Here is a 226,693-nt window from a genome sequence, read left to right on the forward strand (position 1 = left end):
AAACGCGGCGGCCACACCATCAAGCTGACGGACCGCGAGCGCGAGATCATGGTCACCTTCGCCGAACGCGCCGGCGAGACCATCCCCCGCCACGAACTGGTGGGCGAGGAATCGGAAGTGGGCGAACGGACCATCGACGTCCAGATAAACCGGCTGCGCCGCAAGATCGAACAGGATCCCTCCAATCCCATCTGGCTGCAGACCGTGCGCGGCATCGGCTATAAGCTGAGCGTGGAACAATAGGCCCCGGCCGCGCGCCCGATTCCGGTTTCCGCGACGATTGTTATAGTGTCCTCCTTCGGGATGCGTTACAGCGCGTGCTTCCCCCGGGTGCCATCCCCCGGGGGGCGCCGGCCGCCGATGCACGGAAGGAAGGAATGGCGAGATACGAACTGCCCTTTGCGGGCCATCACGGACCGCTGGCGCGCGCCGCAAGGCTCCGGCACGCCCTGACCCGGCCGTGGCGGCGGTTCTGGCGGGCGGTTTCGCGGTTTCTGCCCAAGCGCCTTTATGCTCGCTCGCTCATCATCGTGATCGCGCCGATGATCCTTCTGCAATCGGTCGTCGCCTTCGTGTTCATGGAGCGGCACTGGCAGACGGTCACCCAGCGCCTGTCCCAGGCCGTCACCCGCGACATCGCCGCCGTGATCGATCTCATCGAGACCTATCCGACCGAGGAAGATTACGCCAACATCATCCGCATCGCGCAGGAGCGGCTGTCGCTGCGGGTCAGCATCGAGCCGCCCGATCCCCTGCCCGCGCCGGGGCCGAAGCCGTTTTTCTCCATTCTCGACCAGACGCTGAGCGAGGAGATAACCCGTCAGATCAACCGGCCCTTCTGGCTGGACACGGTGGGCGATTCCAACATCGTCGAAATCCGCATCCAACTTGCGGACAAGGTGCTGCGCGTCTTTGCGCGGCGCAGCCAGGCCTATGCGTCCAACACGCATATCTTCCTCTTGTGGATGGTGGGCACCTCGCTGGTGCTGCTGACCATCGCCGTCGCTTTCCTGCGCAACCAGATCAAGCCGATCCTGCAGCTTGCCGAGGCGGCCGAGAGTTTCGGCAAGGGGCGCCCGACGCCGAGCGGCTTCCGCCCGCGCGGCGCCGAGGAGGTGCGCCGCGCCGGCAGCGCCTTCCTGCAGATGCGCGAGCGCATCGAGCGCCAGATCGAGCAGCGCACGGCGATGCTGACCGGCGTCAGCCACGATCTGCGCACCATCCTCACCCGCTTCAAGCTGCAGCTCGCCCTGGCCACCACCAAGGCCGACATGAAGGCGCTCGACCAGGACATCGAGGACATGCGCTCGATGCTGGAGGGCTATCTGGCCTTCGCCCGCGGCGAGGCCTCCGAGGATCCCGGAACCTTCGACCTGCAGAGCTGCTTCGAAAGGCTGGAGGAGCAGGCAAAGCTGCATGAATGCCAATTCGAAGGCAGGCTCGAGGGCTCCCCGGAAATCACCGTCCGCCCCAACGCCTTCGCCCGGCTGCTGAACAATGTCGTCGGGAATGCCTTTCGCTATGCATCGAGCGTCAAGGTCGATGCCCGGCACGGCGCAGGGATGCTGACCGTGACCGTCGACGACAACGGCCCCGGCATACCGGAGGAGATGCGCGAGGATGTCTTCAAGCCCTTCGTAAGGCTCGACACGGCGCGCAACCAGGACGAAAGCGGCACCGGCCTCGGCCTTTCCATCGCCCGAGACATCGCCCGCAGCCACGGCGGGGACGTGGTGCTGGAGGACAGCCCGCGGGGCGGCTTGAGGGTGGTGGTGCGCGTCCCGGCGTGACGGACGGCCGGACGAAAGGGAAAGCGGGAGGTATGGGCGATGCTGGAAGCGACCTGCCATTGCGGCAGCATAAAGATCCGGGTCGAGACGGAGCCCCGATGGCTCACCATTTGCAATTGCTCGCTCTGCCGGCGGCTCGGAACTCTTTGGGCCTACTATCATCCAAGCCAGGTATCTTTCGTGGAGGGTGCCGGAAGGACCGTCGCCTACGCCCAAGGCGATCGCACCCTCGAGATCCACCATTGCGCCACCTGCGGCTGCACCACCCATTGGGAGAGCGTGGAGAAGCGCAATGCGCAGCGGATGGCGATCAACGCGCGGCTGATCGATCCAGGAAAGATCAGGGAAATCCCGCTACGACATTTCGACGGAGCCGAGAGTTTCACCTATCTCGACTGACGGTCTCCTTCACCGTCCACGCGTTCGGGCCGATTGATCGAGGGCGGTGACCTGGCGGCATCATTGGTCGCTCAATCAGTGCGGCCTTGCGCACCTTCCGCGCGGTATCGCTCGATCCAAGCGCGGCTGGTCTCGTCAGCCAATTTCGCGACGCCTGGGGATATCTCTCTTGCAGCTGCCGCATCCAATCCAAGCCGGTTTAATATACCGGCCACGGTGCCTTTTGGATCGTCGGAAAGCACGTCGTAGCCAACGAGAACCGGGTCTATGCGTTCCCGTTCGAACCAGCGAACCCACTCTTCGTCATGCGCCGTCAACTCTGCCACGTTCCTCGCGATCTCGCCGGCATTGTAGCTGGGCGGCCGCGGCGGCGCTGTCCGCTCCAGCTCCGATCCGTCCGACGCAAGATGCCAAAGGCCGGTCTGGCTGGCCTTAATGAGGGAAACCGCCTGTGCGACCTTATCGCTGCGCGTCAGGTGGATGTAGAGCGTACGACCGAAGGCCATTTCAAACCGTTCAGCATCGTTGGCCAGCCCCGGACAAAGGATGTCCAACTGCTCCATGAGAAAATCAAAGCTTTTTCTCATCAATCGCAGACCGAACACGCCCGTTCCTGCCGAACCTCGCTCGCGCGTGGCCTTCACTACTGCCTGCAAAAACTCTTCCTGGGTGGCGGAGGCTCCCCTCGGCAGATCGAATTTGCTTGCCCATGACGAAACCGAAGGCCGATGGAAGTAGGAGTTCGGTTCCCCGGCAACTCCCGTTTGCGACAACAGCTTGCAAAGAAGTGTGCTGCCGCTTCGGCTGGTCGTGCAGATTATATAGGACCGATAACTATCCACGACCGCTTCTCGTACCGTCTTCAGGAAGGCGCACCCAATACCGCAAATTGCGACAGTGATCTGACGACACCCGGGGACATTCTGGACCCGGTCAGCTCGTTTATAGCGTCAATCGCCAACGCCAACAACGGCTCGGAACGACCAGCTAATGGAGTCCTCTGCCGTTCAGTTCCGCATGCCCGACGTCTGCTTCTGGCATCATGCATTCAGATCGGCACAGACAGTCCAATCTTGACTTGATCCACCACGACGTTGGTATGAAAACGGCGGATGTTCGGATTTTCGGTGAATATTCTCCGCGAGAACATTTCGTAGCTGGCCATATCCTTGGCCATAACAATCAGTATGAAATCAGTATGTCCGGTGACATAATAGCATTGCTGCACCTCTTCCAACCTGGCCATCGACCGCCGGAACTCGTCAAGAAGATCTATCCGCTCCCTTTCCAGTTCGACTTCGACGATGAATGTCATTGCGGCATCCGTGCGCTTTGCGTTTACAACCGCAATCTCTTTCTCAATCACACCTGATCCACGCAAGGTCTGGAGGCGGCGCTGCGCTGAGGACCGGGAAATACCTGCTTTCTCCCCTAATTCCTCCGCAGATAATCTCGCGTTCTGCTGCAATTCGCGCAGGATCACGCGGTCAGTCTCATCAAGCATTTAGCAAACTGCCCCACATTCCATGAGATTTCAGGCAAATTACCTGCATTATTGCATAAATGAAAGCAAAATGCTGACTGCGTGTGGATAAAATAGGTTTGAAATTCGTCAAGCGAGAGCGGCACAATGACCTTCCCGAAAATTTCCCAATCATACACCGATCCTCATCGCTATCCGGAAGGCGTTGCGTTCCTGGACGCCCAGTACCTGAAGATGAGAGATGCCAAAGTCTCGGTGCTCGATTGGGGGTTCCTGCACTCCGATGCGACCTACGATACTGTTCACGTCTGGGATGGTGCGTTCTTCAGGCTGGATCTTCATCTGAACCGCTTCTTTGAAGGGCTTGCGAAGCTGCGCATGACGATCCCTTTCGATCGGGATGAAGTAACGGAGATTCTCAAGAACTGTGTCGCTCTATCAGGGCACCGAAAGGCCTATGTTGAAATGATCTGCACGCGCGGCGGATCGCCCAGTTTTAGCCGTGACCCGCGAGAGGCGACCAACCGCTTTATGGCTTTTGCGGTTCCATACGCTTCCGTCGCGAATGCCGATCAAATGAAACGCGGCCTCGATGTTGCGATCAGTGATGTGCAGCGCATACCGCCGAAATCCGTGGACCCGTCGATCAAGAACTATCATTGGCTGGACCTCGTCCGTGGCCTCTACGATGCCTACGACAAGGGTGCAGAAACGGCGCTTATTCTGGATACCAATGGCAATATCGCCGAAGGGCCGGGGTTCAATGTCTTTGTCGTCAGCGAAGGTGCGCTGATTACGCCGGACTTTGGCGTGCTGCCCGGCATCACACGTCGGACCGTTTTCGATCTGTGCGACAGACTGGACATAGGTGTGTCCGTTGGCGCCGTCTCGACGGATGCGCTAACGGGGGCGGATGAAGTGTTCGTGACTTCGACCGCCGGCGGGATCATGCCGGTTCGTTCAGTTGATGCTGTCCAAATAGGCAGTGGAGAGCCTGGCCCTGTCACCACGCAGATCAAAGAACTTTATTGGAAGATGCACTATCACCCGGAATGGACCACGCCAGTCGCATATCCCGAAGGTATTTGAAGTCTTGCTGAACTCATCCGCGCAGGCGGCACGCGAGCCCGTGTAAAACCAAAGCGACTGGCTGCGGGTTGATGACCGAACAGGTGAAAACCCGCACTGCTCGACTGCCTTGACCCAAAGCATCGAGCCTATCCGACTTCGATTTGATTTCCGAGCCGACCACGCGGGTCGGGGAAGGACATCACACCGGGGCCCTTCGCTCAGTTGGCGATCAGCGTTGCGAGCGTGCTGCCGATTTCGGCTATGGCGGCGTTGCGCGCATCCATGGGTGCTCGGGTCCGGGTGATGTAGATGGCGGCGACGACGGGCTGGCGCCCGGGCGGCCGGATCACCGCGACGATGCCGCGCGAGCCGTGTCCGCCTGCTCCCGTCCTGTCGGCGATGCCCCAGCTTTCCGGCAGGCCCGCGCGCAGCAGCGGCCCGCCCACCTGGTTGCCGGCCAGCCAGCTTTCGAGCTGCCCGCGCGAGCCGGGCGAAAGAGCGGTCCCGAGCACCAGCTTGCGCAGGCTCTCCATGATGGCGTTCGGGCTCGTGGTGTCGCGCGGGTCGCCCGGGATCGCCTCGTTGAGCGCCGGCTCCCATCGGTCGAGGCGGGTCGCCTCGTCGCCGATCGAACGCATGAAGCGGGTGAAGCCTTGCGGCCCGCCGATGCTATCCAGCACCAGATTGGCCGCCGTATTGTCGCTCATCGCCGTGGCGGCTTGGCACAGTTCGCCAACGGTCATTCCCTCGCCCGCCGCGCGCAGTTCCGTGACCGGCGAATAGGTGACGAGATCGCTCTTGTGAAAGACCATGCGCCTGTTCAGCTCTTCCTCGCCCCGGTCGACCCGCGCCAGAACCGCGGCGCAGGCGAAAGCCTTGAAGGTGCTGTTGAGGGGAAAGCGCTCGTCGGCGCGGTGGCTCCACCTCGTTCCCGTTTCCGTGTCCAGCACGGCCGCGCCGAGCCGCGCGCCCAGCCGCGCCTCGATCTCCACGAACTTGCGCGACAGGGCGTCGTCCGCACCGGACTGCGCCCGGGCGGGGTGGATGATCGAAAAAGCCCCGGCCGCCATGAACGCGCCGGCAGAAAGCGCAAAGCCGCGCCGCGAAACAATCAGATGCATGAAAAAAGCTCCAGAACCGTCAGCGGATCGATAGACGAAGCCCCGCCAGCGCTGGGTAAGTTCGATCTGTGACGAGTGTAAGGCGCAGCTTCTCCCCGCGTCGTGCCGCCATCAACTTTGGGGGACCATGATGGCTCTCAACCTGCGTCGATAGCGCTGGGCACCTACCTCGTCATCCCGGTCGACCGCAGGGAGAGCCCGATGACGAGGCTGGGACTCGTTCCCTAGAGCGCCACGAAAGCGCTTGGAGTCGATGACGGCGGGTGCGTTCGAGCCGTTTGGTTTCAGCGCACTACGGCATCGGCCCGAAAATCGGGATCGATTCCCGGAAAGCACGATGCGTAGATCCAAACTGTCGGAGTCCTTTGTGCTTCCGAAAGGGCGCACGGCGCTCTAATGCAGCCGGCTGCCGTCGGGCACGTTCTTGTCCGGCACCGCCAGCACGACGTCGCCGGACGCGTCGGCAAAGCCGAGCGTCAGCACTTCGGACATGAACCTGCCGATCTGGCGCGGCGGGAAATTCACCACCGCCATCACCTGACGGCCGACGAGCTCTTCGGGCGTGTAGTGGACCGTGATCTGGGCCGAGGATTTCTTCACGCCGATTTCGGGACCGAAATCGATCCTGAGCTTGATCGCCGGCTTGCGCGCCTCGGGAAAGGGCTCGGCCTCCACGACCGTGCCCGCCCTTATGTCCACCTTGAGGAAATCGTCGAAGCCGATGTCCGGCGCCTTTTCCGATGACATGGGTTCTCCGGGCTTCCTCAGGCGGTGCCGTAGGTCTCGAACAGCACGGCGTTCAGCGCCTGCTGCGCGCTGGTGTTCGACCAGATGACGTATTGGAAGGCCTGATAGTAGCACTCGCAGGCTTCCAGCGCGCTGTTGAGCATGACCTCGACCTGCTGGCCGGTCGGCTCCACCCCGCCCGCCAGCACCAGCGACTGGCGGAACATGATGACGTCCTCGCGCTCCCAGAAGTCAAAATGGCCGAACAGCATCTGCTCGTTGATCAGCGAGATGAGGCGCATGACCTCCAGCGCCCGCTTTTCCGGTACTTTCAGATCGAAGGCGCAGGCGACATGCAGCGCCTCGAACTCCTCCATCCACGAAAAGGAGACGTGGTAGTCGGTCCATGTGCCGGCCACCGCGATGGCGATCTCGTCGTCGCCATTGCGCTCGAAGCTCCAATCGTTGGAATGGGCGACATGTTCGATGACATCGACCGGATGGGCCTCACGCGCCATGTCGAGTTCAAGAAGGCTCATAAATCTGCTTTCCCGTTTATCTGTGCGAGCGCCATGGGGCCCCGCGATGTGGCACATGCGGTTCAAGGCATACGCAACCAAAATTCCGACACACTGAGCGGAGCGACAATGAACGCGAGAACATAGCAACGAGCCCACCCCAGCCCGGCTGCCGACCCTGTTCCGAATCATGCAGCAAATTCAGTGTATTGATGCGCCGACGCGAGACCAGCCCTTTTTTGACGGGAAAGCTTTCAGCATGTGGATAGTCGATTTTGTGGAAGATTCAGACGAACGCCTAAGCGACTCTCCAACCTGCATTTTTTGCGGTTGCACACAGGGTAAAGAAAGTCTGAATTATTTTTTGGAAGAAGGCTTCGGGGAAGCTTTTCCACCGCCCGCCGGAGCGTTTTCGCCGGCGCCGAGCTTTGCTTCGAGCGCTTCGATTCGAGCGGCGAGCGCGGCATTTTCCTCGCGCGCCTTGATCGCCATCTCGCGCACCGCCTCGAACTCCTCGCGCTGGACGATCTCCATGGAGTTGAGCACGCGCTCGGCCTGAGACCGGAACGCCGTCTCCATCTCGCGCCGCACGCCCTGGGCGGCGCCGGCGGCATCGGTCATCAGCTTCGCAAACTCGTCGAGGATGCGGTTCGGTCCGTTTGTCATCTTGCTTCCTCACCGATTGTCGGGGCCGGGTCCGGCCAGGTCGATAGGAGATGAGGTAGGGCTCCGACGGGCCGAATGCAAGCGCTTTGGGATCGCCGTGCCGGCCGGGCACAGCCCGCCCTCCTTTCTCTGGAACAGGCACGGCAAGGCCGGGCTTGACCACGACATGTTGCTCGCGCATAGGCTCCACACGCCGGAAACGAGGAGGCTCCTTTGAGCGACTATCTTCTTCTTCCCGTGGCCGCTCTGCCCTTTCCGCAGATCGATCCCGTGATTTTTCAGGTCGGACCGCTCGCCGTGCACTGGTACGGCCTCGGCTATGTGGTCGGCATCCTGTTTGGCTGGTGGTACGCCAAGCGGCTCGTGGCCAACAACCGGCTGTGGGCCCATGAGACATCGCCGATGAAGCCGGAAGACCTCGACGACTTCGTCATCTGGGCAGCGCTCGGCATCGTGCTCGGCGGCAGGCTCGGCTACGTCCTGTTCTACGATCTGGCGCGCTATATCCAGAACCCGCTCGACATCTTCGCCATATGGCAGGGCGGCATGTCGTTCCATGGCGGCATGCTGGGCACGATCGTCGCGATGGTCGTCTTCGCCCGCTCCCGCGGCATCAATCCGTGGAGCATGCTCGACACGATCGCGGCGGCGGCCCCGGTCGGGCTCGGGCTCGTCCGCCTCGCCAATTTCATCAATTCGGAATTGTGGGGCCGGCCGACCGACATGCCCTGGGGCTTCGTCTTTCCCGATGGCGGGCCGCTGCCGCGCCACCCGAGCCAGCTCTACGAGGCGGCGCTGGAAGGGCTCGTCCTGTTCCTCGTGCTGCGCCTTCTCACCCACCGGGCGCTGAAGCTGAAGACGCCGCGCTTCGTCGGCGGCGCGTTCATCTGCGGCTATGGCCTGTCGCGGATCTTCGTGGAATTCTTCCGCGAGCCCGACGCCCATATCGGCTATCTTCTGGGCGGCTGGCTGACCATGGGCATGGTGCTTTCGCTGCCGATGGTGCTGATCGGCGCCTGGGCCATGGCCAGCGCAAGGGAGCCGGCCAAGCGCGCGGCCGCATGACGACGCCGCTCGAAAAGAAGATCGTCCGCCTGATCGGGGCCGCCGGCCCGATGAGCGTGGCCGACTACATGGCGCATTGCCTGTTCGACCCCGAGCACGGCTATTACACGACGCGCGAGCCCTTCGGCGCCGAGGGCGATTTCACCACCGCCCCGGAGATAAGCCAGATGTTCGGCGAGCTTGTCGCCGTCTGGCTCTACGGCGCCTGGAAGGCGGCGGGAGCGCCGCAGGGCCCGGTGCTGGCCGAGATCGGCCCAGGCCGGGGCACGCTGATGACGGACATGATCCGCACCCTCGTCCGGCTCGACGCGGACTTTGCCGCGGACGCCCGTTTCGCCATGGTCGAGGCCAGCCCGCGCCTGACGGCGGTGCAGCGAAAGACGCTGGAGGGCGCCCCGGCGGCGCCCGAATGGTTCTCCCGCATCGAGGACCTTCCGCCAGGGCCGCTCTTCATCGTGGGGAACGAGCTGTTCGATGCCATACCGATCCGCCAGGCGGTCAAGACCGAGGAGGGCTGGCGCGAGCGGGTGATCGGGCTCGACGAGACAGGAGCGCTGCGCTTCATGGCGGGCGCGGGCGCCATCGACGCGGCCCTGCTGCCCCCCGATGCCGGACAGGCGCCTGCCGGCGCGATCGCGGAACTGGCGCCCGCCAGGAGCGCGCTCATGGAAACGGTCTGCGAGCGCATCCGCCGCGGCGGCGGGGCCGGGCTTTTCATCGACTACGGCTATCTCCGACCATCGCTCGGCGACACGCTGCAGGCCGTCCGGCGGCATGAATATGCGCCTGTGCTGGCAGCGGCGGGGGAAGCCGATCTGACCGCCCATGTCGATTTCGCCGCCCTTGCGGCGGTGGCGCGTGGGCGCGGGTTGAACGTGTCGATCCTCACGCAGGGCCAATTCCTGCTGGGCCTCGGCCTGCTGGAGCGCGCCGGCAGGCTGGGCGCCGGCCGCAGCGCCGGCGACCAGGAGGCGATCCGCGATGCGGTCGAAAGGCTGGCCGGGCCGGAGCAGATGGGAAGCCTTTTCAAGGCGATGGCCGTGCTGCCTTCCACAACTACCGCTCCGCCCTTCCCGCCGTCGGATTGACTTGCGCCCCACCCTGCCCCACGATCCGGCCCGCATGGAGCATGGATGAAGGCGGCGTATGCTGAACGATACGAGGCTGGAGCCGATCCGGTCCCCACTTCTGGAGGAGGCGGCTTCGGAAGGCATAGCGCACGGGTTCTTCACCCGCGCCGGCGGCGTCTCCAAGGGCCTCTACGGGGGCCTCAATGTCGGGCTCGGCTCGGGCGACGCGCGCGCGGCGGTGGAGGAGAACAGGCGGCGCGTGGCGCATAGGCTGGGCGTGGCCGAGGATGCGCTTGTGACCCTTCACCAGTGCCATTCGGCCGATGTCGTCGAGGTAAAAGAACCCTTCGCCGGTGCCCGGCCCCAGGCCGACGCCATGGTGACCGACAGGCCGGGCCTGGCGCTCGGCGTGCTGGCGGCCGATTGCGGGCCGGTGCTTTTCGCCGATCGCCAGGCAAGGGTGATCGCCGCCGCCCATGCCGGCTGGCAGGGCGCCTTGTCGGGCATCATGGAAGCGACCATCGAGGCAATGGAACGCCTGGGCGCGCGCCGGCAGACGATCTGTGCGGCGCTCGGCCCCTCGATAAGCCGGGACAATTACGAGGTCGGCCCGGAATTCGTGGCGCGCTTCGTTGAGGCCGATCCCTCGAACGAGGTCTATTTTCGCGCTCCTTCCGGTGGGGCGCCGAGAGAGGGACATGCGTTTTTCGATCTCAACCTTTATACCGTCGACCGGCTGACTCGCGCCGGCGTGCGGGCGCACATGCTGGGCCTGTGCACCTATGCCGACGAGGAACGCTTCTTTTCATACCGCCGCGCCACCCATCGCGGCGAAACCGATTATGGACGCCAGATTTCGGCGATTGTCCTGGAGAACGACTGATGGCGCTTCATTTCGACCGCGCGGAATTCGACGCAAGGCGTGACCGGCTGGTCATCGAGATGGCGGAGCGCAAGCTCGACGCCCTGCTCCTGTTCGCGCAGGAGAGCATGTACTGGCTGACAGGCTACGACACGTTCGGCTTCTGCTTCTTCCAGAGCCTGATCGTGAAGGCCGACGGCTCCATGGTGCTCCTGACGCGCTCGGCCGACCTGCGCCAGGCGCGCCACACATCCATCATCGAGAACATCGTTCTGTGGAGCGACCGGCACGGGGCAAACCCGGCGGTCGATCTGCGCAATCTGTTGAACGATCTGGACCTTTTGGGCGCCCGCATCGGCGTGGAATACGACACGCACGGCCTGACAGCCCGCAACGGGCGCCTGCTGGACGAGCAACTGCAGACCTTCGGCAAGATCGAGGACGCTTCGGACCTTGTCTCCGGGCTCAGGCTCCTGAAGAGCGAGGCCGAGATCGTGAAGGTCAAGCGCGCCGCGAAGCTGGCGGACGAGGCCCTGGACGCGGCGCTGCCCCTGATCAAGCAGGGCGGCGACGAGGCGGCGATACTGGCTGCCATGCAGGGCGCGGTGCTGGCGGGCGGCGGCGACTACCCCGCAAACGAGTTCATCATCGGCTCCGGCGACGACGCGCTTTTGTGCCGCTACAAGGCCGGCCGGCGCAAGCTGACCAAGAACGACCAGCTGACGCTCGAATGGGCCGGCGTCTACCACCATTACCATGCCGCTATGATGCATACGGTGCTGACGGGCAGGGTGTCGAAGCGCCATCAGGAGCTTTTCGACGCCGGCCGCGAGGCGCTGCTGGCCTGCGAAAAGGCGATGAGGCCGGGCAACACTTTCGGCGACGTCTTCGATGCGCACGCGCGGGTCATGGAGGCGACCGGGCTGACCAAGCACCGGCTCAATGCCTGCGGCTATTCGCTGGGGGCGCGCTTTTCGCCATCGTGGATGGACCCGCCGATGTTCTATTCGGGCAATCCGGAGCCGATCGCGCCGAGCATGACACTCTTTACCCACATGATTATCATGGATTCCGAAACGAACAGCGCCATGTGCCTCGGCCGCACATATCTGACCACCGAGGCCGAGCCCCTGCCCCTGTCGCGGCACGGGCTGGAACTGATCGTCAAATAGTCGAGGGACGAGGAGCCTGTCCCGGGGGGCGGCATATTGGGAGTACACGGATGAAACGCATCGCTGCTTTGCTTGTGCTCTGCATCGTATCGGCGGCCGTCGCGGGATGCACGGCGACCGATGCGCTCGACCCGGCCGGGCGGCCCCAGGCGGGGCTGCAGGGCGGCGGCCTGCCGGCGCCGGATGGCGGCCAGGCAAGCTCCGATCCCGCCATGCAGACCGCGCTTGCAGCCACGGAGGAGGAAAACCCGCTGGCCACGGCCCCGGCTGCGATCAACACCAGCGCCCGCGTGCAGTTCGCCCCCGTGATCGGCGCCACCCCCGAAGCGGCCCAGCCGCTGTCGAGCCAGCTTTCGGCCCGCGCGGCCCAGCGCGGCATCGCCATCACCCAATCCGGCGCAACCCACCTCATGAAAGGCTACTTCTCGGCGATCGCCGACGGCAGCCAGACGACGGTCATCTATGTCTGGGACCTGCTCGACCCGTCGGGCAAGCGCCTGCACCGCATCCAGGGCCAGCAGAAGGCCCCCGGCAGCACCGGCGACGGCTGGTCGTCGGTCGACGGCGCCACCATGCAGGCCATCGCCAACCGGACCATCGACGAACTGGCGGCATGGCTGTCGCAGAACGGGTAGGCGGCGGCAACGCCCATCCCCACGAAGCGGGACAACCAGTGGCGCAGGGATTGCAACCCCTGGTAACGCTTTGCGCAAGCAGCCTTGGATAGCCGCGCTTTTTTGCCCCTGCGCGCTTGCATTAGCCGGCCACACCGCTAAAAGCCCGATCAGTACTTGAAGCCGCTGGGCCGGGGACACTCCATGAAGCTCTTTTCGGGCAATTCAAACAGGGTGCTGGCGGAATCCGTCACCCGATATCTCAATCTTTCCCTCGGCAAGGCGATGGTCCGGCGGTTCGCCGATCAGGAGATTTTCGTCGAGATCCAGGAGAATGTGCGCGGCGAGGACGTTTTCGTCCTTCAGTCCACATCCTATCCGGCCAACGATCACCTGATGGAACTGCTCATCATGATCGACGCCTTCCGCCGTTCCTCGGCGCGGCGCATCACCGCGGTCCTGCCCTATTTCGGCTATGCAAGGCAGGATCGGCGCACCTCCGGGCGCACGCCGATTTCAGCCAAGCTGGTGGCCAATCTGATCACCCGCGCCGGCGCCGACCGCGTTCTGACGCTGGACCTGCATGCCGGGCAGATCCAGGGCTTCTTCGACATCCCAACCGACAATCTGTTTGCCGTGCCGGTCATGGCCCGCGACGTGAAGGCGCACTACAACCTGTCCAACGTCATGGTGGTTTCGCCCGATGTGGGCGGCGTGGTGCGGGCCCGCTCGCTTGCCAAGCGCATCGATGCCCCGCTCGCCATCGTCGACAAGCGCCGCGACCGCCCGGGCGAATCCGAGGTCATGAACGTGATCGGCGACGTGCACGGCCGGGACTGCCTTCTGATCGACGATATCGTCGACAGCGGTGGCACCCTGTGCAACGCCGCCGAAGCGCTGTTGAACAACGGCGCCACCAGCGTCACCGCCTATATCACCCACGGCGTCCTTTCCGGCGGCGCGGTGGCGCGCATCGCCAACTCCAAGCTGAAGGAACTGGTCATCACCGATTCCATCCAGCCGACCTCGGCGGTCGAAGCCGGCCGCAATGTGCGGGTGATCACCATCGCCGACCTTATCGGCGAGGCCATCTCGAGGACGGCGACCGAAGAATCGGTATCGAGCCTGTTCAACTGATTTGCCGACGCCGCTTCACGGCCGGATCGCCACGATGGCGGCATAATTCTCCGTCACTGGACATGGATAGCCGGCCGCATGGCCGCCCGTGCCATTTGAGGACGAAGAGATTTCCATGTTGCGCCTGCTTGCCCTGATGGCGGTTGTAACGGCCGCAATCCCCATCCATGCCGCGGATGCGGATCCCGAATACAACCGCGCCTGGCGGCAGAAGAAATGCGCTCTTTATGACGGCTTTCAGCGGGAGGCGGCGGCCCGGCTCAATGGCGGGGGCCTTGGAACGGCTTTCCTGGAAGCGCAGGAAGCCTTCATACGGTCGGGCTGCACGGAGCGGGTGAAAATCTGCCCGGCATCGCCGCAGGAGCTGGACTTCGCCAACATCGTTTCGCTGCAAATGATGAATGCCGGCGCGACGGGTTCCTTCCTGCCCTTCGAATGCCGCAACGGGTAGCGCAACAGCGGCCGGAGGCGACGTAGCCGCCGACCGCTGCGGTGAACGCGGTTCCGCAGTTGCGGACAACTTGCAACTTGAGTATCAGGCCGCCGCGCGCTTCTCGGCCAAGACCCAATCGGTCAGATTGTCGATGAAGCCCCTGAGGAAGGCTTCCGTTTCGGGATCGGTAATGTTGTTCCGGTCGTCGATCAGGCCTGGCTTCATGTGAAGATAGACTTCCGGCCGCCCCATCAAAACGGTGCCGAGACCCACCATGATCGAGCGCAGATGTATCTGCGCGGCGGCAGTGCCGATCACGCCGGGGCTGGCGCCCACGATGGCGGCGGGCTTGGCTACCCAGGAATTCTTGCCATAGGGCCGCGAAGCCCAGTCAATCGCGTTCTTGAGCAGCGGCGGGACGGAGCGGTTGTACTCCGGCGTGACCAGAAGCACACCGTCGGCCGCCTCGATCCGAGACTTCATGCTCCGGGCCGTCTCGGGAAACGGGTCCATGTGGTCGTCATTGTACATGGGCAGCACCGACAGATCGAGATAGTCGAAGGCGAGCCGGCCGGCCGCCAGCTTCTCGAGGGCGCGCGCGAACTTTAGATTGACGGACTCCTTGCGGTTGGAGCCGACGAGAACAGCAATCTTCTTCATGTGGGTTCCTTTCCCTGCCGGGCTCAATTTCCCGGTGGTATCCATTGGTGACCACGCCTATATCTTTCCGTTGTGCGGTGCGAACAAGAAGGCACTTTTATGAAACCACGTCGCGGACACATCTCGGACAGCTGCCGGCCGATCAGCGAGGTGCTCTCGCTCATCGGCAATAAATGGACCTCGCTCATCATCACCCGTCTCACGGAAGGCCCGCTCCGCTTCAACGAATTGAAGCGGAGCGTGCACGGCATATCCCAGAAGGTGCTGACGTCTTCGCTGCGCGCGCTCGAGCGCGACGGCTTCATCGAGCGGACGGAGTATCCGACCGTCCCGCCCAGCGTGGACTACCGCCTCACCCCGTTCGGCCGCGACCTGGCCGAACCGGTGATGGCGCTGACGCGCTTCGCGCTCAAGAACCGAGACCGCATGGACGTGGCCCGGGCCGCCTATGACGAACGGCACGGCATGCCGACGCCCGGCGCGCCGCCGAAGCGCAAGCCGCAGCCCTTGCGGCTCAACTGACCGGAGGCCGGCCGGGCGCCGCCGCGGCCTTGCGTGCGGCCCGCGCATCGGCTATAGACCCGCCGTCCGCGTAGACACCCTTGGAGGCAACGCGGATGGAAGTTCCATTCCCGGATGACGAGCGGTGGCCGCCATGGCGGCCTGCGGCTGGCTGTCGGGGATGGCTTTCACGCTTTCGCGGACGGCCTGGCCGTCTTCGTCGGCGCTCCGACAACATGAAAGGAAAGCCTGATGAGCCATCAGTCCTATGAACTGAAGGCCGAGGCGCGCGAACGGGTCGGTAAGGGGTCCGCCCGGGCAATTCGGCGCAACGGTATGGTTCCCGCCGTCATTTACGGCGAAAAAGAAGCCCCCCTGACGATCGCCCTTCCCTACAAGGATGTGACGAAGAAGATCCATGGAGGCGGCTTCATGACGACGATCGCCACCATCGACGTCGACGGCAAGAAGATCCAGGTCCTGCCGAAGGATTACCAGCTCGATCCGGTGCGTGACTTCACGATGCATATCGACTTCCTGCGCATCGGCAAGAACACCATCGTGACCGTGAACGTGCCGGTGCACTTCACCAACGAGGAAGCCAGCCCCGGCCTCAAGCGCGGCGGCGTGCTGAACATCGTCCGTCACGAGGTGGAGTTCGTCTGCCCCGCCACGTCCATTCCCGAGTTCATCGAGGTTGATCTGACCGGCCTGGACCTCGGCGATTCCGTGCACATTTCGGCGATCAAGCTGCCGGAAGGCGTGGAGCCGACCATCACCGACCGCGACTTCACCATCGCCACCGTGGCCGCTCCCGCCGGACTGAAGTCCGAGGGCGCCGAGGAGGAAGAAGCGGAAGAAGCCGAGGAAGAGGAAGGCGGGGAGGAATAGTCCTCCACCCCCGGAGGCAGCTCAATGCTTCTCATTGCAGGGCTCGGAAATCCGGGCCGGCAATACGAAAACCACCGGCACAATGTCGGTTTCATGGCGGCGGATGCGATACACCGCCGCCATTCCTTTTCGCCGTGGTCCAGGAAGTTTTCCGCCCTCGTGGCCGACGGCACGCTGGACGGAGAAAAGGTGCTGCTGATCAAGCCGCAGACCTTCATGAACCTGTCCGGCCAGGCCATCGGCGAAGCCCTGCGCTTCTATAAGCTGACCACGGCCGATCTGATCGTCTTTTACGACGAGCTGGATCTGGCGCCGGGGAAGCTGCGCATCAAGACGGGCGGCGGCGCCGGCGGTCACAACGGCATCAAATCCATCGATGCCCATTGCGGCAAAGACTATCGGCGTGTGCGCATCGGCATCGGCCATCCGGGCGACAAGGCGCGCGTGACCAGCCATGTGCTGGGCGACTTCGCCAAATCGGATCACGACTGGCTGGACCCGCTGCTGGAGGCCATCGCCGACAATGCCGGCCTGCTGGCAAAGGGCGACGACAACGGCTTCATGAACAAGGCGAGCCTTGCCGTGAAGGGCAAGGACGAGCCGTCCGCGCCGCGCGCCAAGGGCCAGAGCCATATCCGGCAGGCGCGGCCGGCAAAGATCGCACCGCGGGTCCCCGAGGACGGACCCATGGCGGCCATGCTCAAGAAGATCCTCGGCAAGAAGGACTAGATATGGGTTTCAAATGCGGCATTGTCGGCCTGCCCAATGTCGGCAAATCGACGCTGTTCAACGCGCTCACCAGGACGGCGGCCGCGCAGGCCGCCAACTATCCTTTTTGCACCATCGAACCGAATACCGGCGAGGTGGCCGTACCCGACGAGCGCCTGAAGAAGATCGCGGAAATCGCCGGCTCCAAGGAGATCGTGCCCACCCGCATCTCTTTCGTCGATATCGCCGGCCTGGTGCGCGGGGCGTCGAAGGGCGAAGGGCTGGGCAACCAGTTCCTCGCCAACATCCGCGAGGTGGACGCCATCGTCCATGTGCTGCGCTGCTTCGAGGACGACGACATCACCCATGTGGAGGGGCGCATCGACCCGGTGGCCGACGCGGAGACCGTGGAAACCGAGCTGATGCTTGCCGACCTTGAAAGCCTCGAGCGGCGCACCACGCAGATGCGCAAGCGCGCCACCGGCAAGGACAAGGAAGCCGCCACCCTTCTGCCGATGATGGAAGAGGCGCTGGCGCTGCTGCAGGAAGGCAAGCCGGCGCGCCTGCTTCTGGAGGGCATCGCCGCCGAGGACCTCAAGATCCTGCGCAGCCTCAACCTTTTGACGTCGAAGCCGGTGCTCTATGTCTGCAACGTCGCCGAGGAGGATGCGGCAAAGGGCAATGCCCATAGCCGTGCCGTCGAGGAGATGGCAGCCGCGCAGGGGGCGGCGACCGTCGTGATTTCCGCGGCCATCGAGGCGGAAGTCTCGCAGCTCGGCGACGCCGAGGCCTATGAGTATCTGGAAGCCATGGGCCTCGAAGAGCCGGGGCTCGACCGCCTGATCCGGGCCGGTTACAAGCTGCTGGACCTCATCACCTTCTTCACCGCGGGACCCAAGGAAACCCGTGCGTGGACGGTGGCCAAGGGCGCAAAGGCGCCGCAGGCCGCCGGCGTCATCCACACGGATTTCGAGCGCGGCTTCATCAGGGCGCAGACGATCGCCTATGACGACTTCATCTCGCTCGGCGGCGAGGTTGCCGCGCGCGAGGCCGGCAAGGCGCGCGACGAGGGCAAGGAATATGTCGTCAGCGACGGCGACGTGATGCTGTTCAAGTTCAACACCTGACCCATCGGCCCGTGCGCGCTTGACGTCGCGTGCCGGGTGCGGGCATCAGTCCTTGTCGAACCGGGGGATCGTCATGCTCAAGGCCTATATGCTGGACAATGGACGCCTGAAGGACGCGGACGGCATCGGGCCGCACGGCGCGGCTGTCGTCTGGGTGGACCTCCTGACGCCCACGGACGAAGAGGAAAAGGCCGTCGAGGCGTGGCTGGGAGCGGAAATCCCGACCAGAGATGAAATGGAGGAGATCGAGATCTCCAGCCGCCTCTATGCCGAGGACGGCGCCAACTTTATGACCGCCAACCTGCCGGCCAACGCCGATGGCGACCGGCCGGACATGGCGCCGGTGACCTTCGTCCTTTCCGCCGGCAAGCTGGCCACCGTCCGCTATCACAGCCCGCGCGCGTTCCAGGCCTTCGCGCAGCGCGCCGAGAAGGCTGCGCTCGGCTGCCAGAACGGGGAATCGATCCTGATCGCATTGCTCGAAGTGATCGTCGACCGGGAAGCCGATATCCTGGAGCGGGCCGGCCGGGAGATCATGGATATCGCGCAGGGCATCTTCCACCCCACGGAGAGGCAGGTCACCAAGCGCGACCGCAGCTTTCACATCATCCTGCGCAAGATCGGCCGCAAGGAAGAGCTCCTCTCCAACATGCAGGACAGCCTCTTGTCCCTGGAGCGGTTGTGCGGCTTCCTGAGCACCATCATCGGCAAGAACGACCGCGACGCGCGCGCCCGCCTGAAAACGCTGCAGCGGGACGTGGCGTCGATTTCGGACCATGCCGCCACGCTGGCCCAGAAGATCAACTTCCTGCTCGACGCCACGCTGGGCATGATCAGCATCGAGCAGAACGCCATCATCAAGATATTCTCGGTGGTCGCCGTGATCTTCCTTCCGCCGACCCTGGTGGCATCGATATACGGCATGAATTTCGAGAAGATGCCCGAGCTTTCCTGGAGCTTCGGCTATCCGCTGGCGCTGGTCATCATGGTCGCCTCGGCCATCCTGCCCTTCTTCTACTTCAAGCGGCGCGGCTGGCTCTGAACGAAGCGCCACGCGCCATGGAGAGGCGCGGCCGGTGTCGGCACGGGCGGAAAGGCCATCCCGTCATGCCCCGGAAGAATCTGTGACTCTTTCGCACATGCAGCATTTATCGGGCGCGCCCGTCTTGGCACTGTCATGGCCAGCCTTTATTTTCGTGCCGTTATCAAGGCGCCTCCCTCCCAAGAGACGTCATTTCCTTAAAGCCATTCGATCCGGTGCGGCATGAGATGCCGCGCTGCGGTCGGTTATTGATATGAGGAGCTTGCCGATGCTCAACCGCAAAGTACCGGACGTAACGTTCCGCACCCGCGTGCGCGACGAATCCATAGAGGGACCGAACCCCTTCCGCTGGGAAGACAGGACCACCGCAGACTATTTCGGCGGCAAGCGGGTCGTTCTGTTCTCCCTGCCCGGCGCCTTCACGCCCACCTGCTCCACCTACCAGCTTCCCGATTTCGAGAAGCTGTTCGACGAGTTCAAGGCGGAAGGGATCGACGAGATCTACTGCATCTCGGTCAACGATGCCTTCGTCATGAATGCCTGGGCCAAGCAGCAGGGGATCGAACGCATCAAGCTCATTCCCGACGGCTCGGGCGAGTTCACCCGGAAGATGGGCATGCTGGTGGCGAAGGACAATCTGGGCTTCGGCATGCGCTCCTGGCGCTACGCCGCCGTCGTCGACGACGGCTTCGTCGAGCAGTGGTTCGAGGAGGAAGGCTTCTCCGACAATTGCGATGCGGACCCCTACGGCGTGTCCTCGCCGCAGAACATCCTGCAGAACCTGCGCAGGCCGGAATCGGCGGCAGCGTAAGCGACCGCACCGCACAAGCGCATCCAGGGCCCCGGCGGCTGCGTGCCGGGGCTTTTTTATTGCGGCTCGATATGCGACGAGAACATCGTGCCGAGGGCAGAAGGAAGCCGCGATGGACGGAAAGCTGTGGGCCTATGAGGATTTCGTGGAGGGCGCCGTGATCGAGCTCGCCACCAAGACCGTCTCCAAGGAGGAGATCGTCGAGTTTGCGTCCGAGTTCGACGCCCAGCCGATGCACCTGGATGAGGAAGCGGGGACGGCCAGCATACTGGGCGGATTGTCGGCCTCCGGCTGGCACACCAGCGCCATGTTCATGCGCATGATGTGCGACGGTTTCCTGCTCAGATCCACCTCGCAGGGGTCCCCCGGCATAACCGAGCTGAAGTGGAGGAAGCCCGTTCTGGCCGGCGATACGCTGACCGGCCACTCCAAGGTGCTGTCGAAGCGGGAACTGAAGTCCCGTCCCGGCATCGGTCTCGTGACGTTCCGCCATTCGGTCTCCAACCAGCGGGGCGAGACGGTGCTGGAGATGGAGAACCCGATCATGTTCGCCCTTCGCAGGGCTACAGCATCGGCCCGAAAATCGGAATCGATTTTCGGAAAGCACGATGCGTAGATTCAAGATGCTAGAGCGTCCTTCGTGCGTCCGAATGGACGCACGGCGCTCTATTGCAAAAGAGACGGCCGCATGAGCATCGACGCTTTTCTCAGGCTAGGCGAGACCGTCACGCTGGGCGCCCACACCTTCTCCGCCGAGGAGATCAAGGCCTTCGCGCGCAAATACGATCCCCAGCCATTCCACATCGACGAGGAGGCCGCCGAGGCGAGTGTCTTCGGCGCGCTGTGCGCCTCCGGATGGCACACCGGCGCCATGTGGATGCGATACAATCTGCAAAGCCTGGAACGGGAGCCGCCGCCTGCCTGGAGCGGCGAAGGCCCCGCGCCGGAATTCGGCCCCTCCCCGGGCCTCTCCGCCATGAAATGGCCAAGGCCCGTCTATGCGGGCGACACGGTCACCTTCACGCGCAAGGCCGTCTCCCACAGGCCGCTTGCTTCCCGGCCCGGCTGGCGGCTCGTCAAGCTGGAAGGCGGCGCGAGGAATCAGGACGGCGCCGCCGTCCTGACTTTCGACAATGCGGTTCTGCTCAAGGCCGCGATTTAGAACTTCACCGACAGGCTGAGCCTTACGGCGTGCTGGGTCGCGCGCTCGCGGAAGGAGCCGGAATAGCCGACCGAGGCGGTGAAGCCGCGTTCGGGCTGTTCGAAGGTGAGCTTTGCGCCGACGCCGAAGACATCGCGCCCCAAAGCCGCCGTCCGTGCCTCCATTTCGCGGCCGAGCAGCGCCGTCCTGACGGCGTAATCGCTGGAGCCGAGAACGCGGGCATAGGACAGGTCGAGTTCGGGCGCCACCATCCAGGCCCCGCGCGTGAACGGCCGCGAAAACCGCACGCCCGGCCCCACCTGCGCCGACGAGACCGTGCCGGAGAGGAGGTCGTAGCCCAGCACTTCAAGCCCGCTCTCCGATGTCGCGCCGTAGGATTGCACAGCGCCGGTGAACCGGCCGAACACCGCCATGCCGGCAAGGCCGAGATCGAAATTGCGGCCGGCCTCCGCATCGGCGAACACGCCCCACACATCGGAGGACGAGCGCGCCTCGGGCCCGCCGAGGGCGAGCACCGTGCCGGCAAGGCCAGGGATGGTGCGCCGCTCATGCTCCTGGCGGAAATAGCTGACGCCGGCAGCCCCCTTCGCATACCATGCGCCGCCGGCCCAATCGCCATAGCCGAAGCCGTGGAAACCGTTGGCCGTGGCCGTGTTGACGGTGCTCTTCTCGCTGGTCGCGCCATTGGTATAGGCAAGGCCGAGACCGGCGGTCAGCCAGCCGCGCTCGATCAGGTCGAGGCCGGCGGCAAGGGTCCGGCTGCGGGCCTTGGTCTGCGGCAGGCCGCCCGCATCGGTATCGGCATCGATACCGGCGAAGACAAGGTCGCCGGCAGCCCAAAGACGGCGCAGCCGCTGCGAGCGGGCGACGGGGCCCGAGGGAAGCCGCGCGACCTGCTCCATGGAAAGCCGCCTGCTGAAGGCCGCGCCCGCAAAGATGGAACGGCCATAGGGCGCGATCGTTTCGACCACATTGCCCAGATCGAGCCGGCCCCAGCCGAAGGTGGCGTCCACGCCGGGTTCGCCAATGTCGACCGCCGTGTGCAGGATGAGCTTGCGTAGGTCGCCCATGTCCGCGTCGGGGAAGATTTCGCGGGCGATAGCGAGGCCGCCCGTCACATGCGGCGCAGCGAATGAGGTGCCTGCTGCGGTCATATAGCCCCCAGAAGCTACCGAGGACACGCCTTCAGGATCACCGATATCCCCCTCACCACCTGGAGCCGCCAGACACCAGGCGGTGGCGACGCCGCACTTGCTGGAATAGGAAGCCAGGCCGCCGGAATGAGCTAGCGCGACGACCGCCAGCGACGTATCCTCCAATTCGGGGTAATAGTACGGCAAACGAGCCATCGCTTCCGCATTGTCGGCAGCTTCGTTACCCGCCGCCCAAACGGTAACGACGCCGACCCGAGCAGCTTCCCTTACGGCCGAAATAGCATCGGGAAATTGCGTCTCCAGATAGGCGCGGTCGGCCACGCCACCAGGCGCGTCGCTTTCGTCCACCCCAAGCGATGCGTTCACGATTTCCCCACCGCGAGACGCGAAATAGGTGAATGCGAAATAGGTTTGGACATTAAAAGTATCGGGGCCGATGTCGCCCGCCAGCGGCACCAAAGAAGCGCCGTAAGCGATGCCTTGCGTCCCTTGACCATCCCGGTTCGCCGCAATGATGCCCGAAACAAAGGTGCCGTGCCCCTCTTCATCACCGCTGACGGGAATCGGCTTTCCGGCAAGCAAGGAGGCTTCTATATCGAGGGAATCTGGGCCTACCCGCCCCGAGAATTCCGGGTGCGTGATGTCCAGCCCGGAATCGAATACGCCAACCCGAACACCCTTCCCCGTAAACCCCGCCTGATGCGCCTTCTTTGCGTTTACGGCCGACAGACCCCAATTGAAATCGGCCTCGGGATCACCGGTGCTGCCGCGCAGGGGCTCGGCGAAAGCGGGCGGCGTCTGTAATATCGATCCAAGGATGAGGACCAGGGCGCTGGCCCGCCCCACCGGCGATGCGTAATCTTTCCCGAGCATAGTTCCATCCGTTCACGCCCCGTCGCTGCTGCGTTATCACAGAATACAGTAAACGAATAGAAACCTACGTGTACAGTGAGGGACTCCGGAGCTTGTCAACAACAAGGCGAGAATGGCTATCGCCTGCCACCTTGATCAATCCCCCTCGTAGGAGATGAGCGTGTTGACCTCGACGCCAAGCGCTTCCAGCTTGGCGCGCCCGCCGAGGTCCGGCAGGTCGATGACGAAGCAGGCGGCGACGATCTCGGCGCCCATCTGGCGCAGGAGCTTGACCGCGGCCTCGGCGGTGCCGCCGGTAGCGATCAGATCGTCGACGAGGATGACCTTGTCGCCGGCGTTCACCGCATCACGGTGCATCTCGATCTCGTCGAGACCGTATTCGAGGCTGTAGGCCACGCGCACGGTCTCGTGCGGCAGCTTGCCCTTCTTGCGGATCGGGATGAAGCCGGAGGAGAGCTGATGCGCCATCGCGCCGCCGAGGATGAAGCCCCGCGCCTCGATGCCGGCGACCTTTTCGATCTTCAAGCCCGCATAGGGATGAACCAGCTCGTCAACCGAGCGCCTGAAGGCCCGTGCATTGCCGAGGAGCGTGGTGATGTCGCGAAACTGGATACCGGGCCTGGGATAGTCCGGTATGGTCCTGATGGACGCGCGCAGCGCCTCTTCCAGCGATTGCTTCATGTTGCCCCGATCCTGCCTGTCCCCATTGTTGTGCCGTGTCGGCGCGCAAAAGAAAAGGGCGCCGTCCGCGCCCTTTTGAAGAAATCGGATGCGCCGAACTCAGTGCGCGACGTCGGCCCAGATCTTGCGCTTGGTCAGATAGACGAGACCGCCGAACAAGAGCAGGAACACCATGACGGTGAAGCCGGTGGCCTTGCGGGCCACCAGGTGCGGCTCGGCCGCCCACATGAGGAACGCCGATATGTCGCGCGCGTACTGATCGACGGTTTCCGGGGCGCCGTCGTCATAGGTGACGATCCCGTCGGAGAGCGGCGGCGCCATGGCCAGCGCCGCGCCGTTGATGAAATAGGGGTTGTAATAGGTCCCTTCCGGCACTTCGTGACCGTGCGGATCCTCGCCATAGCCGGTCAAGAGCGCATAGAGGTAGTCCACCCCGCCCTCGGCATATTGGGTGAAGATGTCGAAGACGAAGGTGGGGAAGCCGCGCTCGACGGCCCGCGCCTTGGCGATCAGCGAGAAATCGGGCGGCACGGCGCCGTTGTTGGAGGCCGCGGCCTGCTGCGGGTTCGCGAAAGGCGCCGGGAAATAATCAGACGGCGTGGCCGGACGCATGAACATGTCGCCGGCTTCGTCGGGTCCGTCCTCGACCTCGTACTCGGCGGCGATCGCCCGCACCTGCGCGTCCGAATAGCCAAGATCGGCCAGGTTGCGGAATGCGACCATGTCGAGCGAATGGCAGGAGGCGCAGACCTCCCGGTAGACCTTGAAGCCGCGCTGGAGCTGGCCCGTGTCATAGGTGCCGAACGGCCCTTCGAACGACCAGTCCTGCTCGACCGGCTTCTTGATGGGGTATTCCGCGGCGTCGGCGGAGGCGACGACGGCCAGGCCCAGTCCGAGCGCCGCAAATCCATGGAGGAAAAGCTTCATTTTCAACATTCCTTTGCGCATGCGCTCGTTCGTCACTCCGCCGGCTGAGGCGTGGAGGCCGCACCGGCCTTGTTCTTCTCAAGCACGGCTTCCGTGATCGAGTTGGGCAGACGCCGCGGCGTCTCGATGAGGCCGAGCACCGGCATGACGACCAGGAAGAAGGCGAAGTAGTACAGCGTCGCGACCTGAGCCATCGCCACATAGATGCCCTCCGCCGGGCGCGAGCCCAGCCAGCCGAGGAAGATGGCGTCGACCACGAAGAGCCAGAAGAACAGCTTGTACCAGGGACGGTAGACCGCCGAACGGACCTTCGACGTATCGAGCCACGGCACCACGAACAGCACGGCGATCGCCCCGAACATGGCGAGCACGCCGCCTAGCTTGGAATCGATGGGGCCGATGTTGAAGGTGATGGCGCGCAGGATCGCGTAGAAGGGCAGGAAGTACCACTCCGGCACGATATGGGCCGGCGTGTTGAGCGGGTCCGCCTCGATGTAGTTGTCCGCATGGCCCAGATAGTTCGGGATGTAGAAGACGAAATAGGCGAACAGGATGAGGAACAGCACCATGGCGAAGCCGTCCTTGACGGTCGCATAAGGCGTGAAGCGAACCGTGTCCGTCTTCGACTTGACCTCGATGCCGGTCGGGTTGGTCTGGCCGGTCACGTGCAGCGCCCACACATGCAGCACGACCACGCCGGCGATCATGAAGGGCAGCAGGTAGTGCAGCGAGAAGAAGCGGTTGAGCGTGGGATTGTCGACCGCGAAGCCGCCGAGCAGCAGCTCCTGGATCCAGGTGCCGACCAGCGGGATGGCGGTGAAGAAGCCGGTGATCACAGTCGCGCCCCAGAAGCTCATCTGCCCCCAGGGAAGCACATAGCCCATGAAGGCGGTCGCCATCATGAGGAGGTAGATGATGCAGCCGAGGATCCACAGGAGCTCGCGCGGCGCCTTGTAGGAACCGTAATAGAGCCCGCGGAAGATGTGGATATAGACGGCGACGAAGAACATGGAGGCGCCGTTGGCGTGCAGATAGCGCAGCAGCCAGCCGGAATTGACGTCGCGCATGATCTTCTCGACCGAGAGGAACGCGATCTCCGTATTGGCCGCATAATGCATGGCCAGCACGACGCCTGTCAGGATCTGCGCCACCAGCATGAGGGTCAGGATGCCGCCGAACGTATAGGCGTAGTTGAGATTCCGCGGCACCGGATAGGCAACGAAGGAATCGTAGATCAGGCGCGGCAAGGGAAGGCGCGCATCCATCCAGCGTCCAAGACCGCTTTGTGGATTGTAGGTAGAGTGTCCACCGCTCATTGACTATGCTCCCTGCCCTAGCCGATTTCGATCATGGTATCGGAGATGAATTCAAGCGTCGGCACGGGCAGATTCTCCGGCGCCGGGCCTTTGCGGATGCGGCCGGCCGTATCGTAGTGCGAGCCGTGGCAGGGGCAGAACCAGCCGCCGAAATCGCCGGCCTGGCCAAGCGGCACGCAGCCCAGATGCGTGCACACGCCGACCATGATCAGCCAGTTTTCAAGACCCTCCCCTGCCGAGCGGGCGATGTCCGTCGCCGGCGCGTCGCCCGCCAGATTGGCGTTGCGCGCAATCGGATCCTTGAGCTCGTCGAGCGGGACCTGTCTGGCCGCTTCGATCTCGGCCTCGGTGCGGTTCCGGATGAAGACCGGCTTGCCGCGCCACTTGACGGTCAAGGACATGCCCGGCTCGACGCCCGAGACGTCGACCTGAACGGAGGCCTGGGCGCGCGTGGACGCATCGGGGCGCATCTGGTCGATGAACGGCCAGGCGACACCTGCCGCACCGACCACGCCGGCCATGCCTGTGGCAACGTAGAGGAAATCGCGACGATTGGGTTCGGTCGAATCGGTTGCGCTCACGGGACTGGGGTCCTTTCACCTTGTACCTGTGGGCCGGGAACTTATCTTCATAGGCATTGCGGCCCATCGGATTCGGCGCGACGGACCGGTCCTTTCCCCCGGCAATTCGCGATGGTTTCTATGCTCCGAGCATGAACTTGTCCAGACGCCGAAGGCCCGGCAGGGCACATTGTCGCGGGCAAATTGCCACGTTTAAACCACTTATCCCACCCCGCCGGCCGCACGCGGCCGCCCGAGCCGGCCGACCATGGCCAATCCATCGCGGATATTGAGGCCCATGAGCATCAGATTCGCGCCGCCGGCTAAGAACTCGACGCCCTGAACGGCCGCGAAGACCGCGTCGAACTCGCCCGCTCCGGCCTTCACCGCCAGGAAGATCGCCGACGGGACCAGGATCAGGAGCCCGTTGGCCGCGACGACGCGCATGCGCGCCAGCTTTGTTGCGGCCCGCCCCCGCGGCCGCGGCCCGGCCATGAGAAAACCCGTGAAACCCGTCGCCATGAGCGCGGGTACAAGGATCGTCAGCCCCCAGCCCACCGTCGTCTTTACCGACGCGACCGCCTGCCGCGTCCCGCCGAGCTCGACGGCGGCCGATGCAACAAGGAAGGCTGCAATGATGGCGAAGGCCAATATGCCGGCAAAGGCATGCAGGCGCGGGATCAGGCGTTTCCTGTTCATGATCGGAACTCCAGCTTGCTTCCTTGTGGGCGATATGAAATACATAGCATGCAATTCAATTATATAGCAAGCTATACAATGTCCCTCGACCGCCAGGAATCCGCCGGCTATCTGACCAATTGGGCGGCGCGCCTGTTTGCCCGCGCCATCGACAGGCGGCTGAAGCCGCTGGGGCTTTCCTCGGGCTATCTGCCCGTCTTCTTTGCCCTTGCCGGCGGCAAGGCGCTGACCCAGAAGCAACTGGCCAAGGCAGCGTCGATCGAACAGCCCACCATGGCCGCGACGCTTTCGCGGATGGAGCGCGACGGCCTGGTCGAGCGCGCGCCCGACCCCAAGGACAAGCGCGCCAGCCTGATAAGCCTCACCCCGTCGGCCCGCGACAAGATCGAGGAGGTCGTCGCGGCAACCCGCGCGGTCAACGGCGACGCGCTGTCGGACCTGTCGCCCGACGAGACGGAGGCCTATTTCGCGGCTTTGAAGAAGATCATCGCCTCGCTGGAGCGGGTCGCCGGCGAGAGGGGATGACGGCGGGCAGCCGGGGCGTCGGCGACTGCCCCGCCGTCAGCAGCTGCCGAGGCGCGCCAGCACCTTGCGCGGAATGCCCATGTCATGGATGACCGCATCGTGGCGCTTGAGCCCGCAGAGTTCGCGCTGGATGAAATAAGCATAGACGGCATCCGCCGCCGCCTTCAAAAGCGCCGGATCGGCTTCATCCGGGGCCTGGGCGTGCAGCCGCGCGAGCGCCCGTTCAGCCCGCCGGCCCGCCTCGCCGAGCGCGACGGCCATCTCCTCCGCCAGCTCGTAATCGAGCGTCGCAATGCCGGTTCTCGTGAGGCTGCTTTTGCGATCGCCAGACATTCCAACCTCGCCGCCCTGGCAGCCGGGCATACGGCCGCGCCCGTCCAGATAATGCATCGCGCCCAGCGCGCAAGAGGATCCGCGGCCGCCGCCCCTGAAATAGGGTTACAAGCCTACCCTTTTGATCAAGTCGGGAATTGCGGCCATACCCAAAATTGCAGCGGTGACATGATTGCAGTTGAACACCGCACCGCAATGGCGCCATCCTGGCATGCCGTTTGTTCGATTGCCGGAAATTCCCATGACCACGCTCGAACTGCTTGCCTTTACCATCGTGGCTGCACTGCTGGTGGTGTCGCCCGGCCCCAACGGCGTGCTGATCGCCAAGACCGTGCCGACTTCCGGCAAGGCGGCGGGTTTCGCCAACATTGCCGGCTTCTTCGCCGCCTTCTATGTGCACGGCGCGCTGTCGATTCTCGGCATATCGATCATCCTGGTGCAATCGGCCGAGGCCTTCTTCATCGTGAAGATGCTGGGTGCCGCATATCTTTGCTATATCGGCGCCAAGGCGTTGTGGCAGGCATGGCGCGGCGTGGTCGCCCCTGTCGCCACGGCCCCTGCCAGACGGAGGCGAACGCTGGCGCGGGCCGTCGGCGAAGGCTTCCTCACCAACGCACTCAACCCGAAGGTCTCCATGTTCTACCTGGCCGCCTTCCCGCAGTTCATGCCGGCAAACGCGGAAGCCGCCGCCTGGGCCTTCGCCCTGGTGGTGATCCACTCCCTCCTGAACGTGATCTGGTTCTCGGCCCTCGTGTTCCTTTTCGCCTCCTTGCGGACGCTAGGTGGCAAGCCGTGGATGCAGCGCTGGCTGAAAGCGGTCACCGGCGCCGTGTTCGTCGGATTTGGACTGAAGCTGGCGACGTTGAGGCCCTAGCCCCAGATCAGTTCACCGTTCACAGAAACGCTGAACTGATCCAACGCGCTCCTACGGCCACTTCACCACGGGCGGCATGCTGGACAGGATGGAATCGACATTGCCGCCCGTCTTCAGGCCGAAGATCGTGCCGCGATCGTAGAGCAGGTTGAACTCCACGTAGCGTCCGCGGCGGATCAGCTGCTCCTCGCGGTCCGCCTCGGTCCAGTTGGTGTTGAAGTTCTTGCGGACCAGATGCTGATAGACGACGAGGAAGGCGCGGCCGACATCCTGGGTGAAGGCGAAATCGGCGTCCCAGCCGCCCTTTTCCTCCGGCGTCTTGAGCCAGTCGTAAAAGATCCCGCCGACCCCGCGCGGCTCGTGCCGGTGCGGCAGGTAGAAGTACTCGTCGCACCAGTTCTTGAACCTGCCGTAGTCGGCGACGCCGGCATGCTTGTCGCAGACGAACTGCATCGCCTTGTGGAAGGCCACCGTGTCGGCGTCCTCCTGGGTGCGGCGACGGTCGAGCACCGGCGTTAGATCGGCGCCGCCGCCGAACCATTGGCGGGTGGTGATCACCATGCGCGTGTTCATGTGGACGGCCGGCACATGCGGGTTCTGCGGATGGGCGATCAGCGAGATGCCGGACGCCCAGAAGCGCGGGTCCTCCTCGGCTCCCGGTATCTGCTTGCGGAAGTCCGGCGAGAACTCGCCATGGACGGTGGAGGTGTGCACGCCGACCTTTTCGAACACGCGGCCATGCATCACCGACATGACGCCGCCGCCGCCCTTGCCCTCTTCGCGCTGCCACGGGGTCCGCTCGAAACGGCCGGGAGCGCGGGTGGACAGCGGCCCCGTCAGTTCGTCCTCGAGCCTTTCCAGGGCCATGCAGGTGCGGTCGCGCAGCGTCTCGAACCAGTGCCTGGCGGCGTTTTTCTTGTCGTCGATATTGTCGGGGATGCCGACGGGCAGGTCCGAATGTTCCATGGCTTCCTCCCGCGCCATGGCGAAAGAACGCGGGGCGCTGCAGCACAAATGACTCGCAATTTTCACCGGCGAGACCTAATCTTCCTGGCAGTCGGGTCAAGGAGTTCTTTTGTGCGCGTACCCGCAAAACCGCCGCTAGAGGGGCTCAAGCGCACCCTCGACAAGCAGCGCGCCAACGGTCACCGGATGCCGCGCGACGGCTTCCTGCGCGAAAGCTTTTCGCTGCCGCGGGACCAGGCCCGCGCCAAGGCGCGAGAATGGCTGGAGCGTTGGCCGAAGCAGGCCTACTGGACGGAAATCGAGAGCTGGTGCGAGCGCCCCGGCGACGTGATCGAATTCACCATGCGCCGGCTGCCGACCGCCGACTGAGCGCGCGGCAGCGCCGCCTGCGCAGCCCTCCCCGCCGGGGGCGATGCCGGAAACTTGAGGCGCATTTTACTGGAAGCACCACGACCTGCGTGCATTACTGCCGCCGCTGGGCCCGATTAGGTCCGGCGTCGCGACTCCTTTTGAACAACATCGAGGATTTGATACATGTCAATTGCCCGCATCTCCTGTGCCGCGCTCGCCCTTGCAGCAAGCATGTCCACCGCATCTGCCGAAATGCTGCCCACGGCGCCGTACCTGCCCCTTGACAAGGCGGTTCAGGCCGCCAATGCGGCCGTCATGGCCTGCAAGGAGAAAGGCTTCGCCGTCAGCGCCGCGGTCGTGGCCCGCAGCGGCTCCACCTCAGCGCTGTTGCGCGGCGACGGCGCCGGACCCCACACGACGGGTTCGGCGACGGGCAAGGCCTTCACCTCCGCGAGCCTTGGCCGCCCGTCCGCCCAGCTTGCTACCGTCATAGCCGATAACCCGCAGATGGCGGGCCTGCGCGACATGGATCCGCGTCTCGTGATCCTCGGCGGCGGCCTGCCCGTCAGGATCGACGGCGCGCTGGTGGCCGGCATCGGCGTCGGCGGCGCCCCGTCCGCGGCGGTCGACGCCGAATGCGCCGTGGCCGGGCTTGCGGCGATCGGCGCCGAGATTCCGGAATAACAAATGCCCGGCGCCCCGGCCCGTCCGGGGCGCCTCCGCTTCAGCCGACCTGCCGCGTGGCCTCGCCGACCGCCATCGCCGCCGACATGGCCAGGTTGAGGCTGCGCGCTTCCTTGCGTATCGGGATGACCAGCCGATGATCGGCCGCCTGATGCACCCATTCGGGAGCGCCGGACGATTCCCTGCCGAAGAGAAGGATGTCGCCCGGCCTGAACGCGAAAGCCGTATAGGGCACGCAGGCCCTGGTCGTGAACAGGACCAGCCTGCGCTCCTCTTTCCTGCGCCATTCGTCGTATGCCTCCCACGAGGGATGGCGTTGGAGGCTGCATATTTCGAGATAGTCCATGCCGGCCCGTTTAAGGGCCTTGTCGGAGGTTTCGAAGCCCGCCGGCTCGATCAGGTCGACCTGCAGGCCCTTGCACGCCGCCAGCCGGAGGATGGCGCCGGTATTGCCGGCGATGTCCGGTTGAAAGAGCGCGATCCGAAACCCTGTCCCGTTCATGATGCAATCAACTGTATCCAGGGCGCAACACCTACACCAAATGCGTGCTCACCGAATCAACCGGTGGCTGGTCAACAACGCGCGGGCCGCTTATAAGTTCATCCGGATCGACGCAAACCGCCGGAGGCAGAAATGGACCACATGATTTTCGTTGCCCCATTCTGCGCACGTCCCTGGGCAGGGGCCGGCCAGAAGGCCTGACGGCGGTTTCGCGACCAAGCTTACCCTGAAAACATTCAGCGCTCGCAAGCGAATCCGCCGGAAACCCTTTCCGGAACACCCAATGGATTCGTCTCATGCGAAAATCGATCAGGACAGGCGCTGACGCGCCCAAAACCGAACGCTCCGCCCTTCCCGCCGCAACGCCGCAATCTCCTGCCACCACACTGTCAGGAGCTTTTGCGGCCGCGCTTGGCGCGGGGAAACAAAAGGAGCATCCCTTCGACGGACAAAAGAGCGGCCGCAAGACCGCGCTCCGGCAGATGGCCGGCAAGGGCGGCTCGAAGCCCTTGAAGGACATGCCGCGCGGCGCGCCGGCCGCGCCGCGCAAGGGCCACAGATAACCGAAGAAAAAGGCGCCGGCACGCGTGCCGGCGCCGCTTCGAGGACGAATTGATGTTTGAATGGTTTGAACGACGACTGAACCCCTTCCCCGGTGACGAGCCGGAGGAGCCGCCGCGCACATTCCTCGCCTTCTGCCTGCACTTCACCAAGGGTGCATGGCCGTTCATCGGATTGTCGGCGGTGCTGATGATGATCATCGCCCTTGCCGAAGTTTGGATGTTCTCCTTCCTGGGCAACATCGTCGACTGGCTGGCGGCCAGGGACCGGGCGACCTTTCTGGAGGAAGAGGGCCTGAAACTTGCGGGCATGGCAGTGATCGTCGCGGTTGTCCTGCCGGCCACCGTCTATCTCTACGGCCTCATCACGCACCAGGTGCTGATGGGCAACTATCCCATGCGCATCCGCTGGCAGGTGCATCGCTACCTGCTCAAGCAGTCGATGAGCTTCTACCAGGAAGAATTCGCCGGACGCATCGCCACCAAGCTCATGCAGACCGCGCTCGCCGTGCGCGAATGCGTGATCAAGCTGGTCGACGTGATGAACTACGTGACGGTCTATTTCGCCGGCATGCTGTTCCTTGCCGCCTCGGCCGATTGGAAGCTGGCCGCTCCCCTGCTGGTCTGGCTCGCGGGCTACGTCCTGTTGATGCGGCACTATATTCCGCTGCTTGGAAAAGTGGCGGAGAAACAGGCCGACGCACGCTCGATCATGACGGGCCGCATCGTCGACAGCTACACCAACATCCAGACGGTCAAGCTGTTCTCCCATGCCCGCCGCGAGGCGAGTTTCGCGCGCGAGGGCATGAACGGGTTCCTCGGCACCGTCTATCGGCAGTTCCGGCTGATCACCGGCCTCTACGGCATGCTCTACCTGCTCAATGCGTTGTGCCTGGTGGCGGTCGGCGCGCTGTCGATCCAGCTATGGCTTGCCGAAGCCGTTACCGTGGGCTCCGTCGCGGTGGTGCTCGGCCTCGTGCTGAGGCTGTGGGGCATGTCGCAGTGGATCATGTGGGAACTGACAGCGCTGTTCGAAAATGTCGGCACGGTGCAGGACGGCATAGCCTCCATCTCGCTTCCCCGCGTGGTCGACGACAAGCCCGGCGCCGGGGAACTGCAGGTGCCCCGGGGCGAGATCGTCTTCGACCGGATCGGCTTCCACTACGGCAAGGCCGGCGGCGTCATCGACAATCTGTCGCTCGCCATCCGGCCCGGCGAGAAGGTCGGCCTCGTCGGCCGCTCGGGCGCCGGCAAGTCGACGCTCGTGAACCTTCTCCTGCGGTTTCACGACCTGCAGGACGGCCGCATCCTGATCGACGGCACCGACATCGCCGACGTCCGGCAGGAGAGCCTGCGCGAGCAGATCGGTGTGGTGACGCAGGACACCTCGCTCCTGCACCGCTCGCTGCGCGACAACATCGTCTATGGCAGGCCCGACGCCACCGAAGAACAGGTGATCGAGGCCGCCCGCCGCGCCGAGGCACTGGAATTCATCGAGGGGCTTACCGACATTAAGGGGCGCAAAGGGTTCGATGCCCATGTGGGCGAGCGCGGCGTCAAGCTTTCGGGCGGGCAGCGCCAGCGCATCGCGATTGCCCGCGTGATGCTGAAGGACGCGCCCATTCTCATCCTGGACGAGGCGACATCGGCGCTCGATTCGGAAGCCGAAGCCGCCATCCAGCAGAACCTGTACCGGCTCATGGAAGGAAAGACCGTGATCGCCATCGCCCACCGCCTCTCGACCATCGCGGCCATGGACCGGCTTATCGTGATGGACAAGGGCAGCATCGTGGAAGAAGGCAGCCATGAAACGCTGATTGCCGCCGGAGGCATCTATGCCGGCCTGTGGCAGCGGCAATCGGGCGGGTTCCTGCATGTCGAGCAGGCGGAGGCTGCCGAATGAGCACGCGGGACGACACGCCGCAGGGCCTGAGCGAACGCGCGTGGCGGCGCGCCGAGGGGGTGATCGACCCCTTCGGCGATACCGACCGGGAAGTGCTGCCTTCTTCCGCCCGCGACTTCATCTGGTTCTTCGCCAGTCAGGCGAAATGGCCGTTCATCCTGCTGCTGCTGGCGGGCGGCCTGATGGGATTTGTCGATGCCGCACTCTATTGGGCGCTCGGCTGGCTGATCGACGCGCTCGACAATTCGACGCCCGCGACGCTGCTCCAGGACCATTGGCCGATGCTGGCCGGGTTCGCCTTTCTGGTGCTTTTCGGCCGCGCGGCGATCATGATCGTCAATACGGTGCTGGAAGAACAGGTCATCGCGCCGTCCTTCTACCAGCGTGTGCGCTGGCAGTCCTTCCGCCGGGTGATGGACCAGACCTACGAATTCTACCAGAACGATTTTGCCGGCCGCATCGCCACCAAGATCATGCAGGGTGGCGAAGCGACCGGCGATTTCATCGTGTCCTCGCTCCAGACCATGTGGAGCTTCCTGACCTTCCTGGTGCTGGCCGGCACCATCCTGACCGTGCTCGACCCGATGATGGGCGTGGTGCTGGCCGTGTGGTTCGCCGCCTTCCTGGCCACGGCGCGCCGTCTCCTGCCGCCGCTGCGCGAAGCCGGCCGCCGCACCGCCGACGAGCGCTCGATCCTCAATGGCCGCATGGTGGACGCCTTCACCAACATCATGGCGGTGAAGCTGTTCGACAGCGGCAAGCGCGAGCATGGCTATGTGCGTGAGGGCATGGCGCGCTTCCTGGCGGCCGTGCGCACCCTCACCCGCGCCATCACCCGCGTGCGCGCCGCCGTCGCCGTTCTCAACGGCGTCATGATGTTCGCCATCGGCGCTCTCGCCGTGACGAGATGGATGGACGGCGCCGCCACCACCGGCGAGATCGCCGCCGCCATGGGACTCGTCTACCGGCTCAACCAGATGTCCGGCTACATGATGTTCAACATCAACGGCCTGATCCGCTCCTTCGCCACCGTGCAGGACGCCACCGGCGTCATCTCCAGGAAGCCCGCCATCCGCGACGCGGCCGATGCCGCGACGATGGCGACCGTCACCGGCGACATCCGTTTCGAGAACGTCTCCTTCAGCTACGGCAAGGACAGCGACAAGGAGCATCCGGGCGTGATCGAGGGGCTGAACCTGCATATCCGTCCCGGCGAGCGCGTTGCGCTGGTCGGCCCTTCGGGCGCCGGCAAGACGACCATCGTCAACCTGCTGCTGCGGCTGTTCGACGTCGAAGAAGGGCGCATCCTGGTCGACGGCCAGGACATCCGCAGCGTCACCCAGGCCTCGCTGCGCGCGCAATTCGGCGTCGTCAGCCAGGAACCGATGCTGATGCACCGCTCGATCCGCGAGAACATCGCCTATGGCAAGCCCGGCGCCAGCGAAGCGGAGATCATAGCGGCCGCCAAGCGCGCCTCCGCCCATGACTTCATCCTCGGCGTCAGCGATCCCAAGGGCCGCACCGGCTACGACGCCCATGTCGGCGAGCGCGGCGTCAAGCTCTCGGGCGGCCAGCGACAGCGCATCGCCATCGCCCGCATGATGCTGAAGAACGCGCCGGTGCTCCTGCTGGACGAGGCCACATCGGCGCTGGACTCCGAGATCGAGGCGGTGATCCAGGAGAATTTGCAGAACCTCATGGAAGGCAAGACCGTGATCGCCGTGGCGCACCGCCTGTCGACCATCGCCGCGCTCGACCGGGTGATCGTGCTCGACGAGGGACGCATCGTGGAGGAAGGCACCCACGAAGCGCTGGTGAAAAAGGGCGGGCTGTACGCCCAGCTCTGGAAACGCCAGTCCGGCGGCTTCCTCGGCGAGCGTCTGGCGGCGGAGTGAATTCAGCGCGGCTGCGACCGATCCGCGACGCGATTGAAACCTGCGGCAAGCGGCAGATCCGCAAGCTCGCGCTCGCTCATCGCCTGCAGCGCGGGATGCGCCAGCGGATCGCGCCGCCAGATCTCCTCGTCGTCCTGCGGCTGCGGCCGGCCAACCGATCTGCTCCGGGCAAGGCTCCAAAGAAACTTGAGCATTTCTCCATCTCCGGCAACCATCTGGTCAAGATTTGCCATAGGGAGTGCGGTTATCAATGGAGTTTACGTGCAGGACGTTATAGAAAAACTTCATGAGGCACCTGAACCGCATCCCGCTGAACGCGCTGAAAGCGACTGAATCGGTGCTGCGGCTTGGCTCGCTGGCTGCCGCAGCGGAAGAGCTGGGCGTCACGGTCGGCGCGGTGAGTCAGCACGTCATCCGCTGCGAGAAGCAGATGGGCCGCAAGGTTTTCGACCGCAGCGCGCGCGGCCTCGCTCCGACGGCCTTCGGGCGGGAGATCGAAGGGCGGCTCCGCGAGGGTTTTGCGCGCCTCGACGAAGCGGTGGCGCTGGCGCAACGCGCGAGCGACGACGTTCTGACAATCTCTGTCGCCCCCGTCTTCGCCGCCAAATGGCTGGTGCCGCGCCTTGCCGGCTATTCCCGGCTCCATCCCCGCATGCGCGTGCGCGTCGACGCGTCGGTGGCGCTGGTCGACCCGGACGCTTCCGACATCGACATGGCCATCCGCGTCGGCGAGGGAGGCTGGCCGGGTGTGAAGGCCGAGCATCTGCTGCCGCAGGAGGTCTTTCCCGTCTGCACGCCGGCACTGGCACAGCGCCTGACGACGCCCGCAGACCTTCGGCATGTGCCGATCGTCCGCGATGCCAACAGCAACATAAGCTGGAACGTCTGGCTGGAGCCGCACGGCCTGACGGAGGACGCGCTGGGGGCCGGCTACACCTTCACCGATGCCGCACTGGCTCTGGACGCGGCGATCGCCGGACAGGGGATCTTGCTGGCCTGGCAGACGCTGGCCCACGATGCGCTGGCGGCCGGGCTCCTGGTGCGCCCGTTCAAGGAGCGGCAGCCGACCGGCCTGGCCTATTGGCTCGTCACCTCCAAGGAGCGGGTCGAGCGCAAGAAGGTGAAGGATTTCAAGGATTGGCTGCGGGACGAGATCTCACGGATCGACTTGGAGTAAAGAATCCTGCTCGCTTGCCTTGCCTCGTGCCGACGCGGGACCAAATTAGATGTTATGATGTAGCATGGGGCCGACGGGCAACCACCAAAGAGGAGGATCCGACCATGAAGGAATTTCACTGCGGAACGCTTGTCCCCGGTTGCGATTGGCATACCCGCCATGAGGAAGAGGCCGAGGTCATCCGCCGGGCCGTCGAGCACATGCGCGAGGCGCATGGCGAGACCATCATCCGTGAAAGCATGATCGAAGCCATTCGCTCGCGCATCGACCAGACGAGAAACGCAGCCTGACATGGCATCACGCCGACGATCCTGATGAATGACCGTTCCGCGCCAGCTGTCGGTCAGTCATCAGGGCGTTGAGCTTCATCGAGCAGTTCCTCGCGCGAAAGCCGGAACCCGCTCTCGATCCAGCGGCGCTCCAGCGCCGAAAGCTTCTCGCCCATCTCCTTGCCCGGCTTGATGCCGTGCGCAATCAGGTCTGCGCCGCCAACCGGAAAGGCCGGCCTTTTCCAGCCCTGCAGGATATCGAGAAGGCGCCGCCAGCCGGCAGCGGCCAGCAGCGCCTCGGCATCTTCGCCCGCTCTGGCGCGCGCGCCGGCCAGCGCCAGCCGCAAGCGTGCATCAAGGCCCTGCGTGCCCGAGCGATAGAGCAGCTTCTCGAAGTCGCCATGCTTCATCTGCGGATCGGGCGCGGGCGAGCGCGCCCAGGCGACGAGCGCCGCCGTCTCGGCCTTGGACATGCGCAGCCTGGAAGCCATCGCCTCCAGCCGCGCGGCATCGGGCGGAACCATCGCCATCAGCCGGAGCATGGGGTCGGCCGGCCAGCCCAGCGCCTTTTCCGTCTCGGCCAGCGGATGAATGCCGTCGATGCCCCATTTCTCGCTTTCGGGAAGAACGGCCGTCAACACGCCCGTCTGCCGCATCCACAAAAGGGCGCGGGACGGGTCGGGCGCGGACAGGAGCTTCTTCAACTCGCTCCACACCCGCTCCGCCGAAAGTCCGGCCAGCCCCGCCTTCAGCCGTGTCGCGGCCTTCAGCCCTTCAGCATCCGGTCTGCCGTCGCCATACCAGGCGAAGAAGCGGAAGAAGCGGAGGATGCGCAGATAGTCCTCGCGGATGCGCTGCTCGGCCTCGCCGATGAAGCGGAGCCTCCGGGCGGCGATGTCGTCCAGCCCGCCGACGAGATCGACCACGCGCCCGTCAGCCTCGGCATAGAGCGCGTTGATGGTGAAGTCGCGCCGCTCCGCATCGCGCTTCCAATCGGTGCCGAACACGACCCGCGCGTGCCGTCCGAAGGTTTCCACATCGTCGCGCAGCGTGGTGACCTCGTAGGGCTTGCCGCTGGCCACGACCGTGACCGTGCCGTGCTCATAGCCCGTGGGGATGGCCTTGAAGCCGGCGGCCCTGGCCCGCGCGATCGTTTCGTCCGGCACCGTCGTGGTGGCGATATCGATGTCGGTGACGCCCTGCCCCATCAGCGCGTTGCGCACCGCGCCGCCGGCGACCCGCGCCTCCTCGCCGCCCCGCGCGAGCGCCGCAAGCAGCGCCTGCAGCCCCGGCTCGGCGAGCCAGGGCGCGCGTCCGGCAATGGTTTCCTCACTCATCGGCATAGAGCCTTTCATAAAGGATGCGCAGGATGCCGGCGGTAACGCCCCAGATGAAGCGGTCGCCAAAAGGCATTGTATAATAGAAGCGTTCGCGGCTTTGCCAAAGACGGCTTTCCCGGCGGTGATTGCCGGGGTCCATCAGGAAGGACAAGGGCACCTCGAAGGCCGCATCCACCTCGTCGATGTTGAGCTTCAACGCGAAACCGGGCCGCACGACGGACAGCACCGGCCGGATGCGGTAGCCGCTTCCCGTGACATAGTCCGGCAGGCGGCCCACCACGTCGATGCGCTCCGGCTCAAGCCCGATCTCCTCTTCCGCCTCGCGCAAAGCCGCGTGCTCGGGCGAGACATCGGTGGGGTCTATCCGCCCGCCCGGCAGCGCGATCTGCCCCGAATGGGCGCGCAGCTTCTCGGCGCGCTGGGTCAGGATCAACGTTGCCTCGTCGCCGTGATCGACCACCGGGACGAGCACCGCCGCATCATGCAGCCCATCGCGCAGGATCATGTGCCTCAGATCGGGGTTGAGGCGGTGGTCGCCATAGTCGCCGTCCATGTCCGGGTCCTGCGCGGCGGCGCGCCGGCGGAACTCCTGCGCCGAAAACGGGGGATAGACGAGCGTATCAGCCATCCTGGCCGGCCAGCCTGTTGAGCCGGGAAACCGGCATGATGGGAAAGACGGCATTTCGCGAGCGCACGGCGAACATGGCGACGCCGTCGACGTCGATCTCCTCGCCGAGATCGATCATTTCGTACATCACCGGCCGGGCCACCAGCGCCTCCAGCCTTCCGCGAACGGCCAGATAGGGCTTCACGCCGCCCGTCGCCTCTTCCTCGACGAAGCGCAGCCGATGTTCGGGCCCCGCCTCCACCACGTCGCCCACATTGGTGCGGAATGTGAGGGCCTGATTCGCGCCGGCGCCGGAAACCGCCATCTCGACGGCGACGAAGGGCGCGTCCTCGACGCGGATGCCCACTTTTTCCACCGGTGTTACGAGATAGGTCTTGCCGTCCTCGTCCTTGCGCAGGACCGAGGAGAAGAGCTGCACGAGCGGCATGCGGCCGATCGGCGTGCCCAGATAGAACCAGGTGCCGTCGCTTTTGATCTCCATGTCGAGGTCGCCGCAAAAGGGCGGGTCCCAGCGCTCCACGGGTGGCGCCCCCCGGTCCGAACGCGCGGCCCGTGAGATCAGCGCCTCCAGCCCACCGGCGTCCCGCGCCTGTGAAAGTCCCCGTTCCTTGCTCACATTCTTGTCGCTTTGCCTGTGCATGGTCACGAAATAGTCACTCTCGTTCGGCTTGTCAGCCTTGCGAAGTGAATTAAGCTTCCAGTAGAGCGCCGCCGCGTTTTTTCGCGTTGCAGGTTGCCAGGCGTCGCGGGCCAGCGGATTGGCACAAACGAGGACGACAGCGCATGAGCATCATAGCCCGGGATCAAGTCACCGACGCCGGCAACCTCGACGAGAAAAAGCTGATCGCCGAAGCCGAGGCCGCCCTCGGCGACATCGCGAAGGTGCGCGACGGCGTGGGGCGCGTCATCTTCGGCCAGGAGGCGGTGGTGGAGCGCACAATGGTGGCGATCCTGGCCGGCGGCCATGCGCTGCTGGTGGGCGTGCCGGGGCTGGCCAAGACCAAGCTGGTGGAAACGCTGGGCGTGGTGCTGGGGCTCGACGCCCGCCGCATCCAGTTCACGCCCGACCTGATGCCGTCGGACATTCTCGGCTCCGAGGTGATGGAGCAGGACAGCGAGGGAAAGCGCGGCTTCCGTTTCCTGCCCGGCCCGGTCTTCGCGCAGCTTCTGATGGCCGACGAGATCAACCGCGCGAGCCCGCGCACCCAGTCCGCCCTTCTTCAATCGATGCAGGAATATCACGTGACGGTGGCCGGCCACCGCCACGATCTGCCGACCCCCTTCCACGTGCTGGCCACCCAGAACCCGCTGGAGCAGGAAGGGACATACCCCCTGCCCGAAGCCCAGCTGGACCGGTTCCTGATGCAGGTGGACATCCTTTATCCCGAGATCGACGCGGAGCGGCGTATCCTTCTGGAAACCACAGGCATCAACGAGGCAAGGCCGGAAAACGCGCTGACGCCGGAGCGACTCAAGGAAATACAGCTACTGATCCGCCGGATGCCGGTGCCCGAGAGCGTGGTGGAGGCGATCCTGGCCCTCGTGCGCCTCGCTCGTCCCGGCCTCGGCCACCCCGAAACCGACCGCCATGTCGCCTGGGGCCCCGGGCCGCGCGCAAGCCAGGCGCTGACCCTGTGCGCCCGCGCCCGCGCGCTCTACGACGGGCGGCTGGCGCCTTCCGTCGACGATGTGCGCGCACTCGCCGAACCCGTGCTCCAGCACCGCATGGCGCTCACCTTCGCCGCCCGTGCCGAGGGCATGAGCGTGCGCGACGTGATTGCGCGGCTGGTCAAGGCGCTCGGCTGATGGCCGGTGCGCGGGGTCGTCTCGAAGCCCGGAGACGGTGATGGCAAGACTGGGCGAAGCCACCTCCCCTGCAGCCACCCCGGATGTGGTGGCGCGTGCAAGGGCGCGGGCCGCGCTCGTGCCGGACCTGCTGGTGGAGGCCCGCCGGGTCGCCAACAATGTGATCGCCGGCTGGCACGGCCGGCGCCAGCGCGGCATCGGCGAGAATTTCTGGCAGTTCCGCCCCTATGTCGATGGCGAAGCCGTCGCCCGCATCGACTGGCGGCGCTCGGCCCGCGACGAGCATCTTTATGTGCGCGACCGGGAATGGGAAGCAGCCCACACCGTCTGGCTTTGGGCCGACAAGTCGGCGTCGATGCTCTATAAATCCGCCCATGCGGACGTCTCCAAGGAATCGCGCGCGCTCGTGCTGATCTTCGCCCTGGCCGAGCTCCTGTCGCGCAGCGGCGAGCGCATCGCCTGGCCGGGCCTCACCGACCCGTTCTCCGCGCGCAACGGCGCCGAGCGCCTGGCCCAGCACCTTGCCCATGCGCCCGAGCAGGCGGACAAGCCTGACCTGACGCCCGTGCGCCGCTTCTCGGATGTCGTGCTGGCCGGCGATTTCCTCGATACGCCCGACGAGACCATGCGCTGGCTCGATGCGCTGGCCCGCACCGGAGCACGCGCGCATCTGATCGAGATAGCCGACCCGGCGGAAGAAAATTTCCCCTATTCGGGCCGCACCGAATTCCGCGATCCCGAGACCGGCGAAAAGCTGACCGCAGGGCGCGCCGAGACGCTGGCCGACGACTACCGTCAGCTCTACCTCGCCCGCCGAGAGACGCTTTCGCGCTGGTGCAAGAAACTCGGCTGGAGCTATACGGTGAACCACACCGACCGGCTGGCATCGGAAGCGCTGATCGCGGTTCACCTTGCCATGACCGCCGAGACAGGCGTTGGGACGGGCGCACAGGCGGGCGTCGGGCGATGAATTTCCTGCCCCTTTCCTTTGGTGCGCCGATGGTCCTGTGGGGCCTGCTGGCCCTGCCCGTCATCTGGTGGCTGCTGCGCCTGACGCCGCCCAGACCGCAGACGGAGACATTTCCGCCGCTGAGGATATTGGCGCGGGTGCTGCGCAAGGAGGAAACGCCCCACAAGAGCCCGTGGTGGCTGACCCTGCTGCGCCTGCTGCTGGCGGCGCTCGTCATCCTGGCGCTGGCCGATCCGGTGTTCAATCCGCGCGAAAAGATCGCCGTCGAAGGCCGGGCGCTGGCCGTCGTGATGGACAATGGCTGGGCCGCCGCGCCCGATTGGGAACGGCGGGTGGCGACGGCCGAAAGGCTGATCGCCGATGCGCAGGAAAGCGATGTGCCGGTGGTGCTTGCGCTGACGGCCGAAAAGGCCGCGCAGGACATCGGCCCGTTCAATGCGGACACGGCGCTGGAGCGGCTGAACGCGGCCGAGCCGAGGCCGGTCCCGACCGACCGGCTCTCGGTCTATGCGCGGGTGGCCGACGCGCTGCAGGACCTGCCCGGCGCGACCCTGGCCGTGCTGGCCGACGGGCTGGCGGGCGATGAGGACGAGGCGGCGTTCGAGACCCTTTTTGCCGCGCAGCTTTCGCACGTTCTGTGGATTGCCCCGCAGGGCTCCTCCACTATTGCCCTCACCGACACCGCCAACGAGCCCGAACGCTTCGTCGTCCGCGCCGTGCGCGGTCCCGATGCGACGGCGCCGACGCAACTTATCGCATACGCCTCGGACGAGAAGGGGCGGCGCATCGCGGAAACCACGATCGCCTTCGGCCCCGGCGCGGCCGAGGCGGAAGGCGAGATGCGCGTGCCGTTCGAACTGCGCAACGACTTCGCCACCGTCGCGCTGGAAGGCGAGAACCATGCCGGCGCGCTGCGGGTGATGGACGAGAACGCCCGCCGCCGCCGCATCGGGCTCCTGTCGCAGGACGAGGGCGATCAGGCGCAGCCCCTGCTCTCGCCGCTCTACTACATCCGCAGGGCGCTCTCCCCCTTCGCAGACCTCATCGAACCGTCCAGCCCCGCGCTGAACGAAGCCATACCCGAGCTTCTGGAGCAGCGGCCGGCGGCCATCGTCATGGCCGATGTGGGCACCTTGCCGGACTCGGCCCGCCAGAGCCTGATCGAATGGATGGAAGCCGGCGGCACGCTGATCCGGTTCGCCGGCCCGCGCGTGGCGGCCGCCGGCAATGACGAAACGCTGCTGCCCGTGCGGCTGCGCCTCGGCGAGCGCTCGCTGGGCGGCGCCCTTTCCTGGGAGGAGCCGCAGCCGGTGACCGAATTCCCGGCCGGCGGGCCGTTCTCCGATCTGACACCGCCCCGCGACGTGACGGTGAACCGCCAGTTGCTGGCCGAGCCCTCCCCCGACATCGTCGAGCGCACATGGGCCAGCCTGGCGGACGGCACGCCGCTGGTGACCGGCGCTCCGCGCGGCGACGGCCGTGTGATCCTTTTCCACGTCACGCCCGAGGCCACGTGGTCGAGCCTGCCGATTTCAGGAAGCTTCGTCGAAATGCTCCGGCGCATCGTGCAGCTGTCGCGCAACCAGGGCAGCCTGACTCTGGAAAGCGAGGATGGCGCGGGGCGGCTGGCGCCTTATCGTATGATTTCGGCCAGCGGCGCGCTCGTGCCGCCCGGACCGGAGGCCGAGCCGCTGGCGACCGGGCAGACGCCCCGCGTCAGCCTCGAGAATCCGCCGGGGCTATACGGTTCGGAAGAAGGCGTGATCGCGCACAATCTGCTGCCGGCCGATGCCGCGCTGCAGGGTCTTGCCCACCCGCAGGCGCCGGTGGCCACGCAAACGCTGCGCTACGCCTTCGACACGTCACGGCCGCTCAAGGGACCGCTGATGGCGACCGCCCTTGCGCTGCTCGCGCTCGACACGCTCGCCGTGCTGTGGCTCGGCGGCATGTTGTCCGGCCGGCGCCGCCGGCCAGGGGCCGCGACGGCCGCCATCGCAGCATGTGCCATGGGCCTTGCCCTGGTCGCCGCACCCGATGCCGCGCGCGCCGACGACCCGCGGCCGGGCGATGCGGATGCGATCGCCGCCATATCGGCCACGCGCATCGCCTATGTGGTGACCGGCGTTTCGGCCGTCGATGCCGTGAGTCGCGCGGGCATCGCCGGCCTGTCGCGCTTTCTGGCGGACAAGACGGCGCTGGAGCCGGGCGAACCGGCCGCCGTCGACCCCGCCACCGACGAATTGTCGTTCTACCCGCTGATCTACTGGCCGATCTCCGCCGATGCGCCGATGCCGTCGGAGGACGCCATCGCCCGCATCGACGCCTATATGCAGGAAGGCGGAACCGTGCTTTTCGATACGCGCGACCAGTATTCCTCCGGCTTCGGCTCGACCGGCACCGTCAGCCCGGAGACGCAGCGCCTGCGCGACATCCTGTCGGGCCTCAACATTCCGCCGCTCGAGCCGGTGCCCGACGACCATGTGCTGACCAAGGCCTTCTACATTCTGGCCGAGTTTCCGGGCCGCTACCGGGGCAGCCAGCTATGGGTCGAGGCTTCGCTCAACGCCCCCACCCGCACGGACCGGCCGGTGCGCACCGGCGACGGCGTGAGCCCCATCATGATCACCGGCAACGACCTGGCCGGCGCCTGGGCCATCGACGAGCAGGGCCAGCCGCTATTGCCGACGGTGCCTTCCGATCCCATGCAGCGTGTCTATGCCCTGCGCGCCGGGGTGAACATCATGATGTACATGCTGACGGGCAACTACAAATCCGACCAGGTGCACGTGCCCGTGCTGCTCGAACGGCTGGGGCAATAGCCATGGTCAACAAGTCCGCGCAAAACCACCAGGCCGAGCCGACAGGGCGCCCGCTTTCGAGGTTCGCGCCATGAACTGGACGGTCAGCTTCGAGCCGCTCTTTTCCTGGGCCGTTCTGGCGGCCATGCTGGTGCCGCTTTCGGTCCTGGTTCTGGCCGGGCTTTTCCTGCGTCAGCGCGGCGCGCTCTTCCGCACCGCGGCGCTGGCGGCGCTCGCCCTGGCGCTGGTCAACCCGGTGCTGCTGGACGAGGAGCGCGAGCCGCTGAAGAGCGTGGTCGCCCTGATCGTCGACGAGAGCCAGAGCCAGGATATCGGCGATCGGGCGGAATCGGCGCGCCAGGCCGCCGAGGAGATCCGCAACAGGCTCGAACGGCTGAACCGGTTCGAGGTGCGGATGGTCGAAGCCGGCCGCGGCGAGGCGGCCGAAGAACGCATCGATACCCGGCTTTTCGGAGCGCTGGAAAGCGCGCTGCGCGACGTGCCGCCCTCGCGCGTGGCCGGCTCCATCATGATCACCGACGGCCAGGTGCACGACGTGCCGCAGAATGCCACGGGCCTTTCCGGGCCGCTTCACGCGCTGATCACCGGCGAGGAGGGCGAGAAGGACCGCCGCATCCGCTTCGAGCGCGCTCCGCGCTTCGGCATTGTCGACCAGCCGCTGGAGATGACCTACCGCGTGCTCGCTTCCGACGGGGAAGGCGGCACGGTGGAGGTCGAGGTCTTCGTCAATGGCGAACTAGCGCTGATCGAGCAGGCCGTCATCGGCCGCGAAATGCCGCTCGAGGTGACGATCCCCAATGCCGGCAGGAACATCGTCCAGCTTTCCATAGAGCCGCAGGACGACGAGCTGACCGAGACCAACAACAAGGCGATCGCGCTTGTCGACGGCATCCGCGAAAACCTGCGCGTGCTGCTCGTCTCCGGCGAGCCGCATTCGGGCGAACGCACCTGGCGCAATCTGCTGAAGTCGGACGCCTCGGTGGACCTCGTCCATTTCACCATCCTGCGCCCGCCGGAAAAGCAGGACGGCACGCCGATCAACGAATTGTCGCTGATCGCCTTTCCCACGCGCGAACTGTTCGTGGAAAAGATCGAGGATTTCGACCTGATCATCTTCGATCGCTACCAGCACCGGGACGTGCTGCCGATCCTCTATTACGACTACATCGCCGAATATGTGGAAAATGGCGGTGCGGTGCTGATCGCCGCGGGACCGGAATTCGCCGGCAATCAATCGATCGCCCACACGCCGCTGATTTCCGCCCTGCCGGCGCTGCCCAGCGGCGATGTGGTGGAGGAAGGCTATTATCCGCGGCTGAGCGACACCGGCAAGCGCCATCCCGTGACGCGCGGCCTCGATGGCGCGGCGACCGAGCCGCCCGCATGGAGCCGCTGGTTCCGGATCGTCGGCGTCGACCGGCCGGACGGACAGGTCGTCATGCAGGGCCCGGACGACCGGCCGCTTCTCCTTCTTTCCCGCAGGGGTGAGGGCCGCGTCGGCATGTTCCTGTCGGATCAGGGCTGGCTGTGGGCGCGCGGCTTCGAGGGCGGCGGCCCCTACGTGTCGCTCTACCGCCGCATCGCCCACTGGCTGATGAAGGAGCCGGACCTGGAAGAGGAACGGCTGATCGCCGATGGGCGCGGCATGACCCTCGACATAACCCGCCAGACGATGGCGGATGAAGCTGGCCCGGCCACCGTTACCGCGCCCTCCGGTGCGCAAAGGGAAATCCCTTTGTCCGAGACAAGCCCCGGCCTGTTCAGGGGTTCGATGGATGCGCAGGAGATCGGCCTTTACGAAGTGACCAATGGCGAACTGAGCGCGCTTGCCCATGTCGGGCCGGTCAACGCGCCGGAATTTGCCGACACGGTTTCGACCGGCGAGATACTGGAGCCCGTCGCCGAAGCCAGCGGCGGCAGCGTGCGCCGCCTTTCGGCAGAGCTGCCCAACATCGTTCCCGTGCGCAATTCCATATCCAGCGCCGCCGGCCGCGACTGGCTCGGCCTCAAGACCACCAATGACAGCGTCCTGAAATCCGTGCGCCGCGTCCCGCTATTCGCGGGGTTCCTGGGGCTCGGGCTTCTGCTGCTGGCGCTGGGCGGCATGTGGTGGCGCGAGGGCCGGTAGAGCCGGGGCGCCAAGCGGCCTGACCTCATCCCGGTCCATCTATAGGACGCCCGGCGCTCTACAGCATCTGCCCGAAAACCGGGGTAGATTTTCGGGCAGCATGATCCGTAGATTCAATGGTTCAAAGCGTCCTTTGGCGTCTTGAAAGACGCGCGCCGCTCTAGAGCGGTTCAGGTTGTATCTGAATCGGAGGGGATTCCGATTTCGGACGTTTTGTGATTCAAGATGCTGGCTGGAGTGGAGGCCAGCATCGGATGACGCGACCTCTTTCGAATGATTTGCGTGAACGTGTTGTCAGGGCGGTCGAGGCCGGCGAGAGCTGCCGGTCGGTGGCGGCTCGTTTCGGCGTTGCCGTCTCGTCGGCGGTGAAGTGGTCTCAGCGCTACCGTGCGAGCGGGTCTGTGGCGCCGGGCAAGATGGGCGGGCACCGCAAGCGCGTGTTGGAGCCGCACCGTGCCTTCATCGCCGAGCGGATCAGCCAGACGCCGCATCTGCCGCTGCACAAGCTGAAGGAAGAACTGGCGGCGCGCGGCGTGAAGGTGTCGCACGATACGGTGTGGCGCTTCCTGCGCCGCGAGGGGCTTCGGTTTAAAAAAAACACTGTTCGCCCTTGAGCAGGCCCGTGCCGATATTGCCCGCCGGCGGCAACGCTGGCGTTCTTGGCAGTCCGGTCTCGATCCGACACGGCTGGTGTTCATCGACGAGACCTGGATCAAGACCAACATGGCGCCGCTGCGGGGCTGGGGGCCGAGAGGCAAGCGCCTGCGCGGCTTTGCCCCGCACGGCCACTGGCGCACGCTGACCTTCCTCGGCGCTTTGCGCCACGACCGGCTGACGGCGCCTTGCGTCTTCGACGGACCGATCAACGGCCAGTGCTTCCGCGCCTATGTCGAGCAGCAGCTCGTGCCGGTGCTCAAACCGGGCGACATCGTCGTCATGGACATGTGTGGACGCCCCCGTTGGTGCAAGAAGAATCTTTTCGAAGAGCGCGGAGCGTGGTCAGGTGCTGACATGTGTCCGGCCTCTGATGCGGCGTTCTACATGCCGCGGGCCCGTATGGGAGTTCGCGGAGCGGGTCCAATTCAATCTCGCGTGCTCAAGGCACGTATCCATGATCTGGTTTTCCCGATCCCGTCTCGTTGACCGTTGCGCCATACTCTCCGTTCGACCTTCTCACACCATGGCAGCCCGCTCGAGGAGCGGTATAGAGCGGACTATCCTGCTATGGCCGGCGTTCGATAGGTTCCGCCTCTGGCCATCAATGCCCACACGATGCGCGCCGTCTTGTTGGCCAAGGCGACGATGACCAGCATGGGTGGCTTGCGCTCAAGCATCCGCGAAAGCCACGGATCCCCGGTCGATCCCTTCCGCATGGCCCAGCGCACGGCGGCGCTGGCCCCAATGATCAGCAGCCGTCGCAGGGTTCGCTCGCCCATTCGAGACGTCTCGCCGAGCTTCTGCTTGCCGCCCGAAGAACGTTGCAGCGGCGTTAGTCCGAGCCATGCCGCGAAGTCCCGGCCTCTCTTGAAGGTCTGAGCGGACGGGGCCAACGCGGCAAGCGCCGTCGCGGTGACCGGTCCTATACCGGGAATGGTCATCAAGCGCCTGGCTTCCGCATCCTCTCTGGCGCGCCGAGCGACCTCTCGGTCGAGCTCGGCCACTCTCGTATCCAGCGCCCGCAACTGCTCAACGAGTAGAGACAGGATCGGGCGGGCGGCTTCGGGGATGGCGGAACCCTTATCCTCAATCGTCGCGATGAGCTTGGCCACGTGGAAGAGGCCTTGCGCAGCCACAAGTCCAAATTCCGCAAGATGGCCGCGTATTGCATTGATCGTCTGGGTCCGCTGGCGAACGACAAGATCGCGGACGCGGAACACCATTGCCGCAGCCTGCTGCTCTTCGCTCTTCACCGCCACGAACCGCATGGTCGGCCGTTGCGCAGCTTCACAGATTGCTTCGGCGTCAGCCGCATCGTTCTTCTGACGCTTCACAAATGGCTTGACGTATCCCGGAGCGATCAGCCGGACTTCGTGCCCGAGCTTCGCGATCTCCCGCGCCCAGTAATGGCTGCCGGCGCACGCTTCCATGGCAACCGTGCAGGCCGGCTGATCGACAAGAAAGCGAAGTACCTGATCGCGGCGAAGCTTCTTCCGGAACAGCACAGCTCCCGACCCATCTGCGCCGTGCGCCTGGAACACGTTCTTCGCCAGGTCCAATCCGATTGTGTTAACTTCCAACATGGACGCCTCCGTTCAAGTGATGATCAACGACACCACTTTGGCACAGCGATGCCGTGAGGGGGCGTCCACCCCATCAATCTCGGCTCGCACAAGTCGGCCGCCGTCCGGCAGATGATCAAAGCCGCCGGCGCAAGGCTCTGGTATCTGCCCCCATACTCGCCCGACCTCAATCCGATCGAGCAGGCCTTCGCCAAGATCAAGCACTGGATGCGCACGGCCCAAAAGCGAACCATCGAGGAGACATGGCGGCACATCGGCGGCCTCGTCTCCTCTATCCAGCCCAGCGAATGCAGCAACTACTTCCTCAATGCAGGATATGCTTCCGTCAAAACCTGAAAGGCTCTAATTGCCTCGGTATGTGCTGTAGCCGTATGGGCTCACCACGATGGGGACGTGGTATGACTGCGTTGTATCGGTCACTTGGAAAATCACGTCGATAGCGGGGAAAAACGCAGTCTCATCCGCATAGTTCGACATATCGAATGTCAATCTGTAGACGGCTGCTTCGACCTCGATGTCGTCTCCGAACGAACGGACACGCCCGTTCGCATCCGTTCGGCTTTTGGCGAGCCGGCGCCAGCTTCCATCTTCCTGCTGCCGTTCGAGGGTAACCGGAATATCGGTACCGCCCGTACCACGCGCAACATCCAGAACATGGGTGGAGAATCCTTCCGCCGAAGCAGCGACCGTTGTGGCCAAGGTGACGATGGCGGTGAACCCAGCGATAGTTGAAAAGCGCATTGATATCTCCTGAAATTGATACTTCCTGAAAAAGTACGTGCCTAACTCAGATTCTGGTCCGAATTAGGGCGATGTTCCGTAGAAGCTCGGAGGCATCGGCAACGCTGCAATCATGTCTTGGCGAGGCCGCCGTGCCGCGTCTCGCCGGTGAGCGCGGCCATCGCGCCTTCCTTCAGCTCCGCAGCCAGGAGGCGGTTGGGATCGACCGGGCGCGGCATCGACAATTGCCCGTACGGAATGCGCTCGAAACCCAAAGGCCCGTAATAGGGCTCATCGCCGACGAGCACCACGACGCCCTCCCCCGCTTCCCGCGCGGCATCCAGCGCGATGGCCACCAGCTTGCGGCCGATACCCTTGTTCTTGTAGGCGGGGCGGACGGCGAGCGGCCCGAGGAGCAGTCCCCGGCCCTGTCCCGCCACGATGCGGGTCAGGCGGACGGAGCCGATGACGGTGTCCTGATGGGTGGCGACGAAGGAGAGCGCGCGTTCGTGCGATCCGCCTTCGCGGATCTTATAGGCGGCGCGGGTGAACCGGCCGGGACCGAAGGCCTCGGCGTTGATCGCTTCGATTTCAGCGTCGTGCGCAGGCTCTTCCGGCAGGTAGCGAATGTCGGCAAGGGACATGAAACGGATTCCGGTGGATCGAAAGGGTATGGCGGCCCGGCCAGGCCGAGCCCGCGCGCATTACACGCGTCGTGCCTCTCGTCGTCGCTCCACGCGGAACAGGATCATTTCTTCAAACGCTCCGATTTCGGAAAATTCCGCTAGCACCAATCGCCGGGCCCGTCCACGCTTTTTGAAGGAGCCGCGACATTTTCCGCCGGTTGACGATCCGTTCAGGAAACGGCGCTTGGCCTTTGGCACCCGATCCCTACATTGGTGCCTGATTGATAAGGAGACGATGAATGGGATTGCTTGTCGACGGCGTTTGGCACGATCAATGGTACGATACATCGAAATCCGGCGGCCGCTTTGAGCGGTCGAAGTCGCAGTTCCGCGATTTCGTGACGAAGGACGGCGAGCCGGCCGAAGGGCGCGAGCGGGGCTTCAAGGCAGAGCCCGGCCGCTACCACCTTTACGTCTCCCTCGCCTGCCCATGGGCCCACCGCACGCTGATTTTCCGCAAACTGAAAAAGCTCGAAGACGTGATCTCGGTTTCCGTGGTCCATCACTTCATGGGCGAGAACGGCTGGACGTTTCAAAAGGACGAGGCCGCCACCGGCGACGACCTCTACGGCGCCGATTTCCTTCACCAGATATACACCAGGGCCGACCCCAAATATTCGGGGCGGGTGACGGTGCCGGTGCTGTGGGACAAGAAGACGGAGACCATCGTCTCCAACGAATCCGCCGAAATCATCCGTATGCTGAACGAAGCCTTCGACGAATGGGGCGATGCCTCGCTGGATTTCTATCCGCCGCCGCTGCGCAGGAAGATCGACGCCGTCAACGAGCTGGTCTACGAGAACATCAACAACGGCGTCTACAAGGCCGGCTTCGCCACCACCCAGGAGGCCTATGAGGAAGCTTTCGACGCCCTGTTCAACGCCCTCGACAAGGTGGAGGACATGCTCTCGCGCCAGCGCTATCTGGCGGGGGAACGGCTGACGGAAGCGGACTGGCGGCTGTTCACCACGCTGGTGCGGTTCGATCCGGTCTATGTCGGCCACTTCAAATGCAATCTGCGCCGCATCGCCGACTATCCGAATCTTTCCAACTATCTGCGGGAGCTCTACCAGGTGCCGGGCGTCGCCGGGACGGTGAACCTGCGTCACATCAAAATGCACTATTACGGCAGCCATGCCACCATCAACCCGACCGGCATCGTGCCGAAGGGACCGGAACTGCACTATGACGGGCCGCACGATCGGGCAAGGTTGGCGAAGGCCGGCTAGGGTCAGGATGAGTTTTGACCCGGCGGCGCCTCACCAGTCCTGCGAGACGGCGGCCCCTTCGAAGACTTCGGCCAGCCGCCGGCGTGTGGCGGCCGTCACGCCTTGCGGCAGCGCCTCCAGCGGAAAGAACCGGGCTTCCGCGATTTCGCGGTCGGGCACGTGCGGTCCGTTCTGCCGGAACCGCGTCACCAGATAGACGGCGACATGATCGCGACGGCTGGACTGCCGGTTGAAGTGCAGCGAGCGCAGGACCGGATCCCCCAGAAGCTCTATATTGCCCTCCTCGGCCAGTTCCCGCGCCAGCGCCTGCTCGAATGTCTCGCCCACTTCGACGCCACCGCCCGGCAACTGCCAGCCGGCGACATAGGTGTGGCGGATCAGCAGGACCGAACGCGCTTCCTCGTCGAAGACCACGCCCCTGGCGCCGAGCGTCATGGGACGGCGCAGCAGGAACCACAGATGAAACAGCCTGACGCGCAGCCGCATCCTTTCCGCCGGCAATGGAGCGGGCTGGCGGCTCATGAGGGAACGATGGGCTGGAAAGCGCCCGGCGGGTACTCTAAAGAGGGCTGATGTTTCGCTTGGCACATTTTTCCGACATCCATCTGGGTCCGCTGCCCGACATATCCTACCGTGAACTCGCCTCGAAGCGGATAACCGGCTACATCAATTGGCGCCGCAACCGCCGGTTCAGCCTCGACCACGGCATTATCGACCGGATCACGACGGATATGCTGGCGGCCGGCCCCAACCATATCGCGCTGACCGGCGATCTGGTCAATCTGGCCCTCGACAAGGAAATCGAACTGGCGAAGCTGTGGCTCGAGGCGCTTGGCGACCCGCAGGACATATCGGTGGTACCCGGCAACCACGACGCCTATGTTCCGGGCGCGCTGAAGCGGGCCTGCCGCGCCTGGGCGCCGTTCATGACCGGCGACCATGCGCCACCGCCAACCGGCAGGCGCGGCTTTCCCTTCATAAGGGTGCGCGGCTCGCTGGCGATGATCGGCGTGTCCTCGGCCCGCGCCACGGCGCCTCTTTTGGCCAGCGGCCATTTCTCCGACGGGCAGGCGCGGAAGCTTGCGGCCCTGCTGGACGAGGCGCGCGAGCGCGGCCTGTTCCGCGTCGTCATGATCCACCACCCGCCAGTGCGCGGGGCAACCCATGCCGCCAAACGGCTCTACGGCATTTCGCGCTTTCAGAAGATCGTGCGCCGCCACGGCGCGGAACTGGTCCTGCACGGGCACACGCACCTGGCGACGGTGCATCGGATCGACGGGCCGGACGGGCCGGTGCCGGTGGTCGGCGTCGCGGCCGCCGGACAGGCCCACGGCAGCGCCAAGACACCCGCCCACTACAATCTCTTCGATATCGACGGCGCGGCGGGAAGCTGGCGGGTGCGCTTCACCCGGCGCGGCATTTCCGCCGGAGAGGAGATCAGCGACATCTCGTCATCGACGCTGTATTGAGGCGCCATGGAAAGCGTTGCGGGCCAATCGGACGGCAAGCTCTGGGGTCCTGACCCTAGAAGGGATTGAACTCCTGGAACCGCTCCGACAGGAACGCAAAGACGGTTCCGGCGCCGACGGCGCCGCCCAGGACGACCAGCAGCAGCCCTTGGAAAAACCCCTTCCAGCCGCTCCGCCTGGCCGCGTTGTCCGGCTTTTGCTCCTCGTCCGCCTGTCCGCGCGGCAGGACCTCGATATCGCCTTCGATGCGGCGCTGGCGTTCCACCATCCGCTCGGCGATGTAACGGGTGATCTGGTCCGCGACGGGCTTCATGTCGGCCGATTCCGCAAGCACCTGACGGCCGAGCCTCGTGTCGCACAGGAAGCGATAGGTGCGCCGGTCGCGGCCCATGACGACATGCGCCACGGCATCGATCCACAGGCGCGGCTGCTCGCCGTTGGAGATCACGAGGTCGAAGCGCGGATCGTCTTTCGGAACGTCGGCGAAAACCGGCTGCAATTCCTGTGCGAGGAGTTCCAGGCGCGTGTGGCTCGCCTCGCGCATCTCGACCACGACATCCTCGCGATCGGCGGCAGCGTTCTTCATGTCGCGAATGACACTGGAAAGCCTGCGCACATTCTCGGCAGGCACGACCTTCTGGCCAGCCTCACTCATAAGCGATCCTCCAGATCGGGAACACGGTTAACTTACCGTTAACATGGGCCGGAGGTAAAATCATCACGTTTTGTTCCGCTCTCGCACGGCAAGGTAAATGCAACAAATTCAATGCGATTGGCAGGCGTCTTTGAATCAGTTTCGGCAGATCGCAAATTGCAGGATGCGTGCCATGTCGGCGGGCGCTTCCTCCGGCAGCATATGGCCGAGGCCGGGGAAGAAGTGGCGGGCGAACAGGGGCGGCAGATCGTCCGACTGCCGCGGCGGCAGAACGGCGTCGAACCCGCCCCACACGACCCGCACCGGCAGATCGAGCCCGGCCAGCCCGTCGCGCGGCAGGGTTCCCTGGCTGCCTTCCCCGGCGATCATCTGCCAGATGCGGCGGAGCATCGCCGTCTGACCCGGTTGCGAGCGCATGGTCACGGCAGCTTCGACGACGTCGGACGAGACCTTGCAGCCCGGGCCAGACATCAGGATGAGGCAGGCCTCAACCTCGTCGGGTGTTCGGGCCTCGGCGTAGCGTTTGAGCAACGGCGCGTTGATCTGAGGGCCGAGGCCGCCCGGAGCAAACAGCGTCAGCGAGGCCACTTGCCCGGGCGCGCGCATGGCGATCAGCGCGGCCACCGCACCGCCGAAGGAATGGCCCGCCAGATGAAAGCGCCCGCAGCCCCGCGCCTGCAGGTCGGCGGCGATCGCCCGGGCGGCGACGGGTGCGGGACCGGCCTCGGGAAAGTCCAGCGAGCCGCCATGGCCGGGCAGATCGTAGGCCAGCACGCGCACGCCAGGACCGAGCGCCGCGACGACCCGGTCCCAGGCCCGGTGCGTGCCGCCGAAGCCGTGGAGGAGGACGAGCGGTTCGCCCTCCCCGCCCGTCTCCCGAACGGCAAGGCCCATCAGCCGACGATCCTGTTGGCGGCGGAGACCACGGCTTCGAGCGAGGCCGTCACGATGTTCGTGTTCATGCCGACGCCGAAAAGCTTTCCGCCCGGGTGCTCCACCTCCATGTAGCACACAGCCGCCGCATCCGCCCCGCGCTGCAGGGAATGTTCGGAATAGTCGAGGACCGACATCTCCACGCCGACATGGCTGGACAGCGCGTTGATGAAGCCGTCGACCGGTCCCGTGCCGGAACCCTTGATCGTCTTTTCCACGCCATTGTCGAGGATGGTGGCCTCGACGACCCGCCTGCCCTTGGCGCCGCTGTCGGGGAAGGTCTGGTGGTCGACGAATTTGAGCCGGGCGCCCGGCTGGTCGACATAAAGCTCCATGAAACGCTCATGGATGCGCTTCGACGGCAGTTCCCGGCCTTCGGTGTCGGTGATCTCCTGGATGTCCTCGCGGAACTCCACCTGCAGGTTGCGCGGCAGGTTGAGCCCGTAATCGGCCTGCAGGATATAGGCGATGCCGCCCTTGCCCGACTGCGAATTGATGCGGATGATGGCCTCGTAGGAGCGCCCGACATCCTGCGGATCGATGGGCAGATAGGGCACTTCCCACTGCGGCTTGTTGGCTGCCTTGATGGCCTTCATGCCCTTGTTGATGGCGTCCTGGTGAGAACCGGAAAAGGCCGTATAGACCAGTTCGCCCACATAGGGATGGCGCTCGGGAATGCGCAGCTGGTTACAGTGCTCATAGACATCCTTGATGCGGTTGATGTCCGAGCAGTCGAGCATGGGATCGACGCCCTGCGTGTACATGTTGAGCGCCAGCGTGACGAGGTCGACATTGCCGGTGCGCTCGCCATTGCCGAAGAGCGTGCCCTCCACGCGGTCGGCGCCCGCCATGAGGCCGAGCTCCGTTGCGGCGATGCCGGTGCCACGGTCGTTGTGCGGATGCAGCGACAGGATGATGCAGTCCCGCCGGTCGAGATTGCGGTGCATCCACTCGAACTGGTCGGCATGCACATTGGGCGTGGACATCTCGACGGTCGCCGGCAGGTTGAGGATCAGCTTGTTTTCCGGCGTCGGGTCGATGATCTCGGTGACGGCGTTGCAGATTTCCAGCGCCACCTCGAGCTCCGTGCCGGTGAAGCTTTCCGGCGAATATTCGAAACGGTAGCCGCCGCCGGCCTTTGCCGCCATGTCGGCCACCATCTTGGCCGCATCCGTGGCGATCTGCTTGATGCCGGCGACATCCTTGCCGAACACGACGCGGCGCTGCAACTCGCTGGTGGAATTGTAGAAGTGGACGATCGGGCGCCTGGCCCCTTCGAGCGCCTGGAAGGTGCGCGAGATGAGCTCCGGCCGGCACTGCACCAGCACCTGGAGCGATACGTCATTGGGAACGCCGCCTTCCTCGATCGCCCACCGGGTGAAATCGAAATCGGTCTGGGACGCGGAAGGAAAGCCTATCTCGATCTCCTTGAACCCCATGTCGAGCAGCAGGCCGAACATGCGCGCCTTGCGCTCGTGGCCCATCGGGTCGATCAGCGCCTGATTGCCGTCGCGCAAATCGACGGAGCACCAGATCGGCGCCTTCTCTATGCGCTTGTCCGGCCAGGTCCGGTCGGCAAGGCCGATCGTGGGATAAGGCTGATATTTGCGTGCCGCGTCGGGCATGCCCTTGCGGCCCGCGCGCATGTTGGAATTGTCGTTCTTGGCGTCCATTTCGTCACTCCCGGCGGCCGCGGGCTTGGTTCACCGCATAGGCCCGCCTGTCAAGGCTGCATGTCTAAGACTCTTGTTTCTGGCTGGAAGGAGCAGGAAGCCACGCGGCGGCGTCGATCGCCGGGCGCCCCTTCAACGGACCCGGCGATCGCCGATAAGACCGAGAAGTAGCAGGCCTGAATTGAACGCACGCGCCGTCGCGCCGACCAAAACGGCGACCGGACTGGCGGAATTGTTGCGCGCGGAACGGGACATGAGGCGATCAATAGCCCACGCCGCCGGAAGGCGCAAGAGCCGGTTGACAGCGGTTCGTGCGCGCTGTATTTAACCAAATGGATAATTAGCCAAATGGAAAAATGAAACATCATCCCGACCCCCTGAGCACTGCTTTCGCCGCGCTCGCCGATCCTACCCGCCGCGCCATGCTCGCGAAGCTTTGCGAGGGCGAGGCGACGGTCAACGAGATCGCCGCCCCCTTCGACCTGTCACTGCCTGCGATTTCCAAGCACCTGAAGGTGCTGGAGGGAGCAGGCCTCGTTTCGCGGGGCCGCAACGCCCAGTACCGGCCCTGCCGGCTTGAAGCGGGGCCGCTGAAGGAGGTCGCCGACTGGGTGGAGCGCTATAGGCGCTTCTGGGAGGGAAGTCTCGACCGCCTGAACGATTATCTGAAGGAAATCCAAAAGAAGGAGACGCCGCAATGACCGCCCATTCCACAGCCGCGAAATCGGATGCCGAACTGTACCTGACCCGCACCTTCGACGCGCCGCGCGAGCTCGTCTTCCAGATGTGGACCCGGCCGGAGCATCTGAACAACTGGAGCTGCCCCAAGGGCATGACCATTCCGCACGCGGAAGGCGACATCCGGCCCGGCGGCTCCTACCGCACCTGCATGCGCTCGCCGGACGGCAAGGAATACTGGCTGAGCGGCGTCTACAAGGAAATCGATGAGCCGGAGCGCATCGTCTTCACCCATGTCTGGGACGACGAGACCGGCCGGCCCGGCCACGAGACCGTGGTGACGGTCACGCTCCGGGAGGCCGGGGCGGACAAGACCCAGCTCACCCTCCACCAGGCGATATTTGCCTCCACGGAATCGCGCGACGGCCATGAGAGCGGCTGGAGCTCAGCCTTCGACAATCTGGAAGACTATCTGGCGAAAAACGGCTGAGCAGGCGCCAGGCGACTTGCATCGGCTCGTCAACGGCATGATTCATTATGCCAACGCCACCGTTCAACGCGATGTAATGATTCCGTAAATTACGCCGGCCGCCGCTCAGGCGGCCGGAATGTTCTCCTGGCCGCCGGCCATGGCCTCGAAGGCGGCTTGGAGGCGGGCGCGAACGCCCGGCCCCGACCGCCGCGCCGGCGGCGGCGCGCCGAGATGCTCGACCCGCAATTCCTCCATGAACTCGTCCCAAAGCGCCGGCCCGCCCTCCTCCAGGAGCCGGGCGCGGATGGACAGCGCCTCGCTCACCGGCAGCCATTTGCGGCCCCAGGCGCCGATCATCGCGAAGACCGGCAGAAGCTCGATGCCTTTTTCGGTCAGGCTGTAGATCGCCTTCTGCTTGTGGCTGGGATCGTCGGCCTTTGAGATGACGCCCTCCGCCATCAGCCGCCGCAGCCTGTCCGCCAGGATATTGGAGGCGATACCCTCTTCCGAATTGGACAGCAGTTCGCGGAAGTGGCGACGGTTCCCGAACATCATGTCGCGCACGACGATCAGGCTCCATTTGTCGCCAAGGACCTCCAGCGTGAGATTGATGGGACAGCCCGAACGGTGGGCGGCGGGAGACTCCTTGTCGGTGGCCAATTTCATGTTCTCCAAAAACTGGTTGCAATGTAGGATCGGTTCTCCTAGCTTGCAACTAGTTATTTATTGCAATCGGTTTGAAGGGAACGCGGGCGATGAAGGCACGTGTCGTCACAACTGATGATCTGGAGATCGCCACCGAGGCCTTCGGAGAACCGGCCGATCCGCCGGTCCTGCTCATCATGGGCGCCATGGCTTCCATGCTCTGGTGGCCGGAAGAATTCTGCGAGGCGCTTGCGGCGCGTGGCCGCCATGTCATCCGCTACGACAATCGCGATACGGGACTGTCGTCCACCTACGAGCCGGGCAATCCGTCCTATTCGTTCGATGACATGGCCGGCGACGCGATCCGCGTGCTCGACGGCTATGCGATCAGCTCGGCCCATCTCGTCGGCATGTCGATGGGCGGGATGATCGCCCAGATGGCGGCGCTGGAGCATCCCGAGCGAGTGGCCACCGTCACCGCCATCAGCACGTCTCCGGTCGGGGTCGACACCTCGTCGCTGCCGGGTTTCACCGAAGCCTACAAGGAGCATTCCGCTGCCGGAGAGAAGGTCGATTGGACCAATAAGGCGGAAGTGATCGATTTCGTCGTCAAGGACACCCGCATGATCGCCGGCACCGCTCACCCCTACGATGAAGCCAGGGCCCGGCAACTGGTCGAGCGGGACGCGGCGCGTGCGCGCAATTTCCTGAACGCCGCCAATCACTTCATGCTGAAGGGCGGGAAGTCCTGGGAGGGCCGGCTGCGCGCAATGACGGCGCCGCTGCTCGTGATCCACGGCACGGCCGACCCGCTCTTTCCCGTCGAGCACGGCGCCGCTCTTGCCGCCGAGGTTCCGGGAGCAAGGCTGGTCGCAATCGAAGGCGGCGGGCATGAATTGCATCGGTCGGACTGGGACGAGATCATCGAGACCATTACCGAGCATACCGGGCGGCAATGAGCCGGCCGGAAAGACTACTTCGCCTCGGCTACGAGGTGACCGAGCATGTCCCGTCAGAAAAGGCGACCGACGTCGTCCTGTCGAGGCGGGCCTGATCTTTCGCATGACATGAAGAGGAGACTTCAACATGCCAGCGTCAAACAGAACGGAAATCGCCCGCGCCTATTTCGGCGCCTACAAGACGAAGGACCGCAAGCTCGTCGAGGATATGCTGACGGCCGACTTCACCTTCACCAGTCCCTATGACGACGCCATCGATAGAGAGGCCTTCTTCGAGCGCTGCTGGCCGGCCGGCCAGCGGATGGCCGAAATTTCTCCGGAAGAAGTTGTCGAGAATGGGGACCGCGTATTCGTCTTGTACAGGTGCCGTACTCCGGAAGGGAAGGAATTTCGCAATGTCGAGACGCTCGATTTTACGGGCGACCGCATCCGCGCCGTCAATGTCTATTTCGGCGCGGCGTACATCGACGGCGTTTTCCAACCCTCCTGAGCGAGCCGGCACGTAAACTTCGAACCATGGAGGAACTGAAGATGAGCCTGCCGCAAATCGTTTCGCGTGAAGAATGGCTGGACGCCCGCAAGGCGCTGCTGGCCAAGGAAAAGGAAATGACGCGGGCGCGCGACGCCCTGAACGCGGAGCGCCGCCGTCTGCCGATGGTGAAGATCGAGAAGAATTACGTCTTCGAAGGATCGGACGGCAGGAAGCGGCTGATCGATCTCTTCGAAGGCCGCCGCCAGCTGATCGTCGGCCATTTCATGTTCGATCCGCGCTGGGAAAAGGGCTGCGCGGGCTGCACCGCCGGCGCCGACGAGATTTCCGACGGGCTGATACGCCATCTCAACAGCCGCGACACCTCCTATGCCTGCATATCGCGCGCGCCGGTCGAGAAGATCGAGCGCTATAAGGCAGAGCGCGGCTGGCGTTTTCCCTGGTACTCCTCCTACCGCAGCGACTTCAACTATGATTTCGGGGTGACCATCGACGAACGGCGATCCGCTCCGGTCTACAACTACCGCACGCTCAAGGAGCACGAGGAAGCCGGCACCGGATACTATTTCCAGGGCGAGCGCCCGCTGGAACAGCCCGGCACCAGCGTCTTTCTGCGCGTCGGCGACGAGATGTTCCACAGCTATTCGACCTTCGGCCGCGGCGCCGAGATGACGGGCGGCTCCTATTACTGGCTCGACCTCACGCCGCTCGGCCGGCAGGAGGACTGGGAGGAGCCGAAGGGACGGGTCGAAAGCGCCCGTGAGGCCGTTCCCGTTTTCGAGGACTGAGCCTGAACTATCGGCCCGAACTATCCATGGACCAACGCGCAAAAAGCGGAGATACAATCATGCCCGACCACACGACGAGACGCAGGCTGCTCCAGTCCGGCGCCGGCCTTTTGGCGCTGGGGATCGCCGGCCAGGGGAGAATACCAGTGGCACAAGCGAACGAGGCCGGCATCGCGGCGGCGAACGAAGCCATAGGCGAGGCGATGCGGGCTCACATGGCCGATGGCTACTTGCCCGGCGCGGTCTGGCTTCTCCACAGGAAGGGGCGGACGGAGACGGGCACCGCCGGGACTTTCGAGCTTGGGGGCGGCAAGCCCATGGCACGGGATACGATATTCCGCGTCGCCTCGATCACCAAGCCGGTGACGGCGGCGCTCGCCATGATGCTGGTGGAGGAAGGGCGGCTGGCGCTCGATGCCCCGGTCGACGATCTCCTGCCCGAACTGTCCGACCGGCGCGTGCTGACGAGCGTCGACGCTCCGCTGGACGACACGGTGCCGGCGGACCGCCCGGTCACGCTGCGCCATCTGCTGACGATGACCTTCGGCCTCGGCGCCATAATGGTGTTTCCCGAACAGTACCCGATACAGGCCGCCATGCGGGAGGCGGGCGTCGCGCCGGGCTGGGCGCTGCCCAAGATGTCGTCGGACGAATATATGGCAAAACTCGGCTCGATACCGCTGGCGGCGCAGCCGGGCGAGATGTTCCTCTACAACAACGGGCTGGACGTGGCCGGCATCCTCATCGAGCGGGCGACCGGCAAGCGGCTCGGCGATGTGATGCGGGAACGGCTGTTCGATCCGCTGGGAATGAAGGACACCGGCTTCTACGTGCCGTCCGAAAAGCGCGACAGGCTGCCGCCCCAATACGGCCCCGACTTCGCGGCCAATGACGGCGCGCCGAAAGTGTTCGGCCCCGACGAGGGCATCGATTTCTTGAGCCCGCCCCCGCTCGATTCTGGCGCCGGCGGCCTTGTCACGACGGTGGACAACTATCTTGCGTTCTGCCGGATGATGATGAACGGCGGAGAGCTCGGCGGCACCCGGTTCCTGAAGGCCGAGACCGTGGCCGAGATGAGCCGCGACCAGCTTACCCCGCAGCAGAAGACCGGCCCGCATGCCGAGCCCTTCATGGCGCAAGGCGGCGCTGGCTGGGGCCTTGGAATGTCGGTGGCCGTGGAGAGGATCGCGCCATGGCTCGTTCCCGGCCGGTTCGGCTGGGATGGCGGCTACGGCACCTCCGCCTATACGGACCCGGAGAACGGTCTCATCGGAATATTCTTCAGCCAGCGCATGATGACCTCGCCGCAACCGCCTGAAACTTTCGTCGATTTCTGGACTCATGCCTATGAGGCGATCGGCTGACGGCGGCTGAGCTTGAAAAAACCGGGTGGGGCGCTGTCGGATGGTGCCCCTTTTCCTCGTCCTCGGAAAAGCCCTGGGCCGGCCAGGAACTCCATTGAGACACCAGGAGAAACAAGATGCGCTTCATGATGCTGATGATACCCGCAGGCTACGAGACTGCGCAGCCGGGCACGATGCCTGATCCGGCAGCAGTCGAGGCCATGATGAAATTCAACGCCGATCTGCAGGAGGCCGGCATCCTGCGTGAACTCAACGGCCTTCACCCGCCTTCCATGGGTGCCCGCGTCAGCTTTGCCGACGGCAAACCCGTCGTCACCGACGGTCCCTTCGCGGAAACCAAGGAGGTTGTCGGCGGTTACTGGATTATCGAGGTCGGATCGCTGCAGGAGGCCGTGGAATGGGCCTGCCGCTGCCCCGGCTCGCCCAACGAGACCATCGAGATCCGCCGGATTCAGGAGATGGAGGATTTCCCGGAGGACGTGAAGAAGGCGGCAGCCGGTTTCGAGGAGATGCAGAAAAGGTCTCGAATGCAGTAACGGACGCAAGGAGCGCAGGCATGATGAAAACCTACCACGGCAGCTGCCATTGCGGCGGCGTGCACTTCAAGGCCGAACTGGATCTGAGCGCAGGGACGAGCCGCTGCAACTGCTCGATTTGCCGAAAGGGGCGTTTCTGGAAAGCGGTAATTCCCGCCGATGACTTCGAACTGCTCGAGGGAGCGGACGAGCTGACGGAGTACGCTTTCGCAAGCCATTCGATCCGCCATCTGTTCTGCCGGACCTGCGGCATCAAGCCGTTTGGGCGCGGCGAGGTGGAGCCGATCGGCCGGTTCGTGGCGGTGAATGTCGCCTGTCTCGACGATGCCAGTGACGAGGAGCTTGCCGCCGCGCCCGTGCAATACGAGGACGGCCGCAACAACCGCTGGGAAGCCGAACCCGCCGTCAGAAGCTTCCTGTAGCCTGCCTTCCGCCGGCCCACCGCGCCACGAGGCGGCTGATCGGCGGGCCCAGGAGGAGCACGAACAGGAAGCGGGCCATCTGCAAGGCCATGATGAAGGAGATGTTCACGTTCTGCGAGGCGGCGGCGATGATGGCGACGGAATCCATCCCGCCGGGGCTGGTGGCCAGATAGGCCGTGAGCGGGTCGATGCCCCATTCCCAGTGGAGGAACCACGCAAGCCCGCCGCAAAAGGCCATCAGCGCCAATATGGAAAGCACCACCTGGGGCAGCGCCTTGAAGGCGGTGGCCAGCAGGGCGCGGTCGAATTTGAGGCCGATGGTCCAGCCGACCGCCACATAGCTCGCCCCCACGAGCCAGGGCGGCAGATCGATAGGCACGCCGAACCCATTATGGGCGAGCGCAGCGGCAACGAACGCGCCAACGAAATACGGCGCGGGAAGCCGGACGAGACGGCCGGCCAGCGCGCCCAGAAGGCCGATCCCGAGCGTGATGCCGAGTGAAGCCGGATCGACCGGACCGAACCAGACGGTCTCAGGAACCTCGACGCCGGACGTGTCGACCCACAGCCGGGCGATCAGCGCGGCCGCCACCGTGACGAAGATGACACGCAGATACTGCATGAAGGCCACCAGCCGCGCATCCGCCCCGAAAGCGCCAGCCATCAGCACCATGGCGGTCGCGGCGCCCGGCGCCGAGCCCCAAACGGCCGTCGTTCCCGGGAGTATCTTCCAGCGGCTGACAAGCCAGCCGAGCAGGCTGCTCGCACTCACCGTCGCCAGCACCGTCAACAGGAGCACCGGCCAGATATCGGCGAAGGAGGCGAGCACCGCCGGCTCCAGCGCGCTGCCCACGACCAGGCCCACCATCGCCTGCGCCGAGGCGAAGACCAGCGTCGGCACCCGCACGGTAGCGCCGAGCGCGCCGACGAGGACCGCCGACAGCATGGGCCCGATCAGCAATGCGGCCGGCAGCGCCACCGCCAGCATGGCCGCCGTCAGCAGCGTCGTGATCGCCGCCAGGCAGAGCCATTGAAAGGACAGGGATCGGGCGGTGAGCGGTCCTATGGCGATCGGTTCGATCGGTTCCGTCATACCTGCCGCCATCCCTCCGCTTGAATCACTATGCGATCTTTACAGCCTAACCGTCTGCTTCCAAAGAATTCCTAGCCGTTCTTCGCCTTGTGGTCGGGTTCCACGTGAATGGTGACCTGCGCCCCGGCGACGGCAGCTTCCAACGCGTCCTCGATCCGGTCGCAAATGTGATGCGACCGCTCCACCGTCATGTCGGCTGGGACGACGAGATGGAATTCGATGAAGCGCGCCCGTCCCGCTTCGCGGGTCTTGAGGTCGTGGAATTCGAGCGCGCCGTCGCAGTTCTCGCGAATGGTGCGCTCTATCTCGGCGAGGTCGCCGGACTCGACGGAGACGTCCATCAGCCCCTGCACCGAGGCGCTGACCATGTGCCAGCCGTGCCAGAGGATGTTGAACGCAACGACCACGGCCATCAGCGGGTCGAGCCACAGCCAGCCGGTGGCGAGCGCCAGCAGCAGGCCGGCAATGACGCCGATAGAGGTCACCACGTCGGTCCACAGATGCCGACCGTCGGCGACCAGCGCCGGCGACCGCGCCGCGCGCCCGGCCCGCACGAGAACGAATGCCCATGCGCCGTTGCCCACGGCCGCAAGCGCATTGATGGCAAGGCCGATGCCCGGCTCGCGCAGCGGCTGCGGAAAGGCAAACGCCATCACCGCTTCCTGAAGGATGAGCAGCGCCGCCACGGCGATCATCGCGCCTTCCAGAACCGCCGACAGATATTCGGCCTTGTGATGACCGAACGGGTGGTTGGCATCGGCGGGAATGTGCGAAACGCGGATCGCGTACCAGGCCACGCCCGCCGCCACCACGTTTACGATGGATTCCATCGCGTCGGAGAACAGCGCGACCGACCCGGTGATCCACCAGGCGGCGAATTTGAGGAGCAGGATTCCGGCGCCGATGATGATGGACCAGAACGACAGCCGGCGAACCCTTGCGCTGGAAGCCATGAGCGTGAAGTTCTCCGTCACTTCCGGTCCGGGACCGGCAGTCAAGGCCTGCGCGTCAGGCCGCCTTGACCTTCGCCTTCTTCGGCAGATGCGCCACGACGTTTTCGATCATGCGCATGCCGGCATTCTGGCCCAGCGTCATGATCGATTCAGGATGGAATTGCACCGCCGCCACCGGCTCGCTTTCATGCTCGATGCCCATCACCACGCCGTCCTCCGTCTCCGCCGTCACCACGAAAGCAGCCGGAAGGCGCGAGGGATCGGCGAAGATCGAGTGATAGCGGCCGACCGTAACCTCACTGGGCAGGCCCGAGAAGACCAGGCTGTTGCCGCCCACGCGGATGCGCGAGGGCTTGCCGTGCATGGGCTCGCGCAGATGCCGCAGTTCCCCGCCATAGGCCTGCACCAGCGCCTGCAGGCCGAGGCACACGCCGAAGATCGGCAGGCTGCGCGCCCGCGCCTTGCCGATGGTGGCGGCGCAGTCGAAGTCCTCCGGATTGCCCGGCCCCGGCGACAGCACCACGAGGTCCGGATCGACCCGGTCGAAGACCGCTTCGGCGACGGGCGTGCGCACCGTCGTCACCGTCGCCCCCGTCTGCCGGAAGTAATTGGCCAGCGTGTGCACGAAGGAATCCTCGTGGTCGACGAGCAGGATGCGCACACCCTCGCCCACCTTCGCCGCCTCGCATGTTTCGTCCGCCATGTTCGATTTTCCCGCGTCGCGAATAGCCGCAATCATCGCCGATGCCTTCAGTTCCGTCTCGGCTTCCTCTTCCTCCGGGTCCGAATCGTAGAGCAGCGTGGCGCCGGCGCGCACTTCCGCGATGCCGTCCTTGATGCGGATGGTGCGCAGTGTGAGACCCGTGTTCATGTCGCCGTTGAAATGCACCATGCCGACCGCCCCGCCATACCAGGCGCGCGGGCTCTTTTCGTTTTCCTCGATGAAGCGCATGGCCCACAGCTTGGGCGCGCCGGTGACCGTGACGGCCCAGGCGTGTGACAGGAAGGCGTCGAAGGCGTCCATGCCCTCGCGCAGCCGGCCCTCGATATGATCGACCGTGTGGATGAGGCGCGAATACATCTCGATCTGGCGCCGGCCGATGACGCGCACCGAGCCCGGCTCGCAGACCCGGCTCTTGTCGTTGCGGTCGACGTCCGAGCACATGGTCAGCTCGGACTCGTCCTTCTTTGAATTGAGCAGCTTCAATATCTGCTCCGAATCCGAGATCGCATCGTCGCCGCGCTTGATCGTGCCGGAAATGGGGCAGGTCTCCACGCGCCGGCCCGAGACGCGCACGAACATTTCGGGCGAGGCGCCGACGAGGTATTCCCGCTCGCCGAGATTGATGAAGAAGGAATAGGGGGACGGGTTGATCTTCTTCAGTTTGCGCGAGATCGCCGAGGGCGCGTTCTGGCAGCGCTCCAGGAACATCTGGCCCGGCACCACCTCGAAAAGGTCGCCGCGCAGGAAGCTCTCCTTGGCCTTTTCCACCAGCCTTGCATATTCGCCCGGCTCATGGTCGGCGCGCGGCGGCACGCGATCGGCCGCCTTGTAAGGCTCTTCCCCCCCGCCGCGCGGCAGGCCCGCCGTATCGAACCCCTCCCCGCCATAGTCGTAGCGGTCGTGCCATGCCCTTGCCGCATGGTGGTCGACCACAAGGATCTCGTCCGGCAAATAGAGCACGAGGTCGCGCTGGCTTTGCGGCCGCGCCAGCTTCAGCGTGACGGGATCGAACTGAAAGGCGAGATCATAGCCGAACGCGCCGTAAAGGCCGAGATTGCCGTCCTGTTCCGTATGGAAAAGCGCGGTCACCGCCCTCAGGACGGTGAAGACGGAAGGAACGCGGGAGCGCTCCTCCTCCGAGAAAATCTCCGCCGGCTCCGCCACGGCGAGCTCGATCCTGACAGGGGAGCGCGCAGTGACCGAGACGTCCGCAAGCGCATCGACCACGGGAGCGATGGCGCCAACCAGCACCTTGCCGCGCTCGTTGAGCGCCTCAATCTTTACGGCGCGGCCACGCGCGGAGATGACCAGCGGCGGATCGACGATCGCCGTATCCCACCGCGTATAGCGACCGGGATACTCGTAATTGGACGAGAACACCGCTCCCCTGCGCGAATCCAGCGCATCGATATAGGTGTCGATCGCGCCCTCATAGGCGGTGTCGCTGCGCCGCCTGGTGATGGCGATGCCGCCCGCGGTGGTAAATCGCTCGCCGCCGTCTTCCAGAACTTCCAGAACCATTCTCTGCTCCCGTTTCCCGGCCGCCGGGAGGCCCGCAAACGAAAATGGCCGCCCGGTTTTCACCTGCGGCCAATCCATCAGTCACGCACAAATGTGGCGCCGGCCGCTATGAGCGGGCCCACCACCACAGGTTTGCGTTCGCGACAATCATCATCGCGGATTCAATAACGGGCAATCGGCAAGGCGGCAAGTCCTTTCGGCGCCTATGCGTCAAGGCCGCCGACCGCCCGGTCCCGCGCGGCGGACATGCGCCAACGCCGCAGAACGTGCATCACCAGCCAGGAAAATGCCGCCCATGCGGCCCCCAGCGCCCAGCCGGCGGCAACGTCGCTCGGCCAGTGGACGCCGAGATAGACGCGGCTGAGACCGACGATCAGCGCCACGAACACGGCCACGGCAAGCACATAGGCGCGCACCCGGCGATCCTCGAAGAACTGGATGACGAGGGAGGCCAGCGTGAGATAGGCGACCATCGTCACCAGTGCGTGGCCGCTGGGAAAGCTGGCGGTATGCACCGCGTCGAGATGGTCGACCAGATCCGGGCGCGGCCGGTCGAAATATCCCTTGAGCGTCTGCGACAGGAGCGCGCCCGATCCGACCGACAGCACGGCATAGAGCGCCGGCCCATAGCGCCGGGTCACGAGGAACAATCCGACCACGGCCGCGAGCGTGAGGATGATCAGCGAATATCCGCCGATGGCGGTGATCTCCAGCGCCATCTCCTGCACCCAGGGCGGCCCCAGGGGCTGGGCGGGATTGCCGGGCTCGCGCATCATGAGGAACAGCATCTGGTCGATCTGCCGCACCTCGCCTTCCGCCATTTCGTCGGCGATCGCCACGAAAGCGTAGACGCCCAGCGCAAAACCGGCCAACAGCGCCACCGGCAATGCCTGCTCGCGGCCCATCCTGGCGCCCCTGACCAGCCCCGTCAGCATGCGGGCTGTGAACGATCTATCCTGCACAGGGAACTCCTTCTTGCGAACGGTCATCAGAACTAGTGTCGATCGGGAAAATCTCTCCTACATTAGGATATCACCAAGGACCGTGGAGCCCTCATGACCTGGTCATTCAGCCTCGGCAGCATCGCCGGCACCGTTATCCGCATACATGTGACCTTTTTCCTGCTTCTGGTATGGATATGGTTCATGCACTACCAGATCGGCGGCACGGCGGCGGCCTGGGAAGGCGTCGCATTCGTCATTGCCATCTTCGCGTGCGTGGTGCTGCATGAATTCGGCCATGCATTCGCCGCAAGGCGCTTCGGCATCAAGACGCCGGACATCACACTGCTGCCCATCGGCGGCCTGGCCCGGCTCGAGCGCATGCCCGAAGAGCCCGGCCAGGAATTCATCATCGCCATTGCCGGTCCGCTCGTGAATGTCGTCATTGCGGGGCTGATCTTCGTGGCGCTCGGCGGCACGGCGGGCATCGAGCAGATGATGCAGGTGGAAAACCCGCGCACCGATTTCCTTGTGCGGCTGGCTGGCGTCAATGTCTTCCTGGTGCTCTTCAACATGATCCCCGCATTCCCGATGGATGGCGGGCGCGTGCTGCGCGCCGCGCTCGCCACCCGCATGAGCTGGCCGCGCGCCACCCAGATCGCCGCCAATATCGGCCAGGGGCTGGCGTTCCTGTTCGGTTTCCTGGGGTTGCTCTACAACCCGCTGCTGATCTTCATCGCCATCTTCGTCTACTTGGCCGCAGCGGCGGAAGCCCAGAACGCGCAGATACGCGACATCTCCAACAGCGTGCTGACAGGCGACGTGATGGTGACTGAATTCGCCGCGCTCGACCGCACGGCTACCATAGGCGATGCCATAGAGCGACTGCTGGCCACGACCCAGAACGAATTCCCCATCATCGACGCCGACGGCCGGATCGAAGGTTTGCTGACCCGCAACGACATGATCCTGGCGCTCAAGGAAAAAGGGCCCGACAGTCCCGTGGTCGCGGTCATGCAGACGGAACTGCCAACCATCCACCGGCGCCAGAGCCTGACGGAGGGCTTCAGGCTGATGCAATCGACGAGCGCGCCGGCGGTCGCCGTCCTCGACAGCCAGGGGCGGCTCGTCGGCCTGCTGACCCATGAAACGATCGGCGAGATGATGATGGTGCGCTCGGCCATGCCGGAAGGCTTCCGCCTGAGCCGGTTCCGCCGGCCCGCGCAATGAGACGCTGCGCCGGCGCGGCAACTTGACAACACGTCCGCCGCGCACCACGTTGATGGGATGAGCATGCGCATACGAACCGTTCTTCTCAATTTCAGGGTGTGTCCCATCGCCGGACACTGACCCCCGGTTCGGTGCCGCGCCTCCGAGCCGAGGGGGCGTGCAGCCGCGAAGCTTGGACATCCCGGGCTGAACGACAGCAATTTACAGGCGCTTCCCATCAACCCCCAACTGGCGGACGGCACGCGGTCGCGGTGCCGCGTGGAAAAGCAATGACAAGCAGGACCGGGCGCAAGCCCCCGATAACCATCTCGCAGACGGATCACGACAGGCTGCTCGGCCTGGCCGACGCGCTCGAGGACCGCGACCCGACGCTGGCCGAAACGATGGTCGCCGAGCTTGAGCGCGCGCGCGTCGTCGAGGATTCCGCCCTGCCCAAGACGGTCGTGCGCATGGGCACGACGCTCACCTATACCGCCGATGGCGGCGAGGAGACGACGGTGACGCTGGTCTATCCCGGCGAAGCCGACATCGAGGCCGGACGCATCTCCGTCACCACGCCCTTCGGCACCGCCCTCATCGGCCTTTCGGTCGGCCAGTCCATCGACTGGGAGGCCCGCAACGGCAAGGTGCACCGGCTGACGGTGACCGAAATCCGCCAACCGGTGCCGGACAAGGGGGCCTGAACCTGCCAGGCCGTTCTCCCGAGCGGCCCTTGGGCCGGCCCGTCTCCAGCCGATAGCTTGTCCCGATAGCGCAAATGCCATGGCTCCAACCTGGTTAGCGGAGCGCCACGGGGCGCTCGCGTGCGTAGGGCGCGAGCGGGCTTAGCGGCATCCAGCGCGGGAATTGACGGCGGAGATCGGCGGGACCGTGCAGCGCGATGCGTCCTTCGCCGATCGCCTCCGTAAGCGGCATGTCGCCGTACCACACCCATGTGATGGTACGGCTGTCGGTCTCGACGAAAAGGTCGACCTCGTAACCCGGATCCTTGATGCAGAAATCGATTTCCGGGCGCTGCGACACGATCCAGCGGTCCCGCTTTGCGGCGGGCAGGTCCAGAAAGGAGAACTGGACGACGGTGCGCCCGGGCGGCAGGCTTTCCCGGTCGATATGCCGATGCATGTCCCACATGATGAGGTCCGGGTCCGCGCGCTCCCGGCTCAGCGTCGCGGGCAGCCAGCGCTTGCCCCAAATGGCAAGGTCCATCAGGAACGGCGCCAGCTCGCCACCGGCTTTGGTGAGTGCGTATTCGCTGTGCCCGTCGACGACATGCCGCTCCACAATCCCGTGCTCGGTGAGCGTCTTCAGCCGCCGCGACAGGAGCGCCGGCGACATGCGCGGCACGCCCCGATGGATGTCGTTGAAGCGGCGCGAGCCCAGCATAACCTCGCGCAAGACGAGCAGCGTCCATCGCTCGCCGACGATCTCCGAGGCAAGCGCCAGCGGGCAGTACTGTCCGTAGCCCTGCATCCGGGCATTCTAACCCGGGCCAGCGCCAATTTCACTACAGAACTTGAAGTTGCCTGCACCGCCCCTCCTGCGCGATCCTTCACGGTGCTGCGGCCTCCACGGGCGCAGCAACGCAGGGAACGTGAAAGGAGGCCCTCATGAACGACGCTCACACACTCGACTACAAGGACATCACAGCGCGCCAGAAGGCCACCTGGTCGACCGGCGACTTTCACGTCGTATCGCGCGGCATCGTCGGCATTAGCGAGGCGCTTTGCGAGACGGTGGACCCGCGCCCCCGCGAACGCGTGCTCGACATCGCCTGCGGCAGCGGCAACACCGCGCTTGCAGCCTCAAGGCGCTATTGCGAAGTGACCGGCATCGACTACGTGCCGGCGCTCATCGAACGCGCCAGAACGCGCGCGGAAGCCGAGGGCGCCAAGATCGATTTCCAGGTGGCGGACGCGCAGGACCTGCCGTTCCCCGATGGGCACTTCGATGTCGTGGTCTCCGTCTTCGGCGTCATGTTCGCGCCGGATCAGGAGAAGGCAGCAAGCGAGCTCCTGCGCGTGACCAGGCCCGGCGGAAGGATCGGGCTTGCCAACTGGATGCCGGAAAGCTTCAGCAAGGATTTCTTCGGGGCTCATGCCAAGCACAACCCGCCTCCGCCCGGCGCCGCCTCGCCGTTGCGCTGGGGAAGCGACGAAGGGCTCGAGGCGCTGTTGGGAGCCGGCGCGGACGAAATCCGCGGAACGCGGAAAACGCACCGCGCCTATATGCGCTCAATCGACCATGCGCTGGAGATCTTCAGCACCTATTTCGGGCCGACGCGAAGGGCGCTCGATGCCATCGGGCCGGAGAAGGGCAAGGAACTGCTCGGCGACCTTCGCGAAGTCTTCGAGAGATACGACGTCTCCGATGACGATACGCTCGTTCTGGAAATGCCCTACCTGGAGGTGACCGCGAGGAAGCGTTGACCGTCGAGGAAGGCCGCGGGCAGCCTATGTCTGCCGCCGCGCCCACGCCTTCATGGCGGTGGGAAGCCAACTGGAGAAGCCGGGTCGAATCGCCTCGAACCGGCGGGCGAAATCCGGGTGGGCGCCGTAGATGTCGGCGAGAGTGGCGTAGGCGTCGGCAGGGCAGGCCTTGCCCCACATGGCTGCCACCCAATCCCGGTGCCTGCCGATCAGCGGATCGAGGCTGCGCGCCTGGGGTGGCGTGTTCGCCTGCATTGCATCGGCCAGCGCGGTCTCGATCTCCTCGAGCTCCTCCATATGCCTGCCGGCCGTGCCGGGGTCCGTCGCTTCGAAGCGGCTTCTGCTCGCCGCGATCGGCAGGCGCGCGTCTTCGCCGAAGCGATCCACGAGCCACGCCTCGTATTCGGCCTGCTTCTCCTGCGGCACAAAGCCGCTGTAAAGATCCTTGTGTTTCACGATGCCGTCTCCTTCGAGTTCGCCGATCGTGCGGTCGATCGTCCTGACAAGTTGGCGACAGCGCTCCCCTTCCGCTTCGAGGCGCTCGCGCTGCGTTCTGAGCGTTGCGAGGTAGTCGAAGTGAGGATCGTCGAGGATGGCGCCGATCTCGTTCAGCGTCATCCCGAGCTCACGATGCAGCAGGATCTGCTGCAGGCGCAGCAGCTCCGGCTCGCGATAATAGCGGTAGCGGTTGTCGCCGACATGCGCGGGCTTCAGAAGGCCGATCTCGTCATAATAGTGGAGGGTGCGCACCGAAATCCCGGCAAGCGCGGCAACCTCACTGACGGTATAGACCTTCATCGCTCACGTCTCCGCAGGACGACACCACTACTCCCTCACGCGGCGTCAGGGTCAAGTGTCGCTCCGGAGATTGCAGCCGGCCGCCGGCGATAGGTCCCTATCGGATCATCCGGAAGCCGCCGGGCAGCCTAGAACAGCCCCTCGATATAGCCGGCCTCGTTGAGGAAGATCTTCTCCGCCGAGGGGGCTTTCGGCAGGCCGGGCATGGTCATGATCTCGCCGCAGATCGCCACGACGAAGCCCGCACCGGCCGAAAGCCGCACCTCGCGCACCGGCACCACGTGATCGGTCGGCGCGCCGCGCAGATTTGGATCGGTCGAGAAGGAGTACTGGGTCTTGGCCATGCAGACGGGCAGATGGCCGTATCCCTGCTGCTCCCACTGATGGAGCTGCGCGCGCACCGATTTGTCGGCGATGGCCTCCGAGCCGCGATAGATGCGCCGCACGATGGTGTCGATCTTCTCGAACAGGGGCATGTCGTCGCCGTAGAGCGGAGCGAATTGCGACGCGCCGCCTTCGGCCAGCGCCACCACCTTGCGGGCCAGTTCCTCGGCGCCGGCGGAGCCTTCGGCCCAATGGCGGCATAGGACGGCCTCCTCGCCCTGCGCTGCCACATAGGCTTTGACGGCTTCGATCTCGGCCGCGGTGTCGGAATGGAAATGGTTGATGGCGACCACCGCCGGCACGCCGAACTGCTTCACGTTCTCGATGTGGCGGCCGAGATTGGCGCAGCCCTTCTTGACCGCCTCGACATTCTCGGTGCCCAGATCCTCCTTCTTGACGCCGCCGTTCATTTTCAGAGCCCGGACGGTGGCGACGATGACCGCGGCGGCCGGCTTCAGCCCCGCCTTGCGGCACTTGATGTCGAAGAATTTTTCGGCACCCAGGTCGGCGCCGAAACCGGCCTCGGTCACCACGTAGTCCGCCAGCTTCAATGCCGTTGTCGTGGCCATGACCGAATTGCAGCCATGGGCGATATTGGCGAACGGGCCGCCATGCACGAAGGCCGGATTGTTCTCCAGCGTCTGTACCAGATTGGGCTGGAGCGCGTCTTTCAGGAGAACCGCCATCGCGCCGTCGGCCTTGAGGTCGCGGGCATAGACCGGGCTCTTGTCGCGGCGATAGCCGATGATGATTTCGCCCAGCCGCTTTTCGAGATCCTCAAGATCCGTCGCCAGGCACAGGATCGCCATCACCTCGGAGGCGACTGTGATGTCGAAACCGCCCTGGCGCGGAAAGCCGTTGGCGACGCCGCCCAGCGAGCAGACGATCTCGCGCAGGGCGCGGTCGTTCATGTCCATCACCCGCCGCCACGTGACGCGGCGCGTGTCGATGTCGAGAGCGTTGCCCCAGTAGATGTGGTTGTCGATCAGCGCGGAGAGCAGATTGTGGGCAGAGGTGATGGCATGGAAATCGCCGGTGAAATGAAGGTTGATGTCCTCCATCGGCACCACCTGCGCATAACCGCCACCCGCCGCGCCGCCCTTCATGCCGAAGCAGGGGCCAAGCGAGGCTTCGCGGATGCAGATCGCAGTCTTCTTGCCTATCCGGTTGAGCCCGTCGCCGAGGCCGACCGTCGTTGTCGTCTTGCCCTCGCCGGCCGGCGTCGGGTTGATGGCGGTGACGAGAATGAGCTTGCCGTTCTCCCGTCCCTTCACCGACGCGATGAACTGCGCGGAGACCTTGGCCTTGTCATGGCCGAAAGGCAAAAGATGCTCGTCGGGAATGCCGAGCTTCTCGCCGACCTCCCGGACCGGCTTCTTGCTTGCCGCCCGCGCAATCTCGATATCGGATTTGACTTCAGCCATCGTTGTTCTTCCTCCTCGTGCCGGGCTTCACCCCGGATTCTCGACCGGGATTAAACCCCTCGCGCCCGTCAGACCGCAGTTCCGAAAAAGGCATGGGCTGCGGCGATTGCGACAGCAAGCACCTAACGCGACGGCCAGGCCCAGGGCGGGCGGGGATGTTCTTCCAGAACGACCGTCTCGCCCAGTTCCTTGGCAAGGGTGAATGCCACGGCGCCTTCCTTTTCCGCGAGAGCATCGGCCAGGACGGCGGAGTGGGTGATGACGATCACCTGGGAACGTTCTGCCGCCTGCCCGATCAGCCGGCCGAGCGGCCTGATCAAGTCCGGATGGAGGCTCGTTTCCGGCTCATTCAGGACGAGAAGAGAAGACGGCCTCGGCGACAGGAGCGCGGCGACCAGGAGCAGGTAACGCAAGGTTCCGTCCGAGAACTCCGCCGCCCGCAGCGGACGCAGCAGACCGGGCTGCCGCATGAGCACTTCAAACGGCCCCTTGTCGATGGAGACTTCGATGCGGCTGCCGGGGAAAGCGTCATCGATCGCTGTTTCCAACTCGTCGCGCGCGCCGATCTCCATGATCGTGCGCAGCGCCGCCGCCAGATCTGAACCGTCCGACGCCAGGACCGGCGTCCGCGTGCCGATCTGCGGCAGGCGCGAAGCGGCTTCGGGATCGGTCCGGAAATGATCGTAGAACCGCCACGCCCGCATGCGCTCGCGCAGATAGAGCAGTTCAGGCGCGGCGCGCGGGTCGGCCGCATGGGTCATCATGCTGTCGTAGGAGGCAAGGTCCGTCAGGACGCTTCTGCGCGCGCCGACCTCGTCCCGGACGGAGACGTGGCCCCTTGTGCGCTCGGCGAACGCGTTGCTGCGCCCCAGGCTCTCACCGACCCAGACCGCTTCGGCCTTGATCGCGGGGTCCCTCGCGAAGGCGCTGCCCATATCGTCCGCGAGAAGCCCGAGATCGATCGCGTAGCCGTAGTCTTCGTCGGCAAAACCGAGCTTCAGGCTCACCGGGTTCTTCCGCACCGTACCCTGAACCGGCTGCTCGCCGCGTTTCATGGCGGCCGAAAACTGCTCCGGCCCGGCCCACAGCGTGGAGTCCAGCCCGCCCTCCCTGGCGAGCGCGCCGACCACACCGCCCTGGGCGGTCTCGGCCAGAAGCCGGATTGCCCTGTAGAGGCTCGACTTGCCGCTTCCATTGGCGCCGGAGACCACGTTGAGCCTTCCGAGCGGCAGGACGAGTTCGCGCAAGGAGCGGTAGCCGGAAACGGCCAGGGTAAGAATCATCTCGATCTCCCGCGCCCCCGCGTCAAGCGCACTCCTACCCTAAACGATCGCCAGAAAAAGCCTCAGCGGTCCAGTACTTGTCGAAGCTCCACAAGATTGGAGCGCACCCGCAGGATGTAGAAGCCCATGGTGGCGAGGTGCGTCGGCATGATCCAGCCCGCCTCGCGGCCGTTGGAAATGATGAAGGGCGTGATGTTGAGGGCGGCGCGAAGCTGGCTCTCGGTGGTATCCCACAGCGAGCCCAGCGAGCGCTGGTTTACAACGTCCTCGAAATCGGCCCGCGCGGCGTGCAAAAGACCGTAATAGCCGTAGAGCTGGCCATAGGCGAACCAGAAACGGTCGTCGGCGCGTGTGTCGAACCAGCCGCTATTGTAGTTTTCCGACCGCTCGCGCAGGATCGCGGATGTGGAGCCGATATCGTTGGCGATGCGGTCCAGGAACTGGATGAGATTGTCGGCGCGGGCGTCGAAGACGGCTTCGCAGCTCTCGAGCCGGTCGTTGAAGCGGCGCAGGCTTTCGATGGCCGTGCGGTAGAAGCCGGGCGTGGGGATCTTCGGGCCGAACGGGTCGAGGCCGAAATACCACGCGTTTTCCGAAAACTGGATACTTTCGCGCGCCTTCTGCAGGTCGCTATCGATCTGCGACGTCCCGCGCACGCGCCCGAGCGCGTCGACCAGCTCCACCGCCGTGCGGCGCACCGTCTGGTTCACCCCGCGCTGAAAGGAGGCCTTGTTGTCGAAGAACGGCGTGTCGTCCCAATCGATGAAGAAGAAGCCCGTCTTGTAGAGAAGCATGGAGGATATCCATGCGTTCTGGTTGACGTTGAAATCCGTCAGATCGGCCGCCACCTCGGCAATGGCCGAGCGCCCGCAGGTGCGGGCCTCGCCGCCTTCGGTGGCCATGACCTGCTCGCCGGCCGAAACCGCGCGGCTTTCCAAATCGTAGGCCTGCACATAGTCGGGGTTGAAATTCGTCCACACCTGGGTCTGCCAGAAGAAATAGGCGTAGAGCCCGACGAAAAGCAGAACCACCGAGCCCACGGCCAACTGCAGCACCCAGCCGCGCCGGCGATACCACCGGGCGGCCGCCATGAACGGCCAGGCGAGCCAGGCAACGACATAGCCGATGCCGCGGCCGATCCACAGGAAGACGCGGGCGAAGAAATTCACGATCGGCTCAAGCACGGCACCACCCCTCAATCCAGCCCGAAAAGAAGCCGGCGCAGCGCCCGCTTGTCCTTGAGATAGGTGGTCTTGAGCGTCTCCACAACATGGGCGCGCCACGGCTCGGGATAGGTTTCGTAATCACGGTAAAAACCCTGCTTGTTGAAGACGTAGCGCATGAGGAAATCGAAGGGCGCGTAGTCCGAGAGGAGCCGGTTCACCAGCCATGCGTCCGCATGCGCGGGGTTGGCCCGCACCACCATCAGCCGCTGCGCCGGCGAAAGCTCGGCCATTTTCAACTGGCCGAGCTGTCGGATTTCGCGCAGCGCCGCATTGAAGAAGGGATAACGGCCATCGCGGTTCACCCGATCCGCGTGCCGGTGCATCCAGGTTTGCAGCCAGACCTGGTCGGCCTTAGAAAAGTCCCGCTCGGGCTCGGTTCGCCGGATGAGATCGGCAAGCGCCAGCGTGGCGCGGTGCTCGAGGAAGCCGGAGCGCTCGACCCAGGAAGCGCGGGGCAGCTCGATGCGGCCCGTCTCGGCCAGGAACCGGTAGATGCGCTCCTTGTCGTCCAGCGACAGATAGCTGACCTGCCAGGGGCGCGAGCGGCGGAAGCCGGGCGCGTTGCGGTCGGCGATCACGGTCGTCGTATCGCGGTCGGCAAACACGTAGACCCCGCCGAAATGGCTGGTCCAGTAAGCATCGTGCCGGAAGATCACCTGATCGGGTACCAGCGCATTGTCGCGGATGTCGCCGGTCTCCTTCGCCAGTTCCACCATGCGCTTCAAGAGCCCATCGTCGCGCCACGCGTCGGGCTCCTGCTTCAGCCGGTCGGACAGACGGCCGAGTTCGGCGGCCTTGCCCAAAAGATCCTCCGCCGAAAGAACCTTGAACTCGACCTGCCCGATCGACAGCAGATCCTCGATATCCTCGACCCGGGCGACATGCTCTTCGATCTCGCCATAGATCACGTCCCTGATGGTGATCGCGTTGATCGACCGCGCATTCTTGCTCATGAACTCGTAGATGAGCTCGGATGTATTGGAAAAGGCCGTGTGCACCACCGGCAGGTCGATCTGCGAAGGCGTGAGGATGATGAAGCGGCGGTTGACCTGATTGGGGTCGAGATAATGCTCGTCGCCCAGTTCCTCGGCGATTTGCGGCGAAAAGCCGGTGCGGTCGATGTCGAAGGATCGAAGCTTGGTCGGCGCGAGGCCGAAGGCGCCGAGCGCCTTGTTGTATCGCGCGACCAGATGCGGCTCCTCGACGGTGAGGAGGCGGCCATAGATGAGCTCGTTTTCGTAGAGGCGGTTCATGCCGCCCGCCCCTCACCCTTACCCAGCAAGCGGGGAGAGGAGGACATAAATGCGGGCACGCTCAGTACATGGCGCAGGCGCAAAAAAATCGGATCGTCAAAGTGGGTGCCCCCCTCTCCCCGCTTGCGGGGAGAGGGTAAGGGTGAGGGGCGAGCGCCCACTTCCAAGACAAACGCCATCAATATTCGGGCTCTCCAGCAACGGAACTGGCGGGGATAAAACGCATGTCCGGCGCATTCACTGCAGCGACCAACCGTTCGTCGAGCGCAGCAAGAATCGTCTCTGTCACCGAATCACGTTCCTTCAGGACATCGCCATTCCAGAATCGCAAAATCGACCATCCTTGACTAACCATGAACACGTCCCGTGTCCTGTCATGAGCGCTTTCGACATGCTGGCTGCCATCGACTTCCACCACTAATCGCCGCTCCCGGCAGGCAAAATCGGCAAAATAGGGACCGATGGGCAATTGCCGCACGAACTTATAGCCATTGAGACGGCGGTTACGTAGCTCCGTCCACAACGCTGCTTCTGCACCATTGTCCGCCTGCCGGAGTCCGCGTGCTTTGTCGGTTCTGCGTGAGTTTGCATCACGCATCGCGCCCGCCCCTCACCCTTACCCTCTCCCCGCAAGCGGGGAGAGGGGGTCGCAAATGCTTGCGACGACCTCGTTCAACGCCGAAAGGGGCGCAGCAAGATATGGGCGCTTATGTCTTCGTCTCCCCGTAAACGGGGAGAAGGGCAATACATCAGCCATCCCATGCTCCCCTCGCCTTCATCGCCTTGATCTCCCGCACCGCCCTTTCCCTGAGCCGCTGGTCGCGCACCAGATTGTTCACCGCCGTCTCGTCGGCGCGGTCGGCGTAGCGGAATTCCGAATCCGCATAGCGGTTGATCTCCTGCATCACCATCGCCATGGTGAAGGGCCGGCGCAGCTCGGCGATCATGGACTTCTTCTCATCGTAGGATTTGCGCATGAAGAGATCGGGCGTTTCGAACCATTCGTCGGGCAGCTCGATGTCCATGACGCGCATCTTGATGGCGTCGGTGATGTTGCGGATCGCGCGGCCGGTGAAGCGGGGCTCGGCCTGCTTGATCATGTGCAGATAGGCGCCGATATCGGCCAGGGTCCTGGGCTCTCCGACATCGTTCAGGAAGCGCTCATAGACGCGCTGCAGCCCCTCCTCCTGCGGCTTCGAATGCGCTTCATAGGCCGTTTCCACCGCCCGTTTTATCTCTTGCGTGGCGTAGAGGTCGTGATCGCCCAGCGGAATGTTGTGGTTCTTGCCGGCGAGCAGCACGAAGATGTCGATGTAGTCTTCCAGCGTCTGCGGGCCGTCGACCAGCCACCGGGCGCCGGCTCGCTGGCGCAGCGCATCGTCGACATTCTCGGGATGGTTGGAGAACATGCCGAAGGTGCAATTGCCGCGCACCACGGTGGTGGCACCGGCGAAGCTTTCCATCAGCACGCCGGAGACTTCCTGCTGGCCGGCCGAGGCTCTGTCGTTAGAGCGCTTGGCGGCCACCTGGTCGATGTCGTCGATCGTGCCGAAACCGATGGCGCGCGGGCTGAGCACGTTTTCCACGAACTGCTTGCAGTTCTGGCCGGACTTGCCCTGGTAGGACGAGATCTGATCGACGCCGAAATTCTCGTAGTGGAACGGCACGCCCGCCACCTGGCAGTAATCGTTGAGGAGCCCGGCCGTCATCTGGATGAGGATGGTCTTGCCGGTGCCCGGCGCGCCGTCGCCGATGAAGGTGAAGAGAAAGCCGCCCAACTCCACGAAGGGGTTGAGCTGGCGTTCGAAATCATAGGCCATCAGCATCTTGGCGAGCTTCATGGCCTGATATTTGGCGATGTGGTTGCCGATGATCTCGTTCGGCTTCTTGAAGCTCATCGCCAGCGGCTTGCGTTTTTTCCCGGGCGCCACGTCGAAGCCGTCCAGCGTGAAATCGTCGGCCTCGAGGCGCATATGCGCGTCCTCGAAGGCGCCGAGGCCCGAAAAGCGGCTCTTGCGCTGAAGAAGCCCTTCGATGGCCACCCGGGCCAGCGCCTTGGCGCGCGCGGTCATCGCCTGTTCGTCCGGCGCGCCGGCAATCGCCGCGTCGAGCCCGGCAACCAGCGATTTCAGCGCGTCCTGCGGCGTGTCGAACAGGAAATCGGGCTCCTGGCGATCGTTGACGGGCTCGGCGTCCGTCTCCAGCATCTGCGTGAGATAGGCGGCGAAGGCGAAGGCCGCGACATAGGCCGAGGCCGACAGCAGCGTCTTGTAAGTTTGCGCGGCGTCGCCTTCCAGCGGCGCGCGCGCATTCCTGGCCTGCAGCGATTCCAGTTCGCTCGCGCGGGCGAAATTGTCGGCGACCGCCAGCGCCACCGCAAGGCCGCGCCGCGCGCGGTAGAGCAGCGTGTGCTGGGCGATGGACAGCATCGGATCGTCGGCCCGCACCGCCGCGATGGTGCGGGCAAGCTCGATCTCTCGCGTCCTGCGGACGGAGCCTGTGGAGACGGTCGAGACGAAGCGGCGGCCGGTGCCGGCAAGCGCCGTCTTGGACCGCCCGCCATCGTCTTCCATCACGACGACGCGCGTCACCAGCGATTGCGCGGTGGCGCGGTGCTTTTCAACGTCCTTCTCGTCGATCAGCGTCAGGCCGGTATCCATGGGGCGCCTCCGTGCTTAGGGTCAGGACCGATTAATATGGCCACAATGGTCGGCCTGATTTGTGCGGATACGCGGAGTAGGACCGTAGGTAGACTTTACGTCTTTCAAAGTCTTGCGACAAAGTAGCCCGTGCAAATCAGGCCGATCCGAAGGACGTTCGATAGACCGGCGAGCTGCCGCGTCAAAGCCCTTGACCGGGGGGAAGACCCCGCTCTGCGGGCTTTTCCTTGCATCTCTTGGTCTATCGAACGCCATTGTGGTCATATTAATAGGTCCTGACCCTAAACATCCGTAATCACCCCGCCGGCCGAAACGACATGGACCTTGTAGCCGTCGAATATCCTGCCCGCTTCGCCGCTGGCGTAGAGCGCCTGGTAGGCTTCGTGCGGCACCAGCGCGTGCTTTTCATAGGCGCTGACACCCATGCGGGCAGCTTCCAGATCGTCGGTCTCCAGATGGAACTCCTCGCGCGGCGGCTGACTGGACCAGAGCCCCTTCCTGCCCGGCTGCTCGGCCTTCGAATAGACCTCCTGCACGGTCCAGGTCAAAAGCCAGGCATTGTCCTGCCGGCGCACCTTCGCCAGCACCTCGGAGACGGTCGAATTGTGCGCGGTGATGCCGGCCGTATAGAACGGCCCAAGCACGACGCGGCGCAGCTGCTTTGGGTGCAGCGTGTCGAAATCGCGGTCGAGATTGGTGGCGATGGTGGCGGGCGAGAGCGAATAGGAGGAGTTCCTTTCCGCGAAATCGTCGAAACGGTGGGCAAGGTCCGGATTGAGCAGGCCGCCAACCGGCAGCGGGATCTCGACATCCTCGTTGAGCCGGCCCTCGCCGGTGACCAGCGAGGCCGTCATGTTTTCCGACGAATCCTCGACCGCGGCCATATAGACCAGCGGCAGATTGGCCGCCCCGTCGAACGCGCCCCAGTGGACGATGTAGTAGGGTCTTTTCGTTCTTGGATTTACCGAAACGCGCACGGTTTCCGGCAGGACGAGCGGCGAGAACACGCGGCCTTCGCGCACATCCTCGAGATAGAGCCGCTCGGCCATGGCGCGCTGCAATTCGCCCGGAAAGGCGCGGTGGCGCAGGATGAAGTCCACCATCTCCTCGCGCAGCGTCTGGGGCTCGGCGATCGATGCCAGACGCTTGTCAGCCTCACGCCGGTCGTTCTCCAGTTCGAGCACGTTTTGAAACAGCGGATAGCCGCTTTCGGCACGCTGGATGCGGAAGCTTTCGAGAAAACCCAGCCGGTTCTTCCACGCCCGGAAGGAATGTTCCAGCCGCGCGATATAGGGCATGACGGTTTCGGCCACGAGGTCGTTACGCCGATAGGGCGAGGCCCGGCTGTCGGCGAGATAGGCGCCAAGACCGTCGAGCGCCGCGGCAATGGCATCAAAATAGCGGTTGGCAGCTTCGTTGGTGCTCATGGAGCTATTCCCATGCCCCCGTGCGTTCCCGTCACCATCACTGCCTGACGTAGTTCGCCGCGTCGTGCTTCTTCATCACGTCGTCGAACCGGCGCGCGAAAGCATCGTCGGCCAGCTTCTTGCGGCGCTGGATGTCGGCGGTCGTCACCATGTTCTTCTCGTGCAGTTCCAGAAGATCGCCGATATGGCGCTGGGCCGCCGCGCCGATGCCGGCCATCGTTTCCTCGGCGGTGTTGTCGACCTGACTGCCCAGCGTGTTGATGCGGTGGGCGACGTCCTGCTGGGCCGCCGTCTTCAGCGAATCCTCCAGCGCCTTGTAGAGCACGATGCGCTGCTCGGTATCGATGGTCAGCTTGTTGATGAGGGTCGATTGCGCGGCGATCTGATTGTTGAGCGAATCCACGAAGGTCTGGAACATCGAGGTGTAGCGCTCCAGCGTCTGGCTCTCGGCCAGAAGCTCCTGCTCCTTCGCCTGCGCTTCATTGTATTCGGTGGCCAGTCTGGAGCGTTCGCCTTCGAGCTGGGTACGGTCCTTTTGGCTGGTCGAGGCTGAAATCCTGTTCTCGATGTCGAGAAGCATGGGGTTGAGCTCCTCGATGCGCTTTTGCGTCGCCTCAAGCCTGTCCATGGCCGTCTTGCGCCGCTCGATCACCTTGGCAAGGCTCGCCTCGGATGTGGCATAGCGGCTTTCCAGTACCTGCTTCTGCTCCTTGAGGATGCCGGTGATCGTGTCGGACTTCGCCAGCAGCTCCTGCAGATTGCCTGCCAGCGACATGTTGCGCACGCGCTCGGTGCGCATGCGCTGCTTGCGCTGCCTGGAAAAGATGCCGATGAAGTTTTCCCAGCCCGAATAGCTCTTCATGCTCTCGAACTCGGCGCCGAAGACGTTGGTGGCGTCCTCGAGGCCGATGATGAGGTCGGCGATATTGGCCTCCATCACCTTCTGCTGCTTGAGCACGTCCTGGATGCGGGCATTCTCGATGTCGAAGTCGGCCTGGCCGACGGTCTGGTCGCTCTGCGCCAGCTTTTCCAGCACCGTCGTCGACTGCTCCATCCGGGAGCGCATTTCCTTGACGACCGATTCCGTCTTCGCGATCTCGGCGTCGAAATTCTGCAGCGTGGCCATGCGGTTCTCCTGGAGGGGCGGCAAGTTCGGCGAATATAGGTTGGAGCCGTGACGAATGGAAGTTGCAGCACGCCTCCCCGGCATTACCCGGCCGGCCTTGCAAAACCGATCATGTCCTCCGGCCGCCAGCGGCCCATCTCTTCCTCCCAGTGCCGGCGGCAGAGCGAGACATAGACGTCCTTGCCGATGGCCACCTGCGCGCCCTGCCTGGCGACCTTGCCGTCCGGCCCGAGGCGGACTACCATGGTGGCCTTGCGCCCGCAGCGGCAGATGGTGCGCACCTCCCGCAGCTCGTCGGCAATGGCCAGAAGCGCCTGGGAGCCGGGGAACAGCTTGCCCTGGAAATCCGTCCGCAGGCCATAGCACATGACCGGAATGCCCAGGCGGTCCGCCACCCTTGCAAGCTGCCAGACCTGCTCTTCCTCGAGAAATTGGGCTTCGTCCACAAAGACGCAATGGGTGGCGGTGTGGGCGTGATGGTCGGCGATCCGGGCGTAAAGGTCGTCGCCGGCGGCGAACATCTCCGCGCCCGCTTCCAGGCCGATGCGCGAGGAGATGTAGCCCTCGCCGTCCTTGCGGTAGTGCCCGGCCACGAACAGCATCGTGTTCATACCGCGCTCGCGGTAATTGTACGAGGCCTGCAAAAGCAGCGTCGACTTGCCGGCATTCATCGTTGCGTAGTGGAAGTAAAGCTTTGCCATGGTTCGCTCGCCCGCAAGGTTCGGATGCTGATAGCAACCGGCCGTACATTCTGGAAGCGCCCGCCCCGGCCATCCACGGGATTGAAGCCCATTCCTTTGCGCTTGCGGAAAGAAGAAAATGATGCTTGCCTTTTATTCAATGACTTATGCGTCTAAAAGCCCATTTCCAACGATAGACGCAACCAGGGGAGAACCAGAATGACAAGCACCCGTGTTTTTGCAATCGCACTTGGCGCGGCGGTGAGCCTCGGCGCCGGCGCAGCCTTCGCGGCCGAGCCGGAAGCCTGCAAATCAGTCACCTTCTCCGATGTCGGCTGGACCGACATCACAGCCACCACGGCAACCGCCTCCGTCGTGCTGGAAGGGCTGGGATACGAGCCCGAAACACAGGTGCTCTCGGTGCCGGTGACTTATGCATCGCTGAAGAACGAGGATGTCGACGTCTTCCTCGGCAACTGGATGCCGACCATGGAGGCCGACATCGCGCCCTATCGCGAAGAGGGCTCGGTGGACACGCTCGTCACCAACCTAGAAGGCGCGAAATATACGCTGGCCGTGCCGCAATACACCTATGATGCGGGCCTCAAAAGCTTCCAGGACATCGCCAAGTTCAAGGACGAGCTGGACGCCAAGATCTACGGCATCGAGCCCGGCAATGACGGCAACCGCTTGATCATCGACATGATCGAGAGCAGCAAGTTCGGCCTTGAGGGGTTTGAGGTGGTGGAAAGCTCCGAAGCCGGCATGCTTTCGCAGGTCCGCCGCGCCGTGCAGAAGAAGGAGCATATCGTCTTCCTCGGCTGGGAACCCCATCCCATGAACGCCAATATCGACATGGCCTATCTTGAAGGTGGCGACGATGTGTTCGGCCCCAACTACGGCGGCGCCACCGTGCATACCAATGTCCGCGCCGGCCTTGCGGACGAATGTCCCAATCTCGGCAAGCTGCTTTCCAACATGGTCTTCTCGCTCGAGATGGAGAACGAGATCATGGGCGCGATCCTCGACGATGGAAAAGCACCGGAAGAAGCCGCCACCGCCTGGCTGAAGGAAAATCCGGAAGTGCTGGGGCCATGGCTCGACGGCGTGACCACCTTTGGCGGAGAGCCCGGCGAAGCCGCCGTCAAGGAGCATCTGGGACTGTAACAGACTACCCGCCGCTGTCTCCAGCCACCTTCCCGGCTCATGAGGCGGGAAGGCGGACAGGAGACGGCGGCACTAAACATCCACCCTTTAAAGGCAGACAGCACAGGGAACCGCCACGCCCATGGACCCGCTATCGGAATGGATCGCCGCCTGGAAAATCCCCATCGGCCGATGGGGGCGCGAGTTCTTCGACTTCCTGACGACCAATTTCGCCTGGATCTTCGATGGCATCGCCGACGGGCTGGCGTCCGTTCTGGACGGAATGGTGGACCTGCTGCTGTGGATGCCGGCCAGCATCGTGGTGCTGCTGGTGGCCGCGGTCGCCTACGTGTTGCAGCGCTCGTGGAAGCTCTCCATCGGCGTCGCGATCGGCTTGGCCTTCATCATCAATCAGGGCCTTTGGGAGGAAACGGTCGAGACGCTGGTGCTGGTGGTCGCGGCGGCGACCGTCTCCATGGCGATCGGCGTTCCCGTGGGCATATGGGCGGCGCATAACGACCGCGTCTACCAGTTCCTGCGCCCGGTTCTGGACCTCATGCAGACCCTTCCCACATTCGTCTATCTGATTCCCGTGCTTATCCTTTTCGGCCTCGGCGCCGCGCCCGGCGTCATCGTCACGGTGATCTTCGCCTCGCCTGCTCCCATACGGCTGACCTATCTGGGCATCACCTCGGTTCCCAAGCCGATGATCGAGGCGGGACAGGCCTTCGGCGCCACCAGGCGCCAGCTCCTGTGGAAGGTGGAACTGCCGGCCGCCCTGCCCTCGATCATGGCCGGGCTCACCCAGTGCATCATGCTGTCCCTGTCGATGGTGGTGATCGCCGCGCTGATCGGCGCCGACGGCCTCGGCAAGCCGGTGGTGCGCGCGCTCAACTCGGTCAACATTCCGCTCGGCCTTGAGGCCGGACTTGCCATCGTGGTGCTTGCCATCATCCTCGACAGGATGGCGCGCATCGGGCGGGAGCAGGACCGATGAGCTCTGCAATCGATTTCCGCGCGGTCGACATCATCTTCGGGACCGACAAGGAGCGCGCCGCTGCCCTGCCCCTGCTCGACGCCGGTCGGACCCGGGGCGAGATCCTGGAGCAGACGGGGGCGGTGCTCGGCTGCGCCGGCTGCGACCTGACGGTGGAACGGGGCGAGATCTCCGTGCTGATGGGCCTTTCGGGCTCCGGTAAATCGACGCTCCTGCGCGCCGTCAACCGGCTGAACAAGGTCGCGCGCGGCGACGTGCTCGTCCACGACGGCGACTGGCAGGCCAATGTCGTGACCTGCTCGGAAGGAGAGCTGCGCAAGATTCGCCGCGAATGCGTCGCCATGGTCTTCCAGCAATTCGCGCTGCTGCCATGGCGCACGGTGGCCGAGAATGTCGGCTTCGGGCTGGAGCTTTCCGGCTTCCCGGCGAAACAGCGCGCCGAGCGCGTGATGGCCCAGCTCGAACTGGTGCATCTGGAGGATTGGGCCGGCAAATATGCCCATGAGCTTTCCGGCGGCATGCAGCAGCGCGTGGGCCTGGCCCGCGCCTTCGCGACCGAAGCGCCCATTCTCCTGATGGACGAGCCCTTTTCCGCGCTCGACCCGCTGATCCGCACGAAGCTACAGGACGAGCTTCTCGAACTCCAGGAGCGCTTGAAAAAGACGATCCTGTTCGTCAGCCACGATCTGGAGGAGGCGCTGAAGATCGGCAACCGCATCTCGATCATGGACGGCGGCCGCATCGTGCAGACCGGCGCGCCCGAGGACATCGTGCTGAAGCCTGGAACCGACTATGTGCGCGAGTTCATCTCCAACGTGAACCCGCTCTCGGTCCTGACCGCCTGGAACGTGATGCGCGACGCCCGCGACCTGGAGGCTGCCGGCGAAGGCTGGCTGTGGCTCGACCGGCGCAGGACGACGCGCTTCAAGCTCGACGACAAGATGCTGGTGGTCGCTGCGGAGCGCGACGAGAAGCCGGCGATCTGGGTTTCCTGCGACAAGATCGAGACGCTGCCGGAGGACCGCCCCAAGGTCTATTGGGCGCATGCAGGAACGCCGCTCAAGACGGTCATGCACGCCATGCACCAGTCGCATACGGCCCCGGTCGCCGTTTTCGACGACGCCTCGCGCTTTCTGGGCGCGATCGGCATCAGGGATGTTTTGAAGTCGGTGTTGAGAAGGTAGGCGCACTCAGCGTGCCGCCCTTCCCCCGATGCCGTTCCGCCGTTACTGTGCGCCTTCCATTTCACCAGAGGAGGCGCATTTCATGAATCCATCCGGCATTGTTGCGATCGTCACGGGCGGCGGCTCGGGCCTTGGCGAAGCCACGGCGCGCGCCCTTGCCGCCAAAGGCGCAAAGGTGGCGATTGCTGATGTAGGCATGGACCGGGCGGAAAAAGTGGCCGGCGAGATCGGCGGCATCGCCGTCAAATGCGACGTGACGAGCGCCGAGGACGGCGAGGCGGCCGTCGCCGCCGTCAGCGGGAAGCTGGGCGGACCCCGCATTCTCGTCAATTGCGCGGGCATCGCCGTCGCCATGAAGACGGTCGGCAAGGATGGTCCCCATCCGCTCGATCTTTACCGCAAGGTCATCGAGATCAACCTGATCGGCTCGTTCAACATGATCCGCCTCTTCGCCGCGCAGGCCCAGGAACTGGAACCGCTGGAGGGCGGTGAGCGCGGCGTGATCGTGAACACGGCTTCCGTGGCGGCCTTTGACGGGCAGATCGGCCAGGCGGCCTATTCCTCGTCCAAGGGCGGCATCGTCGGCATGACCCTGCCCGTCGCGCGCGACCTTTCGCGCGCCGGCATAAGGGTGTGCACGATCGCGCCCGGCATCTTCAAGACGCCGATGATGGCCGGGCTGCCCGAAGACGCCCAGGCTTCGCTCGGCCAGCAGGTTCCCTTCCCGCCCCGCCTGGGCGATCCGTCGGAATATGCGAGCCTGGCCTGCCACATCGTCGAGAACCAGATGCTCAACGGCGAGACCATCCGCCTCGACGGCGCCATACGCATGGCGCCGCGCTGAAGACATGCCAGCCGAGCGCCATGGTCCGCTTTCCGGCCTCCTCGTCATCGAGATGGCGGGGCTGGGGCCAGTGCCGCTGGCCGGGCTGATGCTGGCGGAGATGGGAGCGTCGGTGCTGCGCATCGAGCGCAAGGACGCCGCCCGCCCCTTCCTGAACCTGCCTCCGGAAATGGATCTTGAAAGGCACGGCCGCCGGATATTGAAGCTCGACCTGAAGCAGGAAGCCGGGCGCACGCTCCTCCTGCGCCTGGTCGGCCGGGCCGACCTATTGATGGAAGGATTCCGGCCGGGCGTGATGGAGCGTCTCGGCGTCGGGCCGGACGAGGCCCGCGCCCGCAACCCGAAGCTCATTTACGCGCGGATGACCGGCTATGGCCAGGAAGGGCCGCTGGCCCGGCAGGCCGGCCACGACCTCACCTATCTTGCCTATTCGGGCGTATTGTCGATGATGGGGCCGGCCGAGGGCAAGCCCGTGCCGCCGCTCAATCTCGTCGGCGACTATGGCGGCGGCACCATGTTTCTCCTGACGGGCATACTGGCAGCACTCGTGGAACGCGGGCGCTCCGGGCTTGGCCAAGTGGTGGACGCGGCAATGACCGACGGGGCCTCGATGCTGGCGGCGCCCTTCTTCAGCTTCGTGGCGGCCGGCATCTGGAGCGCCGCGCGCGGCCGCAACCTTCTGGACGGCGGCGCGCCCTTTTACGATACCTACGAGACCGCGGATGCCCGTTTCATGGCGGTCGCCTGCCTGGAGCCGCAGTTCTTCGCCGAGTTCGCGCGGCTGCTGCCCCTCGGCGAGGCGCTTGCCGGCAACCAGTACGACCGCGCCGTCTGGCCGCAGATGCGCGACGCCATCGCACGGCGCATCGCCGAGCGCACGCAGGCGGAGTGGACCGTTCTTTTCGAAGGAACCGACGCCTGCGTTGCGCCCGTCCTGACGCTTGAGGAGGCCGCCGCCCATCCGCACAACCGCGCCCGCGCCGTGCATGCCACCAAGGCCGGCTTCACCCGCCCCGCCCCCGCGCCGCGGCTCGACCGAACGCCCCTTCGCCTTGCCGGCGAGGCAGGTGCCGCAGGCTCGCTGAAGGAGTTCGGAGTTGGGCCTGAAGAGTTCGACAGCCTTGCCGCCGCCGGCATTATCGGCCAGAGCGAACCGGAATAGCCAGCGGAGCCCGATATGCCGGACGAGAAGAAGGACGTGATACTGGAGACGGACGCCGACGCAATCCGTCTTGCCAAAACGCTGATGCGGCAGGCGCGTTTCGCCGCCCTCGCCACGCTCGACCCCGAGGACGGGGGGCCGCTGGCCACCCGCGTGGCGGTGGCGACCGACATGGACGGCGCGCCGCTGATCCTCGTCTCGGCGCTTTCCGCCCACACCAGGGCGATTGAAGCGGATGCGCGCTGCTCGCTCCTTCTCGGGGAGCCCGGCAAGGGCGACCCGCTCGCCCATCCCCGCCTGACGCTCAAGGCGCAGGCGGTGCAGCTTTCCGCGGGCACGCCAGCGCAGGAACAGGCTAGGCGGCGCTACCTCAACCGCCACCCCAAGGCCGGCCTTTATGCCGGATTTGCCGACTTCGCCTTCTACCGGCTGGAGCCGGGCGCCGGGCTTCTCAACGGGGGTTTCGCCCGGGCCTACAAGCTTATGCCGGACGAGTTGCTGACGGCGGGCCCGGCACTCGATGCGCTTGCCCGCGCCGAGCAGGCGGCGATCGATCACATGAACGAGGACCATGCCGACGCCGTGGCCAACTACGCCCGCCACTTCTGCAAGGCGAAACCGGGAAAGTGGCGGCTGACGGGCATCGATCCGGAAGGCATCGATCTGTCGCTTGGCGACGCGCAGCAACGCATCTTCTTCGACACGGCGCTGAACGATGCAGGCGAGATGAGGCCTGTCCTCGTCGCCATGGCCAAGGCGGCGCGCGGGACGTGAGCAAGGCCAACATCATCCGCATCGACAGCGTCGACGACGAGCGCATCGCCGCCTACCGCGATGTGCGCGAACGCGATCTCGTGGGCCGGCAGGGCCGGTTCATCGCTGAGGGCCGCGTCGTCCTCAACGTGCTCTTCGCCAGCAGCCGCTTTGCCGCCGAATCCGTATTCCTGCGCGAGAACCGGCTCGCCGGGCTGGAGGACCTTCTGGAGCGGATAGACGACGACATTCCGGTCTATGTGGCGTCAGGCGACGTCATGGACGGCATCGCCGGCTTTCACATGCATCGCGGCATATTGGCGATCGGCAGGCGCACGCAAGAGGAAGATGCCGCCGCGCTCCTGGCGAAAATGCCGCCGGCGGCGCTCGTCGTGGCTCTTTGCGGCATAGCGAATCACGACAATATGGGCGCGATCTTCCGCAACGCGGCCGCTTTCGGGGCCGATGCGGTGCTCTTCGACCAGACCTGCTGCGATCCGCTCTACCGCAAGGCCATTCGGGTTTCGGTGGGCGCCGCGCTGAAAGTGCCGTTCGCGAAGATCGAAAACGGGACGGCGATGGTCGAGGCGCTGGAAAGCGAGGGCTTCGACATCGTCGCCCTCAGCCCGGCCGGCCGCATCGACATATGCGCCGTGAAAAGAGGCAGGCGCTGCGCGCTCCTTCTGGGGGCGGAAGGTCCGGGATTGCCCGGAGACCTGCTGGAAAGGCTGCCATCCGTACGGATTTCCATGCGCGAGGATTTCGACAGCCTCAACGTGGCGGCCGCCTCCGCGATTGCCCTGCATCGGCTGTGGCAGGCGCCGGAGTGATTGCCTACTGCGCCGGCGCGCCCTCGCGCAGGGCGCGCACGCGCTCGGCAAGGCTGGGCGGATGCTGTCCGGCGGCACCGGCCGGATGGTCTTCCGCCGAACCGAGCACCTTTTCGATGGGCGAGCCAGGACCTTCGAGCTGGGCGGCCATGTTGACGACTTCCGCCGCCAGACTGGCGATCTGCTCGCGCAGGGCCGCGTCTCCCGGAGCCGGCCCCTCGCCCGCATCGGCGCTGGCCGATAGCCTTTCGCGAAGCTTCCTGTTCTCGCGCATCAATGTCGCCAGGCGCGACTGCATGCGCTGCCTTACGGCGTCGCCCTCGCCCTCGCCGCCCGAAGCAAGCAGCGACGAGAGCTGCAGGGAAAGGTCGGCGACCTGCGTCTCCAACCGCTCCCTCTGCCGTTCCGCGTCCTCGAGCCTGCTCGACGCACCGGCGTCGGCCTGGGCGGTTTCGCGAATCTTCGTCTTCAAGCGCTCTATCTCCCTCTCGCGCCGCTCCAGCGCCTCGTCGCGCGTGGAAAGCGTCGTGATCATGCGCTCGAGCTTCCGGTCGAGAACCGCCGCGCGCTGCTGCGCGACCTTGAGCGCCTCCTCGACCTCCTTGCGCTCGGCCACCGCCTGGCGCGTTTCGTCGATGGCCTCGCGGCGCTGGTTTCGCAACTGGCCGATCGTGTCCTTGAGTTGCTCTATATCGGATTCGCGGGAGACGATTTCGATCTGGCGGCTGCTGGCCGTCAGGCTGGCTTCCTCGTAGAGCCTGGACAGTTCTTCCACTTGCGAAAGCTGCTCCTTGAGCTGCGCCTCGGCTTTTTCCAGACGGGCGGTCAGCGACTTGACGTCGCTTTCCCGCATGGAAAGCCTGGTCGTGAGTTCCTTGTGCTCACTTTCCATTTCCTCGATGCGCGCCCGGTGGACGTCAAGTTCTCCGGTGAGCGCCGCGATGTGCTCGCGCTGCGTGTTCAGCACCACGAGATCCTCGACCGTGCGCTTGTGCAGAGCCTCCGCCTTCATCTCCAGCTTGCGCACGGTCATGGCGTTCTCCGCCCGCAAAACGTCGAACTCGGCCTCCAGCTCCGCTCTGGAAAGCGGCATGGTTGCTTCCATGCGCTTGCGGGCGAGCTGCCCTGCCCGCCGCCACAGCACGGGCGCCGCCAGGAGCGCGAGGAGGCCGGCGACGAGGAAGCCGAGTATGAAGGAAAGCAGGGTCTGAATCACAAGGTCAGGTCCATGGGCGTGCACATGCGGCCGAAGCGCCATGCACCCGAAACTGCACGGCAAGGCACTCTGCCATGGCTGCTCGCCATAAATCTAGACTCGCTTACCGTTTAATAGCCGCCGAGCGACATGGCCCCCGCCGCCGATCAGAAGGGATTCCAGGTGGGCCTGGGCGTCATTTTCAAATAGCCGAGATTGACGCCGAGCCGCGCCCCCACGCCGGTACGGATGGGCACGATGAGCACCTGGCCGTTTTTCAGCACGTTGAAGCCCAGCCCCGCCACGAAATAGGCCGACCCGGCGACGCCGCCGTAGCGCCGGTAGAGGCTTGCGACCTGATCGAGATTGTAGACGAGCACCATGACGCGCGAGCCCTGCGCGCCGAAGTCCCAGCCGACGGAAGGTCCCTGCCAGAAGACGGAATGATCTCCCGCATTCTTGGTATAGAGAGTGCCCTCGCCATAGGTCAGGCCGCCGACAATGGCGCCGGAACCTTCCTGGCCCAGCACGTAGCCATTGGGCAGGCCATAGGTGGAGAAAACCTTCTCGACGAGGGTTGCAAGACCTCCGGTGGTGGCGCCGAAGAACTGTTCGCCGGCCGTCACGATCTCGTCCACCGTGTAGCCGTTGTCTTGCGCCGAAGCACGCGCCGGCGCCAGGGCGGCAAGCACGGCCATGGCAAGAACGACTGCAAACTTTCGCGCGCCGATGCGCTCGAAGAGACCTTGAACCATTACATTCTTCTCCGTTGTAAAGCGTCGAAACGCCTTTGCTCCTGCGGCTCCGCTACCCCTCACCCCGCCAACGGGCTTATCTAAGATTCGATTCTATGCCGTAATCCTTTTTCAACCATTAAGCCCCCACTTCTTCCATCAGGGCCTGCATGCGGTCCAGGCGTTGGGGACCAGTCGGACGCCGGTGCGCGTGCGCCCGTTATGCACGTTCGGGTTGAGGGGCCATTTATTGCCGGTCGGCCCGGTGGTGTGTACGAAGAAACCGGCTATAGCTATAGCGATTCGCCGGCATGGCTCGCGCCATGCCAGTTCGGCTTGGAAAGCGATCCAGGGGACGGCTCGGATATGACCGACATTTTCTCGCTCAGCGCGACAGACCTCGCAGCCCTTTTGTGCAGCCGCGTCTGCCATGACATCATCTCTCCGGTGGGCGCGATCAACAACGGATTGGAACTGCTGGACGAGGGCGGCGCCGACGAGGACGCCATGCAGCTCATCCGTGCCAGCGCGGTCAACGCCTCGGCCCGTCTTCAGTTCGCGCGCCTTGCCTTCGGTGCAGCCGGCTCCGCGGGCATGCAGATCGACACGGGCGATGCCCAGAACGTCGCAACGGCCTTTATCCGCAACGAAAAGCCCGAACTGGAATGGATCGGCAACCGGGCCCTTCTGCCGAAGAACAAGGTCAAGCTGCTGCTCAACCTGATCCTGATCTCCAACACGGCGATACCGCGCGGCGGCAAGCTGACCGTGCGCCTGGACGATCTGGAAACGGCGCCTCGCTTCACCATCAACGCCAATGGACCGATGGTGCGCGTGCCGGCGAAATTCCTCGAGCTTCACGCCGGGCGCCAGCCCGAAGAAGCCATCGATGCCCACAGCGTCCAGTTCTATTACACGATGCTTCTGGCGCGGGAGACGGGAATGACCATCTCGATCCGGGCAGGTGCCGAGGAAATCATCCTGTCGGCCGCTTAGCTGAAAATTAACCATGCCTGTTTGCGACGGCTTTACCAACCCATGCGAGTATAATGGGACATGCGGGACCGCCCGCAAGGCAACAGGAAACGGAAACCATGAAACGCTGCCTGATCGTCGACGATTCGAGCGTCATTCGCAAAGTCGCGAAGCGGATCCTGGCCGGTCCTGATATGCTTGTGGCAGAGGCTGGCTCGGCCTATGAAGCCATCGAGATCTGCACCCATGAAATGCCGGAAGCCATCGTCGTGGACGCGACCCTGCCCGACATGGACGCGGCGGAACTGATCTCACGCCTGGTGGCGCTGGACCCGGACGCCAAGCCGCACATCCTGCTGTGCACCTACGCGATGGACATTGGGCCGATCATGCGGGCCAAGCGCGCCGGCGCCGCCGGCTATATGCTCAAGCCGTTCACCCGGGCACAGCTTCTGAACAATTTCCGCCAGCTCCAGGCGGCCGCCTAGAGCAAATCCAGGAAAAGTGGAAGCCGGCTTTCCGTCCGGAATTGCGTGAAATCAAACAGTTGGATCAGTTCGGCGCTTCTGTGAAACGGTGAACTGATCTGAAGCGTGATCCCCAACTCCGGACAACAGATTCTGGCAAAAGATCATGCCCCGGCAATCGGCCGGCAACGGCAGTTCACGCGAGCCATCACACAAACGAAAAACCCGGCGCTGGCCGGGTTCATCGAAGAGCAGTTTCGGCCGTCTCAGGCGCTTTCGCGGATTTCCTCGGGCTCGCGCAGCACATAGCCGCGGCCCCATACCGTCTCGATATAGTTCTGCCCGCCGGAAGCGGTATCGAGCTTCTTGCGCAGCTTGCAGATGAAGACGTCGATGATCTTCAGTTCCGGCTCGTCCATGCCGCCGTAAAGGTGGTTGAGGAACATTTCCTTGGTCAGCGTCGTGCCCTTGCGCAGCGAGAGCAGCTCCAGCATCTGGTATTCCTTGCCCGTCAGATGCACGCGCTGGCCGGCGACTTCCACCGTCTTGGCGTCGAGATTGACCACCAGGTCGCCGGTCGTGATGATCGACTGGGCGTGACCTTTCGAGCGGCGGACGATCGCGTGGATGCGGGCGACGAGCTCGTCCTTGTGGAACGGCTTGGTCATGTAGTCGTCGGCGCCGAAACCCAGCCCCCTGACCTTGTCCTCGATGCCGGCCATGCCCGAAAGGATCAGGATCGGCGTCTTGACCTTGGAAAGGCGAAGCGTCCGCAACACTTCGTAGCCCGACATGTCGGGCAGGTTCAGGTCCAGAAGGATTATGTCGTAGTCGTACAGTTTACCGAGATCGACACCTTCTTCGCCGAGATCCGTCGTATAGACGTTAAAGCTCTCCGACTTCAGCATCAGCTCGATGCTCTGTGCGGTTGCACTGTCGTCTTCAATCAGCAAAACGCGCATGTTATTCCCCTTTTCCGCCGCCGAACCGGGTTGAGCAGACATCCGGCACCGGAGCAGTGATCGCCTGAATCGGAGGCTGCCAGTTAATGGTTAACAAAATCTGATTCAGCATGGCAAGAGCTAACAGCGCTTTTTAGCTTTTTCAGACACGTTGTTGAATCCAAATACTGAATCACCCTCACCGAATTTTCCTTATCGCCGGCCAAAACGCCGTTCCATCCTGCCGTTCGGCAGGCGCGAGCGTCCCGATCGTAAATACCGCGGCCGTCCCTGACCTGTACCCGAAGGCATTCATCGTCCCCGGCCGAAGGCTGCGACCGCTCAAAACCCCCTGGGGATTTTTACCGGGCCTTAAGCCATGGCCCTTATGATTAACAATGCCCGTAAACGAATGGTTACCAGGCAGGCTGAATCTTAGGATTTTGTTTTCCAAGCCAGCTTCACCCATTCACTGCCGGCCCTGTAGCTATGTGTATTTACGCAGCGTTTTCTGGGAGTTCTGATGATGAAATCACGAGAGAATCTTGTTCGGCTAAAGCAGTTTCAGGTGAACGAGAAGCGCCGTCGGATAGACCAGCTCGACGCGATGATCGCCGAGTTCGAACGCATGGCTTCCGAGCTCGAGGCTCAGATCGTCAGCGAGGAGACGAAAGCCGGCATTACCGACCAGAACCATTTCGCCTACCCGACCTTTGCCAAGGCGGCGCGGCTGCGCCGGGACAATCTACGCACCTCCCAAGCCGAACTCCTGCAGCAGAAGGAACAGGCGCAGGACGATCTGTCGGAAGTGGAAGTGGAGTTGAGAAAGGCCGAAGCGCTGGAAATGCGGGACGGAAAGCGCGGCAGTGACGCCGAGGCGTCCCGCGCCATGACCGGCTGACGAAAGCTCGCCAGAAAACGCATGAAAGGCCCGGCGGGCACGTTCCGCCGGGCTTTTCCGTTTGCGGCTTCCGTCGCTTCGCCATTTCCCGGGAAAGGTGAAATCGTCCGGCTGCTCGAGTAGCGCAGCTCTGGACCTAGACCGGCATCCGCAGATGCAATCGCCGGCGCGGAATCATCCTTGCGCCGGCGGAAGATGCAATCGGTTGTCGGACGGTTTCTGTCAGTGGCGGTATTGCTGAATACGGGTCGTGCGCAATCCCTGCAGGCCATGGTCGTCGATCGACGCCTGCCACGACAGGAATTCCTCCACGGTCAGCCGATAGCGCTGACACGCTTCCTCAAGGCTCAGGAGCCCCCCGCGCACGGCGGCCACTACTTCCGCCTTGCGGCGAATAACCCACCTGCGCGTGTTGGTGGGCGGCAAATCGGCAATCGTCAGCGGACTGCCGTCAGGCCCGATAACATATTTCACGCGCGGTCGCACCAGATCGGTCATCGTACTCTCTACACTGAACCAAGACCCAATCATCGCGACGTTACCGCCGCAGCTTTAAGAATTGCCTAAACGCAGGGTAAGAGTAAGGTAAGACTTATGAATCCGGCGTTAGGGAATTGCCTCGCCTTTGATTAAAATGCGCGCGCAGGCGCGCCGATTGGAAGGGGTGCATCGGCGCGCGCGGCCTCCTTGTCCCGCGCGCCCTTGCAGCAATGCGCCAAGATCGCCACCTTGACCTCGGCCCATACGGTTGGCATGTAGCGGCGGACGAACGGAAGAACAAAGATGAACAGCCTCGATCTGCCAGGCCGCCCGCAGGACACACGCGTCGTCGTCGCCATGTCGGGCGGCGTCGACTCGTCGGTCGTTGCCGGCATTCTCGCCCGCGAAGGCTACGAGGTCGTGGGCGTTACGCTACAGCTTTACGACCATGGTGCCGCCGCCCATCGGCCGGGTTCCTGCTGCGCGGGCCAGGACATAGACGATGCCCGCCGCGTTGCCGAGACGCTGGGCATCGCCCACTATGTTCTCGACTACGAGGAGCGTTTCCGCAAGGCGGTGATCGACCCCTTCGCCGAAAGCTACGTCGCCGGCGAGACGCCGATCCCTTGCGTGTCGTGCAACCAGACGGTCAAGTTCTCCGACCTTCTACAGACCGCCCGCGACCTGGGCGCCGACGCGCTTGCCACCGGGCACTATATCCGCAGCAAGGCCAATGGGGCCCATCGGGCGCTGCACCGGCCGGTCGACGCGGACCGCGACCAGAGCTATTTCCTTTTCGCCACGACGCAGGAGCAGATCGATTACCTGCGCTTCCCCCTGGGCGGCATGCCGAAGCCCGAGGTGCGGGCGATCGCGCAGGAGATGGGTCTTTCGGTGGCCGGCAAGCAGGACAGCCAGGACATCTGCTTCGTGCCCAAAGGCAAATATTCCGACATCATCTCGAAGCTGAAGCCCGGCGCGGCCAATGGCGGCGACATCGTGCATATCGACGGCCGGGTGCTCGGCCGGCACGAAGGCATCATGCACTACACGATCGGCCAGCGTCGCGGCATCGGCGTGGCGGCCGGCGAGCCGCTTTACGTCGTCCATCTGGATGCGGAGGCAGCGCGCGTCGTCGTCGGCCCGCGCGAGGCGCTGGAGACGCGCCGCCTGTTCCTGCGGCAGGTGAACTGGCTGGGCGACGGCCCGCTGTCGGCCATCCCCGCCGAAGGCCTGGAGGTGCACGCCAAGGTGCGCTCGACCCGTCCTCCCGCGCCGGCCACGCTCTATCACCGGGCCGGAACGACCTTCGTCGACCTGCACGAAGGCGAGGCCGGCGTCGCGCCGGGCCAGGCCTGCGTTCTTTATTCCAGCGACGGTGACGACGCCCGCGTCTATGGCGGCGGCTTCATCGAGCGTTCCGAACGCAGCACTGCGGCCGAAGCGCAGCTTGCCAGGCTGGACGGATTGTCGGCCCTATAGAGCGCCGTGCCTCCATCCGGACGCTGCACAAGGATGCTCCAACACTTTGGAACCACGCATCCTGTGTTCCGAAAAATCGGTCCCGATTTTCAGGCCGATGCGTAGCGCTCCAAGGCTTTCGCCCGTCCCTCAACTCATCCTGTAGGCGTTAAGGCGGGTCATCTTTTTCTGCTTTCCGCGCGGCTGCGGCATTTCCGCCAGCGAGGCGAGATCGAGGAGGCGCTGCAGGTCGGCGGCGTGCCGGAAGCCGGGCTCGGTCGGGATATTGAGCCTCACCGCATTGACGAAACGCTCGTAATTGGTTGCCACCGGCGCCGCCGCCACATCGCGCCATGTCGCCGTCTCGGCATCGCCGTCGAGGCAGACCCTGAGATGCGAGGCCTGATGCCCGTGCTGGACCTCGATGCCGCCCTTGTCGCCATAGATGCGCAGGCGCAACTCGTTGAGATGGCCGGTGGCCCAGCGGGTGGCGTGGATCACGCCCAGCGCGCCGTTGTCGAAGCCGGCGGTCATGACGAAACTGTCGTTGGCGTCGAGCACATAGTCGCCGATCTGGTCGCCCTCGATCTTGTTGAAGGTCTTCAGGCGGCAGGAGACATCGCTGATCTGGCTGGCCGAGCCGAAGGCGACGAAATCCAGGATATGGATGCCGATGTCGCCCAGCGTGCCGTTCGACCCGTGCCCCTTCGACAGCCGCCACAGCCATTGCGGGCCGGTGCGCCAGTCGCCCCACGCGCTGGAGACGAGCCAGCTTTGCAGATAGGAGGCCTCCAGATGCTTGACCGTTCCGATGCGCCCGGCCAGCACCATCTCGCGCGCCGCATGCAACTCGGCCACGTCCCGGTAGCTGAGATTGACCATGGCGACCACGCCGGCCCGATCGGCCGCGTCGGCCATCTCGACGGCGTGCGCGTGGTTCGTGGCAAGCGGCTTTTCACACAGCACATGCTTGCCGGCGGCAATGCAGGCCATGGAAGTGGCATAATGCGCGGCATCCGGCGTCACATTGGCCACGGCATCGAACTCGCCCCACGCCAACGCGCTTTCGACGGTCGCAAAACGCCTTTCTATGCCGTGCTTGTCGCAGAAGCTCTGCAGCTTTTCGGCGTCCGTGTCGACGGCGCCGGCCAGGTGCACGCCTGGGATCGCCGCGAAGGAGGTGGCATGGCGGTTGGCCATCTTGCCGGTGCCCAGAATGAGTAGGCGCATGTGTATTCTTCCTATTTGTAGCCTTCTTCGCCGGGCTTGTGCAGCTTCGGGCCGCGCTCGACGATGGGTTCGGGGGCAGCGTCGGCCGGCACGTTCGGCGCCTTGTGGATGGCGGCAAGGGCCGGCCCTGGCGTATGGGCCCATCGCGCCGCATTGCGCAGCACCTGGCCGACGGTCGCATCGTGATAGGTGGGATAGGTCTCGTGGCCGGGCCTGAAATAGAAGATGTTTCCGGCTCCGCGCCTGTATGTCAGGCCGGAGCGGAACACTTCGCCGCCCTGGAACCAGGAGATGAACACGGTTTCCAAAGGCTCCGGGACAGAGAACGGCTCGCCATACATCTCCTCGTGCTCAAGCTCGAAATATGCGGGCAGGCCGCGGGCGATCGGATGGCGCGGATTGACCACCCACAGCCGCTCGCGCTCGCCCGCCTCACGCCAACTCAGCGCGCAGGGCGTTCCCATCAGCCGCTTGAATATTTTCGAGAAATGCGCCGAGTGCAGCAGGATCAGGCCCATCCCCTCCCACACGCGCCGCGCCACGCGCTCGACGATCTCGTCCTCGACCGCGTCATGGGCCTTGTGTCCCCACCAGACCAGCACGTCGGTCCGGGCCAGCACCTCTTCGGAAAGCCCGTGCTCGGGGTCCTGCAGGACCGCGGTTTCGGTCGCGATGTCGCCGTCGGCCGCGAGCGCACGGGCGATCGTCCCATGCATTCCATCGGGATAGATGGAGCGCACCACCTCGTTTTGGCGCTCATGCACATTTTCGCCCCACACCAGGACCTTGATGCTCATTGCCAGCTGCTCTTCCATATCCATTCTCGCAGAGTGACCCGCCACGATGCCCGTTCGCCGCAAACCAAAATGCGCGCCGCTTCCTACACGGCAGCCAAGCTGCAGCAGGACAGACGCACAACCGATGGGACTGAGCGGAAACCTGAACCGGATTCTCTACCGTTTGACACCCGTGCCCCTGACGCCGCGCACTCCGGCCAAGGGCTGCTGAAACCTTGAAGATGCGCGACGGGAAGTCAAGACGCTACTGCGCCCCGGATTCGCGTGGCGCGCGAGGAAGTTGTGGACATCGGCCGGCGGATGCGGCGCTCGGAAAGGGTCAGTCGTGCCATACGGTCCCGGCGGTGAGGATGCGCAGCACGTCGATGGCTTCCTCGCCCGAGGTTCTGGGCTGCCCGCGCGTGGCAATACAATCGATGAAATGCTCGAGTTCCCGGGTCAGCGGCATGCCCTCCTTGACGTCCACATAGGACGGCTCGTTGGTGGTGAAGGCCCACTGGCCGCTGTCCTGCCAAACGGCGTGGCGGTAGACGGCGAGCTTGCGCCCCCACGGCTCGACATCGTCGAACACGGCCATGGCCCTGGTGCCGACGACGGTCAGCCGGCGCTCGCGGTAAGGATTGAGCCGCGAGGTGAAAAGATGGCTGCGCAGACCGTTGGCAAAGCGCATGTGCAGATGCGCGAAATCGCTCAGATGGTCGAGCAGGGCCGCCCCTTCGCCGCGCACTTCCACCGGCGCCGAGCCTGTTATGGCCAGGATCATCGATAGATCGTGCGGCGCCAGATCCCAAAGGGCGTCGTTCTCGGTATGGAACTTGCCGAGGCCGAGCCGATGCGAGTGGATATAGCGGACCGTGCCGAGCTCGCCATCGTCGATCAGCGATTTCAGTTTCTCGAAGGCCGGATGGAAACGCAGCACATGCCCGACCATCAGGACGCGGCCCGTCTCATGGGCGGCGTCCACCGCCCGCTGCGCATCCGGCACGGTGAGCGCGATCGGCTTTTCGACGAGCACATCCTTGCCTGCCCGCACGATCTTGATCGCGTATTCGGCATGAAACTGCGGCGGCAGCGCCATGACCACGGCATCGATGCCATCGTCGCCGAAAAGATCTTCAGGCGCGATTGCGCGGCAGTCCTGCTCGCTGGCAAAGCCTTCCGCCCGCGCCGGGTTGGCGTCGGAAACGGCGGCGAGAACGCCAAGCGATTTCAAGGTACGGATGTGGTTCGACCCCCAATACCCACATCCCAGGACTGCAATTCGCGGCTTCATAAACTCTTCACATGCATTGGTGTTGGTGACACATATCGGCGCACGCGGCGCAACTCAAGCCCGCCGCGGCCCAATCACCAGAACGTCAACCCGGCGCCCTGAAAAATGTGCTGCTGCCGAAGATATTGGCCGCTTGACACCGGCAAGCTCCCAACCTTATATCCGCCCGACTTCAAAAAGCGCCAGGGACCATCCCGCCGGCCCCGCGCCACGCTTTTCGGGGCGGAGTAGCTCAGTCGGTTAGAGCAGAGGAATCATAATCCTTGTGTCGGGGGTTCGAGTCCCTCCTCCGCTACCATCAATACAGTCCTAGGCGCCTCACCCGATTTGCGATTTGGCAGGTTGATAAGCTCTGCGAGCGCGCCATGCACTCTTACCTCCACCTGTCCCCTGCCTTCCTTTGGCACGATCTCAATACGGGTGACCAGCGAGCGGATGATATTCGCCGCTTCACGGCGCTCGCTATCGTCGGAACGTAATGCATCCTGAAGCTCCGAAACCCTCCGTCGATAGGCTTCGACCGTGGCCGGGTGGAATTCCACGACGTTCTCTGCGGAGGCCATGGCCTTGAGCTCCTCAGCCAAGTTCTCCTTCTCACGCTCCAGTTCAAGCAACCTCGACTTCATGCCGGCCGTCGCAACGCCGTCGGCGATAGCATCAACAATATTGCGGATTTGCCTCCCTATATTGGCAATCCGCTTTTCACTGTGCCGACGGTGCTGCCGATGAATGGTGTTCAGGCGTTTCTGTTCAGCATGATATTCGGCAAGAAAACCGGCGATGGCATCGGGCGCCAGCAAGCATTTCTTGATGCCCTCAAGGACGCGTCGCGCAAGCTCGGCAACACGAATGGTTCTGCCGTTGTCGCAGGTTCCTTTTTCGCGATGGGCCGAACAAGTGAGCTGATCCTTGCTCTTCACCGTGTAGGACGCGCCGCAGCAGCCGCACCGGACAAGGCCTGAGAACAAGTGCTTCGGCCGTCGGCGATGATGGAGCCTTGCTCCACCGTAGAGCTTCTTGCGCGCGTGCACTGCATCCCACAGCTCATCATCGATGATGCGCAAATGCGATGCTTCTACGACCTGCCACTTCTCTGGCGGATTCGGCCGCGAGATGCGCCTGCCGGTCTCGGGATCCTTGACCATCTTGACGCGGTTGAAAACGAGCAAGCCGATATAGGCCTCGTTATAGAGAAAGCCGCTGCGCCGCTTGAGATTGCCATTGATGGTCGAAGCGTTCCATTCCCCGCCAAAGGGGGAAGGTATGCCGTCTCGATTCAGCCCTGCAGCAATCGCCCGCGCAGACTGCCCGGACGCAAACTCCCGGAAAATCCTCCGAACGATCTCGGCTTGGTCCTCATCGACTTCCCTAAGCCCACGGATCGGCTCACCACGCTCATCAAGCTTCTTGACCACGCGATAGCCATAGGACAGGCCGCCAGCGGAATAGCCATTCAGGACACGTCCGCTTTGACCACGCCTGATTTTGGCGGCCAAATCTCGCAGGAACAGCGCGTTCATGGTGCCTTTCAAGCCGACGTGGAGTTCATCCACCGTACCCTCGGACAAGGTCACGATCTTGACGCCGGCAAAGCGCAGCCGTTTGTAAAGTCCGGCAACGTCCTCTTGATCCCGCGACAGGCGGTCGAGCGCCTCCGCCAACACGATGTCGAACAGACCGCGCTGGGCATCGGTGAGCAATTGCTGGATGCCGGGACGCAGGATCATGCTGGAACCGGAGATCGCCGCATCCGAATGACGCTGGACGACTTTCCAGCCTTCGCGTGCCGCATGCTCCTCGCAAAGCCGGAACTGGTCCTCGATGGAGGCTTCCCGCTGGTTGTCGGACGAATAACGGGCGTAGAGCGCGGCGCGATGCATGGAGCTTTCTCCCTATCCTTCTTCCCTGCCCTTCGGACCGTGGCCCTCTGCCTCTTCTGCCGGGCGCCTATTGTCGTTGGCCGCCTGCAAGGCCTCGAAGTGCTCACGGGCGATCTGGCGGCCGATTAGTCGGGCAATGCTCAGAACCACCCGGTCCACCCGCTGCCAGGGTGCGATGTCGGTGTCCTCGACATTGGCATGTTCCGGCCCGCAATTGTCGTTGGTCGGCTGATCGTTGTTTTCCCGTTCGCGGTCTGATTCGTCTTCCATGCCGCTCTCCAACACGCTGTGCGTGGCAGGAAACACCGGCAATTGGCGGCTTCAAAGCAGAATCTTCATCATGTCGTTCTGGCGGGTACATAAAGGTGCGTAGGGCGTTGTATGTTCTGGGATGCTCTCATCGCCAATGCCGCCTCCCGTCGTCATCGCGGGCGAATCGGTTACCGCTGGCCGTCACGCTTGGAGCGCCAGCGCTCCCACCGATCCCTGGCTTCCCTGCGAAAGGCCGGACCGGAAAGCCGGTCGGTCAAGCCCCGAAGCCCGAAGGGGCGCGCGGTAAGCGCGCGGGCTTGAGCGAGCGGCGCGGTCCGGCAGCCTGCCCGGAAGCAGGCGAGGCTTCTTCCTACGCCCAAGAGCATGTTGACGGGCAGGCGGCTCGGCTGAGGCTCACCCTAGTCCTCCGGCAAGGCTTCGAGCCGGATCAACACGGCACGCCAAAAGCGCAGGTCTGCCGCCCGGTGCGCACGACGTGCTGACAGCGCACACCATGCGATCGCCTCTGCAGCGTCAGCGCCGAACAGGTCGCGTGCTGCGCTGGCTGTCAATGATCGCGGAAACGGGACCCCGTTTTTTCGTCCAAAAGGGACCCCTTTGACGGGCACGATGTGAGCGCTCGACCGGGTGGAGCTGGTCGAGTTTGCGCAGCCCGGTCGAGTGCGCCTGATTGGCCTTTCGGCTTTAGCTTTGAGAGCGGTTCTTGAAGCGCCAGCTGTCGTTGCCGGTCTCGATGATGTCGCAGTGATGGGTGAGCCGATCGAGCAGTGCCGTGGTCATCTTGGCGTCGCCGAAGACAGTCGGCCATTCGCCAAAGGTGAGATTGGTGGTGACGATCACCGATGTCTGCTCATAGAGCCGGCTGATGAGGTGGAACAGGAGCTGCCCGCCGGCCTGAGCGAAAGGCAGATAGCCAAGTTCATCGAGAATGACGAAGTCCAGGCGACACAGCCGATCGTTGAGCCGCCCCTGGCGCCCGGCCCGGGCCTCGGCCTCGAGCTGGTTGACGAGGTCGACGACGTTGAAGAAGCGGCCGCGCGCGCCGTCACGGATGCAGGCGCGGGCGATGGCGACGGCGAGATGGGTCTTGCCGGTTCCGGTGCCGCCGACGAGGACGGCGTTGCGCTGATGGGCGAGGAAGTTGCCGCCGGCCAGATCACGCACCAGCGTCTCGTTGATCGGTGTGCCGTCGAAGACGAAGTCCTCGATCTCCTTGGCCAGCGGCAGCTTGGCGATCGTCATCTGGTATTTGATCGAGCGCGCCTTCTTCTCGGATATCTCTGCATTGAGCAGGTCGGCGATGATGCGCTGCGGCTCGTGTTGGCGCTTCACGGCGGTTCGAATGATCTCGTCATAGGCCGCCTTCATGCCGAAGAGCTTCAGCGATCCCATGGTGGCGAGAATGTCGGTGCGGTCCATCATACGGCTCTCCTCAATTGATCGTATCGGCTGCAATCTGCCGTGGGTTCATGGTGAAGCTTGAGGCCGGCCGGCGTGGCCATAGTCGGTGGCCGCGCCGTCTCGCGTCGACGCGCCAGGATGTTGAGGATGACATCGGCCGAGCAGGCACCCTCACGCAACGCTTCTGCGCAGGCGGCTTCCACCGCCGGCATGCCGTCGCTCAGCACGGCCGACAGAATGCTCACCATCTGCCGGTCTCCGTCGTCAGAACGGGCAAGCTTGCGGCGTATCCGCTCCAGGCTGCTGGGCAGCATCCAGTCCTTGAAGGGCGCGCCGTTGCGCAGCGCGCCCGGCTTGCGGGCCAGAACCGGCACATAGTGCCAAGGGTCGTAGACGGTCTTGCCGCGGCCAAAGGCGCGGCGATGCTCGCCGACGATCACCCCATCCTGGCGGATCACGATCCGGTCGGCATAGGCCTGGATCTCCACCGGCCGGCCGAGCGCGCTGGCCATGACGGAGTATTTGTTGTTGTCGAAGCGCACCAGGCAGGTCTTCGACACCGAGGCCGGCACGGCGTGGAATCCATCGAAGTGGCCGGCATAGGGCACCAGGCTTGCCCGTTCAGCCTCGAAGGCTTCCCAGACCGTCTGCTCGGGCCGCTCGGAATGGCGATGCGCCTTGGCAAAGACGACGCACTGGTCGAGCAGCCAGGCGTTCAACTCCTCATAGTTCCTGAAGCGCAACCGCGGTGTGAAGAAGCGCCGGCGCACCAGCCCGACCTGGTTCTCAACCTGGCCCTTCTCCCAGCCCGAGGCCGGCGTGCAGGCGACCGGCTCGACAAGATAGTGGCTGCACATCTGCAGGAAGCGGCGGTTGAACTGGCGGTCCTTGCCGACGAAGACGGTCTCCACCGCCGTCTTCATGTTATCGTAGATGCCGCGCGTGCAGGTGCCCCGGAAGAAGGCAAACGCCCGGTCATGGGCATCGAACACCATCTCCTGCGTCTCGCGCGGATAGGCCCGCACGAACAGCATCCGACTGTGGCACAGCCGCACATGCGCAACCTTCACCGTGGTCGTCGCACCGCCCAGCACCACGATCTCGTGGCTCCAGTCGAACTGGTAGGCCTCGCCCGGTGCAAAGCTCAGCGGCACATAGGCGGCGACGGAGGTGCTGCCGCGCTTCTCTTTCCAGGCCTGCGCATGCCGCCAGACCGAACTGTAGCTGCCCTCATAGCCGAGGCCCCGAAGCTCTTCAAAAACCCGCATCAGGGTCAGCTGCTCACGCGATGGCTTCGCCGCATTGGCCGACAACAGCCGCTCCAGCTCATCCCGCCAGGCACCCATGCTTGGCATCGGCTGATGTTTGCGCTCGTAGCGAAACTCCGTCGCCTCCGAGCGCACTACCTTGCGCACCACTTTGCGCGAGACATTCAACTCGCGGCAAATCGCCTTGATGGGCTTCCCATGGACAAAATAGGCACGGCGTATCTTCGCGATCGTTTCCACAACCAACATCCAAAAACAAATGCCTCCGATGACAATCGGAGGCAGTCTGATGCCCCTGTGTCTCAGGGGTCCCTTTTGGATAAAAATTACCCCTCAAACGGGGTCCCTATTCCATGAAAAATCACAGTGCTGTGGCGGCACCCGTCCACGGCGCCGCGCAGCCAGTGCGCTATTCCCGCGCATCGGGCTGTGCACCCGATAGCCCGTAGAAGGGAGGAATCACACTGATGTTTCGCTTTCCCCTAAAGGAAGAAGATGGCTGGGGCGGGTTCAGCCGGCTGGAGCCGCGTTCTGCCGCGGGAGGTGCGTCGCGGGACAATGCCAGGTTCGTTGCGATCCTCGCTCCAGACGAAAGCTGGTCGGCGTTCGACTGCATCGCGGAATGTCCCGCCGAATTGAACGGGCAGTGCCTCATCGGCCTGTCGCGCGAGGGAGCCACCGCCACGGCGAAGCGGCTGAACGATCGCCTGCGACGGTTCGGTGGTTGGGAGACGGCGAGATGAACGAGCTGGTCGTCGCCGTCTCCCTCTGGCTCTCGGCTCTTTATGGGCTGCCTGAGATGGAGGCGCCTCCGCGCGTGCGTTTCCTGGAGCCGCGCCAGGTTGCGGCGGTGCGCTACGGCCGTGCCGACATCGTCCATGCCGACGAAGTGGTTGCCGTCTACGAGCCGCTGACGCGTACCATTGTCCTTTCGGACAGATGGCGCGCCGATGATGTCGCCGATCTGTCGGTGTTGGTCCACGAGCTGGTGCACCATCTCCAACGCCAGGTGGGTGCCGAGCATCGCTGCCCGGAGGAGGGCGAGGCGCTTGCCTACGAGGCGCAAGAGCGCTGGCTCGGCCAGTTCGGCACGTCGCTGGAAGCCGCCTTCGGAATCGACGCCTTCACACTCGCGATGCGGACCAAGTGCCTGTGGTGAGTGGATTGTTTTGGGCGATGATCTACTGCACGGACCAACGGCATGCCTTACCCGAATGTCCAGTCTGGAAGCTCCACCGCCAGAAGCTGCCGGTCGGCAAAACGGCCCCTGTTACCTCTCGAACATTCTTTCTTTGGCCAATTCTGGCTGAAGGAGAATAGAAATGGAGTGGGCTGGCCAGCCTGGAATGCCGGTCGCAAGGTCGGGGTGAAGATGCCCCTGAAACAGCGGCAGATATGGACGATCCGTTTTCTCCTCGACAGGGAAAGAGATCGGGCCGCTGGTCACTGGTCCGGAAACCTCGCCGCGATTCAGATCTTGTGGGGCACACCAAGATCGAGAACACGGACAGGTAGCCGGGTCGGACTAATTCGCCCAGCAGTGCTTCAGGAAGGTGGTTTGATCCCGGACCAGACGTTGTCGAATTGCCTCTTCATAGAAGTCAAAGTGAGTGCAAGGGTATATGAGGACTTCGGCATGCGGCGCGGCGTCGGCGATCTGTTGCCCGAGATGTGGCGGCGTGTGCTCGTCACGCTCAGCCAGGCAGACCAGGATCGGCATCCTCAGACGATGGGCGCTCTTGGAAGGCCGATACCAGATCGCCATGTCGAGGATGACGCGCGGAGCGACCTTGTTCTGCCAGTGCGTGCCCTGGAGCGAGGCGATGATCGCCTCCGCCCGGTCCGTCGCGATGACGGCGAGGTCATCTGAGCGCCCGACGACCGTTACATAGAGCGGCTGCAGGCCGAGCCATCCGCGAACACGATCCTTCACCGCAGCCCACAGGAGCGACAGGTTGTCTCGGGCCGATCGCCCCTCGACTTTGTCGGGAAATCCGTTGAAGGGCACCTGTGCCACCACGGCCGAGATTTCTTCGTCCTGTGCCGCCACTTCGACCACGTGCGCTCCGCTCAGTGAACTTCCCCAGATGGCTATGCGGTGGCGATCGATGGCCTCAAGGCCTCTCACAAACTCGATCGCGGCTCTCCAGTCTGCCTGCTGCTTGTGAATGTCGACGACCTGCCGCACCGCCCCGCCACTTTCGCCGAAGCCGCGATAGTCGAACGTGAAGGCTGCGATCCCATTGCCGGCGAAATTGCGTGCTGTGCGGGCGAGCGAGCCCTGCTGGGTGCCGCTGAACCCGTGCGCCATGATCACAACTGGATATGGCGCAGCGGTATTGGCCGGCTCATAGAGATGGCCGACGCATTCGGTTCCTTCGACGACGAACCTTATTGCTCTGGGTGCTAGCATGACTGTCTCCTTCGAGGCCCCGCGCCGGATTCAGTTGAACCCGGCCAGTGTCCTCGCCGCATAGCGGCGAACCTGGGGAAGCGAAGCTGCCGTCGCGATCAGCCTGTTGCGGGCCCATCTCGCCGTGGGATTGGCCATGGTGGCGACGCGGGTGAGGCGGTCGGTCATCTCCAGGACCTCGGCCGCGGCCGCTCGCCGCTCCGTTGCGTAGGCGTCGAGTGCAGAGCTGGATCCGGCGCGCAGAGCCTCGGCCAGGGCCTCGCTCAAAACCGCCGCATCGCGGAGCCCCAGATTCATCCCCTGACCGCCAGCCGGACTGTGGACATGAGCTGCGTCGCCGACGAGCAGCACCGGTCCCTTGCGAAGCCGCTCGGCAAGCTTGTGGTGAACCTGGAAGCGGGAGCCCCAGAGAACTTCGCCCACGCGCGGACCAGATCGCGGCCCGCGGGAATCGATCACCTTCTGGACATCTGCGATGGTCGGCACGGAGGGCGCGCCGGGCAGCTGCGCGACGACGCGGTAACGATCCCGCGACATAGGCGCGACGACGAGTGTTCCCGCTTCCGAGAAGAACAAGGTCACCTCGTCCTTGGCGATCGGCCACTCCATCCTGACGTCGGCCAGCAGGAAGGAGCCGTAGGAGTCCCCCGGAAACGCTATGCCGGCCTGGCCACGCACGCTGCTCTTCTCGCCATCGGCCCCCACGACGTAGCGTGCTTCGATCACCTTCTCGCCGGATCCGGTCGCGCACTTGGCCCGTACGCCGTCGTTGATAGCTTCGAAACCCGTGAGTCGCACAGGTCTTTGGATCGCATGACCCTGTGCGGACAAACGATCGATCAGGATCCGCTCGCTCTCATCCTGTGGAATCATGAGTGCATAGGGGGTGGGAGATGGAAGTCCCGCGAAATCAACATGGAGCAGAACTGAGTCCCGATCGCGGATCCTGAAGTTCGGTACCTTGATGCCCTGCTCGATGAGCAGATCCGCGACTCCGAGTTCTCTCAGGCTCTCCAGCGTCGCAGAATGGATTACAGCTGCGCGGGAGGTGTTCTGCGCCTCCGGCAGGGCGTCGACGATCAGGAAATCGACGCCGCGCTGCGCAAGCCCGATGGCCGTGGCCAGTCCCGCCGGACCGGCGCCGACGATGAGGACGTCCGTGGAGGTGACAGTCATTGCAAGAATCCTTCAGTTACTGTAAACACGTGTTTACTTAGCGATTGTGAGGCCGTAAGTCAACACGCATTTACATAGGAGCTTGCATATGGCGCGAGATGCTCAGGCGACGCGGGAGCGGCTTGTCATGGCCGCACGTAAAGCGTTCTCGATCCACGGCTTCGAGCGCACGACGGTCCGCGAGATAGCGGCCGACGCCGGTGTGAATCCGGCGCTGATCAACCGCTACTTCGGTGGTAAGGAGCAGTTGTTAGCTGAAGCCGTGTCGATCGACCTCGCGCTGCCGGACCTGTCGCAGGCGGATAGAAGCGAACTCGGAAAGACCCTTGTGGCCCATTTCTTTCAGCGCTGGGAGGGGCGGCAGGATGGCGATCTTCTGAGGGTTCTGATACGGACCGCGGCGACGAACCAGGACGCTGCCAGCCGCATCCGTACCATATTGGCGGACCAGGTCGGCACCATGGTTGCACGCGTGGCAGGCCCAGAACGCGCTCGCGAACGCGCCTGTCTGATCGCAACGCAGATTCTCGGCCTCGCCTATGCACGCTATGTCCTCGGCCTTTCGAGCGATGATCTGCCGCACGCCACAGCTCTGGTCATGATCGGCGGCACGCTCCAGCGCTACCTCGTCGAAGAACTGCCGTAGCGCCAGGACGCACCCCATCGCCTATTGGTTCGCAGAACGACATCTCGCGGTTTCTTGCGGTTGCCAGACCGTTTCGTCACGTCAAGAGGGCCGGCGGAAATGTCTGCCATCGTGGATGGTTATTCGATGCGGGCTGCAGCACATGTTTGCCGCTGGCATTGGCGGCCCGCATCGAAAACCTCCACGTATGGCGAACGGCAGCTATCCCATGATCATTTTCCAAAACCAGTCGGTCTGGAATCGTGAAGAGTTTCGGGCGCCGGCAGGCGTACGAAAGTCCCCGAGGAAGGAACCCGCGGGCCACAGTCAATGACCATGGGGATTTCGATTTTCAGCCGGTGTCGGCGGTGGCGCGACCGCCGTCGGGAATCACCGGGATGGATACGGACAGGCCGCTTCGTTGCGCCGCCGCGCGGTGTTGTCGGACCTGTGCGCGGAAAGGCGCGGCTCTGTCGGGCTCGCTGATCACGATAGACGCGCGTGGGTCTGCTGCCGGAGGCTGAATGCCTGCGGTGGTAGGTTGGATCATGGCATGCCGGGTCATGGAGCGTTTTCCCGGTTCGTCGCCGATGTGTCCGGCGGTCCGCGCGGCTGCCTCCATCGTTCGAATACCTCGATGACGACCATGCGTCCGCCACAGCAGGCGCATGGCGGCCGGAAGTCCTCCGGCTCGGCAGGGTTGTCGTCATCGGGCGGCGCGGCGACGTTCAGCAGTTCGCGCGCCAGCGCGAGGCTGGCCTTGCGGGCGGAGCCGGCGAGCAGGCCGTAGTGCCTGATGCGATGGAAGCCGCGCGGCAGGACATGCAGCAGGAAGCGGCGGATGAACTCGTCGGTGGCGAGCGTCATCACTTGCCGCCGCTCCGCACCGTCGACGTTACAAAACCCATAGTCCGCAACATCAGTAAATTCGAGCGTTTGAGTATTGACCGCTAGCGTTCTCAAACTCGTTGGGCGATTTGGTTCTTCACCGTGTTTTGGGTCTATGGCCATCAACGAGGGATCGAGGCCGTTTCCTTCGGTCGCCCAGCGGGATGGCACCTGCCGTCTAATCACCGCCAACTTTGACAGGCTGTTCATAAAGGCGGCGAAGAAGCTGGTGCCGGTCAACGTTGACAGCGCGCCAAAGCTCCCCGTTCCGAAGGCAGATCGCTGGGACAGTATTTTGCACTTGCACGGGCTTTTGCCGGCCAAGCCCAACAACCTAGAATAGGGCAACTTGGCCCTCACCTCTGCTGACTTTGGTGAAGCCTATGTAACCGATAGCTACTGCAGTCGCTTCATTGTGGAACTGCTGAGAAATTTTACGGTTGTTTTCATTGGATACAGCCTATCGCCGCCGTGGCAGCGGCCCTTCAAAAGTGCGAGCCGCCGGCGCCGGAGCCTCTTGTGAACGTTCGCTTTCGCAGGTTGGCCCCTGAACGCGGATGAGAACTGAACACCAGGGTCGGCCTTTACTGCTTCTGCCTTCGCGACCGCCCGAGCAGAGTGCCAACCCGGCAACACCTCGGCATCAAACCGAACCAGCTGCGTGCTGCTCGTCCGGCGCCTTGGGCAGGAAGCGGGCGAGGCGCTGGGTAATGCTGTCGATATAGGACAGGATCACCGGCACGATGACGAGCGTGAGGATGGTGGAACTGATCAGGCCGCCGATGACGGCATGGGCCATTGGCGCGCGCTGTGCGCCGCCGCCGCCCACGGCAAGCGCGAGGGGAAGCATGCCGAAGATCATGGCGAGCGTCGTCATGATGATCGGCCGGAAGCGGATGGCGCCGGCGTTGATCAGGGCCTCGCTGAGCGGCAAGCCGCGCTTGCGCTCCTGATTGGCGAAGTCCACCAGCAGGATGCCGTTCTTGGTGACGAGGCCCATCAGCATGATGAAGCCGATCAGTGAGAACATGTTGACCGTGCTGCCGGCGACGAGCAGCCCGAGAACCACGCCGATGAGCGACAACGGCAGGGCCGTCATGATGGCGATGGGCTGTGCAAAGCTCCCGAACTGCGAGGCGAGCACGATATAGATGAAGATAACCGCCATGGCGAGCGCGGTCGCCATGTGCCCCATCGTCTCCTGCATGTCCTCCGACTGGCCGCCGAACTGGATGCGGTACCCGGCAGGCAGGTCCTTCCCGGCGATGAGCGCCTGAAGGTCCGTGGTCACCTCGCCCAGCGTCCGGCCGTAGACATCGGCGCTCACCTTGACCTGGCGCGTCAGATCGAGGCGCTGGATCTCGGACGCCGTCGTCGCCGTATCGAAATCGGCAACCTGATCGAGACGGACCATGGTCGGCGCACCGCGCTCGTCGGTGCGGCCGGTCGCGATCATCAGTTCGCCGAGGGCGGCGGCGTCGGCGCGTTGCTCCTGCGGCAGGCGCACGACCACGTCGTAGGTCTTGCCGGTGCTGTCCGTCCAGCTCGTCACCTCCTCACCGCCGACCAGCGCATTGAGCATCGTGCCCAGCTGCTGGATATTGATGCCGAGATCGCTTGCCGCCTCCTGTTTTAGCCGCACGGAAAGCACCGTGCTCGGTTCTTCGGCCGTCGTCGTGACATCGACGGTGCCGGGCACCTGGCGCATCTCCGCGGCGAGTTCCTTGGCAATGCGCTCCAGCACGGCCCGGTCATCGCCCATCACGCTGATCTGGATGGGGCTCTGGCCGCCGCCGAGGCCTTCCTGCACCACTGCGATGTCGATGCCTGCAATCGCCGACAGCCTTTCGCGGACGGGTTGGGCCAATGTGACCGGAGTGCGCTGCCGCTCCTCATGCGGCACGAGCTCGGCCAGGACGGTCGCCTTGTGCTTGCCCGCACCCGTGCCGGTATTGATTGTGGAATAGATGGATTCGACCTCCGGAAACTCCTTCAGCGCACGCTCGACCTGGCTGAGTTTGGCCGTAGTATAATCGAGCGACGAGCCAACCGGGGCGGTGATATTGACCTGCATGCGTCCCTGATCCGCCGGCGGAACGAACTCCACGCCGACGAGCGGGACCATGAACACGCTTCCGACGAAAATCCCGATTGTTGTGATCAGGGTAATCAGGCGGTGCCGAAGGGTCCAGGAAATCACATGGCGATAAACGCCGCCTAGCTTCTCGAAGCCACGGTCGAACTGCGCGACAAGGCGGCCGGCCAGGCCCCTCCTGGCATTCGGCTGCGCGTCTGGATCGTACCAGACGCTGGAGAGCATCGGATCGAGCGTGAAGCTGACGAAGAGCGAGATGAGTACCGCCGCCGAGACCGTGACTCCGAACTCGTAGAAGAAGCGGCCGACGATGCCTTCCATGAAGGCGACCGGCAGGAAGACCGCTACGATGGTGGCCGTGGTTGCCATCACGGCGAGACCGATCTCGCCGGTGCCGTCGAGGGCCGCCCGGATGTGCGACTTGCCCATGTGCAGGTGGCGCGTGATGTTCTCGCGCACGACGATGGCGTCGTCGATGAGGATGCCGATGGAGAGCGTGAGCGCGAGCAGGCTCATCGTGTTGAGCGTGAAGCCGAGGAAGCTGATGACGGCGAGCGTGCCGATCATCGAGATCGGCAGCGTCAGCGCAGTGATCACGGTGCTGCGCCAGGAATTAAGGAACAGGAAGACGATGGCGACGGCCAGCGCCGCGCCTTCGATCAGGGTGGACTGCACCTGCTCAACCGACTCCTCGATGGCGATGGATGAATCGCTGACCACGCGCAGCTGCACGTCCTGCGGTGCCAGCTCCGCCTCAAGTGCCGCGATGCGCGCCTTGACGCCGTCTGCGACCTCTACCGTGTTGGCGTCCTGCACCTTGACCACATTGACCGCCAGCGCCGTCTCGCCATTGTAGATCGCGCGGCTGGTCGCGTCGGCAGCACCTTCGACGATGGTCGCGACATCGCGCAAATAAACCGGGCCTCCGCCTCGGCGGGCGACGATCATGTCGAGAAAATCTGCGGGCTCGGAAATCCGGCCCTGGACCTGGATGGTCCTGTCCGAAAGCGCGGTGACCAGATTGCCGGCAGGCAGGTTCTGGTTGCCGCTGCGCAGGGCGCTGACAACCTCGTCCACGCCGACGCCGATGGCGCGCAACCTGGTCTCGTCGATCCGGATATCCACCTGCCGGCTCTGCCCGCCGACGAGCATGGCCTCGCCGACGCCGGAGATCGTGCTGAGCTCCTTCACGACCTGCCTCTCGGCAATCGTCGTCAGCTCCGGCAGGCCTACGGTCGGCGAACTCAGGGCGATCGAGATAATCGGCTGATCGGACGGGTTGAAGCGCTGGACGAGAGGCTTATCGACGCCGCTGGGAAACGAGGCTTCCAAAGGAGCGACGCTGTCGCGCACGTCCTGGGCGGCTGCGGCGGCCGGCACTTCGAGCTTGAACTCGGCAACGACAAGCGACCGGCCTTCATAAGAGCTGGACGTCACCCGGTCGATGCCGCTGATGGTGTTCAACGCCTCCTCGACCGGTCGCGACACTTCCGTCTCCACCGTCTCAGGCGTGGCGCCGGGATAAGTCGTCATCACGACGACCACCGGCACGTCGACATCGGGATATTGGTCGACTCCGAGCCGCTGGTAGGAGAAAAGACCGAACACCACCAGCGCCACCATCATCATGGTAGCGAAGACGGGATAGCCTACGGAAATGCGCGTAAGAAACATGATCTTTATCCGGCAGTCGAAATGGTGACAGGCATGTCGGCCTGAAGCTCCGGCAGGGGCGCGCTGACAATGATGTCTCCGGCCACGATGCCGCTGGTGATCTCTACGAAGCGCCCGCCGCTCCAGATCGGGCCTAGCTCGACCGGTTGGCGGACCAGCTTGCCGTTCGTGATCTTCAGCACGTGCTGACCCTCCTCATCGTTGCGCAGTGCCGCTTGCGGGATGGCGAGCACATTCTCCTCCTGGCGGACAAGGATGGAGCCGGTCGCGAACATGCCGCCCCAAAGGCGGCCTTCGGTATTCTCCAGCCGGATGAACACGGGGACGAAGCGCGTTCCTGCATTGGCGACCGGGTTGATGCGGTCCACCGTGCCGAGGATGGTGGTATCCTCCAGCCCGTCAACCTGCAGCTTGGCCATCTGGTCGACCTCGAGACGCGTGATGTCGCGCGTCGAGACCAGCACTTCGGCTTCGAGCACCGAGGCGTCCACCACCGTCATGAGCTCCGTATTGGCGGCGACGGTCTCGCCGGGCTCGATCGACCGGCTCGCGACGACGCCGTTGAAAGGCGCCACGAGCACGGCGTCGCGCAACGCGGTGCGCGCCGTTTCGGACTGGGCCGAAAGGCCCTGCACATTGGCGCGGGCGGCGGCCACGTCGCTCTGCGCCTTCTCGAGCGCTGCCGTGGTGGCATAGCCACGCTCGGCCAGGCGCTTCGTCTTCTTAAGGGTCTGCTCGGCAAGAGTGAGCTGAGCTCGGGCGGCTTCAAGGTTGCTCTCCTGCTGCACCAGGGCCGACTGGAGGTCTTCCGTCTCCAAGCGGGCGAGAACGTCACCGCTCTTGATGGCCTGGCCCGGCCGCGCATTGACCTCGAGCACGGTTCCCGAGACTTTCGCCGTGACGACCGCCCTGTTCACTGGGCGCAGCTCGCCGCTGACGCGAACCCGCTCGCTCATGGCGCGCGGCTCCACCGTGGCGACTTCGATCTGTGCGAGTTCGCGATACTGGGGCGCCAGAGTTCCCGCCTCGACCGGCTCAGGGGTCCGCCCTCCTGCCCCGTAAATGACGGTGCCGACAGCCGCTGTGGCAAGCACGGCGGCTATTCCAAGTCGTTTCGGCCATTTTGGCCCCATCTTTTATCTCCTTCGTTCAGTACAAAATGAACTTCGCTGCATGCGGATTTGACCCCTCAGGGTCATTTCGATCTCGTCAGGTCAGGCTACGTTCTGCTCTTCCAGTATTGCCTCAGCCTCGGCCAGGCCGCGCTCCAGGCCCTCAGCGGCCTTGTGCGCACAAGTTGCGGCCACAGTCAGGCGACGCTTGGCGTGGCCCATGTGATCGGGAAGCTGTTCTGCGGTGCTTCGGTAATACTCGCCGGACCACCTCAATTTCGCGACTTGCTTGCGGAAGAGGCTGACCAGCCCCTCCGGCGCGATGCGGTAATAGTCTTGCCGGTCGCCCGGCTTTGCCACCCGCTCGATCAATCCGAGATCGTCGAGCAGGCGCGCATTTGTGCTGATGCTGCCCCGGCTGACCTGGAGACGATCGGCCAATTCGCCGAAGCTGAAGGGACCACCCTCGATAAGCAGAAGCCCGAACAGACGACCGGCAATGCGCGGCATTTGCTGGTCCTGGAACCTTAGGCCCATTGTCTCGATAAAGTCTTGCACAGGGTGCTCGCGCTCAGTCATGCCTATCATATAGTTCAGTCAGATTGTTTTGTCAAAAATGAACACAACGATTGCCGCGGTTTCTTTGACGATATTCGTTTCGGCGCCGGCTGCCTCCAGTATTTGTCGATTGCCTTTCAGGCACCGATCTCATGCGCCGCCATCGATTCAAGCGCCCGGATCAGCGCCGAATGATCCAGCTCGCCATGGCCCTGCGCCGCGCAGGCGTTGAAGATCTCCTGGGCAAGCGCGGTCGAGGGCAACGACATCTTGAGGCTGCGGGCGGCCTTGAGCGCGTTGTTGATATCCTTCTGATGCAGCGAAATGCGGAATCCCGGCTCGAAGGTCCGGTCGATCATGCGCTGGCCGTGCATCTCCAGGATCTTCGACGAGGCGAGACCGCCCATCAGCGCCGCACGCACCTTTGCCGGGTCGGCCCCCGCCTTCGATGCGAAGAGCAGGCCTTCCGACACCGCGCCGATGGTCAATGCGACGATGATCTGGTTGGCAACCTTTGCCGTCTGCCCGTCACCGACGCCGCCGACGAGATTGATGTTCTTGCCCATCACTTCGAGAATCGGCAACACCCTGTCGAAATCCTTCTGCCCTCCGCCGACCATGATGGAAAGCGACGCCGCCTTGGCACCGGCCTCACCGCCGGAGACGGGGGCGTCGAGATAGGCGCAATCCAGCGCGGCGATGCGGCTGGCGAACCCCCGGGTGGCCACCGGTGAGATGGAGCTCATGTCGATCACCGTCTTGCCCGCGCTCAAGCCCTGGGCCACGCCCTGCTCACCAAACAGCACGGCCTCAACATCCGGCGTATCCGGCACCATGAGGATGACAATGTCAGCCGCTTCGGCGACCGCTTTAGGGGATCCCGCTGCGTGCCCCCCCAACTCTACCAGATGACGGGACCTTTCCTTCACGCGATAGAGATGAACGCTGTGGTCTGCCGTGATCAGATGCTCCGCCATAGGCTGTCCCATGACCCCCAGGCCGATAAAGCCGATATTCATGCCGATCCTATCCTTTCATGGTGAGTACTTGCCGACCGCAGCCGGATGGCACACCGCGTCAGCCTTTCGACCACAGATCCTCTTCGCTGATCCGGTTGAGCATCTCCTGCCCGGCACGGTAGCGGTGCAAATTGTCGATGATCATGTTCAGCGAGCGCTCGGAGCGGTCCGGCAGAGCAGCGGTGAAATGCGGTGTGATGAGAAGGTTGGGCGTGTCCCACAACGGATGATCCGCAGGCAGCGGCTCCGGTGTCGTCACGTCGAGCCCCGCGCCCGCAATGCTGCCCTCCGTCAAGGCCGCGATTAGCGCGTCCTGATCGATCACCGCACCGCGCGACAGGTTAATGAGAACGGCGGAGCGCTTCATCCGGGCCAGTTGCTCGGCCCCGATCAGGTGATGCGTGGCATCAGACAGATTTATCACCAGAGCGACGATGTCGGACTGTTCCAGGAGATCGTCGATCCCTTCGCCCAGATCGCTGCAATACATCCGGTCCACGCCTTCGGGCGCCGGCACATTGCGGCGCCGGTAGCCCAGGACCCTCATGTTGAATGCCTTGGCCCGCACGGCCAGTGCCTGGCCGGTGTGGCCCATGCCGATGACGCCCATGGTGCGTCCGTACAGCGCGCGCAAGTCCGCCATCTCCGGAACGCGCCGCCATTCGTGCCGCTTTTGTGCCTCGTAGAAATCCGGGTAGCGCGAGCACAGCAGGAGCGAGAACATCATCACGTGTTCGGCCAGGGCCGGGCCGGAGCGCCCTGCGGAGCCGGTGACGATCAGACCCTTCTCGAAAACCTCCGGCCGGGCCGACTTTGTCAGCCCGGCATGGTCGCAGTGGACCCATCTGAGCCGGGGCGCATTGACGAACCGCTCATCAAGGTCCCCCTTCAGAATGGCGACCTCCGCCTCCTCAAGGGCCGCTGCAACCGCAACATCATCACCGGTATCGACCTTGATGATCCGGCCGGGCGCCAAGGCCGCCTCCAGACGCGCCCACTGATCGCCATCGAAGGGAAGGTCGCTGGAAACAAGGGCTGCCGTGTCTGTCATATGCTGCGCTGTCCTGTCTTGTTCCGCGTCACATCGGGCACGGCCATTTTCGCCCGAACTGTCGTTGAAGGCCTCGAAGCCGCTGGACGCAAAATCCGGCGCCGACCGTCCAGATTGCACGGCCTTCGCGGCTCGCAACGGCTGTTAATTTCGCACACAATCAATATTACATTAATGTGTGATTCTCAAGCAGAAACGAATAGTCGGCCCGGTTATTGCAGCAGTAACACCTTGAAAAAATTGGCAAATCCGGACTCCGCAATACCGCCCGTGCCTACCGCGCTCAGAGCATTGCCGATGGCCCCGGTTCTGGAGCTTTTCGAAAGAGATTTGCCCCCGGAGGGGCAGTGCCGGATGGCCCTAGTCCGCCTTCTTGAGACGCTTCCTGCGCAGACGATCCTGAAAGGCCGTCTGGGTGTTCATGAGGTGCTCCTCGATGGCGCGCGCGGCCTCTTCCGTTTCTCCGTTTTCCACCGCCTCGACTATGCGCCAATGCTCCGCGATGGATCGGCGCATCTGGGCAAGGTTCAGCGGATCGGACTTCGACAATGCCTGCAGCCATCTGTCATGTTTCCGGATGATCGCCACGGCTTCGCTGTTGAAATGATGGTCCACAATGAAATCATGAAACGCGACGTTGGCTTTGTGGTAGGCGGCATAGTCGCCCTTATGAACCGCCTCTTCGCACTGCTCCTGATGGCGCCGCAGTTCGGCGATCTCGTCGGGCGTTGCAGACTCGACGAAGGATTTGACGATATAGGCCCAAAGAATGATCTTCAGGTCGAAGACATTCTGAAGCATGTCCTCGTTGATCTCGCGCACACTGGCACCGCGATTGGGCATGATCGTGACCAGGCCCTCGCCTTCGAGCACCTGAAGCGCTTCCCGCGCGGGGTTCGTACTGGTTCCATACCGCTTGGCGATGTCGGACACCTTCAGCCGGTCCCCGGCCTTCACGCGCCCACCGAAGATCTCTTCGCGGATCAGGTGCGCGATGCGGCTGTAGCCCGGCTCACGAACCTTCTTGGCTTTCGGCCGGGGTTTCAACGTCGCCTGAGAATTCTTGGCTATTTGATCCATCTTGTTCCTCTTGCTGGCCGAGATCCTCTCACAGCCAGAGCCGCATCGGGCCGCACGTCACGAATATAGTACATCATCCTGCGCATCCAGTGGTCGTTCTTTCCTTGTCGAGAAGAAACTGGAGCCAACCATCATGGGAAGCGCACCGCCAAAGGCCTGCCGGGCGATCTCAACGCTCATCTTGCCTGATCCGGTGGTAGAAATACGAACTGTCCTTGGCCCTAAGCCACGCCTCATATGCCGCGCGATTGTCCTCCTTGGTGCAAGGGTAGAGGCCAATGATCGTGGCGCCCTCCGCCACCCGCTCGGCCACAAATTCCTCAAAGGCGGTCATCTCGATGCATTCGTCGGCGATGTCGTCGGCAATTTCCGCAGGAACAACGATGACACAGTCCGCATCGCCGACGATGATGTCGCCGGGGAAGACCGGCGCGTCGCCGCAGCCGACCGGTTCGTTGATGGCGATGGCCTCGTTATTGGTCAGGTTCGTCGGGCTCGAGGGACGCGTGTGATAGGCCGGGATGGCAAGACCTGCGATCGCCGCGGCGTCGCGAAAACCGCCATCGGTCACCACGCCGGCCCCGCCACGTTTCATCAGCCGGGTGACGAGAATATCACCGGCAGACGCCGCATTCGCCTGCTTCCGGCTGTCCATGACGAGCACATGGCCCTCCGGGCAGGTCTCAATCGCAACACGCTGCAGGTGCTCTGGATTGCGAAAGACCTCGATGTTGTTGCGGTCTTCGCGGGCGGGCATGTAGCGCAGGGTAAAGGCGGGGCCGACCATATTGCGGCCCTTCCACCCAATGGGGTGAACGCCCTGGATCACCTGGTGGCGCAGGCCACGCTTGAAGAGGGCTGTGGCAATCGTCGCAACGGATATGTGCATGAGCTTTTCGCGGGTGCTTTCATTCATTGTCGATTCCTTGATGCTTCCGGGAGTGTCAAAGCGCGGCCGCCAGAACCCAACTCGGCGAGGGGCCAACCTGCAGCTGCGCCACAGGGTCGAGCGCACCGTCCTGTCCGACCCGATAGGTCCGGGCTTCGCCGCTTTTTTCACCCAATGCGATAAGGTGGCGGCCCGAAGCGTCGAACCCGAAGGCGCGGGGGCATTCCGGCGCAGGTTCTGCACAAACCAACTGCATCTCCCGGCTCCCGCCGAGGCGATAGCCGAAGACCTGCGATGTCTTTCGCTCCGATGCGTAGAGGAAGCGCTCCCCTGGGCTGAGGCGCAGTTCGGCGGCCCAGGCCTTCTCGCCTTCCGGCAGAAGATCGACGCTCTGCCTCGGCGTGAGCAAGCCCGTCTCCGGCCCCACATCGAAGAGGGTCAACGTGCCCGAGAATTCGGACAAAAGGTATCCCGACTTCCCGTCCGCAGAAAAAACGATATGCCGCGGACCGGAGCCTGCCGGCACCGCTCGGCGGGCGATCGGCCGCAAGCTGCTTCGCGCTTCGTCGAATGCGTAGATCTGGATGAAGTCACCGCGGAGACTGGTAGCGTAGACCAGCCCGTTCGGCGCCTCGACCAGACAATGCGCATGCATCGCTTCCTCGACCATGAGCGGCTCGCCGGCCCTGCCTTCGCCATCCACCGGGCTGATGGCAATCGTGCTGCCCGTATAGGAGGAGGTCAGTAGGCGTCGCCCGCAAGAAGACAGCATCGCGTAGCACATGCTGGCGGGCAAGCTGGCTTCTGATAGAAATTTCAGCCGGAGGGCATGGCTGTCGAGTTCGAAGCTGAACAGCCTCGGTTCCTCGCCACGCCAGGCCGCGTAGAACCTGTCGCCCTTTCGGTTGGTCGCCAAAGGCATGCCGCCGCAGCCACCCTCGGCACCAGGCAGGCACACCTTCTCAAGCAGTGCGAGCGCGCCCGTCGCCGTGTCGAGTTCGCAGAGCGCCAGAGCCCCCTCCCCTGCGAGCGCGAGAACGAGAAGATTCTTCCCATGGGGGCGTGTGCTATCGGTCGGGTGCACGGCTGTACCTAATCCCCTTCCGTCCGCTTCAACCTCAGGCGGGCACGGCGACGAAGGCGCGTCTGGAAATATACGCATTCTCCAAAGGTACCGGGCTCATAGGCGTTCTCGTTCGTCGGCATGTCGGCCACGTTGCGGTCGCTGGGATACTTCCCAATCTCTTCCTCGATCAGCTCTACGCCCAGGCCGGGCGCCTCAGGTACGCGCAGGGTGCCGTTCTCCGATTTCAAGACCGGCGACACGACCTCGTAGCGCCCAGGCCAATCGAACTCGACACGCTCTAGCATCAGCACGTTCGGGATGGTGGCCAGAATATGGAGCGCAGCGAATTCCGCCACCGGACCGAGCGAGCCGGAATGCGGCGCCATGGTGATGTAGTGGGACTCGGCCATCGCCGCCATCTTGCGCATCTGGGTGATCCCTCCGGCACGGCCGGTGTCGGGCTGGATCACGTCGACCAGGTCGCGCTCGACATAAGGGCGAATTCCCCAGATCGTGCTGACCCGCTCGCCCGCCGCAAGCGGAATGTCCACCGCATCGCGCACCCGCTGCAAGGCATCCAGGTTCTCCGGCGCGACCGGATCTTCGTAGAAAAGCAGGTCCAGCTTCTCCAGCTCGCGCCCGACCAGGATCGCGTCGCCGGCGGTCATCCAGGACGGCCCATGGGCGTCCACCATCAGGTCGACGTCCGACCCAACTGCATCGCGGATCGACGAAACCAAATCGAGATCGACGCCACCGGTAAAGCCGACCTTCACCGCGCTGTAGCCCCGGTCCATCAGTTCCCGCGCGCGCTGGGGCGTCTTGGCATGTCCGTATACGGGAATCATGTCGCGGAACTTGCCTCCGAGCAGGTTCCAGATCGGTTGGCCGAGCACCTTGCCCTTGATGTCCCAAAGCGCCATCTCGATGCCGGTCAGGGCGCCGCCGCCGACCGTGCCAGTCATGCCATGGCCCATCGTGCCTACATAGAGGCGGTGCCACAGCCGATCGATGTCGCGCGGGTCTTCACCGACCAAAATGGTGGCAAGGTCCTGTACCGCTCGCTCGATCACACGCGGCCAGCCGGAACACTCACCGACACCGCATATTCCTTCATCCGTTTCGATCTTCACGAACAGCCAGTTGCGCGAGCCGCGAAACGATCCGTCGCCGGCGGGCATGCCCGGACGCGCTCCGACCTGCATCAGATAGGTCTTGATTTCGGTTATCTTCATGGGACGTCCCTCAGGCGCTTTCGCGGTAGCGAACGCGTTGTTTTTGTCCCCGCACCCGCGGGTCGGCCACCGGTACGGCGGAAAGCAAAGACTGGGTGTATTCGTGCCGTGGCGCGGTACAGACCGCCTCGGTCTCCCCGGTTTCGACGATACGGCCTCGATACATCACGGCGATGCGATCGCAGAAGTATCGGATAACCGCGATGTCGTGGCTGATCAGGATGAAACTCAGGTGGAGTCGTTCCTGAAGATCGAGGAGCAAGTCGAGGATCTGCGTCCGCAGACTCACATCGAGGGCCGAGGTCGCTTCGTCGGCGATGATGATGCGCGGATTCGGCGCAATCGCCCGTGCGATGGACACGCGTTGCCGCTGCCCGCCCGAGAACGCATGCGGATATCGCATATAGGCCGACACGGGAAGCCCAACCAGTTCAAGCAATTCATGGACGCGTTCGCGGATCTCGCGCCCCGAAAGCCTACCTTCGACGACGAGAGGCTCGGCGATGATCTGGCCAATCGTCATGCGCGGATTGAGCGAGGAAAACGGATCCTGGAACACGGTTCGGATGTCGCGCCAGGGCTGCGCCAGCTGATCCTCCGTCATGGGGGCCAGGTCGCGCACGCGCCCGGCATCATCGGTGTAGAGGATCCTGCCCTCGGTGACATCGTGCACGCGCTGCAAGCACCGGCCGAGTGTCGTCTTGCCCGAACCGCTTTCGCCGACGATGCCGAGATTCTCGCCGGTTCGAAGCTCCAGATCGGCCTCGTTGACGGCAATGAGACCCTTCCTTTCGCCGAAGAACCAACTCTTCTTGCTCGCGCCGAAGACCTTGCTCACACCTTCCGACACCAGACAGGGCGCGCCCACCGGCCGGGTCTGGCGCATGGCCAGCCGCCGTCCGGACGGGTGGTCAAGCTCCCGGACGGAGCGGAGCAGTCGTTGCGTGTAATGGTGCTTGGGATCCTCGAATATCTCGTAGACATCTCCCGTCTCAACCACCTTGCCGAATCTCATCACGGCTATTTCGTCCGCGATTTCGGCCACCACGCCCATGTCGTGGGTGATGAACATGACCGCCATATCGCTCTCGTCCTGGATCGATCGGATCAGATCCAGGATCTCCGCCTGTATCGTGACATCGAGCGCCGTGGTCGGCTCATCGGCGATCAGCACCGTCGGATTGCAGGCCAGCGCCATGGCGATCATCGCGCGTTGCCGCATGCCGCCGGAGAACTCGAAGGGGAATTGATCGATGGCCCTTTCCGGGCGCGGGATCTCCACCTTGCGAAGCAGTTCGAGGGTCCGCTCACGCGCGTCTTTCTTCGAGACGTTCTCATGCAGGCGGATCGCCTCGCCGACCTGATCGCCGATCCGGTGAACCGGCGACAGCGAGCTCATCGGCTCTTGAAAGATCATGGCGATGTCACGTCCGCGCAGGCTGCGGATGGCCGATGACTTGGGATTGAGCTGCAGCAGGTCGACGGTCTCTTCCCCGGCACCGGCACGCGCCGTGCGATGCCGGTGCAGCAGCGCTTGCCCGCCCGTCACACGGCCGGGCGGATCGACGATCTGCAGGATCGAGCGCGACATCACGCTCTTGCCCGACCCGCTTTCACCAACCACGCAAAGCGTTTTCCCGGCGTGCAGTGCGAGCGAGACGTCGTCCACCGCGCGAAAGGCGCCTCGTTTGGTCACGAACTCCGTGGTCAGGTTCTTGAGTTCCAGAACAGGTGCGTTGCCTTTGATTTTCATGGCTTTGTTGCTCATTAGTGACTGTCCTGCGCATAGGGATCGGCCGCGTCGCGCAGGCCATCGCCCAGGAAATTCAGGGCGAGTACGGCAAGGCATACCGCCGCGCCAGGGACGAAGAGCCATGGCGCCTGGGCAATGGACCGGACGTTCTGCGCTTCCTTCAGAAGCACGCCCCATGAGATGATCGGCGGCGTCAGGCCGAGCCCCAGGAAGGACAGCGATGTCTCCGCGATGATCATCACCGGGATCGCCAGAGTCACGGAGGCGATGATGTGGCTTACCATGGACGGCATCATGTGCCGGAAGATCACCCGTCGCCGCGAGCAACCGTCCAGGCGGGCCGCTGTGACGAAATCTTCGGTGCGCAGGGCCAGGAACCGGCCCCTGACCACACGCGCGAGTTCCGTCCACGCAACCAGTGAAAGGATGACGGTGATTGCGAAATACCGCGACAGCGGTGACCAGTCCTGAGGCAGCGCGGCGCTCAAGCCCAGCCAGATCGGAATCGTCGGCAGAGAGATCACCAGTTCAACGATCCGCTGGATCAACATGTCGACGCCACCGCCGAAGTAACCGGAAATGCCGCCCAGGATCAGGCCCAGCAGGAGACTGAGACTCACGCCGATAAGACCGATGGACATGGATATCCGCGTTCCGTAGATCGTCCGGCTCAGCATGTCGCGCCCCAGACGGTCTGCCCCAAACAGGTAGAAGCGCTCATCGGGGTCTTCCGTCGTCAAGAAATGGCGCTCCATGGGGATAATGCCCCAGAGCTCGTAGGGAACGCCCTTGCCGAAGAAATCCAGATAGATCTTGTGATCGGGGTTTTCGGTGTAGGTGGTCTGAAGCGTGAATGGATCACGCTCCATCGTCATCCCGATAACGTGGGGGCTGAAGGACCACCCCCCTTCGGCGCCCCGGTCGATCAGGCGAACCATCTGTGGCGGATGATAGATGTTTTCCGATGAGCTCGCATTCGGGTCGAATGGAGCGAGGAACTCGGCAAATGCGCCCACGAGGTAGAACAGAAGGACGATGATCGCACCGGTCATGGCCAGGCGATGCCGGCGGAATGCGATCCAGATCAGACGCCATTGAGAAGCGAAGTCTTCCGGCGATTGCGTCAAGGCACGGGGGTCGATTTCAGTTTCAGCAGTCATTTGGGTCACCGAAAACGAATGCGCGGGTCGATCACCGCAAGCAGGATGTCAGACACGAGCATCCCCACGATTGACAGACAGCAGAGCAGAAGGATGAAAGCGCCCGCCAGATACATGTCCTGCGCCAGGAGCGCCTGGAGCATCAGCGGTCCCGAGGTCGGCAGCGACAGCACGAAGGCTGTAATGACGGCGCCCGATATCAGCTGCGGAAAGGCCCAGCCGATGGTCGAGATGAAGGGATTTATCGCGATCCGCACCGGATATTTCATGATCAGCCGAAACTCGGACAGGCCCTTTGCACGGGCCGTTGTCACATAGGGCCGGTACAACTCATCCAGCAGGTTGGCGCGCATGATGCGGACGAGACTTGCCGTCGCGCTGGTGCCGAGGATGATGACCGGGATCCAGATATGTGCCGCAAGGTCGCCGATCTTCGCCAGAGACCAGGGTGCATCCTGGTATTGCTCCGAGAAAAGCCCTGAAACATCTGCGCCGAAGTAGACCACGGCAACATACATCAGCACGAGCGCGAAGAGGAAGTTCGGCGTGGCAAGCCCGATGAAACCGACCGCGGTAAAGAAATAATCGCCGATCGAGTACTTCCGGACGGCCGAGTAGATCCCGATGGGAAGTGCCACCGCCCAGGTGAACATCAACGTCGCCAGTGCCAGGGTGACGGACAGCGCCATGCGCTCCCAGATCAGCTGGCCCACCGGCTGCTGCCATTCGAAGGAAATCCCGAAGTCGCCCTGAAGGACACCACCGATCCAATGGAAGTACTGGACGAGGAAGGGCCGATCGAACCCATAGCGTTCGCGAAGCGCATCCAGCCTGGCTTCATCCACAATATCACCGGATTGGGCAAGGGTCGCAGCGAAGGACGTAAGGTAATCGCCAGGAGGCGCGGTGATCAGCGCGAATGCAATGAGCGAGACCGCGAACATGAACGGGATCGTCCAGAGTATCCGGCGCGCGATGTAGGCAAGTAGCATCAAGACACTCCCGCAAGGATATTTCTTCGGTCGCCCCGGGACCGCGCAGGTCGACTATTTGCGACACATCGCGGGGCTTGGCGAGTGGTGATCAGCATAGGGCAACCGCCGGATGCGCAAGTCTTCCGCTCATCCCGGAGGGCTATGTCCTCCTCGGTCCCGAAAGTGACGGGTCGCACCATTGCCGGGCCGGGTTGGTGGAAGGGCGCGGCGCCACCGCTCCGGTGACGCCGCAGAAGTTGACCTAGCCGTCTTTCCAGAACCAAGTCTGTGGCAGGGTCGGCGAGGGTGTCGCGTAGTACCAGGAACTCGGCATCTTCTCCGGCACGTTCATCAGGTCGTTCTTTACGATGCCATAGGTCGGAATGGCCTTGGCCACGCCGATCACCTCGAACTCGTCGGCCGCAATCTGAGCGATCTCAAGCATGGTCTGGCGCCGCTCTTCCGGATCGGTCAGGCCGCGCGCCTTGTCATAGAGCCGCAGACGTTCCTTGACCGACTCCGGCGGCTCTTCGCCATTCTCGCCACCGCTCAGGTACCAGTCACGCCAGGCGATGCCGTAGCGGCTGTCGTGGTGCACCGGGACCAGCATCTGCGGAATCTGACCCGCAACCCAGCTCTGCTTGGCGTTCCACACCGCGGCATCGTGGTCGTTGCTGTTGGAGGTCCGCTCGTAAAAGAACGTTCGCTCCATCGGGTTAATTTCCATATCCACGCCCAACTCGGCCCATTGCTGCTCGATCTGTTGCAGAGCATCCACCCAGACCGGATCGAAGGTCGGGATGACGTCGACCTGGAAGCGCACCGGCTCGCCATTCGGCATCTGGCGCACGCCGTCAGGCTCGCGTTCGAGGCCCAGGCCGTCCAGCAGCGCATTCGCCTTCTCGGGATCATGTTCGAGGAACTGCTTCGCAGTCTGCTCGTGGTAGTACGGGTGATCCTCGAACGGCCCGTGCTGCCACGGCTCACCCTCGCCCAGCATCACCGTGTCGATGATCTCCTGGCGATCCATGCCGACGGAGAGCGCGACCCGGAAGTCCTTCTTGTTGAACAGCTCCCGCAGATCGGGGTCCTTGTGGGTGAGGTTCAGGGTGATGACCATGTTGCTGCCGCCCGGCGGCTCCGCCGCGAAAAAGCGGTAATCACCCTTCTCACGGTTTTCTGCCAGAACAGGCCGGTTTGCCGGCGGATCAATGTGCCGGAGGCCGAAATCGATCCGCCCGCCGATCACGGCGAGGATGAGGCTCTCCACGTCCTGATCGATCGGCGCAACGATCCGGTCGATATAGGGCAACTGGTTGCCCTCGGTGTCGATCTGCCAGAAATAGGGATTGCGCTCCATCACCACGCGCGTGGCGCCGCCGACATAAGGCTCCTTCACGACCCAGGGATCCAGCGTCGGGCGCTCCGGATTGCCCCAGCGGGCCGGGATTTCGAGGTCACCGCATTTCTGCAGGAACAGGTTCTGCCAGTCGGTGGCGCCATTCGCCTCGATCAGTTCCTGCACATCGTCGTTGAAGCTCGGGTGAAACTGCGAACAGTAATGCTTGGCGTAAAGCACCGGATGCTGCCCCAGCGGGCTGGCAAGTTCCGCCAGGAAGTCGCCATAAGGCTCCTTGAAGGTGAAGCGTACGGTATAGTCATCCACCTTCTCGACCTGCAACGGCTCACCACCCGACGTGTAGCGTGGCGGCGTAGGCGCGAACTCCTCATTCAGCACAAGGTCGTTGATGTTGAACAGCACATCGTCCGCCGTGAACGGCTTGCCATCCGACCACTTCATCCCGTCGCGGAGATAGAAAGTGAACACGCGACCGTCGTCTTCAACCTCGAAACGCTCGGCCACGTTGGGCACGATCTCGGTGTACTCGGGATCCCAGCGCACGAGGCCCTGAGGACCGATGACGCGCAGAATGTGGTTGTGGTCGGAACTTCCCCGCAGGCCAATCCGAAGGTCGCCACCATAGGTTCCGATCGCGTTCAGCGGCTCCACCACCTCAGGCTCGTCGCCAACGCGCTCCGCCACGGGAGGCAGGCTGCCCGCCTCCACCATTTCCGCAAGCGCCGGAGCCTGGCCGGTCGCCTCCTGTGCGCCCGCTGACAGCGCAAGCAACGGCAAAATCGCGGCGCCCAGCATAAGTCCGGCAGTCGGGCGCCTCACCGGTCGGGGCGCGACTCCTTCAATATCTCGTATCATGTCCATCCTCCCATTGTTCGTACACCTCCCACCGGCCACGGGCTCCACCCCTTCGGCCGTTCACAGCGCACATCAAAGGGGTAGTACAACAATTTACACATATCAATAGATATCGTACATTATTTTCTATGGAAAATCGAACCCTACGGTGCTAGACGGGATATGCCTTCCAGGCAGCAATATCCACAAATCGCGGATTTAATTGCGTAAATTGAAAATCATGCCACACGAAACCAAGGGGGCTTTTTATTGATTCGCACATTATCTTCACAAACTTGGCGCCTTGGGTGGGGCGAGAGCGGTGCTGGGTGGGCGAGAGCGATGATGCTCGACCACGTCAACAATGCGCGACAGCGAGTGTTCGAAGGCTTCTGATTAATGGCAAATCTCGACGAACTTACCGAAAACCCGGAGGCGGATACGGCGTATCCGCCCATTCTCCGTTCCGACAAACGGATCGCCATAACGGGCGGTTCGGGTAGGATCGGCACGGCGCTCCGAAACGCCCTCGCCGGAAAAGTGGCTAACATCAAGATCGTGGATAAAGCCCGCCCCGACAGGCTGGGACCAGGGGAAACCTGGGAACAGGTCGAAATATCTGATCACGCAGAGCTCTCCAGGAGCCTGGTCGACGTCGATGCCGTCGTGCACCTTGCCGCCCACCCGAACGAACGCAACATAGAAGATATCCTTCGGGTCAATGTATTGGGCACCCACAATGTGCTCGAGGCGGCGCGGCGCAATGGAATCGAGCGTGTCGTCTTCGGCTCATCGAGCCACGTGGTCGGCTTTTATCCCCGCCAGACACGGATTGCCGACACGGACCCGATGCGGCCCGACAGCCTCTATGGGCTGAGCAAATGCTGGGGAGAGCTGGAGGCCGGCCTTTACTACGACAAGTTCGGCATCCGCACATTGAACATCCGCATCGGCAATGCCGGAGAGCGGCCCGCCGACGCGCGAGCATTGAATATCTGGGTCAGCGCCCGCGACCTAGCGCAACTTGTCCTGATCGGACTTGAGCATCCCGACATCACCTGTACAACGGTCTTTGGCGTGTCCCGCGTGCCATCCAACTGGTGGAACAACAGCACCGCAACGGAGCTGGGCTACAGACCCGCCGACACCGCCGAAGCGATCGCCGGGCCTGAATCCGAGCAAGAACTCCCTTCGCCGCTGCCGCAGATCGCTGAGTACTTCCAGGGCGGTCGTTTCTGTGTGATCGACCATGACGGCAAGATGCGGCAGCGCCGGCCATGACGATCTCCGAAGGCTCGTCCTCAGACACACTTGCGCACCCGATCTCCGATCGTCACACCATCCGCAACGATTGCTTCGAGGCAACATTCCAGCCCTTGGCGGGCGGGCGCATGCTGCGTCTGCGCCATGTCGGTCACGGCGATCTTCTCGTACCGCTGCACGACACCTCTTTCGACCCGGTCAAATGGCCCAAGGCGGGGGCTTTCCCCCTATTTCCGTTTCACAACCGGCTGCGAGGTGCCGCGTTCAAGCATGATGGACGCCTGATCCGACTGAAGCCCAACGCGGCGAACGGGGCGGACGTCATGCACGGACCGGCGCACCGCCGCGCGTGGATCGTCACCGAGAAGGGCGCCGATTTCATCGAGATGGCTCTGGCCTATCGCGCCGACGATGAATGGCCGTTCGACTTCACCGCCACTCAAAGGTTCGAACTTCATGCAGAGCACCTTTCCATTGGCCTGAGCCTCACGAATACGAGCGGCGCGCCCATGCCTGGCGGTATTGGCTGGCATCCATATTTCAAGCCGCCGCGTGACGGAGTGGTCATGACCGACGCAGCAAGCCGGTGGGAACCAGCCGGTCCGAAAGGCCTTCCCGAACGAACGGCTCGCTACGGCAGCACAGGGGGCAACTCGATCGAGATCGATTCCACCCGGCATTTTTCCGACTGGACGGAAGCGAGCGCATGGATCGGCGATGGCGCCAGGATCACCCTTTCCGGCAGCCCCCGCCTCTCCTGTCTCGTCGTGCACTGGAGGACCGAGTACCTTTGCCTCGAACCTGCATCCCATGTCTCGGGCGCCTTCGCAGCCCTTCCGGAACCCTCTCCTGAGACCGGCCTGTGTTTGCTGGCCCCTGGTGAAACGCTCGCTGGTATTGCAAGGCTGTCCGTTGACCGTCCATGATGCAGCCGGCGTGCCAGCAAAGCGCAGCGGGAAGCCTTGCTTGGCTGCCCTAGCCGGCCAACGACCGTCATGAGAAGCGTGACGGTTTTGTCGAATACGCCCATGGCGTGCGGCTGGCGCTAGGACAACGACTCTCTCTCTCGTCCTGTTCGACCACACCATCAGCACCGATCAGTCGCTGCAGTGTCCTGGCGAACGCGTTCCAACGCTGCTGCGGGCGCATGACGAGATCCGGCAGCCAGAGGCTGATCTGCGGGAAGGCTGCGAAGAGGATGAGGACGATCGTCAGCGGCAGGAAATACGGGATCACCCTGAGCATCAGCAAGCCCGTTGGCAGCGCGTTGTCCATCCAATCCTCTGACGGCTTCCGCCGAAAGGGCATCTCGGAACCTTCCCGCCGAGTGGCGGTTCCTGCACAATGACCGCTACACTTCCGCTCCGGCGCTCAAGCCGCATTGGCCATGCCTGGCGCCGAAAGCCGCCGGAAAGGGCCGATTGCCTTTACGCGACACGTACAAGGCAGCGGGTTCGAACAGGACAGCTTGTGAGACGGTCGGGCAGATCTCTTGCGGTTATTGCCGTAGCCATGCTGGCCGCCTGCAGCGACTTCCCGAAAGATCCGCAAGCGACGACGCAGAGAGCCGTTGGCGGCGTCGTTCGCGTCGGCCTTTCCGAAAACCCGCCCTGGACGGATGTCGATCCGGAACCTGGCGGTGTCGAGGTGGAACTCATCAGACGCTATGCCGAAGCGATAGGGGCACGGGCGGAATGGCAGTACGGAGCGGCAAACGACCTGCTCGCGAAGCTGGAACATTTCGAGCTCGACATCGTGGCCGCTGGTTTGACCGCCGACACACCGTGGAAGGGGCGCATCGCCACGACGCTTCCCTATCTCACAGCCGATACGGATGGCGACGGCACCAGGGAGCGGCATGTGCTGGCGGTTCCGCCGGGCGAGAACGGCTGGCTCGTACGGCTGGACAAGTTCCTCCACACGCATCAGCAGGAGGCGCTGCTTCTGCTTTCGGAGGCTTTACAGTGAGCGATGCGCAACCGACAGGGCGCGTGCGGCCGCCGCCGCGTGGGAGAAAAGCGTCATGCGGGCCGTAACAGCCGTCGACATACCCGACGATCGCAAGCCGGATTACCGCAAGGCGAAGTGGATCCAGTGGATCACCATCGCCTATCTCGTTTCCGTCGCTATCGTGCTTTACTTCGTGCTGGGCTCTTCCCAGGCCATGCGTGCCGCATGGCTGGAGGACATGCTCAGCATCATACCGTCGGTCTCCTGGGTGATAGCCACGCCGATCGCCTGGCGCAAACCGGACGGGAACTTCCCCTACGGCTATCACAGGGCCGTCGGCATCGCCTATCTCGCATCCGCCCTGCCCCTCCTCGGCCTCGGACTTTACCTGATCATCGAAGCCGCGATGAAGCTGTTCCAAGCGACCCATCCCAGCATGGGCACGATGGTTATTCTCGGCGAACCCGTCTGGATCGGCTGGCCGGCACTCCTGGCGCTTGCTTATAGTGCCATACCTTCCGTCATTCTCGGCCGTCTGAAGCTGCCGCTCGCGCGCCGCCTGCACGACAAGCCGCTGATCGCCGATGCCAAGATGCGCAAGGCAGACTGGCTGACCGCCGGCGCCGCCGGCATCGGGGTGATCGGCATCGGCTTCGGCATCTGGTGGCTGGACGCCGCGGCAGCGCTCCTGATCGGGCTTGACGTATTGCGCGACGGCTTCGCCCAGACATCACGTTCGATCGGCGACCTGGCCGATCGTCGTCCGACGACGGCCGAGGGCGGGGAGGATGACCTGCCCGAACGGCTGCGTGACTGGCTTTGCCGCCTGTCGTGGGTCGAGAATGCCGACGTCCGCATGCGCGAGGCGGGCCACGTGCTTTATGGCGAAGGGTTCGTGGTTCCGAAGGACGAAGGTGATCTCATCCGGCGCATAAACGATGCCGCCGACGAGGCACTGGGGCTCGACTGGCGTGTTGCCGAGTTCACGATCACCCCCGTGGCATCGCTGAGCGTGGTCGAAGGCCGAAGCGACGGGGCAAGCGAGCCTGCCCGCGCCGCCCGGGACAGGCATAGATCCCGCCCGGGCCGTTAGGCGCCGTTTTTCTGCCAGGGACGATGGTCCCTCGGCTCAGTTGGAGGCGCCCTGCCCCAGCATATAGATGATGAGCTGGCCATCTTCGCTGATATCCGCTGCGACGACCGAATCCAGCGAAAAGTCCGGGTCCTCGGACTGAAGTTTTTCCATGAGCGCTTCATTGGCGCCGATGGCAGCCTGAAGATCCCCCACATCCGCTGCCCGCTCATCGATCTCCGACTGCAGCGCCTCGCCCTCGACGGACCCCACCGTCTCGATCGAGATGATCTGGAGTTCCCCGATCTCCTCCAGATTCCTGATCTCCGACGGCGTCGTTTCCATATTCTCCATTGCCGTCATCGCTGCCTCTGGGCTGGCCTCTTCCTGTGCCGAAACGACCGTTACGGCCGAGCACAGCGTCGTTCCGACAACGACGAGAATTGCGGGCAGATGTGACATGCAAACCTCCACGGGACTATCGCCTTACGCGTATTGCTTTGGAACCTGACGTCCGAACCTGGCGAAGCCGGTTAGGTTCCATTGATAACTTCGGACAGGAACATTCGGCTGAGGTTGGCGGTTGCGGCTATGGTCTTCGAACGGAGAAGCGGCATGGCGAATATGCCTGACATTCCCTCCCGTCCGATCAGCGGCGAAGGATTGGAGCATAGCGGCAGCGAGGTGGTCGATATCAACGCAGCGTCCTTCGAGCAGCTGAGGCGGCTTCCGGGGCTCGATGCGCAGAAGGCGAGACTCATCTGTGAGCGCCGGCCCTTCGCCCGCTGGGACGAGGTGCAGCTTCTCGACGGTTTCGGCAAGGATACGATCGCGCTGCTGAAGGCGGGCGGGGCGGAAATCCGCAGACTATAGCTCCAGGTGCAACGGAGCGCTGCCGGTCAGCTTCTGGTCCGGCCGGGAACTCGCTTGGATGGCAAGGAGAAGGAGACGGATGATGCATCGAATGAAACGGGTAACATGTGCTGCCGTCACGCTGGCTCTGGCGTCCGCCATGGCCGGCCAGTCCAGCGCACAGGATGAGCCTGTTGGGTATGGGGAGGCATTTGCTGCCCTGGAGGCGTCGACGCTTCTCGACCTCGACAATATCGAAGCTGAAGCGACGGTGGATATTGTCCCGATGTCCGAAGTGGAGCCGACCAACGGCGCCAATGCGGAAGCTTTCGCGAAGATGAGGGAGGGCCATGCCGCTGCGCTCGAAGACGTGCGCCAGCAGGTCAGAAACAATGAAAAGATCACGTCGGCGCTTAAGGCCGAGGGCTATACGGCCGATCAGGTCGTCGCCGTTTGGAATGACGCCGACAAGGAAGTCACAGTCTTCGTCGAGGAGATGTAGCCGGCATCTTGCGCCCGCCGGTCAGCCGAGGCCGGCGGGCCACCTTTCTTGCGTCGGGGAGGTGCCGGTGCCCAGAATGATCGCTCATGACGGGCCGGTTGGCACGCCTCGCTATGACGAACCCCCACCTGAACATCACCGGGGTCAGATACCTTCCTGTAGGTGCGCTGCGTAGGCAGCTCAAGCGTCCTTCTCTTCTTCCGCCCCCTGCGTTTCTTTCCGTCGCCCGTAGATCATGTTGCTCATGGGCGCCCCGCTCGCTCCGTGGGCGAAGACCGAGGCCAGCACTGAAGCGCTTGCCAAGTGCCAGACCATCGCGTCGGCACCCCGCGAAAGCGCGAAGAGCGCGTAGAAGAAGGTGGAGATGCCGATCGGCCCGAACCAGGCGAGATAGGCGAGGTCGCGCCGCTGCAGATGGCCGCGCAGCAGCGGCGCGAGCACCAGAAAGACCGGCAGGCGGCGCACTATCAGGATGCCGAGCGCGAAGCCCGGGACGGCCCAGCCGAGCTGCCGCCACTCCGGCCAGGGCAAGGCGATGCCGAAGAGTACGAAAATGGATGGCGTGATGAGGTGGTTGATCGCCTCCTGGACGTTCTCCTCCGATTGTTTGGTGTCGGTGTCCGACATCAGGTTGAAGGCCACGCCTGCCACGAACACGGAGATCAGCGCGTCGCCCCCGAGCAGGCGCGCTGCACCCAGGGTGAAGAATGTCAGCGCGAGCGTGAAGGTCAAAACGGAGTAGCTCTCGATGATGCTTTTCCTGCGCGCCCAACCAAGCACGCGGGCCGCTGCCGCCCCGACGACCGCGCCGATGACGGCGCTCATGGCGACGCCCAGCAGGAAGCCGGTCACCAGCCATTCGCCGGCCACGCCGGAGCTGCCGCCGATCACCAGGAGCGGCAGCAGAACCAGCACATAGGCAAGGCCGTCATTGGCGCCGGATTCGAGGCTGAGAGCGGCGCGCACGCGCGAGGGTAGCCTTTCCTCGGCAAATCTTCCCGTCACGATGTTGCTGGAGACGATCGGATCCGTCGGGGTCAGCACCGCGCCCACGAGCAGGGCCGTCCACGGCGGCAGGCCGAACATCCAGCCGGCCAGAGCGGCACTGCAGGCCCACATGCCGACCATGCCGAGCGTGAGCAGCACTGCGGCGGGCCGCGCCAGCGTGCGGAAGTCAGTTGGGCTGAGCCGCAGGCCTATGCCCATAAGCCCCACGGCGAGCCTATCCGCGCCACCTGCTCGATGATCGCATGCCGGTCTCCCCACGTCCGCAGGTCAATGACGTCGAGAGCTACCGGTCCCACGACGATTCCCAAAGTCACCGCCACCATCGGCTCGGAGACCGGATAGTGCTTCATCTTCTGCGAGACGAGGCTGATGGCGATGATCAGCGCCCCGGCGATTGCAAGCGAAAGGTTGAGTTGTGGCATGGGCACACCGTCACTGCTCAACGTCGGCAGCGCCGGAATGGTTGCTGCCGAAACGGATCACCCGCATGTCGGCAGGAAGAACAGCGGCGCCGTCACATAGATCACCGCAACTGCGGAGAGAAGGCACAGCAGGAGGCCGCCGAGCGCCATAAACTGATGCCGGACCTGCACTGAATCCTTGGGGGTCCGGAATCCTCCAGCCTGGAACCAGCGCCGCCAGGCCAGAAGCGTCAGGACGGCGATTGCCGCCAGCGCCACCCCGCTCACCACCATCAGCACCGATCTGACGGCGCTCCACTCCCCGGCGCCGGCCATTCCGAAGCCGAAAGCGCAGGCGACGGCGACGACGACGTAGCAGACCAGGAAATGCACGGCCCAGACCAGCGGTCCGGCCACCATGCCGATTAGGCTGTCGCGGTCGATGACGTTCATTGCCATGTCAGATCATCCTCGGCCAGAGATGAACCATCACGAGCGAAATGAGCGCCAGCCCGGCGGTGAAATGCCAGAACAGTTCGACATTCATCAAGGACTGGCGGCGCTCCGCCGTCACGAGGCCTGCGAAGGCGCGGGCGAGCATGAAGAGCACCATGACGATGCCGACCACGATGTGGAAACCGGTCCAGACGGCGAACATCCAATAGACTGCGTTGAAGGCGTTCTCGGTGGGCCGCAGCTCCGTGGCGAAGAGCGAGAAGAGGAGTGCCGCGCCGCCCGCCAGCATCACCGGCATTGACACGACCAGCCCGGCGATCAGCCCAGGAAAGAGGCCGCGCTTGTTGGCGAGCACGCCAAGGCGGAAGACGAGGCTCGCCAGCAGCATGAGGCCGGCGGTGATCCAGGCCCACCCAAGACCGCCCTCCGGGACGGGCGGAGGGAAGTCGCGATTGACTGTCCACAGGAACAGGGCCGAGAAAACCAGCGATGCGAAGGCGGCGGCATCGAACAGGAGGAGGAGAGCCATCGCCCAGAAGCCGTGGGTCTGTTTTCCGTTCACGTACACGGGCAGGACTTCGCCGCACCCGGCATCGTAAAGGTTCGGCTCCGGCCGCGGCTCGGTGTTCCACATCCAGACGAGCCCGGACACAAGCAGGACAACGAGCGCCGCGGCGCAGTACCACCAGAGCTTGAAGATGGCCAGCCCGAAGAACGCGGCCGTGGCGGCGGCGGCGATGAGAGGCGTCCACGTGGGATGCGGCAGAAACAGAACCTGCTGCGGCTGGCCCATCACCGTTCCCGTGCGCAGCGTCTTGCGCTTTCCTTCCGACGCATCGGGAAGGTAGAATTCGCCGCGGTCTACGCGCTCCATCAGGCCAGGCTCCTCCCACAGCGGATAGGTGGAGCTGACAACTGGCACACTGCGCAGGGAGAAATTGGAGGCCGGCGTCACGGTGTGCCACTCCATCGTCCCCGCGTTCCAGGGATTATATCCGGCCTCCGCGCCATGCTTGCGGTGCCAGTAAAGAAAATCCCAGAGGAAGATCACGAACCCTGCCGCCACCATGAAGGCGCCAACGGTCGAGATCATGTTCAGCCAGTCCCAGCCGAGCTCGGCCGGATAGGTGTAGACGCGCCGCGGCATGCCGCGCAATCCTGTGAAATGCATCGGGAAGAAGGCGAGGTTGAAACCGACGAAGATGAGGCCGAAGGACCAGCGGCCGAGGCTCTCCGACATCAGTTTGCCCGTGGCGAGCGGCACCCAATAATGCAGCGCCGCCAGAACGGGCATAACGGCCCCGCCGAACAACACATAGTGGAAGTGCGCGACGACGAAGTAGGTATCGTGCACCTGGAAGTCGAAGGGAACGAGAGCCACCATTACACCGGTGAGCCCGCCCGCCACGAAGATGAAGATGGAGCCGAGCGCGTAGAGCATCGGCGCACGCCACACGATGCCCGGGCCGTTCCAGATCGTGGCGATCCATGCGAAGACCTGGATGCCGCTGGGGATCGCCACCGCGAGGCTCGCCGCCGAAAAGAAGCTGAGCGACATCAGGGGGATGCCCGTGGTGTACATGTGATGCACCCAAAGACCGAAGCTCAGGAACCCGGTGCCGACGGCGGCAAGGACGACCCAGACATAGCCGGCGAGCGGGGCGCGCGCGAAGGTGGGGATGATGGTCGAAAGCAGGCCGGCGCCCGGCAGGAAGATGATGTAGACCTCTGGATGGCCGAACAGCCAGAAGAGGTGCTGCCACAAGAGCGGATCGCCTCCCCGCTCCGTGTCGTAGAAGGGCCAGTCGAAGGCACGCTCGACCTCCAGCAGGATGTCGCCCAGCACCAGCGGCGGAAAGCCGATCATGATCATGAAGCCGAAGACCAGCATGTACCAGGCGAAGACGGGCAGGCGGTCCATGCTCATGCCGGGTGACCGGAATTTCAGCACGCTCACAATGATCTCAATGGCTGCTGCGACGGCGGAGACTTCGATGAAGCCGATCCCCAGCAGCCAGAAATCCGGACCCAGGCCGGGCGAGTATTCCGCTCCCGACAGCGGCACATACATGAACCAGCCACTGGCCGGCGCGACCTTGAAGAAAAGGCTGCCGAGCGCAATTAGCCCGCCGAACAGGTAAGCCCAATAGCCATAGGCGGAAATGCGTGGGAACGGCAGATCGCGCGCGCCCAGCATCTGCGGGATCACGAAGATGGCGATCGCTTCCATAATCGGCACGGCGAAGAGGAACATCATCGTCGTGCCGTGCATGGTGAAGATCTGGTTGTACCATTCGGCCGAGAGCAGGTCGTTCTCGGGCACGGCGAGCTGGGCCCGCATCATGAGCGCCAGGATCCCCGCGGCGACAAGGAAGAACAGCCCCGTCAGCACGTAGAGCAGCCCGATCACGGTGTTGTTGATCCCCTTGAACCAGGACAGCCCCTTGGGCGGCGCCCAGACCTCCCTCAAATGCCGCAAGCCCGCATCGTGGCGGGAGGCTTCATCAAGTTCGCGGGTCGTTCTGAACATTATTCGAGGCTCTCCAGCCACGCTGCCAGGGCCCGCAAGGTCGGCCCGTCCATCCGGTCGAAGGAGGGCATGCGATTGCCGGGTTTGATGTGCTGGGCCGAGGCGATCCAGCCTGCGAGGTTGCCGACGGAGCCGTCCAGCCATCCGGCGCCCAGGGAAAGGCGCGAGCCGACATGGGTGAGGTCGGGGCCGATTTCGCCCTCCGCCCCAGGCAGGCCGCGGACCGCGTGGCAGCTGCCGCAGCCCTGCTCCAGAAAGGCGGTCCTGCCCGCCTCGTGGAGATCCACGATCGGTTCCCGCGCGGGACTTGCCTGGCGCGCCAGCCACTCCTCGAACCGCTCCTGCGGCTCGACGACGGCGTAGAAGGCCATCTTGGCATGCTGGGCGCCGCAAAACTCCGCACACTGGCCGCGCATGAGGCCGCGCTTCGTCGGCGTGAAGGAAACGGTGTTCACGTGGCCGGGAACCATGTCGATCTTGCCGGCCAGCCCGGGAATCCAGAAGCTGTGGATGACGTCGGACGTCGTCACGGTGATGACGACAGGCCTGCCCTGTGGCAGATGCAGCTCATTCGCGGTCTCGACCGGTTGACCGTCGGGCCCTTCGTAGACAACCTCCCACCACCACATGTGCCCCGTCACATGGATTCGCAGCGCATCCTCGCCCGGCGCCTCGGATATGCGCAGGCTGACGATGATCGTGAACACCATCAAGACGCCGAGCGTGACGGCGGGGAAGACAAAGCCCAGGATGGCGATGAAGGTGGTGCTACGCAACGGCGTGTGCCGGCGGCGGCTCAGGATGGCAAAGGCGAGAAGGCTCATCACCATGATGAAGATCAGCGTGCCCCCGGCAAAGATCCAATTGCCCAGGGAAAGGATCGCCTCGGCTTGCGGGCTGTGCGGATCGAGCACGCTCTGGATGCCGTCCAGCCTGCCGAACAGCGGCGAGTCGGTCTGGGATGTTGTGCGCCAGTCCATCCGCGTCACCTTAGCGTATAAAGATAGGCGGCGATGTGCCTGGCCTGGTCCTCGGATATGCCCATGTCGGGCATGGCCGTATGCGGAGCCATGTCAGGCGCATCCATGATCCAGTGCACGAGATTGTCCGGCGTATTCGCATGTCTGCCGGCGATGAAGGCGCGCAGCGCGAACCGGTCGAGCGGCGGACCGACAATGCCGTTCGCCGAGCGGATGCCGGGAATCGTGTGACAGGTCGGGCAGCCATACTCGCGGATAAGCAAGGCCCCTCGCTCCGGATTACCATCGATGATGCGCATTCCCTGCGGAATTGCCGATTCCTCGCAGCCAGCGAGTGCAAGCACGATGACCATCACGGCAACGCCGGCGGCGCGTGGGCATGCCTTCATTCGCGCCCGCCTCCGTTCTCCGGCCCGGGCGCTGGCTGGCCCTCCTCTGGCTGACTTCGACCTTCCTGCCCCTGGCCTTGCGTGGCGCTGGTCCCGTTTTGTAATCCATCCTGCGTTTGGCCGGACTCGTCGGCATCCTCCGCTTCCTGACCATCGTCATTGGTTGCACCGCCCCGATCGCCCCCGCTGTCGCTGCCCTGCTCCGCCCTGTCCGCCGGCGCGAACTCCGTCTCCTCCAGCGTCAGGTAAAGCTCCTCGTCTGGCGTGACCTCCTGCGGCCTGAGCGAGGCGAAATAGAGCGCCACGGCGCGGATCTGGTCGTCCGTCATGTTTCGGGCGATGAACTCCATGATGTTGAGCGGATCGCCGTCGCGCCGGCCCTCCTTCCACAGCATGAGCTGGTGCTCGATATAGGGCGCGAACTGGCCGGCCAGATAAGGATAGATCGGCGGCGCGCCGAGGCCGTCGTCCCCGTGGCAGCTCACGCAGGCCGGCACACCCTGGTCGGGCACGCCTATCGCCGCAATGGCGCCGCCGATCTGGACGACCTGCTGGTCTGCCTGCGGTCGCGGCGGATAGGGTGCGTCTTCGATCGCCGCGTAATAGGCCGAAACGTCCGCCATCTCGGCATCCGTGAGCTGGCGCGCGACCTGCTGCATCACCTCGTTGGGCCTCAGCCCGGCCGCAAAATCCTTGAGCGTCTTGTAGAGATACCAGGCGCTCTGGTCCGTCAGCCGCGGAAAGGCGCCGCTGCTGTCGCCCGATCCGTCGAGGCTGTGACAGCGGGCGCAGGCCAGTCCCCCGGCCTCTTCATAAAAGCCGCCCGTCGCCACCCAGCGGCCGTGATTGATGTCCGGCCCCGCCGCAATGGCGGCGGAGAGGCCGGATCCGGCAGCCGCAAGCCCGACGAGGAGGAGAGCCCGGCCGTTCCTCATGTCGGCACCAGCGGCCGCGGGTCGGGGAGGTAGTCGTTGATCATGTGGTCGACGGCCCAATAGGCGAGCGCGCCCACCGTGTCGGTCGGGTTGTAGCCGGCATTCTGCGGGAAGACGCAGGCGCCCATAACCCAGAGATTGTGCAGGTCCCAGGACTGCAGGAATTTGTTGACGACGCTCTTGGTCGGGTCGGTGCCCATGATCGCGCCGCCGGTGTTGTGCGTCGTCTGATAGGGGACGATGGAGTAGTGATCGTCGAGCCAGCCGACGGAGATCTGTTCTCCGCCCATGGCGCGAGCGATATCCCAGGCCTTGCCGGTCACATAACGCGACATCAGCCGGTCGTTGTGCGGGAAGTCGAAGGTGATCATCCCGAGCGGCTGGCCGAAGGCATCCGTATAGGTCGGATCGAGGCCGATATAATTGCCCCTGTGCGGCATAGAGGAGCCGTGCACCGTCAGCGTGGCGGTGCTGTTGTAATGGCGCTGCACGGCCTTCTTCCACTCCGCACCCCAGCGCGGCGTGCCCTCTGGTACCGGATGGCGGTGGATTGGCCGGCCGCTCGTCGTGTAGGCGGCGATATAGGCGCCGCCCACGAAGCCCAGTTCGGAATGGTCGAAGCTGCCGGTGTTGAAATCGTCGATCGCCGTGCCGAGGGCGCCCGCGCCCATGAAGGGGTTGAGCCGCACCTCTGGCGGATAGAAGACGCTCGCACCGGACATGGTCTGGTAGGTGTAGTTGCGGCCGACGGTCCCTTCCCCGGTGACGGGATCGTAGGGCGTGCCGATGCCGGAATTCAGCATCAGGACGACATTGTGGTGTGCGAAAGCGCAGAGCGCCACCATGTTCGCGGGCTGGAAGATCTCGCGGCCGCGCGAATCGATATAAGTGACGCCGGTTGCCTCGTTCGATCCGCGATCCCACTCGATACGCGTCACATAGCAGTGCGGCCTGAGCTCGAAGTTGTCGTTGGCCAGCGCAAAGGGCAGGATCGCAACCTGCGGGCTGGCCTTGGCGAAGTGCTCGCAGCCATAGGTCTCGCAGAAGCCGCAATACATGCAGGGCTGGAACTTGGCGCCGTAGGGATTGGTGTAGTGCCGCGTCACGTTCGAGGACGGGACCGGGAAAGGATGATAGCCGAGATCCGTCGCCGCGTCTTCGAACAGGGCGCCGGCATAGGCCTGTTTCATCGGCGGGTTCGGATAAGCGTCGCTGCGCGGGCCCTCGAAGGGGTTGCCGCCTTCATGGATATCGCCACGGACATTGCCGGCGATGCCGGCGGTGCCGCAGATCTTCTCGAAGAAATCGTAGTGCGGCTCCAGCTCATCATAGGTGATGCCCCAGTCCTGGATGGTGAGGTCATCGGGGAGGAAGTCTTCCCCGTAGCGCTCATTGACCCAGCTGCGCAGCACGAAGGATTCAGGCTGGAAACGCCAGGTCTGGCCGTTCCAGTGCACCATCGCTCCGCCCACGCCCGTCCCGGGGAGGAAGGAGCCGAGCTGGCGCATGGGCAGCGCCTTCTGTCCGACGAAGTTGCGGAAGGTGAGCGTCTGGGTGCTCGGATCCTGCATGAGCGCATGACGCACGGAGTATTTGAGCTCGTCATGCATATAGGGCGACTGGAAGTCGGGAACGGTCCGGCGCATACGGCCGCGCTCCAGCGCCACCACCGAATAGCCGGCTTCCGCCAGCTCCTTGCCCAGGATCGCCGCCGTGGCGCCGCCTCCCACCAGCGCAACATCGACCGGTTTCATTCGTACAGCCACTTTCCCCTCCTAGTGCTTGCCGTGGTGATCGTGCGAGCGCGCCACCTCGGCCATGCTCATGGGCGGCCGCTCGTAGGGCCGACCGTATTCGGTGACCAGATCGACATATTGGGCATAGGCGCCCGGGAAGCCGATCATCCGCCATGAGACCATTTCCCGGTTGCCGCCATAGGCCGGGTCGGCGAACCAGCCCTCGACCGTAGTGGCAAGCAGCGTCTCAAAGAGGACCGAGCTCGGCATGGACGGCAGCGGGATCGCGCCCGCTTCCAGCATCTGGAGGATTTCGATCTGGCGGGACACAGACAGGTCCCAGAACTCCGTCTCGCCCTCGTGCTCCGCCAACCAGTCGCGCACCTCTTGAATACCAATGCGGAAAAGCTCTGCCGGCGTGTAGGGAAGCTGATAGCCCTGCTGCGACACGCCCAGTTCCCAAGGCCCCTCGAGATACATCCGCGCCCCGGCACCATAGGCGCCGGCAAGCTGCCGGTCGAGGAAGTTGACGACGCCGGCCCATACAGCGCCCGGCCATTCCTCATCGGCCGGGATCAGCCGGTCGACGGCCGCCTCCACGAAGCGCGCCTCCTCCGTCGTAAAGAAGAAGAGGACGTCGTCGTGGCCGGCATGCGCCGGCGCAGCCGAACTTTCGGACGGGGCGACCACCGGCGCCTCCACGCCGGTCTGCGCCTCCGCCTTGCGGACGGTGAAGCCATGCGGAACGGCCGCTGCCGCTCCGGCGCCGCCGGCCACCTTGAAAAGGTTCCTGCGCGATAGCTTGTCCATGGTCCTTCCTCCCTTTGCTGTTACTGGACTACCTTCTCCATGCAGAAGGGGTATGCGTCCGTGCCTTCCCATGGGTCGCAGAGATCGGCGCCCGGCAACGGGGGCAGCGTGATCTCCTGGCGGCCCCCGCCCGGCTCCGGGGGGCCGCTGTATCCGGTGGTCGAGCCGAGCGTAACGCCGGCTCCCACCTGAGCGACGTAGTCGGTCGGCCAGCCATATTCATTGGTTTCGTCGCGTGCCTGCGGGCCGATCTCAACCTGGGGCGAAGCCGGCTCGACGACGTTCTCCTGGTTCTGCGCCAGCGTGGCGCCGGTTGCCGCCGCCGTCGCTGCGAGGGTGAAGCCGAGAATGCCGGCCAGTGCTGCGCGCGCAATCTGCGTCATGTCATTCAACTCCGAGGATATCGTCGGGTATGGGGGCGGTCCCGAGCTGGGGTGTTACCTCGGCGACCGGCCTTTCCGCCTGCTCCGGCGTCACGTTTTCCGGCCGCAGCGATGCAAAATACTGCGCCGCGGCCTCGATCTGCTCATCGGTCATAAGGCCGGCGATATAGGCCATCACGCCGAGCTCCTCACCGCGGCGCTCGCCCTGCTTGAAGAGCTGGAGCTGCTGCCTGATGTAGGTCGCATACTGGCCGCCGATGAAGGGATAGGTGGGCGGCATGCCGATGCCCTCCGGCCCGTGACAGTTGACGCAGGCCTGGATGCCTTCATCGGGCGCACCCATCGTGGACAAGAGGGCGCCCTCCTGCAGCACTTCCGGATCCACGTCGGGCGGCGGCGGGTAAGGCGCCTCCTCGCGCGAGGCGTAGTAGGCGGAGACGTCGCGCATCTCCTCTTCGCTCATTGCGGAGGCGATCGGCTGCATGATCTCGCTCGGCCTGTCGCCCGAGGCGAAGGCCTTCAGCGATTCGACCATGTACTCATACGCCTGGTCCGTCAGCCGCGGAAAGCCGGCTACACTGTCTCCTGCGCCGTCCATGACGTGACAGCGGAAGCATGCGCCTCCGGGAGAGACGTTGTAGGTGCCGACTGCAATCGCCTGCCCGTTTTCGATATCGGGTTTTGCCGGCTCCTGTGCCTGTCCTTCCACCGCCTCCTGTGCCTGACCGGTGCTCAAGCAGGCCAACGATGCCGCGATGGCGATACCCGCCTTGAAGAACTTCAACATCGCCGTGCTGTCCCCCTTCAACCTGGACCGAAACCGGCGACAGCCGCTATTGTTCCGGGATGACGCGCGCCGAGAAGCCTGTCCAGGACAAGCCAGGCGTGAGGAGAACGCCTGCCGATGCGCCCGCCTCATCCACCCTGACCTGCAACAGCCGTCCCTTTGTCGCTTTTCTGGGAACCATGCCCGCAGCGGGGATGTTTTGGTCGACCGAAAGGAGCCTGCCATGAACCGTTTGCCCATTGCCGTGTCTTCGGCGCTCTTGATCGCTCTTGCGGGGCCCGTGGCCGCGCAGGTTGCCGACATTCCGCAGGAGTCGCCGAAAGCTGAAACGGTGAACACGCCTCTGGAGTTCGCACGGATGTCCGTGGCGTGGAGCGTTTTCCAAATGGATTCCAGCCGGCTGGTGGCCAGAGAAGCCGATGGCGAGGATATAAAGCGTTTCGCTAACCGCACGGCCGACACCTACGAAGACCTTCTCGCCGAGGTCTCCCGCCTCGCCCAGTTGGAAGGGATCTCGCAGGGCGAGATGCCTCGCATCATGGAAACCAGCCACCTTCGAAAGGTGGCGGAACTTGAACGCGCCGAGACAGGGCGGCTCGAAGAGCTCTATATCGAGATGCAGCTCGAGCAGTTGCCTGAGCTTATCGCCATGTTCAATAACTATTCGCAGAAAGGCGGCGAACTCGCGGTGTTCGCGGAAGAGACCCTGCCGATGCTGCGGGAGCAGTTCGCCAGAGCCCGCGACCTGGCGGATAGCGCTGGAATAGAAGCCAAGGCGGGCTGAGCCGTTCAAGGGATCCTGGGCGTTCCTGGAGCCCCACAGGATCAGCCGACATCGCTCTCCAGATTGCCCTTGCGCTGGAGCCACAAGGTGGCGAGCCAGCAAAGGAGGGCCCAGGCGGACCCGACGGTCCAGCCTGCCAGAACGTCGGTCGGCCAGTGGACGCCGAGATAGACCCGGCTGATGCCCACGAGGAGCGTGACAAGGACAGCCCAGAGAAGGACGTAGGCCTTCGTCGTCCAGCGCGGGCGCACACGTGCGATCATGACGGCCAGCGTCAGGTAGACCACCGCCGCCATCATGGAATGGCCGCTGGGGAAGCTGGCCGTGGCGACATACGAGCCGTGCGGCACGAGATCGGGCCGCGGCCGGTCGATGACCATCTTCACCACGGTGCTCAGAAGGATGCCCCCGCCGACGGCCAGGATGACGGCGAGCCCGGCCTTCGGCCTGGAGAGCATGAAGAGATAGCCAGCCGCGGCAAGGGTTATCAGCGTCAGGACTCCGACTCCGCCAAGTGCGGTGAAGTCGCGCATCATCTCTTCCAGCCATGCGGGGCCGAGCGGCTCGGTCGTGTCGGCGGGATTGCGCAGAGCGAGCAGCAGCATGCGGTCCACAGCCTGCGTGCTGCCCTCGGCTACCTCGTCGACAAGCTCGACGAAGCCCCACAGGGCGGCCGCGGGTATGAGCAGTGCGAGCACGATCGGCCACTCGCGGCGGCCGAGACGGTTGGTAAGATTTTCCAACAATGCGGACCGTCCGGAAGAGTTTCCTTTACCCAACGGAACAACGCGGCAGCTCGCCTGTTCCGTTGCGTACACGAGGGATGACGGAAAGTAACGAAAGGAGATTCACATGAAGGCGTTGAAGACTTCAACAGCGGCGGCCCTGATATTCGCTCTGGCGCCCGCGGCGGCCTTGGCGGCAGCGCAGTATACCTTCAGCGATATCGACGCGGACGGCAATCTGGAACTGTCGGAAGCGGAGTTCGAACAGGTTAGTCGCGGCGCGTTTCAGGCATGGGACCAGAACGCCGACCAGCGCATTACAGAAGACGAGCTCTATGGCGGCCTCTTCGCCGCCTGGGATACCGATGCCGATGGCGACCTTGGCGAAGAGGAATACCGAAACGGCTATACGGCCTGGTTCGGCGATGATGTGGAGCCTGCCTTCGGCGAGATTGCCGGCGACGATGATGTGATAGGCCGGGACGAGTTCACCTCCGGCCTGCGTGAGACGGACGCGATGGCCGGCTTTAACGCCGGCGAGGACGGTGTCGACTGGACAGCCTTCCATGTGGCCCTGTTCGACGTCTATGACCGCGACGGGGACGACGCGCTCAGCCAAGACGATTATGCGGCGTTCGAGGACGACCGGATCACCGCCGGCGAGCAGACCGCTGCCGCGGATACCGGGGATACCGAGGCGACCGACGTCGAGCGTGGCGAGGAGACGGCAGCGATCGGGCAGGATGCCATCACCCCGGAGGAAGTCATCGCTCTGCCCAACTGGGCGACCGACGAACTTTATGCCGACGGCATCAGCGTGGAGTTCCTGCTGGACGAGGCCGAGGTGTTCGGCCCCACGGGCGATGAGATCGGCAGCATCGAAAACGTGGTCTTCTCCCGGGACGGCCAGGTGCTGTCCGTCGTCGCGGAGCTCGGCGGCTTCCTGGATATGTTCGACACCCATGTGAACGTGCCCTGGGACGAGGTCGAGTATTCGGCAGGTGAAATCACTATCCCGGTGACCGAGGAGAACGCCGAGGACTACAGTGTCTTCAAGACCGGCTATCTGACCGCCGAAGGCGCGGCCCAGGAGACCGCCACCGTGGAGGACGATCTGGTGACCGGCCCGAACGCCTTCCGCGCGACCGATCTGATCGGCGATTACGCCCGCATCCGCGACGACGAAGCGGAGCTCGGCTACGCCGATTTCGGCTATGTCAACGACCTTGTCATCCGTGATGGGCAACTCGCGGCGGTGGTGGTGAACCCGAGCCCGGGCTACGGGCTGGGCGATCCCTATTACGCCTATCCCTATTATGGCTATGCGCAAGGGCCGGGCCCCTATTACGACATGCCGTACGGCGAGGAAGACGTCGCCCAGGCCGAGCCGTTCGATTATGACACATTCGGGGAGTGATCTCCCTTCGCTGCAAAGAGGCCGGCAAGAGTCGGCCTCTTTTTGTGCGCGAATGGAAACATTGCCGCTCACCCGTTGTTATAGAAGATAGCGGGTGCGTGAAGAGCCGCTGCGTCGTGTTGTCGGTTCGAGGTGAGACCCGGTGCACAGGCGGAGGGGCTCGGCCGCTATGGGACTCTGACCGGCACGGCCGGGTTGCGGATCACCGGCCAGCAGGCCAGGCCCCTGATCGGGAGCGGCACTTTTTCTTGCACAATCTCGGCGCAGTAGCGCTGAGAAGCCTCCCGAGCGATCGCAGTGGCGAGCAGGGCGGCCCGCGCACAAGGCGCCTGTGGTCCAACAACAGGAGAAAAGCTTGAGAAAAGCTTTCTTCGGGTTTGCATTCGTCCTTGTCCTCCTGGCCAGCGCGCTGTCGCTGATCCCGCTGATTCCGGCCAACTACTGGTGGATCACGGGCCTCGATTTCACCCGCCTGCACCTTCTTCTGGTGCTGATCGCCGCTTCCGCGATTCTGCTGATCTCCTCGCCCCGCCGGCCGCTCGCCTGGGTCGCCGCCGCCGTGGGCCTGGCGGCGATCGTCTACAACGCCTCCAAGCTCGCTCCTTATCTGCCGTTTGGAGAGGAAACCGCCGTCGCCGTGGCGGAATGCCCCGAGGAATCCCGGCTGCGTGTGCTCGTGGTCAACGTGAATGGCAGGCTCGAGAATGCCGACGCGCTGTTCCGCATCGTGCGCGGCTATGATCCCGACCTGCTCCTTGCCGTCGAGACCGACGCATGGTGGGATGAGCAGCTTGCGACGCTGAAGCCCGCCTTTGCAGGATCGGTCCAGCAGGTCGCCGGGGCGCGAGCCTATTTCGGCATGCATCTTTTCTCGAAGCATCCCCTGGTGGAATCAGAGATCCTATTTCCAGTCAGCGATGGTGTCCCCGCCATCAGGGCGGAGGTCGGAATGCCTACCGGTGGAACCGTGTTGTTCTACGGGCTGCATCCGCGGCCGCCCCGGCCGTTCCAGAGCTCGGTCATGCGCGATGCCCAGCTCATGCTGGCCGCGACTGCGGCGCGCGAGAGCACGGGAGCCACGGTGGTCGCCGGCGACTTCAATGCTGTCCCCTGGGAGCCCGTCTTGCGCAGGATGCTGCGCATCGGCGGCCTCCTCGATCCGCGTGCCGGGCGCGGTTATCTGGCAAGTTACAACGCACAGAAGCCGATCTTCTATTGGCCTATCGATCACATCCTCGCCACGCGCGAACTGGGCGTCACGGGCTTCGACCGCGGTCCGGCATTCGGATCCGACCACTGGCCGGTGGTCGCGGATCTGTGCCACCGCCCGGATTTGGCCGAGACCCGCGCAGCGCCGCCGCCCGAGCCGGGTGATATCGAGGCGGCCGAAAGCGTGATCAGCTCGGCGGTGTCGCAGGCCCGCTCGCCAGCGGACAATGCCGGCCACCGGAACCAACAGGGCCCTGCACGGTTTTGACGACGGCAGCCCGCTTTTCTCAAAGGAGGCAGCATGTATTGGAGACGCCTTGGTCCCGCCTTCCTGGCTCTCGGGCTATGTGCTTCCGCAGCGCCCCTGGCGCATGGCCAGACGGATAGTCGGGCTGAAGTCGCGAGGATGACTGAGGATCAATACGGGGTCCTCCTCCGCTCGGTCGAGTATCGCAGCCTCCGCGAGATCGTCGAGCAGAACCTGGTCTATGGCGAAAACGGCGAGGAGATCGGCGAGGTCACGGATCTCGTGTTCGCCCCGGAGGGGCAGATCCTTTCCGTGATTGCTAAGATCGATGGCATATGGGAAACGCAGGTGAGCATCCCATGGAAAGAGGTGGTGCCCAACACCCCCGCCGACGGCATAGCCGGGATTCTGGTTCCGGTGGATGAGGAAGACGAATTTATTCCCGAGCTCGTTCTTACCCCGGAGGATGCGGCAAACGAGATGCGCGAAGTCGGCGAAGAGGTCGCCGTGACCGGCGGCGCATGGCTCGCCACCGGCCTGCTCGGTGCTCCGGCGCGGATCGAGGGAAAGGACGGGCCAGAGGCCTTCGGCCTCATCCAGGACGCCTTTATGGAAGAGGGAGAAGTCTTCGTTCTGGTGATCCGGCCCGAACCCTTGTCGCAGATGCCGGAACTGGTCGCGGTGCCTTTCCCCGACGAGGCGGTAGATTGGAGCCCGCGCCGCTCGCTGGTCGACCTCGGCTATTCCTTTGAAACTCTTCTGGAGGCGCCGAAAGCTGAATTCTAGGAGTAGCCGGACCCTCGCCAGACGTGGTCGAGCCTCCGAGCGTGGGGCATGAACCTCGCCAAGCGGCGCGGCATGTCGAGAGCCCGGGTCGCTGTCGGCCGCAAGCTAGCCGTCATCCTGCATCGCATGTGGAGTGATGCGACCAAGTTCCGCTTTGAATGGTCATTCACTCAATTCCGTCGACGTCTACGCCTTGATCAGGACTGGATCGTCAGCCGATGGAACTGCGCTGGAGCTTCGAAGCCAGCGGAACAATCGCCGAGAAACCATGTTCGTATGGGAGGCTCAAACGAGGAGAGGAAATAGTCATGACCAGGTTCACAGCGCTTCTGTCGACCCCACTGCTCATCGCCGCCCTCACCGGGTTGCCAGCCATGGCCGAGGAGAGTGGTGCGAAGCCGGCAGCCGAGCAATCCTCCGGAACGGAGGTGGACGCCGGAACCACGATGGCAACGGGCGTAGCCGAGATCGACACGGTACTCACGATGATCGGCGAGGGCATGATCGAGTTCAGCGTGGTCGCCGGCGACGCACCCGTCAATGTCGTTGCCCTCGATGAAATCGTGACCGGTGAAGACCGCGAGGAACTCGAGTCGGCGATAAGCGACAATCAGGAGCGGATCGACGAGCTTCGCGCCGAACTTGCCGCCACCGATCTCGACTTGGCCGAGGATGTCATCGACAGCGCCATCGCCGCTCAGCGGGAACCAGATGGTGCGCTTACCATCTACACCTACTGATCGAGCAGCGGACTGAAACGTTCTCAACGTCCGAAGTGGGCGTCGGAAGACATCCGTCAGCCACGCGCCTTCGGCTGCGCCAGCGAGGAGGTCTGCGCCGCAGGAGACCCGGCACCGGAGCCGCAAGAGGCCCGGCACCGGATATCTTTCAGCCGCGCGAGCGCTCTTCGATCATCAGCTTAGCGCCATCGGATCGAATCTCGATGGAAAGCGGGCGGCCCGTGGCGATGCGACCGTCAAACTCGTAGAATATCTCGCCCCTTGGGCGCAGGCTTCGCTCCGTCCGCTCAACCCGGAAGCGGCCGACCACCTCCCGAACGGCCTGACGGACGTCGCTAGGAACGACTTCGAGCGGGATCGTCTCCTCTATCTCCTGGATACTACCGCCAGCCGTCACATCGACTTCTACACGCCGTCCGCTCTCACGCTCGATCCCCGCAAACTCGAAGACGCGCTGGCCATCGTCCAAGCCATAGGCATAGGTCTCGAAATCTGCCGTGGGCAGCGCCCTCTCGGCCCTCTCCAGTGTCCGTCGCACGGCGCTGCGATCCAGTATCTCGCGTTCCCGTCGGCTTTCCGGCGGCTGGGCTCGCTGACGCTCGGCCGTGCGGCTCTCACGCCCTTTCCTTTCCTCACCACCTCTAAGCTCGTCCGGAATGCTCTGTGCGCCATTCTCCTCCGCTGAGGCGGCGCGGCTTTCACGCCGCTCCGCTTCGCGTGCGCTTCTCACCCGCTCGGCCCAGTTTTCCAGGCTCTCATCAGTTGGCGACGGAAGGGGTTCCCAGCGTTCTTCCCCTATGCCTGCCCCGGAATCGCCGTTCGCGGCAGCTTGACGTTCGGTCCCCTCCCCTGGGGTGGGGGTCGGATTAACGGGCGGATCGCCCATCGCATCGCGTGCCGGGCCATCGGGTGTCGTCGACAAGGTTTCCTCCGACCGCTCCAGCATCGCCTCTGCCGCTTCGACCATGGTATCGCAGCGGCCGGAATCGAAAGCCACGATACGCGCAGCATCGAGCGCGGCCAAAGCTGCCTGCAACTGCTCTTCCCTAAGTCCCATTTCGGCTGCAGCATCGGGGTTGTTGCGCAGATCGGGGATCTTATCTGCGACACCCTCGATCCGCTGCCGGCAATCTGAAGGTGCCTCACCTTCTTGGGCGGGTGCAAGACCGGTCGAAAGTGCCAGCATTCCCAGTCCCGCTACGACTGCATGTTTCATGGTCCGTCTCCTCTGGCGACGGGTACTCCCGTCGTGAACCAGTCAGTCAACGATTTTCGGACGGCGAACCGGACCCATAATCCTGGTCGGCCAGCGGCAATCTGCAAGCGCCGCTTTGCGAACCCGATCAGATTGTCCACTTCAGTTCAGGCGGTTACTAGGATCCTCTGCCATCTATACGATAACTGCGCCGAGTGGGCGTTGTTCCAAAGGGCTCGATGTCACCATTTTGCGCCAGAGCAATGTGATAGGCCCGCGGGAGGGCGGCGACTGGCACGCCACATCAGCTGAGGGCGAGCAGCTATTTCACTTTGCCATTTAGAAGCTGTCAGACCGGATCCGGTCCCAAGGCAGCCGCCGCGGTGATGTCGACCTCCTGCCAGCCTGACAGGCAACGTTCGTCGTTCATGCCATCCCTGGCGCTCGTTTTGCGAGCCAGCCAACGGGAGGGTTGCGTGATGCATTCAGTAGCGCCGACCGGCCTCGCGGGACGCTTGCAGCGGGTCGATCGATCCGATGGTGTACCTGCGGAATTCTTCCGGCAGAACGAGGATGCGCACGGAGCGCGCCGCTGCGACGAAGCTGCTTCGCGCTACGTGCGGCGGAACTTTTCCAGCTGCAGCCTCGCGACAGGCCGTCAGCGCCTTCTTGTATTTCTCGGTTTCTCGTTCAGGCCATTGTGTGTGCATGACCTTCAAGGCGTCAGCCGGTCCGGTCACAATCCTGAACCGCCCCAATACGCCGGGTTCGACCACTACAGGCGTCTTGAACATACGCATTACTGTCCCTCCAACCAGCCGATAAACGGGTATTGGCTCGAAAGGTTCAAGCAATGTGTGGATCAATGGGTATAAATTGTAAATAGATCCGTCGGGGAACGAACTAATATGCGTCCTCGCCGCCAAGCTCCTGCTTCAGCCGCTCGCCCTCGTAGAGGCTGTCGAGCGGCACGTCCTTCGCCAGAACTTTCGTGACCCTCGCAACATTGGTGAAGGCTCGTCGCGCTTCATCCAGCGTGCCCGTGCCGGCGATCGCGGCGACACAGCTATCCATGGCCCGTTGATAGAGCGGCCCGTCTTGCACTGGCCATGTCATCAGAAGATCGAGAGCTTCTTCGGCGCTGTAGATCTCGATGACCGGCTGACCCGGCTGCAGGACGAGGCGCACAGGCAGGTCGAACTGATAGGCATCCATTTCGGCGATTCCTCGGCAGCGATCTCTGCTCAACATCCGAACACCGCAATAGGCGGAAAGTTGCATTGGATCGCCGGAATGGCCGTATGACTTCTGTCTGCCCCTGCTGTGGCCAACCCGTGAATGCGGACAGGGTGCCCATAGAAGCGTTGGATCAAATTCGACCGTCCCTGATGGTTTGGGTGGCGGTCCTCGTGCGGTCAGCTCGCTCGCCCAGAATGCGAGGAAGAGCAGGCTTCGATCCCGGTCAGACATCGCGGCAGCTTCTCGAAAAACCGAGGACGCGCCCGCAGGTGGGTTTCCTTTGAATGACAAGCTGGCCCACCGCATCTACGCCATGGGCAGGTCGATCTCGTGGCGCCAATCCTTAATACGCTCGCGACAGCTTGATAAACGGCCGCCTTCGCTCTCGCGGCAACCCCTTCAGTTGAACGGGGCGGCCCTGTTCTTTCCGCCCTATTGAGAAAGGCGGCTCTCCGGCGCAGCACTGAGGATGGAATGGCGGGCGATCGTTGGAAATCATGGTGCACCGGCTCGGCGCAATGGCCCGGTGCGCCCTGTTTCCAAGGCAAGAAGCAACGCCGCCCCAAGATCGAATGCAGCCAAGGAATGCCAAAAAATCAGCCACCAAAGGGGATTTCATGAAAGATAAGTTCGAACGCCCGGCGCTGAGCGAGCGGTTCATGCATCTCGCCTATCTGCTCAAGCACACCGCCACGATCACCAACCGCGACCGGGACATCTTTGGCCCTCCCATCCGCATGGCCGTCTACGCCCTCCTGCCCGCCACCGCGTTTTTCGCCGCGATGTGGGGATTCCTTGTAGACGCGGACGGGACTGGGATGGCTCTTCTGGCGCTTTCGGTGACCCTCTTCGTCTACAAGTTTTTTTACTACAACCGCCAGGAGCTGGCGCTGAGCTGGCTTGTTTTCGAAACGGCCGCAGGACGCGACCGGGACGGCGCGGAGGCGGCGCAACGCGTCTCCGATCTAAAACCCCAGGCACGTATCCTGGCGCTGCTCGACATGGGGTCTGCCTGGATTGCGCGGCAACGCCGACGCGGAAACAAGGGCATGATCAACCGGCTTCTACTTTCGGCACTGACCGAAGGCTGGGACATGATCAACCATTTTCTCCTGCCGGCTTTTGCGATTGAGGGCGTTGGATTTCGCGATGGCATGAGCCGGCTCAAGGCGGCGCGGGAAAACGTGCCCGAGACGCTGATGGGCGTCTTCGGCATCGATATTCTCGGGCGGCTGGTCGCCTCGATAGCCGCTCCGCTATACGTCTTGATGGCGGTGTTTGGCATCATTGCCGGAACTGTCCTGGCGCCGGTGCTGCCGATGGCGTTCGGGGCGGGAGTGTTCGGCGACCTGTTACCGGCGGAGGTGCTGCAGTATCTTCCAATCACGGCCGAAACCCGGTTCAACTGGCTGCCATTGTTTATCTGCATCCTTGTCGGAAGGCTCTTATCAGCTGTGTTCGAGCGGCTCGTGACAACGCTCAAGGTGATATATTTCACGCTGTTTTACGCACGAACCCTGCATGCCGACAGCCTGGCCGAGGATATCCGAGCGGAGCTCGACGCTTACCTGCGTTTCTCGGATCGCGAAGAGCCTGAAGATGCGGCCCCGTATCCTGCCTGAGGGAAGCGGCTGCGCGAGGTTGTTGACGTGAGAATTGGATCGTGCCGTCAACGGTCCTCCCACATCAATCTCTACGGCGACTGGGCAGTGCCCGTTCTGTGGGGAAACCGGCTGATGCAGATCACCTGAAGATAGGTCTTCCGCCTCCAAAGACGGAAGCGCGCAACGGATCCAGCTTCAACAGTTCAACGGCCAGGCAGGTCGGGAATCGCAAAGACGGCCTCGGGCGGCCAACTGATACAGCAGTTCTCGCCTTCCCGGATGACTACGACGTCCGCTCCCAGGACGCGCACCCGCATCGGAAGATCGCCGACGCGACCGATCACCAGGGCGTTGTCACCGTAGTTGACGATCGTATCGACAAGCATTGAGGCGTTCTGGCGTCCCTCGAGCGGCTGGCGCGAGAGCCGGATGTGCTCGGGCCTGATGAGAAGGGTCAGGTCATCTCCTGCAGAAATTCCTTCTGCCGGTTCGAAGTCGCAAGGGCCCAGCGCAGGACTCACGGCGACGCCCGCCGCGGCATCGCTGACCTTCGCGGGGACGAGGTTGCTCTCGCCGACGAATCCGGCGACGAACTTTGTTTTGGGACGATGATAGATGTCCAGCGGTGTCGCGGCCTGTTCGATCCTGCCCTTTTCGAACACGACGATACGGTCCGACATCGACATTGCCTCGGACTGGTCGTGCGTGACGAAGATGGTCGTGACGCCGAGCGTTCGCTGAATGCGTTTGATCTCGATCTGCATCTGCTCGCGCAGGTTCTTGTCGAGCGCGCCGAGCGGCTCGTCCAGGAGCAACAGCGAGGGTTCGAAGACGAGGGCCCGCGCCAGCGCGACGCGCTGTTGCTGACCACCGGAGAGTTCCTTCGGATATCGCTCGGCCATGCCGGAAAGTCCGACGAGATCGAGCATTTCCTTCGCCCTGCGCAGTCCGTCCGCCTTCCCTACGCCGCGCATCTGGAGCGGAAAGTAGACATTCTCCGCCGCGGTCTTATGCGGGAAAAGCGCATAGTTCTGGAAGACGATGCCGATGTTGCGTTCGTGCGGCGCCAAGCGCGAGATCGAGCGACCCTCGATGAGCACGTCTCCATGCGTCGCCTTCTCGAAGCCGGCCATGATCATCAGCGTCGTCGTCTTTCCGGAACCGCTGGGACCAAGGAAGGTGACAAACTCGCCCTTCTCGACTGAAAGATCCACCTTCTCGAGAGCGGTGAAGTCGCCGAACCTCTTGGTGACACCATTGATCTGCAGATATCCGTTCATCAGAATTCCCTGGTTAGCGACCGGTGGTGATCGCGGCTGGCGGTGTGCGCGCCTGCAGTCGTTTCCGGATGCCCTTCAAACCTGCCGGCGCCACCAGTGCCAGGAGCACCGCCACGAAGAGGAGCGTGGAGATCACCGCAATCACTGGATCGGCTTCCTGACGAATGGAATCGAACATCTTGCGCGGCAGGGTCTCGGCGTTGCGTCCCGAGATGAAAATGGCGACGACGGTCTCATCGAAGGACTGGACAAAGGCAAAGAGTGCACTGATGACGAGCCCCGGCCGCAGGATCGGGAGCGTGACATGGATGAAAGTCTTGACCGGGCTTGCCCCAAGGCTCTGCGCGGCCCGCTCGAGATTACGGTCGAACCCCTTCAGATTGGCCGACAGAACCAGGAATGCGATCGGGACTGACAGGCACGTGTGGGCGAGCACGACTCCGAAATGCGTGTGGACAAGACGGAACTCGCCGAGAAAGGAATAGTAGCCGACCGCCATAACGATGTGCGGGACGGCCAATGGCAAGAGCATCATCAGATCGGCCAGGCTCTTGCCTGCGAAGCGATGCCGTACCAGAGCGAAGGTCGCAGGGACGACCAGGATCATTGTCAGCACCATAGTGGCAGTCGCGATGACGATGCTGTTCCAGGTCGGGCGCAGCCAGGTCACGTCAGTGAAATAGGCTTCATAGTAGCCGAGCCAGTAACCCGGCGGGGGGAACTGCAGGGAGCGCGCGCTGGAGAAAGACATCGGCACCACGATTACGAGCGGCGCAGCGATGAAGATCACTACGAGCACGCCAAGGATGCGCATCAGGCGGTTCATCTCAGCCCCACAATTTGTCGAGGCCGAAACGGCGGTGATAAATGGCCAGTATCGCAAGCGTCACAACGAGCAGAATCATCGCCATGGCCGAGCCCATGCCGAAAGCGAGAAACTCCTCGATCTGCGTCCCGATCAGGCCGGCGATCATCTGTTCGCGCGGGCTGCCGAGCAGCACCGGCGTGACATAGAAACCGAGGCAGATCACGAAGACGAGGACACAGCCGTTGGCTATGCCCGGCGCAGTCAGCGGAAGGTAGACGTGGCGGAACAGCGAGAAGCCGCGCGCGCCGAGGCTTTCGGCGGAGCGGATGAGCACCGGATCGATCTTCCGCATGACCGAATAAATGTTCATGATCATATAGGGCGCAAGGATGTGGACCATCGCCAGCGTCGAGGAAAAGCGCGTGAAGAGCAGTTGCGGTGTGCTCTCGAGGCCGATGGCGTTGAGCAGACCGATTACGGGACCGTTGTTCCCGAGCAGGACCATCCAGGCATAGGTGCGAACGAGGAAGCTGGTCCAGAAGCTCATGGTGACCAGGAGCAGGATCAGCATCGCAATCCGCGGGCTCGAATGGTTCATGAGGTAGGCGAGCGGGTATCCCACCAGCAGGCATGCCACGGTGACCAGCCCCGCGGTCAGGAAGGTGTTCAGGAAGACCTGCTGGTAGAGCGCGCCGGTCAGGACCCGTTCGTAGTTCGCCAGCGAGGTCTTCGGCTCGGTGACACTCATGACGGCAACGTCTGCCAGCGGCACGACGAAGAAGATGGCCAGGTAGATTGCAAGAGGCGTAAGCAGCAGCCACGGCCAAAGATTGGGCCGCTGCGACAGCCGGGCGATCGTTGCTCCCATTCCACTGTTCCGCTTTCCTGTGCCAGCCCTAGAGGGCTCGGTCGGTCGTCTTCGGGTGCCTTCCGGCGCGCGGGTCCTTCAGGTCAGGTCGCCAGCCATTCCTCGAAACGCTGTGAGAGTTCCGAGGGGTCGATACCCAGATTGGCGATGTCCTGTTCGAAGACCTTCGGATAGTTCTGTTCCGAGGTCGGCATGCGTTGCGCTTCCTCACTCGAGATGAACTCATAGGCGGCCGGATTCAGAGGGCCGTAGTCGCCCTGAACCGTGAAGCCTGCCAGCGGTTTGGCGCTGGTGGCGAAGGCAATGAAATCGCGAGCGAGTTCTGCGTTCGGAGTGTCTTTGGCGACGACCCAGTAAGCGCGGTCGATCTGACCATTGTTCCAGGTCATGGCGACTGGCGCACCGGCCTCCTCGGCTTCGAAGAAGCGGCCGTGCCAGATCCCGATCATGTCGATCTCGCCGTCGCGCAGGATCTGCGTCGACTGCGCACCGGCGGTCCACCAGACGAGCACGTGCGGCTTGATCTTGTCGAGCGAGGCGAAGGCGCGGTCGACGTCCAGCGGGTAGAGATCTTCGACCGGAACGCCGTCGGCCAGAAGGGCAAGCGGAAGGACGCGGGCGGGGTAGCGCTGCAGGGAGCGGGAACCGGGAAAGCGTTCGACGTCCCAGAAGTCCGCCCAGTTCTTCGGCCCCTCGGGATACTTGTCGGTCCGCCAGGCGAGCACCGTCGCAAATGCGTGCGACGCCACGCCATTCTCGAAAAGCGCTCCCTCGTATGGGGCTTCCTGCCAGTCCTCGATGATCCCGGCCTGGCCGGCGCGGATCAGTTCGGCGCCGCCGAGCGTCGTGACGTCGAACTCGTAGACGCCGGTCTGCACCTGCTGGGCGAGCTTTGCGAAGGAGACGGGAGAGACGGTGCGAATCTCGACGCCCGTCTCGGCGGTAAACGGGTCGAAGAGGTGGGCGCGGGCGGCTTCCTCCCACGGTCCTCCCCAGGTATTGATGTACAGCACCTTGTCCTGGGCCCGGGCCAAGTAGGGCATCGCGAGCGAAGTAGCGAGCGCCGCGCCGCCCGCCCTGAGGACGGTTCGGCGGTTCGGCATGGAAAGCAATGTCGAGCGGGTCCTGCTGGTGGTCATTTCTTGTTCTCCTCTCGTGGTTTGAAGGTCGCCTCGTAGAGGCGAAGCCAGTTTCCGTGGGTTATTTTCGCGACCTCTTCTTCGGAGAAGCCCACGGTGCGGAGGCCATTCGGGATCACGCGCATGTCCTCGACGGTCTGGAACCAGTCCGGAGGCGGCGCCTTGCCTGGGCGGGCTGCGGAGCCCGCTCCGTAGTCGATGCCGCGCGTCCAGCGGCCTTGGCGCATCCAGGCGTAGTCGGGGGCGGTGAAATTGTGGCTGCGATCAGTGCCGATCGCCACCGAATCGATACCAGCGATCTCGACAGTGCGGGCGACCATGCCGCACCAGGCTTCGATCGACTTACAGAACTCGTCGCCTGTAATATTGCGGTAGGCCGCACATCCGATGACACCGCCTGATTCCCGTAGCGCCTTCAGCACGGCATCCGACTTATTGCGCTTGTGGTCGAACAGCGAACGGGCATTGGCATGCGTGACGGCAATGGGCTTCTGCGAAGCTTCGATGGCATCAAGAGTGGTGCGGTCCCCTACATGGCTGCAATCCACCAGTATGCCCGCCTTGTTCATCTCGCGAACGACTTCTTTGCCGAAGCGCGCAAGGCCCGAATCCTCGGCCTCATAGCAGCTCCCGCCGAGTTCGTTCTGGTTGTTGTAGGTCAGCTGGACGACGCGCACGCCAAGTTCGGCGAACAGCTCGACGAACCGGATTCGCCCCTCGAACAGGTTAGAGTTCTGAAAGCCCAGGATCACGCCGACCTTTCCCGACCTGCCGATCCGTTCGACATCGACGGCAGTCGCGGCGATCTCGCACACGTCTTCATTTTCGCGCACGAGGTCGCGCCAGCGGGCCAGCGAATCCAGTGATTCCACCGTCCCTTCCCAGAAGCCGCAGGTAACCACGACGCCGCCGACTCCGGCCTTCTGGAGAGATTCGAAGGAATTTCTGTCGAAATGTCCGCACTGAAGCCCGTCAATGATCATGATCCGGCGCTCTCCTTTCGGGTCTTGCCCGTTCCGATGGATGTGAGGAAGCTAAGGTCCGTCTCATCGTCGTTGTCCTTGCGGCCGATGACGGTCCCGTCGTCGTTGACAATGAGAGGCCCGGCGTGGCGACGAGAGACGACGCTGTCTGGCGTAAGCGCCTTTTGGGCGAGATGGTATACACGCCACCAGAGTTCTGCCTCGATAGCCGTGCCGTTCTGCAGAAGGTCCCAAAGCAGCGGCTCATCCCGTTTCAGATCGCCCGACAGAGTCTTTGAGGATGCGGTCAGAAGAGGTTCGTCCCCGCCGCTGAACACGACCGAGAGACCGTTGCGCGCGGCCAGTGCCGCTGCGACACGGAGTTCGTCCGGATCGGCGGCGTTCGTGACCCTGACGCTTCCGGAGCCATAGTGTGCGGCCAGTTCCCCTAAAAGGTCGACAAGCGTGGGAACCACAAACCAGGCGTGTTCGCCCCCGGCGCCGAGGTCAAGGCGGCTGCCTTGTTCGGAAAGAAGCTCGATGCGGGCGGGGTCCGCCTCCTTGAGTTCATCGAAGCGCGTTTCCAGGAGCGCAAAGCCGCCGAGGCCCAGCTTCTGCGAATACATGACGATATCTGTCGCGGTCAGCACAAAGCCCTTCGGCAGCCGGGTCAGAGAGAAGACGCGTTCCGTCATCATGCGCATTTCGCGCGGCATGATGCGCAGCGTCGAGGTGGTGAAAGCAGGAGTCATGGACGTGGCTCCGCCGGATAGGCCCAGACACCCTCGCGGCCCGCGCGGATGTCGTCCGGGCCCGGGGCACCGTGATAAAGGACGCCGCGGAGATTGCGTCGCAGGAAATCACGAGTCTTGTCTATGCCGTGGATGCCGGCATTCATCAGCCGAACGAGGTGGATCGGTGTGAAATCTTCCGCGTTAATGTTCGCGGTGGGCGTGTGGTAGACCAGGTCGGCAAGCGTCTGGACGCGGGCGGTCAGGTACCGATGCTCGGGATGCTTCATCAGGAATCGCGAGACCGGTAGCAGCGGCTCCTGCTCTTCGAGGTCGGCTACAAGCGCCTGCAAGCCGCCGCAGACGTCGAGACCAAGGTCCAGTGCGTCCGGAACCTCGTCGCGGGCGCCCCGCCGCGGTTCCTCGGCGCTTTCCGATTTGTACCAGACGTACCGGTAGGCCTCGGGGGAGGACATGTCGGTTTCCAGCGCCCAGCGATACTGCTGCCGGATTTCCTGCGCCAGATCCTGGCACGTCTGTGCCGGCGAAACGTTCACTTCGTCCGTACCGGCGACCCGTGCGGCCAAGGCATCGGCTTCGTCGGGAACGAGTTCTATGAGCAGCGAGAGGAAGGTCTCGGAAGCCTCCGGCCGAAGTTCCTCCGCAAACCAGTTGGCAAGTGTATCGAGCGGATATCTCGTCCGGGTCCCGCCCACCATCCCGGTTTCACGGAGTTCGACCAAAGCGACCGCGACCTTCTCCAGATCGTCTGCGACCTCGGCGCTGGATGCAAAGGTTTCGTACACCATCCGGTCCTGGCGACGAAACGTCGCCGCGCGGCGGACGAGTTGCAACAGCATGTCGACGCGTACATCGCCTCCGTCCAGTTCCAGGCCGCGGGCCAGGGCGATCGCCCGCTCACGCGCCTCAATCCAGCTGCCGATCAGCTTGGGATGGCGATGCACGAAGAAGATCAGGCCGAGCGCGGAACCATTTCCGACACCGAGATAGCGGCGGATCGCCGGATCGAGCGGAACGGCCTTCTCCGACTGGTGCCGGGCGAGATGCTCGACGAGGTCGCAGGAATATTCGCGCATCAGATAGGCCGTCAGAAGCTGCGCCTGCAAAGGGCCGCCGAGATCATGGTCGGTGCCGAGAGACGGAAAGGACCGGGTGCCGAACGTGCCGTTGCCGTCTAGCCCCGTGTTGCGCATGAGATAGCAGACTTCCGCCAGGCCATCGATGTCCGGCTGCTTGCCGGAAGCGAGTGCGGCGAGCGTCTGGTCGAAGATGCGCATCGAGCGGTTCGCACGGCACCACACCAGGGCGTTCGGAGTTGCGCGCCCGCGATAGAGCTTGGGCAGTTCCTCGCGCGCCGAGGCGATGTCCCCCTCCGTGGCAGGTCCCTCATTGAGCGTCCCCATCATGTCCCACGCCTGACCGATAATGCGGCCAGTCCGCGCCTTGCGGCTCGGTGGGCGGGAAAAGGCTATGAAACTGAATTCCTGCCGGAGGGTTCGGATGGAGTAGATGACCGTTCCCTCGCCGGTGGCATCCACTTCGAAACGCTGAACGGAGATGTCCCAGCGCTCGCGCAGCATGCGGTTCATAAGTGCGCGCGTGATGCTGAGGCGGCTTGGCTGAATTGCGGCCAACCGCTCCGGCTGCATAATGAACTCAGGGGGCCGTGGCTGCGGCACGCGTGCGGGAGAAGATGTCGTTCGCAAAGCCTCCATACTGTTCAAGGCTCTCCCTGCTGCAGTCTGGTTATCTGTCGGGCCGCCCGGAGGAGCGGCTCGCGGACCTGTTCGAGATCGAAGCGCGTCTCCGGCATCACTATCGAGACGGTCGCGGTGCACTTGCCATGAACGTCGAAGACCGGAGCCGCGATGGCGCGCACGCCAACCTGCGTGTAGCCGCTCGAGAGCGCGTATCCGTCAGCGCGTGCGGCGGCCAATATCTCCTCCGAGGCGAGCTTTTCACCGCTATCGCGCAACCGCTGCAGCGCCGCGTCGTCCGCAAAGGCGGTCAAAATGCGCCCCGAAGCCGACCCTTCCAGCGACATCGTCGTGCCGATCTTCTGCTCGGCGCGTAGGACGCTGTCCGAATCGACGCGCGAAATGATGCAGGGGAGCCCGCGGTCCAGTACGGCGAGCGAAGCGGTTTCCTTCACCTCGTGGACGAGCGCTTCGAGGATCGGCATCACGCGCGTCCCCAGATCGGCCTGTTCCAAGGCCGCGGCGGCGAGTCGGCAGACATGCATGGAAAGCCTGTAGCGGGACTGCTCGTCCTGCTCGACCCATCCGGCTTCGACCAGGGTGAGGAGGCGTTGATAGGCCGTGGGGCGTGAGAGTTCCATCGCCCGAGCCACCTCCGGCAGCCGCATCCCCCGCGAGCTTTTGGCCAGGACGTCGAGGACGGCGATCACTTTCAGGGCGGTGGTCAGCGGTCTGACACCTGCCTCGCTTTGTATTCTATTTGAATGTGTCGTATCCATTGCAGATACACAATGTTGCTGATATTGATCGATGTCAATGCCGATCGAAAAAACAGCCACGGATATTCTTCTCTTCGCGACATGCCCTGCGCCAGAATGCGTGCGGTGCACCTGTCTGCGGTCCGGCTGGAACTGCACATCCTTTTCACGTGGAAGCTGGGAGACGACACAGAATGAACGGAGCGGACCGGATGTGCGACACGCTGCTCGCAAACGACGTGGATGTTTGCTTTGCAAATCCCGGGACGTCGGAGATGCATTACGTTGCGGCGCTCGACCGCAAGCCGCAGATGCGTTGCGTGCTCGGCCTCTTCGAGGGAGTAGTGACGGCCGCGGCCGACGGTTACGCCCGGATGGCTGACAAGCCGGCCGCGACACTCCTTCACCTCGGACCCGGTCTGGCGAACGGGCTGGCCAACCTGCACAATGCCCGCCGCGCGCGCACGCCCATAGTCAATATCGTCGGCGACCATGCGACCTATCACCTGCCGCTCGACGCCCCGTTGACGAGCGACATCGAGAGCCTTGCGCGGCCCATGTCACACTGGGTAGGACGGGTCCGTGATGCCCAGGACGTGGCCGGCAAGACCGCGGAAGCGATTGCACAGGCGCATATCCAGCCCGGGATTTCGACACTGATCCTTCCGGCCGATGCCGCATGGGGCGAGGTCGGAGCCGGCAAGCCGGAGCGAATCGCGATGCCGACGCGCCCCGAGGCTTCGGCCGATCGGATGCGTGAGGCGGTAGCGGCACTGAAAGGCAGCGGCAAGGTCGCACTGATTCTCGGCGGCATGGCGATGCGCGCCGACGCGCTCGCCCTTGCGGGCAGGATCGCCACCCGCACGGGCGCAGCTCTCTTCTCCGAGCGCGCTGCCCGGTCGCAGCGCGGAGCAGGTCGGGTGGCGACCCGGCCGGTTCCCTACAGCGTGGATCTCGCCGTCGCCGCTTTCCAGAACTTCGAGACCGTGATCTGCGTCGGCGGGCGCCCTCCCGTTGCCTTCTTCGCCTATCCGGGCAAGCCGGGGTGGCTTCTGCCGGATGGCTGCACCGTCATAGATCTGGCTGGCGCGGAGCACGATATTCAAGGGACGATGGAAGAGCTCTGCAAGAATGTCGGCGCCTGGGAATCGACAACTCGGGTGGACGCCTTCACGGCAAGACAGCTGCCAATTCCGACAGGACCGCTCGACGCCAACGCGATCTCGGCCGCCCTCGCGCGCAACCTGCCGGAAGGAAGCATCATCTGCGAGGAGTCCATCACGTCTGCTGGCAATCTCGCCGCACTCGCGCCAACGATGGCGCCGCACGACCACCTTCCATTGACGGGCGGATCGATCGGTATCGGTATTCCGCTGTCCGTCGGGGCCGCGGTGGCGGCGCCGGACCGCAAGGTGGTAACGCTCCAGGCCGACGGCAGCGGCATGTACACTGTCCAAGGCCTTTGGACGCAGGCGCGCGAGAACCTCGACATCCTGACCATCATCTTCTCGAACCGCGGCTACTCGATCCTGAAGGGGGAAATGCGCAACGTCGGCGTCAACGAATTCGGAAGGAATGCCCGGCGGATGCTGGAGATCGACGATCCCGCGCTCGACTGGTGCTCCTTGGCGCGCGGCATGGGGGTCGAGGCCGCCCGGGCGGAGACGGTTGAACAATTCAGCCGCCTTCTCGCCGCAGCCTTCACCAAGAAAGGCCCCTTCCTCATTGAAGCGATGATCTGAAGCGCTACACCGTCGGCTCGACAATCCCCGCGGCCAACCCTCGTGCCGCTGCGAATAATGAAGGCAGTCCGTGTGCGGCCGCGTAGCGCGTGTGGTCGTTCCACTATCCGACGAGGAAGTCGCAAAGCTCCGTGACGTGCTGCGCGAAATAGGATTCGGTCCCGGTGCAAAGGAGCGCAAGGTTGCTCGCCAAGCAGTTATGGATTTTCAACGGCAGAATGGCTTGAAGACCGATGGCGTCATCGGCGAGCAGACCTTGGCAACGCTCCAGCGCTCCATGGACGCACCGGCTAGCCTCTGTGCAGCAGCGGCAAATCCTTGCGCCGCCGCCGATCCCTGCGCAGCGGCAAATCCATGCGCGGCAGCAAATCCCTGCGGTGCCAATCCATGTGCGGCGAAGAACCGTGCGCGGCCAATCCATGCAACCCCTGCAATCCGCGGGGTGCAGCGGCGGTCACGCCGCCGGATGTCACGCCGGCCGAATTGCGCGCGGTCTTTGACTGCCTCAAGGACCAGATGCGCCGCCTACCGCGACATCTGGCAGGAGCAGGATCATGCCGCCGTGCAGCATTCGCTCCGACTGTTGCGGGTCGCCTATAGCGGCAGCGGGCTCGAGGAGACCAGCGATTTCCTCGACTGGGAGAACTTCGCCTCGTCGCCTTACGTATCGGCGGCACATTGCGGCCCGAGGCATCGAACCAGAAAGGCGACAGGAAATGCGCCAGCAACCAAAGACCGGCAGCCGGAGCTGACACGGAATCCCGCACCCTCGTCGGGTGCAGCCGCGAGACCACAGCCGCCTTCGATTTTGCGGAGCTGAGCAGCGCGCGGCTGAAGGAAGATGCTGTGCGCCGGCGAGGAGATCGCGGAATGCTACCGCGTTCTCACAAAGGCCGGCCTCAACATCGTCGGCGAAATACTGAAGGGCCAGGGTCAGTTCTACCAGCTCAATCACTGCCCTTCCGGCGATGTCTATGGCCGTGAAACCCACTCGCAATATTACTATCATGCGCACCGCACGGGTGAGCACGGCCATTTCCACACATTCCTGCGCCAGGCAGGAATGCCGGCGGACGCTGCCCTGTTCCGGAGGCCGAGGGCCGGGACTGGCCGAGCGGCAAGGACGCACAATCGCACATCGTCGCCATCTCGATGGATCGCTATGGATACCCGATCCGGCCTGTTCACGACCAATCGCTGGGTAACGGACGAAATCTGTGAAGGCAGAAATGTCCTTGCGGACCGCGCCGGCGCCACTTGGCGTTCAGCGGCGCCTTTACGATCCTCTTTTCGTCTTTGGTAGTGCCCCCTGACGTTTGCGGCCTGCCATCGACAAGCGCTCCTTGGGACTAAAATCTCATCCGTTCCAGACCTCTCGCCACGCCGCGAACTCGGACGGCCTGATCCGGTAGCGCGCGAAATTCCCCTCGTGCAGGCTGAGGAGCTCGCGCTCTGCCGTCTCCTGAAAGCGCTCCCGCTCCTCGGGATCGATGTGCTTTCGGGTCCAGGCACCGACATGCGCGCTCGCCTGCTTCTTGTCCATGCGCCCGCGAATAACGGCGCCGACTACCTCGCGCAGGGCATTGCGATGCCGCAGCCGGAAGGGATCGGGCTCGCCCAGCGATTGCCTGACCGCCGCGTAGCGGGCGGCGGAGCGCTCGTAGGCCCATAAGAAGACGTCGCGCAGCAATTCGGTGCGGTTCATTTCATAGATGCCGAGCACCGCGTCGGTGTAGGCCTCACGCGGCACGCCTTCGAACGACAGCGGCGAGAGATTGACCTTGATCAGAGGGATGTTTGCCGACAGGCGCGAGACGCGCTTGTTCACGTCGTCGAAGGGCTGCAGGTATGGAAGCTGCACCATCACGAAGAACGCCTGCTCGAACGGGTCGGTAATCGCAGTGGCGGTCGCGAGGATCTGCTCGAAGCACTCCCCGATGAGCTGCGGCACTTCCAGCGGGTGAAACACGGAACGCTCGATCCCGACGGCGATATGCCGGAGCCGCCCCGCGGCATCGGGATCGGCCAGCAGGTTGTTGGCCAGCAGCGCGTGGAGATTAAGGATGGTGTAGCGGTTGAAGCCGATCTCTTCCGCCGTGCCGACGAGAAACTCGATCGCGTCCTTGTGGTTGAGGATCATCTGCGCTTCCAGCCGCTCATGGCCTTCCGCCTCCTCCCCAAGGTCGATCAGGCGCTTGGTATCGAGCAGCGAATAGGTGTTGCCCTCAAGCCGGCTTGAGTTCCAGGACAGGTCGATCAGCAGCCGGTTCAAAATCTGCTTTGCGTAGGTGCCGGCGGGCTGCTCCGCGATCTTCGGCATGCCCACGTCCCGCAGGTGCTTTCGTTCCGCAGCCGAGAGATAGAAGGTCTCGTTGGGCCGGTAAGAATTGAGGAACGCCCGGTTGTAACCGACCGGCTTGCGCCGCTGGGGCGGCCGGCGGATATAGCTCTGGATTTCAGCGCCGGAATCGGAGAGCGGCAGAGCGGCTTCGCCCGTGGCCTCCGCCCTGCCGGCGGTCCGGCCGACCGCGGCCCGCACTTCAGGCAACCTGTAGCGCGCCCAGCGCCCCCTGCCCTCCATGACGAGGCGCCCGCTATCGACAAGGGATTTGAGCCGGTACTGAAGCGTGCGCCGGGGCGGCGGCGATTCGAGCGAATCGGCGATCTGCTGCGCCGTCATCCCCTCAGGATGGTCTCGCACCGCCTCCTCGATTGCCTGCAAGTCCTCGCCCTGAATCCGCCGTACCACAGCCCACCTTTGTTGCGCATATCGCTCCTACGCGCAACTTAGATCATCTATGCGCAGTTCTCAAGTCTATACGCAATTATAGTTGCGCATAGCGGAGCTATCCTGCGCATAGATCCCTATCTTGCGCGTAGGCGCGTCTAGGCGCAATTTAACTCTCCCTCGTATGCCGACGCTCGTTCGACCGGCTCCGGAAGGCGGAAAGCCGTTACGGCAGCGCTAACATGCGGCGATGCACGGAGCGGCTCCGCTGCTGGCACAGACATCCGGCCCGCGGAGACCTCGGCACCTAAGCCTTAGATACTGGCGGGACTTCGATGGGGCGCGGGCAATGTTCTGGAAGAAAACCAGGCCGCCTGAACTAAGAAGCGAAACGCAGGTTCCGCCGGATCAGGTACCACCGAGAAATCGCGTCTTCGACACCCGTGAGGCGGTCATCGACGCTGCTTGCGCAGACTTGGCAGAAGCTCCTCGAAAGTCCAAGCCATCACCTTGATCGGAATGAAGTGCCGGGCCCATGCCGGCTCATCGTCACGATCGTTGGTATTAGTCAAGGCTCCAGACCGTGCACGGTGGAAGTCGCTCGCCGATCTCAATCAAGATGTCCGGCTCCTCGATGGGACCGGAACTAAAGATCTCATACGCGTCGAGCTTCGAATGCGGCGGTTGGTGCCTGCGATCATCCCTGCGCCAAGTGCTCGAAGAGTCTCGCGACGGCCTCCGCTCCAGGATCTACGTTGCCTTGAAGCTGATGAGCCCCGATATATGAGGCCCGGCCGACACGCGCCTTCGCCATTGACGCGGTTGCGTCGGCGCCCTCCCGCGCCGACGCGGCAGCGGCGGCGAATCCCTCGGAGAGCGTGTCGAGCGCTGGCGCGAGCGCATCGACCATTGTCCGGTCGCCGCGCTCAGCACCCCCGATTTCCTGCATGCGCGACAGCCCGGCCTTGAGGGCTTGGCCCATGGGCTCGCCGCTGGATGCGGCATCCCCAGCGGCGGCGAAGAAGATCGCAAGCAGAACTCCGGACGAGCCACCCATGGTCTGGCTGAGTTCCTGGCCGATGGCGCGCAGAAGCTGGGTGTGATCGGATAAAGGCAACTGGTCCATGCGCTCCAGCAGCGCACGCGCGGCGCCGGCAAGAGTTGATCCTGTATCGCCGTCACCGGTCTTCGCGTCGAACGCATTCAGATCCGCTTCTGCCGCGATCAGGACTTTGCAGCATCGGGAGAGAAACTCCCGCGTCGGCGCGTGATTTGAGGGCATGGGCTTGATGGGCATCAGTCCGTCGGGAAGCGGGGCGACCGCGACTTCCGAAAGTTCGGCAACACCCGGCCATGCGGCGATCGGTGTCGCTGCCTGGAGGAGACGCAGGTTCTCCTCATTTGCCGGCAAGACCGAGATCGAGAAACCGCGCATGTCGAGCGATGTCATCATGGATGCGGGCCCGATGACCCCTTCGAGCCGCGCCCCGATCGAGGATTGCGCAAGCTCGTGGACCAACACCCCCATTTCAAGCATGGAGGTGCCGCCGAGATTGTTGAGGAGAGCCACATGCGGGCCGTCGGGCATGACGGCCGACAGCTTCTCGCACATGGCGCCGACCGCCGCCTTGGCGTTGGAGAACGGAACCTGCTCAACCCCGGCTTCACCGTGGATACCAAGCCCGAGTTCAGCCATGCCTTCGGGAATCCGCTGCTCCTTGGCGGCACCTGGAACGCGGCATGTATCGAGGGACATGCCGATGCTTTTTGTGCCTTCGATCACCCGCTCGGCGGCTTTCGCGACTGTTGCGAGGTCCGCGCCCTGCTCGGCCAGGGCGCCGGCGATCTTGTGCACGAACAACGTGCCGGCCAGACCACGCGCCTGCGGCAAATCGGGAAGCGCGATGTCGTCGTCGACGATCACCATGGACACCTTGTGTCCGAATGCGCGGGCACGCTCGACGGCAAGGCCGAAGTTCAAGCGGTCGCCTGTGTAGTTCTTGACGATGACGAGGCAGCCTGCCGGCCCTGTGACGGCAAGGATACCGGCCAGCACGGCGTCGACCGATGGTGAGGCGAACACGTCGCCGCAGACAGCGGCCGTCAGCATGCCTTCGCCAACGAATCCAGCATGGGCCGGCTCATGTCCGGAGCCCCCACCGGAAACCAGCGCCACCTTGTCCTTCTTCCAATCCTTGCGGACCACCACACGGATGTGCGGGTAGCCGTCGAGCCTCGCGAGCCGGCCTCCGGAAGCCGCTACCACGCCATCCACGGCCTCGGTAACGATGTCTTCCTTGCGGTTCAAAAACTGAGTCATCTTCAAATTCTCCTAGACGAGGCGCGCACCGTCGGCGTCAAAATAGTAAGCGTCCTGTGGCCGTACCTTCACCGCGTCTCCCGGCCTGAGCGAGGTATGCGGGTCCGTGACCGTCACCAGATCATGTTGCTTGAAAGAAAGATGAAGGCGCGTCTGGTCGCCGAGCCGCTCGACACGCACCACCGAACTCTCTTCACCCTCGCCCTGTACGATGTGTTCCGGCCGCAGTCCGATGGTACGAGCGCCAGCCGGAGCACCGGCGAATATATCAGCAGGCAGAAGATTGATGCGCGGCTCGCCAAGGCGACTGGCGGCATAGATGCTGACCGGATTTTCGTACACATCCCTCGGCGAGCCGAATTGCGCGATACGACCATGGTCGAGGACACCGACATGGGTGGCCATCGTCATCGCCTCGACCTGATCGTGCGTCACATAGAGAAGCGTTGCGCCCGATTGCGCCTGAATACGCTTGAGTTCGACACGCAGCTCCGCACGAAGCTTGGCGTCGAGCGAACTCAACGGCTCATCCATCAGATAGATCGCTGGCCTGCGCACCAGCGCGCGTCCGATCGACACGCGCTGCATTTCGCCGCCGGAAAGCGCGGTCGCCTTGTTGTCGAGCTTATGAGCGATGCGCAACACTTCCGCCACGTCCTGCACCTTGCGCTCCATCTCTTCCCTCGGCGTCTTGAGCAGAGGTGATTTGAGCGGGAATTCCAGGTTCTGACGCACCGTGAGGTGCGGATAGAGCGAGTATTGCTGGAACACCATGGCCACATCGCGCTGCGCTGGCGTCAGGCCGCGCACGGAGCGCCCGCCAATGAGGATATCGCCGCTGTCGGGATGTTCCAATCCCGCCACCAGGCGCAGTGTCGTCGTCTTGCCGACACCAGTCGGCCCCAAAAGCACCACCAGGGAACCATGCGGTACGGTCAACGAAACATCGTCGAGAGCCTTCTGCCCGCCGAAACTTTTGGAGATGCTGCGCAGGATCACTTCAGCCATGGGTGAGCACTCCCCTATTGGCTGCCGAAACAAGCGCCCGCCCGGTTTCCGCGTCGAAGACGGTGAGCGTGCGCGAATCGAGCGTCAGCCCGACCCTTTCTCCCACCACAACCGGGTCGGCCGCAGAAAGCCGCGCCTTCATGGTACCATTCGGCGTCTCCAGGGATACGATCTGGGTGGTGCCCAGATACTCCGTCGCAGTGACTTCTCCTCTATAGGGGGACGCGTCATCGAGGCGGATGTGCTCCGGGCGCACTCCAAGAGCCAGCTTGCCTTCCGCGCCTTCGAAAAGCTCTGGAACCTTCATAGTGGTCCCATTGAGGTTGACGGCGGTCGCGCCAACGCCCAACACGGATTCGAAGCGCAGAAAATTCATCGATGGGGAGCCGATGAAATCGGCCACGAACATGGTTGCCGGCCAGTCATATATGTCCTGCGGCACCCCGAATTGCTCGACCACGCCATGGTTCATCACCACGATCTTGTCCCCCATCTGCATGGCTTCGAGCTGGTCGTGGGTCACGTAGACCGTCGTCGCGCCCATCCGATCATGCAGGTTGCGCAATTCATGAGCCATATGCTCACGGAATTCGGCATCAAGGGCGCCGAGCGGCTCGTCCATGAAGAAGGCTTTGGGTTCGCGCACGATCGCCCGCCCAAGAGCCACGCGCTGCCGGTCGCCGCCGGACAGTCCGCCAACAGGCCGGTCGAGGATGTTTTCTATGCCCAGAATGCCGGAGACCTCCGCCACCTTCTTCTTGACCTGTGCCCTCGACGCGCCCTGGCTTACCAGCGGATAGGAGATGTTCTTGCGCACACTCATGTGCGGGTAGAGCGCGAACATCTGGAACACAAAGGCGATATCCCGTTGGCTCGCCCGCTTCCGGCTCACTTCCTCGTGGTCAATGAAAACTTCGCCTGAAGTCGGCAGTTCTAGCCCCGCCATCATCCGAAGCGTCGTCGTCTTGCCGCAGCCCGATGGGCCGAGCAGCATGAAGAACTCGCCGTCCTCGATCGTGAAGCTGGAGGATTGTACGGCGGTGAAGTCGCCGAATTCCTTGCGCAGATTTCTGATCTCGATCCTGGCCATCATCTACTCCGGAAAGTGCGAAACGATGATGAAGCCGACCGTCCCGACGAGCAGGACGATAAAGCTGTAGGTGTAGGCCCACAGAAAAAACGGCTGCATCAGCATCACTACCCCGAGTCCGATCAGGATGCTGGCACCCAGCTCCCATGGACCACGCACCAGGATCCTGCGCGCATTGCGCTGCTTTCGGCCGTCACGACCGGATGTGCGGGTGGTGTCGGACAGGCTCATTTGCGCACGGCTCCGAAGGTAATGCCGCGAAGGAGGTGCTTGCGCAGCAGGATGGTGAACACCATGACAGGCACCAGGAACAAGGTGGCGCCTGCGGCCACTGCCGGCCAGTCCTGACCGCCTACGCCGATGATCGTCGGGATGAAGGGCGGTGCAGTCTGCGCCGTGCCGGAGGTCAGAAGTACGGCGAAAGCATATTCGTTCCAGGCAAAGATCAGGCAGAAGATGGCGGTGGAGGCGATGCCGGTGGCGGCCTGCGGCAGCACCACCTTGTAGAAGGCCTGGAACCGCGTGTAACCGTCAATGAGTGCCGCTTCCTCATATTCGACCGGAATCTCGTCTATGAACCCCTTCAGCAGCCACACCGACAGCGACAGGTTGACCGCCGTATAGAGCAGGATCATGCCCAGATGCGTGTCGTTCAGCCCCATGTGCCGGTACATCAGGAAAATTGGGATGGCGACGGCGACCGGCGGCATCATGCGCGTCGACAGGATGAAGAACATCAGATCGTCCTTCAACGGCACCTTGAAGCGCGAGAAGGCGTAAGCGGCAATGGTGCCGAGGAACACCGACAGGAAGGTCGAGCCAAAGCCGATGATGATGGAGTTGAGGAAGCGCTCGCCGTAACGCGACGGCCCGACGATCACCATGTCGTACTTGCGCACGATGCTGTCATACCAGGTTTGCGGTTCGCCCAGTTGCTCCAGCGTCTCAGTGCTGGCGCGAGTGCGCGTGGTGAAAAGGTTGACGTAACCCTCAAGCGTCGGATCGAAGACGACCTTCGGCGGATATGCGATCGCGTCCGAGGGTGTCTTGAAGCCGGTGGCTATGATCCAGGCCAGCGGCATGATGGTGACGGCCGCATAGAAGATCACGAGAAAGCCGGCGAAGAGCTTCTGGCGACCGGACGGTTCGGTTACTGAGAAACTCATCTCTCTTTCACCTTGTTCAAGGCTTTCACATAGATCGAAGCGAGGCCGAAGATGGTCACGAACAGAATCACCGCGTAGGCCGAGGCAAAGCCCGTGTTCCACTTCTCGAAGGCTTCACGCTTGAGGTTGATAGAGGTGAGTTCGGTCGTGGAGCCCGGCCCGCCGCCGGTCAGCTGCACCACCAGATCGAACATCTTGAAATTCTCGATGCCGCGGAAGAGCACGGCCAGCATCAGGAACGGCAACACCATCGGGATGGTGATGGTCCAGAACTGGCGCCACTTGCTGGCACGGTCGCATTCCGCCGCCTCATAGATGCTTTCGGGGATGGAGCGCAGACCGGCGAGGCAGATCAGCATGACGAAGGGCGTCCACATCCAGGTGTCGACGATGACGATAGCCCAGGGCGCCAGCGCCACCTCGCCGATCATCGAGAAGCCGGACGGGTCGGCACCGGTCAGGAACCCAATCACGTAGTTGAACAGGCCGATCTGCGGCTGGTACAGGAATGTCCAGAAATTGCCCACCACCGCCGGCGAAAGCATCATCGGCAGCACGATGACGGTGGTCCAGAGATCGCTTCCGCGGAACTTCTTGTTGATCAGATAGGCGAGTGTGAAACCGATCAGCACCTGAAACACAATAGTCCAGAAAACAAAGTGTGCGGTCGCCTGCATCGTGCCCCAGATGTCGCTGTCGGTCAGGATACGCTCGTAATTGCGCGAGCCCACGAATTCAGCTTCGCGGTTGGGACGATTGACCCTGAAATTGGTGAAGCTCAGCCAGACTGTCCAAATCAACGGGAAGATGTTGATGGCGAGCAGCAACGCGATCGTCGGAGCGACGAAAATCCAGGCTACCGCGCGGTCGGACAAGCCTTTGACACGACGCACGACGCTGCGCGGTGTCGCCTCGGCGACACGCTCTATCGGTGAGATGGACATTGTCTGGCCTTCATCCTGAAGCGAACGGGGTGATGCCGGAATCGGGTTCGGCATCACCGGGAATCCTATCGTGCGTCAGTATTTGCCTTCGTCCTCGAATATCTCTGCCCAATCCTCGGCGAGCCCGTCCAGGGCCTCCTGCGCCGTTCCGTTGCCGGCGACGACATAGTCGTGGACGCGGTCCTGCATGGCGAGTAGAAGCGAGGCATAGGCCGGCTCGGCCCAGAAATCCTTCACGATGGCCATGGAATCGAGAAAGGTCTGCGCGTAGGGCTGGCTGGAGGCAAAGCCGGGGTCCTCGACCACCGCCTTGAGCGCCGAGTAGCCGCCCGACTGCCACCATTTCTGCTGAACTTCAGGCTGGGCGAACCACTTGATGTATTCAAGCGCCGCATCCTGCTTGTCGGAATAGGAGACAACCGAGATGCCCTGGCCGCCGAGCTGCGCAAAATGGCCGTCGGGACCTTTCGGATTGGCGAAGTAGCCCGACTTTCCACCACCGACATTCGGGTCCGCTTCGACGCCCGGCCAGATAAAGGCAAAATTCATCTGCAGCGCCACCTGCCCCGATTTGTAGGCATCGATATTTTCAGACATGTACCAGTCCGAGGAGCCCGGCGGGGTACAGCAATCATAAAGTTCCTTGTAGAATTCCAGCCCCTTCACTGCGCCTTCGGAATTGACGAAGCCGTCAAGTTCATAGGGCTTGTCGGGGTTTTCGTACTGGAAGCCGTAATTGTAGAGGACGTTGGTCACACCCATCGTAATGCCTTCGGAGCCGCGCTCGGTGTAGATCGCAGCGCCATAGACCTTGCGCCCGTCGATCTCGCGTCCTTGGAAGAATTCTGCGATCTCCTTCAGCTCGGCCAATGTCTCGGGAGCGGCCAGATCACGCCCATACTTCTCCTTGAATTCCGCCTGGACCTCGGGCTTGTCGAACCAGTCCTTGCGGTAGGTCCAGCCAACCACGTCGCCGAAGGCCGGCAGCGCCCAATAATTCGGCGTCCCCTTCGGCCACTCTGAATAGCCGGTCACCGTCGCGGGAATGAAGTCATCCATGGTGATGCCTTCTTTCTCGAAGAAGTCATTCAACTTGACGTAATGACCGCTTTCGGCCGAGCCGCCGATCCACTGGCTGTCGCCGATCATAAGATCGCAGAGTTGGCCACCGGAATTGAGCTCGTTGAGCATGCGGTCGGCAAAATTCGGCCACGGCACGAACTCGAATTTCATCGTGTGGCCCGACTGCTGTTCGAAGTCCTTGGACAATTCCACCAGCGCGTTGGCCGGGTCCCACGCGGCCCAGCAGAGCGTCAGTTCGTCCGCGTTCGCGGGCGCCGAAACGGCTAGGCAGGCGGTAAGGCCGGCGGCGGCAACGGAATACAGGGTCTTGGTTTTCATGCGCATATCTTCCTCCCAAGCCGCCCCGGTTGAAGAAGCGGCGCACGCCTTTCGAGGCGCTATTGTCTGCGCGAGGGGCCCAGGCATCCCCGGGCAGATCTCCTCCCTCGGCACTTCCGGCAGCACGGCCAACAATCCTCACATCCGCCGCCTGCGTGAACTAGTCATAATTGAGGTGCGCACCTCATATCAAGCGTTTTTTGAGGTGCGTACCTCATTTTTCTTGCCATCAATGCCGGCTTGACTGATAACGGCTCGCCGTTACGTGGAGTTTAGGAGCGGGAATGCGTCCCACCACCAAGGATCTTGCCAGAGCAGCAGGCGTAAGCCTGGCGACAGTAGACCGCGTCCTGAACGAGCGCCCGAATGTCAGCAACCGCACGGTGCGCAAGGTGCATGAAGCCATCGAGCGTATCGGATTCGAGCGCAATCTCGCCGCGGTCAATCTCGCCCGCAGCAGGACCTACCGATTCCACTTCGTGCTGCCGGAGCGTGGCGACCAGTATCTGGCTGAACTGCTCGCCGAAGTCGACGCGGCGCGCGCGACCCTGAAATCCGACCTCGTCGAGGTCAACGTCATCCGGCTTGACATCGAAGACCCGCATGCTGTCGCCAACCAGCTCTCATCCCTCGATCCCGGAAAGGTGGACGGTGTGGCGGTCATGGCGCCCGAATCCCCCCAGGTGCGCGACGCGGTAATGCGCCTCAATGAGCGCGACATTCGCGTCGTGCAATTCCTGTCGGGCCAGGCGAATCTGGGGCATCACGACTTCGTGGGCATCGACAACGTCGCGGCGGGCGCAACCGCAGGTCGCCTGGTCGGGCGGTTCAGCAGTGGACGCCATGGCCGGATCGCGGTGATCACCGAAACCATACAATCGCAGGACAGCCTCAAGCGTCGACTGGGTTTCGACCAGGTGATCAACCGCGGATTCCCCGCTCTCCAATGCCTGCCGACGCTGGAGACGCATGGAGACGCCGGGCGTGCCGAGCGCATTATCCGGCGGACCTTCGCCAACTATCCCGACATCGTCGCGGTCTACATCATGAGTTCGGAAGCGCGCGTGCCGCTCGAAGCCGTATCGCGCTACGCCGATCTCGAGAATCTCGTGGTGGTCGCCCATGAGCGGACCCCGTTCAACGAACAGGCTCTACGTGATGAGCGCATCGACGCGATCATCGCCCAGAACCCGGGGCACGCCGTGCGCAGCGCCCTGCGCATCCTGCGCGCCCGCGCCGACAAGCGTCAGCCTTTCGCCGCCCAGGAAAAAATGCGGATCGAAATACTACTGGCGGAAAATCTGTAGCCATTCTCTGGGAGCATCAGTGACTTCCCGATCCTTTAGTCGCACGAAATCCCGGCTATGCTGCAGTAGAACTGATTGGAAGCCTGCCAATAAGAGACCGCAAACTCCGGCACCAGCACGTTTCCCATCCTTTGAAGCTCCGTGTTGATCCGGGCACCCGCTGGCTGCGCCGTCGGACATCGCCTTGGTTCCTGCAGCCGTCACTCGCCGTATTGATGCAAGCGTTCCAACGCTACTGCGGGCCCATGAAGAGATGTGGCAGCCAGAGGCTGATCTGCGGGAAGGCGGCGAGCAGGACGAGGACGATCGTCAGCGGCAGGAAATATGGGATCACTGAGCGCACCACGTCTTCTACCGGCACGCCGGCTATGCGCGAGACGATATAGAGCCCGATGCCAAGCGGCGGAGTGGCGATGCCGAGGATGATCGACATCTGTAGCACTATGCCGAAATGAACTCGGTCGATGCCGTAGGAGTCGACCAGCGGCAGCAGGATGGGCACGAGCAGCAGCTTGATGGTCACGCCGTCGATGAAGCAGCCTATGATGAGCATGCCGAGCATCGTCACCAGCAGGAAGAAGAAGGCACTGTCCACCAGATTGGGGATGGTGGCCGCCAGGCTCTGCGGCACCTGCTCGATGGCCAGAAGCCAGCCCATGCTGTTTGCGAAGCCGATGATGATCATGATCATCGAGGTGATCAGCATGGTCTCGGTCGTCGCCCTGACCAGTGCTTCCCAAGTCAGCGTCCTGAACAGGCAGCCGAGAAGCAGGATATAGGCGCAGGCCAGAACGCCGGCCTCCGAGGCGGTGGTCGTGCCCGTCAGGATGCCGACCATGATGATGGCCGGGGCCATCAACGCCGCCGCGCCGGTCAGCGCGTGCCTCCAGATTTCGCCCAGCGAGGCGCGCGGTTCGCGCGGGAAGTCCTGGCGGGTCGCCAGGAAACGGTTGAAGACCATCAACGCCCCGGCGATCAGGAAGGCAGGAACGATGCCCGCCAGGAACATCCGCGCCACCGATACATTGGCGAGGAACGAGTAGACGACGAGGGGCACGGAAGGCGGGATGAAGGGCGCCACGATGGCCGAAACGGTGGTGATGGCAGCGGCAAAGGCGGGCTTGTAGCCGCGTTCGCGCATGGCCTTGATTTCCACGGCCCCAAGGCCGGCGATGTCGGCCACGGCTGCGCCCGTGCCGCCGGCCAGCATCACCGAGGCAAGTACGTTGACCTGCGCCAGGCCGGCCCGGAAGTGGCCCACCAGGGCACTGGCGAAGTTGAAGATCCGCTCGGTCATGCCCACGGCATTCATCAGGTTGCCGGCAAGCACGAAGAAGGGAATGGCAAGCAGCGAGGAATTGCTCGCGGCCTCCAGCACCTTCATGGGAACGATCCACAAATTGCCGGCGAAGCCCGAGGCGATGAGGGCGCCGGCGACCGCCACGCCGATGGCCGCCGTGATCGGCACCCGGATGGCAAGCAGCAGCACGAAGGTTGTGAACAGGCCAACCGCCACCATGTCACGCTTCCTCCACGGGTCTGGCGAGCGCGCGTGTGCTGACGATGATGTCGAGCACGAACTGCAGCACGATAAGCGCGCATGAGATGAAGAAGGGGACGGAGAGCCAATAGCGCTGGATGCCCACAAGGTCGATCCGTCCCACCTGCCGGGGCACCAGGATCGGCGCCTGGTAAAGGATGAGCAGCAGCAGGCCGATCACGATGCAGCCCACCAGAATGCGCAGCACGGCGCGCACCCGTGGTCCGAACTGGCGGACGAGGATGTCCAGGGAGATGTCCTGGCCCCGGCGGTAGATCACGAAGAAGCCGAGGAAGATCATCCAGACGAACAGCACCTCGGTCCAGGGGAAGACCCAGATGATGCCGAGGTCCAGAAACAGCCTGGAAAGGATGTTGGCGAGATTGATCGCCAACATCACCAGGAGCAGGCCGTTTGCTGCGATCAGGAAGACCCGCTCGCAGACGCCGAGTCCGGCATCCAGCGCCCTTACGATCATCCGTCGGTCTGGCGCGTTTCGGCGACAGCCTTCAGAAAACCTTGCGGCAGTTCGCCACGGCTGTCCATCTCCTCATAGAGCTCCATCATGCGCGCGACGAAGGGAGACGTATCGACTTTGGAGAACGTTACGCCTTCCGCCTTCATGCGTTCGATGGATTCGTTGGCGATCTTCATCGTGTCCGCCTCCGATTCGGCGGCCACTTCGTCGTAAGCCTCCAAAATCTGCGCGCGCGTCTCCTCGTCAAGACCGTTCCAGGCAGCCGCGTTGGCCATGAAGGCCAGGCCCTGCGGATATTCGTCGTGCCGGATGACGTAGGGGGCGACTTCGTAGAAGCGCATTGGCTCCACGAGCGCTATCGGGCTGTTGACGGCCTCGACGATGCCGCGCCCCAGCGATTCATAGACCTCGGTCCAGCCGAGCGTGCGCACTTCGGCGCCGAGATGGCGCCATGCCGCCGCGGCGAGCTCGTCCGGATGCAGGCGAAGCCGGAGGCCATTGATGTCGTCGAGTGATTCCACCGGCTTCTTCGACACCATGACCCGATATGGTCCGCGCACCATGGCGGTCGAATCGCCGATCACCGTAATGCCGGCTTCCGTCTCGATCTGCTCGTGCCAACCCTCCACGAGATCGGAGGCCATGAAGCGCGACCAATGCTCGCGGTCGTCGAACAGGAAGGGCGCGCTCACGAACTGCATCTCGGGCACCCACTTCTGCAGATAGGACGATCCTTCGGGATAGATGTGCACCGTTCCCATCTGGAGTTGCTCCAGGATGGCGTCGTCCTTGCCGAGCTGTTCGTTGGGGAAGACCTGGACCGTCACCTTTCCGTTCGTCTTCTCCGCAATACGGTCCGCGACAGCCTGGAAGATGACGCCTTCCACCGAGTCCGCCGGCATCTTGTGCGCCATGCGCCAGGTCTCGGCCGTGGCCTGGAAGCTGAAGCCCGATGCGAGCGCCGCGACCACGGCGAGCGTTGTCCATTTCATCCTGTTCATTTCACTCTCCCATTTTTTGTCTATAGACCTTCGGCGCAACCGAAAGCTATTCCGCCGCGACTGCCCCCATGGCGGCGGCGACTTTCTCGCTCGCGCCGGTGATGTCGGGAAGCTTCTCTCCGTTGCGCAGCCTTTCCAGAACCGTGATCTCCCGTTCCTGCATGGCGATGGCGCGCTCGGCCACGGCAAGGCACTGGTCCGGCTTCAGGAACAGAACGCCGCTCTCATCGGCCAGCACCGCGTCTCCCGGCTCCACAGCCTGGCCGCCGACCGATACGGGAACGTTGAAAGCTCCTTCCAAGCCGAGCAACTTGGTCGTGATCGGTGCTGGACCGGCGCACCAGACCGGCATGTCGCAACGCCGAATTTCTCCGAAATCCGTCGCTGGACCGTCGATCACCGCACCCACGACGCCGGCGAGCTTCGCCGCGTTGGTAACCACACCGCCCCAGCAGGCGTGCTTGGTGTCGCCGCCCCGGTCGATGACCAGAAAGTCGCCCGGTCGGACAAGCGCCAGAACGTGATGCAGCAGAGTTGAGTCCGCGCCGGGTATGCGCAAGGTCACCGCAGTACCGGCGATGCGCTTTTCCGGCAACACGGCGCGCAAGCGGCTGTCGGCGAACTGCGTGTGCAGGAAGTGTCCGACAGTCGCTGTCTCCACGAGTTGCAGGCGCTCGATCGTGGAGCGCGAAATCTGCGGCGGCAAAGGGTTGATCTGGAACATGGAGCCGCCTCACAGAACGTGATGGTTGTGGACCGGCACGTTCTGCCGCACGCGGTCGCGATATTCGTGGTTGAGAGTGCCCGTGGCGTGACCCACGTGGTCGCCCATCTGGGTGGTGACATGGCCCCATGGGTCGATCACCATGCTGTGGCCAAAGCAGGCCTTCCTGCCCCCGGCATGGCTGCCGTACTGGCCGACGGCGACGAAATGCGTCTGCGTCTCGATCGCCCTTGCGCGGGCGAGCACCTCCCAGTGGTCCTTGCCCGTCATCAGGGTGAAGGCAGCGGGCAGGACGATTACCTCCGCTCCCCGGTCGCGCAGGGCGCGGAAGAGCTCGGGGAAGCGGATGTCGTAGCAGATGGCGCAGCCCACCATGCGGCCCTTGCATTGGTAGGTGACGATGTCCGACCCCGGCGCGATCGTCGCACTCTCCCGGTGACTCACCCCGCCCGGCACATCAACATCGAACAGATGGATCTTCCGGTAGCGTGCGATCTCGCCGCCGTGCGGCCCAAAGACGACGGTGGTGTTGTAGAACTTGTTACCGGCTCTCTCGACGATGCTTCCGCCATGCAGCGTCACTTCGTGCTCGCGGGCAAGATCGGTCATCGTGCTATAGGCTTCGCCGTCGGGAAATTCCTCGGCGCTGGCGTGGAAGTCCGCCGGGGTGTCGCCCAGCAACGCCCAATATTCCGGCAGCACGATGAGATCGGGATCGTCTTTGGCGGCCTCAGCCACCAAGTCCTTTGCCGCCGCGATATTGGCGGCCTTGTCTCCCTGGGAGTTCATCTGAACGATAGAAATCTTCACGGGGTTCCTCATCTTTCTTGATGAGGAAAGGTCCCTCACGCCGGCTCCCCATGTCCAACGCAATATTTTTGACAGTTCCCATAAAAAAATTTTGTGCGTGCTCTCACCACGCTTGCGACGGATCGATGCGACTACAGAACTCCCGCGCCACCTCGCGCGCCAGATTGGCCACCGCAGCGGGCAGCAGGAAGGTCGGGCTGTCCACATAGACCGCCTGGAAACTCATGGGCGGAAAAGGTTGACGGACATTGAGGGGAACGAGTTCGCCACGCCGCAGCTCGCGGCTCATAGCCGGCGGCGGAATGGCCGCCACGCCGATCCCGTCGATCGTCATGCGTATGATGGTGGCCAGCGAATTGGTCGCGTAGAGGACGGTGCCGGCTTCCAGGTGGCGATGGAAATAGCGGCGCAGCGCCTCGTGCGGCTGCGATCCCTTGGGAAAGGAGATGATCGGAAACGAGGCAAGGTCGTCCACATCGAGCTGGCGCCCATGCAGGCCGAGATCCGGCGAGGCTGTCCAGTTGCACGCATAAGTACACAGGTCGATATTGATCACGTCGGGCTGCAGCACTGGACCCATGATCAACGCGACGTCGAGCTCGTTGCCCAAAAGCATGTCGGTCAGCCGCAGGCTGGTGTCGGCAGTCAGTTCGATATTGATGTGCGGATAAAGCGTCTTGGATCTCTTGATGAGATCGATGAGCCAGCTGTGCGAGATCGTATCTATGGCGCCGATCCGCACCGTTCCGCGCAACCTCTCCTGGGCGCCGATATCCCGAACGAGTTCCTGCGCCGCCCGCACCAGGCCTTCGGCGCGTTCCAGCGCGGAGACCCCGTCGGGCGTAAGCCTTACCTCGCGCGGCTCGCGGTAGAAGAGCTTGACCCCGAGTTCCCGCTCCAACGCGGCTATCCGCGCCGAGACGGCAGCCTGGGTAGCGTTCATGCGCTCGGCGGTGAGAGTAAAGCTCTTGAGGCGCGCAGCCCAGACGAAGGTTTCAAGAAATGTCAGGTTCATTCCAGCCCGCCAGTCTAGGGTCAGGACCTATTAATGTTGCTTGATTGGTATGAGTCAACTTGCCTGGAGAGGAGGCGGAAGCCTGCAGGAAACCATCGCCGGCCAACATGTGACCCTCGCCACTGAAGCAGACCGCCGCGTTTAGGAAAAGGGCCTCACATCGTTCGAATTCGACCGTTTCGAAACCATCGATTCCGATTTCACATGAACACAGCGCAAGCTGGACGCGTCGCACCTCGGCCCAGCTAAATCGTCTCAACGGTCCGCAAGCAACCGCAGTACGTGTGCTCCAGCAAGGCGTCAGTGCGCGCGACAGTCGTAGTGCAAGGCTGCTATATCTGAGCCTGCGAGCCGACGCTGGCCCAGCAGCTTGAACGATGCGCTCAGGCCGGGTTCGAATGTGCGCACGCCCTCACCCAACACGACATTGCCCACCAGAAGGTGAAGCTCATCGACCAAGCCATGCGCAAGCAAGCCATTGAAAAGAATGTGACTGCCAAAGATCAGCAGGTCTTCGCCAGCTTGAGCCTTGAGATCAGCGATCCACGCATATGCGTGTTCGCGGCTCACGACCTCGGCATCCGCCCAAGGAGAACTTCGCGACACGACCAGCGTGTCGCTAACGACAATCTTGCGTGTCGCGTCAACACGCTCGGCGATCTCGCGTTGCACCGGGTCGCTGGTCGGACCGCGATCGACATTTGGCCAATAAGCCTCGAACATGGGGAAAGTGACGGCACCGAAAAGCAGCGTACCAGCCCTGCGCAAGAGCTCGAGGTTGTGAGCGTCGAACGCCGGCCCCATTGGCAGCGCATCAAGCCGGCCACCCGGGCCGGCGCAGTAGTTGTCGAGGGAACTCAGAATACTGACGACGAGCTTGGCCATCGCAAATGTCCTTCCGCTGAAAGAATGGATGCAGTCCCGATCCATTCGGGCCTGTCGTCTCCTTAGAGACACAGCGATGCGGAAACTCATCGCTCTGCGGCGAAAAATTCTAATGAAGCTCGTCGCGCATCCCGAACCGGCGGCAGACTGCAGGGTCCAGAAAGCTGTCGATGGCGGCAATGTGGCCGTCGTGCACGCTCAGCAGCACGACGCCACCCGGCCGGAATCGGTCGTCGCCCGATTGCTTCAGATAGCAGGCAAATCCCGGCTGGCCGTTGCCGCGCAAAGGGTGAAGCCGCCAAGGAGTCTCGAACACGCGTTCGGCAAAGAATTTTCCGACAAACGCGCGTCCACTGAACCATGCCGGCAGCGGCGGCATGGTAAAGCGGACATCTTCGGCCAGCAGATTCACCATTGCCGTCAGGTCGTGACGTTCCCAGGCGGATACGAAGGACTGCAGCAGGAGTTCGAGCCCCTGCGCATCCACTTGCTGCGTCTGCCTGGACTGCCCGGTTGCGGGTGTCTTCACCCTCACCGTTTGGCGAGAGCGCTGCAACGCACTGTTGACCGAGGCAACGGTGATTCCAAGCATATCGGCCGTTTCAGCGGCCGAGTACCCAAGCACCTCGCGCAGCAGGAGCACGGCGCGCTGTGTGCCTGGCAAATGCTGCAACATGGCGACAAATGCGAGCCCTACATATTCGCGACGCAGCAGTATCGCTGCTGGATCTTCGTTGGCCGCACCCCCATACAGCAGTTCGCTGTCCGGCATTGGTTCCAGCCACACAGGCCCTTGCACCGGCTCGCCCAGTTCGGCAGTGGACCGAAGCGGCGCGCCGAGATCGCCTGAAGTCAGACGCCGGGAGCGTCTGGAAATCATGCGCAGGCAGATGCGGGTGGCAATGCTGTTGAGCCATGTGCCGAGCGAACTGCGTGCCTCGAAAGACCCCAGGCCGCGCCATGCAGCGAGCAGTGTCTCCTGCAGAGCATCGTCGGCATCAAAGGGCGAGCCGAGCATGCGATAGCAATGTGTGTGTAGCAGCTTGCGATAGGGCTTCATGAGCTGTTCGAACGCCGATGCGTCACCAGCTCTTGCTTGCTGCAGCCACTCGCGTTCGGCTGGATTGGCAGGTTTCTTTTCCACCACCTGTCGCACCGCATATTGTGACAGTCGAAAACCGTGGATTGGACACGCCATTGCCAGGATGTCCGCTCTCTGAGCGGGTACCTTAATCTGGACCTTCGCTCCCGAGAAGACTCCGGATGGAAAGCCGGCTTCCACTTTCCCTGGAATTGCTTAGGGCTCGACCGTATGTTCCGGCGCGCCTTGCACCAGTTGGGATTCGTGGGATTGAACCAGGTGGAGGTAACGTTCGAACTGAGCGAGAATATCCGCGATCAACTGGTCGCGAGTCATTCCCATGACGTCATATCCCCGCGCGCCGCTGGCGAAATAGGTCTTCGCCTCGTATCGGAACTGTGGTTTGCCGGCGCGATGTCCCGATAAAGACGGCAGCCGGTCCTTGGTCGGAAAGACACCATAGACGAAATCGCGAACGCCATCGGCATGCGAGCGCAGAGCAACGGCTCCGTTTTCTTCCTCCTGCACAACGGTCTCGCGGCCGCGATCGCAGAGTTCCTTGGCCACCTGTTCGAGAGCCGGTCGCACCTCGTCGGCAACGAAGCGCTCGACTTCCTTCTGGCTTGGCGCATGGAGCATGAGCGCGAGCCTGCGCTGCCAGGTCAAGCCAGCCGCAGGTTGCGCTGGCGCAGACAGAGATGAAACCGCATTTGCGTGCTGCTGGGCCAGGTCGGCGCGCATGCCCTGCACCAATGCCCAGACCAGGGTGAGCACGACGAAAGTAAACGGCAGCGCACTGGCAATCGTCGCCGACTGCAACGCCCCCAGTCCGCCCGCCAGCAGCAAGCTCGCCGCGACCAGTCCCTCAAGGACACACCAGAAGACACGTTGTCCGGTTGTCGTTTCCGTCTCTCCGCCGGCCGCAATGGAATCGATCACCAGGGAGCCGGAATCCGACGAGGTTACGAAAAAGACGGCCACCAGGATGATGGCCAATGTCGATGTCAGCCCCGAAAAGGGCAGATACTCGAAGAATTGGAAAAGCCCCACTGACACGTCGTCGGCAACTGCCGCGCCCAACGCGCCAGCGGCAACACCAGTATCGATATAGATCGCCGTGTTGCCGAATACCGTCATCCAGAAGAAGGTGAAACCCGCAGGAATGAACAGCACCGCGACGATGAATTCACGAACCGTGCGGCCGCGCGATATGCGGGCTATGAACATCCCGACAAACGGCGACCAGGAAATCCACCAGGCCCAGTAGAAGAGTGTCCAGCCGTCGATCCATGGCGTCGGCTCGTAGGCGTAGATGTTGAACGTGCGCAGCACCAGAGTGTCGAGATACAGGCCGATATTCTGGACAAAGTCGCGAAAGAGGCTCGCCGTCGGCCCCACGACCAGCACGAAGAGCATCAGCAGAACGGCGACAACGAGATTGCTCTCTGAGAGGATACGTATGCCCTTGTCGAGACCTGTCACGACTGAAACCGTCGCCAGTGCCGTGACCAGGGCAATCAAGGGGAGCTGGACCTGTGGCCCCATCGGCAGGCCGACAAGGTAGTTCAGCCCGGCGTTGATCTGACTGACACCCAATCCGAGCGAGGTGGCAATCCCGAACATCGTGCCGACGATAGCGAAGATGTCGACCGCATGGCCGATGGGACCGTTGATGCGCTCCTTGAGCAGCGGATAAAGGCCCGAACGGATCGTCAGGGGCAGATTGTAGCGGTATCCGAAATAGGCGAGCGACAGCCCCACCACGGCGTAGATCGCCCAGGCATGGATGCCCCAGTGGAAGAAAGTCACCGACATCGCCTCGCGTGTCGCCTCGATCGAGCGCGGTTCAGCTTTCGGCGGGCGCATGAAATGCGTCATCGGCTCACCGACCGCATAGAACATCAGGCCGATACCCATGCCTGCCGCAAACAGCATGGCGACCCACGAGATGAACCGGAAATCCGGCGTGGCGTCATCCGGTCCCAGTTTCAGTTGGCCGTAGTTCCCCAGGCACAGCAGGAGAACGGTCACCAGAAAGATGCCGACCGACAACAGATAAAGCCAGCCGAAAGCATCGAGGATCGCCGATTGGAGCGCGCCGAACATCGCTCCGGCCTGTTCGGGCATGACGATACCGATTGCCAGGAAGAAGCCGATGATCAGCACCGAACCGAAGAAGACCGGCGGGTTGATGACAAACGATTTCAGCATTGCGCGTTGCTCCCCCTTCAAATTTCGCCGGCCGCCTGCTTGAGCAGCACAGCGACATGCGATCGTCGCTCCCTGGATTTCGAGCCTGAGAGTAGCTTAACGTTCCCCTTCTTGCGTAAATTTCTCGACCTGCTCCAGTGTCACCGAAGAAGGCTGTCCGCCCCATTCCGTTCTCATGAAATTCGCCAGGTCGACCAATTCCTGATTAGAGAGCACATCAACGAAGCCCGGCATCTCTTGCATCACTTCGCCCCCAGGGTATTGCTGCCCTGGCACGCCATCGATGAGAACAAGGAGCAGATTGCCGGTATCCGAAAGACGAAGACTGGTGTTCGTCGTCATCGGCGATGCCATGTAGGGTTTCACCCGTGCATAGGTGCAGATTCGACCGGGAACCAATCATAAAAATGACCAGCTTTCACGAACCGCGTTTGGAGCGATGTATAAACCGTGATCCCTTTTGAATAAACAGCACTGGTGCGACAACGCGTCTTTGCGGGCGCCTTGCGCTGGAACCAGAGATGACGAACCAGAACATTGAAACACGGATCGAGCGCGGCCACCGCATGCTCGATCGGATTGACGGCAGCGCAGGACAGGCCGTCATCGGCTCTCTTGCCGACATCGCGGCCGATTTCGCGACCTACCCGTCCACAAGATCGCGGACGAGCACGCCGAATTCGGGGGCAGGCCTGGACTTGATCTCTTTGGATCTCCGTCTTTGATCGTCCAGTTCCCGTCAGGCCGACTTCGGCTTAGGCACGGTCTCGTGCTGCCACGGCTGTCCGTCTGCGGCCGCCTCGGCGACCACCCACGACAAGAACGCCTTCACGTCCCGGCGCGGCTCCCTGCCGCTCGGAACGGCGGCCCAGTATCCGGTCTTAATCGGCAGCGGCGCGAAACCGAGCGTCTCGACCCGCCCGGCGTCGATGTCGCCCCGGCAGAGCGGCTCGCGGGCGAGCGCGATGCCGAGCCCGGCAGCGGCGGCATCAATGGCGAGCGAGATCATGTCCACGTGGAGCTGGCCGCGCGGTTCGATTACAAGGCTCTGGCGAGCAAGCCACTCCTCCCAGTCCCGGCTGGCGGTGCGGAGGTGGATGATGGAGGCCTCCGTCCACTTCACCTCGCCATCGCGCATGATCTCCCGGCGGTGGGCGGGGCTTGCCACCGGCACCAGGCTTTCGCGGAAGAGCAGCGTCGAATCCGTGCCCGCCCAGCGGCCTTCACCCATGCGGATGGCAAGGTCGACATCCTCGAGCGGGAAGACGACCTGCCGGTGACTGGTGTCGATCAGCAGCTTGACCTGCGGATGCCTCGCCTGGAACCGGGAAAGGCGTGGGACCAGCCATTGGGAGGCGAAAGTCGGCGGTGCGCTGATCGAGACGCGGCGGTCATCCTCCAACGGGGAGACGCGCCTTGCCCCCACCGCAATGAGCGACAGGCCTTCGGAGACATAGGGCAGGAAATCCTCCGCAGTCTCGGTTAGTACCAGCCGACGGCCCTCACGCCGGAAGAGCGGCGCTCCGACCCAGTTCTGCAGCGTCTCGATTCCGTGGCTGATCGCGCTCGGGGTGAGGTTCAGTTCCGCGGCGGCCTCCCGGTAGCTGCCGAGACGAGCGGCGGCTTCAAAGATGCGCAGCGAAGCAAGCGGCGGGAGATTGAGCGGCACGGGTTCTTCCTCTGTCGAACGTACAACGGACGGGTGCAGTTCCGGTAAAGGCCCTGCGGTCCGTATCGCCGCAACGGGTCTTGTCCGCGGACCGCAGAGGGAATCCTCTAGCGTCTGCTGCCAACCCGACGGTCGGGCTTCTGGCTATTCCATCCTGTCTGTCTTCTCCGTACCGGGACTGTCTTCAATATTCGTAAGCACCGCATCTGCCTGGCGCGAGCTTTCGGCCATGAATTTTGCTCACATCGCGCGAATTTTGTTCATCCATTTTCGCCGCACCTCGCCGCCGACGTCCATCGGCAAATTCTTCTCATCAATCGCCAGTCGATCTCGTTTGAACAGCGTCCCGACAAGGGAAACCCTTCGCTCGTCCCAAGGAGAAAGATGAAATGCAGACCACAGTTCTTTGCGAAGTCGATTGCGGGATTGCTACCCTCACACTGAACAGGCCCGAGCGGCTGAATGCGATCAACTACGAGATGGCAGATCGCATCATGAACCTGCTCGACGAGTTGGAGACGGACACCGATGTGCAGGCGCTCATCCTAACCGGGGCTGGCGGGCGCGCCTTCTCGGCGGGCGGCGACATCCACGAGTTCTCCGAAAGCGTGAGATCCGGCGTGAACGGCGCCGTGCGCGACTTCGTGCGCCGCGGCCAGGCCATGACAAGCCGGCTGGAATCCTTCACCAAGCCGATCATTGCGGCGGTCAATGGTCTGGCCTATGGTGGCGGCTGCGAAGTCACGGAGGCGGTGCACCTCGCGGTGGCGAGCGAGAACGCCGCATTTGCCAAGCCGGAAATCCGGTTGGGCATGCCGCCCACCTTCGGCGGTACGCAACGTCTGCCGCGCCTTGCCGGGCGCAAGCGCGCGCTGGAGCTGCTGCTGACGGGTGAGCCTTTCAGCGCGCAGCGAGCATTTGAGATTGGGCTTGTAAACGCGGTCGTTCCAGCCGAGTCGCTGCTTGACGCGGCGCGGGATCTGGCTCGCCGCATCATGCAGCATTCGCCACTTGCGGTGGCGAGCATTCTGACGGCTGTTACACGCGGGTTGAATATGAGCATCGGCGAGGGGCTGATGACGGAAAGCGAGCAGTTCGCGCGCATGGTGCCCAGCCATGACCTGCGCGAAGGGCTGGATGCCTGGATCGAGCGGCGGCGCGCCAACTATCGAGGTGCCTGAACGACACGCTTCGACTCCAAAGCTCAGGCACCTCGACGGGCCGGAGCTTCCAAGAAACCGCAGGCCAGCCCAGCTGTTAGAACGGATTTCGAGTAGAATCGTCCATGTGAGCTCCCGCGATGGAACGTATCCGCCTGATCGTCTTCTGATCCAGGCGGAGTTCCTTCAACTCGTGATCCGAACGCGTCGCCAGGAACCGGACCTCGGCGTCCCGTCTCTGCCAGGCAAGGAACATCTTCCATGGTTTGAGCAGCAAGCGGTCGGGCATTCCATCACCTCATCGGTTGGAACCCTTGAGTGCCCGTACAGACCGTCAGCGACAAACGGGAAGATTTCATCTTTGGAGAATGGCGTTCACTTCCGGTTCTTCCGAAAGCATCGGCGCGGCGTTGGCGCGGCGCAATCCCAGTAAGGGATTAGGAACGGCCGATGGTGACGGAGGCGAGACGTTCAGAGATGACAACTCTTCTTCAGAATCCAATCGAAGATGCCCACCGCCATCTGCGCGCCAGAGATTTCCACCATTGCCTGTTTGATAGATATTCTGTGCGCTCAGTTCTCTTCTTTTCTAGAGAACAAACGCGCAAACATCCTTGCGAAGACATTTCCCACAATCTCGGCGCGATAGCCGCGGACGGTCATGTAAATCTCGACGAAGTTGGCGTCGGAACGTGCCATCTCTGTCACAGTGTTGATGAAAGCAGCCTCGTCACTGCTCACAACCGGCTTTCCAGCCCCATTGCAGATGTCCCTCTCGGATCTGCTGGCGCTGGCGGCCCCGAGCGCCGCCGATATGGGGTTCTGATTGAGCCTGTCCATGGTGGAACCTCGTCAAAGGCTTCAGAAGCGGTACAAATCTGTGCCGGATGCTTCCGACCAGGTCCGAGGCGGTACGATCGGCGTTACCGCCGATCCAGGGCGTTGAGCACGAGGCCTGCTTCAGCTCACGCCCTCCAGAAAGGTTTTTCCACTTCGGCGGCGACGTCGCATCTTGTGGCGACGATGTCCTGCCATTCCCGCCTTGACATCGATGCGAGTTGGCGCCGCTTCAGGGACCGGTCGCGCCAGATCGCGAGCAACGCGAGCGCCTCACGCATGATTCCGGCCGCAGTCCGAGAGCGCCTTTTCATGCGGCGGATGAACCCCTGGATTTGGCATCCGCGGCGAGGCGGTCGGAAGGGCATGGTCCCACACCTCTTCATTTTCCTGCTGGCCTACCGGTGTGCCGATTGCGACGCGGAGCCACAACCGAGAAGTTTTCACGTTGTTGGAGAGATTTTCACGACCGGCCATCGCGCTCGGCGACGCCGCTTGCAGCCGATTTTGAAGCGCTTTCGTGCGGAACCGGCCGAACCGGTCAAGGCGCGCCCCTCGAGCGACCGCCGATCACACCCAGCGCGCCAGTAGTTCGCGACATCGACGAGGTCGTCGAGAGGACCGCGCTGTTCCGATCGGTGAGGATCGGGCGCGGCGCGATAGCCTGGTCTTCGGCAGTGCCGCCGCGGCCAAACGCGCGCAGATCGCCGAGATCAGCGTCCGTTGGGCGGGTTTCGAATGCTTGCTCCTCGCCGTTCAGACGGCTCATGGGACGTCCCCGCCGAGTGAGCTGCCGTGGCAACGGCCTGGAGCATTGCCCGCTTGAGTGCTGCAAAGCACCGACGAACAATTTTCGCCCGCTCGATCCGTCCCTGGTGGCGGATTCGGTGAATTGCCTCCTGATCAATGCCGGAAGCACGACGCTGGAGGGTGGAGCCGTTCTGAGCATGATAGTTAGAAAAATTGCGCACCATATTGATCTTACCTCCGTTTATGAGACCCGTTAAATCTAGCAATCCGTGGAGGTTAGTGCTTGTCAGAAATGCTATGTCACTGTTAGTTTTTCTATCATGGCAAAACGAAACGATATCGCCTGGCTGCCGCTCAACTCGCTTCGTGCTTTCGCGGCGGTCCGTGAAACCGGCTCTGTCGGTGCTGCTGCGCAGACGCTCAAGGTGACGCATGGCGCGGTAAGCCAGCATCTGCGAGGCTTGGAAGACCGCTTGCAGCGCAAATTGTTCACCCGTTCCGGCAATCGCCTGGCCATGTCGCCGGAAGCTGAAGACCTGGCCGACAATCTGCTCCGGAATTTCCGGGCGATTGCCGGTGACATCGATCATTTTCGACGCGACGATAACATCCTCAATATCACCGTGACGCCGCATTTCGCCCAGCATTGGCTGCTGCCGCGCCTTGGCGCGTTTCTGCAGCGTCATCCTGAAATCGATCTGCGCATCAATGCCGATGCGACGGTGCATGATCTCGAACAAGGCGATTTCGATGCCGCAGTCAGGCATGGTGACGGCAACTGGCCAGGGGTGAACTGCGAAAGGCTCCTTGAAAGCAGGGATGTTGTCGTGGCGGCGCCTTCTGTTCTGGGGTCCGTTTCCGTTCAGACACCTCAGGATCTGACCAGGCTCCCATGGATTCTGGATGAGGACCGCGACATCGAAATGTCCAACTGGTTCGACGATCACGGCGTGGCCCATCAAGCTCATGCACGGATTGCCCGGCTGCCGAGCGCGCTGACGCTCGTGGCGGCACTTGACGGACATGGCGTGGCATGGCTGCCCCATGTTTATGCCGCGCCTTATCTGGCCAGCGGGCGCCTGGTGCAATTGTTCAGCGACGATCGGTGGCCGGCACGGAATATACGCCACTATTACCTGTGCTGGTCAGACAGCAAGAACCGCCCGGCTTTCAGGACGTTCCGGCAATGGATAAGGCGGCAACTTGCAGGATAGCCGGGTAACGAGGCCGTCTTCAGAGCGAGGCCCGAACGAACGCTTGCTGGACCACGGACGCCTCCCTGAACCCACTACGACAGGTTGCCGAACTTATCTGTGTAAGACGACACGGTTCGCTCAGCGTTCGTCTATTGCGCACGAAACGGATCATTTCGTAGCCCAAAAGAAGCCCTTGGCTCCTACTTCGGACAGCTGCCACCAGCGTATCGCTCGGACCACGACAGCGTCAGTCCAATGCGGGCGGCGGCGCATCGGCCGCGGTAGCCCACACGTGCAGCGACGGTCATTCATGCGCTCGCGCCGCGCGGCGACTTCGTTCTCGACACCGGCAGCGACAGGCCGATCGTGCTCTTGTCCGCCGGCATCGCTGCGACGCCGGTGGTTGCCATGCTCGACCACTTGACGGGCGATATGGCGGGGTGACCGCGCCAGCCCAGCCATTGACAGGATGAAGCTCCTATGTGCTCGGCTGTGCCGGCAACCCGCGCGCTCGTGCTCGACCTATAACTGAAAGCTCGAAGAAGTGGGCCCGACACCCGCTTGATGAGCCCAATTTCCCGCAGCCTTGAAGGGCAAGTGCGCTCAAGATCGCAACGCTTAACGATCCTCGATCTTAGGAAACGGTGTAAGCATGATCTCACTGCCGTAATAGAGCGGATATCGCAACGGCTCGCCTGGCAGGTTCATTTGGTCAGCACCTTCTTCAGGAAATGCAGAGCCGTGTCGGAGCGTCGAACGGTTTTGCGTGGAAGCCCTGCCGGGTCATCGTGGGCATTTGCGCTGCGACGCTCGGTGGTCACGGCCCAAGCATAGCCGGCTTCGCGCACCATGGTGCGATGATGCGGCGACTGCTCGCCATAGGGATAGGCGAAACTGACAATGCTGGTTCCAAATACCGACTGCAGCTTTTCGCGAGACTCGGTAATCTGCCGCCGAGCCTCGTTGGCGTTCATGCGGTCCAAGCGAACGTGGTTCAAGGTGTGCGAACCAATCTCGTGGCCTAGCTCCATCCACCGCCGAAGCTGCTCTCGCCCCATGCATGCAGTGTGCACAACGCCCAGGGGTTGATCCCAGGTGTTGCTGCCGCCGATCTCGTCCGCAACGATAAAGTTCGTCGCCGTGAAGCCGCATTGTTTCAGGATTGGGGCAGCCGTTTCAATGACATTGGCAAAGCCATCGTCAAAGGTGATTGCCACCACCTTGCCATGCTTTTCCCCACAGATGTAGGGCGTTGCATCCTTCAATGACAAACCTTGGTAGCCCAACCTTTTGAGCCATGCCATCTGCTGGGCGAAGTTGCGTGGATGCACGAACATGCTGCGAAAGGGCATCGGCTTTGGCGGCGGAACGGCGATCTGGTGATAAAGAAGGATCGGCACCGACATGTCATGCAGGCCTCCTTGCAGAATAGCTGCGGACCTTTCGCCGATAGATCGGCCGCAGGACCTCGTGGGAGATTCTGTCCAAGACGCCTTTGCGCTGTTTCAGCATGCTCCCGCCCAATTCGTGGGATACTTCCCGGATACCGCTGGGGCGGACGCTCAATGGCGCAATCCCGGTGACCCAATGCATCTGCGCGAATACATCGACCGGCCGGTCAAAGTGCCGAGTGGCTATCAGCAAGCGCTGGGCTGCCTCGCGTGAGACAAGTTGCGCGACCATACCCAAGCCGACGGGGTTCGGTTCGATAACCTGATGATCTCCGTCTTGGAAAAGGACCCGGCCATGCTCGCGATCGTTCCTATAGGGGAAGCGGACGAGCGCGCCATTCTGAAGGGCTCGACGGGCCACATCGAAAGCGGGATCGAATTCGGCGGTGAGTGCGGCGTCGTCCTCCAGGATGAGCCCGGCATGCACGCCGTCCTCAACGATGGTCCGCCAGGCCCGGCGATGTGAAAGAAAACAGGCGACTTCCGCTCGATTCAGCGGAAATGGGTAATAGGGACGATAAAGCCGGCGCCTTACATGCTTGTCCAGGGTCTCCGGCGTTATCCAGCGCTCATCTTCCGCATGTAGCACTGTTACGGGCACCTCCAGTGCTCGGGCGAGCATTTCTACATTCAGTTGTCGGCGAGTAGCGCGGTGTAGATGTATAATATACGCTTTAATATTATATACCGATGTTCGCATCTCAGCCTTCAATCCTCTGTACGCTCCTCTTTATTTCATCTACATGCTTCCTTGATGATATTAGTTTGCACAACTCCAGTGCGTTTCTTATTATGATATTTCGCAGCGGGTTCCGACGTTGTTGTATCTCTTCCTCTTCCCGTGCCTCTTCCAGGAGAGAGCCACCCAGTGATCCGCTGTTTTCGGTCACAAGGTTGCGTTCCGAGGACCACACGCGCAGCTTGAATTCCCAGGGTCGTGAGATGTCCTCGTCAACCGGGCGGAAGATGCGCTTGCGGGACAGCAGTGCGCGGGCGGCGCGGTCATTGATCAGGTAGGCCACCGCTCCATTCGGCGGACATCTTCGGCACACGAATTTTGTGGAACCCAGCGTGGTGGATGCCATGACCGGCTTCGACCTTATGTCGAAGAACTTGATGAGGTCCCAATCTCCCGGGCTCGAAACGGCGTCCTCGATCGCGCCCCGTAAGCGGTCCTCATCGATAACCTGGAAATCGTCTTCCAGAATGAGACCGTAGTCTTTCCGGTCATCGAGAAGTTGTTGCCAAGCTTGTCGATGACCGAGATAGACCGAGATCTCGCCCGACGACATTCTCCGGCGATAGAAGAGGAAATTTAAGAGACGGGAATATTCAGGCGGCACCGAATTGGCGTCTATTCGAGCACCTTCGACAAATTGCCAGGGCAGACCAAGCCTCGCTGCCTCACCAAGGGCATGGGAGTGCCGCGAACCACCCGCAGTATCGACAGTCAGTATGTAAGCTTTTAACTTGAGTTCAACGCATCGGCGCATGACCCCTCCAATGCTGTCATGGAAAGATATTCATAGCGCCCGTTTTGCGGGTAGTCTTAAATGGAATCTTACACTACATCATTTGTGATATAATCATGAAATTTCGCAATTTCTTAACAATCCACATCGAGTTATGGCCAAAATCAAGATCATATCTTATGATTATGATCCCTGTTAGGCATCACTCGAAGAAGCGATGAACCAGCGACCTCTGTTAAAGGTTGATTCCTTGCCCTCCCGCCACCTCGTCGTTGCAACGGCGGGCATTTTCGTCGCGACGGTGCTTCTGGTCATGCTGTTCCAGGAAGCGCCACTGAAGCAGACTTGGATCTATGCGCTGTGCGGACTGACTGTCCTGGTGCCCTATGGGATATGGATCACGGTTCTGCTGCACTACGATGTCAGCCCCCCGCGACCGCAGGGCCTGCTGGTATCGGCGCTGGCGTGGGGCAGCCTGCTTTCCTTCGTCGCCGCAGTCGTTTTCGAAGACGTTTTCGATGCCATTGACGCTCTATTGGGGCTTCCGGGTCTCGACACGATGGTTGTCGCGCCCTTTTGGGAGGAATTTTCAAAGGGTCTTTTCATCGTCCTGCTCTATGTCTGCGCGCAGCGGCATCTGCGCGGACCTTGGGACGGGCTTGTCTATGGGGCGTTGGTGGGCACTGGTTTCGGTTTCGCGGAGGACATTGCTTATCTTAACAACAGTCTATCCGATAACGGTTTCAGCAGCCTCGTGGCGACTTATGTGGTCAGGGAGATTTTCACGGCCCATGCCCACCCTCTGTTCACCGCCGCTACGGGTTTGGCCGCCGGGATGGCTGCGCGGCAGCGGCTATCGCCGGGCAAAGCGCTTTGGTGGATATTTTGGGGCTTTTTGCTCGCATTTATCCTGCACGCGATCTTTGACAGCGCTACTCTGCTTGCCCCGTTTACCCTGATCTTCATTGCACCGGCCTACGGCGTACTATTCGTTATCGCGCTGCGCCGGTTGCAGCGGCGGGAGATCATCCACCGGGACTCTACGGACGTCAATTGATGAACGGCGCCGACAGGCAGAGTGCTCTTAGCGTGACAATACGGAGGTTTTCCAACAGTTGCGGAGTTTCTCCGCAGACCTGGATGTGGCGCAGCCTCAATAGGCCTTCTACCCGCTAGCCGGCACACCGCCAAAAATGATGTTTGTCGCAATCCAGTTTCCGGCGAAATTTGCGGTAAGGACCGCCACAACGAGGCCGCCCCAGAAAGCGGCCAAGATTGCCGTGGCGGCCTTCCAATCCCGGCTCTGATAGAGATGGATCGCCGAGCCGAGCGGCGCGAACACGACAGTCATCACGCTGCTCAGGACACTCGCCCTTGTACCCCTGTCTTTGCCGTCAGCGAATTGCCAAAGCAACGTCCCGATCACGATTGCAGCCGCATGGGCAAGTACAGCCGTGTTGATGACGGGCTCACCGCTCAACCACAGAAGCCAATCTACGAGCGTCCCGGCAAAGGCGATTAGGACCAGAATGACGTAGATCAGCACCTTACTGTGGGATCGGCTCATCGATCACTGCCGTCAGGCTCGCCCGCAATCCGGAGGCGTAGTCGAATATCCCGAAGAGTATATCATCCACACGCCATTCGCCGGCGTGCCGGGAAAGGACAAGCCGGTCCGTCCACCCCTGCGTGGAGTCATAAAAGAACTGGTAATGAACCTCGACCTCGGGCTTCTCGGCGGTGCCGGTAATCGCACCAGCCGTACAATCCGACGCGGTGTCCCCGGCCGTCCACGGGATGCCGTCGCCGAGCGGCGGTTTCCCGTCAGTGGCGGCCTGAGACGCAGCGCTGTATTCGATGGCCTGTTGAACCAGCTCGGCCAGTTCCGGCGTCACGAGCGGGCCGAACACGGCGAGGTCGTCCGGGGGCCATGCACCGTCGGAAGCGTTCGCATCATAATCAGCGACTGCCGGGATGAGCGTTGTGCAAAACCGTTGCACGAATGCGGCAGCCTCGTCCTGCGAGAGCGTGGGCGAGGCAGCGCTCAGGGTTGTGTTGATGAATAAAATGGCTGCGGAGGCGGCAATCGGCATGATCATTTCTCCCTATTCAGGTTCGCTACGTGCCCCCATCCCACCCACCAACATTTTCATGCTGGGGCTCTACGGGCAATGCGTCGCTGCCAGCTCAATGCCGGTTCAATGAGCGATCCAAAGCCAGACCTTGGCCGCGCAGGCGCCCTAATTGACGGCCGGCGCGGTGCCGTCCTTTTGCAGCCTCGAATCCGGGCCGGCCGCTCCCGAAGGTTGCAAGCGCCTAATGGCGGGATCAAATTTGGAATGACGTAGCTTCGCCGATGGGACAGAGTGTTCGCCACGGCCCCAAAAGACCTGGCTGAGTAGATGTCCCAGAGGATGTCGTTGCCAATAAGCAATTCGCCTCATTTTCAAGAACCTGAGCGTTGCCATCAAATACAACTTCTGGTAAACGTAACGCAGGGGGCCGGATGGGGTTCCGGGCAGCTCTAGGGTAACCGGACTGCCCCGTGCGGTGAGGGGAGGTCAATTGTTGGACAACGGCATTGACTTCGCTGCTGAAAATATTCCCGGACGCGCGGGCGTCAACGATTGAAATCGAAAGCGGGGCGGTGGCGCTGCGTCCCCCGACATCGGATGACTATCGTATTACAGTGAGTCCGACAGCTGCGATGGCTGTCGTTAGGCCCGAGAAATCCCGAAATTCAACGGCAGGGCGGACGATCGAGCTCTTTCCTCCGGGAACCAAGAGCGACGAGTCTTATGCAAGAGTGCAAGAAGGCGTGATCATCGCGCTCCACGAGCGCTGGCTGCAGGCGCAGGCTGAAATCGAGTTTGGTGGACAGATCGAATGGCCATCTCGTCCAGTTATGATTGATGATGAGAACGCAAAGCGTTTCGCAAGCATGATCCAGGAGGAGTTCCGATCGAACGGACGATTGAACTCCATATATGTAAATTCTCTTGTTTCAGTGTTTGGAACTATCGCTATTAGGCAAATTTACCTGCAAGGTCTGGAAACGCAATCCGGCCTCAAAGGTGGGCTCTCATTCCGCAACTTGCGACTCGTCAACGAATTCGTCGCCGAGAATATATCCGAGACAGTGACAGTAGAGCACCTGGCGAAGCTGGTGAATTTATCACAAAGCCACTTTATGCGCGCCTTCCGTGAGACGACTGGTCAATCACCGCATCAGTACATCATCTCCCAACGTGTTTCTTATGCGGAAGATCTGGTCGTGAAGACGGATTTGCCGCTTGCCGAAATAGCCAGGCTGGCAGGCTTCCACAGCCACAGTCATATGACGGCCACCATGAGGCGGCTGCGCGGCATAACACCCACTGCCTTGCGTCGAGAGCATTTGCGGTGATCTGCACGCCCTGCCAGCCGCAGGTAGCCAACCTCCGATGAGCAGACTGTCATCCCGGCCAAGCGCAACCGCAAGGACCGACCTGCGCCGTATGGCGCCGTAAATACAAGTGGCGCAACCTGATCGAGCGCCATCGCGGCAGCCAAGCCGCAGGAAGCAACCCTGTCGTCTCTGAAGCTGACGTCGGCACACCTTGTACCCACTTCGCTTTGATCAAATGCCGCCGGATGTTCCCGAAACGTCTGCGGACAGCGGCCCTCGAAGCGAATTGTCAAAGGCAAGGATAGATGGCCGACACAATCGCGCTCCGCTGTTGCAAGGAGTCGGTCGCACTGGCGGCGTAACCTGCGGAACGGTCCGAGAAAAGTGCAGAAGCATCTTGACCGGCGATATCAATGAAAGCGGGTCTCAGGGCAGTATCGGCAGCACTTTGCTGACTTCGTGGGGGCTGATGTATCTGTCGCCTTTCGCCGCATCGACACTCCACTTCACGCTTCTAAGATCTTCGCCGGCCGATTTTTCGACCGCAACCGGCACGGTTATGAAATATTCTCCTGGTTTCAGAAGGTCCGTGGAAAAGAGAAATGGCTTATCACTGCCGTCCCAATCCGTTTCGACGCTTAAGACATGCGGCGGCACACGCTGCCTCTCTCCACCGTCGGAGAACTGCACGAACGTACGATGCTTCTTGTCGAACTCGATATGCTCAGGCAGTTCAAGGCGGGATTGCAGCCTGCCGATAGGATGCCGGACGACCAGCTTCAGTCGCAAAAGCATCTCGCCTTGCGCTTTGACGCCAGAGCCTTCTGTGACAGGCTCTTCGGTGTCGGGACGCAGGAAATACAGGTCGACAAAGGACTTCAACGCGAACGGTACGTGTGCCTCGTCCGTAAGGCCGTTTTCTGCCGTTGCCCGCAGCTCAAGTGAGACCGGTACATCGGGTGCCAGCACTGTATTCGGCAGTGTTGCCACAAAGGATAGCCCCCCGTCATCCCACGTGATTCTCGGCACCGTTTTCCAGTCTTTGTCGCCGCCGGATCTATATTCCACTTTTGTCTTCTTCGGATCTGCTCCCGAATCGATGGCAAACAAGCTTGCATTTATTGCTATTTCGCCAGTGCTATCCAGAAAACTCCCCTTAATCCCTGTTAGTTTAGGTGGGATTACCCGCTTGGTAGTCTCCTTTGTGACTACCTTGGTGACTTCTCGTGTAACTTCTTGTGTAACTATTTTCGGAACTTCCACCCGCTCCACAACGGTTTTTTGATGCTCGGGTAGAATCTTGATCCGATGCGCCAATTGGGCCTTGGATTTCTGTCCGCCCAAGACCGTCCAGCTCCGGCCGGAGGCGTCATTTATCATGGAAAAGAAGCACTCGGTCGTAGCCGTGTATGTCTGGCCAACCTGGTAATTCGCCTCTTGCAATTCGAGAATGGCGCGGTAATGGCCATCACCAGCCTTGTCGACGCCTCCGTGAGCTGTGGCATTATCCACACCTGGTCCGCTGATCGTCGTCTTGCAACGATCTAGACTATAGTCTTGGCTATTTTCGGGTGCGACCGAAATGATGGCATAGCCTTTGCTCTCCGCCTCCGTCTCTTGCGGAGAAAGATCCTTCACGGCCGGCTCACCCATGTACCGGATGACGCGTTGGGCGTAGTCATTGTCGCCGGCGACCTTAGTTGTGGCGGCAAGCCGAATTACGTAAGTTTGCCCTTCATGCCAGACAATGTCGTTTGGGGCGCCCGGAAAGTTCGATTTCATGTCATCGGTGGTTTCGACGGGGGTTTCCGCTGGCCCCACAGAAAGATCGAAGCGTGGGTTGTCCAGCCAATATTTGGTCTGTCCCCACTCCATCCACGTCACAGGCACATCACAAACCCCTACCCAATCGTGCAAATGGGGAACTATGACCGGCAGCAAGAGAGGAGCAAGTGGCCCCGGATACCAGTAGTACGGCGACTGTTGAATGCAGGATAGATTTTCAACTTGTTTGCGGGTAATAATAATGCCATTTAAGGAAGCTTTTTCAATGTCTTCGTCAGACAATTCCCGGCGGAGCGCCGTATTGCTTGTGGCTGTAATAGGTAAGGCGCCCTTGTAATCGGCTGGCTTGTCGGCCGGCTTGGCATCCGGAAGGACAATTCCTGCCCCGCTGCCGTCGTCGAGATTTCCTCCTCCGCTGTCGACCGGTGGCGGCATGCCGCCGGGCTGAAAAATGATCCAGAATGCGTCATCGCGCTCCTGCGGGAACGGATGGGTGATCTCGCCGTTGAGCTTCAACGTGCCATCGTAGACGCGATAATCCGAGTGCTCCTCAATATCTCCCTTTATATTCGCCGTGAGCGCCGCGGCCGGCCCCGACAGCAGGCTGACGGGAAGGGATATTATCGCCGATAGTATCGCCAAACGGCACGATACCGATCGCCTTGCAGTCCGCTTCCGTCTGTCGCATCGCACGTCGATATGCCGCATGACATACCTCCTCGCGTCGATCGGATCGGCTTCGCCGGTAGGGCCGACGACCGTACCCGCAGCTTTCAAGGTGTCGCCGTCAACGCGAACCGACGCACTTTTGAAAAAAGGGACCGTCTTGATTGGCGTTAGACGAACGACCCGACGATTAGCTGCGGTCTCGTCAGAAACCCAGATTTCATCTTGGCTGGACCCGTAAGCGATCGCTCCTGGAAGAGCACTTGCATCGAGATCGTATTCTTTGACGACCGTACCGGCATTTGTGATTTGAACCACCTTGTGGCCGTAGAACAGGCTGATCCAAAAATACCCAGCCGAGTCCACCGCGATATCTCGCGGCGAAAGGTCAGCACCAAAGCTCGCAACCTTGCGCAGCTTTGCCGTTTCAAGGTTCCCGGTATCGTCAATGGCCCATAACTCTCCCGGCGATCCTTCAATTCCATTTGTCGTAAACCACACACTGTTGCCACGGACGGCAAGCCCGTAAGGGTAGCGAATAGCCTTTTCGGTCCCATCGTCAGTGACCAGTCCGACGTCGAATTCCGTGAGGGCTTTTTTGTCGGCGTCGAGGACCGAGACTTTGCCGGGTGCAAACTCAGTGAACCAGACGCCTTGAGCCGAGACGGCCACCAGAGCGATCGCCGAACCTGGGCGAGAGGTTGTAAGCGCCGGATCTGGTTTGTTGCTTGCGGGATCGATGGCCAGCAATCGATGTCCAGCTTCGTCCGCGACCCATACACGGTGTCTCGCTTGATCCCAAGCGAGACCACGAGGCCTGGAGTCCTTGCCGATATCAACCACCACGACCTCCTTAGGGTCCCTGGTTCCCGGCTTGAGCCGATAGACGACACCCGCCCCGTTATCGCTCACCCAAACTGCCTCGACAGCGTTACCGCTGGTCTGGAGAGCGACATATGCCGGCTGCGGCCCTGCGCGCCCGTCAGGCACTTCAGGCAAAGGATGCGCATCCCACCTGCTGCCGTCGGGCAGTATGGAAAATACTTGGCCCGCTCTGCCTGGGGGAGCATCGCGCTTGTCCGTCACCCATACGACACCATCGGGAGCGATGGCGATGCCGCCGGCATCTGTTCCTGCCGCAAGCGAAATGGCCTTCAAGTTGTCGTCCATGATGTCACCGTAATGGTTTAGTCGTTGATGTTTGCATTGGCGGATTTCAGCCGGAAAATACCGCCGCCGCTAAGCGCTTATCTATAGGTGCACTTGCAAGATGTAACTAAGACTACCTTGTAATGTATTGTGTTTAGGATCAACTACAGATATTTTTATTTCCTCATCCTCCTTTCCCGACTTAGCTGTCGGATTGATCATTAAAGGAACATTGATCGTGAATTCACTGCCTTGTTTAAGGTCGTTCGCTTGCGCAAGCGTTCCTCCCGCGTCCCAACGTTCATTGAGCTTTATAGTATTGTCATCAACATTAATTTTCTGCGATTCGTCTGATGATACTCCATTACTCATCTCGATATTTATATTGTATTGGGGCATCCCGGCCTTCATCGAAATCACGATGGCTAAGGAAAATTTATCGCCGGCCCGCTTTGTCACGGTCTTGCCGGTCGCTGATGCGCCGTCGACCTGCAAGTCAACATCGATCAGTCCGTGCGAGTTGAAGAAGCGCGGTGCGCTCGACTTCGAAACCTTCGCTTGGGTTATCGCCATCACCTGCGGCGTCAGCAGGAGATCTTTGACACTTGTCAGCGGCGTTTCCAGCGAAAAACGCCATTCATTCGGGCCACCGGTCTTACCGGTCGTTTCGAGCTTGGCATCGAGCTCTCTAAAGTTGCTTCCACCCCAAGCCACCTTGACGGCGTCGATCGGATCGACGAGTTCTTCGCCCGCAGGGCCGACGACCGTACCCGCAGCTTTCAACGTGTCGCCGTCGACGCGGACCGACACGCTTTTGAAAGAAGGTAGTGTATTGTCGATATGAACAAAGGCAGCCTCGGTATGGGCTGATCTGGTCACAGGCCTCGTCAGATCGTCCTTGTATCTGGCGCGCAGCGATACCCCGTAGTAATTCCCATCAGCGAATGAATCGGCCGGCAATTGAACTTCGAAGTGCTCCTGTTGCTTGACCGTCGCCTCGACCGCTTTCCAGTTGCTCTTGCCATCCAGATCAAACTCGAACAGCACTTCTTTCCCTGTCATCAAGGGGGGGGCGGAAGACGCCGCTGAAGCTGACGGCCTTGGAGTTCGTCACCCATCCACGCGCGTCGGGCGATGTTATCGCGAACCGCGGAGGCGCCGCGTAGATCGACGGCCTTGGCTTAGGCTGTACCAGGGATATCGCCTTTTTGAAATGCTGGCTTTTCACCACCACGGTGGCGGCCGGCAACGGATTGCCCACCAGCTCCACCGTCTGCGGGGACACATTCGCAGCAGCTTGCACAACCGCCGCCTCCTTAAAAGCGGGCAGTCTTATCAGGTGCACATGCGGTGCTGCACCCGTCCACGACGGGTCACTCGTTACCCACTGGATGTCATCCTGCGTACTGGCGTCTATGGCGGACTGGGGGTTCTTCGCTCCGTTTGCTCCGGCCCCGGGCGGCAGTTCCAGCTCGACATCCAACGGAGGCAAGGTGGCGGGAAGCTTCGGACCAATTCCAATAATGTAAAGGAACGCTTCTCCAAGATTTAAGTCCTGGTCCTTCGGCAGGTTCCACGCGATCTCCAATAACGTGTCCGCCGCGATCGCGACAGGCACGGGTGCGGAGGTATTGCCGACATTATCCGTGGCGCGCAGCGAGAGGTCCGTGCTGAAATCAAGCTTCTTTCCGAGGATCGCGTCGACGGAGCCGCTCGTGTTGTCCTTGGCCTTCCAACCGGAGCCGGCGGGCCATGTTCCCTCCCAGGACGCCACACCCGACCCGGCGTCGCTGATCTTGCCGGTCAGGTGCGCTTCACCCTTCGCCGTGACCTCGATCACCAGGTCGGACAGTGCGGGGGCGGTCGCGTCGACGTTCACCGTCAGGGGCAAGGACTTGCTCCAGCTCGACTTGGAGTCCGCGGCCACCTGAAGCTCCAGCTTATGCTCTCCTTCCTGCTGGAAGGCCGCATCGCTGATGGTCCAGGGACCGATATCTCGGCCGTTGGAGACCGGCACGTTGTCAGCCTTCGACCAACTCCCTGAGCCGATCTTCCATTGCACCGACATGGTTTTGGCAGCGGTGACCGGTGTCACCTGGCCATGAAGTACGATTTGCGGACGGGGACCGATCCATAGTTTTTTATCGGTCGTCGCCACGTGGGCCTTATCGACACTAAGGCTGTCGGGAACGAAGGCGGGCGCCGGCGCTGTCACGGCCACCGTCTTGTGCTTATCGATCGAGGCGTCATAGATCAGCGCACCGCTGCCCGCCACGCGGAGATAGAGAAGGATGCGCTGAAGTGGCTGCTTCAAAAAGTCGTATTTATCGGCAGCCTTGGCCTTGTATTTTATGATCCAGCCAACGTAGTTGTTCATTGAAGCGTCGGTCACCCCGGCGCTCTCAGGTGTCCAGTGCGCCAGGAGCGCGGTGCTCCTATCGTTCCAATTCGGCGTGTAATAGGGTCGCAGTCCTTTTCCGCCACTCCAACTGGTTTCGGCCGGCACCTTCAAATTGCCTTTTGTGGGATCGACTGCCGGGGAGCCTTCTACATCCAGCCCGCCTCCATCTGGAAAGACGACCCACAATTGATATTCTAAGCTTGGATCCTGCCCGCCTTCCGCCTGCATGACAACCGTGACGTGCAGCTCACCACTTCCGCCGGGCTGCAATTCGTCATTGTCGGGCTTGCTATCTTTAAGTGACAGGATCACATACTCGTTGCTGTCCGCCATCGCTCTCTCCCTCCGCATCAAATGTGAGATGAATTGCCGGCAAAGAGGTACGGGACCACGTACCGGCTAAAGCCTTTTGTCGCGCGCTTAGCGGCGATCAATACGACCGCGCGCGTCCTCTCAACCCTTCATTTTGAAGCATATGTTCTTCAGGCACGGCCACGTTGCCCCACTGTCGCCTCTCCCCGCGCCACCGCAAGTTGACCGCTTCCGAACGCGCAGTCCGCCGCCAAGAACGCTCGGAAAGACGACCCACAGCTTATACTCCAGGCCGGAATCCTGCTCCCCCTTTCGTTACAACCTAGACATGCATCTCGCCACTTCCGCCAGGCTCCGCTTCCTCACGGCTGTCGCGAAGTGAAAGCCCCACATAGTCATTTCCCATCGCACAAGTCCTCCTCCTAACGAACGTTCGAATGCATCATCCGTCACCAACGCAGGGATGATGAGGCGGCTAATGCTGACAGTATCAGAAGCTTCTATGCTAATGTAGAATTAACTATTTGTACACTGAGGCAGGTGGAGCATAAATACAGCCGGCTCCACATCTCCATGCATCCGATGCCATGCAGAAAATGTGCGCCTTTCCAAGAAAAATATGCTTTTACAACAGAGAATGTCACAATTTATTATCTTACGCTGAACGTAAAAAGGAGCACAAATTTTATAAACCATTATTTTTTGATATTTCCTCGCAAAACCCAATGAATTACTCATCGATGTATGTGCGATTCTGAAAAATCATCCGAATTTTGATGTTGCAAGAGGCTTCTTCGTATTCATACTATGGCGATAGCAGGAACGGATTCTTGCAGATTGTATAGAAATTTCTGAGACTTACTCTCCTTTTTGGGATGGTAAGACACATTGCGGATGGGGTTAGTCGCAGTCGGTCCTGGTATTTGCCGACGTATTGGAACAGTCCAAAGGGGGCCACCGTGGTCGAAACCGCTGGTAGCACTTCTGATGCACGGGAACCCGAATTCGCACCGGCCACCGGTGGAGCGGTCATCCTCACGCTGACAGACGCTCCGCGCCCCGCAGATCATTCCGATGGGCCAGACGGCAGACAACAAGGGAAATTGCGAATGCTCTCCTCGCTGAACTTGCGTGTGCCGCGCGCGCACGAACTCCCGCCGTCGACCACGATAACGCGCTGTCCAAAGGGACGATGCCGGTCGTCCGGCCAGTGGGCGACCGCGCTGATCGTGCTCGGAGTCGCGACGCTCACGAAGGCTGATCCCGGACTTGCTGATGATTTCACCGTGGAGGAAGGAGAGACGGTTCAAGGGGTGACCTTAGGGCCGGGCGACACCCAAAACATTGGGCCGGGCGGCCGAACGATTGATATCACGGTTTCAGACCAGGCTCGGCAGTTCGTCGAGTCCGATGGCGATGCGCTGCGCACCGTGGTGCTCGGCGGCGGGCGGCAATATGTGGGCGGCACCGCGAGGGATACGTTCCTGCGGAGTGGCGCCTTGCAGCGGGTTTTCTCTGGAGGCGTGGCAACGGGCACCCAGGTCGACGCCGGCGCACAAATGCTTGTCAACGCGAACGGGGAGAGCATCGACGCTGTTGTCCGTGGAACGCAGGAGGTTGCGGGTTTCGCACGAGGCACGATCATCGAGAATGGGGGCGTGCAAACGTTGGTGGGTTCAGATGCGGCCGCCATTGACACGCTCATTCAGGCTGGCGGTCGGCAAGAGATTCAAGGTGGCATCGTCATCGATACGCAGGTCGATGGCGGCGAACAGATCGTTTCAGGTGGCGAAGTATCAGGGACGATACTGAATGCGGGCCGTCAGCATATCTCCGGCGGCACCGTCGCCGGAACGACGATCAACGACGGCATCCAGCTCGTGGAGGGTGGCACGGTCAGCGGCACGACGCTCAATGGTGGTACCTTGCAAGTCGGCAATGGCGGCACCTCCGGCAGCATTAGCGGCGACATCACCAACAACGGCGCGCTGGTGTTCAACCGCGGCGGTGAATTGACCTATGGCGGCGTCGTCAGCGGTACCGGCACGCTCACCAAGACTGGCGATGGCTTGGTCACTCTGACGGCGGACCATACCTACACCGGCGACACGACGATCGATGACGGGACGCTGCAGCTGGGCAACGGCGGCACATCGGGTTCGATTGCAGGCGATGTGGTCAATAACGGCGCACTGGTGTTCAACCGCGGCGGTGAACTGACCTATGACGGCGTGATCACCGGTTCGGGCTCGCTCACCAAGACCGGCGACGGCTTGGTCACTCTGACTGCGGACCATACCTACGCCGGCTTGACGGCGATCGATGACGGCACGCTGGCCGTCGACGGCAGCATCATCTCCCAGGTGGATGTCTCAGGAACCGGCATTCTCGCGGGCGTCGGCACGGTCGGTTCCCTCACCGCGGGCGACGGTGGCATCGTGGCGCCGGGCAGTGTGCTCGATCCCGACGAAGTGACCGGGGTGCTGACCGTCGATGGCGATTTCGTGCAGCAAGCGGGTTCTATCTATCAAGCGAGTGTTGCGCTAGACGGAGCATCTGATCTGGTCGGTATAAATGGGACCGCCGTCATCGATGGCGGCGCAGCCATCGATCTCGTGCGGCAGGACACTGGCCGGTTCTCGATCGATACGCGCTATACTCTGCTGACAGCGGCGGGTGGCGTCAACGGCGCCTATGGCGGCCTGATAGGCGCCTGGGTCGCCGACTCGCCTTTCATCGATTTCGAACTGGCCTACGACCAGCAAAACGTCTACCTCGACGTCGTCCGCACCGACACGAGCTTCCGGAAGGTTGGCGAAACCGTTAATCACCATTCTGTTGCTGTGGCTGTCGAGGCGATCAGAAAACAGCATCCGGATGTCGGTCAACCTGTCCATGACAATCATCCTCTTCATATCCATAGCAGTATCCTTCCCCTGACGACGTCGGAAGCCAAGGACGCCTTCGACATGCTCTCGGGCGAAATCCACGCCTCCGTTCACAGCACGCTCATCCAGAACAGCCATTTCATCCGTGACGCCGCCGGCGATCGCATCCGTGCCGCGTTCGAAGGTGTTGGCGCTTCATCTGTGCCGGTCATGGCCTATGGACCGGGCGGGCCGGACATGGTTCCTGCGACCCATGATCGCTTTGCCGTCTGGGCGCGCGCCTTCGGCGCTTGGGGGCGCCTCGACGGAGACGGCAACGCTGCTCGTGTCGACCATTCGACCGGGGGCTTCATTGCGGGCGGTGACGCGCTTGTAGGCGAACATTGGCGCCTTGGGCTTCAGGCCGGCTACAGCCGCACATCGTTCGACGTGGACGAGCTCGCCTCCTCCGGTTCTAGCAACGACTATCATCTGGGCCTCTATGCGGGCACGCAGCGGGGACCTATCGGTTTCCGCTCCGGCCTCGCCTATACATGGCATCGCATCGAGACCGACAGGTCTGTGGTTTTCCCAGGCTTTTCCGACAGACTTTCAGCTGACTACGATGCGGGCACGTTCCAGGCCTTCGGAGAGCTCGGCTATAGGCTGGACACAGCCTCAGTGTCCTTCGAACCCTATGCGAACCTTGCCTATGTGAAGTTCAAAGCGGACGGCTTTTCTTCGAATGGCCGCGCGGCCGCGCTCTCGGGCAAGGACCGGTCGAGCGATACGACATTCACCACGCTCGGGCTGCGCGCCTCCTCGGAGTTCATGCTGGGCTCGATGGTCGCTACGGCCAGGGGCGGCATCGGCTGGCAGCATGCCTTCGGCGACGTGACGCCTGAAACCAGCCTTGCCTTTGCAAGCGGCCCGTCCTTTACCGTCAGGGGAGCGCCGATTGCCGAAAACGCCGCGGTGATCGAGGCGGGGCTCGACATGAACCTCGGCAAGGCGGCCACGCTCGGCCTTACCTATCAGGGGCAACTCGCTTCGGACGTGCAGGAGCACGGTTTGAACGCCAAACTCAGTGTCCGTTTTTGAGGTTCAGCGACATGGAGCGTATTAACAGCCGTCACGATCACGCAAGTACCGGTGGATCGAGGCGCTTCCACCGCTCAGTACAGCGGCCAAGCTTGGCCGCATGGATAATCGAGGTAGATGAGACATGCGTATGACATCCTGCCTGCGCGTCGTCGCAATTGCCTGCGCACTGTTTTCAATGCCGGCGAGCGCTCAAGACAGGACGGTTTTCCTCACCATTGATGATGGCCCGCTGAGTGGAATGTCGAACATTCTTCGGGCGCTTGAAGCCGAGAAAGTGCCGGCCACCTTGTTCCTTGTCGGCGAGCATGTCCAGGCCAGCAAGGAGCATAAAGACCTGCTGGCTAAGGCCAAGGCCTCGCCTTTTGTAACGATCGGCAATCACAGCTATTCGCATGCACATAACCGCTATCGCAGCTTCTACTCAAATGCTGCCGGCGTACTCGAAGACCTTGAAGAAGCCAATAAGGTGCTCGGACTGACGGTTGCGCCGTTCCACACGCGCCTACCGGGACGTGATGTTTTCCGCTTGCCCGGCGTTACCCGAGAGGATCGCGGCATCGGCCATGCCGAAGATGAACTGGAGAAAGCGGACTATGACAAAGTGGCTGCCGCCGGCTTTTACCTCTACGGCTGGGATCATGAATGGTCGCATGACAGCCGCGGCAAACCCATCCAGAGCGTCGAACAGCTGGTGAGCGAGATCGGCACCAAGTTCGCTAGAAGGGAACTTGTAACGACGGACAAGATGTTGCTGCTCATGCACGACGAAATGTTTTCCGATCGGTATGATGGATACGCGAAGTTCCGCGCCTTGATCGCCGCCCTCAAGGCGAAAGGCTACGCGTTCGGGCATCTCAAAGACTACCATCGCTGACAGAGCACTGGGCAAGCACTGCGTAAGCTGAAGACCAAGTGAGCAGAGGGTGTATGCCCTTCCCCATCGACCTGTTGCGGAATATTGTAGGTACCGAGGCCGCTCTTATTTCCCCAAACCAATGTTCTGTCATCGGGATAGCTATTATTAGAAACCTACCACTTTCTTGCCTGAATAGATAATACGTTCTAGTTCCTTATGTAATTCATGAGAGAGTTTGCAGGGTAATACGGTTGCGACTAAAAGACTAGAAATTCTTCATGGAGAGTCTTATGGTAAAAACGGCATTGATGACTGCTGCCATCTTTCTGGCAGCGCCGGCTTTCGCATTCGCCCAGGACAAGTGCTACGACGGCGCCGACAGTCAAGCTGCCATGACCGAATGCGCCGATGCCGCGCTCAAGAAATCCGACCAGACCCTCAACGAGCTTTACAAGCAGATTGAAGCCCGCCTGTCGGATGATGCAGATACCAAGAAGCTTCTCGTTCAGGCACAGCGCGATTGGATCAGATTCCGCGACGCGGAGTGCGATTTCCAGACGGCGGGAGCGGCCGGAGGAAGCGTAGTGCCGATGCTCGTCGCGCAGTGCATGGACGACCTGACGCAATCGCGCATCGAAGACTTTGAGAGCTACCTGAATTGCGAGGAAGGCGAACTGAGCTGCCCTGTCCCGGCCGCGAACTGACATGCGTGGTTTCGGCGAAGCTGAATACGCTTGATCACGTGGCATAGCTGTACGGCTTCTGCCCAGAGCAATAATTGTGGCCCCAACTGTGTCGGCGGACTGCTGTTCTAGGAAGCCATGTGCCGCGACGCCCACGATGACTTGGGTTCGGGAAAAGTAATCCGTATTGCGCCGTTGGTTAGGGATACCCGATCGGGAGTACGAACTGGTGGCAGACGCGGTACTAAGCGTTCAACCGCAGGAATTTACCGGCAACAAGACGCACGGCTTTGCTGGATCGGACCACAGCCAGCTACATGTAACCAGCGAGGGCCTTGGCTGGTCTGACATTTATCTTTCACGGCTATCGGAAAGACCCCATCAGAGAAGCTACGAGCCGTGCGCCCATCCGATGATCGGCTTCTCGCTCAACGGTCCGGCGTCATTGAAACGCACCTTGCGTGGGCGCACAGAGCACTGCGTCATGCGACCCGGCAGCTTCGGGATTCTACCTGCCGGTCTCCAAGTCGAGTACGAGCTCGAGGACCCCGTCGAATCTCTCCATATCTATCTCCATAAAAGGATCATGGAAGAGGTGGCTGCAGATCTGTTCAAAGGTGAACCGGGCAGGCTGGATTTGATTCCGCGCCTTGCCACCTTCGATTCCGTCGCGGAGCATATCGCGCAAGGCATATATGAGGCGGTACTGGAGCCGCCGCCGCCTCTTTACCTGGATCACCTTGGAAGGGCGTTTGCGGCGCGGCTACTGCGTATGCACTCGACCGCTGCGGGGCAGCATACCCGTCCCCGGGCGAAGCAGGGCCTTACCCGCTTGCAGATCAAGAAAGTCAGGGAGCTTGTAGAGGCTCGACTGGCGGAGCCCCTGTCGCTGTCCGACCTGGCCCAGGACAGCGGCATGACGCCCAGCCACTTCGCCCGGCTGTTCAAGAAGTCGATGGGATTAACCCCCTATCAATACGTCATACTCTGCCGAGTGAAACGCACGCAGCGCCTGCTTGCGCACACGTCGGTATCCATATCCAGCATTGCGATCGAATGCGGCTTTGCCGACCAGATGCATCTGACGCGGACGTTTCGGAGACTGACGGGCGTTACACCGGCTTCCTTTCGGCGTGAACGAAAAGGGTAGATCGGTGTGTTGCCGGGGCAACAATCACCGAGAACCGTCCAGAAATGCCGAAAACGGACAATACATAACTATAACCTGCAAGAACTAACTCTCTCAATATGCCCCAACTGACACGATTATTACGCTGACATTTCTGATTGTTAAGAGGGGACGACCGAATGACGCAAGCAATAGCCCGGCGCAACCGATTTCTTTCTTCCGTTGCGACCGTGCCGCTTTCCCTTACCATGTCGACGGTTGCAACACGCGCAATGTTCGGAAGTTCCGGCGTCCGTCAGTGTCGGAACGGAAATTTCCCCGGCGCCCGGCTGGCAACGACACCTGCGCTGGCGTTCGCCGCGGTGCTGACCGCTATCACCCCGGAGCCCGCCGGGGCGCAGGAGACGAACTGGACCGGCGCTATCAGCAGCGATTGGGTGAATAATGATAACTGGACCGGGAACACACCGATAGACAACACGGCGAATATCAACACGATGTCGCCCAATCCCACCGAACTCGACGGAGCGGATGTCACGAGCGGCGCGCTCCACATAGGCCAGGGCGCCGGTTCGTCAGGGGTCCTGGCCATTGTGAGCGGTGGATCGCTGACATCGACTGACATGATCGTCGGGGGCGATGGTGGGTCGGGCGGGCTGTTCATTGGCGGCGGCATGCTGACCAACAACCCAACCGGCGACGTTTCCATTGGAGACGGGCCCGGGTCCAGCGGCCTGGTAACCGTGGCGGGCCCGGGGTCCATTTGGACAGTTACGCAGCATTCCGTTTTCGTTGGCGATGGTGGCACCGGCAGCCTGAATGTCAGTAACGGTGGCTTTATCCACTTTCTGCATGACCTCACAATCGGCGAGAGTGGGGGCACCGGCACGCTGAGCGTGCAGAGCGCTAGCATGGTGAAAACCGACAGAGACGCACACATCGGCAGCGATGGGACCGGAACCGCCACCGTCGCGGGACCCAACGCGCGGTGGGACATCACCAGGGACTTGATCGTCGGCGATGGTGGCACCGGCACGCTGAATGTACAGAGCGGTGGCACGGTGACAACCGGCGGAGACGCTTTTGTCGGCAGCGATGGCGGCACCGGCACGCTGAACGTCACTGACGGCGAGGTGTCGGTGATGGGCAGTACGACTGTCGCGCACACACTGGGTTCAGGCATCCTCAACATCAACACTGGCGGCACGCTGGAGACCGCTTCGCTTGTCCGTGGCGACGGCACCGCTCAGGTCAATTTCGATGGCGGCACGTTGCGCCCGAACATCAATACCATAGGAACTTTTGTCGCGGGCGGCTTCGGCCTCGGTGAACTCAATATCGCCGCGGGCGGACTGACCATCGACGATGCCGGCTTCGACATTGCAGCCGCATCTCCCTTTACCGGCGTCGGCGGGTTGACGAAGTCGGGCGGCCAAACCCTCACCCTCACGGCGGAAAATACCTACACCGGCGGCACGACAATCGCCGCCGGCGAACTGAAGCTCGGCGCTAACGGCACCGCCGGCAGCATCGTCGGTAATGTCACGAACAACGGCCAGCTTACGTTCGACCGTTCCAATACCTACACCTTCAACGGCGAGATCAGCGGTGCTGGCAGCGTCGAACAGATCGGCGACGGCGTAACCGTCCTCACCGCCAACCACACCTACACCGGCCCGACCACGATCACCAACGGCACGCTGGCGGTGAACGGCTCGATCGCGAACTCGTTGGTGAGCGTCGACGGCGGCACGCTGGGCGGCACCGGCACGGTAGGCACCACGACCGTCGCCTCGGGCGGCACCATCGCTCCGGGCAACTCGATCGGCACGCTCGATGTCTTCGGCGACATCACATTCCAGCCCGGATCCATCTACGCGGTCGAGACCGAGCCCGGCGGCATCTCCGACCTCATCAACGCGTTCGGCACCGCCGACATCCTCGGCGGAACCGTTCTGGCGGCGGCCGGCTCGCACACGGCCGGAGCCCGTTACACGATCCTGACGGCGGCGGGCGGCGTCTCCGGCACCTTCGATTCGGTGCACGAGAACGCGCCCTTCATCGATCTGGCCCTGGCCTATGATCCGAATAATGTCTATCTCGACGTGGTGCGCAATCAGACCGCAATCCACGAGGTCGCCCACACCGACAACCACACGGCGACCGCCCACGCCATTCACAGCCAGGGGCCCGGCGGGCCCATCCACAATGCCGTGGTCGGCGTGCCGGACGCGCCCACGGCGCGGCGGGCGTTCGATCTTCTGTCGGGCGAAATCCATGCCTCGATCAAGGGGGCGATGCTCCAGGACAGCCGCTTCGTGCGCGAGGCGGCCCTCGACCGCATCCGGGCGGCCTTTACCGGCGTCGCCGCCCTGACGCTGCCGGTGATGGGCTACGGGCCGGCGGGCCCGACGCCGCGGCAGGACGCGGCGCTGGCGCGAGAGGGCAAGAGTGCGGCGGCCTTCGCGCCGGCGGCGGCCGACACCAACCGCTTTGCGGTGTGGGCGCGCGGCTTCGGCTCCTGGGGCGAGCACGAGGGCGCCGGCAATGCCGCCGATCTCGAGCGTTCCATCGGCGGTGTCTTCGTCGGCGCCGATGCGCGCTTTGCCGAGACCTGGCGCGCCGGCGTGCTCACCGGCTACAGCCGCTCGAGCTTCCACGGCGACGCCCGCGCTTCCTCCGGCGACAGCGACAATTATCATCTCGGCCTTTATGGCGGCACGCAGTGGGGCGCGCTCGGGCTGCGCCTCGGCGCCGCCCATACCTGGCACGAGATCGAGACCGGCCGGTCGATCGCCTTCCCCGGCCTTGCCGACAGAGCGGAGGCCGCCTACGACGCGCGCACGGCGCAGGTGTTCGGCGAGCTCGGCTATCGGATCGACCGCGGCCGCTTCGGCTTCGAGCCCTTCGCCAACCTCGCCTATGTCAACGTCCACACCGACGGTTTTGCTGAGGACGGTGGCGCGGCGGCGCTGACGGGTGCGAGTTCGCACAGCGACGCCACCTTCACGACGCTCGGCCTGCGCGCTTCGACCGATTTCCAGGTCGGAACGATGAAAGCGACGGCGCGCGGCATGGTCGGCTGGCGGCATGCCTTCGGCGATACCACGCCGACGGCGACCCATGCCTTTGCCGGCGGCGACGCCTTCACGATCGCCGGCACGCCGATCGCCGAGGACGCGCTGGTTCTGGAGGCCGGATTCGACGTGGGGCTTTCGCAAAAGGCCACGCTCGGCCTGTCCTATTCCGGCCAGATCGCCGACAGGACCAGCGACCATGGCGTCCGCGCGGACTTTACGGTGAAGTTCTGATATCCCTGGCGATGACTCCTGCAAGGGCAAGGTCGCTGTCCGCCGCTAGAAGCAATTCCAGGAAAAGTGGAAGCCGGTTTTCCGTCCGGAATTGCGTAGAACCGACAGCTAGATCAGTTCGGCGTTCTGTGAAACGGTGAACTGATCTAGTCTAGCTTGCCGAGCGCACCGGTGAGCGTGAGGGCTTGACGGTCTTGCCGCCCTGGAGCGGCCAGCGGCTTGGCTCCGAATCCCTTGAGGACAAACGAGCAGATCATTCATGGAAACGACTGTCCCGGAACCCGAGCAGGTTTTTCACATCCGCACCATCCTGGCTGTCGTCATGGGCCTCAGCATTACCCGATTGCTGGCCGGGCTTGCGCGTTTTGTGCAGCATCCCAGTCGGGAAAACGTCTACCTCGTCCATCTCGGTTGGGTCGTCTTCCTTCTCACCGCGGTCATCCATTTCTGGTGGTTCGAATTTGCGATGGTCCATGTCGAACTCTGGACCTTCGAACTCTATTGCTTCCTCTTCTGCTATACAGCGATCTTCTTTTTTATTTGCTCGATTTTATTCCCCGATCGCATGGACGAGTATGCCGGGTTCAAGGATTATTTTCACTCGCGTCAGAAATGGTTCTACGGCCTTCTTGCCAGCCTGTTCGTCGTCGACGTCATCGATACCCTGTGGAAGGGTACACAGCATTTCCAGGCGCTTGGACTGGAATACCCGATCCGCCAAGGTCTCATGTTCGTGTTCGCCATCATCGCCATGTTCGTCACGAACCAGCGCTTCCATCTTGCATTCGTCGTTGTCGTACTGGTCGCGCAAGTCTCCTGGATCCTGCGCTATTTCCAGTTTTTGTCCTAAGCGACGTTACCTCTACCATGCTCACCCCAGCCAATGCCGCCGCTCGGCCCGCAAAGGTCTGGGCGAGCAAGGCCGTTCGAAAGTGAGCCCGGTGAGTGAAGCCCAACCCAGCGGTCAGCCCCGCACCGGCCGGCCCATGGGGGCCGTGGGAATGCGATCATCGACCCCAGAATGCCTCCAGTGCGCTCGGCGAGGCCGATGATTTCAGCGCGCGGACAAAGGCTGCCATCGGTGCTGCAGAAAAATCGACGACGAGAACATCCGGCCACAGTCGAAAACTGGATGAATTCGAAAGGTCATCATTCATCCCCCGTCACGGTCTCGGCGAAACACTTGGCCAGATCCGCCGGCGCCCCAAGCTTCCTCGCCCAGGCTGTCAACTCTGGGCGTTCGGACGGTTCCGCCCAGCCCCCCCACACGTCGCGAAAACGCTTCGTCCCGTCGATTGTCTGAAAGAACATGACACCATCGTCGCTCACAGGCGTGGAGATGTAAGCGGCACTCCAGTTGCCGCTCTCCATAATTGAGAAGAACCCCACCTGAGCGGGCTTGAACTCGTTGTCCATCGCCGAGGCAACGAGGCGGGCATATGCCTCCTTGCGGGCCTTCGTCATTTCGACCTTCACGCCATCGCAGGCCCGGTTGGCGGCGAAGGCAGACGGCAGCGCAATTCCAAGCCCCATGACGGCAATCACTATGATTTTGGCATGCCGATGGAGCAGGCTGTTGAGTTCAGGCATGAGCGGTTGTTCCTTTCCACGTTGCACGAATCCTCTCTCTAGCCGGATCGTCGACCGGGCAGCCTTCGTCATGGCAGCCGGCATAGTTGCCGTCGCTATCGTAGATCAGGTTACCGTGCATGTGGTAGCTCGCACTTCTCGCAAATCGCGAGGGATCATCTACGAAACAACCAATACCATGGCTGCCGATATGATTGCCGCGCGTGTCGCGATTCAGGTTGCCCTGCGCATCGAATTGCGGCCGCGGATCGATGTAGGGTCTTTGGGCCGTGGCGCAGCCGGCGGGCGCCGTGAAAATAACAAACATTGAAACGGAGCATGAACTTCTCAAGCGTCACGAACCCGCATTGCAAGTTACACAAATATTAATCTCGCATACTTCGTGTTCAAGGAATGAACAGTATCTCCCACTTCTCAGATGACGAAAATAGCACCCATAGCGTGCCGTGGGTACATTCAAAAAACAACTCTATATCAAGAAGCGATTAAAAAGCCGGATCTTGGATGAATGGACCTCCGTTCATGGTTTGAACTTCGGCTGAAAGCCGCCCCAGAAAGCGGTCACCAACGGCGCGGTTTCGCCCGCAGGAGTCAGTGAGCGGGGGGTCGACCGGCGCCTCGCTGCGGGTCGGCGCTTGCGCCCGCAGGCGGCGTCCAAACAGTGCGCGAAACGGGGCAGCTCCACGCATCGTTTCAAAGATGGAAGACCTACGTTTCCTTCTTCGCCTTCGACACGCTTGGGATCAGGCTGGCAAGCTCCATCGGGAAGGGAAAGACGATGGTCGAGCTCTTTTCGCTTGCGATCACGTTGAGCGAACTCAGATAGCGAAGCTGCATGGCCTGCGGCTCGCGCGCCAGGATTTCTGCCGCCTCTGCCAGCTTCTGCGCGGCCTGTTGTTCGCCCTCGGCATTGATGACCTTGGCGCGCCGCTCGCGCTCGGCCTCGGCCTGGCGCGCGATAGCCCGGATCATCGATTCGTTGACATCGACATGCTTGATCTCGACATTGGAGACCTTGATGCCCCAGGCATCGGTGTGCTTGTCGAGAATCTCCTGGATGTCGGCATTGAGCTTGTCGCGCTCGGCCAACATCTCGTCGAGATCGTGCTTTCCGAGCACCGAGCGCAGCGTCGTCTGCGCAAGCTCGCTGGTGGCCTGCATGAAGTTTTCGACCTCGATGGTCGCGTTTTCGGGATCGATGACGCGGAAATAGATTACGGCATTGACGCTGACCGACACATTGTCCCGGCTGATCACGTCCTGGCTCGGAACGTCGAGAACCAGCATGCGCAGATCCACGCGCACCATCTGCTGAACGAAGGGAACGAGCAGGATCAGGCCGGGCCCCTTTGTGCCGGTGAAGCGGCCGAGCGTGAAGATCACACCGCGTTCGTATTCGCGCAGGATCTTGACCGCCGAGCCGAGAATCGCCAGCAGGATGGCGATGAGCACGACATAGAAGATGAGGTCGCCGAACATATCCATGAGCTTTCTCCTTTGCCGATTTCGACCGCGGCGCGGTCCCTATGTCCGCTCCCCTGCCGAGACGGGGACCGCCGATACCTTGAGCGTGAGGCCGTCGATGTCCTTGATCCGCACGGTCTGACCGGCAACCATCGGCGTATCGGAAACGGCCTTCCAGCGTTCACCGTGGGTAAGCACGTAGCCTGTGGTTCCGTTCCAGCTCAAAACCTCGCCGGTGGCACCGATCATCTGTTCCCTGCCGCTCACCACCTTGCCGCGCTGCGAGGTCAAGGCAAGCCGTGCGACCAGCAGCGACATGAGGAGGCTGGCGACGGCGACGGCGGCCAGCACCGGCCACGACACTTCCAGGCCCGGCGTTTCGGTGTCGAACAGAAACGCCGCACCCAGCACGAACGCGATGCCGCCGCCAATGCCAAGCACGCCAAAGGAAGGTGAGACGACTTCGGCGACCAGCAGTGCCGCGCCCAGGATGACGAGCCCCACGCCCGCATAGGTAACCGGCAGAACGGCCAACGCGTAGAGCCCCATCAGGAGGCTGATGCCGCCGATCGTTCCCGGCACCAGCGCACCGGGATTCATGAATTCCAGGATCAACCCGTAGATGCCCACCATCATGAAGATCAGCGCGACGTTGGGATTGGTGATGACGGTCAGGAAGCGCGTGAGCCAGTCCGGCTCCATCTCCTCGACCGCAAGGCCGTCCGTATCCAGCACCATGTCAGCCTGACCGACACGCGCCGACATGCCGTCGGCCTTGGCCAGAAGGTCTTCGATGTTCGCGGCGGTGAAGTCGATCACATTCTTCCGCGCCGCCTCCGTCGCGGTTAGGCTCGCCGCTTCGCGGACAGCCTGTTCTGCCCACTCCACGTTGCGGTCGCGCAGCTCGGCCAGTCCCCGAATATAGGCGACCGCGTCGTTGATCGCTTTTGCCTCGCTGGCATTGGTGGGTGCGGCCGGCTGGTCGATGTTCTCGCCATCATCCTGCTCGTCCTGTCCGCCACCGAACGGCGATCCTCCGCCACCGACTGCCACCGGCGTGGCCGCGCCGAGGTTGGTGCCGGGAACCATCGCCGCTATGTGGCTTGCATAGAGGATGTATGTGCCCGCGCTTGCCGCGCGCGCGCCGGAAGGCGACACGAAGCTTGCAACCGGAACCGGAGAAGCGAGGATTTCGCGGATTATCTCGCGCATGGAAGAGTCGAGCCCGCCTGGCGTGTCGATCCTCAACACAACGATGGCGGCCTCGCGCTCGCCCGCCTGCTGGATGCCACGGACGATATAGTCGGCCGTCGCCGGCCCCACGGCACCCTCCAGCGTCAGCACGACGGCGACCCTGCCACCCTGCGCGGAGGCCGACAGGCCCCAGGCACCGGCAAACACCAGCAGCGCCGCCACCGAGGCACGCACGAATGAGGCTCGCACCAATGCAAGGCGGCTCCACCATCGGCAAGCAGCTTGTACCTCGTTCCTCATAGGCTGGTTATATGTATCACCATGCCGTGAAGATAAGGGTGGTGTTGGCCAAAAGCCCAGGATCTCTCCATCGCGCTGCTGGGCAACGCGCCGGGTCAAAGCCGAGAAGTCCGAAGGCAGCTTTCTAGGGCCTGAAATCCGCAAGTCGTTTAGCAGACCTGGAACACTAGCCGGATAACGTTGTTCCCGGACAATGGTAAACCGAGAGCGAGAAACGAGCGTGGCGCGGAAAGCGCCGCGGATAACATTCCCCTCCTGCAGTCCGCCCCTGCTGCGTGACATGGTCTTGAAGAGCGGCTTGCCGCGGGTCCATGTGCCGGCAAGTCTGCATCTTCCCGCACCGGTAACAGGCAACCGGTCGGCGGTTGTCGTCATGCAGGGGCTTGGCGGGCCCAAAGATCACCGGGAGCGCGCCTATGGAGCTTTCCTGGCAGAAAGGGGGTACATCGCGCTCGTGCCCGACAGCTTTGCCGGCCGCAGCATCAGATGGCGCTTCGACGACATTCGCGCGCTCTTCCTGACGGAGTCGATGATGCTGGCGGATGCCTTTGCCGCGCTGCGCTATCTGGCCGGAAGGCCAGATGTCGACCCGCGCCGGGTCTTCATCATCGGTTTTTCCTATGGCGGGATGATCTCGGTGCTCACCGCCTATCGTCAGCTGGCCGATCTATTCCTGCCGGGAGGACCCCGCTTTGCCGGTCACGTCTCCTATTACGGATGCAGCATTCCGCGACTTGAGGATCCGCGAACCACCGGAAGTCCGGTGCTCATGCTGCTTGCGCGGCGGGATCGAAATGTCTGCCCCGAACGGTCCGAGCAGATCGCGGCAGATCTGCAGATAGGCGGTTCCCCGACACACCTCGAAACGTTCGACGCTTACCATCAGTGGGACGGAGACGACGTGAAGGCACGCCACGTGCTCTTCAACCTCCGGCGGTGCCGCATGCATCTCGACCGCAGGAACGAGGTGTTCGACGAGTGCACCGGCCTGCGCATGAGGGGCATGGTAAGTCGCGCAGTGCTCATTGCCATGTCCGTCGATCCCAAGGGATATACGATCCAGCAGGATCTGGAGACCCAGCGCGTATCTGACCGCCTGCTGCTTTCGCTCCTGCGGAACGCCACGCACGCTGGGAACGAAAGCGCGTTCCTACCCGAGCGCCTGCATTCACCTGCACCGGCCACGGTGAGTAGTGGCACAAGCAGGATCCACCACCGCCGCGGTTCCGATGAGGTGAGGCATGAAGAATATCACGACAACCCCTGATGCAACGATCGGATCCATCGGCCAGATCGGCGGCCGGCTGGGTCGCGCCGGTTCCCTGGAAGCTCGAGTGACCACGAGCGAAGAGGATATCCAGGAAGCCCAGCGAATCCGCTACAAGGTCTTCTACGAGGAGCTCTCCGCCACGCCCACGCCGGTTGCAAGGCGTGCAAGGCGCGACGTCGATGCATTCGACCCGATCTGCGACCACCTCGTCATTCTCGATAGGGATCGTCTCACACGCCAGAAGAGGCGCCCCATCGTCGGAACCTACAGGTTGCTGCGGCAGGAGGTGGCGGAGGCTCATCAAGGCTTCTATTCGGCCAGCGAGTTTGAGATATCGGACCTGGTCCAACGAAACAGGCCGCTTCAATTCCTCGAACTCGGTCGCTCCTGCGTCCTTCCCGGCTACCGCAGGAAACGTACGCTGGAGCTGCTTTGGCACGCGATCTGGCGCTACTGCCTCATGCACCGCATAGATGTCCTTTTCGGCTGCGCCAGCCTGCCGGGCACGGACGTGGACCGGTTTGCCGTACCGCTAAGCTTCCTGCACCACACGGCCTCTGCACCGCCCCAATGGTATGTGCGGGCGGTACCCTCCAGGCGGATCGAGATGAACCGCATCGAGCCCGGAAAGATCGATAGGCGTTCAGCCCTTCGCCTCCTGCCGCCGCTCGTCCGGGGCTATCTCAACCTCGGCGCCTATTTCGGCGATGGGGCCGTTGCGGACGAACAGTTCAAGACGATCGACGTGATGACCGTTCTTCCCGTCTCGCGCATCCGCAAGGGCTACATCACCTATTTCGACCCCGATGCCGGAAGGCAGAAAGCCCAGCCGTGAAGCTTGGACGGATGAGTGCCCGATTCGCGGCGGCAAGGAACGTTTCCGCCTGCATCGGCATTCGGAAAGACAAACGCAACAGGTCCGGTCGTCTCATGAAAATGAACCTTGCCTCCGCCGCGGCGGTCATGCTCGTGAACTTGCCGATGGTCTCGGCGGCGCAAGAGGATTCCCTCGACCGGTTCGCCGGAACCTGGTCGGGCTCCGGCACGGTCCAGGTCAACTTCCAGTCACAGCCTCGCGACGTAAGCTGCGACCTGGCAGGCGTCAGCGGCGGGCAATCCATATCGATCAGCGGAACCTGTCGCGCCTATCTCGTCTTTACCCGTCGTATCGGCGTAAAGCTCGCCCTGAACCCGCAATCACAAAAATATACGGGAACCTATATGGGCTCGCCCGCAGGGCCCGCGCATCTGTCCGGAACGATGGAGAACGGCAGTCTCGACCTCACGATCACCTGGCCGAAGGAGATAAATGGCGACCGCACGGCGCTGATGAGAGTGGCCAGCGATAGCGGTAGCCTGCACATAACCGTGTCCGATCGCGTCGGCGGCGAGGGGGAGTTGCGCACGATGACAGACATCGCGCTGACGCAAAGCTGAAGGCCGTCGCTCCGGCAGGGCTATGCGCTAACCAGCCGCACCGGATACCGCGTGCCGCTCTCGGCGAAAAAATCCTCGAACCGTCGCAGCGGCAAGGGAGGTGGAAGCGGGTAGCGGTCCCGAATCCGCACGATGTCGGTGTGATATCGAGCAAGAGCGGAAAAATGGTGGGGATAGGCGCGTTCGTTGACCCCTACAAAGGCGCCATGGCCCCGGGCCCGGCGCAGGAGGCCGCGCCAGTCGTCGAGGGAGGGCAGGCCGACAGACTCCGTGCCGTGCGGGAAGATCATGAGCCCTATCTCCCCGAAGGGCTCGCTCCGCTCCAGATAGGCGTGAAGCGCGGCAAAGGAGGATGCCGCGTTGAAAGTGGCCCAGTAGGGTGTCGAGCCCGTGCGCAGCGCCCAGTGAGGCTCGACGAGGGCGAACGAGCTCACCAGCAGGCGGTCGCTCGCCAGACCGCGTTCGCGATGCCACTGGCGGTGCAGGTCCGCGACCGGGGCGCTCAGATCGTCGGGCTGTTCGTAGGCCAGCCGCAGGACACGCAGCCCCAGTTCCTTCGCCAGCCCTTCGATCTCCCGGCCCAGGTCGGGCTCGAAACCCCATTCGGCCTCCGGACTCTCGCCATCGGGCTCGGGCGGATCCCATTTCTCCAGGTCGACGCCATACCGCTTCAGGTATTCGGCAACGCGGCGGCTGCCGCGCAGATACTCGTCCGGCTCCATGCCGCCCACGGCGCCGAACTGGAAGACATAGCGCCCATCCACGCGCGTGACGGGCCAGCGCTTCGTGCAGTCCGACAGGATGATGGTTCCGCCCGGCTGGAGGCGGTCCCGCAGGAACCGGCGATAGGCACCCGGCAGGTGGCGGAACTTGGTGCGAAAATAGGTGATGTACTGCAGGGACAGCCGATCCTGGCTGGGGTCGTGCATCTGGTGGAGCTGAATGTTGGGATTGGATCCGAGCAACGCGTCGCCCGCCTGCCTGGCCTGCTGGAGATCGCCCCGCGGGTCGTCGACGCCGCGGCCCTTTCGCCTGAGCGCGACGAGGAAGGTCTGCGGCAGCCACGGAACGCCGAGAGCGGTCGCAAGATGTGCCAAGGCGCCGTTGGAAGAACCGATAAAGACCGCCGGATAACGCCGCTGCGGGTAAAGTCCTGCAGCCCAATCCGCAATCTCGTCCAGGCCGATATCGCCGATGGAGCGGCGTGGAACCGCTTCCATGCCGGTAGCCGCCGCATAGATCTGCCGGCGGAGCGGAACGGGCAGCATGTCGGAAAGACGCACGGGGGCTTCGAGCAATCTCGAATGGCCGAGCGCGGGGAACCCTTGGCCGCGAATCGCGCATGCCGTCGCCTGCAGGAGCGCAGCGGAGGAATCGAAGCCGGCAATACCGTAGGGCGTCTTCACGATCGGTCTCCCCTCCTCCACTTGGCTGTTGCACGGTCGTCACGGGCGCTGCGGAGCGGCGCGATCGCGCTTGTCAAAAAGAGCAACCGCGCCGATCAGCAGCCCAAGCAGCATCAGCCACAACCCCGCCAGGACACCGCCCGACGCGGCGATCCACGCCCCCGCGGCCAGGATCGCCGATGCGATGGCGCCGGCGATCGCCCGGGCGATCCTCGTGGCCTTCCCGGCGTCCTCGATCCAGTGCGTCAGAGCCGATCGCAGCACGCGGCCACTGCTCAATGGATATGCCGGCAGGAGCCCTATTGCCGCAACGATCCCGTTGAAGCCCATCAGAAACAGGGCCACGCCGAGAGCCGCGAGGGACATACGGGGCCCGGCTTCGAGGACAAAGAAGGCAAAGAGCAGCACGGCGAGCGCGATGCTGGCCAGGAGCCCCGCCGCCGCCGCTTTCAGCTCCGCCTTTACCCTTCCAGGAGGCGCGGCGGCAACGCCGCCGAAGATGAACAAGGTGACGGCATCGAGGGGAACGCCGGCACGGCGCGCCACGAATATATGGGTCAGTTCGCGCAGCATCAGCGACAGCACCACCCCGCAGGTCGCCGCCAGCGCCATGCCCCAATATGCCGTGCCGGAGAGCTCCGGCACGAGGGCCGGCATCGTCACCTCGGACAACGTCCAAAGAAGCAGCGGCGCAACGGCGATCCATGAGACGTCCGCCGAAACAGTCACGCCGGCCACGGTGAGCAGCATGAAGCGGCGGGTGAGCATGTCGGTGAAACGATTTGCTGGATTATCCGTTCCAAGGGAAGGTTGAGCGAGCATGCCTGTTGTGACCAGACCGATAATATCGCGCCGCCGGTTCCTGCAATATGCCAGCGCAGCCGCGGCGGCTTTTCCGCAGAGCGGCGGCGCGGCTCTTCCCGTGCCCGCCGGCCGCCGCATCATGAGCGACGATTCGGCCGTGCTGCGCAGCACCTTCACCCAGGCAGGCGAGCGCATGATCCATGCGCTGGTCTCGGTCCTGCCGGCGCCACGTCAGGCGCCGCCGGTCGTGCTGGTGCATGGGCTGGCCCTGTCGGGACAGTATATGGTGCCCACCGCCGACGAGCTGGCGCCGCATTATCATGTCCTCGTGCCGGACTTCCCGGGCTTCGGTGACAGCGAAAAACCCTCGCGCGCACTCGACGTGCCGTTGCTTGCGGATGCACTGGCAGGATGGATGGAGACGGTCGGTTGCCCGCGGGCGGCGCTTCTGGGAAACTCCTTCGGCTGCCAGATCATCGTCGACTTCGCAGCGCGCTACCCGCATTTGGTCGCCTGCGCAGTGCTTCAGGGGCCGACGACCCCGCCCGACGAAAGGAGCTGGCTGATGCAGTTCATCCGCTGGCAGCAGAATTCCCAGTACAATCCGCCGAAGATGGGCAAGGTGGCCGGTATCGACTACGCCAAATGCGGCATTACACGCGCCTTGGCCACTTTCGAGTTTTCCCTGCGCGACGAGCCGGAAGAAAAACTGGCCGCCATCCAGGCGCCGACGCTCGTCGTGCGCGGAGCCAAGGATCCCATCTGCCGCCAATACTGGGCCGAGCGGGTCGCGGCGGCGCTGCCCAACGGCCGGCTCGAGATCATACCGGATGTGGCGCACACCCTGGTCTTCACGTCGCCTGAGGCACTCGTCTCCGTCAGCCGTCCCTTCATAGACGCGGTGACGCGATAGGACCTGAGGAACCCCCTGCCGACGAAACCACGAAAGCTTTTCGCCGGGTCGGAACAACATGGCTGAGCTGCAGAAGCCGGCTCTTGTGCCGCGTCCTTGCCCAAGGGGGCTGGCGCTCCACCGGCGCCCTACTCCGCCGCATGCCGCGTCTGCCGGTCCATCCCTTCGGTAAGCTTGGCGATTTCTTGCTCGTCGAGCGTCTCGCGTTCCAAAAGCGCTTCGGCGGTCCGGTCGAGGAATTCGCGGCGTTCCTCGATGAGGGCGACGCTCCGCTCGAATGCCTGGGCGACCAGGCTGCGGACCTCCTCGTCGATGGCATCGTGGGTCGCCTCGCCATGCTCGCGCGAGGTCGTCTGCTCGGGGCCCAGGAAGCCGCGGCGGTCGCGCTCGTAGGCGACGTGGCCGAGGCGGTTGCTCATGCCGTAGCGGGTGATCATCGAGCGCGCGATGTCGGTGACTTTCTGCAGGTCGTCCGCCGCCCCCGTCGACAAGTGTCCGAAGACGATGTGCTCGGCCGCCCGGCCGCCGAGCAGCACGATCATCTTGTTGGTCAGCTCCTCCGCCGTCATCAGGAAGCGGTCCTCGGTCGGGCGCTGAATGGTGTAGCCGAGCGCGCCCACGCCGCGCGGGATGATCGAGACCTTGTGCACCGGGTCGACGCCCGGGATCACCAGCGCGGCGAGCGCATGCCCCATCTCGTGATAGGCGACGATCCGGCGTTCGCGCGGGTTGATCAGGCGGTTGCGCTTTTCCAGCCCCGCAATGATGCGCTCGACGGCGTTCGAGAAATCCTCCATTTCGACGGCATCGGCGCCCCGGCGGGTGGCGAGCAGCGCCGCCTCGTTCACGAGGTTGGCAAGATCGGCGCCCGTGAAGCCCGGCGTCAGCGCTGCGACCTTCTCCGCCTCGACGTCCTCGGCCAGCGTCACCTTGCGCATATGCACCTTCAGGATGGCGATCCGCCCCGCCTTGTCGGGCCGGTCCACCAGCACCTGACGGTCGAAGCGGCCGGCGCGCAGCAGCGCGGGATCGAGCACCTCCGGCCGGTTGGTCGCGCCGAGGAGGACCAGGCCCGCCTCCTTGGTATCGAAACCGTCGAGCTCGACAAGGAGTTGGTTCAGCGTCTGCTCCTTTTCGTCGTGGCCGCCATAGGTGCCGCCCGGCGCGCGGGCGCGCCCGAGCG

At 63.1% G+C, this 226,693-nt stretch carries 220 protein-coding genes, 1 tRNA gene and 3 pseudogenes (2 of these 224 cut by a window edge); 94 read left to right on the forward strand and 130 right to left on the reverse strand.

Going from position 1 to position 226,693, the window contains the following annotated elements; genetic code table 11:
* The 3 genes from NTH_RS03820 to NTH_RS03830 form a co-directional block, all read left to right on the forward strand.
* Positions 1-243, forward strand: partial view of a response regulator gene (locus tag NTH_RS03820; protein WP_338528764.1) — the 3' end only. It extends 495 nt beyond the left edge of the window; 243 of the gene's 738 nt are visible here — the last part of the coding sequence; the start codon falls outside the window, past its left edge; the stop codon is at positions 241-243.
* Between the two features lie 134 nt (positions 244-377).
* Positions 378-1,790 (forward strand): ATP-binding protein, encoded by a 1,413-nt coding sequence (locus NTH_RS03825; RefSeq protein WP_422392346.1) that lies wholly within the window; start codon positions 378-380, stop codon positions 1,788-1,790.
* A 39-nt stretch (positions 1,791-1,829) separates the two neighbouring features.
* Entirely contained in the window at positions 1,830-2,189 is a 360-nt protein-coding gene (locus tag NTH_RS03830; protein ID WP_338528765.1) for a GFA family protein, read from the forward strand.
* 71 nt (positions 2,190-2,260) lie between these two features.
* On the opposite strand, the gene NTH_RS03835 is transcribed toward NTH_RS03830, so the two are convergent.
* Both NTH_RS03835 and NTH_RS03840 read right to left on the reverse strand, forming a co-directional pair.
* Entirely contained in the window at positions 2,261-3,031 is a 771-nt protein-coding gene (locus NTH_RS03835) for a Stf0 family sulfotransferase (RefSeq protein ID WP_338528766.1), read from the reverse strand.
* A gap of 206 nt (positions 3,032-3,237) precedes the next feature.
* Positions 3,238-3,693 carry an Lrp/AsnC family transcriptional regulator gene (locus NTH_RS03840; protein WP_338528767.1) on the reverse strand — a complete coding sequence of 152 codons (456 nt, stop codon included), beginning with the start codon at positions 3,691-3,693 and terminating at the stop codon, positions 3,238-3,240.
* A 126-nt stretch (positions 3,694-3,819) separates the two neighbouring features.
* On the opposite strand from NTH_RS03840, the gene NTH_RS03845 reads away from it, so the two are divergent.
* Entirely contained in the window at positions 3,820-4,761 is a 942-nt protein-coding gene (locus tag NTH_RS03845) for an aminotransferase class IV (RefSeq protein WP_338528768.1), read from the forward strand.
* A gap of 200 nt (positions 4,762-4,961) precedes the next feature.
* Here the strand turns inward: NTH_RS03845 and bla are convergent, their stop codons facing one another.
* From bla to NTH_RS03865, 4 genes are all read right to left on the reverse strand, one after another.
* Entirely contained in the window at positions 4,962-5,864 is a 903-nt protein-coding gene (gene bla / locus NTH_RS03850; protein WP_338528769.1) for a class A beta-lactamase, read from the reverse strand.
* 393 nt (positions 5,865-6,257) lie between these two features.
* Positions 6,258-6,611 (reverse strand): tRNA-binding protein, encoded by a 354-nt coding sequence (locus NTH_RS03855; protein ID WP_338528770.1) that lies wholly within the window; start codon positions 6,609-6,611, stop codon positions 6,258-6,260.
* A 17-nt stretch (positions 6,612-6,628) separates the two neighbouring features.
* Positions 6,629-7,129: a YbjN domain-containing protein gene (locus tag NTH_RS03860; RefSeq protein ID WP_338528771.1), complete on the reverse strand. Its 501-nt coding sequence runs from the start codon at positions 7,127-7,129 to the stop codon at positions 6,629-6,631.
* Between the two features lie 336 nt (positions 7,130-7,465).
* Complete coding sequence (locus NTH_RS03865; protein ID WP_338528772.1) at positions 7,466-7,774, reverse strand: accessory factor UbiK family protein; 309 nt, start codon at positions 7,772-7,774, stop codon at positions 7,466-7,468.
* 213 nt (positions 7,775-7,987) lie between these two features.
* Between NTH_RS03865 and lgt the strand changes: the two genes are divergently transcribed.
* From lgt to NTH_RS03900, 7 genes are all read left to right on the forward strand, one after another.
* Positions 7,988-8,839 carry a prolipoprotein diacylglyceryl transferase gene (gene lgt, locus NTH_RS03870; RefSeq protein ID WP_338528773.1) on the forward strand — a complete coding sequence of 284 codons (852 nt, stop codon included), beginning with the start codon at positions 7,988-7,990 and terminating at the stop codon, positions 8,837-8,839.
* Positions 8,836-9,927 (forward strand): class I SAM-dependent methyltransferase, encoded by a 1,092-nt coding sequence (locus tag NTH_RS03875; protein WP_338528774.1) that lies wholly within the window; start codon positions 8,836-8,838, stop codon positions 9,925-9,927. Before lgt ends, NTH_RS03875 begins: the two co-directional genes overlap by 4 nt.
* Positions 9,928-9,985: 58 nt before the next feature.
* Positions 9,986-10,792 carry a peptidoglycan editing factor PgeF gene (gene pgeF, locus NTH_RS03880; protein WP_338528775.1) on the forward strand — a complete coding sequence of 269 codons (807 nt, stop codon included), beginning with the start codon at positions 9,986-9,988 and terminating at the stop codon, positions 10,790-10,792.
* Positions 10,792-11,943 carry a M24 family metallopeptidase gene (locus NTH_RS03885; protein ID WP_338528776.1) on the forward strand — a complete coding sequence of 384 codons (1,152 nt, stop codon included), beginning with the start codon at positions 10,792-10,794 and terminating at the stop codon, positions 11,941-11,943. Before pgeF ends, NTH_RS03885 begins: the two co-directional genes overlap by 1 nt.
* Before the next feature lie 50 nt (positions 11,944-11,993).
* The gene (locus NTH_RS03890; RefSeq protein WP_338528777.1) at positions 11,994-12,578 is read left to right on the forward strand and encodes a hypothetical protein; all 585 of its coding nucleotides are present in this window, start codon (positions 11,994-11,996) and stop codon (positions 12,576-12,578) included.
* Positions 12,579-12,761: 183 nt separating this feature from the next.
* Complete coding sequence (locus NTH_RS03895) at positions 12,762-13,694, forward strand: ribose-phosphate pyrophosphokinase (protein ID WP_338528778.1); 933 nt, start codon at positions 12,762-12,764, stop codon at positions 13,692-13,694.
* Between the two features lie 115 nt (positions 13,695-13,809).
* Positions 13,810-14,145, forward strand: a complete 336-nt coding sequence (locus NTH_RS03900; RefSeq protein WP_338528779.1) for a hypothetical protein — start codon at positions 13,810-13,812, stop codon at positions 14,143-14,145.
* Between the two features lie 84 nt (positions 14,146-14,229).
* Here the strand turns inward: NTH_RS03900 and NTH_RS03905 are convergent, their stop codons facing one another.
* A complete protein-coding gene (locus NTH_RS03905; protein ID WP_338528780.1) occupies positions 14,230-14,787 on the reverse strand; it encodes an NADPH-dependent FMN reductase in 558 nt (185 codons plus the stop codon).
* A 99-nt stretch (positions 14,788-14,886) separates the two neighbouring features.
* On the opposite strand from NTH_RS03905, the gene NTH_RS03910 reads away from it, so the two are divergent.
* From NTH_RS03910 to NTH_RS03945, 8 genes are all read left to right on the forward strand, one after another.
* Positions 14,887-15,309 carry a winged helix-turn-helix transcriptional regulator gene (locus NTH_RS03910; RefSeq protein ID WP_338528781.1) on the forward strand — a complete coding sequence of 141 codons (423 nt, stop codon included), beginning with the start codon at positions 14,887-14,889 and terminating at the stop codon, positions 15,307-15,309.
* A gap of 231 nt (positions 15,310-15,540) precedes the next feature.
* Positions 15,541-16,179: a 50S ribosomal protein L25/general stress protein Ctc gene (locus NTH_RS03915; protein WP_338528782.1), complete on the forward strand. Its 639-nt coding sequence runs from the start codon at positions 15,541-15,543 to the stop codon at positions 16,177-16,179.
* A gap of 24 nt (positions 16,180-16,203) precedes the next feature.
* Positions 16,204-16,908 (forward strand): aminoacyl-tRNA hydrolase, encoded by a 705-nt coding sequence (pth, locus tag NTH_RS03920; RefSeq protein ID WP_338528783.1) that lies wholly within the window; start codon positions 16,204-16,206, stop codon positions 16,906-16,908.
* 2 nt (positions 16,909-16,910) lie between these two features.
* The gene (gene ychF / locus NTH_RS03925; protein WP_338528784.1) at positions 16,911-18,014 is read left to right on the forward strand and encodes a redox-regulated ATPase YchF; all 1,104 of its coding nucleotides are present in this window, start codon (positions 16,911-16,913) and stop codon (positions 18,012-18,014) included.
* Positions 18,015-18,087: 73 nt separating this feature from the next.
* A complete protein-coding gene (corA, locus tag NTH_RS03930) occupies positions 18,088-19,056 on the forward strand; it encodes a magnesium/cobalt transporter CorA (protein WP_338528785.1) in 969 nt (322 codons plus the stop codon).
* Between the two features lie 268 nt (positions 19,057-19,324).
* Positions 19,325-19,867, forward strand: a complete 543-nt coding sequence (locus NTH_RS03935; RefSeq protein WP_338528786.1) for a peroxiredoxin — start codon at positions 19,325-19,327, stop codon at positions 19,865-19,867.
* Between the two features lie 112 nt (positions 19,868-19,979).
* On the forward strand, positions 19,980-20,483 hold the full coding sequence (locus NTH_RS03940) for a MaoC family dehydratase (protein WP_338528787.1): 504 nt from the start codon (positions 19,980-19,982) through the stop codon (positions 20,481-20,483).
* Between the two features lie 72 nt (positions 20,484-20,555).
* Positions 20,556-21,029: a MaoC family dehydratase gene (locus tag NTH_RS03945; protein ID WP_338528788.1), complete on the forward strand. Its 474-nt coding sequence runs from the start codon at positions 20,556-20,558 to the stop codon at positions 21,027-21,029.
* On the opposite strand, the gene NTH_RS03950 is transcribed toward NTH_RS03945, so the two are convergent.
* The 6 genes from NTH_RS03950 to NTH_RS03975 form a co-directional block, all read right to left on the reverse strand.
* Entirely contained in the window at positions 21,026-23,056 is a 2,031-nt protein-coding gene (locus tag NTH_RS03950) for a S8 family peptidase (RefSeq protein ID WP_338528789.1), read from the reverse strand. The genes NTH_RS03945 and NTH_RS03950 overlap by 4 nt on opposite strands.
* A gap of 135 nt (positions 23,057-23,191) precedes the next feature.
* A complete protein-coding gene (locus NTH_RS03955) occupies positions 23,192-23,737 on the reverse strand; it encodes an adenine phosphoribosyltransferase (protein ID WP_338528790.1) in 546 nt (181 codons plus the stop codon).
* A 99-nt stretch (positions 23,738-23,836) separates the two neighbouring features.
* Complete coding sequence (locus tag NTH_RS03960; protein ID WP_338528791.1) at positions 23,837-24,664, reverse strand: cytochrome c1; 828 nt, start codon at positions 24,662-24,664, stop codon at positions 23,837-23,839.
* Between the two features lie 32 nt (positions 24,665-24,696).
* The gene (locus NTH_RS03965; RefSeq protein WP_338528792.1) at positions 24,697-25,980 is read right to left on the reverse strand and encodes a cytochrome b; all 1,284 of its coding nucleotides are present in this window, start codon (positions 25,978-25,980) and stop codon (positions 24,697-24,699) included.
* Between the two features lie 17 nt (positions 25,981-25,997).
* Positions 25,998-26,561, reverse strand: coding sequence for a ubiquinol-cytochrome c reductase iron-sulfur subunit (petA, locus tag NTH_RS03970; RefSeq protein ID WP_338528793.1), 564 nt, complete (start codon positions 26,559-26,561; stop codon positions 25,998-26,000).
* Positions 26,562-26,762: 201 nt separating this feature from the next.
* The gene (locus NTH_RS03975) at positions 26,763-27,239 is read right to left on the reverse strand and encodes a hypothetical protein (RefSeq protein ID WP_338528794.1); all 477 of its coding nucleotides are present in this window, start codon (positions 27,237-27,239) and stop codon (positions 26,763-26,765) included.
* A 78-nt stretch (positions 27,240-27,317) separates the two neighbouring features.
* Between NTH_RS03975 and NTH_RS03980 the strand changes: the two genes are divergently transcribed.
* Entirely contained in the window at positions 27,318-27,764 is a 447-nt protein-coding gene (locus tag NTH_RS03980) for a MarR family transcriptional regulator (protein WP_338528795.1), read from the forward strand.
* Between the two features lie 36 nt (positions 27,765-27,800).
* Here NTH_RS03980 and NTH_RS03985 read toward each other — a convergent pair whose 3' ends face one another.
* Positions 27,801-28,097: a DUF6665 family protein gene (locus NTH_RS03985; protein ID WP_338528796.1), complete on the reverse strand. Its 297-nt coding sequence runs from the start codon at positions 28,095-28,097 to the stop codon at positions 27,801-27,803.
* Positions 28,098-28,338: 241 nt separating this feature from the next.
* On the opposite strand from NTH_RS03985, the gene NTH_RS03990 reads away from it, so the two are divergent.
* On the forward strand, positions 28,339-28,971 hold the full coding sequence (locus NTH_RS03990) for a LysE family translocator (protein WP_338528797.1): 633 nt from the start codon (positions 28,339-28,341) through the stop codon (positions 28,969-28,971).
* A gap of 51 nt (positions 28,972-29,022) precedes the next feature.
* On the opposite strand, the gene hemF is transcribed toward NTH_RS03990, so the two are convergent.
* Positions 29,023-29,937, reverse strand: coding sequence for an oxygen-dependent coproporphyrinogen oxidase (gene hemF / locus NTH_RS03995; RefSeq protein ID WP_338528798.1), 915 nt, complete (start codon positions 29,935-29,937; stop codon positions 29,023-29,025).
* Positions 29,938-30,048: 111 nt separating this feature from the next.
* Here hemF and NTH_RS04000 point away from each other — a divergent pair, with 111 nt between their 5' ends.
* Together NTH_RS04000 and NTH_RS04005 are read left to right on the forward strand one after the other, a co-directional pair.
* Positions 30,049-30,306, forward strand: a complete 258-nt coding sequence (locus tag NTH_RS04000; protein ID WP_338528799.1) for a hypothetical protein — start codon at positions 30,049-30,051, stop codon at positions 30,304-30,306.
* Between the two features lie 165 nt (positions 30,307-30,471).
* Complete coding sequence (locus NTH_RS04005; RefSeq protein WP_338528800.1) at positions 30,472-30,972, forward strand: GlcG/HbpS family heme-binding protein; 501 nt, start codon at positions 30,472-30,474, stop codon at positions 30,970-30,972.
* A gap of 40 nt (positions 30,973-31,012) precedes the next feature.
* Here the strand turns inward: NTH_RS04005 and NTH_RS04010 are convergent, their stop codons facing one another.
* Complete coding sequence (locus NTH_RS04010; protein ID WP_338528801.1) at positions 31,013-31,474, reverse strand: tRNA (cytidine(34)-2'-O)-methyltransferase; 462 nt, start codon at positions 31,472-31,474, stop codon at positions 31,013-31,015.
* Positions 31,475-31,770: 296 nt separating this feature from the next.
* Here NTH_RS04010 and NTH_RS04015 point away from each other — a divergent pair, with 296 nt between their 5' ends.
* From NTH_RS04015 to NTH_RS04025, 3 genes are read left to right on the forward strand one after another with little or no spacing between them, the layout of a single operon-like run.
* Positions 31,771-32,037, forward strand: coding sequence for a hypothetical protein (locus NTH_RS04015; protein ID WP_338528802.1), 267 nt, complete (start codon positions 31,771-31,773; stop codon positions 32,035-32,037).
* Between the two features lie 52 nt (positions 32,038-32,089).
* Entirely contained in the window at positions 32,090-33,937 is a 1,848-nt protein-coding gene (locus NTH_RS04020) for an ABC transporter ATP-binding protein (protein WP_338528803.1), read from the forward strand.
* Positions 33,934-35,832 carry an ABC transporter ATP-binding protein gene (locus NTH_RS04025; RefSeq protein WP_338528804.1) on the forward strand — a complete coding sequence of 633 codons (1,899 nt, stop codon included), beginning with the start codon at positions 33,934-33,936 and terminating at the stop codon, positions 35,830-35,832. Before NTH_RS04020 ends, NTH_RS04025 begins: the two co-directional genes overlap by 4 nt.
* A gap of 2 nt (positions 35,833-35,834) precedes the next feature.
* Here the strand turns inward: NTH_RS04025 and NTH_RS04030 are convergent, their stop codons facing one another.
* Positions 35,835-36,026, reverse strand: coding sequence for a hypothetical protein (locus NTH_RS04030; protein ID WP_338528805.1), 192 nt, complete (start codon positions 36,024-36,026; stop codon positions 35,835-35,837).
* A gap of 92 nt (positions 36,027-36,118) precedes the next feature.
* On the opposite strand from NTH_RS04030, the gene NTH_RS04035 reads away from it, so the two are divergent.
* Complete coding sequence (locus tag NTH_RS04035; RefSeq protein WP_338528806.1) at positions 36,119-37,009, forward strand: LysR substrate-binding domain-containing protein; 891 nt, start codon at positions 36,119-36,121, stop codon at positions 37,007-37,009.
* A gap of 104 nt (positions 37,010-37,113) precedes the next feature.
* The gene (locus NTH_RS04040) at positions 37,114-37,299 is read left to right on the forward strand and encodes a DUF1059 domain-containing protein (RefSeq protein WP_338528807.1); all 186 of its coding nucleotides are present in this window, start codon (positions 37,114-37,116) and stop codon (positions 37,297-37,299) included.
* A gap of 53 nt (positions 37,300-37,352) precedes the next feature.
* Here the strand turns inward: NTH_RS04040 and NTH_RS04045 are convergent, their stop codons facing one another.
* The 3 genes from NTH_RS04045 to NTH_RS04055 are packed head-to-tail and all read right to left on the reverse strand — an operon-like array spanning position 37,353 to position 39,886.
* A complete protein-coding gene (locus NTH_RS04045) occupies positions 37,353-38,615 on the reverse strand; it encodes a CCA tRNA nucleotidyltransferase (protein ID WP_338528808.1) in 1,263 nt (420 codons plus the stop codon).
* Positions 38,608-39,246, reverse strand: a complete 639-nt coding sequence (locus tag NTH_RS04050; protein ID WP_338528809.1) for a CoA pyrophosphatase — start codon at positions 39,244-39,246, stop codon at positions 38,608-38,610. The genes NTH_RS04045 and NTH_RS04050 overlap by 8 nt, the downstream gene beginning before the upstream one ends.
* Positions 39,239-39,886 (reverse strand): DUF1285 domain-containing protein, encoded by a 648-nt coding sequence (locus NTH_RS04055; RefSeq protein ID WP_338531800.1) that lies wholly within the window; start codon positions 39,884-39,886, stop codon positions 39,239-39,241. The genes NTH_RS04050 and NTH_RS04055 overlap by 8 nt, the downstream gene beginning before the upstream one ends.
* Positions 39,887-40,029: 143 nt before the next feature.
* Between NTH_RS04055 and NTH_RS04060 the strand changes: the two genes are divergently transcribed.
* From NTH_RS04060 to NTH_RS04080, 5 genes and pseudogenes are all read left to right on the forward strand, one after another.
* The gene (locus NTH_RS04060; protein WP_338528810.1) at positions 40,030-41,052 is read left to right on the forward strand and encodes an AAA family ATPase; all 1,023 of its coding nucleotides are present in this window, start codon (positions 40,030-40,032) and stop codon (positions 41,050-41,052) included.
* A gap of 40 nt (positions 41,053-41,092) precedes the next feature.
* A complete protein-coding gene (locus NTH_RS04065; RefSeq protein ID WP_338528811.1) occupies positions 41,093-42,022 on the forward strand; it encodes a DUF58 domain-containing protein in 930 nt (309 codons plus the stop codon).
* Positions 42,019-44,841, forward strand: coding sequence for a DUF4159 domain-containing protein (locus NTH_RS04070; protein WP_338528812.1), 2,823 nt, complete (start codon positions 42,019-42,021; stop codon positions 44,839-44,841). The genes NTH_RS04065 and NTH_RS04070 overlap by 4 nt, the downstream gene beginning before the upstream one ends.
* A gap of 70 nt (positions 44,842-44,911) precedes the next feature.
* Positions 44,912-46,969, forward strand: a complete 2,058-nt coding sequence (locus NTH_RS04075) for a glutamine amidotransferase (RefSeq protein ID WP_338528813.1) — start codon at positions 44,912-44,914, stop codon at positions 46,967-46,969.
* A gap of 254 nt (positions 46,970-47,223) precedes the next feature.
* Positions 47,224-47,920: pseudogene (locus NTH_RS04080) on the forward strand (IS630 family transposase); the annotation flags it as partial.
* Between the two features lie 263 nt (positions 47,921-48,183).
* Here the strand turns inward: NTH_RS04080 and NTH_RS04085 are convergent.
* Positions 48,184-49,209 (reverse strand): IS110 family transposase, encoded by a 1,026-nt coding sequence (locus NTH_RS04085; RefSeq protein WP_338528339.1) that lies wholly within the window; start codon positions 49,207-49,209, stop codon positions 48,184-48,186.
* Between the two features lie 75 nt (positions 49,210-49,284).
* Between NTH_RS04085 and NTH_RS04090 the strand changes: the two are divergent.
* Positions 49,285-49,545: pseudogene (locus tag NTH_RS04090) on the forward strand (transposase); the annotation flags it as partial.
* A gap of 6 nt (positions 49,546-49,551) precedes the next feature.
* Here NTH_RS04090 and uraH read toward each other — a convergent pair.
* Entirely contained in the window at positions 49,552-49,950 is a 399-nt protein-coding gene (uraH, locus tag NTH_RS04095) for a hydroxyisourate hydrolase (RefSeq protein WP_338528814.1), read from the reverse strand.
* 110 nt (positions 49,951-50,060) lie between these two features.
* Complete coding sequence (locus NTH_RS04100) at positions 50,061-50,573, reverse strand: GNAT family N-acetyltransferase (RefSeq protein WP_338528815.1); 513 nt, start codon at positions 50,571-50,573, stop codon at positions 50,061-50,063.
* A 281-nt stretch (positions 50,574-50,854) separates the two neighbouring features.
* Between NTH_RS04100 and NTH_RS04105 the strand changes: the two genes are divergently transcribed.
* Complete coding sequence (locus NTH_RS04105) at positions 50,855-51,844, forward strand: glutathione S-transferase family protein (RefSeq protein WP_338528816.1); 990 nt, start codon at positions 50,855-50,857, stop codon at positions 51,842-51,844.
* A gap of 30 nt (positions 51,845-51,874) precedes the next feature.
* Here NTH_RS04105 and NTH_RS04110 read toward each other — a convergent pair whose 3' ends face one another.
* The gene (locus NTH_RS04110; protein ID WP_338528817.1) at positions 51,875-52,330 is read right to left on the reverse strand and encodes an NUDIX domain-containing protein; all 456 of its coding nucleotides are present in this window, start codon (positions 52,328-52,330) and stop codon (positions 51,875-51,877) included.
* A gap of 86 nt (positions 52,331-52,416) precedes the next feature.
* On the opposite strand from NTH_RS04110, the gene NTH_RS04115 reads away from it, so the two are divergent.
* Positions 52,417-53,313, forward strand: a complete 897-nt coding sequence (locus NTH_RS04115) for a metallophosphoesterase family protein (protein ID WP_338528818.1) — start codon at positions 52,417-52,419, stop codon at positions 53,311-53,313.
* Between the two features lie 55 nt (positions 53,314-53,368).
* Here NTH_RS04115 and NTH_RS04120 read toward each other — a convergent pair whose 3' ends face one another.
* The 3 genes from NTH_RS04120 to leuA form a co-directional block, all read right to left on the reverse strand.
* Positions 53,369-53,968 carry a hypothetical protein gene (locus NTH_RS04120; protein WP_338528819.1) on the reverse strand — a complete coding sequence of 200 codons (600 nt, stop codon included), beginning with the start codon at positions 53,966-53,968 and terminating at the stop codon, positions 53,369-53,371.
* A gap of 135 nt (positions 53,969-54,103) precedes the next feature.
* Complete coding sequence (locus tag NTH_RS04125) at positions 54,104-54,862, reverse strand: alpha/beta fold hydrolase (protein ID WP_338528820.1); 759 nt, start codon at positions 54,860-54,862, stop codon at positions 54,104-54,106.
* Positions 54,862-56,574 carry a 2-isopropylmalate synthase gene (leuA, locus tag NTH_RS04130; RefSeq protein WP_338528821.1) on the reverse strand — a complete coding sequence of 571 codons (1,713 nt, stop codon included), beginning with the start codon at positions 56,572-56,574 and terminating at the stop codon, positions 54,862-54,864. Before leuA ends, NTH_RS04125 begins: the two co-directional genes overlap by 1 nt.
* A 356-nt stretch (positions 56,575-56,930) precedes the next feature.
* On the opposite strand from leuA, the gene NTH_RS04135 reads away from it, so the two are divergent.
* Together NTH_RS04135 and NTH_RS04140 are read left to right on the forward strand one after the other, a co-directional pair.
* The gene (locus NTH_RS04135; RefSeq protein ID WP_338528822.1) at positions 56,931-57,275 is read left to right on the forward strand and encodes an ArsR/SmtB family transcription factor; all 345 of its coding nucleotides are present in this window, start codon (positions 56,931-56,933) and stop codon (positions 57,273-57,275) included.
* A complete protein-coding gene (locus NTH_RS04140; RefSeq protein ID WP_338528823.1) occupies positions 57,272-57,742 on the forward strand; it encodes an SRPBCC family protein in 471 nt (156 codons plus the stop codon). Before NTH_RS04135 ends, NTH_RS04140 begins: the two co-directional genes overlap by 4 nt.
* Positions 57,743-57,847: 105 nt before the next feature.
* On the opposite strand, the gene NTH_RS04145 is transcribed toward NTH_RS04140, so the two are convergent.
* Entirely contained in the window at positions 57,848-58,390 is a 543-nt protein-coding gene (locus NTH_RS04145) for a helix-turn-helix domain-containing protein (protein WP_338528824.1), read from the reverse strand.
* 89 nt (positions 58,391-58,479) lie between these two features.
* Between NTH_RS04145 and NTH_RS04150 the strand changes: the two genes are divergently transcribed.
* From NTH_RS04150 to NTH_RS04175, 6 genes are all read left to right on the forward strand, one after another.
* On the forward strand, positions 58,480-59,328 hold the full coding sequence (locus NTH_RS04150; RefSeq protein ID WP_338528825.1) for an alpha/beta fold hydrolase: 849 nt from the start codon (positions 58,480-58,482) through the stop codon (positions 59,326-59,328).
* Between the two features lie 127 nt (positions 59,329-59,455).
* Positions 59,456-59,818 carry a nuclear transport factor 2 family protein gene (locus NTH_RS04155; protein ID WP_338528826.1) on the forward strand — a complete coding sequence of 121 codons (363 nt, stop codon included), beginning with the start codon at positions 59,456-59,458 and terminating at the stop codon, positions 59,816-59,818.
* A gap of 41 nt (positions 59,819-59,859) precedes the next feature.
* Positions 59,860-60,606 carry a DUF899 domain-containing protein gene (locus NTH_RS04160; protein WP_338528827.1) on the forward strand — a complete coding sequence of 249 codons (747 nt, stop codon included), beginning with the start codon at positions 59,860-59,862 and terminating at the stop codon, positions 60,604-60,606.
* A 59-nt stretch (positions 60,607-60,665) separates the two neighbouring features.
* A complete protein-coding gene (locus NTH_RS04165) occupies positions 60,666-61,970 on the forward strand; it encodes a serine hydrolase domain-containing protein (protein WP_338528828.1) in 1,305 nt (434 codons plus the stop codon).
* Between the two features lie 116 nt (positions 61,971-62,086).
* A complete protein-coding gene (locus NTH_RS04170) occupies positions 62,087-62,506 on the forward strand; it encodes a YciI family protein (protein WP_338528829.1) in 420 nt (139 codons plus the stop codon).
* A 20-nt stretch (positions 62,507-62,526) separates the two neighbouring features.
* Complete coding sequence (locus NTH_RS04175) at positions 62,527-62,928, forward strand: GFA family protein (RefSeq protein WP_338528830.1); 402 nt, start codon at positions 62,527-62,529, stop codon at positions 62,926-62,928.
* On the opposite strand, the gene NTH_RS04180 is transcribed toward NTH_RS04175, so the two are convergent.
* From NTH_RS04180 to NTH_RS04195, 4 genes are all read right to left on the reverse strand, one after another.
* Positions 62,912-64,021 (reverse strand): AbrB family transcriptional regulator, encoded by a 1,110-nt coding sequence (locus NTH_RS04180; RefSeq protein ID WP_338528831.1) that lies wholly within the window; start codon positions 64,019-64,021, stop codon positions 62,912-62,914. The genes NTH_RS04175 and NTH_RS04180 overlap by 17 nt on opposite strands.
* Positions 64,022-64,092: 71 nt before the next feature.
* The gene (locus NTH_RS04185; RefSeq protein WP_338531801.1) at positions 64,093-64,974 is read right to left on the reverse strand and encodes a cation diffusion facilitator family transporter; all 882 of its coding nucleotides are present in this window, start codon (positions 64,972-64,974) and stop codon (positions 64,093-64,095) included.
* Between the two features lie 55 nt (positions 64,975-65,029).
* Positions 65,030-67,219, reverse strand: coding sequence for an anthranilate synthase (locus NTH_RS04190; RefSeq protein WP_338528832.1), 2,190 nt, complete (start codon positions 67,217-67,219; stop codon positions 65,030-65,032).
* A 203-nt stretch (positions 67,220-67,422) separates the two neighbouring features.
* Positions 67,423-68,181: a phosphatase PAP2 family protein gene (locus NTH_RS04195; RefSeq protein WP_338528833.1), complete on the reverse strand. Its 759-nt coding sequence runs from the start codon at positions 68,179-68,181 to the stop codon at positions 67,423-67,425.
* Positions 68,182-68,274: 93 nt separating this feature from the next.
* Here NTH_RS04195 and NTH_RS04200 point away from each other — a divergent pair, with 93 nt between their 5' ends.
* Both NTH_RS04200 and rnk read left to right on the forward strand, forming a co-directional pair.
* Positions 68,275-69,390, forward strand: a complete 1,116-nt coding sequence (locus NTH_RS04200) for a site-2 protease family protein (RefSeq protein ID WP_338528834.1) — start codon at positions 68,275-68,277, stop codon at positions 69,388-69,390.
* Positions 69,391-69,659: 269 nt separating this feature from the next.
* Positions 69,660-70,073, forward strand: a complete 414-nt coding sequence (gene rnk / locus NTH_RS04205) for a nucleoside diphosphate kinase regulator (RefSeq protein ID WP_338528835.1) — start codon at positions 69,660-69,662, stop codon at positions 70,071-70,073.
* A 94-nt stretch (positions 70,074-70,167) separates the two neighbouring features.
* Here rnk and NTH_RS04210 read toward each other — a convergent pair whose 3' ends face one another.
* Positions 70,168-70,860 (reverse strand): winged helix-turn-helix transcriptional regulator, encoded by a 693-nt coding sequence (locus tag NTH_RS04210; RefSeq protein ID WP_338528836.1) that lies wholly within the window; start codon positions 70,858-70,860, stop codon positions 70,168-70,170.
* Between the two features lie 137 nt (positions 70,861-70,997).
* Here NTH_RS04210 and NTH_RS04215 point away from each other — a divergent pair, with 137 nt between their 5' ends.
* Positions 70,998-71,816, forward strand: a complete 819-nt coding sequence (locus NTH_RS04215) for a class I SAM-dependent methyltransferase (RefSeq protein WP_338528837.1) — start codon at positions 70,998-71,000, stop codon at positions 71,814-71,816.
* 24 nt (positions 71,817-71,840) lie between these two features.
* On the opposite strand, the gene NTH_RS04220 is transcribed toward NTH_RS04215, so the two are convergent.
* From NTH_RS04220 to NTH_RS04265, 10 genes are all read right to left on the reverse strand, one after another.
* Positions 71,841-72,614, reverse strand: a complete 774-nt coding sequence (locus tag NTH_RS04220; protein WP_338528838.1) for a MerR family transcriptional regulator — start codon at positions 72,612-72,614, stop codon at positions 71,841-71,843.
* A gap of 128 nt (positions 72,615-72,742) precedes the next feature.
* Positions 72,743-74,422 (reverse strand): formate--tetrahydrofolate ligase, encoded by a 1,680-nt coding sequence (locus NTH_RS04225; protein ID WP_338528839.1) that lies wholly within the window; start codon positions 74,420-74,422, stop codon positions 72,743-72,745.
* Positions 74,423-74,544: 122 nt separating this feature from the next.
* Entirely contained in the window at positions 74,545-75,705 is a 1,161-nt protein-coding gene (locus NTH_RS04230) for an AAA family ATPase (RefSeq protein ID WP_338528840.1), read from the reverse strand.
* Positions 75,706-75,767: 62 nt separating this feature from the next.
* Positions 75,768-76,889, reverse strand: coding sequence for a DUF2333 family protein (locus NTH_RS04235; RefSeq protein WP_338528841.1), 1,122 nt, complete (start codon positions 76,887-76,889; stop codon positions 75,768-75,770).
* Between the two features lie 11 nt (positions 76,890-76,900).
* Positions 76,901-78,184 carry a DUF6638 family protein gene (locus tag NTH_RS04240; protein WP_338528842.1) on the reverse strand — a complete coding sequence of 428 codons (1,284 nt, stop codon included), beginning with the start codon at positions 78,182-78,184 and terminating at the stop codon, positions 76,901-76,903.
* A gap of 178 nt (positions 78,185-78,362) precedes the next feature.
* Positions 78,363-78,782, reverse strand: a complete 420-nt coding sequence (locus NTH_RS04245; RefSeq protein WP_338528843.1) for an endonuclease domain-containing protein — start codon at positions 78,780-78,782, stop codon at positions 78,363-78,365.
* A gap of 151 nt (positions 78,783-78,933) precedes the next feature.
* Positions 78,934-80,844, reverse strand: a complete 1,911-nt coding sequence (locus tag NTH_RS04250; protein WP_338528844.1) for an AAA family ATPase — start codon at positions 80,842-80,844, stop codon at positions 78,934-78,936.
* Positions 80,845-81,125: 281 nt separating this feature from the next.
* Positions 81,126-82,271 carry a hypothetical protein gene (locus NTH_RS04255; RefSeq protein ID WP_338528845.1) on the reverse strand — a complete coding sequence of 382 codons (1,146 nt, stop codon included), beginning with the start codon at positions 82,269-82,271 and terminating at the stop codon, positions 81,126-81,128.
* 37 nt (positions 82,272-82,308) lie between these two features.
* A complete protein-coding gene (locus NTH_RS04260; RefSeq protein WP_338528846.1) occupies positions 82,309-83,397 on the reverse strand; it encodes a hypothetical protein in 1,089 nt (362 codons plus the stop codon).
* A gap of 83 nt (positions 83,398-83,480) precedes the next feature.
* Positions 83,481-84,098 carry a thymidine kinase gene (locus NTH_RS04265; protein WP_338528847.1) on the reverse strand — a complete coding sequence of 206 codons (618 nt, stop codon included), beginning with the start codon at positions 84,096-84,098 and terminating at the stop codon, positions 83,481-83,483.
* Positions 84,099-84,296: 198 nt separating this feature from the next.
* Between NTH_RS04265 and NTH_RS04270 the strand changes: the two genes are divergently transcribed.
* From NTH_RS04270 to NTH_RS04300, 7 genes are all read left to right on the forward strand, one after another.
* On the forward strand, positions 84,297-85,244 hold the full coding sequence (locus NTH_RS04270) for a choline ABC transporter substrate-binding protein (RefSeq protein ID WP_338528848.1): 948 nt from the start codon (positions 84,297-84,299) through the stop codon (positions 85,242-85,244).
* A 121-nt stretch (positions 85,245-85,365) separates the two neighbouring features.
* The gene (choW, locus tag NTH_RS04275) at positions 85,366-86,220 is read left to right on the forward strand and encodes a choline ABC transporter permease subunit (protein WP_338528849.1); all 855 of its coding nucleotides are present in this window, start codon (positions 85,366-85,368) and stop codon (positions 86,218-86,220) included.
* Entirely contained in the window at positions 86,217-87,404 is a 1,188-nt protein-coding gene (gene choV / locus NTH_RS04280; RefSeq protein WP_338528850.1) for a choline ABC transporter ATP-binding protein, read from the forward strand. The genes choW and choV overlap by 4 nt, the downstream gene beginning before the upstream one ends.
* Before the next feature lie 82 nt (positions 87,405-87,486).
* The gene (locus NTH_RS04285; RefSeq protein ID WP_338528851.1) at positions 87,487-88,248 is read left to right on the forward strand and encodes a 3-hydroxyacyl-CoA dehydrogenase; all 762 of its coding nucleotides are present in this window, start codon (positions 87,487-87,489) and stop codon (positions 88,246-88,248) included.
* Positions 88,249-88,252: 4 nt separating this feature from the next.
* A complete protein-coding gene (locus NTH_RS04290) occupies positions 88,253-89,410 on the forward strand; it encodes a CaiB/BaiF CoA transferase family protein (RefSeq protein WP_338528852.1) in 1,158 nt (385 codons plus the stop codon).
* 15 nt (positions 89,411-89,425) lie between these two features.
* On the forward strand, positions 89,426-90,184 hold the full coding sequence (locus tag NTH_RS04295) for a HugZ family protein (RefSeq protein ID WP_338528853.1): 759 nt from the start codon (positions 89,426-89,428) through the stop codon (positions 90,182-90,184).
* On the forward strand, positions 90,181-90,993 hold the full coding sequence (locus NTH_RS04300) for a TrmH family RNA methyltransferase (protein WP_338528854.1): 813 nt from the start codon (positions 90,181-90,183) through the stop codon (positions 90,991-90,993). The genes NTH_RS04295 and NTH_RS04300 overlap by 4 nt, the downstream gene beginning before the upstream one ends.
* A 4-nt stretch (positions 90,994-90,997) precedes the next feature.
* On the opposite strand, the gene NTH_RS04305 is transcribed toward NTH_RS04300, so the two are convergent.
* Together NTH_RS04305 and NTH_RS04310 are read right to left on the reverse strand one after the other, a co-directional pair.
* Positions 90,998-92,209: a hypothetical protein gene (locus NTH_RS04305; RefSeq protein ID WP_338528855.1), complete on the reverse strand. Its 1,212-nt coding sequence runs from the start codon at positions 92,207-92,209 to the stop codon at positions 90,998-91,000.
* Positions 92,210-92,355: 146 nt separating this feature from the next.
* Positions 92,356-92,886 carry a DUF1134 domain-containing protein gene (locus tag NTH_RS04310; protein WP_338531802.1) on the reverse strand — a complete coding sequence of 177 codons (531 nt, stop codon included), beginning with the start codon at positions 92,884-92,886 and terminating at the stop codon, positions 92,356-92,358.
* 402 nt (positions 92,887-93,288) lie between these two features.
* Between NTH_RS04310 and chpT the strand changes: the two genes are divergently transcribed.
* Complete coding sequence (chpT, locus tag NTH_RS04315; RefSeq protein ID WP_338528856.1) at positions 93,289-93,918, forward strand: histidine phosphotransferase ChpT; 630 nt, start codon at positions 93,289-93,291, stop codon at positions 93,916-93,918.
* A gap of 98 nt (positions 93,919-94,016) precedes the next feature.
* The gene (locus NTH_RS04320; RefSeq protein WP_338528857.1) at positions 94,017-94,385 is read left to right on the forward strand and encodes a response regulator; all 369 of its coding nucleotides are present in this window, start codon (positions 94,017-94,019) and stop codon (positions 94,383-94,385) included.
* A gap of 245 nt (positions 94,386-94,630) precedes the next feature.
* Here NTH_RS04320 and ctrA read toward each other — a convergent pair whose 3' ends face one another.
* Positions 94,631-95,326 (reverse strand): response regulator transcription factor CtrA, encoded by a 696-nt coding sequence (gene ctrA / locus NTH_RS04325; protein WP_159587121.1) that lies wholly within the window; start codon positions 95,324-95,326, stop codon positions 94,631-94,633.
* A gap of 505 nt (positions 95,327-95,831) precedes the next feature.
* Between ctrA and NTH_RS04330 the strand changes: the two genes are divergently transcribed.
* Positions 95,832-96,206 (forward strand): flagellar export protein FliJ, encoded by a 375-nt coding sequence (locus NTH_RS04330; protein WP_338531803.1) that lies wholly within the window; start codon positions 95,832-95,834, stop codon positions 96,204-96,206.
* Positions 96,207-96,428: 222 nt separating this feature from the next.
* Here the strand turns inward: NTH_RS04330 and NTH_RS04335 are convergent, their stop codons facing one another.
* Positions 96,429-96,704 carry a DUF1153 domain-containing protein gene (locus NTH_RS04335; RefSeq protein WP_338528858.1) on the reverse strand — a complete coding sequence of 92 codons (276 nt, stop codon included), beginning with the start codon at positions 96,702-96,704 and terminating at the stop codon, positions 96,429-96,431.
* Positions 96,705-96,989: 285 nt separating this feature from the next.
* Here NTH_RS04335 and mnmA point away from each other — a divergent pair, with 285 nt between their 5' ends.
* Positions 96,990-98,168, forward strand: a complete 1,179-nt coding sequence (gene mnmA, locus NTH_RS04340) for a tRNA 2-thiouridine(34) synthase MnmA (RefSeq protein WP_338528859.1) — start codon at positions 96,990-96,992, stop codon at positions 98,166-98,168.
* Between the two features lie 129 nt (positions 98,169-98,297).
* Here the strand turns inward: mnmA and NTH_RS04345 are convergent, their stop codons facing one another.
* The 3 genes from NTH_RS04345 to NTH_RS04355 all read right to left on the reverse strand — a co-directional run bounded on the left by NTH_RS04345 (position 98,298) and on the right by NTH_RS04355 (position 101,447).
* A complete protein-coding gene (locus NTH_RS04345; protein ID WP_338528860.1) occupies positions 98,298-99,377 on the reverse strand; it encodes a Gfo/Idh/MocA family protein in 1,080 nt (359 codons plus the stop codon).
* 11 nt (positions 99,378-99,388) lie between these two features.
* Positions 99,389-100,174: a ThuA domain-containing protein gene (locus NTH_RS04350; protein WP_338528861.1), complete on the reverse strand. Its 786-nt coding sequence runs from the start codon at positions 100,172-100,174 to the stop codon at positions 99,389-99,391.
* A gap of 319 nt (positions 100,175-100,493) precedes the next feature.
* Positions 100,494-101,447, reverse strand: coding sequence for a Gfo/Idh/MocA family protein (locus NTH_RS04355; RefSeq protein WP_338528862.1), 954 nt, complete (start codon positions 101,445-101,447; stop codon positions 100,494-100,496).
* Positions 101,448-101,668: 221 nt separating this feature from the next.
* On the opposite strand from NTH_RS04355, the gene NTH_RS04360 reads away from it, so the two are divergent.
* Positions 101,669-101,745, forward strand: a tRNA-Met gene (locus NTH_RS04360).
* On the opposite strand, the gene NTH_RS04365 is transcribed toward NTH_RS04360, so the two are convergent.
* The 3 genes from NTH_RS04365 to istA all read right to left on the reverse strand — a co-directional run bounded on the left by NTH_RS04365 (position 101,702) and on the right by istA (position 106,518).
* The gene (locus tag NTH_RS04365; protein ID WP_338531804.1) at positions 101,702-103,327 is read right to left on the reverse strand and encodes a recombinase family protein; all 1,626 of its coding nucleotides are present in this window, start codon (positions 103,325-103,327) and stop codon (positions 101,702-101,704) included. The genes NTH_RS04360 and NTH_RS04365 overlap by 44 nt on opposite strands.
* Before the next feature lie 957 nt (positions 103,328-104,284).
* Entirely contained in the window at positions 104,285-105,022 is a 738-nt protein-coding gene (istB, locus tag NTH_RS04370) for an IS21-like element helper ATPase IstB (RefSeq protein ID WP_422392347.1), read from the reverse strand.
* The gene (gene istA / locus NTH_RS04375; RefSeq protein ID WP_338528863.1) at positions 105,019-106,518 is read right to left on the reverse strand and encodes an IS21 family transposase; all 1,500 of its coding nucleotides are present in this window, start codon (positions 106,516-106,518) and stop codon (positions 105,019-105,021) included. Before istA ends, istB begins: the two co-directional genes overlap by 4 nt.
* A gap of 218 nt (positions 106,519-106,736) precedes the next feature.
* Between istA and NTH_RS04380 the strand changes: the two genes are divergently transcribed.
* Positions 106,737-107,012, forward strand: coding sequence for a hypothetical protein (locus tag NTH_RS04380; RefSeq protein ID WP_338528864.1), 276 nt, complete (start codon positions 106,737-106,739; stop codon positions 107,010-107,012).
* On the forward strand, positions 107,009-107,428 hold the full coding sequence (locus tag NTH_RS04385) for a DUF6647 family protein (RefSeq protein WP_338528865.1): 420 nt from the start codon (positions 107,009-107,011) through the stop codon (positions 107,426-107,428). The genes NTH_RS04380 and NTH_RS04385 overlap by 4 nt, the downstream gene beginning before the upstream one ends.
* A 366-nt stretch (positions 107,429-107,794) precedes the next feature.
* On the opposite strand, the gene NTH_RS04395 is transcribed toward NTH_RS04385, so the two are convergent.
* On the reverse strand, positions 107,795-108,682 hold the full coding sequence (locus NTH_RS04395) for an alpha/beta hydrolase (protein WP_338528866.1): 888 nt from the start codon (positions 108,680-108,682) through the stop codon (positions 107,795-107,797).
* 30 nt (positions 108,683-108,712) lie between these two features.
* The gene (locus NTH_RS04400) at positions 108,713-109,858 is read right to left on the reverse strand and encodes an FAD-dependent oxidoreductase (protein ID WP_338528867.1); all 1,146 of its coding nucleotides are present in this window, start codon (positions 109,856-109,858) and stop codon (positions 108,713-108,715) included.
* Positions 109,859-109,985: 127 nt separating this feature from the next.
* Between NTH_RS04400 and NTH_RS04405 the strand changes: the two genes are divergently transcribed.
* Positions 109,986-110,504 carry a TetR family transcriptional regulator gene (locus NTH_RS04405; protein WP_338528868.1) on the forward strand — a complete coding sequence of 173 codons (519 nt, stop codon included), beginning with the start codon at positions 109,986-109,988 and terminating at the stop codon, positions 110,502-110,504.
* 540 nt (positions 110,505-111,044) lie between these two features.
* Here the strand turns inward: NTH_RS04405 and NTH_RS04410 are convergent.
* The 14 genes from NTH_RS04410 to NTH_RS04475 all read right to left on the reverse strand — a co-directional run bounded on the left by NTH_RS04410 (position 111,045) and on the right by NTH_RS04475 (position 129,252).
* Entirely contained in the window at positions 111,045-111,581 is a 537-nt protein-coding gene (locus tag NTH_RS04410; protein ID WP_338531806.1) for a transposase, read from the reverse strand.
* A 433-nt stretch (positions 111,582-112,014) separates the two neighbouring features.
* Positions 112,015-115,140, reverse strand: a complete 3,126-nt coding sequence (locus tag NTH_RS04415) for an efflux RND transporter permease subunit (protein ID WP_338528869.1) — start codon at positions 115,138-115,140, stop codon at positions 112,015-112,017.
* A gap of 5 nt (positions 115,141-115,145) precedes the next feature.
* Entirely contained in the window at positions 115,146-116,273 is a 1,128-nt protein-coding gene (locus tag NTH_RS04420; RefSeq protein ID WP_338528870.1) for an efflux RND transporter periplasmic adaptor subunit, read from the reverse strand.
* Positions 116,274-116,354: 81 nt separating this feature from the next.
* Positions 116,355-116,762: a GbsR/MarR family transcriptional regulator gene (locus NTH_RS04425; RefSeq protein ID WP_338528871.1), complete on the reverse strand. Its 408-nt coding sequence runs from the start codon at positions 116,760-116,762 to the stop codon at positions 116,355-116,357.
* A gap of 185 nt (positions 116,763-116,947) precedes the next feature.
* The gene (locus NTH_RS04430) at positions 116,948-117,829 is read right to left on the reverse strand and encodes a 2-hydroxy-3-oxopropionate reductase (protein WP_338528872.1); all 882 of its coding nucleotides are present in this window, start codon (positions 117,827-117,829) and stop codon (positions 116,948-116,950) included.
* Between the two features lie 58 nt (positions 117,830-117,887).
* Positions 117,888-118,880, reverse strand: coding sequence for a D-2-hydroxyacid dehydrogenase (locus NTH_RS04435; protein ID WP_338528873.1), 993 nt, complete (start codon positions 118,878-118,880; stop codon positions 117,888-117,890).
* A gap of 360 nt (positions 118,881-119,240) precedes the next feature.
* Entirely contained in the window at positions 119,241-119,960 is a 720-nt protein-coding gene (locus NTH_RS04440; RefSeq protein ID WP_338528874.1) for a GntR family transcriptional regulator, read from the reverse strand.
* A 169-nt stretch (positions 119,961-120,129) separates the two neighbouring features.
* Positions 120,130-120,876 carry a ribonuclease activity regulator RraA gene (locus NTH_RS04445; protein ID WP_338528875.1) on the reverse strand — a complete coding sequence of 249 codons (747 nt, stop codon included), beginning with the start codon at positions 120,874-120,876 and terminating at the stop codon, positions 120,130-120,132.
* A 28-nt stretch (positions 120,877-120,904) separates the two neighbouring features.
* On the reverse strand, positions 120,905-121,933 hold the full coding sequence (locus tag NTH_RS04450) for a lactonase family protein (protein ID WP_338528876.1): 1,029 nt from the start codon (positions 121,931-121,933) through the stop codon (positions 120,905-120,907).
* An 8-nt stretch (positions 121,934-121,941) separates the two neighbouring features.
* The gene (locus NTH_RS04455) at positions 121,942-123,150 is read right to left on the reverse strand and encodes a mandelate racemase/muconate lactonizing enzyme family protein (protein ID WP_338528877.1); all 1,209 of its coding nucleotides are present in this window, start codon (positions 123,148-123,150) and stop codon (positions 121,942-121,944) included.
* A 10-nt stretch (positions 123,151-123,160) separates the two neighbouring features.
* Complete coding sequence (locus tag NTH_RS04460; RefSeq protein ID WP_338528878.1) at positions 123,161-124,918, reverse strand: dipeptide ABC transporter ATP-binding protein; 1,758 nt, start codon at positions 124,916-124,918, stop codon at positions 123,161-123,163.
* Positions 124,918-126,063, reverse strand: coding sequence for an ABC transporter permease (locus NTH_RS04465; RefSeq protein WP_338528879.1), 1,146 nt, complete (start codon positions 126,061-126,063; stop codon positions 124,918-124,920). Before NTH_RS04465 ends, NTH_RS04460 begins: the two co-directional genes overlap by 1 nt.
* Positions 126,064-126,068: 5 nt before the next feature.
* Positions 126,069-127,055, reverse strand: a complete 987-nt coding sequence (locus NTH_RS04470; RefSeq protein WP_338528880.1) for an ABC transporter permease — start codon at positions 127,053-127,055, stop codon at positions 126,069-126,071.
* A 244-nt stretch (positions 127,056-127,299) separates the two neighbouring features.
* Positions 127,300-129,252 (reverse strand): ABC transporter substrate-binding protein, encoded by a 1,953-nt coding sequence (locus NTH_RS04475; RefSeq protein WP_422392422.1) that lies wholly within the window; start codon positions 129,250-129,252, stop codon positions 127,300-127,302.
* A gap of 378 nt (positions 129,253-129,630) precedes the next feature.
* On the opposite strand from NTH_RS04475, the gene NTH_RS04480 reads away from it, so the two are divergent.
* Entirely contained in the window at positions 129,631-130,512 is an 882-nt protein-coding gene (locus NTH_RS04480; protein ID WP_338528882.1) for an NAD-dependent epimerase/dehydratase family protein, read from the forward strand.
* Positions 130,509-131,420: an aldose 1-epimerase gene (locus tag NTH_RS04485; protein WP_338528883.1), complete on the forward strand. Its 912-nt coding sequence runs from the start codon at positions 130,509-130,511 to the stop codon at positions 131,418-131,420. The genes NTH_RS04480 and NTH_RS04485 overlap by 4 nt, the downstream gene beginning before the upstream one ends.
* A gap of 67 nt (positions 131,421-131,487) precedes the next feature.
* Here the strand turns inward: NTH_RS04485 and NTH_RS04490 are convergent, their stop codons facing one another.
* A complete protein-coding gene (locus NTH_RS04490) occupies positions 131,488-131,769 on the reverse strand; it encodes a hypothetical protein (protein WP_338528884.1) in 282 nt (93 codons plus the stop codon).
* Positions 131,770-132,006: 237 nt separating this feature from the next.
* On the opposite strand from NTH_RS04490, the gene NTH_RS04495 reads away from it, so the two are divergent.
* Together NTH_RS04495 and NTH_RS04500 are read left to right on the forward strand one after the other, a co-directional pair.
* On the forward strand, positions 132,007-132,462 hold the full coding sequence (locus NTH_RS04495) for a transporter substrate-binding domain-containing protein (RefSeq protein ID WP_338528885.1): 456 nt from the start codon (positions 132,007-132,009) through the stop codon (positions 132,460-132,462).
* Positions 132,463-132,517: 55 nt separating this feature from the next.
* Positions 132,518-133,537, forward strand: a complete 1,020-nt coding sequence (locus tag NTH_RS04500; protein ID WP_338528886.1) for a cation transporter — start codon at positions 132,518-132,520, stop codon at positions 133,535-133,537.
* A gap of 36 nt (positions 133,538-133,573) precedes the next feature.
* Here the strand turns inward: NTH_RS04500 and NTH_RS04505 are convergent, their stop codons facing one another.
* A complete protein-coding gene (locus NTH_RS04505; RefSeq protein ID WP_338528887.1) occupies positions 133,574-133,978 on the reverse strand; it encodes a hypothetical protein in 405 nt (134 codons plus the stop codon).
* 153 nt (positions 133,979-134,131) lie between these two features.
* Here NTH_RS04505 and NTH_RS04510 point away from each other — a divergent pair, with 153 nt between their 5' ends.
* Positions 134,132-134,389 (forward strand): ComEA family DNA-binding protein, encoded by a 258-nt coding sequence (locus NTH_RS04510; protein WP_338528888.1) that lies wholly within the window; start codon positions 134,132-134,134, stop codon positions 134,387-134,389.
* Between the two features lie 139 nt (positions 134,390-134,528).
* Positions 134,529-134,870 carry a hypothetical protein gene (locus NTH_RS04515; RefSeq protein ID WP_338528889.1) on the forward strand — a complete coding sequence of 114 codons (342 nt, stop codon included), beginning with the start codon at positions 134,529-134,531 and terminating at the stop codon, positions 134,868-134,870.
* A 180-nt stretch (positions 134,871-135,050) separates the two neighbouring features.
* On the opposite strand, the gene NTH_RS04520 is transcribed toward NTH_RS04515, so the two are convergent.
* From NTH_RS04520 to NTH_RS04570, 11 genes are read right to left on the reverse strand one after another with little or no spacing between them, the layout of a single operon-like run.
* Positions 135,051-136,076: a cation:proton antiporter gene (locus NTH_RS04520; protein ID WP_338531807.1), complete on the reverse strand. Its 1,026-nt coding sequence runs from the start codon at positions 136,074-136,076 to the stop codon at positions 135,051-135,053.
* Positions 136,067-136,300, reverse strand: a complete 234-nt coding sequence (locus tag NTH_RS04525) for a hypothetical protein (RefSeq protein WP_338528890.1) — start codon at positions 136,298-136,300, stop codon at positions 136,067-136,069. Before NTH_RS04525 ends, NTH_RS04520 begins: the two co-directional genes overlap by 10 nt.
* A 57-nt stretch (positions 136,301-136,357) precedes the next feature.
* Entirely contained in the window at positions 136,358-136,738 is a 381-nt protein-coding gene (locus NTH_RS04530; RefSeq protein WP_338528891.1) for a hypothetical protein, read from the reverse strand.
* Between the two features lies 1 nt (position 136,739).
* Positions 136,740-139,265 (reverse strand): cytochrome c oxidase subunit I, encoded by a 2,526-nt coding sequence (ctaD, locus tag NTH_RS04535; protein ID WP_338528892.1) that lies wholly within the window; start codon positions 139,263-139,265, stop codon positions 136,740-136,742.
* Positions 139,265-140,245 carry a cytochrome c oxidase subunit II gene (gene coxB / locus NTH_RS04540; RefSeq protein ID WP_338528893.1) on the reverse strand — a complete coding sequence of 327 codons (981 nt, stop codon included), beginning with the start codon at positions 140,243-140,245 and terminating at the stop codon, positions 139,265-139,267. The genes ctaD and coxB overlap by 1 nt, the downstream gene beginning before the upstream one ends.
* A 5-nt stretch (positions 140,246-140,250) precedes the next feature.
* Positions 140,251-140,634 (reverse strand): c-type cytochrome, encoded by a 384-nt coding sequence (locus NTH_RS04545; RefSeq protein ID WP_338528894.1) that lies wholly within the window; start codon positions 140,632-140,634, stop codon positions 140,251-140,253.
* Positions 140,631-141,569: a c-type cytochrome gene (locus tag NTH_RS04550; RefSeq protein WP_338528895.1), complete on the reverse strand. Its 939-nt coding sequence runs from the start codon at positions 141,567-141,569 to the stop codon at positions 140,631-140,633. Before NTH_RS04550 ends, NTH_RS04545 begins: the two co-directional genes overlap by 4 nt.
* On the reverse strand, positions 141,566-143,335 hold the full coding sequence (locus tag NTH_RS04555; RefSeq protein WP_338528896.1) for a GMC family oxidoreductase: 1,770 nt from the start codon (positions 143,333-143,335) through the stop codon (positions 141,566-141,568). Before NTH_RS04555 ends, NTH_RS04550 begins: the two co-directional genes overlap by 4 nt.
* Before the next feature lie 9 nt (positions 143,336-143,344).
* Entirely contained in the window at positions 143,345-144,115 is a 771-nt protein-coding gene (locus NTH_RS04560; RefSeq protein ID WP_338528897.1) for a gluconate 2-dehydrogenase subunit 3 family protein, read from the reverse strand.
* 20 nt (positions 144,116-144,135) lie between these two features.
* Entirely contained in the window at positions 144,136-144,498 is a 363-nt protein-coding gene (locus NTH_RS04565) for a hypothetical protein (RefSeq protein ID WP_338528898.1), read from the reverse strand.
* Position 144,499: 1 nt separating this feature from the next.
* Positions 144,500-145,285, reverse strand: a complete 786-nt coding sequence (locus NTH_RS04570; protein ID WP_338528899.1) for a c-type cytochrome — start codon at positions 145,283-145,285, stop codon at positions 144,500-144,502.
* Between NTH_RS04570 and NTH_RS04575 the strand changes: the two genes are divergently transcribed.
* Positions 145,254-146,069: a DUF4142 domain-containing protein gene (locus NTH_RS04575; protein ID WP_338528900.1), complete on the forward strand. Its 816-nt coding sequence runs from the start codon at positions 145,254-145,256 to the stop codon at positions 146,067-146,069. The two genes, NTH_RS04570 and NTH_RS04575, sit on opposite strands and share 32 nt — an antisense overlap.
* Before the next feature lie 41 nt (positions 146,070-146,110).
* Here NTH_RS04575 and NTH_RS04580 read toward each other — a convergent pair whose 3' ends face one another.
* The gene (locus NTH_RS04580) at positions 146,111-146,815 is read right to left on the reverse strand and encodes a phosphatase PAP2 family protein (RefSeq protein ID WP_338528901.1); all 705 of its coding nucleotides are present in this window, start codon (positions 146,813-146,815) and stop codon (positions 146,111-146,113) included.
* 106 nt (positions 146,816-146,921) lie between these two features.
* On the opposite strand from NTH_RS04580, the gene NTH_RS04585 reads away from it, so the two are divergent.
* From NTH_RS04585 to NTH_RS04605, 5 genes and pseudogenes are all read left to right on the forward strand, one after another.
* Entirely contained in the window at positions 146,922-148,211 is a 1,290-nt protein-coding gene (locus NTH_RS04585; RefSeq protein WP_338528902.1) for a PRC-barrel domain-containing protein, read from the forward strand.
* 355 nt (positions 148,212-148,566) lie between these two features.
* The gene (locus NTH_RS04590) at positions 148,567-149,688 is read left to right on the forward strand and encodes an endonuclease/exonuclease/phosphatase family protein (protein WP_338528903.1); all 1,122 of its coding nucleotides are present in this window, start codon (positions 148,567-148,569) and stop codon (positions 149,686-149,688) included.
* A 138-nt stretch (positions 149,689-149,826) separates the two neighbouring features.
* A complete protein-coding gene (locus tag NTH_RS04595) occupies positions 149,827-150,453 on the forward strand; it encodes a PRC-barrel domain-containing protein (RefSeq protein ID WP_338528904.1) in 627 nt (208 codons plus the stop codon).
* A gap of 18 nt (positions 150,454-150,471) precedes the next feature.
* Positions 150,472-150,609 (forward strand): annotated as a pseudogene (locus tag NTH_RS04600) (IS110 family transposase); the annotation flags it as partial.
* 152 nt (positions 150,610-150,761) lie between these two features.
* Complete coding sequence (locus NTH_RS04605; RefSeq protein ID WP_338528905.1) at positions 150,762-151,193, forward strand: hypothetical protein; 432 nt, start codon at positions 150,762-150,764, stop codon at positions 151,191-151,193.
* Positions 151,194-151,341: 148 nt separating this feature from the next.
* On the opposite strand, the gene NTH_RS04610 is transcribed toward NTH_RS04605, so the two are convergent.
* From NTH_RS04610 to NTH_RS04620, 3 genes are all read right to left on the reverse strand, one after another.
* On the reverse strand, positions 151,342-152,409 hold the full coding sequence (locus tag NTH_RS04610) for a hypothetical protein (protein ID WP_338528906.1): 1,068 nt from the start codon (positions 152,407-152,409) through the stop codon (positions 151,342-151,344).
* 464 nt (positions 152,410-152,873) lie between these two features.
* Positions 152,874-153,182 (reverse strand): DUF982 domain-containing protein, encoded by a 309-nt coding sequence (locus NTH_RS04615; RefSeq protein ID WP_338528907.1) that lies wholly within the window; start codon positions 153,180-153,182, stop codon positions 152,874-152,876.
* Between the two features lie 109 nt (positions 153,183-153,291).
* Positions 153,292-153,603: a DUF982 domain-containing protein gene (locus tag NTH_RS04620; RefSeq protein WP_338528908.1), complete on the reverse strand. Its 312-nt coding sequence runs from the start codon at positions 153,601-153,603 to the stop codon at positions 153,292-153,294.
* Positions 153,604-154,115: 512 nt separating this feature from the next.
* Between NTH_RS04620 and NTH_RS04625 the strand changes: the two genes are divergently transcribed.
* Positions 154,116-155,249: a hypothetical protein gene (locus NTH_RS04625; RefSeq protein ID WP_338528909.1), complete on the forward strand. Its 1,134-nt coding sequence runs from the start codon at positions 154,116-154,118 to the stop codon at positions 155,247-155,249.
* A gap of 185 nt (positions 155,250-155,434) precedes the next feature.
* Here the strand turns inward: NTH_RS04625 and NTH_RS04630 are convergent, their stop codons facing one another.
* The 8 genes from NTH_RS04630 to NTH_RS04665 form a co-directional block, all read right to left on the reverse strand.
* Positions 155,435-156,511, reverse strand: coding sequence for an ABC transporter ATP-binding protein (locus tag NTH_RS04630; RefSeq protein WP_338528910.1), 1,077 nt, complete (start codon positions 156,509-156,511; stop codon positions 155,435-155,437).
* A gap of 13 nt (positions 156,512-156,524) precedes the next feature.
* Positions 156,525-157,337, reverse strand: a complete 813-nt coding sequence (locus NTH_RS04635; protein ID WP_338528911.1) for an ABC transporter permease — start codon at positions 157,335-157,337, stop codon at positions 156,525-156,527.
* 1 nt (position 157,338) lies between these two features.
* Positions 157,339-158,187: an ABC transporter permease gene (locus NTH_RS04640; protein ID WP_338528912.1), complete on the reverse strand. Its 849-nt coding sequence runs from the start codon at positions 158,185-158,187 to the stop codon at positions 157,339-157,341.
* An 83-nt stretch (positions 158,188-158,270) separates the two neighbouring features.
* A complete protein-coding gene (locus NTH_RS04645) occupies positions 158,271-159,326 on the reverse strand; it encodes an ABC transporter substrate-binding protein (protein ID WP_338528913.1) in 1,056 nt (351 codons plus the stop codon).
* Complete coding sequence (locus NTH_RS04650) at positions 159,323-160,309, reverse strand: dipeptidase (protein ID WP_338528914.1); 987 nt, start codon at positions 160,307-160,309, stop codon at positions 159,323-159,325. The genes NTH_RS04645 and NTH_RS04650 overlap by 4 nt, the downstream gene beginning before the upstream one ends.
* Entirely contained in the window at positions 160,306-161,040 is a 735-nt protein-coding gene (locus NTH_RS04655) for a hypothetical protein (protein ID WP_338528915.1), read from the reverse strand. Before NTH_RS04655 ends, NTH_RS04650 begins: the two co-directional genes overlap by 4 nt.
* Positions 161,037-162,629: a hypothetical protein gene (locus NTH_RS04660; RefSeq protein ID WP_338528916.1), complete on the reverse strand. Its 1,593-nt coding sequence runs from the start codon at positions 162,627-162,629 to the stop codon at positions 161,037-161,039. The genes NTH_RS04655 and NTH_RS04660 overlap by 4 nt, the downstream gene beginning before the upstream one ends.
* A gap of 131 nt (positions 162,630-162,760) precedes the next feature.
* Positions 162,761-163,654 (reverse strand): IclR family transcriptional regulator, encoded by an 894-nt coding sequence (locus NTH_RS04665; RefSeq protein WP_338528917.1) that lies wholly within the window; start codon positions 163,652-163,654, stop codon positions 162,761-162,763.
* A gap of 35 nt (positions 163,655-163,689) precedes the next feature.
* Here NTH_RS04665 and NTH_RS04670 point away from each other — a divergent pair, with 35 nt between their 5' ends.
* The 3 genes from NTH_RS04670 (at position 163,690) to NTH_RS23105 (ending at position 166,540) form a co-directional block, all read left to right on the forward strand.
* Positions 163,690-165,237 carry an acetolactate synthase large subunit gene (locus NTH_RS04670; RefSeq protein WP_338528918.1) on the forward strand — a complete coding sequence of 516 codons (1,548 nt, stop codon included), beginning with the start codon at positions 163,690-163,692 and terminating at the stop codon, positions 165,235-165,237.
* Positions 165,238-165,328: 91 nt separating this feature from the next.
* Complete coding sequence (locus NTH_RS23100) at positions 165,329-166,057, forward strand: peptidoglycan-binding domain-containing protein (protein WP_422392423.1); 729 nt, start codon at positions 165,329-165,331, stop codon at positions 166,055-166,057.
* Between the two features lie 21 nt (positions 166,058-166,078).
* Positions 166,079-166,540: a DUF6969 family protein gene (locus NTH_RS23105; protein WP_422392348.1), complete on the forward strand. Its 462-nt coding sequence runs from the start codon at positions 166,079-166,081 to the stop codon at positions 166,538-166,540.
* Between the two features lie 54 nt (positions 166,541-166,594).
* Here NTH_RS23105 and NTH_RS04675 read toward each other — a convergent pair whose 3' ends face one another.
* From NTH_RS04675 to NTH_RS04710, 8 genes are all read right to left on the reverse strand, one after another.
* Positions 166,595-167,959, reverse strand: coding sequence for a Fic family protein (locus NTH_RS04675; protein WP_338528919.1), 1,365 nt, complete (start codon positions 167,957-167,959; stop codon positions 166,595-166,597).
* 703 nt (positions 167,960-168,662) lie between these two features.
* Positions 168,663-170,285: a dihydroxyacetone kinase subunit DhaK gene (locus NTH_RS04680; RefSeq protein ID WP_338528920.1), complete on the reverse strand. Its 1,623-nt coding sequence runs from the start codon at positions 170,283-170,285 to the stop codon at positions 168,663-168,665.
* 12 nt (positions 170,286-170,297) lie between these two features.
* Positions 170,298-171,293, reverse strand: coding sequence for an ABC transporter ATP-binding protein (locus NTH_RS04685; RefSeq protein ID WP_338528921.1), 996 nt, complete (start codon positions 171,291-171,293; stop codon positions 170,298-170,300).
* On the reverse strand, positions 171,286-172,383 hold the full coding sequence (locus tag NTH_RS04690) for an ABC transporter ATP-binding protein (RefSeq protein ID WP_338528922.1): 1,098 nt from the start codon (positions 172,381-172,383) through the stop codon (positions 171,286-171,288). The genes NTH_RS04685 and NTH_RS04690 overlap by 8 nt, the downstream gene beginning before the upstream one ends.
* A 3-nt stretch (positions 172,384-172,386) precedes the next feature.
* Positions 172,387-172,614 (reverse strand): hypothetical protein, encoded by a 228-nt coding sequence (locus NTH_RS04695; RefSeq protein WP_338528923.1) that lies wholly within the window; start codon positions 172,612-172,614, stop codon positions 172,387-172,389.
* Positions 172,611-173,549, reverse strand: coding sequence for a carbohydrate ABC transporter permease (locus tag NTH_RS04700; RefSeq protein ID WP_338528924.1), 939 nt, complete (start codon positions 173,547-173,549; stop codon positions 172,611-172,613). Before NTH_RS04700 ends, NTH_RS04695 begins: the two co-directional genes overlap by 4 nt.
* Positions 173,546-174,493: a sugar ABC transporter permease gene (locus NTH_RS04705; protein WP_338528925.1), complete on the reverse strand. Its 948-nt coding sequence runs from the start codon at positions 174,491-174,493 to the stop codon at positions 173,546-173,548. The genes NTH_RS04700 and NTH_RS04705 overlap by 4 nt, the downstream gene beginning before the upstream one ends.
* Before the next feature lie 75 nt (positions 174,494-174,568).
* Positions 174,569-175,900 carry an ABC transporter substrate-binding protein gene (locus NTH_RS04710; protein ID WP_338528926.1) on the reverse strand — a complete coding sequence of 444 codons (1,332 nt, stop codon included), beginning with the start codon at positions 175,898-175,900 and terminating at the stop codon, positions 174,569-174,571.
* 278 nt (positions 175,901-176,178) lie between these two features.
* On the opposite strand from NTH_RS04710, the gene NTH_RS04715 reads away from it, so the two are divergent.
* Entirely contained in the window at positions 176,179-177,201 is a 1,023-nt protein-coding gene (locus NTH_RS04715) for a LacI family DNA-binding transcriptional regulator (protein ID WP_338528927.1), read from the forward strand.
* 232 nt (positions 177,202-177,433) lie between these two features.
* Here NTH_RS04715 and NTH_RS04720 read toward each other — a convergent pair whose 3' ends face one another.
* From NTH_RS04720 to NTH_RS04765, 10 genes are all read right to left on the reverse strand, one after another.
* Positions 177,434-178,720 (reverse strand): TRAP transporter large permease, encoded by a 1,287-nt coding sequence (locus NTH_RS04720; RefSeq protein ID WP_338528928.1) that lies wholly within the window; start codon positions 178,718-178,720, stop codon positions 177,434-177,436.
* Between the two features lies 1 nt (position 178,721).
* Positions 178,722-179,219 (reverse strand): TRAP transporter small permease, encoded by a 498-nt coding sequence (locus tag NTH_RS04725; protein ID WP_338528929.1) that lies wholly within the window; start codon positions 179,217-179,219, stop codon positions 178,722-178,724.
* Entirely contained in the window at positions 179,216-180,220 is a 1,005-nt protein-coding gene (locus NTH_RS04730; protein ID WP_338528930.1) for a TRAP transporter substrate-binding protein, read from the reverse strand. Before NTH_RS04730 ends, NTH_RS04725 begins: the two co-directional genes overlap by 4 nt.
* A gap of 46 nt (positions 180,221-180,266) precedes the next feature.
* The gene (locus NTH_RS04735) at positions 180,267-180,944 is read right to left on the reverse strand and encodes an RraA family protein (protein ID WP_338528931.1); all 678 of its coding nucleotides are present in this window, start codon (positions 180,942-180,944) and stop codon (positions 180,267-180,269) included.
* A 9-nt stretch (positions 180,945-180,953) separates the two neighbouring features.
* Positions 180,954-181,754 (reverse strand): carbon-nitrogen hydrolase family protein, encoded by an 801-nt coding sequence (locus NTH_RS04740; protein ID WP_338528932.1) that lies wholly within the window; start codon positions 181,752-181,754, stop codon positions 180,954-180,956.
* Between the two features lie 103 nt (positions 181,755-181,857).
* On the reverse strand, positions 181,858-182,769 hold the full coding sequence (locus tag NTH_RS04745; RefSeq protein ID WP_338528933.1) for a LysR family transcriptional regulator: 912 nt from the start codon (positions 182,767-182,769) through the stop codon (positions 181,858-181,860).
* Between the two features lie 300 nt (positions 182,770-183,069).
* Positions 183,070-183,654 carry a dihydrofolate reductase family protein gene (locus tag NTH_RS04750; protein ID WP_338528934.1) on the reverse strand — a complete coding sequence of 195 codons (585 nt, stop codon included), beginning with the start codon at positions 183,652-183,654 and terminating at the stop codon, positions 183,070-183,072.
* Between the two features lie 109 nt (positions 183,655-183,763).
* Positions 183,764-184,801, reverse strand: coding sequence for an RNA polymerase subunit sigma-70 (locus tag NTH_RS04755; RefSeq protein WP_338528935.1), 1,038 nt, complete (start codon positions 184,799-184,801; stop codon positions 183,764-183,766).
* Between the two features lie 150 nt (positions 184,802-184,951).
* Positions 184,952-186,946 (reverse strand): BCCT family transporter, encoded by a 1,995-nt coding sequence (locus tag NTH_RS04760; protein WP_338528936.1) that lies wholly within the window; start codon positions 186,944-186,946, stop codon positions 184,952-184,954.
* Positions 186,947-187,042: 96 nt separating this feature from the next.
* Positions 187,043-187,300, reverse strand: coding sequence for a c-type cytochrome (locus tag NTH_RS04765; RefSeq protein WP_338528937.1), 258 nt, complete (start codon positions 187,298-187,300; stop codon positions 187,043-187,045).
* Between the two features lie 167 nt (positions 187,301-187,467).
* On the opposite strand from NTH_RS04765, the gene NTH_RS04770 reads away from it, so the two are divergent.
* On the forward strand, positions 187,468-187,671 hold the full coding sequence (locus tag NTH_RS04770; RefSeq protein WP_338528938.1) for a hypothetical protein: 204 nt from the start codon (positions 187,468-187,470) through the stop codon (positions 187,669-187,671).
* 14 nt (positions 187,672-187,685) lie between these two features.
* On the opposite strand, the gene NTH_RS04775 is transcribed toward NTH_RS04770, so the two are convergent.
* Positions 187,686-188,615: a LysR substrate-binding domain-containing protein gene (locus NTH_RS04775; RefSeq protein ID WP_338528939.1), complete on the reverse strand. Its 930-nt coding sequence runs from the start codon at positions 188,613-188,615 to the stop codon at positions 187,686-187,688.
* Positions 188,616-189,004: 389 nt separating this feature from the next.
* Here NTH_RS04775 and NTH_RS04780 point away from each other — a divergent pair, with 389 nt between their 5' ends.
* Entirely contained in the window at positions 189,005-189,796 is a 792-nt protein-coding gene (locus tag NTH_RS04780; RefSeq protein ID WP_338528940.1) for a crotonase/enoyl-CoA hydratase family protein, read from the forward strand.
* Positions 189,797-190,348: 552 nt separating this feature from the next.
* Here NTH_RS04780 and NTH_RS04785 read toward each other — a convergent pair.
* Entirely contained in the window at positions 190,349-190,615 is a 267-nt protein-coding gene (locus tag NTH_RS04785; RefSeq protein WP_338528941.1) for a hypothetical protein, read from the reverse strand.
* 538 nt (positions 190,616-191,153) lie between these two features.
* Positions 191,154-191,381, reverse strand: coding sequence for a hypothetical protein (locus NTH_RS04790; RefSeq protein WP_338528942.1), 228 nt, complete (start codon positions 191,379-191,381; stop codon positions 191,154-191,156).
* Between the two features lie 250 nt (positions 191,382-191,631).
* On the opposite strand from NTH_RS04790, the gene NTH_RS04795 reads away from it, so the two are divergent.
* Positions 191,632-192,576 carry a LysR substrate-binding domain-containing protein gene (locus NTH_RS04795; RefSeq protein WP_338528943.1) on the forward strand — a complete coding sequence of 315 codons (945 nt, stop codon included), beginning with the start codon at positions 191,632-191,634 and terminating at the stop codon, positions 192,574-192,576.
* 686 nt (positions 192,577-193,262) lie between these two features.
* Here NTH_RS04795 and NTH_RS04800 read toward each other — a convergent pair.
* The 3 genes from NTH_RS04800 to NTH_RS04810 are packed head-to-tail and all read right to left on the reverse strand — an operon-like array spanning position 193,263 to position 195,502.
* On the reverse strand, positions 193,263-193,964 hold the full coding sequence (locus NTH_RS04800; protein ID WP_338528944.1) for a polysaccharide deacetylase family protein: 702 nt from the start codon (positions 193,962-193,964) through the stop codon (positions 193,263-193,265).
* Position 193,965: 1 nt separating this feature from the next.
* Positions 193,966-194,709 (reverse strand): glycosyltransferase family 25 protein, encoded by a 744-nt coding sequence (locus tag NTH_RS04805; protein ID WP_338531808.1) that lies wholly within the window; start codon positions 194,707-194,709, stop codon positions 193,966-193,968.
* Position 194,710: 1 nt separating this feature from the next.
* Positions 194,711-195,502, reverse strand: a complete 792-nt coding sequence (locus tag NTH_RS04810; protein ID WP_338528945.1) for a glycosyltransferase family 25 protein — start codon at positions 195,500-195,502, stop codon at positions 194,711-194,713.
* 196 nt (positions 195,503-195,698) lie between these two features.
* On the opposite strand from NTH_RS04810, the gene NTH_RS04815 reads away from it, so the two are divergent.
* Positions 195,699-196,538 (forward strand): PrsW family intramembrane metalloprotease, encoded by an 840-nt coding sequence (locus NTH_RS04815; RefSeq protein WP_338528946.1) that lies wholly within the window; start codon positions 195,699-195,701, stop codon positions 196,536-196,538.
* Positions 196,539-196,646: 108 nt separating this feature from the next.
* Here the strand turns inward: NTH_RS04815 and NTH_RS04820 are convergent, their stop codons facing one another.
* A complete protein-coding gene (locus NTH_RS04820; RefSeq protein ID WP_338528947.1) occupies positions 196,647-197,048 on the reverse strand; it encodes a hypothetical protein in 402 nt (133 codons plus the stop codon).
* Positions 197,029-197,574, reverse strand: a complete 546-nt coding sequence (locus NTH_RS04825; protein ID WP_338528948.1) for a hypothetical protein — start codon at positions 197,572-197,574, stop codon at positions 197,029-197,031. Before NTH_RS04825 ends, NTH_RS04820 begins: the two co-directional genes overlap by 20 nt.
* A 488-nt stretch (positions 197,575-198,062) precedes the next feature.
* On the opposite strand from NTH_RS04825, the gene NTH_RS04830 reads away from it, so the two are divergent.
* The gene (locus NTH_RS04830) at positions 198,063-198,887 is read left to right on the forward strand and encodes an AraC family transcriptional regulator (RefSeq protein ID WP_338528949.1); all 825 of its coding nucleotides are present in this window, start codon (positions 198,063-198,065) and stop codon (positions 198,885-198,887) included.
* 408 nt (positions 198,888-199,295) lie between these two features.
* On the opposite strand, the gene NTH_RS04835 is transcribed toward NTH_RS04830, so the two are convergent.
* The 3 genes from NTH_RS04835 to NTH_RS04845 form a co-directional block, all read right to left on the reverse strand.
* Positions 199,296-202,490 (reverse strand): hypothetical protein, encoded by a 3,195-nt coding sequence (locus tag NTH_RS04835; protein ID WP_338528950.1) that lies wholly within the window; start codon positions 202,488-202,490, stop codon positions 199,296-199,298.
* Positions 202,491-202,571: 81 nt separating this feature from the next.
* Entirely contained in the window at positions 202,572-203,516 is a 945-nt protein-coding gene (locus NTH_RS04840; RefSeq protein ID WP_338528951.1) for a hypothetical protein, read from the reverse strand.
* The gene (locus tag NTH_RS04845; protein WP_338528952.1) at positions 203,500-205,203 is read right to left on the reverse strand and encodes a hypothetical protein; all 1,704 of its coding nucleotides are present in this window, start codon (positions 205,201-205,203) and stop codon (positions 203,500-203,502) included. Before NTH_RS04845 ends, NTH_RS04840 begins: the two co-directional genes overlap by 17 nt.
* A 1,088-nt stretch (positions 205,204-206,291) precedes the next feature.
* Between NTH_RS04845 and NTH_RS04850 the strand changes: the two genes are divergently transcribed.
* The 6 genes from NTH_RS04850 to NTH_RS04875 all read left to right on the forward strand — a co-directional run bounded on the left by NTH_RS04850 (position 206,292) and on the right by NTH_RS04875 (position 215,982).
* Complete coding sequence (locus NTH_RS04850) at positions 206,292-209,150, forward strand: autotransporter outer membrane beta-barrel domain-containing protein (RefSeq protein ID WP_338528953.1); 2,859 nt, start codon at positions 206,292-206,294, stop codon at positions 209,148-209,150.
* A 124-nt stretch (positions 209,151-209,274) separates the two neighbouring features.
* Positions 209,275-210,027, forward strand: a complete 753-nt coding sequence (locus tag NTH_RS04855) for a polysaccharide deacetylase family protein (protein ID WP_338528954.1) — start codon at positions 209,275-209,277, stop codon at positions 210,025-210,027.
* A 272-nt stretch (positions 210,028-210,299) separates the two neighbouring features.
* Entirely contained in the window at positions 210,300-210,713 is a 414-nt protein-coding gene (locus NTH_RS04860; protein WP_338528955.1) for a lysozyme inhibitor LprI family protein, read from the forward strand.
* A 208-nt stretch (positions 210,714-210,921) separates the two neighbouring features.
* Entirely contained in the window at positions 210,922-211,842 is a 921-nt protein-coding gene (locus NTH_RS04865; protein ID WP_338528956.1) for a helix-turn-helix domain-containing protein, read from the forward strand.
* A 158-nt stretch (positions 211,843-212,000) separates the two neighbouring features.
* Positions 212,001-215,132, forward strand: coding sequence for an autotransporter outer membrane beta-barrel domain-containing protein (locus NTH_RS04870; protein WP_338528957.1), 3,132 nt, complete (start codon positions 212,001-212,003; stop codon positions 215,130-215,132).
* A gap of 259 nt (positions 215,133-215,391) precedes the next feature.
* Positions 215,392-215,982: a hypothetical protein gene (locus NTH_RS04875; RefSeq protein ID WP_338528958.1), complete on the forward strand. Its 591-nt coding sequence runs from the start codon at positions 215,392-215,394 to the stop codon at positions 215,980-215,982.
* A 299-nt stretch (positions 215,983-216,281) separates the two neighbouring features.
* On the opposite strand, the gene NTH_RS04880 is transcribed toward NTH_RS04875, so the two are convergent.
* The 4 genes from NTH_RS04880 to NTH_RS04895 all read right to left on the reverse strand — a co-directional run bounded on the left by NTH_RS04880 (position 216,282) and on the right by NTH_RS04895 (position 219,629).
* A complete protein-coding gene (locus NTH_RS04880; RefSeq protein ID WP_338528959.1) occupies positions 216,282-216,722 on the reverse strand; it encodes a hypothetical protein in 441 nt (146 codons plus the stop codon).
* Positions 216,715-217,029 carry a hypothetical protein gene (locus tag NTH_RS04885; protein ID WP_338528960.1) on the reverse strand — a complete coding sequence of 105 codons (315 nt, stop codon included), beginning with the start codon at positions 217,027-217,029 and terminating at the stop codon, positions 216,715-216,717. The genes NTH_RS04880 and NTH_RS04885 overlap by 8 nt, the downstream gene beginning before the upstream one ends.
* 401 nt (positions 217,030-217,430) lie before the next feature.
* Positions 217,431-218,207, reverse strand: a complete 777-nt coding sequence (locus tag NTH_RS04890; RefSeq protein WP_338528961.1) for a slipin family protein — start codon at positions 218,205-218,207, stop codon at positions 217,431-217,433.
* A 39-nt stretch (positions 218,208-218,246) separates the two neighbouring features.
* Positions 218,247-219,629: an NfeD family protein gene (locus NTH_RS04895; protein WP_422392349.1), complete on the reverse strand. Its 1,383-nt coding sequence runs from the start codon at positions 219,627-219,629 to the stop codon at positions 218,247-218,249.
* A 349-nt stretch (positions 219,630-219,978) separates the two neighbouring features.
* On the opposite strand from NTH_RS04895, the gene NTH_RS04900 reads away from it, so the two are divergent.
* The 3 genes from NTH_RS04900 to NTH_RS04910 all read left to right on the forward strand — a co-directional run bounded on the left by NTH_RS04900 (position 219,979) and on the right by NTH_RS04910 (position 222,387).
* Positions 219,979-220,947, forward strand: coding sequence for a dienelactone hydrolase family protein (locus NTH_RS04900; RefSeq protein WP_338528962.1), 969 nt, complete (start codon positions 219,979-219,981; stop codon positions 220,945-220,947).
* A gap of 67 nt (positions 220,948-221,014) precedes the next feature.
* Positions 221,015-221,785, forward strand: coding sequence for a GNAT family N-acetyltransferase (locus NTH_RS04905; protein WP_338528963.1), 771 nt, complete (start codon positions 221,015-221,017; stop codon positions 221,783-221,785).
* Between the two features lie 95 nt (positions 221,786-221,880).
* Positions 221,881-222,387, forward strand: coding sequence for a hypothetical protein (locus NTH_RS04910; protein ID WP_338528964.1), 507 nt, complete (start codon positions 221,881-221,883; stop codon positions 222,385-222,387).
* A gap of 20 nt (positions 222,388-222,407) precedes the next feature.
* On the opposite strand, the gene NTH_RS04915 is transcribed toward NTH_RS04910, so the two are convergent.
* On the reverse strand, positions 222,408-223,793 hold the full coding sequence (locus NTH_RS04915) for a hypothetical protein (RefSeq protein WP_338528965.1): 1,386 nt from the start codon (positions 223,791-223,793) through the stop codon (positions 222,408-222,410).
* 39 nt (positions 223,794-223,832) lie between these two features.
* Positions 223,833-224,561, reverse strand: coding sequence for a hypothetical protein (locus NTH_RS04920; protein ID WP_338528966.1), 729 nt, complete (start codon positions 224,559-224,561; stop codon positions 223,833-223,835).
* Between the two features lie 61 nt (positions 224,562-224,622).
* Between NTH_RS04920 and NTH_RS04925 the strand changes: the two genes are divergently transcribed.
* On the forward strand, positions 224,623-225,510 hold the full coding sequence (locus tag NTH_RS04925; RefSeq protein WP_338528967.1) for an alpha/beta hydrolase: 888 nt from the start codon (positions 224,623-224,625) through the stop codon (positions 225,508-225,510).
* A 128-nt stretch (positions 225,511-225,638) separates the two neighbouring features.
* Here the strand turns inward: NTH_RS04925 and ftsH are convergent, their stop codons facing one another.
* Positions 225,639-226,693, reverse strand: partial view of an ATP-dependent zinc metalloprotease FtsH gene (gene ftsH / locus NTH_RS04930; RefSeq protein ID WP_338528968.1) — the 3' portion only. 907 nt of this gene lie beyond the right edge of the window; only the last 1,055 of its 1,962 coding nucleotides appear in the window; its start codon lies off the right edge, out of view; its stop codon occupies positions 225,639-225,641.

It is taken from the genome of Nitratireductor thuwali (assembly GCF_036621415.1).
Lineage (GTDB): Bacteria > Pseudomonadota > Alphaproteobacteria > Rhizobiales > Rhizobiaceae > Chelativorans > Chelativorans thuwali.

Bases quoted from the DNA above. Each gene is read 5' to 3' on its own strand.
- NTH_RS04790 (WP_338528942.1), bottom strand. From the start codon at position 191,381: ATGAGCCGTCTGAACGGCGAGGAGCAAGCATTCGAAACCCGCCCAACG.
- NTH_RS04345 (WP_338528860.1), bottom strand. From the start codon at position 99,377: ATGCGCCTACTCATTCTGGGCACCGGCAAGATGGCCAACCGCCATGCC.
- NTH_RS04250 (WP_338528844.1), bottom strand. From the start codon at position 80,844: ATGGATACCGGCCTGACGCTGATCGACGAGAAGGACGTTGAAAAGCAC.
- NTH_RS04035 (WP_338528806.1), top strand. From the start codon at position 36,119: ATGAGGCACCTGAACCGCATCCCGCTGAACGCGCTGAAAGCGACTGAA.
- NTH_RS04485 (WP_338528883.1), top strand. From the start codon at position 130,509: ATGACGATCTCCGAAGGCTCGTCCTCAGACACACTTGCGCACCCGATC.
- NTH_RS04475 (WP_422392422.1), bottom strand. From the start codon at position 129,252: ATGATACGAGATATTGAAGGAGTCGCGCCCCGACCGGTGAGGCGCCCG.
- NTH_RS04355 (WP_338528862.1), bottom strand. From the start codon at position 101,447: ATGAAGCCGCGAATTGCAGTCCTGGGATGTGGGTATTGGGGGTCGAAC.
- ctaD (WP_338528892.1), bottom strand. From the start codon at position 139,265: ATGTTCAGAACGACCCGCGAACTTGATGAAGCCTCCCGCCACGATGCG.
- rnk (WP_338528835.1), top strand. From the start codon at position 69,660: ATGACAAGCAGGACCGGGCGCAAGCCCCCGATAACCATCTCGCAGACG.
- chpT (WP_338528856.1), top strand. From the start codon at position 93,289: ATGACCGACATTTTCTCGCTCAGCGCGACAGACCTCGCAGCCCTTTTG.
- NTH_RS04420 (WP_338528870.1), bottom strand. From the start codon at position 116,273: ATGGGGCCAAAATGGCCGAAACGACTTGGAATAGCCGCCGTGCTTGCC.
- NTH_RS04850 (WP_338528953.1), top strand. From the start codon at position 206,292: ATGCTCTCCTCGCTGAACTTGCGTGTGCCGCGCGCGCACGAACTCCCG.
- NTH_RS04190 (WP_338528832.1), bottom strand. From the start codon at position 67,219: ATGGTTCTGGAAGTTCTGGAAGACGGCGGCGAGCGATTTACCACCGCG.
- NTH_RS04400 (WP_338528867.1), bottom strand. From the start codon at position 109,858: ATGACTGTCACCTCCACGGACGTCCTCATCGTCGGCGCCGGTCCGGCG.
- NTH_RS03910 (WP_338528781.1), top strand. From the start codon at position 14,887: ATGAAACCACGTCGCGGACACATCTCGGACAGCTGCCGGCCGATCAGC.
- NTH_RS04175 (WP_338528830.1), top strand. From the start codon at position 62,527: ATGATGAAAACCTACCACGGCAGCTGCCATTGCGGCGGCGTGCACTTC.
- NTH_RS03935 (WP_338528786.1), top strand. From the start codon at position 19,325: ATGCTCAACCGCAAAGTACCGGACGTAACGTTCCGCACCCGCGTGCGC.
- NTH_RS04120 (WP_338528819.1), bottom strand. From the start codon at position 53,968: ATGAGTGAGGCTGGCCAGAAGGTCGTGCCTGCCGAGAATGTGCGCAGG.
- NTH_RS04725 (WP_338528929.1), bottom strand. From the start codon at position 179,219: ATGATCGTAAGGGCGCTGGATGCCGGACTCGGCGTCTGCGAGCGGGTC.
- NTH_RS04425 (WP_338528871.1), bottom strand. From the start codon at position 116,762: ATGCCGCGCATTGCCGGTCGTCTGTTCGGGCTTCTGCTTATCGAGGGT.
- NTH_RS04395 (WP_338528866.1), bottom strand. From the start codon at position 108,682: ATGCTAGCACCCAGAGCAATAAGGTTCGTCGTCGAAGGAACCGAATGC.
- NTH_RS04765 (WP_338528937.1), bottom strand. From the start codon at position 187,300: ATGGCATCGCCGATGACGACGAACACCAGTCTTCGTCTTTCGGATACC.
- NTH_RS04155 (WP_338528826.1), top strand. From the start codon at position 59,456: ATGCCAGCGTCAAACAGAACGGAAATCGCCCGCGCCTATTTCGGCGCC.
- NTH_RS04435 (WP_338528873.1), bottom strand. From the start codon at position 118,880: ATGACAGACACGGCAGCCCTTGTTTCCAGCGACCTTCCCTTCGATGGC.
- choV (WP_338528850.1), top strand. From the start codon at position 86,217: ATGAGCTCTGCAATCGATTTCCGCGCGGTCGACATCATCTTCGGGACC.
- NTH_RS04170 (WP_338528829.1), top strand. From the start codon at position 62,087: ATGCGCTTCATGATGCTGATGATACCCGCAGGCTACGAGACTGCGCAG.
- NTH_RS04880 (WP_338528959.1), bottom strand. From the start codon at position 216,722: ATGCCTGAACTCAACAGCCTGCTCCATCGGCATGCCAAAATCATAGTG.
- NTH_RS04610 (WP_338528906.1), bottom strand. From the start codon at position 152,409: ATGAAACATGCAGTCGTAGCGGGACTGGGAATGCTGGCACTTTCGACC.
- NTH_RS04290 (WP_338528852.1), top strand. From the start codon at position 88,253: ATGCCAGCCGAGCGCCATGGTCCGCTTTCCGGCCTCCTCGTCATCGAG.
- NTH_RS04415 (WP_338528869.1), bottom strand. From the start codon at position 115,140: ATGTTTCTTACGCGCATTTCCGTAGGCTATCCCGTCTTCGCTACCATG.
- NTH_RS04215 (WP_338528837.1), top strand. From the start codon at position 70,998: ATGAACGACGCTCACACACTCGACTACAAGGACATCACAGCGCGCCAG.
- NTH_RS04710 (WP_338528926.1), bottom strand. From the start codon at position 175,900: ATGCGCATGAAAACCAAGACCCTGTATTCCGTTGCCGCCGCCGGCCTT.
- NTH_RS04685 (WP_338528921.1), bottom strand. From the start codon at position 171,293: ATGGCTGAAGTGATCCTGCGCAGCATCTCCAAAAGTTTCGGCGGGCAG.
- NTH_RS04105 (WP_338528816.1), top strand. From the start codon at position 50,855: ATGGGATTGCTTGTCGACGGCGTTTGGCACGATCAATGGTACGATACA.
- NTH_RS04100 (WP_338528815.1), bottom strand. From the start codon at position 50,573: ATGTCCCTTGCCGACATTCGCTACCTGCCGGAAGAGCCTGCGCACGAC.
- NTH_RS03905 (WP_338528780.1), bottom strand. From the start codon at position 14,787: ATGAAGAAGATTGCTGTTCTCGTCGGCTCCAACCGCAAGGAGTCCGTC.
- NTH_RS04135 (WP_338528822.1), top strand. From the start codon at position 56,931: ATGAAACATCATCCCGACCCCCTGAGCACTGCTTTCGCCGCGCTCGCC.
- NTH_RS04240 (WP_338528842.1), bottom strand. From the start codon at position 78,184: ATGAACCGCCTCTACGAAAACGAGCTCATCTATGGCCGCCTCCTCACC.
- NTH_RS04510 (WP_338528888.1), top strand. From the start codon at position 134,132: ATGGCGAATATGCCTGACATTCCCTCCCGTCCGATCAGCGGCGAAGGA.
- NTH_RS04760 (WP_338528936.1), bottom strand. From the start codon at position 186,946: ATGCTGAAATCGTTTGTCATCAACCCGCCGGTCTTCTTCGGTTCGGTG.
- leuA (WP_338528821.1), bottom strand. From the start codon at position 56,574: ATGGACGCCAAGAACGACAATTCCAACATGCGCGCGGGCCGCAAGGGC.
- NTH_RS04670 (WP_338528918.1), top strand. From the start codon at position 163,690: ATGAACGGAGCGGACCGGATGTGCGACACGCTGCTCGCAAACGACGTG.
- NTH_RS03855 (WP_338528770.1), bottom strand. From the start codon at position 6,611: ATGTCATCGGAAAAGGCGCCGGACATCGGCTTCGACGATTTCCTCAAG.
- NTH_RS04645 (WP_338528913.1), bottom strand. From the start codon at position 159,326: ATGACCACCAGCAGGACCCGCTCGACATTGCTTTCCATGCCGAACCGC.
- NTH_RS03960 (WP_338528791.1), bottom strand. From the start codon at position 24,664: ATGAAGCTTTTCCTCCATGGATTTGCGGCGCTCGGACTGGGCCTGGCC.
- NTH_RS04010 (WP_338528801.1), bottom strand. From the start codon at position 31,474: ATGAACGGGACAGGGTTTCGGATCGCGCTCTTTCAACCGGACATCGCC.
- NTH_RS03860 (WP_338528771.1), bottom strand. From the start codon at position 7,129: ATGAGCCTTCTTGAACTCGACATGGCGCGTGAGGCCCATCCGGTCGAT.
- NTH_RS04655 (WP_338528915.1), bottom strand. From the start codon at position 161,040: ATGACTCCTGCTTTCACCACCTCGACGCTGCGCATCATGCCGCGCGAA.
- NTH_RS04405 (WP_338528868.1), top strand. From the start codon at position 109,986: ATGGCCGCACGTAAAGCGTTCTCGATCCACGGCTTCGAGCGCACGACG.
- NTH_RS04065 (WP_338528811.1), top strand. From the start codon at position 41,093: ATGGCAAGACTGGGCGAAGCCACCTCCCCTGCAGCCACCCCGGATGTG.
- NTH_RS04810 (WP_338528945.1), bottom strand. From the start codon at position 195,502: ATGCGCCGATGCGTTGAACTCAAGTTAAAAGCTTACATACTGACTGTC.
- ctrA (WP_159587121.1), bottom strand. From the start codon at position 95,326: ATGCGCGTTTTGCTGATTGAAGACGACAGTGCAACCGCACAGAGCATC.
- NTH_RS04780 (WP_338528940.1), top strand. From the start codon at position 189,005: ATGCAGACCACAGTTCTTTGCGAAGTCGATTGCGGGATTGCTACCCTC.
- NTH_RS04030 (WP_338528805.1), bottom strand. From the start codon at position 36,026: ATGCTCAAGTTTCTTTGGAGCCTTGCCCGGAGCAGATCGGTTGGCCGG.
- NTH_RS04635 (WP_338528911.1), bottom strand. From the start codon at position 157,337: ATGAACCGCCTGATGCGCATCCTTGGCGTGCTCGTAGTGATCTTCATC.
- NTH_RS04225 (WP_338528839.1), bottom strand. From the start codon at position 74,422: ATGGCTGAAGTCAAATCCGATATCGAGATTGCGCGGGCGGCAAGCAAG.
- NTH_RS04875 (WP_338528958.1), top strand. From the start codon at position 215,392: ATGGAAACGACTGTCCCGGAACCCGAGCAGGTTTTTCACATCCGCACC.
- NTH_RS03975 (WP_338528794.1), bottom strand. From the start codon at position 27,239: ATGAACAGGAAACGCCTGATCCCGCGCCTGCATGCCTTTGCCGGCATA.
- NTH_RS03980 (WP_338528795.1), top strand. From the start codon at position 27,318: ATGTCCCTCGACCGCCAGGAATCCGCCGGCTATCTGACCAATTGGGCG.
- NTH_RS04125 (WP_338528820.1), bottom strand. From the start codon at position 54,862: ATGGGCCTTGCCGTTCGGGAGACGGGCGGGGAGGGCGAACCGCTCGTC.
- NTH_RS04770 (WP_338528938.1), top strand. From the start codon at position 187,468: ATGACGAACCAGAACATTGAAACACGGATCGAGCGCGGCCACCGCATG.
- ychF (WP_338528784.1), top strand. From the start codon at position 16,911: ATGGGTTTCAAATGCGGCATTGTCGGCCTGCCCAATGTCGGCAAATCG.
- NTH_RS03845 (WP_338528768.1), top strand. From the start codon at position 3,820: ATGACCTTCCCGAAAATTTCCCAATCATACACCGATCCTCATCGCTAT.
- NTH_RS04825 (WP_338528948.1), bottom strand. From the start codon at position 197,574: ATGCCGATTGCCGCCTCCGCAGCCATTTTATTCATCAACACAACCCTG.
- NTH_RS04705 (WP_338528925.1), bottom strand. From the start codon at position 174,493: ATGTCCATCTCACCGATAGAGCGTGTCGCCGAGGCGACACCGCGCAGC.
- NTH_RS04045 (WP_338528808.1), bottom strand. From the start codon at position 38,615: ATGAGTGAGGAAACCATTGCCGGACGCGCGCCCTGGCTCGCCGAGCCG.
- NTH_RS04860 (WP_338528955.1), top strand. From the start codon at position 210,300: ATGGTAAAAACGGCATTGATGACTGCTGCCATCTTTCTGGCAGCGCCG.
- NTH_RS03885 (WP_338528776.1), top strand. From the start codon at position 10,792: ATGGCGCTTCATTTCGACCGCGCGGAATTCGACGCAAGGCGTGACCGG.
- NTH_RS04855 (WP_338528954.1), top strand. From the start codon at position 209,275: ATGCGTATGACATCCTGCCTGCGCGTCGTCGCAATTGCCTGCGCACTG.
- uraH (WP_338528814.1), bottom strand. From the start codon at position 49,950: ATGCGCTTTTCAACTATCGCTGGGTTCACCGCCATCGTCACCTTGGCC.
- NTH_RS04365 (WP_338531804.1), bottom strand. From the start codon at position 103,327: ATGCATCGCGCCGCGCTCTACGCCCGTTATTCGTCCGACAACCAGCGG.
- NTH_RS04085 (WP_338528339.1), bottom strand. From the start codon at position 49,209: ATGTTGGAAGTTAACACAATCGGATTGGACCTGGCGAAGAACGTGTTC.
- NTH_RS04005 (WP_338528800.1), top strand. From the start codon at position 30,472: ATGTCAATTGCCCGCATCTCCTGTGCCGCGCTCGCCCTTGCAGCAAGC.
- NTH_RS04270 (WP_338528848.1), top strand. From the start codon at position 84,297: ATGACAAGCACCCGTGTTTTTGCAATCGCACTTGGCGCGGCGGTGAGC.
- NTH_RS04150 (WP_338528825.1), top strand. From the start codon at position 58,480: ATGAAGGCACGTGTCGTCACAACTGATGATCTGGAGATCGCCACCGAG.
- NTH_RS23105 (WP_422392348.1), top strand. From the start codon at position 166,079: ATGCTGTGCGCCGGCGAGGAGATCGCGGAATGCTACCGCGTTCTCACA.
- NTH_RS04160 (WP_338528827.1), top strand. From the start codon at position 59,860: ATGAGCCTGCCGCAAATCGTTTCGCGTGAAGAATGGCTGGACGCCCGC.
- NTH_RS04025 (WP_338528804.1), top strand. From the start codon at position 33,934: ATGAGCACGCGGGACGACACGCCGCAGGGCCTGAGCGAACGCGCGTGG.
- NTH_RS04410 (WP_338531806.1), bottom strand. From the start codon at position 111,581: ATGAACAGCCTGTCAAAGTTGGCGGTGATTAGACGGCAGGTGCCATCC.
- NTH_RS04060 (WP_338528810.1), top strand. From the start codon at position 40,030: ATGAGCATCATAGCCCGGGATCAAGTCACCGACGCCGGCAACCTCGAC.
- NTH_RS04385 (WP_338528865.1), top strand. From the start codon at position 107,009: ATGAACGAGCTGGTCGTCGCCGTCTCCCTCTGGCTCTCGGCTCTTTAT.
- NTH_RS04220 (WP_338528838.1), bottom strand. From the start codon at position 72,614: ATGAAGGTCTATACCGTCAGTGAGGTTGCCGCGCTTGCCGGGATTTCG.
- NTH_RS04255 (WP_338528845.1), bottom strand. From the start codon at position 82,271: ATGAGCACCAACGAAGCTGCCAACCGCTATTTTGATGCCATTGCCGCG.
- NTH_RS04720 (WP_338528928.1), bottom strand. From the start codon at position 178,720: ATGGTGGCGGTTGGCCTGTTCACAACCTTCGTGCTGCTGCTTGCCATC.
- NTH_RS04565 (WP_338528898.1), bottom strand. From the start codon at position 144,498: ATGACGCAGATTGCGCGCGCAGCACTGGCCGGCATTCTCGGCTTCACC.
- NTH_RS04520 (WP_338531807.1), bottom strand. From the start codon at position 136,076: ATGGGCATAGGCCTGCGGCTCAGCCCAACTGACTTCCGCACGCTGGCG.
- NTH_RS04715 (WP_338528927.1), top strand. From the start codon at position 176,179: ATGCGTCCCACCACCAAGGATCTTGCCAGAGCAGCAGGCGTAAGCCTG.
- NTH_RS04145 (WP_338528824.1), bottom strand. From the start codon at position 58,390: ATGAAATTGGCCACCGACAAGGAGTCTCCCGCCGCCCACCGTTCGGGC.
- NTH_RS04265 (WP_338528847.1), bottom strand. From the start codon at position 84,098: ATGGCAAAGCTTTACTTCCACTACGCAACGATGAATGCCGGCAAGTCG.
- NTH_RS04630 (WP_338528910.1), bottom strand. From the start codon at position 156,511: ATGAACGGATATCTGCAGATCAATGGTGTCACCAAGAGGTTCGGCGAC.
- NTH_RS04750 (WP_338528934.1), bottom strand. From the start codon at position 183,654: ATGGCCAAGCTCGTCGTCAGTATTCTGAGTTCCCTCGACAACTACTGC.
- NTH_RS04495 (WP_338528885.1), top strand. From the start codon at position 132,007: ATGCTGGCCGCCTGCAGCGACTTCCCGAAAGATCCGCAAGCGACGACG.
- istB (WP_422392347.1), bottom strand. From the start codon at position 105,022: ATGATGGACCGCACCGACATTCTCGCCACCATGGGATCGCTGAAGCTC.
- NTH_RS03865 (WP_338528772.1), bottom strand. From the start codon at position 7,774: ATGACAAACGGACCGAACCGCATCCTCGACGAGTTTGCGAAGCTGATG.
- NTH_RS04430 (WP_338528872.1), bottom strand. From the start codon at position 117,829: ATGAATATCGGCTTTATCGGCCTGGGGGTCATGGGACAGCCTATGGCG.
- NTH_RS03900 (WP_338528779.1), top strand. From the start codon at position 13,810: ATGTTGCGCCTGCTTGCCCTGATGGCGGTTGTAACGGCCGCAATCCCC.
- mnmA (WP_338528859.1), top strand. From the start codon at position 96,990: ATGAACAGCCTCGATCTGCCAGGCCGCCCGCAGGACACACGCGTCGTC.
- NTH_RS04075 (WP_338528813.1), top strand. From the start codon at position 44,912: ATGAACTGGACGGTCAGCTTCGAGCCGCTCTTTTCCTGGGCCGTTCTG.
- bla (WP_338528769.1), bottom strand. From the start codon at position 5,864: ATGCATCTGATTGTTTCGCGGCGCGGCTTTGCGCTTTCTGCCGGCGCG.
- NTH_RS04020 (WP_338528803.1), top strand. From the start codon at position 32,090: ATGTTTGAATGGTTTGAACGACGACTGAACCCCTTCCCCGGTGACGAG.
- NTH_RS04890 (WP_338528961.1), bottom strand. From the start codon at position 218,207: ATGGATATGTTCGGCGACCTCATCTTCTATGTCGTGCTCATCGCCATC.
- NTH_RS04505 (WP_338528887.1), bottom strand. From the start codon at position 133,978: ATGTCACATCTGCCCGCAATTCTCGTCGTTGTCGGAACGACGCTGTGC.
- NTH_RS04465 (WP_338528879.1), bottom strand. From the start codon at position 126,063: ATGACTGCTGAAACTGAAATCGACCCCCGTGCCTTGACGCAATCGCCG.
- NTH_RS04785 (WP_338528941.1), bottom strand. From the start codon at position 190,615: ATGGACAGGCTCAATCAGAACCCCATATCGGCGGCGCTCGGGGCCGCC.
- hemF (WP_338528798.1), bottom strand. From the start codon at position 29,937: ATGGAACATTCGGACCTGCCCGTCGGCATCCCCGACAATATCGACGAC.
- NTH_RS03895 (WP_338528778.1), top strand. From the start codon at position 12,762: ATGAAGCTCTTTTCGGGCAATTCAAACAGGGTGCTGGCGGAATCCGTC.
- NTH_RS03840 (WP_338528767.1), bottom strand. From the start codon at position 3,693: ATGCTTGATGAGACTGACCGCGTGATCCTGCGCGAATTGCAGCAGAAC.
- NTH_RS04110 (WP_338528817.1), bottom strand. From the start codon at position 52,330: ATGCGGCTGCGCGTCAGGCTGTTTCATCTGTGGTTCCTGCTGCGCCGT.
- NTH_RS04920 (WP_338528966.1), bottom strand. From the start codon at position 224,561: ATGCTCACCCGCCGCTTCATGCTGCTCACCGTGGCCGGCGTGACTGTT.
- NTH_RS04460 (WP_338528878.1), bottom strand. From the start codon at position 124,918: ATGAGCAACAAAGCCATGAAAATCAAAGGCAACGCACCTGTTCTGGAA.
- NTH_RS04015 (WP_338528802.1), top strand. From the start codon at position 31,771: ATGCGAAAATCGATCAGGACAGGCGCTGACGCGCCCAAAACCGAACGC.
- NTH_RS04615 (WP_338528907.1), bottom strand. From the start codon at position 153,182: ATGTTCAAGACGCCTGTAGTGGTCGAACCCGGCGTATTGGGGCGGTTC.
- NTH_RS04320 (WP_338528857.1), top strand. From the start codon at position 94,017: ATGAAACGCTGCCTGATCGTCGACGATTCGAGCGTCATTCGCAAAGTC.
- NTH_RS04455 (WP_338528877.1), bottom strand. From the start codon at position 123,150: ATGAAGATAACCGAAATCAAGACCTATCTGATGCAGGTCGGAGCGCGT.
- NTH_RS04730 (WP_338528930.1), bottom strand. From the start codon at position 180,220: ATGAACAGGATGAAATGGACAACGCTCGCCGTGGTCGCGGCGCTCGCA.
- NTH_RS03825 (WP_422392346.1), top strand. From the start codon at position 378: ATGGCGAGATACGAACTGCCCTTTGCGGGCCATCACGGACCGCTGGCG.
- NTH_RS03950 (WP_338528789.1), bottom strand. From the start codon at position 23,056: ATGCTCGGGAAAGATTACGCATCGCCGGTGGGGCGGGCCAGCGCCCTG.
- NTH_RS04700 (WP_338528924.1), bottom strand. From the start codon at position 173,549: ATGAGTTTCTCAGTAACCGAACCGTCCGGTCGCCAGAAGCTCTTCGCC.
- NTH_RS04350 (WP_338528861.1), bottom strand. From the start codon at position 100,174: ATGAGCATCAAGGTCCTGGTGTGGGGCGAAAATGTGCATGAGCGCCAA.
- NTH_RS04335 (WP_338528858.1), bottom strand. From the start codon at position 96,704: ATGACCGATCTGGTGCGACCGCGCGTGAAATATGTTATCGGGCCTGAC.
- NTH_RS04140 (WP_338528823.1), top strand. From the start codon at position 57,272: ATGACCGCCCATTCCACAGCCGCGAAATCGGATGCCGAACTGTACCTG.
- NTH_RS04820 (WP_338528947.1), bottom strand. From the start codon at position 197,048: ATGAGCCGATCCCACAGTAAGGTGCTGATCTACGTCATTCTGGTCCTA.
- istA (WP_338528863.1), bottom strand. From the start codon at position 106,518: ATGTTGGTTGTGGAAACGATCGCGAAGATACGCCGTGCCTATTTTGTC.
- NTH_RS04640 (WP_338528912.1), bottom strand. From the start codon at position 158,187: ATGGGAGCAACGATCGCCCGGCTGTCGCAGCGGCCCAATCTTTGGCCG.
- NTH_RS04650 (WP_338528914.1), bottom strand. From the start codon at position 160,309: ATGATCATTGACGGGCTTCAGTGCGGACATTTCGACAGAAATTCCTTC.
- NTH_RS04805 (WP_338531808.1), bottom strand. From the start codon at position 194,709: ATGCGAACATCGGTATATAATATTAAAGCGTATATTATACATCTACAC.
- NTH_RS04040 (WP_338528807.1), top strand. From the start codon at position 37,114: ATGAAGGAATTTCACTGCGGAACGCTTGTCCCCGGTTGCGATTGGCAT.
- NTH_RS04585 (WP_338528902.1), top strand. From the start codon at position 146,922: ATGAAGGCGTTGAAGACTTCAACAGCGGCGGCCCTGATATTCGCTCTG.
- NTH_RS04525 (WP_338528890.1), bottom strand. From the start codon at position 136,300: ATGCCACAACTCAACCTTTCGCTTGCAATCGCCGGGGCGCTGATCATC.
- NTH_RS04070 (WP_338528812.1), top strand. From the start codon at position 42,019: ATGAATTTCCTGCCCCTTTCCTTTGGTGCGCCGATGGTCCTGTGGGGC.
- NTH_RS03990 (WP_338528797.1), top strand. From the start codon at position 28,339: ATGACCACGCTCGAACTGCTTGCCTTTACCATCGTGGCTGCACTGCTG.
- NTH_RS04680 (WP_338528920.1), bottom strand. From the start codon at position 170,285: ATGACTCAGTTTTTGAACCGCAAGGAAGACATCGTTACCGAGGCCGTG.
- NTH_RS04185 (WP_338531801.1), bottom strand. From the start codon at position 64,974: ATGGCTTCCAGCGCAAGGGTTCGCCGGCTGTCGTTCTGGTCCATCATC.
- NTH_RS04470 (WP_338528880.1), bottom strand. From the start codon at position 127,055: ATGCTACTTGCCTACATCGCGCGCCGGATACTCTGGACGATCCCGTTC.
- NTH_RS04180 (WP_338528831.1), bottom strand. From the start codon at position 64,021: ATGACGGAACCGATCGAACCGATCGCCATAGGACCGCTCACCGCCCGA.
- NTH_RS04870 (WP_338528957.1), top strand. From the start codon at position 212,001: ATGACGCAAGCAATAGCCCGGCGCAACCGATTTCTTTCTTCCGTTGCG.
- NTH_RS04545 (WP_338528894.1), bottom strand. From the start codon at position 140,634: ATGAAGGCATGCCCACGCGCCGCCGGCGTTGCCGTGATGGTCATCGTG.
- NTH_RS04570 (WP_338528899.1), bottom strand. From the start codon at position 145,285: ATGTTGAAGTTCTTCAAGGCGGGTATCGCCATCGCGGCATCGTTGGCC.
- coxB (WP_338528893.1), bottom strand. From the start codon at position 140,245: ATGGACTGGCGCACAACATCCCAGACCGACTCGCCGCTGTTCGGCAGG.
- NTH_RS03985 (WP_338528796.1), bottom strand. From the start codon at position 28,097: ATGTCTGGCGATCGCAAAAGCAGCCTCACGAGAACCGGCATTGCGACG.
- NTH_RS04515 (WP_338528889.1), top strand. From the start codon at position 134,529: ATGGCCGGCCAGTCCAGCGCACAGGATGAGCCTGTTGGGTATGGGGAG.
- NTH_RS04440 (WP_338528874.1), bottom strand. From the start codon at position 119,960: ATGGATCAAATAGCCAAGAATTCTCAGGCGACGTTGAAACCCCGGCCG.
- NTH_RS04605 (WP_338528905.1), top strand. From the start codon at position 150,762: ATGACCAGGTTCACAGCGCTTCTGTCGACCCCACTGCTCATCGCCGCC.
- NTH_RS04845 (WP_338528952.1), bottom strand. From the start codon at position 205,203: ATGGCGGACAGCAACGAGTATGTGATCCTGTCACTTAAAGATAGCAAG.
- NTH_RS03915 (WP_338528782.1), top strand. From the start codon at position 15,541: ATGAGCCATCAGTCCTATGAACTGAAGGCCGAGGCGCGCGAACGGGTC.
- NTH_RS03945 (WP_338528788.1), top strand. From the start codon at position 20,556: ATGAGCATCGACGCTTTTCTCAGGCTAGGCGAGACCGTCACGCTGGGC.
- NTH_RS04595 (WP_338528904.1), top strand. From the start codon at position 149,827: ATGACTGAGGATCAATACGGGGTCCTCCTCCGCTCGGTCGAGTATCGC.
- NTH_RS04310 (WP_338531802.1), bottom strand. From the start codon at position 92,886: ATGGCCGTGCTTGCCGCCCTGGCGCCGGCGCGTGCTTCGGCGCAAGAC.
- NTH_RS04230 (WP_338528840.1), bottom strand. From the start codon at position 75,705: ATGATTCTTACCCTGGCCGTTTCCGGCTACCGCTCCTTGCGCGAACTC.
- NTH_RS03965 (WP_338528792.1), bottom strand. From the start codon at position 25,980: ATGAGCGGTGGACACTCTACCTACAATCCACAAAGCGGTCTTGGACGC.
- NTH_RS04050 (WP_338528809.1), bottom strand. From the start codon at position 39,246: ATGGCTGATACGCTCGTCTATCCCCCGTTTTCGGCGCAGGAGTTCCGC.
- NTH_RS04560 (WP_338528897.1), bottom strand. From the start codon at position 144,115: ATGGACAAGCTATCGCGCAGGAACCTTTTCAAGGTGGCCGGCGGCGCC.
- NTH_RS04835 (WP_338528950.1), bottom strand. From the start codon at position 202,490: ATGGACGACAACTTGAAGGCCATTTCGCTTGCGGCAGGAACAGATGCC.
- choW (WP_338528849.1), top strand. From the start codon at position 85,366: ATGGACCCGCTATCGGAATGGATCGCCGCCTGGAAAATCCCCATCGGC.
- NTH_RS04330 (WP_338531803.1), top strand. From the start codon at position 95,832: ATGAAATCACGAGAGAATCTTGTTCGGCTAAAGCAGTTTCAGGTGAAC.
- NTH_RS03875 (WP_338528774.1), top strand. From the start codon at position 8,836: ATGACGACGCCGCTCGAAAAGAAGATCGTCCGCCTGATCGGGGCCGCC.
- NTH_RS03830 (WP_338528765.1), top strand. From the start codon at position 1,830: ATGCTGGAAGCGACCTGCCATTGCGGCAGCATAAAGATCCGGGTCGAG.
- NTH_RS04245 (WP_338528843.1), bottom strand. From the start codon at position 78,782: ATGCGTGATGCAAACTCACGCAGAACCGACAAAGCACGCGGACTCCGG.
- NTH_RS04445 (WP_338528875.1), bottom strand. From the start codon at position 120,876: ATGAATGAAAGCACCCGCGAAAAGCTCATGCACATATCCGTTGCGACG.
- NTH_RS04745 (WP_338528933.1), bottom strand. From the start codon at position 182,769: ATGAACCTGACATTTCTTGAAACCTTCGTCTGGGCTGCGCGCCTCAAG.
- NTH_RS03955 (WP_338528790.1), bottom strand. From the start codon at position 23,737: ATGAAGCAATCGCTGGAAGAGGCGCTGCGCGCGTCCATCAGGACCATA.
- NTH_RS04885 (WP_338528960.1), bottom strand. From the start codon at position 217,029: ATGTTTGTTATTTTCACGGCGCCCGCCGGCTGCGCCACGGCCCAAAGA.
- NTH_RS04910 (WP_338528964.1), top strand. From the start codon at position 221,881: ATGAAAATGAACCTTGCCTCCGCCGCGGCGGTCATGCTCGTGAACTTG.
- NTH_RS04500 (WP_338528886.1), top strand. From the start codon at position 132,518: ATGCGGGCCGTAACAGCCGTCGACATACCCGACGATCGCAAGCCGGAT.
- NTH_RS04115 (WP_338528818.1), top strand. From the start codon at position 52,417: ATGTTTCGCTTGGCACATTTTTCCGACATCCATCTGGGTCCGCTGCCC.
- corA (WP_338528785.1), top strand. From the start codon at position 18,088: ATGCTCAAGGCCTATATGCTGGACAATGGACGCCTGAAGGACGCGGAC.
- NTH_RS04260 (WP_338528846.1), bottom strand. From the start codon at position 83,397: ATGGCCACGCTGCAGAATTTCGACGCCGAGATCGCGAAGACGGAATCG.
- NTH_RS04620 (WP_338528908.1), bottom strand. From the start codon at position 153,603: ATGGATGCCTATCAGTTCGACCTGCCTGTGCGCCTCGTCCTGCAGCCG.
- NTH_RS04055 (WP_338531800.1), bottom strand. From the start codon at position 39,886: ATGCACAGGCAAAGCGACAAGAATGTGAGCAAGGAACGGGGACTTTCA.
- NTH_RS03940 (WP_338528787.1), top strand. From the start codon at position 19,980: ATGGACGGAAAGCTGTGGGCCTATGAGGATTTCGTGGAGGGCGCCGTG.
- NTH_RS04695 (WP_338528923.1), bottom strand. From the start codon at position 172,614: ATGAGCCTGTCCGACACCACCCGCACATCCGGTCGTGACGGCCGAAAG.
- pth (WP_338528783.1), top strand. From the start codon at position 16,204: ATGCTTCTCATTGCAGGGCTCGGAAATCCGGGCCGGCAATACGAAAAC.
- NTH_RS04660 (WP_338528916.1), bottom strand. From the start codon at position 162,629: ATGAACCGCATGCTGCGCGAGCGCTGGGACATCTCCGTTCAGCGTTTC.
- NTH_RS04575 (WP_338528900.1), top strand. From the start codon at position 145,254: ATGGCGATACCCGCCTTGAAGAACTTCAACATCGCCGTGCTGTCCCCC.
- NTH_RS04210 (WP_338528836.1), bottom strand. From the start codon at position 70,860: ATGCAGGGCTACGGACAGTACTGCCCGCTGGCGCTTGCCTCGGAGATC.
- NTH_RS04165 (WP_338528828.1), top strand. From the start codon at position 60,666: ATGCCCGACCACACGACGAGACGCAGGCTGCTCCAGTCCGGCGCCGGC.
- NTH_RS04480 (WP_338528882.1), top strand. From the start codon at position 129,631: ATGGCAAATCTCGACGAACTTACCGAAAACCCGGAGGCGGATACGGCG.
- NTH_RS04490 (WP_338528884.1), bottom strand. From the start codon at position 131,769: ATGGACAACGCGCTGCCAACGGGCTTGCTGATGCTCAGGGTGATCCCG.
- NTH_RS04200 (WP_338528834.1), top strand. From the start codon at position 68,275: ATGACCTGGTCATTCAGCCTCGGCAGCATCGCCGGCACCGTTATCCGC.
- NTH_RS04815 (WP_338528946.1), top strand. From the start codon at position 195,699: ATGAACCAGCGACCTCTGTTAAAGGTTGATTCCTTGCCCTCCCGCCAC.
- NTH_RS04295 (WP_338528853.1), top strand. From the start codon at position 89,426: ATGCCGGACGAGAAGAAGGACGTGATACTGGAGACGGACGCCGACGCA.
- NTH_RS04530 (WP_338528891.1), bottom strand. From the start codon at position 136,738: ATGGCAATGAACGTCATCGACCGCGACAGCCTAATCGGCATGGTGGCC.
- NTH_RS03890 (WP_338528777.1), top strand. From the start codon at position 11,994: ATGAAACGCATCGCTGCTTTGCTTGTGCTCTGCATCGTATCGGCGGCC.
- pgeF (WP_338528775.1), top strand. From the start codon at position 9,986: ATGCTGAACGATACGAGGCTGGAGCCGATCCGGTCCCCACTTCTGGAG.
- NTH_RS04690 (WP_338528922.1), bottom strand. From the start codon at position 172,383: ATGGCCAGGATCGAGATCAGAAATCTGCGCAAGGAATTCGGCGACTTC.
- NTH_RS04550 (WP_338528895.1), bottom strand. From the start codon at position 141,569: ATGAGGAACGGCCGGGCTCTCCTCCTCGTCGGGCTTGCGGCTGCCGGA.
- NTH_RS04800 (WP_338528944.1), bottom strand. From the start codon at position 193,964: ATGTCGGTGCCGATCCTTCTTTATCACCAGATCGCCGTTCCGCCGCCA.
- NTH_RS04735 (WP_338528931.1), bottom strand. From the start codon at position 180,944: ATGTTCCAGATCAACCCTTTGCCGCCGCAGATTTCGCGCTCCACGATC.
- NTH_RS04380 (WP_338528864.1), top strand. From the start codon at position 106,737: ATGTTTCGCTTTCCCCTAAAGGAAGAAGATGGCTGGGGCGGGTTCAGC.
- NTH_RS04285 (WP_338528851.1), top strand. From the start codon at position 87,487: ATGAATCCATCCGGCATTGTTGCGATCGTCACGGGCGGCGGCTCGGGC.